Below are 175,213 nucleotides of genomic sequence, written 5' to 3' on the forward strand. Positions count from 1 at the left end.
GATTTTTATCAGGATTATTGAGCTAGATTTTTTTTCTTTACAAAATATGGAGAGAGTAATCCGTTTTTATAAAAATGCAAAGCACGAATGGTATGCCGATATACCCGAATGGGGTGGAGATATAGCCGATTTGCAAATGGTAGAGGGTGCCGATGAATTATTAAACTGGATAGCGGCTGCCGGGAATGAATGCAAATTACTGATGGCTGATATGCCTATTGAAGATGCCGAAATTTTAGATCTTGTTTATGCCCGCGAAGAGAATTTGGGGGGTGGTGGCGACTATCTGTTAGAAAAGTTTAGAGGTGGATTTAAGAACCATAAACTTTGGCTTTGTCATGTAACGGAGTTTGTTTTTAAGCAATTGCCTGAACGGATTTATTTTAAGGAGATGGATTAACAGAAAGTTTGACCATTAAGATTCTATTATGTAGGCCTTCCTTATGCTCGTCATCCTGAACTTGTTTCAGGATCCATTTAACTGCAATGCTTTTAATATTGATTCATCATTATTAATTTTCCAAATAGGATCATCGTTCAAAAGGCCCTGAAATAAATTACCTCCGGTGAGCTCGCTTAAGGCTCGGTTTACTTCGTAGCTTTCCGCTCCGCTACAGGTCAGGTTGACAGTTCGGGTAGTATCAAGCTAATTCAATAATACTTCTACCTTATTCAGTAAAGAATCCATCTCAAATGGTTTTTCCATAAAATCATTCGCACCGGCATCAAGTGCAGATTGTCTGATGTCTCTGCTGGCTGAGATCATTAAAATAGGAATTTCCTTAAATTGAGGGTCGTTTTTAAGCTGTTTGCAGATATCCCTGCCATCATGTCCACTCATCCAGATATCTAGCATAATCAGGTCTGGCTTGTTTTTTACTGCATCTATAACTGCCCCGCCATCATATGTAAACTCAACATCATAACCCATCACTTCCAAAATCATCGTCACAGCATCAACAATTCCTTCGTCATCATCAGCGATGAGTATTTTCTTATTTCTCATTTTATAATTTTATTTCATATTGTTTTGTTTTCAGCCGATAAACGAGAAGATGATTAGGAGCGTATGAATGATTAATGCGGTAAAGATGCTTTTTGTTTTAAAAAAAATGAATATTTATTTAAAGTATTTTACCAATGGTTGCATCAATCCCTTTTATTACTGGATTTTATAGCGCAATGCCGAACTTATAAATTGAATGCGAAATGTATAATTTTAAAGCTTATAAAATATTTCGGACATTTATAGTTTATATTTACAGCGTTTATTCAAACTAATTGGGTTTAATAGCCAAAGATGGACAGTATTAATATTAAGAAGTTAGCAGAAGCATTAAATTTATCTACTTCTACAATTTCGAGGGCTTTTAGGGATAATAGTGACATTAATGGTGCTACCAAAGAGCGTATATTAGCCAAGGCGAAAGAATTAAACTATCAGCCCAACCATTATGCCAGTAATTTAAGGGAGCAAAAAAGCAAAACCATTGCGGTTATTGTGCCCGAACTGGCCAACAACTATTTTTCGCAGGCCATTCACGGTATTGAGCGGGTAGCCAGGGAAAACGGTTATCATATTCTGATTTACGTAACAGATGATGAATATAAAAAGGAAGTAACTTTCATTCGCCACTTACACAATGGTAGGGCCGATGGCATTATCATGTCGGTTTCCGGAGAAGCCAACGACCATAACTACCTTAATAAATTTGGCAGTAAAAGATTACCGCTGGTATTTTTCGACCGGATTTATGAAGATATTGATACGCCGAGGGTAATTACTAATGATTATAACAGCAGTTTTCTGGCTACAGAACATTTAATAGAGCAGGGCTGCAATAGAATTGCCTACCTAGTGGTTAATAAAAGTTTATCAATAGGTAAAACCCGTATGCAGGGCTATCTTGATGCATTGGCTAAACACCAGATTCCTTTTGAAGAAAACCTGGTGATAGATTGCAGCAACAGTTACGAAGAAAATAGCATTATCATTAAAGAGGCTTTAACGCAATTAAAGCCCGATGGTGTTTTTACCTCGGTAGAACGTTTGGCCTTTGCTACTTATTATGCTTGTTACGATCTCGAGATCAACATCCCAAAAGATTTAAAAGTGATCAGTTTTTCCAGTTTGGAAATTGCTCCCTTGTTAAATCCTTCACTCACCACCATTACCCAACCAGCCACCGAAATAGGAGAGGAAGCGGCTAAATTATTGTTTACTATTTTAGATAATCATGCCGATAAAAATCTGCCAAACGAGGTGGTTTTAGTGTCTAAAATTATCAAGCGGAATTCAACCGCAAATGGCTAAAAAAAGGCTCAAAAAACGGGCTTGTTTTTCGCCTGAAATTTTCAAAAAATTTCTTCACTTAGTGTAAAATACGCAGAATTTTGATCAATTTTCGGGAACGTTCCCGAAAGATGACCGAATTTTGATTCAATTTTTTCGGGAACGTTCCCGAAAAAAGCGTTAAAAATGGCTTAGTGTAATAATTACACTTTAAATTTAAATTTAACATTTTTAATATATTGATTATCAATTAATTAAAAAATTAACAATTATTTAATATAGATTTTTACATACGAGAAAAAGCTAATTTTTATGCTGATTTTCTTGCCGATATTTTAGCCCGAAATATATTTTTTAAATAAATTTTGAAATATCATTAACAGCTGTAAATTAGACCTGTGTGTAAATCACTATAATATTTAACCAAATTTTTATACTTAAACGAGCTTCAAATATGAGAGTATTTTACCTGTTAAAACAGGGGCTTTTGGTGCTGTTAGTTTTTTCAGCATTAATGGTAAAAGCACAAACCGGATCGGTATCTGGTAAAGTGCTTGATGAAACCGGCCTGCCATTACCTGGCGCTTCTGTAGTTGTAAAAGGAACAACAAGAAGTACATCAACCGATGCTGATGGTAATTATAAACTAGCAGGTTTATCGAATGGTTCGATAACACTGTCTGTAAGTTTTATCGGTTATCAAACCCTTGACAAAGCCGTAAGCATTTCAGGAAATGCTACTGTTAATTTTCAATTGGTGCCTGACGCACAAAAACTGAATGAGGTAGTGGTAATCGGTTATGGTACTGCAGAAAAGAAAAACTTAACCGGATCAATCACTACAGTAGGTGCTAAAGATTTTCAAAAAGGAACGATTACAACGCCTGAACAGTTAATTCAAGGTAAGGTAGCAGGGGTTAACATTATTAGCAGTAGCGGCCAGCCAGGGGTTGGTAGTCAGATCCGTATCCGTGGAGGGGCTTCTTTAAATGCCAGTAACGATCCTTTAATTGTTATAGACGGAGTGCCTTTCAGTGGAAAATCAATTGATAACGCACCTAGTCCCCTATCATTGATCAACCCGAATGATATAGAGACTTTTACCGTGTTGAAGGATGCAAATGCTACAGCAATTTATGGTTCGAGAGCATCCAATGGCGTAATCTTAATTACCACTAAAAAGGGGGGTACAGGTGCGCCTGTAATTAATTTCAGTACCAATAATTCTGTTGCAACCATTGCAAAAAAGGTAGATGTGCTCTCGGCAGATCAAATTCGTACTTTTGTAAATGCCAATCCAACCGCTGCCTATGATGCAGGCAAAACATTTGTTTCGCTTTTAGGAAAAGCAAATACTGATTGGCAAGATGAAATCTTTCAAAATGCCTTTGCTACTGATAATAATCTCAGTATTGCAGGTAAATTTCATGGGGTTCCCTATCGTGTATCTGCAGGTTACTTGGATCAGCAAGGTTTGTTAATTACCGATAAGTTTAACAGGGCTACAGGAGCCATTACGATTTCTCCAAAATTATTCACCGATCACTTAAAAATTGATTTAAGCCTGAAAGGGACATTAACCGAATCTCACTTTGCGAATGATAACAATAATGCCATTGCCAATGCGATCCAATTTGATCCAACGCAATCGGTTACCGCAAATAATCAATTTGGAAATTATTTCGAATGGCTAAGAGCGGATGGAACCTTAAATCCTAATGCACCAAGAAACCCGGTAGCGCAGATTATGTTAAGAAATAATAATGGAAACGCTGCCCGAAGCTTTGGAAATGTAAGATTCGACTATTCTTTCCATTTTTTACCAGAATTACATGCTAACTTAAATTTAGGTTACGACGTTTCTAAGGGAGCAGGACGTATTTTTGTTCCGGCATTTGCCGCTACAAGTTTTTCAACTAATGGATCTTCTACTCAATCGCTGAATACATCCAACAATAAAGTATCAGAGTTTTATTTAAACTATGCCAAAGATGTAACTAGCATCAGAAGCCGTTTTGACGTAACTGCTGGTTATGGTTATTATGATAATGCTAAAACAAACTATAGCTTTAACGAATATAGTGCAACAGGTGTGTTAAGAACAACACCTAAGTTTCCATTCTCTGTTGACCGTAACAAATTGTTATCCTACTACGGAAGGTTGGTTTACACTTTAGCCGATAAATATATCCTTTCGGGAACCATGCGTGCAGATGCATCATCAAGGTTTGCTGCCGAAAATCGTTGGGGTTATTTCCCTTCGGTTGGTTTTACCTGGAGAATTGCAGGCGAAAACTTCTTAAAGGAAAGTAAGGCTGTTTCTGATTTAAAACTGCGGTTAAGTTATGGTGAAACCGGTAATAAAGATGGGGATACCGTTGGCGATTATAGTTATTTGGCCAAATATTATTCCAATAGTAATACGGGCCAGTACCAGATTGGTGATACTTTTTACGATTATTATGCACCTTCTGCCTACGATCCGGATTTAAAATGGGAAACCACAACAACCTATAATGCTGGTTTAGATTATGGCTTTTTCAAAGGAAGAATCTACGGTGCGATAGACGTTTATTATAAAAAAACAAAAGATTTATTGGCTACTGTGAACATTCCTGTAGGAACAAACTTTAACAATAATCTGATTACCAATGTGGGTAATATGGATGTAAGAGGAGCGGAGTTTAGCTTGAATTTTGCAGCGATCAAAACAGAAAACATTTCATGGGATTTTGGTTTTAATGCCGCTTATAACAAAAGAAAGGTAACCAATTTAACCTTAAATCCTGATCCGGGAAGTAAGCAAGGCGCTGGTGATATTTCTGGTGGAACAGGGATTACCATTAAATACAATGCTGTAAATCAGCTTCCTGGTGCCTTCTTTGTTTACAAACAGGTATATAATAGTGCCGGAAAGCCACTGGAAGGCGTATATGAAGATTCAAATGGTGATGGTGTGGTTAACTCAAGTGATCAGTATTTTTATAAGTCGCCAGATCCTAAAATTACCTTGGGATTCAACACGGCCTTCAGTTATAAAAAATGGACAATTAGTACCGTATTGAGAGCTAACCTAGGCAATTATGTTTATGATAACGTTTCATCGAACTTTGGTATCAAAAACAATATTCTTAGTGCTGCGGGCTTAATTAACAATGCTGGTGTAGATTTCTTAAACACCAACTTCACAACAAGTCAGTATTTAAGTGATTACTACGTTAAAAATGCTTCATTCTTAAAAATGGATAACCTTGGCCTGGCTTACGATGCCGGGAAGTTATTTAAAAATAGCAACACCAATTTAAGAATTACGGCCAACTGCCAGAATGTGTTCGTAATCTCTAAATATAAAGGGATAGATCCTGAGTTAACAGATGGTATCGACTTTAAGTTATATCCAAGACCAAGGACATACACTTTAGGTTTAAATGTTGGTTTTTAATAAAGATAAAGAGAAATGAAAAATTCGTTTAAAATAATATTGGCAACCACAGTTTTATTACTTTCTTTAAATTCTTGTAAGAAAGATGCCTTAAATTTAAAGCCTACGAATGATGTAACTGCCGATGTGGTATATGCTACGCCTGCAGGATATAAACAAGAACTGGTAAAATTGTACGCTACCTATGCATTAACCAGTCCAACAGGGTCAGATAATAGTGATATTGGTGGTCTGAATGCCGGATTTGCAGATTTCTTCAGGTTATTCTGGACTTCCCAGGAGTTGGTAACCGATGAAGCGATTTGTGCCTGGGGAGATACAGGTATTCCTGAATTAGATTATGCTACCTGGAATACTGATAACCAATTTTTAAGAGGTTTATATTCTAAAAGTATTCTGCAAATCACCATTTGCAATGAGTTTCTTCGCGAAAGTACACCAGAGAAGCTGGCAAGTCGGAATATTACTGGTGCCGATGTTTCAGCTATTCAACGTTATCGTGCCGAAGCCCGTTTCTTAAGAGCATTTCAATATTGGGTTTTATTAGATGGTTTCGGAAATCCTCCTTTCGTGACAGAAGAGGATGCGATTGGCAAAACCAATCCTAAGCAAATTCAAAGAGCAGCTTTATTTGCTTATGTAGAATCAGAATTAAAAGCCATTGAAGGCGATTTGGCTGATCCTCGTACTAACGATTATGGCCGTGCAGATAAAGCCGCAGACTGGGCATTGTTAGCCAGATTATATTTGAATGCTCAGGTTTATACCGGAACAGCAAAATATACTGAAGCTATTACTTATTCGACTAAGGTTATCAACTCTGGTTATTCATTAAAAGCCAATTACAAAGATTTATTTTTGGCAGATAATAACTTAAATAATACAGAAAACATTTTAACCATCAATTACGATGGTGTAAGAGGAACAAACTACGGTGGAACTACCTTTTTAATTAATGCTGCAATTAATGCCGACATGAGCCCTGCATCATATGGAGTACCTTCAGGTGGTTGGGGTGGTAACAGAACCCGCCAGAACTTACCTGCATTATTTCCTGATCCTAATGGAACGGTAGATAAACGCGGTATATTTTTTGGCACAAAAAGCAATGTAGACGATATTGGTGTATTTACAGACGGATTAAGGGTAACCAAATTTAAAAACGTTACCTCTGGAGGAGTTACGCCCGCATCGTTAAACGGAACATTCAGTTCATTAGATTTTGCATTATTCCGTTTAGCAGAACAATACTTAATTTACGGTGAAGCCGTAATGCGTGGAGGCTCGGGCGGAAGTACTGCCCAAGCACTTACCTATGTGAATAACTTACGTCGCCGTGCTTATGGTAACAACAGTGGAGATGTAAGTACCCTATCGGTAGATTTCTTCTTAGACGAGCGTGCCCGTGAATTGTATTGGGAAGGGCACCGCCGTACCGATTTAATCCGTTATGGCAAATTTACCGGCGCCACTTATTTATGGCCATTTAAAGGTGGTATTAAAGCAGGAGCAAGTTTACCCGCTTACCGTAACTTATATCCAATTCCAACGGCAGATTTAATCGCTAATCCGAATTTGGTTCAAAACACAGGTTATTAATCTTAATATTTTATAAAGATGAAATCAATATTCTTTAAATCCTTAGCCTTTAGCTTTATCGCGCTATCGCTATGGTCATGCAAAAAAGACGAAACCCGTGCCATAGCCAATGCAGGTACCGGAGGTTCTTTAAAAAGTTCGGCTACGTCTGTGGTCTTAGACAAAAGCATGCTCACTACCAATGTGATTACTTTTACCTTAACCAATGCTAATTTTGGTTATCAGGCGGCTGTAACTAATACTTTGCAACTGTCTCCCAAAGGGGCAAACTTTGCAGCAGATAAAACAAAGGAAGTAATTATTGATGCGAATGTGACCACTAAAAGTTACAATGGATTGGATTTTAATAATCTACTGCTTTCTTTAAATTTATCTACTGCTGTAAATTCTGATGTAGAAATCAGGGTAAAAGCAGCCATCTCTAATGCGGTAGCTCCGGTTTACAGCAATGTGGTTTCTATAAGTGCAAAGCCATTCCCTTTAACTTCATGGGTATACGTGCCCGGAGCATATCAGGGATGGAATCCGGCAACAGCCGATAGCTTAGTTTCTATCACCGGAAATGGTATTTATACCGGAATTATTAAGTTCGATGGTGGTAATTTTAAAGTTACTCCAGCCAAGAAATGGGATCTGGCTTATGGCGATGCCGGAGGTGGTAAACTCAGCACTTCAGGTGGCGATATCAGTTCCGTTTCGGCAGGCTTTAAACTGCTAACTGTCGATCTTAATACAAATGTCTACACCATTGCCAATGCAGATTACTGGTCAATTATTGGTAATGCAATTCCTGGAAGTAACTGGTCTGTTGATACCGACCTTAGTCCGGTAAACGATGGCAAAAATACATGGATTGGAACAGTTGCTTTAACTCCTGGCGCCTTTAAGTTCAGAAGAAATCACGATTGGGGAACCAATATTGGTGATAATGGTGCAGATATTAATGTTACTGTCGCTGGTACATATAAGCTAACCTTAACACTTAATGCCGATGGTAAAACAGGTGCTTACACCATGGTTAAAATTTAATCATTAACTAAACTATTCCTGTAGGGATCTTTTGATCTCTACAGGATTTTTAAAAACATCAAAAAGTTTTAGCATGATAAAATCTCCTGCCCCTGCTACGTTTCTTTCCGTTATTCATTCTCCTTTTAATGCTCAAACTAAAATCCACGTAAATGCGCGGGGATTAAAAAAAATGCTGGTTATCATTACTGTACTGCTTAGCAGTATCAATCTCTTTGCCCAAAAATTAGAACGTATCGAACCGATGTTCTGGTACACAGGGATGCACAATCCTAAGTTGCAATTGCTGGTTCATGGCGAAAATATTGCTTCAAGCTCGGTTTCATTAACTTATCCAGGCGTAAAACTCGTAAAGATTAATAAAGTTGAAAACCCGAATTATTTATTTCTCGATTTAACACTTGCTGCTACAGTAAAATCCGGAAGTTTCCCAATTAATTTTTCTGTAAATGGCAAAAAGATATTCAGTTACACTTACGAATTAAAAAACCGCGATAAAAGTGCGGGCAGAATTCAGGGTGTAACCAACAAAGATTTTATTTATTTGCTTATGCCCGATCGTTTTTCGAACGGTGATAAAAGCAACGATGTGGTTCAGGGTTTAACCGAAACTGCATTAAACCGCGATAGTATGTACTACCGTCATGGTGGAGATATACAAGGTGTAATTAACCACCTCGATTACCTGAAGGATTTAGGCGTAACTACCGTTTGGATGACACCAGAGGTAGAAAACGATATGCCACAGGCTTCTTACCATGGCTACGCGGTAACCGATCACTATAAAATAGACCCGCGGTATGGAACAAATGCACTTTACAAAAAGTATGTAGAGATTGCCCATGCCAAAGGATTAAAAGTGATTAAAGATATTGTACACAACCACATTGGTACCCAGCACTGGTTTTATAAAGATTTGCCCATGAAAAGCTGGTTAAACCAATGGCCAAAATATACGCAAACGAGTTACCGCGATCAGACCGTGATGGATATCCACGCTTCTGCTGCCGACCGCAAACAGATGTTAGATGGTTGGTTTGTGCCTTCAATGCCCGATTTAAACCAAACCAATCCATACGTGCAGAATTACCTGACCCAAAATCACATCTGGTGGATCGAATACGCTGGTATTGATGGTTTACGTTTGGATACTTATGGATATAACGATCCGGTTTATATGGCCGATTGGGCTTTAAAAGTTCAGGCAGAATTTCCACATTTATCAGTTTTTGGCGAAACATTGGTAACCGCAGTGGCGAACCAGGCTTTTTTTACTGGTGGCAATACGGTTAACCGCGGTTTTGATACCCATTTGCAAGGCATTACCGATGCTACTTTAAAAGATGCGATTTACGAAGGAATAAATGGCAAAAATGGTTGGGTAGAGGGAATTAATCGGTTATATGCCACCTTAGCGCACGATTTTCTTTATAAAAATCCAAATACCAACTGCATCTTTTTAGATAACCATGATATGAGCCGCTTCTACTCTATGGTTGGCGAAGATTTCGATAAATATAAAATGGGAATGAGCATCCTGTTAACCATGCGCGGCATTCCTGAAATGTATTATGGAACAGAAATTTTAATGAAAAACTTTTCCAATCCAGATGGACTGATCCGTTCTGATTTTCCAGGTGGTTGGGAGGGCGACAAAAAAGATAAATTTATTGCCGATGGACGCACCAACAAAGAGAATGAGGCTTTTAATTTTGTTAAAACCTTAGCCAATTTCCGCAAAAGCAGTGCTGCACTACAAACCGGTAAATTGATGCAGTTTGTGCCGCAAGATGATATTTATGTTTATTTCCGCTACAATACAGAACCAAAAGGCACCGTAATGGTTATTGTAAACAACACTGAAAAAGAAAAAACACTAAATACCGACCGTTTTGCCGAAAGAACAACAGGAATTACAACTGCTAAAAATGTAATTACGGGTGAAACGATTACTTTTTCTAACATTAAAATATCAGCTAAAACAACACTGGTGCTGGAGTTAAGGTAGTAAAGAGAAAAATAGAAAGACTAAAGCTGCGGGAGTCTTGATACTTGATTCCCGCGACTTGATACTAAAATATATGACGAAGATGCAAGATAATACTCATTCAGAACCTTCTACCTTCAACCTTACGCCTTCTGCCTCAATAAAGGCCTGTCTCTTCGATTTAGACGGTGTACTTGTAGATACTGCAGTTTATCATTATAAAGCCTGGAAACGCTTGGCCAATACCATGGGTTTCGATTTTACAGAAGAACAGAACGAACAGTTGAAAGGCGTTAGTCGCGTAGAAAGTTTAAATAAGATTCTCGCCTGGGGTGGAGTAGATAAAACCGATGCCGAAAAAGAAGAGCTTGCTGGTTTAAAAAACAGCTGGTATGTAGAGATGATTACTAAAATGACACCGGCCGAAGTTTTACCGGGAACGGTTGATTTCTTGACAGCAATTCACAAAGCCGGTTACAAATTGGCCTTGGGCTCGGCAAGTAAAAACTCGGGAATTATTTTAGAAAAAACTGATCTTGCTCATTTCTTCGACGAAATAGTTGATGGAAACATGGTCACCAAATCAAAACCCGAGCCTGAAGTATTTTTAAAAGGAGCCGAACTTTTAGGTTTTGCACCTAATGAATGTGTGGTTTTTGAAGATGCTGTTGCTGGTGTAGAAGCCGCAAAAAGAGGTGGCATGAAAGCCATCGGTATAGGCGAAAAAAGCGTGCTTAGCCAGGCAGATGTGGTAGTAAGCGGATTAGACAAATTAACAGTTAAAGACCTAGAAGAGTTGTAAAAGAGTAGCTATTATCAAGTAGTAAGTATCAAAAAGTAAATTTATCTTGATACGCGATACTAATTACTTGATACTAGTTACTCGCTACTTGATACTAAATATGAAAAATTACATTAAAGCAGATGAGTGGAATATTATCGAAGAAGGCTTTGATCCACATTTAAATAAAATTTCAGAAAGTATTTTCAGTTTGGGTAATGGCCGTATGGGTCAGCGCGCCAATTTCGAAGAAACTTATACCGGAGAAACCCTACTAGGGAATTACGTTGCAGGTGTTTATTATCCAGATAAAACCCGTGTGGGATGGTGGAAAAACGGGTATCCGGAATATTTCGCAAAAGTATTGAATGCTGCAAATTGGGTAGGTATTGAAGTAAAGCTAGACGATGAAATTCTTGATTTAGCAACAGCGGAGGTAAGTGATTTTAAACGTGTGCTGAACATGCACGCAGGATATTTAGAGCGGACCTTTACGGCGAAATTAAAAAGCGGTAAAACCCTAAAAGTTAAATCAACCCGTTTTTGCAGCATCGCTGATGATGAAGTTGGTGCCATCCGTTATAGTATTACGCCATTAAATTTCGATGGTAGATTAACATTAATGCCTTTTATTGATGGCGATGTTAAAAATCAGGACAGCAACTACGACGAAAAATTCTGGGATAAAATTGCAGATGAAATTTCTGGAATGGAAGCTTACCTTAAACTAAGGACAAAGAAAACAGCGTTTGAAGTTTGTACAGGGAGTAATATCGAACTGTATAAAAATGCGGAGAAATTAAATATCAGCCCGGATGCAGTTCGAAAAGAGAAATTTGTTGGACAAACTTTTTCTCTTGATGTTAAAGCACATGAAGAGATCACTTTGGTTAAAATCGCAGCGAATTTATCTTCAGAAAATTACCCAAAAGAATCACTTTTAAAAGAAACAAAATCGGTAATTGCGAAAGCATCTGGCAAAGGTTTCGATACTTTATTAAAAGAGCAAACTGAAGCCTGGGCAAGCAAGTGGGAAGAAAGCGACATCATTATCGAAGGTGATGTTTCGGCTCAACAGGCTATCCGCTTTAATATTTTTCAGCTTTTTCAAACCTATACCGGTAAAGATGACCGATTGAACATTGGTCCGAAAGGTTTTACGGGCGAAAAATATGGCGGATCAACTTATTGGGATACTGAGGCTTATTGCGTGCCGTTTTATCTGGCAACTGCTCCGCAGGAAGTAAGTAAAAACCTGTTGGTGTATCGCCATAAACAATTGGGTAAAGCAATCGAAAACGCTGCGAAACTAGGTTTTTCAGCTGGTGCAGCGTTGTATCCCATGGTAACGATGAACGGTGAAGAATGCCATAACGAGTGGGAAATTACTTTCGAAGAAATCCACCGTAATGGCGCCATTGCCTTTGCCATTTTTAATTATATCCGTTATACTGGAGATGAAAGTTATCTTTCTGATTTCGGTTTAGAGGTATTGATCGGCATTGCCCGTTTCTGGAAACAACGGGTAAACTGGAGCAACGATAAGCAGCAATACGTAATGCTTGGAGTAACGGGGCCAAATGAATACGAAAATAACGTAAATAACAATTGGTACACGAATATTCTGGCTACATGGTGTATGAAATATGCAACCGAAGCAGCCAAAATTGTAAAAATACAGCGGCCTGAAAAATACCATAGTCTGTTAAAAAGCTTAAATTTCGATCAAAAGGAATTTACTGATTGGGCCGATATCATCGAGAAAATGTATTATCCGCAAGATGAAAAAATGGGCATTTTCTTACAACAGGATGGATATCTAGATAAGGAACAAACTTTAGTAAAAGATCTGCCTGCAAGCGAAAGACCGATTAACCAAAAATGGAGCTGGGACAGGATTTTACGTTCGTGTTTTATTAAGCAAGCCGATGTTTTACAAGGTTTATATTTCTTTGAAGAAAATTACGATCTGGATACATTAAAACGCAACTTCGATTTTTATGAGCCTCGTACTGTACACGAAAGTTCATTGTCGCCTTGTGTACATAGTATTTTGGCCGCTAAATTAAACGACGAGGCCCGTGCTTACGAATTTTATTTGCGTACTGCCCGTTTAGACTTGGATGATTATAACAACGATACCGAAGATGGTTTGCACATCACTTCTATGGCCGGCACCTGGATGAGCGTGGTAGAAGGCTTTGCAGGTATGCGTGTACGCGATGGTAAATTGCAGTTTAATCCTTTCTTGCCAGGCAAATGGAAATCTTTTTCATTTACCATCGGCTTCAGGGGAGCTACCTTAAAGGTTAATATTACCGAAAGCGGTATCAGTATTAAAAACAATGCAGCCATTGATTTAGAAATCGGTATCAGAAACCAGCTTTATAAATTGGCCGGAAATACCGAAATTGAAGTAAATAATGCAGAGTTGGTATGATTGTGGAAGTAAAATGTGAAATGGAAAACGGATGGAGATTTGCCTCAACTGATCGTCATTGCGAGGAACGAAGCAATCTTAATGCAGTAGCCTATATTTTGGCAATTTTCTGTTTACTTATTTCATTATCATCTTTTGCACAAAAACAGCGTACAAAAATGAACGATAAACAGATCGTTATTTATCAGTTATTGCCCCGCTTATTTGGGAATAAAAATACAACTAATGCCCCTTACGGAACCATCGAACAAAATGGTTCCGGTAAGTTTAACGATATTACCGAAAAAGCTTTAGATGGCATAAAAGAACTCCATGTAAATTATGTTTGGTATACGGGTGTACTTGCCCATGCGAGCTTAACCGATTATGCTGCCTATGGAATTAAACCTGATGATGCCGATGTGGTAAAGGGTAGAGCGGGTTCACCTTATGCCATCCGCGATTATTACGATGTAGATCCCGATCTGGCTGTTGATGTTAAAAACAGAATGAAAGAGTTTGAAGCACTTGTGAAAAGAACACATGCTAAAAACTTAAAAGTGCTGATCGATTTTGTTCCCAATCATGTTGCCAGAAGCTATCATTCTTATGCAAAACCAAAAAATGCATTCGATTTTGGTGCCAAAGACGATGTGAGCAAAGCTTTTAGTCCTAAAAATGATTTTTATTACATTCCAGGGCAACATTTTGTGGTTCCAGCCGGTGGACAAAAAACGCCACTTTCGACAATTCAGGATGATCAGTTTAATGAAACCCCTGCTAAGGCTACAGGGAATAATGTTTTCTCCGCCACTCCTAAGTACGACGATTGGTACGAAACCATTAAGTTGAATTATGGTGTAGATTATCAGAGCGGTGAAAAACAATATTTTGATCCCATTCCACCGGTTTGGCTAAAAATGTGTGATATTTTAACCTACTGGACCAATAAAGGGGTAGATGGCTTTAGATGTGATATGGCCGAAATGGTGCCTATTGCTTTTTGGAACTGGGTCATTCCACAGGTTAAAAAAGTGAATCCTGATTTAATTTTTATCGGAGAAGCCTACAACCCAAAAGTTTACAAGCAATATTTAGATGAAGGCAAATTCGATTACCTCTATGATAAAGTGGGTTTATACGATGGACTTAAAAAACTGGTCAGAAATGAACCAACTGCAGATGTAGCAGCGATTAAACATGCGTGGCAGGTAGAGTGTGCGGGTTTTGGCAATCGCATGTTGCGCTTTTTAGAAAATCACGATGAGGAGCGCATTGCATCGGCCGGATTTGCGGGCAGTGCTGAACTGGCTTTACCGGCCATGGTTGTTTCGGCAACATTGGGCTCAGGTCCGGTGATGCTTTATTTTGGTCAGGAAGTTGGCGAGCCGGGAAAAGGACGAGAAGGATTTGGTGGCGACGACAACAGAACCACTATCTTCGATTATTGGGGTGTTCCAAGCCATCAGAAATGGATGAATAATGGTGCTTTTGACGGTAAACAATTAACTGAAAATGAACAGAAACTACGTGCTTATTATCAACAGTTATTAAAAGTTACTTCAACAAGCGATGCGGTAATAAATGGTGAGATTTATGAGGTGCCCGCTGCTGGGAATATGAATAAGCGTATGTATGCTTTTATCCGTTACTCTGGCAAACAACGTTTATTGGTAGTGGCCAATTTTGATCGGACACAAACCTTAACCGCCAATATCGAAATCCCTGATCAGATTTTGAAAGTTAAACATTCATCTCCGGTTACGGATCTGTTAACAGACAGAAAATTAAATATCCCGGCAGGAACAAGTATACCCGTAACCCTTACACCCGTTAGCGCACAGGTGATTGAATTTTAAGATAAAAAAATGAATTAACCGCAATGAACGCCAAGTGCTTCGCAAAGTAAGCAGAGATCTGATTTCAATTTCCGCTTTGCGCCTCTTTGCTTCTTCGCTCTGTGCCCTTTGCGGTTAAAAACTAAACCAAATAAAATGAGCTTAAAAACAGTATTCGAGAACCCGAAATTAACACTCGTACAGATTATCAACATGAGCGTTGGTTTTTTTGGTATCCAGTTCGGTTGGGATTTACAGCGTGCCAACATGGGCCGCATTTACGAAAACCTTGGTGCCAATCCAGATCAGGTTCCATTATTGTTTTTGGCCGCGCCCTTAACGGGTTTATTGGTACAACCAATCATTGGTTACCTGAGCGATCGTACCTGGCATCCAAAATGGGGCAGAAGAAGGCCTTATTTTATGATTGGTGCCATTGTGAGCAGTATAGCGCTGATTTTTATGCCACATAGCAGTGCTTTATGGATGGCTGCGGGATTACTCTGGATTTTAGATGTTTTTGGCAACATTGCAATGGAACCTTTCCGCGCTTTTGTTACCGATAAATTACCCGATAGCCAGGTTAACCGGGGGTTTATTATGCAGAGTATGATGATTGGTTTAGGTGGGAGTGTGGCCTCGGCCTTACCGTGGATTATGAACAATGTATTCCACTTAACCAATACCGCAGAACAAGGAAGTATTCCAGAAAACGTAAAATTTTCTTTTTACATAGGTGCTTTTTTCTTCTTCGCCGCGGTGTTATGGACGGTTTTTACCACTAAAGAATATCCACCTCAGGATGTAGATTTTAAAGAAAAAGTAAAAGAAAGCAATAAAGGTTTTGGCGGTGGTGCAAGGGAAATTTTTTCTGCCTTGAAGAATATGCCTAAAAGAATGCAGATTGTTTCTTTGGTTCAGTTTTTTACCTGGCCAGGTTTGTTTTTAATGTGGTTCTATTATACTACGGCTGTTGCTGTTAATGTTTTTGGTGGTAAAGATGCTGCTGATCCGGTTTATGCACAGGGAGCAGATTTTGGTAGCTTAACACTCGCTTATTACAGCGTAATTACTTTTCTATTTGCACTGGTGTTACCAAAAATTGCCGATACCTTGGGACGCAAAACCACACATGCCCTTTGTTTAACCTGTGGCGCCATTGGTTTGATCAGCGTGGCCTGGGTGCATGATAAAAACATGTTGTATCTGTGTATGACGGGCGTAGGTATTGCCTGGGCAAGTATCCTTTCTATGCCATACGCCATGTTAAGCGGATCTTTACCCAAAGATAAAATCGGAATTTACATGGGCATTTTCAACTTTTTTATTGTATTGCCAGAGATTATTGCCTCCTTAGGCTTTGGTTGGTTAATGCGTAATGTACTCCATAACGATAGGCTTTTGGCAGTTCAACTGGGCGGAGGCTTAATGATTTTAGCTGCTGTAATCTGTTATGTATTTATCCGCGAACCAAAGAAAACTGACGAAGTCTTGGCTTCAAAGCTTGGAGTAGAAGAAAATAGATCTGTATAAACCATTCCTTGGTCTGTGTCCCCACAGACCAATAAGATATAAATAGGTCAATATAAGATATCAAATAGATCAGTTTAATAAATCCATAGTTATTCCATGGTCTGTGTCCCCACAGACCACCAACATTTCGGTTTGTGGGGACACAAACCGAGGAGATAAACTGTGCCTGTAAATCATAAATCCCTAGCCAAATGAAAAAAATAATTTATCTATTGCTATTGATAGTAGCGTTTAATAGCGCCTGTAAAAAAGCATCTACAGATGGTGGCATAGAGCCAACGCCAACCAATCAAACAGCAGCTTTACCTGCCGGAGCCAAAGATGGAGCGGTATTTATCAATAACGGAACATCGGCTATTGTAACACTTTATGCACCCGGTAAAAAATCGGTATCGTTGATCGGTGAATTTAACGATTGGTCAACCACGACCTTACCCATGAAAAATACACCAGATGGAAATTATTGGTGGATTCAGATAGATAACTTAAACCCAAATACAGAATATGCCTATCAGTTTTATGTAGATGGAAACTTAAAAGTTGCCGATCCTTATTGCGAAAAAGTACTCGATCCTGATAATGATAAATACATTACTGCAGCAACGTATCCAAATTTAAAAGTCTATCCAACAGGTAAAACAACAGGAATTGTAAGTGTAATGCAAGCTAATCAGCCACTTTATACTTGGAAAAATGCCAGCTTTTCCCGTCCCACTAAAGATAACCTGGTCATTTACGAATTGCTCATCCGCGATTTTACCGCCGATCATAATTATGCATCAACCTTGGCCAAACTCGATTATTTAACGGGTTTGGGCATAAACGCAATTGAGTTAATGCCGATAAACGAATTTGAAGGTAATTTAAGCTGGGGCTACAATCCGTCGTTTTATTTTGCACCCGATAAATATTATGGTACCAAAACGGCTTTGCAAAACTTTATTGACGAATGCCATGGCCGCGGCATTGCCGTAATTATGGATATGGTATTAAATCATTCTTTTGGCCAATCGCCTATGGTGCAATTGTATTTCGATGGCTCAAAACCTACTGCAAATAGTCCGTGGTTTAATGTTGATGCCAAACATCCTTTTAATGTGGGTTACGATTTTAACCATGAAAGCCAAGCCACCAAAAAATTCTCGAAAGATGTAATGAAATTTTGGATGCAGCAATACAAAATTGATGGCTTCCGTTTCGACCTTTCCAAAGGGTTTACCCAGAAATCGTCGACCGATGATGCACAGTTTAGACTTTATGATGCAAGCCGCATTGCGATCTGGAAAGATTATAATGGTTATATCAAGAGTATTGATCCTAATTTTTACGTGATTTTAGAACACTTTGCCGAAGAATCGGAAGAAAAAGTTTTGGCCGATGATGGTATGATGCTTTGGAACAACATGAATTACAATATGAACGAGGCAACCATGGGTTGGTTAGATAATTCTAATTTTCAATGGGGTTTTTATGCCAATCATGGGTTTGCCAAGTCAGAGAACTTGGTTGGATATAGCGAAAGTCACGACGAGGAGCGGTTAAACTTTAAGAATATTACCTATGGAAATGCTTCAGGTAGTTATGTAATTAAAGGAAATTTAGCCACCTCATTAAAAAGGGAAGAATTGGTAGCTGCATTTTTATTTAGTATCCCTGGTCCGAAAATGATCTGGCAGTTTGGCGAGCTTGGTTACGATATCAACATCGATTTTAATGGAAGAACGGGTGAAAAACCGATTAAATGGGATTATTATACAGATCCTAACCGTAAAGCTTTGTACGATGCTTATGCCAGATTGATCAGGCTGAAAAAGAACAACAGTATTTTTAATTCAACAAACTCCACCTATAGTCTTGCCGGAGGAGTCAAATACATTAAATTAATAGAAGGAGCAAATACGGTTGTAGTAGTAGGCAATTTTGATGTAGTAAATCAAACCGCTAATATCGATTTCGGATCGGCCGGTGCCTGGGTTGATGCGATAGGAAGCAGCATTAACCTTTCATCAAATAGCTATAACAGAACTTTAGCACCGGGAGAATATCACATTTTTAGTAAGGCAGCTTTAAAGTAAAAATCTGTAGGCAATAATCTTGTTGTTTTTAGTTAATATTGTGATAACAACTAACAGGTTAATGAGCAGTAAACTAACGCATCACTTATTATGGGAACGGTTACGGGTTGGCGATAAAGATGCGTTTTTTGATCTGTATGCAGCGCTTTATTATCCACTTGTTAATTTCGGTATCAGGGTTTGTGCCGATGCCGATACTGCCAGTGAAGCTACAGATCTTGTTTTTACCACCATTTGGGAGAAACACGAAAGCTTAACCCGTGTTGATCATGTTGAAGCCTATCTGCGTACCTTTCTTAAGCGCAAATTGCTCAGGATATTGGAAAGAAAGCGCAAAATTAACGATGCGCTTTTTAATGCCGGGGCCGATGGCGATTGGATGGAAATGAGCTACGAAGAGTTTATTGTTAAGGTGCAAAGCGACGAACTGGTGCAGCATCAGCTCAAAAATGCATTGGAAAAACTCACCTTTAAGCAAAAACAGCTCATCCATTTAAAATTTTTTGAAGGTTTAAGCTATGAGCAGATTGCCGAACAAAGCAACCAGACGATAAAAACGGCGTATAATACCATTTACGATGCGCTTAAAATCCTGAGAAAAGAATTTAATACATAAAATTATTTACGAAGTTTAATTGCAGCAGTGAAAGAACTTCGTAAATCTTGATGAATAACCTGTCTTAAAACTTCCAAAGTCTCCCTTACGCTCAATCTCGTTATAAACTTCTCATTTGGACAGAAAATATGCGTTAACGATAGAAGCGGCATCCTTTTGGTGTCATCCTGAGCCGAGTCGAAGGAAAGCCAAAAGATACAGCGGATAGCGTGTTAAAACGCCCAAAAATAAACGGTACTTAAATCTACTAAGGGTCTTTTTATTTCCATAGTTTACCAGCTGTGGATAATTGAGAGTTTTTTATATTTTTGAAACGAACATTTCCGTCTCCGTAGGTGCTGTAGTCCCGTTATCCACTCCAATCTTTTTATTGCAGATAAACGGTATAGTTAATATTGTTTTAAGCAATAAAAAGGATTTTCGTTACTACCGGGTTTAGGAATAAGAGGCTTTGTGCTCCTTATACCTGTTTTGCACCCTGCAGCCCCAAATAGTAAAACAGACTGCGCCCCTAAACCTGATAGAAGCGGGCATTGAACACAGTGAGATAAAGCGGATAGCAGGACTATCAAACCCAAATGCTGCTGTAATTGCTTTCCCAAAAAAACTTGCAATTATTTAAGTAATAAAAATATCTGCCCTACCCTTTAGAACCTTTGAAAATACTATTCCTGCAAATTAAATTTCTTCATTGTGTTCTCATTCAGGGCACATATTCCGCTATATTAAAAAAAAGTTAAAATTTTCTTAGGAAAAAGTAAAGCTTTTGGGCACTGATATATAAAAGGCAAATGATAATGGTTGATAGAAGTAAATTCAATGCAGAAGATTTTCTTGTCGATAGCACTTTCCAGCAATATTGTGCCGGGACTGATAAGCTTTGCATTGGATATTGGGAAAAGTACATTAATGCCCACCCCGAGCAGGCTGCAGTAATTGCAGAAGCAAAAAAACTTTACGTGATATTGAGCGGGAATAAACGCCCATTAAATAAACAGACCGAGATTTTAAGGGGAAGTATGTTTCCTGAAGAAAAAGTGGTTAAACTGAACCGTTATTTATGGCTTAAAATTGCAGCGGCATTAGTTTTAGTGCTTGGTTCAGTGCTGGTTTATAACACATACTTTAAGCACAACAATACCGGAAATGCTGCACAGGAGGTTTATAGCTTTACTACAAAAAGCGGCGAGCGTAAAAAAATTAAGCTTCAAGATGGAACAACAGTACTCTTAAATGCCAAAAGCACTTTATCGGTTACAAAAGGTTTTAACGATCAATACAGAGAAGTTACCTTAACAGGCGAGGCTTTTTTTGATGTGGCTCACGATAAAAACAAACCTTTTAAAGTGCGCACAACCGATTTTAACATCAATGTATTGGGTACTGCTTTTAATGTAAAGGCTTATCCCGATGAAACAACTTCAGAAGCCACTTTAATCCGTGGCCTAATTACAATGGAAGGGGTAAATGGTAACGGTGGGACCATTACCTTAAAACCAAGCGAGAAAGTTACTTTTTACAAGAGTGTTGCTCAGCAGCAGAAAAGTAAATTACTTAAGCATGCCACCTTACAGCCCGAAATTACTATTAACCATTACACAAAGATTAAAGACAGCACCATTGTAGAAACAGCCTGGACACAGAACCGGATCGAAATTTACGATCAGGATTTTGATGAGATTAAGAATGTTTTAGAAAAATGGTATAACGTCGAAATTAAATTTACAGATCCTTCGATAGAAAAATACCGTTTTACGGCAACCATTACAAACGAAAGCATTGAAGAAGTTTTACATGCTTTAAAAGCAGCTGAAAATAATTTTAAATATGAGATAAAAGGAAAACAGGTAACCATCTCGAAATAGGAAGAAAAAGGACGGTGTTGGAGCACCGCCCTTGTAAATTTCTCTTTTGATTAATTAATGGCAGTTTATGCGCAAACAGATTGCTGCCAAGAACTTTATGCAACCAAAAAAACAAAAATATGATTTATTATTACTTACTGCAAGGGCGCCCAAAATATAAGGCGCTTCTAAAATTCATTATGCTAATGAAACTAGCCTGTATTATGGTTTTCATTACCTGTCTTAATGTTTCGGCATCGGTTTTTTCTCAGGAAAAAATTTCTTTAGATGTTAAAAAAACAAAGCTAGCCAGGGTTTTACAGATTATTGAACAGCAAAGCAGTTACCATTTTGTTTACAGTTCTTCTTATGTTCCGGTAAATAAAGACGTAAGTATTACGGTAACCAATACTTTGGTTACGGATGTGCTGGCAGCCATTTTAAACAGAACAAACCTGAAATATTCTGTTTCTGAAGGCGGCTTAATCGTAATCAGCAAAAATAAAGAAGTACCCATTAGTGGAACCGTAAAAGATGCCCTTGGAGGGGCTTTGCCTGGTGCAAGTGTGAGGGTTAAAGGAACTGGTATTGGCACTTCTACCGATATAAACGGGAAATTCGTCTTAAATGCCCCCGAAAATGCAGTTTTGGTGGTTTCTTATGCTGGTTTTCAAACCAGGGAAATTGCTATAGGCACGCAAAACAGTATCGATATCGTACTGGTAGAAGATACCAAACAGCTTACTGATGTAGTGGTTACTGCTTTAGGTATCAAAAAAGAAAGAAGAGCATTAGGTTATTCGGTTACACAGGTAAGTGGCGAAACGTTAACACAGGCCAGAGAAAATAATGTAGCCAACTCTTTAGTAGGTAAAGTAGCTGGTTTAGATATCAGTTCCACATCAGGCGGTGCTGGCGCAGCAACCAGTGTAACCATTCGCGGAGTTTCCAGCTTAAGCCAAACCAACCAGCCCTTATATGTAATTAATGGTGTACCGATGGAAAATAAACCGGTAGGTTTAAATAACCTAAATGCCAATGGCAACTCTGGTAGCCAATACGATAATGCACCGGATTTTGGGGATGCAGTTGGAAACTTAAATCCAGATGATATTGAAAGTATTTCAGTACTTAAAGGTGCTGCGGCTGCAGCATTATATGGTTACCGTGCAAAAGCAGGGGTAATTCTGATCACCACCAAAAGCGGAAAAGGGAATAGCATCGAATTTAATACCAATTACGTTGCAGAGCAAGTAATGGACAGAACCAACTGGCAGTACGTTTACGGACAGGGCGCCAATGGTGTAAAGCCAACTGATGCCGCTGCTGCTGCACAGGTAGGTGGATCGAGCTGGGGCGCCAGATTAGATGGTTCTAACGTGGTTCAGTTTGATGGGGTAAGCAGACCTTATACTGCACAGAAAAATAATATAGAAGATTTTTACCGTACCGGAGGCACATGGTCTAACACCCTGGCTTTGAATAAAAGTTTTGATGGTGGCTCCATCCGATTATCTGCCAACGATGTACACAATACTTCGGTTGTGCCTAATTCTGGTTTAAACAGGCAATCTTTTAATCTGGTAGGCACCTTTAACCCAATTAAACGCCTAACCATTGATGCCCGCATGAATTACATTTTAGAGCAGGCTAAAAACAGGCCGATGGTATCAGATGGTGCAGGTAATGCCAATTATAATGTGGCCTTTTTACCAACCAGTGTAAGTGTAAAAAACCTCGATCCTTGGAAAGATGCAAATGGAAATGAAATTCAGTACAATAAAGGCAATGCTTATGCCACCAATCCATGGTTTGCGGCAAACGAATTTGTAAACAATACCAAACGCGAACGTTTGATCAGCTCTTTTAATGCCCGCTATACTTTTGATAATGGTTTGTTTTTACAAGGTCGTGCGGGTCGCGATGCTTATAACGATACCTATAAAAATGTAGTGCCCTCGGGTACAGCTTATTATGCTCCCGGTAAAATTGTAGAGCAGGCCACCAAATTTGCAGATGTTAACGTCGATGTATTAATCGGCAAGCCCTTTAAAATAGACGAAGATTTCTCGATCACGCCAAATATCGGTGGCAGTTACCGTAGAACAAATATAACTCAAACGACCAATAGTGGTGCCGATTTTGCCGTAACGGGTGTTTATAACATTTTAAATGCGAAAAATAAATCAGTGGCTTATGTCACATCCGAAGCCGAAACACAATCTGTATATGGTACTTTAGAACTCACATATAAAGATATTTTGTATTTAACCGGTAGCGGACGTACCGACTGGTTTTCTACACTGGCAACACCTGGTAAAGACAATAAGTTAAATGTGGTTTATCCATCCATTAGTGGTTCATTTGTTTTTTCAGAACTTTGGAAACCATCATTCTTAAGCTTTGGTAAAGTTAGGGCAGGTTACGCAGTAGTTGGCCAGGCCACTGATCCTTATCAAACTTTGTTGACCTATAGTTTGAGAAGTGAGGTTTTGAACGGATTGCCATTGGGTACCATTTCGAATGTAAATATTCCTAATTCTGCATTAAAGGCTTCAAAAGCCTCAGAATTGGAGATCGGAACGGAAATGCGCTTCTTTGGAGACCGTTTAAACCTTGATTTTACCTGGTACAAAAAAATATCTAAAGATGAAATTACTTTTGTAACCACATCTACCTCAACAGGTTATAGTGGTGCGGTGTTGAACTCGGGCAAAATAGAAAATAAAGGGGTGGAGCTGTTGCTTTCTGGTCAGGTGGTAAAAAACAAAGATTTCGTATGGACTTCTTCTTTAAACGGATCGTATAATGATAACAAAGTAATCTCGCTTGCAGATGGTGTGACTTCAAATCTTATTGCCACTTCAAGATCTGGAGTTGGCTTTTTACAGAATATTCCGGGCAAAGCAGCCTCTCAGGTGATGGCTTATGATTATAAGTACGATGCATCAGGCAATATTATGCTCGGCGCAAACGGTGCCCCCCAACGTGGAGATCTTGTTGCATATGGCTCTGCCTATAATAAATGGTTTGCCGGCTGGAATAACGAGTTTAATTATAAAGGGGCAACATTATCATTTTTGATTGATGGTAAATGGGGCGGGAAATTATTTTCAGCTACCGATTATTATGGCTATGTATTTGGGTTACACCAGGCCACACTTGAAAACCGTGAAGCTTTAGGAAATACCGCTGCAGCTTATTATCAGCTTTCTGCAGATAACGTATCAAATAAATTTGTACAGGATGCTAGTTTCATAAAGTTCAGACAGATGACCCTGGGTTATAACTTTCCTGCCAAAATGTTCAATAACAAGATACATGGCTTAAATGTAAGTCTTGTTGGTCGAAATTTATTTATCCTGATGAAAAAGACAGATAATATCGACCCTGAATCGAGTTACAATGCCACTTTTCCGGGATTGGAACTGGGGGTGTACCGCCGGTTAGAACGTTTGGTGTAAACCTTAGTGTTAAGCTTTAATTTTAAACAGACAGAACAATGAAAACAAACATATTAAAAAAATATAGCCTGTTACTTTGTATCGGCATGTTAATGATCTCGGGTTGTACCAAAAATTTCGAGGATATCAATACCAACCCTTCTGCATATGGAGCAGCAACTTTTGATCCCAATTATACTTTAACTACTGCTCAGCTTACTTACACCGGGAGTATCGATTTCGCTTACGATACCTGGAGAGGAAATCTCATTTATTCATCAACCATGATGCAGGGACTTTCTACCGTGCTGAGTTATTGGGCGGGGATAAATATTTACTTAACGAGGGTTATACCGCAGCATACTGGGGCAGCACAACTGTTGGGGCTTACGTAGAGCAGGTTAAGCCGATTGTAGATATTGTTGAATTTACAAAAGGATCTCCTAAATATAATAACGTTCGGCAGGTGGCCCGGTTATGGAAAGCACTGATCTTTGAACGTATTACAGATTTATATGGCGATGCACCTTATTCAGAAGCAGGACAAGGTTATTACACAGGCAATTTGGCACCTAAATATGATAAACAACAGGCAATTTATACCGATTTGTTAAAAGAAGTAGAAGAAGCAACAAATGCATTGGATGTTAATGGAGATAAGGTTACAGGAGATGCCATTTACAAAGGAGATATCAATAAATGGAAAAGATTCGGAAATACATTATTGTTACGTATAGCCATGCGTTTAACCAAAGTAGATGAAAACACGGCTAAGGCTTATGCTCAAAAAGTTATTGGTAAAACGATGATTAGTAACGATGATAATGCCCTTGTTAAACATGATGTATCAGGTGCGAGAGTAACCCAGAATCGTAATAGTCAGGTACTGGCCGGCGATGGCGGACAAGAAAATTATTATGTGAAGTGGTCGCAGACATTTATTAATAAATTAAAAACAGCGAACGATCCACGTTTAGGAAAAGTTGCGGTTACAGGTCTTTATCTTGATGAAAACAGTAAAACACAAAATCCTAATTACAGTGCCGATCCGCTTTTACAAAAAGGAATGCCTAACGGAAAAGACCTGAGCGGTATAGCAGGCAGAGATGTGAGGCAAGATGCTTCCTATACAACTTTTGCTGCTTATTCATCACCAAACCCAGCAATGATTAAGAAAGACGGGGTAACTTTTATCTTAACCTATACCGAAAGTGAATTGTTATTGGCAGAAGCAGCACAAAGATGGGCAATTGGCGGATCTGCGGCGGCCCACTATGCTAATGGTTTATCTGCTGGTATCACTTTCTTATCGCAATACGACGCTAGCCTGGCAATATCGGGCACAATAGCCGACGCCTACGCCATCGCCAATCCATATATTCCGGCAAATGGATTAGAAATGATTAATACCCAATACTGGCTACATACATGTACCATGTTAGATTTTTACGAAACCTGGTCTAATTGGCGCAGGTCAGGTTTCCCGGCACTAAGCCCCGTAGTTTACCCCGGAAATGCTACTAATGGAACTATTCCCCGCCGTTTCCCGTATCCAGTAGAAGAGGCAACGAAGAACGGTGTTAACTATAAAGCCGCTTCTGCGGCTGTACCTGGCGGAGATAGTCTGACCGGTAGAGTTTGGTGGGATAAATAATTTATATCATCCCGGTTTTTACTGGCCGACATTGCTTATGCAGTGTCGGCTTTTTTGTTCCATTATTTTCTATTGTATTTTCATCAAACGTTTGCGTGAAACTTGCTTGGGTGTATGAAAAAGTTTAGTTTATCTTTAACTCAATATGCGCATCATCTTCAGTATTAAAACTGTGATATGCTTAACAGAATAAGCTAAACGCTACTTTATATTAATTCATTATTTACACATGAAAAGCATTCTATTTACGGTTGGTTTCATTATCACCGCTCAAAGCCTTTTATTCGGTCAAACCGACAGCACAGTTATTCAATCAGTGCCTAACATTAAAGAAATAAAGGCTGGTGATAAGAAAATTGTTTTCCCTCAAAGTCCGAAGGGTTATTCCTTGGTATTTAAGGGAAGTAACCGCACACCGATTATCGACGAATCTGGAAGCATAACTACTCCATTGGTGGCCACAAATGTAAACTTGTACTTCGAGCTGATTAGTCAGGTAAGTGATACAATAAAGTACGATGTATCCAAACAGATCGTTGTTCCGGGCAAATTCCCTGATGGAGGAGTTAACCCACAGCCTTTTGTAATCCCTGCTTTACGCGAATGGCATGGTGGTAAAGGCGATTTCTCTTTAACTGCAGCAAGCAGAATTGTTTTAAATACAGCGGATGAAAAACAGTTGCAGCGCGTTGCAAGTATTTTAAAACAAGAGCTGAAAGATCAATTAGGTTTTAACCTGTTAATTGTGAAAGGTAAGCCTAAGAAAGGGGATGTTTTTTTAACCTTAAACGTAAAGGATAAGAGCATTGGAGAAGAAGGTTATTACTTTAATACAGAAGATTTTGTTACCATTAGTGCTGTAAAATATCAGGGTTTATTCTGGGGAACCAGAACTTTATTGCAACTACTGGAACAGAAAAATGCTATTCCGAAAGGGTTGGCAAGAGATTACCCAGAGTTTAAAGTTCGCGGATTTGTGTTAGATGTAGGGCGTAAGTTCTTTAGCCTACAGTTTTTAAGAGATTATGTGAAATTTATGTCTTATTATAAATTAAACGATTTTCAGATCCACTTAAATGATAATGGTTTTAAAAAATATTTCAACGATAATTGGGCCGATACCTATTCGGCTTTCCGTTTAGAAAATACAACCTATCCGGGCTTAACAGCAAAAGATGGTTTCTATACCAAAAAGGAATTTATTGCTTTACAACAGCTAGCCGATAATTATGCTGTTCGTATTATTCCGGAAATTGATGCACCGGCACATGCACTGGCCTTTACCAAGGTGGTTCCCGAAATTGGTAGTAAAGCATATGGTATGGACCATCTCGATTTGCATAATCCACTTAGTTATACAGTTATCGAAAATGTGTTTAAAGAATATATTTCAGGCAGCACGCCGGTATTCACCGGTAAAGCGGTTCACATCGGTACAGATGAATATGCTAAAAAAGATGCAGAGGTTTTTAGGGCTTTTACCGATCGCATGATTAAATATGTAGAAGGCTTTGGAAAAGATGTTAGGCTTTGGGGAGCGTTAACACACGCAAAAGGTACCACTCCTGTAAAAGTAGAAAATGTGGTGATGAATACTTGGTATAACGGTTACGCTAACCCTGTTGAAATGAAGAAACTGGGCTATAAGCAAATCAGTACGCCTGACGGATGGCTGTATATTGTACCTGCAGCAGGATACTATTACGATTATCTGAATATTAAAAATCTTTATAACAAATGGACACCTTCTATGATCGGGAATGTTCAGTTTAAACCTGGCGATCCGACTATATTAGGGGGCTCTTTTGCGGTATGGAATGATATTGTAGGCAACGGAATTACAGAAAAAGATGTACACGACAGGGTATTCCCTGCCATGCAGGTATTATCACAAAAGATGTGGGGCGGCAGTAATACTACTTTAAAGTTCGACGACTTTAACGTTTTGAGCAAAAACATAGGAGAAGGCCCATCGTTAAATATAAGCGGCAAGCTATCTAAAAACGATATGCCATTTACAACCCTGTTTAATTTTGATAAAAAGGATAATCAAATTAAAACTACGAGAGCTGTTTACGCAGAAGGATATTCAAAAAATGCTTTGTCATTTTCAGGAAAAGATAGTTATGTCAGCTTACCATACACTGAAATAGGATATAATTATACCGTTTCGTTTTGGATAAACCCTGCCAGTAACAACTCGGATGGTGCAGTATTATTCAAATCGCCAAACGCTACTGTAAAATTAAGACAGACAGGTACTGGCAAACTTGGCTTTTCGAGAGAAGGTTACGATATTGATTTTGGATATGCAGTACCTGAAAATAGTTGGACACATGTAGTCATAACGGGAACCAACAAAGGCACCAGTCTTTACGTAAATGGTAAACTCGAAAAGCGATTGTATGATAACTGGATCACGTTTACAGACAAAGACAAAACGAAAGTACGTAAATCGGAAACTTTGTTTTTCCCACTTCAAACAGTTGGTGGATTTAACGGAAAGTTAGACGAATTACAAGTTTGGAACAAGGTACTGTCAGACGAAGAGATTCTGGCCTTAAAATGATAAAAAAGAATTAAATAATGCCCTCATCTCGATTGAATCAGTTTTCATCAGCCGACATCGCAATATGCATGTCGGCTTTTTTGTTCCCGCATTTTGAATAATATTTTAAGCAAACGTTTGTGCTGTAACAGTTTGAGACTTTGTTTCCTTATGCTTAAACTATATTTAAACTGTAATATTAAATAGTCGCAGATATTGGATTTGATTCCTTTTTATGAGTTAGTATCGGCTTATTAATCAAACGTTTGCGCGTTAATTTGGAAAAATATCTCCTTAATAAAACATTATCTTTAATTAACAAGCTACTGTATCTCACCTGTAATTTAATGGTTATTCACTTTTACTGCTGCGTAAGACTGTAGTTGTATTTTCTGGCGCTATACACAAATGATTTTTAATTAATATTTAACCCATTTAAACAAAAGAAAATGAAAAAAACAATTGCTTTACTCGTTGCTTCTTTAGCTTTTACAGTTTGTCTGTTTAGTAGTTTTACACCCGAAAAAGTAACTCTTTCGCCTAAAAAGGTTACGCGTCGGGGAGTGGTTACGGTTACAAAAAATTTCACTACCAGTAATGGCTTGGCTGCGGTGGCAACACTTCAGTATACTACCGGGCAGGTTTATTCGAGTATTACGGTAACCATACAAGGAGAGGGTAATGTTCCGTTAACTTCGGTATCCCATTCCTCAGGTCCAATTTACGCCGATACTTTCGAAGGTTATAAAGCTGGATCTTATTATGAATATTTTGTAGATGTATTGGTTACTGGAAATCCAACAATAGGCTGGCAGATTGGAGATGCAAGTGCCGAAGCCGTTGTAATTTAAGTTGCAACCCTAAATAAAGAGTCTACTGCTTCATTGCAGCAGTTTTTTGCAGAACCGGCATTGCCAAAAGCAATGCTGGTTTTTTTATGGTAACATTTCTAATGCGCTTTTTGATTAACGCTACAATAGTTTGATATTTAGAAACCAAACCAAAACAATGAAATTCAGATTTATACTCGCTACATTTTTAAGCATGAGCATTTTTGCATATGCACAACAAGAACCAAGAAAAAGCCAATCAAAAGAAACCGTAACCACTACCCAGGTTACCGTTAAAGATGAACCTAAATCTTCAGCAAATGAAAGAACTATTAAAGTGGAGAGCTCGGTAGTTACCAATCACAGTGTAAATATCGATGGCAAGGCTGTTCCGTATAAAGCCACTACGGGTACTTTGCCAGTTTGGGATGAAGATGGAAAACCGATTGCAGGTTTGTTTTATACTTATTACGAACGTAGTGATGTGCAAAATCGCGATAAGCGACCTTTAGTAATCTCTTTTAATGGTGGCCCTGGTTCAGCTTCAGTTTGGATGCACATTGCTTATACCGGTCCCGTGGTTTTGAATATTGATGACGAAGGTTATCCCGTACAGCCCTATGGTTATAAAGAAAATCCATACTCTATTTTAGATGTGGCAGATATTGTATATATCGATCCGGTTAATACGGGTTATTCAAGAGCGGTGAGCAAAGATATTCCAACCAATAAATTCTTCGGTGTACGTGCCGATATTAAATATCTGGCTGAGTGGATCAATACTTTTGTAACCCGTAATAACCGATGGGCCTCTCCAAAATTTTTAATCGGCGAAAGTTATGGCACCACACGTGTTTCGGGTTTAGCTTTAGAGCTGCAAAACAGTCAGTGGATGTATTTAAACGGTGTGGTATTGGTTTCGCCAACCGAACTTGGTATTGAACGTAGTGGCCCAGTTGATGCCGCTTTACGCTTACCATATTTTGCAGCTACAGCCTGGTATCATAAGGCACTTGCGGCCGATTTACAAAGCAAAGATTTAACGGCTATGCTTCCTGAAGTGGAAAGTTTTACCATTAGCGAATTAATTCCTGCTATTTCGCAGGGTGGGATGTTGAGCGCCGATAAAAAGAAAGCCATTGCCTCAAAAATGGCCCGTTACTCTGGTCTTTCAGAAAAAGTGATATTAGATTATAACCTCAACGTACCAACCGATTTCTTTTGGAAAGAATTATTGAGAGATAAAGGGTTTACTGTTGGTAGGCTAGATTCGCGCTACCGTGGTATCGATAAAATGAGTGCCGGCGAAGGGCCCGATTATAATGCAGAGCTAACCTCTTGGTTGCATTCCTTTACGCCAGCCATCAATATGTACATCCGCAACGAGCTCAACTATAAAACCGATTTGAAATACAATATGTTCGGTTCTGTATACCCGTGGGATAAATCTGGAGATCAAACCGGCGATAATCTCCGCCAAGCCATGGCACAGAATCCTTATCTGCATTTATTGGTGCAATCAGGTTACTATGATGGGGCCTGCGATTATTTCAATGCCAAATATAGCATGTGGCAGCTAGATGCATCTGGTAAACTTCAGGATCGCATGAGCTGGGAAGGTTACCGTAGCGGACACATGATGTATTTACGTAAAGATGATCTGAAAACGGCCAATAACCATATCCGTGAGTTTATTAAAAAAGCATTACCAAAAGCAGGAGAGGCCGCGAAGTTCTAAAATTTTAGAGTTGACAAATTCTTATGCAGATTGCTATAATTTGTCAAACTCTTTTAGGTTTATTAGGAGCGCAGTTGCAGTGCAATAATTAATGTTCGTCCTGCTTTACATTACAAGTCCGCACTCGTGCCTCGTTTGCGGGCTTTTCATTTCAATCAGGGCTAGGTAGGTTAGGGCGGTGGCATGGAAACCCCTCATCGTGGCAGGAGCAGCTGTAATCTAAACCCGACCCTAGTGGATGCTCCCGATTTAAGCACTGTTTTTTTGTTTTTATGGTGTGCTTGCTTGTTTTACAGGTTTCATCGGAGCAGAAGCGGGGGCGGGGGAGAACCAAACCAAAGTACTGCTGCAATTGCTTTCCAAATCATATCATCTTTTTAGTACAGAAAGAATTCTTTGTGCATCGCTATTGCTTTTCAACTTATTAAGAGCGCAGGCGCAGTTCAATAATTAATGTTCGTCCTGCTTTACATTACAAGTCCGCACTCGTGCCTCGTTTGCGGGCTTTTCATTTCAATCAGGGCTAGGTAGGTTAGGGCGGTAGCACGGAAACCCCTCATAGTGGCAGGAGAGAGAGCAGGACGAAACCAAAGTACTGCTGCAATTGCTTTCCAAATCATAAAGAATAACTACTTGTGATAGCCATTTGTCAACACGTTGAAGCGATTTCACCCTCCCAAAACTGCAAACAAAAAACTGTTCACTGCAAACTAAAAATAATTACTTATTTTTGTGGTTCAATTATGCAGCAAATAAAAACATCATTCGATTTTGAAAAACCTATTGCCGATTTAGTTCAGCAGATAGAAAAGGTTAAGCAAGTTGCGGAAAAAACTAAGGTAGACATGTCTGCCACTTTAGACGAGCTTGATGGTAAATTAGATGAAACTACCAATAACTTATATAAAAATTTAACCGGTTGGAACAAGGTTCAGATGAGCCGTCACCCAGATCGCCCGCAAACCCTCGATTATATCAATATGATCTGCGATGATTTTATTGAAATGCATGGCGATAGAACGGTTAAAGATGATAAAGCAATTATTGGCGGTTTTGCTTCTATAAATGGTCAAACGGTAATGGTTATCGGTCACCAAAAAGGTAAAAATACCAAAGAGCGTCAGTTTCGCAATTTCGGTATGGCCAACCCTGAAGGTTATCGCAAAGCATTGCGTTTAATGCGTTTGGCAGAAAAATTTAATAAACCTGTTATTTCTTTTATCGATACTATGGGTGCTTACCCTGGTTTAGAAGCCGAAGAACGTGGACAAGGTGAAGCTATTGCAAGAAACTTATTGGAGATGTCTGTTCTACGTGTACCGATTATCTGCATTGTTGTAGGTGAAGGTGCTTCTGGAGGTGCTTTGGGTATCGGTATCGGCGATAAAGTGTACATGTTAGAGCATACCTGGTACTCGGTAATCTCTCCTGAATCTTGCTCATCTATTTTATGGAGAAGCTGGGATTTTAAAGAGAAAGCCGCTGAATGCTTAAAATTAACTTCTGATGATATGTTTGGAAACAAACTAATTGACGGCATTATTCCTGAGCCACTTGGAGGTGCACATCAGGATCCGGAATTGATGGGCAAAACATTAAAAGAATATATTGTTAAAGATTTAGCCGCTTTAGGCAAACTAAAAACCGATAAACTGATTGAACAGAGAATTGATAAGTTCTGTGCGATGGGTGTTGTAAACGAATAATCATTAACTAAAATAAATTTGAATCCTGTTTGGCAATGCTGAACGGGATTTTTTTTGTTAGAAGATTAAATTAAAATCTTAAAGTTCTTGTCGTAATTTTATTTGGCGAACGTCATTCCCGCGCAGGCGGGAATCTTAATGCGTATGTTAAGTCTTAAGATTCCCAATCAAGTTGGGAATGACGACTTATCTAATAGAATTTTGTGAGTAACTCATAGGTTTTTTGACGCGCAGCCCTCAATGATGTCATTAGAAACGAGCGCAAACGCAAACAAAAAAAGCAGCTACAAATTAATGCAGCTGCTTTGTAAGCTATTTTCAGATCCGTTTACTGTTGTGGCCCTTGTTGTGGGAAAAACATCGATAAACGGCCTTCCAGGTTATTAAATGTTTTCTGCAGCTTCTCGCTCAACTTATCCTGACCCGCAGCTTTACTCGTTTTAATCATTCGGTCCAGATAGTATAAGCCGGTTTGAATATTCTGCGATCCGGTTAAACCTTTTGATTGTGAAATATCTGCCAGGTAGTTTAACTCTTTATTGATATAATCGCCAGATTTGTCTAAAATATCATTGGCTCTGGCAGTTTCGCCTAGTTTATATAAGTTTTCAGCCATGTAGAATTTCACCACAACAGTGCGGATGCCGAAGAATTTATCAGGCATTACCTCAAAATATTTATCTACTACTTTTTTTGCCTCAGCAGTTTTACCTTCTTTAATTAAGCTGTTGGTTAAGCTACTGAAGATATTGGTGAAAATGAAAGTATCATCTGATGATTGAGGATCTAAATATTTAGCAGTTTTCATATTTCCCCACTTAAATTTAGTCATCACATTATTATACAATACAGGTGTATTTAATTGCTCTGGTCTATCCTCAGATGCTGTTGTGTCAGCCTTAAGCGGCAATAAACGCATGGCTAGGCCTTCGTTGTATAAATACTTATCCAAGCCATTGTATTGATCTGAAGGCACTGTAGAAGCGAAATAAATCGGGCGCTTCCAATTGTTGTGTGCAAGGATATCGAACATGGCCAAAGTTCCTTTAGTAACATAACCTTTATTAAATTTCCAATCCATTGTGGTGGTAATTTTTGAAGCATCGGCTGCAGGCACTGTTCCTGTACTTACTACTTGCTGCGGATCTACCGTAATTTTAAGGTTTTTAGTTGGTAAGAAATTAGATTTTGAGCCATCCTGCATGGCTACTTTATCGCTCTCATCGTTTGATAACAATAAATCAACTACGTTTTTAAGCTCAACACTACCTGCAATTTTATAATCATCGTATGGCATTACATCTCTTTCTCCTTGTACATATTGCTCTGGTTTCATCGAAATTGGCAATGGAGCAGATTCATTTTGTTTTTGCCTTAAACCGTTGATGTACCAATCCGTATCAAATAAACTTAAGTTTACAATACGCACATCCGGACGGACGTTTTCTACCTCCTGGATGTACCAAAGTGGGTAGGTATCATTATCGCCATAAGTAAACAAGATGGCATTTGGCGCACAGGATTGTAGGTAATCCAGGGCAATATCATGTGGAACCAGTTTGGTAGAACGGTCATGGTCATCCCATCCCTGTTCGGCCATAATTACCGGAGCGGCCAATAATCCGATCACGGTTGCGCCAATGGCACCGGCAGTTGGCGTTAATTTTTTAAACAACCACTCTTTAATGGCCAGCGCCCCGAGCCCGATCCATATCGCAAAGGCATAGAACGATCCAACATAAGCGTAATCCCTTTCGCGGGGTTCTAAAGGTTTTTGATTTAAATATAATACAATGGCAATACCGGTAAAGAAGAATAGTAATGCTACAACTCCAGCATCTTTCTGGTTACGTTTGAAATGCCAAAGTGCACCAATAACACCTAAAATTAAAGGTAAAAAGAAGAAACGGTTGTATGCTTTATTATCAACTGTTGATGGCGGCAAATGACTTTGATCGCCGCGTAACCAGCTGTCAAACGGTTTAATACCACTAATCCATTCGCCTTCAAATCCACTGCCCTGGCCTTGCTCATCGTTCTGGCGACCAACAAAATTCCAGAAAAAGTAACGCATATACATGTAACCAATCTGGTAACTGGCCAAAAAGCCAACATTATCAACTAAGTTAGGGTGTTTACTATCGTCCAAATGCATCCACTCTTTATAAAAACTGGCATGTTTAGGGTCGTCGCTATACATACGTGGCAATAAAGTGTTGTTGTTGTACTCGTAGTCGGTTTTTTTGCCCGCTACTTCATATTTGTCTTTACCTTTTCTCCATATGGTTTTACCTTCCGTTACACCTGTTCTTTCAGAGTTATAGTTTGGTCCATAAGCCAATGGTCTATCGCCATACTGCTCACGGTTGAGGTAACTTAAGAAAGAGAAAGCATCTTTAGGCGCACTGTTATTTAAGTTCGGATCTGCCTTTGCCCTGATAATGATCATCGAGAAAGAAGCATAACCGAAAATGATTAAAACGGTAGAAATTAAACCTAGGTTTAATAATTTCTTTTGATGTTTGATCGAATAACGGATTCCCCAAACCAGGGCGCCGATTAACAAAATAGCGAAGAATAAAACGCCTGTTCCAAAACCTAAACCTAATGTGTTAACGAAGAACAGATCGAAATAAGCACCGAATGAGACCAGGTATTGGATAATACCATATTGGATTACCGCTAAGATTAAAATACCAACAATAAGGGTTTTAATAATTCCCGATGTTGTTGCTTTATCTGTTCTTTTGAAATAATAAATAAAAGCAAGTGCTGGGATGGTTAGTAGGTTTAACAAGTGGATGCCAATTGATAAACCCATAATATAGGCAATAAACAATAACCAGCGGTCAGCACGTGGCTCGTCGGCATGTGCTTCCCATTTAAGGATAGCCCAGAATACAATCGCTGTAAATAACGATGATTGTGCATAAACCTCCGATTCTACTGCCGAAAACCAAAAACTATCAGAGAAAGTATAAGCCAAAGCACCAACGGCGCCTGCTCCCATAATACTGATTAACTTACCTGTTGTTAATTCTTCACCAGCTTTTAATACCGTTTTTTTAGCCAATGCAGTGATGGTCCAAAATAAGAATAAGATGGTTGCTCCGCTCGAAACAGCTGAACCTACGTTCATCCAGTAAGCGATTTTGGTTAAATCTCCAGCTGCAAAAATGGAGAAGAAACGTTGGATCATTAAGAATAAAGGTGCACCAGGCTGGTGAACAACCTGCATTCTAAATGCCGATGCGATAAATTCACCGCAGTCCCAAAAACTGGCAGAAGGCTCTAAGGTTAAAACGTAAGTTAGTGTAGCAATTAAAAAGCAGATCCAGCCTACTATATTATTAACTTTTGAATAATTCATTGGTTTGTATAATGATATTAAAAAATGTTTTCACATAAAAATGCTGCCGAAATTAACTATTCTAGTCGATAAAACAGGTAAATTTTTAGATTGATTTAACAATTTTTAACGGCCTAAGGCCTTTAACATAAAGGATTTTGATTTATTGGGAAGCAAAAACCCATAAGCCGAGAGGTGAAATCTGCCTATGGGTTAAAATTTAGAATGTTTTTTGCTTAACCTGCAGCAAATGGGGTAAACCTTATAATCAGATCGTTGTATTGTTTTTCGAGGCTTTTGCTTAGCCCAGCCTGTTTAAATACTTCGGTTAATTTTACCATTTGCCCTAAATAACCGAGATAGAAACGTACATTCTGCTCTGATGATAGCTGGTTTTTACTTTCTGAAACATCAGCAAGATGGGTTAACTCTTTGCCTACATAATCAGCAGTTTTTTTAATCATTGCGTTCGCACGGTTTAAATCATTTAACCGATACAGGTTTTCGCTTAAATAATAAGTGCTCATTACCTGACGCATACTGTAAAATTTAGAAGGAATCACCTCAAAATATTTATTAGCCACTTTTTTGCTTTCGGTAATTTTGCCTTCGTTTATTAAGCCGGTTAATAAACCATTAAACATATTCGATAACATGGTTACATCATCAGCAGATTGCCTGTCTAAATGATTGGCATTTTTGATATTACCAAAACCATACACATTCATCAGGTTGTTGTACAAAGGTTTAATGTTGATGCGTTCATAATCTTCTGTAATGGCCGTATCAGGTTTTAATGGAAGCAGCCTTTTGTTTAACCCTTCCGAATAGAGATATTTGTTAAGCCCTATATATTGCTCGTTGGGCATGGCTCCGCTAAAATAAATCGGTCGTTCCCAGTTATTGTGTGTTAAAATATCAAATAAAGCCAAGGTGCCTTTGGTTACAAAATTCGAATTGTAAGTCCATTCCATACTGCTTGCAATTTTACCTGCATCTTCCTTGGGCACAGTTCCGGTATCCAAAACCTGTTGCGGGCTTACAGCCAGTTTAAGGTTTTTGGTTGGTAATACATTGTATTTGGAACCATCTGTCATGGTTACTTTATCTTCGTCATGATCGGATAGGAGCACATCCAAAATTTCTTGTAACTCAATATGCTGCGCAATATTATAATCCTGATAGTACATAATATCCCTCGTACCTTCAACATATTGCTCATGCTTTAAAGTGATGGGTAAGGGGGCAGATTCGTTTTGCTTTTTTCGCATCCCATCAATGTACCAATCAGCCGTAAATAGACTTAAATTTACTACGCGTACATCCGGGCGGATATTTTCTACCTCCTGCGCATACCAAACTGGATAGGTATCATTATCGCCATAAGTAAACAAGATGGCATTGGGAGCACATGATTTTAGGTAATTGACAGACATATCTCTCGCTACGTGGCTATCAGAACGGTCGTGATCGTCCCAACCCTGGTTGGCCATAATTATCGGCGCACCGAACAAGGCGATAACTGTAGCAAAAATACTTGCACGCTGGGGTGTTAATTTTTGAAAAACCCAATCCTTTAATCCAAATACCCCTAAACCGATCCAGATGGCAAAAGCATAAAAAGAGCCTACGTAGGCATAATCTCTTTCGCGTGGTTCAACAGGAACAGAGTTAAGATAAACCACAATAGCCACTCCAGTGAAAACGAAGAGTAAACCAATAATGCCTGCATCCTTTTGGTTACGTTTAAAATGCCAAATGGCACCAATTAAACCGATAATTAAGGGTAAAAAGAAAAACCTATTATATGCTTTGTTCTCTACGATGGATGGTGGAAGGTTTTTTTGACTGCCAAGCCTAATTGCATCTAATGGTTTTACGCCGCTAAGCCAATTGCCATCTTTTCCGCCGAACTGCCCATCTTCATTATCCTGCCTGCCTACAAAATTCCACATAAAATAACGCATGTACATTTGCCCGGTCTGGAAAGAGAACATGTATTTTAAGTTATCTATCAAGGTAGGTTTATGTTCATCATTAAAACCCATGTAACTTTTGTAAAAGTTAATGTGTTCAGGTTTATCACTGTACATGCGTGGCAATAAAGTTTTATCGGCAAAAACATATGCCGATTTTGTGCCTGCCGATTCGTATTTTTTGTCGCCTTTACGTATAATTTTACCCGTTTCTTCAATGCCGATTTTTTCTGAATTGTAATTCTCTCCATAAAGCAGTGGTCTGTCGCCGTATTGATCGCGACCAACATACCTCGAAAAAGAGTATACATTATCTACATTATAGTTGTTTAAATTTGGTTTGGCCTGCGCCCTGATAATGAGGAGTGCAAAAGAGCTATATCCAAAAAGCAGCAGAACGGTAAATAACATAGCCAGATTTAAAATCCTTTTATTTTTAAGGATAGAATAACGGATGCCATAAACCAAGCTCCCGATTACGAGCACTGCAAAAAACAATATGCCCGTTCCAAAACCTAAGCCAATGGTGTTTACAAAAAAGTAATCGAAACTTGCTGCAAAAGATATTATATATTGAATGATGCCAAATTGAATGGCCGCTAGAACAGCAATTGAAACAAAAAATACTTTTAAAATGCTTTGCCAACTGGGCGATGGATTCTTTTTAAAATAATAAACAAATATTAAGGCAGGAATGGTAAGCAGGTTTAAGATGTGTACACCAATAGAAATTCCCATCATGTAAGCCACAAAAAGTAACCAACGGTCTGATTTAGGTTCATCAGCCTGCGATTCCCATTTTAATATACCCCAAAATACAATAGCCGTACAAAGCGACGACATCGCGTAAACCTCAGCCTCTACGGCCGAAAACCAAAAACTGTCAGAAAAAGCATAAGCTAAGGCGCCAACCAAACCGGCACCCATAATCCCGATAATTTTTTGATTGGTGATTTCTTCGTCTTTTTTAATTACTGTTTTCTTGGCCAGTGCAGTAATGGTCCAGAACAAAAAGAGGATTGTACCTGCACTTGCAAGTGCAGATGATATGTTTATAAAATAGGCTACCTTGGTTTTATCGCCAAAAGCGAGTGTCGAAAATAACCTTTGGATCATGGAAACTATTGGAGCACCTGGCTGGTGAACCACCTCCATTCGGAAGGCAGAAGAAATGAATTCGCCACAGTCCCAGAAACTTACAGATTGATCTAAAGTTAAGATGTAGGTAAGCGCGGCAACGATAAAACAGAGCCAGCCTCCAATGGTGTTAATCCTTGAGTAATTCATAGTTTAATTTTAGTCTTTGATAATAAATGATTTAAGTGGTTCGTGGTAAAAAAAGTCGCATAAAAAAAGAAAATGTTGCACGCTATATGATGATTTTTTTATCTTTGCATCGCAAACAGGAACAGCGGGAAAGAAATTAAAAATATTTTAAAATCGCTCTTGCATATTTAAAATAAGGTTCCTACATTTGCATTCCCTTTCGAGGAGAATATCCTTGAGAAGTTTTTGTCCGATAGTATAAGGGTAGTACAACGGTTTTTGGTACCGTTTGTCTTGGTTCGAATCCAGGTCGGACAACTAAAATTTAATGTCGGATCATGTTTTAAATAGACATGATCCGATTTTTTTTAACCGTAAACTACACGAACCCATGCCATTGCAGTTTAACCCGGTAAAGCTTTTTTCCGGAACAGGTTCTAAGGGATTATCACTTAAGATTGCCGAACATTACGGCAAGCCACTTGGTAGCGTAACCATTCACAAATTCAGTGATGGAGAGTTTCAGCCTTCCTTTGATGAGTCAATTCGTGGTAGTGATGTTTTTCTAATCCAGTCTACTTATCAGCCTAGCGATAATTTAATGGAGCTTTTGTTAATGGTTGATGCTGCTAAAAGAGCATCGGCACATTATATTACAGCAGTTGTTCCTTATTATGGTTTAGCCCGTCAGGATAGAAAAGATAAGCCACGTGTAGCAATCGGTGCCAAATTAGTGGCCAACTTATTAAAATCAGCAGGTATTCACCGTATTATGACGATGGATCTACATGCTGCACAGATACAGGGTTTCTTCGATATTCCGGTTGATCACTTAGATGGATCGGTAATCTTTGTACCTTATATCAAAAGCTTAGGTTTAAAAAACTTAACTATTGCATCGCCAGATATGGGCGGTTCGTATAGGGCACGTACTTTTGCCAAATTTTTTAATGCTGAGGTAATTATCTGCGATAAACGCCGTAAACGTGCCAACGAAATCGAATCAATGTCGATTATTGGTGATGTAACCGGACAGGATGTAGTATTGATCGATGATATTTGCGATACTGCCGGAACCTTATCAAAAGCTGCAGCCTTGATTATGGAAAACGGTGCAGCAAGTGTAAGAGCGGTTTGTACACATGCTGTATTATCGGGCAAAGCAATAGAAACGGTAGAAAATTCAGTATTAACCGAGCTGATCGTTACGGATACGATTCCATTAAAACAGGAAAGTCCGAAAATTAGGGTGCTAAGTACAGCAAGTTTATTTGCAAGGGCAATTGCCAATGTAAATGAACATGGATCAATTAGTGATCTGTTTAGAGTATAGCGTTGGGCGTATTGCGATAAGCGCTTAAAACGCTAGTCGCAAAGGCTAAACAATAAAAAAGAGTTTAAATAAGGTTGAAGGTAGAGGGTTGAAGGCTTAAGGTCTTGATACTTGATATTCGATACCGAACACTAATAATTAAATAAATAAAAAATGAAAACAATCGCAATTAGCGGTTCTCCAAGAGAGAACGTAGGGAAACGCGATGCCAAGGAACTTCGCTACGAAGGTAAAGTTCCGGCGGTATTGTATGGTGGAAAAGAGCAACAACACTTAGCTGTGGTTATTGCTGATTTAAGAGATGTTATTTATACCCCGGATGTAAACTTTGTGGAGATTGATGTAAATGGTGTTAAAACCAAAGCTATCGTAAAAGATACTCAGTTTCACCCACTTACCGACGTATTATTACACATCGATTTTCTTCAGTTATTTGATGAGAAAGAAATTGTTATGGAGATCCCGGTTAAATTAACAGGAACTTCTCCAGGTGTTAAAATGGGGGGTAAATTAATCCAGAAATTACGTAAACTACGTGTTAAAGCATTACCAGCTAACATGCCACAAAACGTAGAAGTAAGCTTAGAGAAATTAGAAGTAGGTAGTTTATTCCGTGTTCGTGACCTTAAAGGTGATAAATACGTAATCACTAACACTCCTGAAGATACTATCGTTTCTGTTGCAATGTCTAGAGCATTAAAACAAGCAGAAACTGAAGCTGCTAAAGGTAAAAAGTAATCGGGATTCTTAGGATTTCTTGATTTCAAGATGAAGCGTTTCGATTTAATTCGGAACGCTTTTTTTTTACATTAAGATTAATCCGCTAATCACCTAACACTAACCACTTCGCTATTCATTAAGAAGTTGTTTGAAATGAATGAATTAATTTTGTGGTATGGGCTGCCGACTTCGGACTCCTGACTTCGGACCTTTTTTTTATCTTTGCCCCATGAAATATCTTATAGTTGGCTTAGGAAATATCGGACCTGATTATGCACATACCAGACATAACATTGGCTTTGATATTGCTGATGAACTGGTTAAAGGTTTAGGTGGTAGCTTCGATAATATCCGTTTGGCCTATTATGCTGAGGTGGGCTTTAAAGGTAAAAAACTGCATGTAATTAAACCAACTACCTTTATGAATCTGAGCGGTAAGGCCGTTAACTATTGGATGAAGGAATTGAAAATAGCACCAGAAAATGTACTCGTTATTGTTGATGACCTTGCCTTGCCTCTAGGAAAGCTAAGGTTAAAACTTCAAGGTTCCAGCGCTGGTCACAATGGTTTAAAAAGTATCGAAGAGGTTTGTGGTGGACAAAACTACGCGCGCCTCCGCTTCGGCATTGGAAACGATTACCCAAAAGGCAGGCAAGTAGACTTTGTTTTGGGTTTGTTTGATAAAAATGAACAGTTGGAACTTCCTGCATTGATTGATAAAAGTGTAGAATTGATTAAAAGTTTTGTAACCATCGGCCCGGCCCACACCATGACGGCTTTTAATAAGTAATTTTTTATAAGAATCGTTATACTGATCTGATAGCTATCATATTTATTTCAGCATCTTTGGCAAAACAAATCTTAAAATAAAATTAGAGCTGACGAATAGTTTGGCTGCATTACGCATAATCGAAAAAAAAGTTTTTTTGAAGAGCAATTGCAGTAGTTCTTTTTAACGTTAGTCCTGCTTTTCATTACAAGTCCTCGCTACGCTGTGGGCTTTGCATTTCAATCAGGTCTAAAAGGCAGTGTCTATACTGCTGTTGTGGGTAGAATAGCATAGTTTTATATAGACTTCCTTTTCGAGCCATGGTCTGTGTTCTCGCAGACTATCTGATCTGGCGAATCAAAGGAGTGGCGGCTTCCACTTTTCTGCGTCATACAGCCCCCAATAGTATTGCTGGCTGCGCCACCTAAACCCGATCACAGTGGTTCCGGTTTTCACCGGAAGGAACGGAGAGCGGGACTGCACAAGCCTAAAAGCCTCTGTACCTGATTTCCAGAAAAAAAAATAATGATGAATAGAATAGCTCGTCTATCGTTAGGTGGGGCAACAAACTAGGGGAGCAGCATCTAATTATCTGAAAAAAGACCCTGAAATAAATTCAAGGTGACGATCAATTAACACCGCTTCATTAAACAAAAAAAGACCATCTTTCGATGATCTTTTCATAAATATGTTTTAGTTAATGATTATTTAACTTTTTCTTGAGCTCTTGCAATGTAAGCATCAATTAATTGCGCTTCTGCACTCTCAGGATATTGTGTTTTTACTTTAGTATAAGCTTCAACAGCACCTTTAAAATCGTTTTGGCTTTCATTAACCAATCCTAATTTCTTTAAAAACATTGGTGAGGTAAATTTACTTGCTTTATCTGCCGCTTTTTTATAGTAAGTAGCCGCTTGTTTAAAGTCTTTCAATTCGCTGTAAGCGTCGCCTAGTAAACCTAAAGCCAATGGATCTGCAACTGGGCTACCAGTAGCGCTATATTTGCTTAATGCCTCTATAGCTTGTTTATATTCGCCCTTACGTAAGTAAATACCGCCTAAATAAAGGTTAGCTAAGTTTGCCGATTTTGTGTTGTCGTATTCTTTAGCTATTTGCTCTAAGCCCGGGTAACCCCCTTCGCCTTTAACCGCTCTGTTCGATAATGAGTCTACACCAACAAATTGTTCTGCTTTGTACATTTTGCTAGCGGCTTCTTCAGCACGACCTTTTAAATACACGCCTTGATACCAAAGATATATTAAAACTAATAAAACTACAGCACCTGCAATAAACAGTAAGCTCTTATTATTCTCTTGTAAAAATGAACCTTTTTTAGTTGGTTGAATTGTCTGGTTATCTGTTGTAGACATGTTTGTTTAAAAAATTTAAGATTGCAAAAATACATTTTTCAATCAAAGTATCAATCTTTATTTTGAAGTATTTGATTAAACATTAGTTATTTAGGCACGCAGATTATAAAATCGTTATGATAATTAGCGTAACAAGCTAATCAGTGTGTTAAACCAGGTTTGGTTGTCGCTAAAAATACCAGTATGGTTAATCACCAGGTACACCGTTTGACTTTCGGAACGGCTCACCGTAGATCTAATTCTGATGGGCTGCCAGAATGCACCGAAGTTTTTTGCAGATGAAGCTGGGAATAAATCGTCGAAGCCCATGTAAACCTCTTCTATATGAGACAGTGGAAGTTCCAATTGTTCATCTCCCGTAATAAAAAGACCGTTAGAGGCCAATAGGATATTGCCTTCGTGATTGTGAATAGGCTTTAAAAACGAAAATAAACCTACGATTTTTTTAATCCAGCCCGAACTTTTTTCATTGGTCAGTTCATGATCGTAAGACCATAGAACATTACCTTCTAACATTTTTTGTGCAACCATCTAATTTTCCTTGCTATGAAAGTACAATTTTTTTAAATGTTATTAACGTTTATTTTAAACAATGGGTGTTAAGAGGCTAAAAAACGGTAAATTTGTGACATATTTATGTGGTTAAAAAATATTACCCTTCTAAATTTTAAAAACTATACCGATGCAGATCTCCATTTCTCGGAAACGGTAAACGTTTTTACGGGTAATAACGGCTCAGGCAAAACGAATATGCTTGATGCCATTCACTATCTCTGTCTATGTAAAAGTTACTTTAACCCCATCGATAGCCAGCAGATTAAAACCAATGAAGAGGTTTTTATGATTCAGGGCGATTTTGAACGCAACGAAAAAAACGAAAAAATTTCTTGCGGAGTAAAACGCAATCAGAAAAAGCAGTTCAAACGTAATAAAAAGGAGTATGATAAATTGGCCGATCATGTTGGTCTTTTTCCGGTGGTGATGGTTTCTCCTTACGATGTGAACCTGATTATGGAAGGCAGTGAGGAGCGGAGAAAGTTTATCGATAATGTAATTTCGCAAACGGATGCACATTACCTGGATCAATTGATTACCTATAACCGTATTTTATTAAACCGGAATGCTTTGCTAAAGCAGATCGCCATTACCAGAAAATACGATCCTACGCTGCTCGAAATTTTGGATGAACAGCTGATTTTAGCGGGCAATAAGATATTCGCCATCCGTAAAGCCTTTATGGATGAGTTTATTCCGCTGTTTAATCAATATTATACCTACCTTACCGAAAACAGGGAAATTGTAGAACTGAATTATCAATCGCAATTGAACGAGGCCACTTTTGAAGAGCTGTTAAAGAAATCGGTAGAGAAAGACCGCGTACTGGAGCGGACCACAACGGGCATCCATAAAGATGAGTTGGCTTTTGTAATCAGTGGAATGCCTTTAAAGAAGTTTGGTTCCCAAGGTCAACAGAAGTCTTTTTTAATTGCCTTGAAAATTGCCCAGTATGCTTACCTTGCTAAAAACAAAGGATTTAAGCCTTTGCTTTTATTGGATGATATTTTTGATAAGCTGGATGATAACCGCGTTCAAAAATTAATGCAAATGGTTTCCCACCATGATTTTGGGCAGATATTTATTACAGATACTGGAAGAGAAAGAGTAAAATCAATTTTTGAAAAAATAGAAGTTGATGTAACTTTGTTCGAAGTAGATAACGGAACTATACAAAATGCGTAAACCCAATGATGTTACAGTAAAAGATGCCATCAGCAAAATGCTGGATGTATACCGTTTGCGCCGTAAATTCGACGAAACTTCGATCTTATCCGTCTGGCCAGAAATTATGGGCACTGCAATCGCCAACCGCACCAAACAGATTTACATCCACGATAAAAAGCTTTTTTTACGGATAGAATCTTCGGTAATCAAAAATGAACTGATTATGGTACGCCAGGGAATAATCCAGAAATTAAATGAACATGCGGGTAGCGAAGTGATTACCGAAATGATTTTTTTGTAAGCCTAAAGAAGCTGTAGAATTAATATAAAATTGTCATCCTGAGCTTGTCGAAGGACCTGTTTAAATTTAGTTTCAAGCGTTTCGACAGGCTCAACGTGACAGATTGAAATCTAGCCCTTTCCTCCACCAAATATCTTAGACAAAATCCAGATCAACAGTGCAAGCACGACTACAACTACAATAACGCCAACCCAAACGCCGGCTTTAAATATACCTTCTACCAGTTCACAACTGCTTAAGGTGGTGCATAAAAATGCAATCAGTACTAAAGGGAATGCTCTTTTCATATCTATGTTAATTTGTAATAGCTAACATTGAATACTAAAGAAAGTTTTGGTAAATGACTCATTTGCCTGGAATCGTCCTGGTCGTGGTGTTAGATGTTATCATCTGACACCTTACTGGGCCTACTATTGCAATTCCAAAATATTTTAAATAAAAAACAGTCAGATGGAAATATCTGACTGCAGGTTTAAAGCTACTGCCCGTTGTTTAATAAACCCGACAAAGCGTCATAGCCCGCAGCCCGATATTTCATCGGGAGAGGACTATAAGCGGTGGCGGGACTTCAGCTGCCACACAGCGCTGAACATTGTTTTCCAAAAAAAATACCTGCCAAATAGATAAGCAGGTATTTTCGTGGTGGTGTCAGTTGGTAACATCTGACTGCATAAATTTTTATTTCCCATTTACTTTTAACAATTCAACCTCGAAGATCAAAGTGCTGTAAGGAGGAATATCCTGTCCTGCACCACGTGCTCCGTAAGCTAAATCATATGGAATAAAAAATTTGTATTTAGAACCGGCAGGCATTAATTGTACACCTTCGGTCCAACCTTTAATTACCTGGTTTAATGGAAAAGAAATCGGTTCACCTCTATCATAAGAGCTGTCAAATTGTTTTCCATTTAATAATGTGCCTTTGTAATGCACCAGTACCGAATCGGTAGCCAGTGGTTTAACGCCAGTACCAGCAGTTAAAACTTCGTATTGTAAGCCGCTTGCAGTTGTTTGTACACCCGCACGTTTTTTGTTCTGTTCTAAGAAATCTTGTCCTTCTTTCATAATTGGTGCATATTTAATTTTATTTGCTGCTTCTTCAGCTTTGTTTTTTACTGATGATGCCTTGGCTAATGCCTCATTAATACATTGTTGTGCCTGCTGCTGGGTTAAAGTAACCTTGCCACCTGTAAATGCATCTTTCAAGCCTTTTAACAATACTTCGTAATTTAAGGTAGAAAGACCAGTAGTTTTTAGGCCTGCACCGATAGATGTACCAAAAGCGTAACTGGTAGAATCTAAAGTAGATTTTAACGCTGTAAAGGTTGATGTTTTACTTATGGCTGTAGTTGGTTTTTTGGCAACAGTTTTCTTTGCTGCTGTTTTGGTTTGTGCATAAGATGCAACAGCGATACCGGATAGACATACCGCTAAAAAAATTCTCTTCATTGATTATTTTATGTGTAATTAATTCCAACAGGTTTAAAATGGTGGATTATATTTTAAGGCCGAAAGATACAAAATAGATAAAACAATAAAACCCCGAATATTCGGGGTTTTATTGTAAGTTTTTTGTGTTGGAAACTAGAAACGTTCGTCTGCTTTGAAGAAGAAGTTACCTTCAATTTCTGCATTTTCGTCAGAATCTGAACCGTGAACAGCGTTTGCATCGATTGATTTTGCATATTTCTGACGGATTGTACCTTCTGCAGCTTCAGCTGGGTTAGTAGCACCGATCAATTTTCTGAAATCTTCAATGGCATTGTCTTTTTCTAAAATAGCAGCAACAATAGGCCCTGAAGACATAAAGCTTACTAAATCTTTGTAAAAAGGACGCTCAGCGTGAACAGCATAGAACTGACCAGCAGTTTCTTCTGTAAGTTTAGTATATTTTAATGCGATGATTTTGAAGCCAGCATTAGTAATGTCGTTAATGATTGATCCGATATGGCCGTTTGCTACTGCATCAGGCTTAATCATGGTAAAAGTTCTGTTAGTGCTCATTGTGCTTTTTGATATCAAATTTTTTGCAAAAATACGTTTTAATTGACGAATAATCAACAGCTATTGCTTAAGATTGAAGTTGGTATATCATTAATGGTATTATGGCTTTAAATATGAAATAAAGCCTGTTTTTAGGATAAGATCTTGCTTATCTTAAAATCCTTTAATCCTATATTAAAATTACTTAGCTTTGCAGCGCAAAAAATATATGCTTACACTAACTGAATTAAAAACATTATTGGCTACGCCACAACGAATTGTGATCACTACGCATCACAAACCTGATGGCGATGCGATGGGTTCATCTCTGGGGTTATATGGATATTTAATTCAAAAAGGCCATCATGTTAGGGTAATCACACCAACAGATTATCCTACTTTTCTGCATTGGATGCCAAATAATGGTGATGTAATTATTTTTACAGATGAGCAAGAAAAGGCGGCCAGGTTAGTTGATGAAGCTTCGCTCATATTTTGCCTTGATTTTAATACCCTAAGTAGGATTAATGAATTAGGCGAATTGGTGAGGGCAGCAGGAGCAAAAAAAATCATGATCGATCATCACCTCGACCCTGAAGATTTTGACGACTATCGTCACTGGGATATCAATGCTTGTGCTGCTGCGCAGTTGGTTTACGATTTTATTGTAAATCAGTTACAGGATGGCGAGCTGATCAATAAAGATGTAGCTTCTTGTTTGTACACGGGTATTATGACCGATTCGGGATCTTTCCGCTTCTCATCGGCAACTTCAGAAGTATACCGTATTGCCGCAAACCTGATCGATTTAGGGGCTGATCAATCGAAAATCCACGAGTTGGTATACGATAACTCAAGCGAAAATCGTTTGCGCTTTTTGGGCTATTGCCTATCAAACAAGTTAGAAGTTATAAGAGAATACAACACCGCCATTATTTCGGTGACGAAAGAAGAATTGGCACAGTACCATAGCATTACCGGCGACACAGAAGGGGTGGTAAACTATGCCCTTTCCATCAATGGTATCCGTTTGGCCGCGTTAATTATTGAACGACCAGATAAAGTTAAATTATCTGTTAGGTCTACAGGCGATTTTCCGGCCAATGAAATCTGTAAAAAGTATTTTAATGGCGGTGGTCATAGAAATGCAGCAGGTGGTGCGGCAGAAAAACCATTAAATGATGTAGTTAACGAATTTAAATCGATATTAGCAGAATATAAAGAACAATTGATTGCCTAAGGGTAAGAAATAAACACTAAAACTTAAAAAAGTCAAATTAATAAATGAAAAAGGGAATTATTATTCTAGCAGCAGCCACTTTAGGTTTAGCAGCATGTAAACAAGAAAAAAAGGGAGCTGGTGGCTTATTGTATACCATTCACCACTCGGCAGGTAACGAGAAAATCAAAGAAGGCGATATCGTTAAAATGAATTTTATCCAGAAAAACGATAAAGATTCAGTTTTATCAAGCACTTTTGATAGCGAAACGCCTGCGGTATTTCCTGCACAGAAAAAAATGTATGCTGGTGATATGAACGACGTTTTAACATTGTTTGGAGAAGGCGATAGTGCTACTTTTAAAGTAAACTTGGATACTATGGCATTTCATAGTAAACAACCTAAACCAGAGCAGTTCAAAAATGATAAATACATTACTTTTACGGTGAAAATCGAGAAAGTATTCAAGAAAAAGGCTGGCGAAGCTGATTCTACTTTTAACAAAAGAGCACAGGAATTTTTTCAGGCTGATTATAAAGCTAGTTCAGAAAAAAAGAAAGCTGCTGAACCTGCTAAGTTAAAAGCTTATCTAGAAGATACTAAACTGGCAACCAAAACTACTGCAAGTGGTTTACACTACATTATCGAAAATGCAGGTAGTGCAGAAAAACCAGCTTTAGGCGATACTGTATTAATTGAATATACTGGTAGAGTGACTAAAAAAGGTAAAGATGGTAAATACAAAATCTTCGATACAAGTGATGAGAAACTGGCTAAAGCAGAAAAGGAATTTAAACCAGGTAAACCTTACGGTCCTCAAAAAATGCCAGTTGGCGGTACAATCCCAGGATTTACCGAAGCTTTACAGTTAATTGGTAAAGGTGGTAAAATTAAAGTGATTATCCCTTCTAACTTAGGTTATGGCGAGCAAGGTGCACCTCAAGTAGGTATTATGCCTTTCAGCCCAATTGCTTTCGATTTAGAAATCAAAGATATTATCAAAGGAAAACCAGCTGCAGCAGCTCCAGTTCAAATGCCTGCTCCAGTAGTTAAAAAATAATTTCTTTAAGATATTTAAAAATCCTGCTTATTTATTTAGGCAGGATTTTTTTTTGCCCACCTTTTTTTGATGCTGAACCGATAAATAAAACATTTCAAAGATTTATAAAAACTTAATATAACCTATCTTTGTAGTGATCTAATAAAATAGCAGGTATTTTGAAAAAAGATATTTAGGCTGTTTTGAAATAAATAAAATTTAAATGAAGAACGGAATTATTATTCTCTTGGTAGCGGCTTTGGGCTTGTCTGCCTGTAACAAATTCGAAAAAGGTGAAGGAGATATGACTTACAAGATCTATAAAAGTGAAGGTAAGCCAAAAATTCAGGATGGAGATTATGTAAAGTTAAATGGTGTTCAAACGGTAGAAACCAATACCAATCCCGATTCGGTAATGGTAAATACCTATGACAATGAACGTCCGGCTTTCTTTGCCATCAGCAAATCGATGTTTAAAGGTGATTTAGCCTCTGGATTAAAACTGCTTGGTGAAGGCGATAGCGCCGTTTTTAAATTGAACCTGGATTCGATGGAGAAATATTCAGGTCAGCCTAAACCAAAAGGACTAAAATCAAACATTGCTTCTTTTACCATTAAAATTGAGAAAGTATTGCATAAAGGGAAAGACGCTGATTCTATTTTCGAAGCGAAGAAACGCCTTTTCTTTGAGTCTGAGTACAAAGCACTAAATGAAAAAAATAAAGTGGTAGAGCCCGCTAAAATTGCAAAGTATGTTGCCGAGAATAATTTAAAGGTAACTACTGCGCCATCTGGACTACAGTATGTTATTTCTGCCCCAGGCAATTCAGAAAGAGCAACTTTAACAGATACGGTATTAATGGATTACACAGGCCAGTTTACGAATAAAAAATCGAACGGAGCATTAAATGTTTTTGATACTTCGAATGCTAAAATTGCAAAAGAAGCCGGGATTTTCTCTGAAAACGTACAATATGTACCGCGTAGTTTACCTTTAGGGCAATTGCCACAAGGAGTTATTCAGGGGATCCAACTTATTGGTGTTGGCGGTAAGATCAAAATGATTTTGCCATCAAGATTGGGTTTTGGCGAAAATGGTGGCGGACCGATTAATCCATTCACACCTTTGGTATTTGATGTAGAACTGAAAGGTATTATTAAGCCAAATGTGGCAACCCCAGTAACTAAGTAAATATTTACCATAACATAAAGGCGCAAGGATCAGTAAATTATAATACTGGGCTTGCGCTTTTTTTGTGTTAAGAAATTGATAATTATAGTAGTAAAAGAATTTTTTTGTTTAAATTAGATTAACAAAACAAATAATCATCCTTATTATCACTATGCGCTCAAGCAGTACTATTATGTTTCTGGGCCTGAAATTGATGCTGTTCAACATGTTTTTCAGTCTGTTTCTAAAGGATGGATACTGCAGGCACGTAAAGGCTTCTTATCGTTGTCCAGCATACAATAGAAATAATCACAGTATTTCCAAATGGCTTCACTCAATCGCTATTGAAAAGCAGAGGGATGGTTTATTGGAATATGTCAAAAAAAAACTGCCACCTACCTTAGTTAAAAACATAAAATTTAAAGCTTTTGATAGAATATTGGATAAGTTTTGAATAGATATATTAAACTTTTGTTTAAAAATCTATTCAAACTGTTTTTCCTGCCTTCAGGTGAAAATGATTAACGTTTAAAACTAAACTTTATGGAAAAGATCAAGGTCTTTTTAATTCACGATTATGATGCTTTAATGGATAGTGTTGAATCCATTCTAAGTGATTCAGAAAGTATTGTTGTTGTTGGTAAGGCTAATTCTGCAGCACTTGCCGAACAATTGATCAGGACTAAGATACCAGATATTGTACTTGCCGATGTTAGTGTTTGCGAAAAGGTTGGAGCTGATTTAACTAAATTGATTAAAAGAGAATTTCCCAAAATTAAAGTTATTGTACTTTCTATGCAGGATGATTTTATCAATATTTCGAAAATGATCAAGTCTGGAGCAACAGGTTATCTTTTAAAAAATGTAAAGTTTCACGAACTGCATAAAGCAATTAATAAGGTTATGCTTGGCGAAACCTATATACAAAATTCCATCACCGCTAAATTTATTAATGGTTACCAGCGTGAAAACCATACAGAAGAAGTGAATATTTTATCACCTCGAGAAGTAGAAATTATTAGGTTGATTGCCAAAGAATACACTTCTGCAAGTATAGGCAGGATGCTCTTTATTTCGGAGCATACAGTAGAAACCCATCGTAAAAATATATGGCGTAAAACTGGTGTGAAATCAATTGTTGGTTTGCTGAATTTTGCACACGAGCATCAGCTGATTTAATTTTGAAAGAGACCTCACAGGTTTCATAAACTTGCGAGGTCTGTTTGAATTTTTAAGCTTGCGCTTCTAAATATTGCGCATAACAATAACCTTCTTCGCCATCGTTAGTCCTTACCAGCCACCATAAATCGTTGCTTCTGTTTACCAGGGTAATCACCTCGCCATGTGCAGCTTTACCTACAATTGGTTGATCCGTTCCCGGGCCTTTACGGATATTTAGATTACTGCTCTCTGTAATCACTTTTGCATGGGTAACAGCGGCATCAATGGCCACGTTTACATTCAGAACCAAGTCGCCTGATGTAAAGTTGGGGTCAATTTGATTATAAACTTCCCAAAGATGATCTTTAGTTGCACCATCGGCAGCAGTTCCATCTATGTATAAAACCCCGTCTTGCTCCCTCACCGCTAAATCTGCTATGCCTGCCGCAGTTGCTGCGTCAGTTAGTGCTTTGTATTTATCTGCTAATGCCATGGCTCAGTTATTTAACGGTTAATTTATTGTCTATTTTTTTAGGTTTTAATGCACTCAAATGCTGCATTAAGGTGATTAATGAGGCTTTTTTAATTTCGCCGGTTAAGAGAACTACACCATCTTTAACCTCGGCTTTCACCGTTGGGAAATCTTTGGTCGCATCAGCAACATTTTTAATTAAAGTAGGGTCTTCTGCAATTACAACAGGTACATCTGCTGGTTTAACTGTTAAATTGTTGATTACAGATTTTACCCCTTTTTCTGCCTTTGCAATTTCTTCTGCTTTGGTTTTTGTGGCTTCATCATCAACTTCACCAGTTAAAGTTACTTCGCCTTTAGTAACAGCTACGGTAATACCAGCAGCTTCTTTGGCCTGGATTGCAGCCTGGATTGCCGCATCTTTTGGTTTACAGCCTACAAAAAATAGTGTAGTTGCAATAACCATGCTCATTAATAATTTAGTTGTTTTCATCCTCTTGGTTTTATATTGATATTATTTGACAATACAATGCTTAGAAAACTTAAATAGTTTCCTTTTTACTCGGTGGGATGACTTCGTTAAAGCTAATATATGAAATACGTTTAATTAGAAACTAAAATCTTTTATTTATTTCAGAATAAATTTTAAACAGCGCCCTGGCTTAATCGCGATTTGATGATCCGTATTTATAACATTTGATTTATAACCAACAAGGGGAGTGAAGTGATCAATCATTCGAACAGCCTTCTCAGGTGTTAAAAACCTGAGGTGACTGAAAATTAAATCCAATCTTTAAAGGGCTTAACTGCTAAATTAGAATTATAATATTTTTCTTCTTCGGTAACTTCTCTGCTTATCCAATCTGGGAGTTCGAATATTTCGTCTTCACTGTCAAGTTCAATTTCGGCAACAATTAGTCCTTTATTATCGCCCAAAAATACATCTATCTCCCAAACCTTGCCGTTAAATGTAATTTCATAACGTGTTTTTGAAAGTTCAGTTAAGGAAAAGTGATCTAATAACTCTGTGGCTTCACCAACAGGGATTTCATATTCGTATTCCATCCGGGTTGCACCAATCGTTTGACCTTTTATGGTTAAAAAACCTTTGGTTTCGGTTGCCCTTACGCGCACCGTTTTATCTTGATCACTAAGTAAATAACCTTGTCTAAAAAGTTTTCCTTCTGGTTTGCTCAGGTTATTCCACTTCTGATGATCGATTAAGAATTTGCGTTCTATTTCTTTTCCCATCATCTTGCCCTTTTCTGTAAATCAGCAACAGGCATGCTGATCAATCTTCCAATCGGTTGTTTCCCGCGGTAGGTAATTACACGGAGCATACTGGCATCTTTTGGCACCTGTAATGCGGCTGTATATTTCGGATAAAAACGGTCGGGAGTAGAGTTATCAAAGCTATAGTAGATATCCAGACCGTCTATTTCCGTCGTTAATTCGATCATTAACTGTTTATCAGCACTGCGTTTTACTGTAAAAATCGGATCGTAAATGGCAGGCGAATATTTAATCTCTGCTAAATCTAATCGTTTGAAATGCTGTTGTGTGCGATCAACAAAATTTGTCCAGTTTTTCTTTTCAATTGGACTCCAGATCGATTCCGAAATGGCAAATGCACGTGGCCAAACCATATATTCTGCCTGGCGGAAAGTAAAAACCTGCTCTGTCCAAAGGTTGGCCTGTGCACCAATAATATACTGTGCATTTACGCCTGCTGGAACAGGGTTAAACTGGTAGGCTTTATTTAACCTTAACGAGGCATAAACTTTTGGTTCGGTAATCGGATCTGCCTGCATATAATCCAGGTATGCAAAATCAGTTGGACTCATTACCACGTTGTGCTTTTCATTCGCTGCCTGGATACCATATTTCATTCCTCTCCAGCTCATTACGGCTGCTGTTGGCGATACACCTCCTTCAAGAATTTCGTCCCAGCCCATAAACTTTTTGCCTTTCGAAATCACGATCTGTTCTACACGTTTTTCAAAATAAGCCTGAACTTGAGGAATAGTTTTTAAACCTTCGCGAAGCATTAAAGCTTTAACCTGATCGTTCTTTTCCCAGAAATTATGAGGGGCTTCATCACCACCCATATGAATGTATTCAAAAGGGAAAAGTTTAGCTACCTGGGTAAGCACAGAATCTAAGAACACATAAACTTTTTCGTTTGCCGGGCAAAGTGTATTATCAACCAAAGCAGTTGGTGGCGCACCACGGCTCCAATCCATAATTTTTTCACCTGAGCGCACTTTATAATTAACGGCATCCGGCGTGCAGGATAGTTCAGGGTAAGAAGCGATAATAGCTAAACTATGCCCTGGAACATCGATTTCTGGTAATATATTTACAAAACGTTCTTGTGCATACTGAACGAGTTCTTTAATATCTTCCTGGGTATAAAAACCACCGTAAGTACGGGGTTCATCCGCCGTTGGTGGGGTAAAATCGCCGAAAGTCCCGATTTTTTTAACGCTCCATGCACCTATTTCAGTTAATTTAGGTAAGCCTTTAATTTCAATTCTCCAGCCTTCATCATCTGCGAGGTGCAAATGCAACAGATTAAATTTATAACGCACCATGTCGTCAATAAACTGCTTTACTTCTTGCTTGGTGAAAAAGTGACGGGCTACATCGAACATCAAACCTCTCCAGCCCAATTTTGGATAATCTACCACATCAACACAAGGCGCCTTCCATTTGATATCATTTACTAGTTCCTTGCTTTCTATTTCGGCTGGGAAAAGTTGAAGCAATGACTGAACGCCATAAAAAATCCCAGCAGGCTGGTTAGCTGTAATTACAACCTGTGTAGGATTAACATTTAATTTGTAACCTTCTTTACCGAGTTGGGTATCTTCTTGAGTATTTAAAATCAGTTTAATAGTTGGGTGACTTGAATTACTCACTGTGCTTACAAATTTACCGGTAGCGGTAGTAATCCGATCGGAAAGGTAAGCGATAGATTGTTTTAATTCTCCACTCTTAACAGTCTGGATGGTTACATTTTCTGGTAAGGTAAAAGTACCTGCCTTTTTCATTAAAGATACAGGCTCTGGTATAATAGCAATTGGTGTTTGTGCAACTGCGCTTTCGGAATCGCCGATTTCAGTTTCTGTAACAATAGATTGAGCGAAGGTATTGGCTGCAAAAAAACAGTAAGAGATAATCAGGAATATTTTTTTCATTTAAATCATTAAAACGGGTTAACCGGATAAGTATAATTCCGCAATTTATTAAAAAAGATTTTAATGGGTGGTATTTGTGCAGAAGGAAATGTGCAAGAAGCAAAGCGCGGAGCGTATAGCGGTTAGCGTTGGATAAAAATTGTAATTGAATTTATGATATTATTAGAGATTTGTCAGTCTGAGCGGAGCCGAAGAATTAGCCACAAAGTTCACAGAGAAAGTCATCATCTGCGAAAATCTTTTTGATCTGCGGGAACAGCAATTTTGTCCCATAGTTAGCTGATTCTAAAAAAAGATTGCCCCTCGATATACTCAAGATGATATCTTTTTTAACTTAGACTACAAACTGTTTTAGCCATTCCATTGCTTTTTTATCGTCAGTAAATGATTTAATCGGGATAGGCGGGTTTTGAAACTTAAACAAAATCTTCATAATTAATTGCGCCAAACCAGGTTTCGAAACCATCGCCATAGCAGTATAAATTTGCGGCAATTGCTCCGTAGAAAACTTTCGTGTTTCTTTGTCTGGAACAGGAGAATTTTTTAAGTAAATTAACAGTGGGACTTTCTTATTCCCCGTAATTTCCTTCACCAGTACAACATTGGCCGAAATATTTCCCACAGTACGTAAAACACTTTTACTGTAGGAAATCAGTATCCCATCATCAGTTAATAAATAATCGGCAATTTCGCCTTCAATAAGCTGTTTATCGCTATCGTTTCTCATTCTACTATCCTCTCAAATGATAACCTTTGGGTTTAGTAAAGGCCCTTAACCCCTGATGTGATAGGGTAGCGCCAATACCCGAATACTTTCTTCCGCTCCAAGGTAGTGCTGCACTTACTCGATCGCAACAATTCCAATAACCTGAGCCAGCATCTAACTGGGCTAATATTTTTTCGGCCTTGGACTGGTTGGCCGTATAAACCGATGCGGTTAATCCATAATCGGTATCTTTCATCATACTTAGGGCCTCAGTATCATCTTTCACTTTCATTATGCCGATTATCGGTCCGAAACTTTCTTCCTGCATCACCAGCATATCGTTGGTAACATCGGTTAGCACTGTTGGTTCAAAATAATAACCTTTTCCCTCAATGGCTTTGCCACCGGTTAATAGTTTTGCACCTTTACTTAAGGCATCAGCAACTTGATTTTCCAATAGCAAAATCTGTTCTTTCCGTGTTAAGGCACCAATATATACGCCATCAGTTGTAGGTTGGCCCATTTTCCAGCTTTTAACCTCGGTAACGAAAGCATTTAAATAATTTTCGTAATTTTTCTCATGCACATATATACGTTCTACAGAACAGCAGCTTTGTCCGTTATTGTAAAAAGCGCCATCAGCCGTGCCAACTGCAGCAGAAGCAACATCGGTTACATCTTCGGCAATGTATAAGGGGTCTTTTCCGCCTAATTCCAATTGACAGGGAACCATTTTCGATGCTACTTTTTCGTAGATGAATTTCCCCGTTTTATAAGACCCGGTGAAGAAATAACCATCAAAATCCATCTCTAATAATGCCGTTCCCGTTTCTTTCGCGCCAATAGCGATATGGAAAATATCATCAGGCACCCCCGCTTTTTTTAGCAATTTTTCAATCTCAATTCCAGTTAAGGTAGCATACTCCGATGGTTTATACATTACGGCATTGCCGCTCAATAAGGCTGGGATAAATACATTCACGCCAACCAGATAAGGATAATTCCAAGCTGAGATATTGCACACTATACCCAATGGCTCATATTTAATGATTTCTTTCAAACTTGGTTCATCAACCATCACCTCATCACTTAAATATTTTTCAGCATTATTGAGCATCCATTTAATACGGGTCCTCGCACCATTAATTTCATTACGCGATTGTTGTAAAGGTTTGCCTACTTCGGAGGTTAGCACCGCGGCCAGTTCTTCAATTTTAACTTCCAGTAAATTACTGAATTGAGCGATAACCAAAATCCTTTCGCTAAGGGTTTTGTTGGCCCATTGTGGTTGAGCCTTTTTTAAAGTAGCTAATTTGGCTTGAAGCGTAGATGAGTTATCTTCCGTCAAACTGGTAATAATTTCTTCTGTTGCTGGGTTGATGATCTGCATGTTCTTCATTTTCTTGCCACGGATTTTCACGGGACACAGATTTTATAAAGGGGTAGGACTAATATCTTAATTAGCTTACCGCTCTCTATCTGTGTTTATCCTTTTTATCTGTGGTTGATATTTAATTTTATCGCGTTAATAAAAGCCTCGTGTATATTTTTGCTAAATGGGCTGTGCTGATCTTTTAAGCGTTCGGGATGCCATTGTACAAATAACAAAAAGGATTTTCCTTTGGGTTCAATCCGCTCCATTGCTTCCGTAACGCCATCTAGAGATATTGCGCACACCACCAAACCTTTCCCCGTTTTATCGGTGCTTTGGTGATGGTTGCTATTTACTAAGCCCTTATCGGTATTTACAATCTGGTTCAGCCACGAGGATGGGTTTACCATAATCTCGTGATAGCGATCTGATTTATCGTACATTTTAGAATGATCGAATTTTCCCCAGGTTGGGATGTCAGGAATCAAAGTTCCGCCAAAAAACACATTGCCCACTTGCATGCCTCTACAAATGCCCAAAACAGGAACGGAATTGGCCTCAGTATAGGTTAAAACTTTAAATTCAAACTCATCACGTTCTTCATCAATATCATCATCATAACAGTAAGGATAATAGTCAGGCTGATTGTAAAAACGAGGGTGAACATCTTCACCCCCTGTTAAAACAATCCCATCGCATTTTTTGATCTCGTCGAAATTGTTGAGTTTGTACCCAAGCTGGATTACCTCCACATTTTTGTTGTAGGATAAAACCCAATCGCGATAGATGTCGAATTTGCTACAGTCGGTAACACCAATTATTATTTTATCAGACATATAAATTAATTATACTGATTTATCTTCTTTTCTTTCGGAATGATTACACCGATTTTAATAAATATCATAATCCTGTAATCGGTTAATCCTAATTTATAGTGCGCTTAAGTACAATTGTTTAAAATCTTCTCTGCTTACCGGTTTAGGATTATTTGGATGTGCAAAATCTGCAAAGGCTAAATCGGCAAGTGTTTCAATATGTTCATTTTTAACACCAATATCACTCAATTTATGCGGAATATTCACTTTCATGTTTAAATCGAACAGATATTTTACAACAGCTTCACCATTTTCATCTTTAAGGTCTAGCGTACGGGCGATTTTTTTAAAACGGTCTTCAAAACCCGCAATATTAAACTGCATGCCGTAAGGAATATTTACGGCGTTGGCCAAACCATGGTGGGTATCTAAAAGCGACGAAAGTGGATGCGCCAGCGAGTGCACCACACCCAAACCTTTTTGAAAGGCAATAGCACCCATCATCGAAGCCATTAACATTTTACTGCGGCTTTCTAAATCAGGATTGTTGGTTGCACGTTCCAGAGAATCTTTGATCAATGAAATTCCCTCCAGCGCGATTCCATCACACATCGGGTGGAAATTCTTGGCCAGATAAGCTTCCATATTATGTGTTAAAGCATCCATACCCGTTGCAGCAGTGATAAATGGGGGTAAATCCATCGTGAGTTCCGGATCTGCAAATACGATCTGCGCCATTAATTTTGGGGAGAAAAGAATTTTTTTCTGGTGGGTTTCATCATCAGCAATAATGGCACTGCGGCCAACTTCACTTCCGGTACCAGATGTAGTTGGGATGGTGATAAAATGTGGAACAGCGTTCGTTACGTAGATATCGCCGCCGATTAAATCATCGTATTTGAATAAGTCTTCACGGTGATTAACGCGGAGCACAATTGCACGGGCTACATCTAAAGCAGCACCACCACCAATACCTACTATACTGTCACGATTGGTAGCATCCCAAACATCGGTACCTTTGTAAACATCACTTTTTACCGGGTTTTTGTGGATGTCGCTAAAAACCTCGACAGCAATGCCCTTTGCCTTTAAATCTTCAACTATGGTTTTAAAAAACGAAAGTTGTGCAATGGTGGGGTCGGTTACAATTAGCGGTGCCTTTAAATTATTCTTGCTTAAGTAGGCAGGCAACTCTTTTACTGCGCCAGCACCAAAACGGATGGTTGTGGGGAAATTAAACTGATGGATCTTATCAAATATCATGACAATTAATTTATCTTTTGTTTTACCACCTTAGGTGTCTGAGCGCACCTAAGAGTGAGTTGTTATTTTACTGTTTATAAAAAACTAACTATATACAATTAGCTAAGATGTTCTAAGGTGGCTTAGGCGATCAACATTTTAGCATGTTTTTATTTGTTTTACCTCCTTAGGCACCTGAGCTCACCTAAGCTTGGGTGTTAAAATATTAAAATTCCGAATCACGTTACCAATCACAGATTTAAAAAAAGCGGTCGTCATTCCCGCGCAGGCAGGAATCTTAATGCAACCTACAAACCATGCCAAGGCATTAGGATTCCCAAGCAAGTTGGGAATGACGATGACTCGTATTCTCCCATCTTTAATCATTGTTTTTTCTAGAAATTTGATTTTTCAGCATGAACACTTTAGGCTAAATAATTTCTAAATATCTTTTTAGTTCCCAATCGGTTACAACTTTAGCATATTGCTTGCATTCCCATTCGCGGGTCATGGTAAAATGATTAACGAAATCTTCGCCTAATAATGCTGCGGCTAAGTCAGAATTTTTCATCTTTTGCGTAGCCTCAAATAAATTGCGCGATAATACCCCATTCGAAAGATCTGTATATCCATTTCCCTTGGTAGCAGGTTGTTCGAGTTTCAGCTTATTTTTGATCCCGTACATTCCAGCGGCCAAACAGGCCGAAAGTGCCAGGTAAGGATTGGTATCAGAACCCACTATCCTGGTCTCTAAACGTGATGCCTTTTTGCTTCCGGGTAGCGCACGTAATGCCGTTGTACGGTTATCAATTCCCCAGGTTACCGTAGTGGGTGCCCATGCGCCTTCAACTAAACGTTTGTAACTGTTTATGGTAGGGGCAATCATTGGTAAAAGGTATGGAAGGCAATGTAACTGACCAGCGATATAACTTTTCATGGTTTCGCTCATTTTATCTGCATCTTTTTTGTCGTAGAACAAGTTGGTCTTCTTATCGGCATCCCACAGGCTTTGATGTACATGACCGCTGCATCCGGGTAAATTTTCACTTATTTTGGCCATAAATGTGGCAATAATACCGTGTTTATACGCTATTTCTTTTACGGCAGTTTTAAATAATATCGCTTGATCAGCAGCTTGTAAGGCAGGCGCATATTTAATCGCAGCTTCGTAAACCCCTGGTCCGGTTTCAGTATGCAAACCTTCAATCGGGATGTCGAATTTATTCAACAGTTCGAACAGGTCGCTCATAAACTCATTCTGGTAGGTGCTTCTCAAAATGGAATAGCCAAACATGCCGGGGCTTAAGGGTTTTAAATTGGTAAAACCTTTCTCGTGGATAGTTTCTGGTGTTTCCGAAAAATTAAACCACTCAAATTCCTGTGCAAAAAGCGGCGAAAATCCTTCATTTTCACATTCTGCAATCACTTTCTTTAGCAACTGCCTCGGACAGACATAATTTGCCTGATCCTGATCGTCAATAAAATCGCCCAAAAAGAAAGGCACTTCATTTTCCCACGGAATTTTCCGGAATGTGCTCAGATCAATTTTCACCTGGGCATCTGGATAACCAGTATGCCAACCTGTATATTTTCCGTTTTCGTAAGCTACATCGCCTGCATCCCAACCAAAAGTAACATCACAGAAACCCAGGCGACCTTCAACCAGGGATGTAAATTTTTCGGCAGCTACATATTTTCCCCTTAAAATACCGTCGATATCGGCAACAGCTAATTTAACTTTTCCAGAGGGATGATGTTTTACGTAATCCAGAATTTCTTTGCTCGTACTCATTAATCTGCCTTTTTAAAGATTTTATATAGAAGAAATATGCCTAAAACAATGCCCGAATAAATTAAACCTAATTTAAGATTATAAATCAGCATTGCGATGAAAGAAACGCAGGAAATAATTAATGCAACTATGGGAAATAACGGATAAATTGGCATTTTGAAAGGTCTTGTCATCTCAGGTTTGTTTTTCCGCAGTACCATGACCGAAATCATCGAGATGATATATAAAGTTAATGCCCCAAATACCGAAATGATAATAATTTCGGCAGTTTTGCCAGATAAAAGCGCGATAATACCAATCACCATATTGCCAATTAATGCATTTGCTGGTGTTTGAAATTTTGGCGAGATTTTTCCTAGTACTGCAGGAATGCTTTTTACTCTCCCCATCTCATAAGTAGAGCGGCCTGCTGCTAAAACCAAACCGTGAAAGGAGGCTACCAAACCAAATAAGCCTACCGTAATAAGCAAGTGGTACATCAGGTGGTTATCGTCTGTGATCATCGAAAGGGCTAATGGTAGAGGTGAATCGGAAGTTTCGCCCGATTTCCCGTTTTTATATACTATGGCTTCCCAACCACCTATGCCAATTGTGGAGATGAAAACCAGCACACATAATACCACTAATGTAAATATACCCCAGCCAAAGCCCTTACTGATATCTCGTTGTGGGTTCTTGGTTTCTTCGGCTACATTTGCAACGCCTTCAATACCCAGAAAAAACCAGATGGCAAATGGAATGGCCGCAAAAACACCGCTCCAGCCATTTGGAAAGTTATTGTGGACCAGGTTTTCTACATGAAATTTAGGTAATGTAATTCCTGAGAACAAGAGCAGTTCGCCGACTGCCAGAACGGTAATAATGACTTCGAATGAAGCCGCGGCTTTTACGCCATATACATTTAGGGCAGTGAAAATAAAATAAACAGCAATTGCACTCGTAAGAATGGGTACCTGCGGGAAAAAGGCATTAAAATAAGCACCAATGGCAAAGGCTATGGCCGGTGGGGCAAATATAAATTCGACCATTTGAGCAATACCTGCAATAAAACCGATGTTTTTGCCGAGCGCGATATTAGCATAATCGAAAACACCACCTGCCTTTGGTATAGCACAGGCAAGTTCTGCATAACTAAAACTAAAGGTAACATACATCACCATAATGGCAACTGTTGCAATGGCCATACCCAAGGTGCCACCTTTTTCGAGGCCTAAGTTCCAGCCGAAATACATTCCCGAAATCACATATCCTACGCCAAGCCCCCATAACATAAAAGGGGTAAGTGTTTTCTTTAAGCTATCTTTTTGTTCCATTGGCAGGATGTACAAGATTGAAATAGGTTTATATTATTTGCTCGAAAATGATAAACTATTAGCTTCGGTATCTGATGTTTAAAGTAGTAATTATTTTCGAATCATTTTACTGTCGCTAGCAATTGCTGCAATAATTTATTATTAATTTTTTTTAAAGTGCTTTTGGGCATTTACCAGTTTTGTTATCTTGCATGACCAAACAATATCTTTATGCACGAAAACGCTCTCCGGCCTTCTGAAAATTTTAAGAAGATGGCTGCCAAGTCTGTACAGGCTATTACCTTATTCATTGCCACCTATGTAGTATTAATAATATTTACATTGGTGCTAACCGCAGCTTCCTGTTACTTGGGGATAAAGCTCATGGAATACATCAGCTCTTCCATTACTTTTATTTTGGGCATCGGTTTGATAGGATTTGGTTTTATGATCTTATTTTTTCTGGTCAAGTTTATGTTTAAGGGCAATAAGCTGGACAGGTCTCATTTATTGGAAATTACCAGGACCGATCAGCCTGAAATCTTTAAAATGATTGATGAAATTGTTTTAAGCGTACAAACAGATTTCCCGAAAAAAGTATATCTATCAAATGAGGTTAATGCTGCCGTTTTTTACGATTCGAACTTTTGGAGCATGTTTTTTCCTGTGCGCAAAAACCTAATAATCGGATTTGGGCTAATCAATACTACTACTGCTGATGAACTACGTGCAATATTGGCCCATGAGTTTGGCCACTTTTCACAAAGGAGCATGAAGGTTGGCATTTATGTATACCAGTTTAACAAAATTATTTACGATATGCTTTATGATAATGAAAGTTATGATAAAGTAACGAGGGGCATAGCGAGTGCAAGTTCTTATATTGGTATTTTTGTGTTAATTTCTGATAAGATAATCGGTTTGATGCAGCAGATCCTAGTGCGTGTTTATCAGGTTTTAAGCGAGAGTTATAGTAAACTTTCGCACGAAATGGAATTTCATGCCGATGCAGTTGCCGCAGTAACCGTAGGTTCTAAACCGCTTATTGATTCGTTATTGCGCATGCAGCTCGCAAACCGTTCGGTGGATATTATCTGTAATTATTACGAAAGAAAAATCGATGACTGTGTTATTTCGGCAAATATTTTTCCGCAACAGATTTTAGTAATGAACTTTTTAGCTCAAAGGAATAAACTGCCTTTCGAAAATGGATTTCCGCAGGTGAGCATTGGCTATTATAATCGCTTTAACAAATCAAAAATATCCTTTTCCAATCAATATAGTTCACATCCCGAAACCGATGAGCGTATTAAAAAATTAAATGATCTCGGAATTCCTGTTGCAAAACCATCCCACGAGATGGCAAATTCGCTACTTGTTGATCAGGAAAAAATAGCTGAAAAATTTACAGCACAGATATTTCAGCATGCGGTTTACCGAGAGCAACCATCGGTACAACAGTTGAGTGACTTTGAAGCAGATTTTTTCAAAGAAAATGATCAAAATTCTTATCCTGATATTTTTAATGGTTATTTCGATTATAGAAATCCCTATCATCAATTTAATATAGATGCATTTGATCTGCCAACTATTCCATCTGAATTGAGCATTGAAGAGTTTTTTGATGATACCAATTTAAGCGTAATCTATGAGTTGAAGGCATTGGAAGCCGATCTGACCACGATAGATAACATAGATTCTCAGGTCATCAATGTCAAAACATTTAATTACGACGGCAAAAAGTATTCGCTGGCTGATTGTAGGGCAATGATTGATTATTTGAAGGGTGAAATAAGTAAGAAAAATGAGCAATTGGTCCTACTCGATGCAAAGGTTTTTGAATATTTCAGGTTTTTGGCAAAAGAAAATCAAACTGAAGCAATATTTAAATCGCTTTCGATCAAATATAAGCAGGTAGCTGAAGAGTTTACTGTTCAAGAGAATGCTTATTTAGATCTGGCCAACGCAACAAGATTTATGCACACATCAGCATCCAAAGAAATGATCAAAAGAAAGATGGTGGTGGTTAAAAAAGAAGAGAAAAAATTTAAGGATTGTTTGATTGCAATCGTTAACAATGATGCGTACGCCAGTTTAATAAACGAAGAGGCAAAAATAGCCCTAGCGGAGTACTTGAAACATGATTACAAGTATTTTGGGGCAGATCTTTATTTTGATGAAGAGCTTAAGGATTTATTTTTTGCGATGAATTTTTTCGGAGGAGTAATATCCGAACGACATTTCCTTACTAAAAAAGAACTTCTGAACTTTAATGCAAAATTGATAAATCCGGTATTTAGTTAACGTAAAAAAGCCAGTAATTAATCTTACTGGCTTTAATGCCTATTCCGAATCGCGGTTTTTATTCACAATCTGGCTGTCTCTCGTATTTTTCTGTACCGTAATGGCGCCGAAAAGTGAGAGTAAAAAAGCAAAGGCATAAAACCCTTTTTCGCTGGGTAGCAAGGTAGCATTCCACAAACCGATTACCAATAAAGTGATGGTGAGTAGCGTAGAAAACCAACTGATACCGTAATAAATTTCAGTAACCGGAATTCCTTCTAATTTATCGCGAACAGCTTTTTGTAAAGAGATTACGGCAAAAAGGCCAAACATCAATACAGTAAAATAATATCCTTTTTCATTGAGAAGCATATCAGAACGCCACAGGCCTACAATAAAGCCGATCATTCCGATACCTAATGCAATCCAGGCGGCCGCCACGAATGCATTCGATGGTTTTTGATTCATTGTTTTGAGATTTAATTTAATTCAATAGACAACAACGCTAAAGATTGGCAAAAGGTATAAAAATTAAAAGATAGTATTTTAAATTATTTTGGAAGATTAGCCTATCGGGTATAAAAAGCCAAACAAAATCCTATCCTTTGCATTATACCTGTATAATCTTATCTTAGTTATATGCGAACCTTGCTTACTTCTGCCCAAATGCGTAGTGCTGATCAGTTTACGATTGCCAATAAACCCATTGCTTCTATCGATCTGATGGAAAAAGCGGCGAGGGCCTTTGTTCAAACTTTTTTAAGAGACGAGTTCGATACCAATAAAAGTGTGGCGATAATCTGCGGAAAGGGAAATAATGGTGGCGATGGATTAGCGATTGCCCATTTGTTATTGACCAACGGTTATGAAAATATTAAAGTTTATATTGTTAACTTTAGTAAAAAGGAAAGCAACGATTTTGCGATCAACCTGCAACGGATTGAGGAATCGCACTGCAAAAAAATAGTAATCAACCAACCTTCCGATCTGAAAAGCCTAAAGGCAGATTTAATTATCGATGCCATTTTAGGTTCGGGTTTAAACAAGGCGCTAACAGGCGACTTTGAAGAACTGGTTCAGTTTATTAACAAACAGCAAAAAAAAGTATATGCAGTTGATGTACCTACAGGTTTTTTTGCCGAAGGAAAATTGCCTAAAGATTATAACGGTATAAAAGCTTATAAAACAATTTCTTTCCAACGTCCAAAAATTAATTTTTTCTTTCCTGAGTCAACCATGGCGACAGAAAAATATGAGGTGGTTGATATTGACCTGGATGAGGCCTTTATCCAAAAACAAGAGGCTGATTTTTATTTAGTGGAAGAAAATGATATTGAGAAGATTCTGCAGCCCCGAAAATTGTTCAGCCATAAAGGTACTTACGGCCACGCATTGATTATTGCAGGTAATAGCAATACCATGGGCGCGGCTTTGCTTTCTTCAATGGCTTGTTTACACGCAGGGTCAGGATTAACCACAGTGTGTATTCCGCAGGGTGGATTAACCGCCTTAAATGCCACTTTACCAGAGGTAATGGCGCTGCCAAGAGATGAATACACAAGAATAGAAAACCCAAAGAAATATCAGGCAATTGCTATAGGCCCTGGCTTAGGTACCGAAGCTGAAAACGAAAAACTTCTGGAAAGTTTGATTATGGCCAACCAGGCAATGATAATCGATGCAGATGCTTTAAATATCTTGGGCGAACGGTCCGATTTGATTGATAAAATTGTCGCAAATAGCATTATCACCCCTCATATGAAAGAGTTCGATCGGTTATTTGGCGAACATGATAATTGGTGGGACAGGGTGCAAACCGCTACAGAACAGGCCAAAAAACAGAAGATCGTTATCGTGCTTAAAAACCAGTATACTTTTGTCTGCCTGCCTACGGGTAAGGTACTTATCAATCCTACGGGCAACCCGGCTATGGCACAAGGCGGAATGGGCGATGTTCTTACCGGTATTATCGCAGGCTTTGTAGCACAGCGGTATTCGGCAACAGATGCCGCTATTCTGGCTTGCTACATTCATGGAAAAGCTGGCGATCATTTAGCGCACGAACAATTTGTGGTTACCGCATCGCAGGTTGCAGCCAGCATATCAAAAGAAATTAAAGCGCTCATGTCTAGATAGTTTGTTTACGATTTGCTTAGCCACAATTGTTGAAAAAAAAACGCTATTAATCTACTATTGTTCTAGTTTATAATTTCTAGTTTACAGGAATATTTAAAATAACAGATATCTTAAAAACGGAAAACAAATTATTATGGCACAAAGAGAATACACGCTGAATGAATTAATTCAGGAATCGGCAGAAAACCCAAATGAAAACGATTTCTTTGAACTAGAGAAACCTGCCATGCTGGAGGTAAATCTAAAAAATCAAAAAATATTGGCAAAAGCAGGTTCGATGGTTGCTTACATCGGGAATATCGATTTTAAAAGAGAAGGACTACTAAGCAAAGGTTTGGGCAGTTTGTTAAAGAAAGCCATATCTGGTGAAGGTACCTCACTGATGCACGCCACTGGAACAGGCAAACTATATTTAGCCGATGAAGGTAAGAAAGTAAAGATCATCAAACTCCAAAACGAGGCGGTTTTTGTAAATGGTAATGATGTTTTAGCTTTAGAAGAGAATATTAAAAACGAAATAAAAATGCTAAAAAGCATTGCAGGGATGATGAGTGGTGGTTTATTTCAGGTTAAATTATCGGGCAGTGGCTATATTGCCATTACCACACATGGCGAACCAATTTTATTAAGAGTAACAGGTAACCAACCTGTATACACCGATCCGAATGCTACGGTAGCATGGTCAGAAAATTTAACGCCTAACATCAAAACCAATTTAACTTTCGGCTCTTTTATCGGAAGAGGAAGCGGCGAGTCGTTCCAATTAGAATTTTTTGGCGAGGGATGGGTTTTGGTACAGCCTTATGAAGAGGTGAAATACGCAGCGAAATCTTAATATAGTAATCCGTCATTGCGAGGCACGAAGCAATCTTAACGCTGTGGCTATAGTAATAAGATTGCTTCGTCGGCTGAAAAGCCTTCTCGCAATGACGGAACTTCTACATTTCGTTCACTCCCAGTCAAGGAAATTTATGCGTTAGTTATACAAACACTTTTTTTGGAAAGCACATGCAGAAGCATTTAGGCAACGATAGTCCTGCCATTTGCTTTACCGCTCTGCGTTCGGTGTTAGCTGCTGTCAGGTTTAGGCGGCGCGGCCATTCATCCTATTTAGGGCTGCAGGGCGCAAAACCATTGCCTACAAAGGGCAGTCGAAAGGTCAAAACCCACAGCCTCATTGTTCCTAAACCCGGTAGTAACGGAAATCCTTTTTATTGCTTAAAATGGATTACACTAAACGTATTGCCTGACGTATTGAATTTGCAATAAAAAGATTGGAGTGTATAACAGGACTGCAGCACCTACTGAGTTGGAACTGTTCGTTTTCTAATATAAACATCAACGAGAAATTAATGTTATAAAAACAAAATCCCAGTATTTCTCAATATCGGGATTTTAATATAATTGATTAAATTGTTTCTATTTAAACACCACCCATTACGGTTAATTTATCCATTGTTGGGTTAACGCTTCCGCCCATTGGCTCTAACGTTACTGCAAAAGCCTGTGCTTCTTGAATGGCCTGCATTTTTACCAATGCCTCGTTATTGGTTGAATCCGTTTTTCCGAATACACCTAAACTTACCGGTTTGCCGTTTACCAAAGCCCAAAGCTGATATTGATGTGCTGCATCGGTTTTTGGTAAGTCCATAGCTACATAATTAATCAGTACGCTTTTATCTTTCTTGTTCCAGTAAACTTTCATTTTAGAAGTAGGGCTAAAAGCCTGACCAGCCATTCTGATGGTTGCCCATTCTTTGCTATCAGCCATGGCAGCCATATTATCTAAACCCTGGTTTTCGAACTCTAACTTGCTTACTATGCCAGCAAATTTTTGTTTATCCAGATTTAAACTCGCAATTTGGTCGTGTGCAGCATTTAGCTTGTTATACGTAATAAACAATGCCGCAGTACTTACTACCAATAAAGCTATACAGGCAACTAAGGCATAACGCAAAGTTCTCACTTTGGCATCACTTCCATCTAAACGTATAATTCTTGGTTCTTCTGCATAAATTGGTTCGGGTTGAACATTCACATTCTCTTCAACTTCACTTATCCCCAACTTTTCGAATAATCTTGTTTCTACATCTGCAGATGGCTCTACAGCATTTTGCATAGCATATTGTTCCATAGCTTGCTCAATAGCAGCTATTTCAGCTCTTACCTCAGGGTGTTGAGATGCCATTTCCTCCACCTGCAACGCTTCTTCAGGTGATAAATCACCTAAAACGTACAGCTCAAGTACTCCGGATTCGATATATGCTTTTAAATTTTCCACGCTCAATTAAAATTCCTTCTCAATTCAATAATAGCCAACCGGATCCGGGTTTTCACCGTACCTAATGGCAAATCTAACTTTTCTGCGGCTTCCACATGGGTAAAACCCTTATAATAAACTAAATCAAGAACTGCTTGTAAATCTGGTTTAAGGTTATCTACAAGTTGCTTAACTCCAAGAATATCAGGGTTAAACGTTACCTTGTTTTGCTCATCAACGAAACTTACGTTATTTTCTATATCTTGGTTTTTGAGTGAATTCTTAAAGTCTTTAGAACGTAGTTTGTCGATCGATAAATTGCGTGCAATATTCATCATCCATGTAAACAAACGTCCTTTAGTATGATCATAGTGTGCAGCAGACTGCCAGATTTTTACAAAAGTTTCTTGTAGTACATCTTCAGCAAGCTCTGTGTGAGTGATAATGCGCGAAATAACGCCATAAAGCGCTGACGAATACATGCTGTACAGTGTTTTTAGAACCGCAGGATCTTTTGATTGCAGTGCTTGAACAAGTTCTGGCTCGGTTAGGGTTAATTTTTTTAATGCAGTCACTATTGGTTACTAAGATACAACACAGAACAGCAAAAGCAAAAAAATGTTTTATAAATGCATTCCGTATAGGAGTGCCTTATAAAACATTTTAACAAAGGTGGGTTAATACTGTAATTATGCTATCCCATCAATTGGGAAAAGGTGTTTTTCTGCATGATAAGATGAACGTACCAGTGGACCGCTCTCAACATACTTTAAACCTTTTGCCAAACCAACTTCTTTGTACATCGCAAAAGTATCAGGGTGTATCCAGTCTATAACCGGGTGGTGGTTACGTGTTGGTTGTAAGTATTGTCCTAAAGTTAAGATATGTACACCATTGGCAACTAAATCATCCATGGCTTCGAAAATATCATCTTCAGTTTCGCCTAAGCCCAGCATAATACCTGTTTTTGTTCTTAAACCAAATTCTGAAATTCTTTTTAAAGCTTCTAAACTTCTGTCGTATTTAGCCTGGATCCTTACTTGTTTGGTTAAACGCTTAACGGTTTCCATATTGTGCGAAACCACTTCTGGCCTTTCTTCTAATACGCGGTATAAATTATCCCACTGACCTTTGAAATCGGGGATTAAGGTTTCTAAAGTGGTAATTGGACTTTCTCTGCGGATAGCCTGCAGGGTTTCTGCCCAAATAATTGAGCCGCCATCTTTTAAATCATCGCGATCTACCGAAGTAATTACACAATGTTTAACGCCCATTAATCTTACCGAATCGGCAATGCGGTTGGGTTCGTCAACATCAACAGCCAAAGGGCGGCCCGTGGCCACGGCACAGAAAGAACAGCTACGGGTACAGATGTTACCCAAAATCATGAATGTTGCCGTGCCTGCGCCCCAACATTCGCCCATATTAGGGCAATTGCCGCTTTCGCATATGGTATGGAGCTTGTGCGTGTCTACTAAACTGCGAACTTGTGCATATTCTTTACCAACGGGTAATTTTACACGTAACCAATCTGGTTTACGTTTTACTTCAGTTACAGCAGGTACTACCGGTAAATCAATCATGGTACAAAGTTAATGAATAGGATTGAAATGTTACAATGCTGAAATGTTTGAAGGTTGTAATAATTGAGATGAATTGGTTAACTGCGTATTGGCTAACTTGCGAAGTCCGGCCGGGCGGGGCGGAGCCAGATTTCACAAATTTAGCATGGACCTGCCTGTGGAGACAGATATTTCTATCTGATGCTATTGAAAAAATTAAACCGCATTCATTTCGAACGCAACCTGTCGTTTATTCTCCTTAAAACCAATCTGCTCGTAAAACCGATGACTTTCGGTGCGTTTGATGTTACACCTTACTTTTAGTTTTTTTACTTGATGTTTTTTCGCCCAAATGTTTACATTTTCAATCAACTGCTTCCCGATTTTTAGGTTTCGGTAATTTTCATCCACAATTAAGCCTCCAATTTCGACAAATGGATCGGATTCTAACCTTAAGGTGTAAAAACCGTGAATCCAGCCTACTACTATGCCATTAACTAAAGCAACAAATGCACAGTTTTCGTTACTGTTATTTATGTGTTTAATCCTGGCTGATGTTTGCTTGACGTCACTTTCGTAACCCAGTTGTGTAGAAAGTGTGGCTACGCTTTCGGCATCTTTTTCCGAAATTTCTCTGATCTGAACCATTTATTGATGTTTGATAGGTAAACCTAAAATAAGGATTTAAATTTGTTTTACGGTTAGATGGTAACATCTGACCGCACGGGTAAGTTTTGCACGGGGTTTATAAGCCAAAAGCATCGGAATGACCAACCTAAACCCTATTGAAGCGGCAGCCTGAGCCTCTTCGGCGAAGCTACAGCGGAAAGAGGGGCTGCTGTTACCGATGAGCAGTTGCGTATTTTTTCTAATAATAAAACAATAATTTAAACCTTGCAACTATCTATGTGTGGTATTAGATATTTCTACCAGACACTTAATAAAAAAAATAAAGTGGAATTTTACTTGAGTCAGATGATAACATCTGGCAGCACGGATAAATGTTAAAGAAAAATCATAAGCGAGGCAATGGATAACATTCCATCATTTAATCATTTTAACTTTCTAACTTAATATTACATTTGCAATATGAATACTGGCTTACAGCTTTATAATACGCTTTCGCGCAAAAAGGAACTTTTCCAACCCTTAAATGCACCCAATGTTGGGATGTATGTTTGCGGTCCTACTGTTTATAGTGATGTGCACTTGGGTAATTGTCGCACGTTTATATCTTTCGATTTAATTTTCAGGTATCTTAAATATGCAGGTTATAAAGTGCGTTATGTACGTAATATTACCGATGCAGGCCACTTAGAAGGCGATAGGGACGAGGGAGACGATAAGTTTGCAAAACGTGCAAAATTAGAGCAGCTTGAGCCGATGGAAATTGTACAGAAGTATACGTTGGGTTTCCATGATGTAATGCGCATGTTCAACACGCTGCCGCCAAGTATCGAACCTACCGCTACAGGTCACATTATCGAGCAGATCGAAATGATCAAGATAATTATTGCCAATGGTTACGGTTACGAAGTTGATGGCAACGTATACTTTGATGTAGAAAAATATAGCAAAGAATACAATTATACCATTTTAACCAACCGCAATCTGGAAGATATGCTGAACAATACCCGCGAACTGGGTGGACAGGATGAGAAACATGGGAGGTTAGATTTTGCCCTTTGGATAAAAGCAAAACCAGAAACCCTGATGCAATGGCAATCGCCATGGGGTATGGGTTTTCCGGGCTGGCATATCGAATGCTCGGCCATGAGCGCGAAATATTTGGGTGCCGAATTTGATATTCATGGTGGTGGTATGGACTTAGCGGCAACACACCATACCAACGAAATAGCACAATCTGAAGCTTGCAGCCATAAACAGCCTGCCCGCTATTGGATGCACACCAATATGCTTACCGTAAATGGTACACGGATGTCTAAATCGGCCGGTAATGGTTTTCTTCCTTTAGAATTATTTACGGGAGATCACCCCTTATTGAAAAAAGGTTATAGCCCGATGACAGTGAAATTTTTTATGTTACAGGCGCATTATCGCAGTACTTTAGACTTTTCTAACGATGCATTGGATGCCTCAGAAAAAGGATTCCGCCGTTTAATGTCGGCAATTGGCCTTTTGGATAAACTATCGGTTTCTGAGCAGAATGATTTTGATATTGATGCATTGAAAGAAAAATGCATTAATGCCATGAATGATGATTTTAACAGTCCGATTTTAATTGCCGAACTGTTTGAAGCGGTAAGGATTATCAATACGGTTTATGATGGTAAGGGAAAAATCTCTGCTGAAGCATTAGAAAAGTTAAAGCAACTGGTTAACGATTTCGTATTTGATATATTAGGGCTGAAAGATGAAGATGCTGGAGGTAACGACTTAAATGGCGTTTTAGAAATGGTAATTAACCTAAGAACCGAGGCAAAAGCGAATAAAGATTATGCCACTTCTGATCGCATCCGTATTGGCCTGCAGGAATTGGGTATTCAGCTTAAAGATGGCAAAGAAGGTACAACATGGAGTAAGTCATAGTTAGCTAATTCAATACTGTCGATAATGAGAAAAATTGGTTTAATCGGTGGCATTAGCTGGGTATCGACAATAGATTATTACCGTTTCATAAATGAGGGCGTAAATGAGCGTTTGGGTGGGTTAAATTTCGCTGAGTGTTTGGTTTACTCCCTTAATTTTGGTGATGTACAGGATAAAACCTGGGAGGGATCATTTGATCTTTTGTTGAATGCCTGCGAAAGCTTAAAACGCAGTGGAGTAGAAGCCATTGTGCTTTGTGCCAATACGGCTCATCTTTTTGCCGATCAGCTACAAGAAAAAATAGCTTTACCAATTATTCATATTGGTGCCGAAACAGCTAAAGCCATAAATGCTGCAGGAATTAAAAAAATAGGACTTTTGGGTACAGTGTTTACTATGGAAAAGGACTTTTATATTAAAAAGCTCGAAGACTATGGGTTAAATGTTCTGGTGCCAGCCAGTAAAGAAACCCGCGATTATATACAGTTTACACTCAAAGAAGAATTAGGCCGCGGAATAATACTGGAAGAGACCAGAGCACAGTATATCAGGATAATCAATGATCTGATAGCAGATGGGGCTGAAGGGATAATCCTAGGATGTACCGAAATTCCCATGTTGATCAGTCAGAATGATTTTGAAATCCCGGTTTTTGATACGACCAAAATTCATTGCCATGCCATTGTGGATTATATGCTTTTGTAACTATTCATTCATTTCGCGTTCAAAGGGGGGATGGACTATTCTCTAGCATTTAATTCGTCCCCTTTTGAAGGGGGGATGAGAGATAATTACACTACTTTGAACAATTTTCCGTTAGTTTGAATAATGAATAAAAAACTTTTAATACTGTCTTTATTAGCGTTAATCGGATTTGAGGCCTGCCGAAATAGATCAAATCAAAGTGCCGGCGAAAATGAAGAAAAGAACGTAATTGCTTTATCTTCTCCTGATTTTAACGCCGATAGTGCTTATATCTATACTAAAACGCAGGTAGATTTTGGTCCGAGGATTCCGGGAACCTCAGCACATCAAAAATGTGCAGATTATTTGGTGGCAAAATTAAAGTCGTTTGGTGCCAAAGTAAGTATTGAGGGCGAAAAAACGAAAACCTATGATGGCAAGAGCTTTCAACTGAAAAATATTGTTGCGGCTTTTAATCCAGATAAAAAGAAAAGGGTTTTAATTACTGCACACTGGGATGCCCGCCCATTTTCTGATCAGGATACCGATCCAGCAAATCATGTAAAACCTTTCGATGCGGCAAATGATGGCGCAAGTGGGGTGGCGGTGATTTTGGAAATGGCACGTCAGATTCAGCAGAAAGAGCCAAATGTTGGAGTCGATTTTGTATTGTGGGATTTAGAAGATTATGGCAAGGCCAATGATGAAACGCCAGATGAAACTACATGGTGTTTGGGCTCTCAGTACTGGGCTAAAAAAGCAATTGCAACAGGATATAAAGCTTTGTATGGTATCAACCTCGATATGGTTGGTGGCGGTAGCGCACAGTTTACACAGGATGAAATCTCTCGTCAAGCTGCTCCAAATGTAGTAAATCAGGTTTGGGACATTGGTAATGAAATTGGCTATGCATCTTATTTTACAAAAATTCCAAGCGGAAAATTGGTTGATGATCATTTTTGGATGAACAAAGCAGGCGTTCCTTCTATCGATATTATCCATTACAACGACAACAGTGGGTTTTATATCAATTGGCATACGCAATTGGATAACTTAGCCAATATTGATAAAAATACTTTGAAGGCCACCGGACAAACGGTTTTAGAAACCATTTATAGAGAAAAATAAGTAGCCTTGATGTGTAATTGTTAATTACTTTTAAGGCCATACATTAAAGAAAATTTTATATTCGCCAAACAATATTATATTAATTAATAATGAAACAATTATTTTCAACTGCAATAGCTTCGCTTTTAGCCCTAAGTGCTTTTGCCCAAAAAAGTGACGGAACAACCAAATCTTTAGTAAATGCTGAGAAGGATTTTGCTAAGTCAATTGCCAAAAATGGAGATAAAGAAGCTTTTATAGACTATTCAACCACAAGCACTTTAGTGTTCAGACCAAATCCTGTTAATGCCAAAACTTTTTACGCGGGTAAAGCAAATGCAGAAAACGACGTAACGTGGACACCAAACCTGGCCAAAGTATCGCGCAGTGGCGATTTAGGTTTTACTACAGGGCCATATGAAGTTGGTACTTCAGAGAAAAAATACGGTCAATACTTATCGATCTGGAAACCAGAAAACGGCAGATGGAAATTAGCTATTGATTTAGGAACAGAAAGCAATAAACCTTTGGCTAAAGTTACGCCACAATTTATCGAGCCTAAAGATCATGTTGCACCAAAGTTCTTAAATGAAAAGGAAATTAAGGCTGGGAAAGAAATTATCTTAACCACCGAGAAAACATTAAATACTTTATTAAAAACACACGGAATTGCTGCATTTGGAGGTTTTTTAACTAACGATGCACGTTTACTTTTTCCTGGCAATGAAGCCATTGATGGAAAAGGAAAAATTATTGCATTCTATAATGGAATGATCAGTAAAATCAATTTGAAAACTACAGGTGTAGATAAAGCAATCGGTAGCGATTTGGCTTATACTTATGGTATCGCTACTATCGATTACAAGGCCGATTTACGCGAAAGTTTTAACTATGTTTTCGTTTATGAAAAAGCAGCAGATGCAAGCTGGAACTTAATTGTACAAGCCTTTGTACCAGCAGAAAGATAAATAACAAATGTGAATTAAAGAGGGCTTTCCATAAAAAGAAGCCCTTTTTTTATTTCTATATTTTGCTCGCTTTACAGTCTGGTCTAGCGCTGATCCGATAATTATCGGATGGGGTGGTATCTTGAAGCGTAGCGAAAAGATATAACGTGAGGCAAGAAATATTAAATAGAAGCACGGTTTTTGTGATCCAAAAATCATTACCATCAATAAAATTATTCATTTTACGTTTAAAATTCATGCATAAAAAATTACTTCTGCTCTCAACCCTAATTTTATTGTGTTTTCATGTTTCTGCCCAAAAAAAGAAATTTGATGTACAGGGCAAAGCTGGTGCACGTGGTATTATGCCCGAAAATACCATTGAGGGAATGTTAAAAGCTATCGATTTAGGCGCTACCACTTTAGAAATGGATGCCGTAATATCGAAGGATAAACAGGTAGTGCTTTCCCAAGAACCTTATTTTAACAACGAGATTTCTCTGCTGCCCAACGGTAAGCCGATTACTTTAAAAGACCAAAAGAATTATAATATCTACAAGATGGATTATGAGGAGATTAAAAAGTTTGATGTAGGTAGCAAAGTTCACAACCGCTTTCCCGGACAGATGAAATTTAAAGCTTACAAACCGCTGCTTTCTGAAACCATAGATGCAGTTGAGGCTTACGTTAAAGAACACAAACTCGCTAAACCCGTTTACAGTATCGAAACAAAAACGATTAAAAACGGCGACAATGAATTTCATCCGGAACCTGCTGAGTTTGTAGACTTGATTATGGACGTAGTTAATTCGAAAAAACTTGCCAAAAGAGTTATTATCGAATCGTTTGATATGCGTACGCTACAATACCTGCACGAGAAATACCCAAAAGTACAAACCTCATTATTAATTGATGAAAAAGAACCCTTTGAAGATTATATCGAGAAATTAGGTTTTAAACCGACCATTTACAGTCCTTACTCGGTATTGGTAGGTAAAGGTTTGGTAGACCGATGCCACGAAATGGGTATTAAAATTATCCCATGGACGGTTAATACGGTTAAAGAACTTAAATACTTTATGGATTTAGGTGTAGATGGTGTGCTTACCGATTATCCTAATATTATGGGACAGTTGAGTAATTAAATCTATCGATCGGTGAGACACCAATCAATAGATATTGAACATCAGATAAACAAAAAAAGCGCCGATTTCAGCGCTTTTTTTATTTGATCTTTACTAATGCCTAGTGGTGCGATTCTGGAGCTTCTGTACGGTGTGCTTCAGTTTTCTCGTGTGAAGAAGTTTCTTCACCATGGTGAAAAATTGGTCTTGTGAAAGCCACAAGCAGGATTAAAACAATAATCCATGCCGTTAATGGCAAAGCCCAAATGCCTTTTGTTTGCTGAACCGGTGCGTGTGAATCGTGAGCTGACATATCGAATATTTTTGATTTAAAAATTTATGCTTTGTATTTACGCGGTAAAGATAGTAACAAAATTAAAATAACAAGGGCAATTCGGTGAATTGTATCTTAAGATAATCCAGCTAACTAAAAGAGGACGTCTCAATTGATGTGACCCCAAAAAGTTGGACAGGTTACAAAATTAAGTTTTTTTGCGCTTGCTAATAATCCCTTTCTATTGCTACTTTTTCTTTTCCACGGAGCATAAAGCAGTGAAACCCGCAGTTCTGTTTAATATTTCCGAAAACCGGTTCAACATCATGACAACGTTGCTTTCGCTTATCGATGCCTTTTTCGCCGTTCAGTAATCGGTAAGTCGTTTGCTTATGTCTTACAGGTTATTTTAATTGTTTAAAAATTTATTGCTTTGTTGAACGAAAAGTTCTTTGTACTGAAAAATTGATCCATGTCCGGAATTAGGATAGACTGACAAAAAGGAGTCATTAATTTTTGTATAGAGATCATATGCATTCTTAAGTGGAATCATTTCATCTTGATCACCGGTAACTATAAGTGTTGGTATCGAAATAGCCTTTGTGTAAACATCGTTTGATTTTCCCCAGGTAATAAAAGCTTTAACCTGAGCTTGGATAGCCTCTTGGCTGATTGCCTGATCAGATTCAGCGAATGGGTCACCCAAACGTTTCAAAAACTGTGTTCCTGCTTCCTGGCTTTCACTCGTACTTTTAAAGAAAAGCTTTTGTTTTGGATGTTTTTGTTCCTTTTCCGCATAAGCAAAGGATTCTTGAAGAATATCCCATATCCTATCGATCCCTTTGCCCCCGGCAGCACCCGTATCAGCAAGGATTAATTTGCGAACAAGTTCTGGCCTACGGGAAATGATTATTTGAGCAATAAATCCGCCCATTGAATAGCCAAGCAAGTCTACTTTAGTAAAGCCGAGCTTATCAATGAAATCTATCGCAACATCTGCCATTGCTTCAATCGAATCAGGAGTACTTCCACTGGATGCACCAACTCCTTTATTATCAAATGCAATTACTTTTCGCTCTTTGGCAAGTTCGTCGATGATATATGGATCCCAATCGTCGATAACTGCTGTAATATGATGGAGAAGGACAATAGGAACGGCTGTAGCCTCTCCAACTTCGCGATAGAAGATTTTTTCGCCCTGAACGTTTACTGATTTTAATTGTGATGATTTGAAATTTGCTTTCATTTTTTTATTGATTTAATTAGAAAATTTATTTTATAGAAAATATTTTTACGAGATATTATTTATCTGACAGCTACTTTATCAATGTTTTCGTTTTTTTTGTCAGATTCGCAACCATATAGGGGTGTCCTTACCCCCTTCAAGTGGTTAATTGCGTCTTTTAATTTTGACTCCGTGTGGCTACCAGCCTAATTTTGAGGTTGCCGAGCATATGCCACTGCATACATCTGTGATTAACGCTCGTTTCATATTTGTATCTTTATTAATTTAAAAATTGTTTTTTAAAATCCTTGGGAGTAAGTCCTGTTTCTTTTTTAAATAGCTTTGAGAAGTACGACATGTTTTCAAAACCAAGTGAGTAAGCTATTTCTGAAACATTTTCACCGGATGCCCTCAACTTGTTTTTTGCCTCATTAATTAGGAAAATATGAATTAACTCTTGTGCCGTTTTACCTGTTTCCATTTTTAAAAGGTCACTTAGGTAGCGAGGTGAGATGTGAAGAGCCGAAGCCATAGAAGTAACAGATGGCAAGCCTTCTTCAGGTAATTTATCTTCTTTTAGGTAATTATCGAGAAAATGATTAAACGCACTTACTGTTTTCCCTACAAGAGGTTTGCGATTTAAAAATTGCCTTTTGTAGTAACGCTCGGCATAATTCAACATAGCGTTTATATTGGCAATAATTATGTCCCTACTAAATTCGTCTTCATTATTCCCATATTCTGTTACCAGGGAGTCAAAAAGTCTTAGCATTGTCTTTTCCTCTTTTGGCGAAAGGTGCAATGCCTCATCAGTTTCGTAATCAAAAAAAGCATACTTATTGATTTCGCTTTGAAGAGTTGAGCCTAGAAGAAAGTCCTCGTGAAACAATAGAATATAGCCATCATTTTCAAACTCAAGATTTTTTATTTCAATGACCTGGCGTGGTTTCCAAAAAACCATCGAGCCTTTGTCGTGATCGAATCTGGTTCGTCCATAAAGCCAATGACCTGCCCGAACATTTTTTAATCCAATCATGTAAAAATCACAGGTAAACTCGTTAAAATTCAATGTCATCCCTGGAGTGATTCTTAGTAGACTCAGCATCGGATGCTCAGGAGGTGGCACATTATTCTCCCTATGCATCTCGCTTAAAAACTTAAAATGTTTCATATTCATCTAAATTTAATTGACATAAAAATTTGCTTTCTTCTTACTTATACAAAGGTAATATGATTGTGTATCATCCCCTTTAACACTAAATTCGGTATTACTAACACTAATTCCCGAATGCCAGTAAATCCCAAGCATTAGGTGTGAGCATTCTAGCTTTTTCGACTTAAAATAGAGAGCAAGCGATTTTTTATTTTGAGGAATCGGACATATATAAGATCAACTCTATCATTGGTATTAGACAAAAGTTTTGATGAAATATACACTTAGCCCAGGCTATTGTAAGTCGTAAATCATTGCTTTTGTGCTATTCATTTTGTTTTTAATACGGTTTTGGTGCTCCTGTAAAGTACTCTGTTCATCCTGAACAGCATTAAACAGTTCTGCTTTTTTGAAATAGTTCGCCGCTTCTGCAAAATTTTGCTGTTGCTCGGCATGGAGACCCAAACATTCGTAAATGTGTGCTTCATAAACACCAGGTACTAGCAAAGCCTTTTCTGCAACCTGTTTTACCAGTTTATGCATTTTAAGCGTAATAACAAGTTCCAGATAGGGTTTATAGACCTCTGGAAAATCGGCATCCAGCTCAATGCAGCGTTTGTAATAATAACCTGCGGTTTTATAATCTTTAAAATGGTTCTGATAAATATTGCCCAACTGAAAATAAGCTCTTGCATAATCAGGGTCGAAAACAATAATTTCGTTAAAATACTGAAGCGCTTTGGGTAATTCTCCCCAGTGCAGTTCTTCAATGGCCTGTAGATATTTTTCTTCTACAGTGGTATAAATGTCCATAACGGATATAATTGATTTTGATAAGCGGTTAAATGCTTAGCAAAGGCGTAATAAATTGATTTTTAAATGTGGGTTTTGTTTGTTGAAACTTAGAACCGCGTTAAGGGTTGGGAAGGAAATTTAAGTCAATATCCAAGCCCTTTATGCCACAAGATGGGCTAAAGCTTAATTGTTGGATATGTAGTTGACGTAGCATTTCTGTGAATTTTGATGCAAAGATATTTATTTTCAGTGAATTGCAAATTTTAAAATAAAATTTCTAATGGATTACGTGCGCGAGATAAACAATACAATAGCTCAGCAAACAGAATAGGCTATTATAATTTAACGAATGGAAGAGGTTTTCTAAACGTTGTTGAGTATCGATAATTTTAGCTGCAATGAACCAAAAAAACAATGAGATGCCAATATCAAAAAAATCGAAGTAACCATTGGTGATGTGCAATAATTGGAACAATTCGAGTGCTACAACAAATACAAGCGGGATGAAAACACAATTGATACGCTTTTTGAAAAAGTCAAAATAAAATTCCTTTGAGGTTAGGGTGATGCAGAAAACCCATAAACCCTCAGGAAGTGAATAGATCATGTATTTGTTTAGTGGCAAGCTTGCTGTGATGGTCTGTTTTAAGCTTTGATAGGTTTTGAAGGGGATCAATTGAATGATCATCTGATTTACCAGGGTTTTATCTGTCCGGTAAAATGCATAAATGAACAAGCTTACTATCAGCGCAAAGAAAATATACCAATAGTGCTTTTTCAAGATTTGGTGAAAATTAGAATTTTAAAATAGGAGAGTGGTTTTAAGGCGATTTCTTTTTCAAGTTTAAACTGATCTATTGCCTTAATATCTTCCATGTAAAATAAAGATTTTAAATGGAACCATCCAGAACAAAAATTAAATAGCCGATCCAAGTATTTTAGCGAATTATTTGGCGTAAAGTGGTTTAGAATTAAGAGTTGTCCACCTGGCTTTAAAACATTGTGGCATTGCATTAGTAATTTTTCAGGCTGATCTGCAACGGCAATAACATGCGATAGTACAACATAATCAAAACTATTCGCTGCAAATTCGAGTTGCTCGCCATTCATTTGGAATAATTCGATTTCATTTGTTGCATTTTTTTTAGCCACATTTAACATCGAAGAAGAAATTTCTATCCCGGTAATTTTGTGGTTTTTATAGCGTGGGAAATGAGATCCGTTACCAACACCGATTTCGAGCAGGTTTCCATAGGGTAGTTGATTAATCTCATCGAGGAATTTTTTCTTTTGTGGTTTAAGAAAAATATCGACCAGTGGATATAAAAATGAAAACCGGTTATAGAAATTGGTTTGAGCGCTCAATTTTTTAGTTTTAAGAATTAAATTTAGCTAAAGCATTTTTAATCTGCCTCCTATGCCTTAAAATATGAACGATGGCATGCTCTAACATTTGTTCTACATCGTATTGCTGTCCCCATCTGGTGTTTATCTTTTTCGATTGATCGAACTCCTCCATGGTAATGTCGGGATTTCTGGTAAAAAAGTTCTCATTATATTTAAGTGCTTCTCGAAGTCTTGAGATATAAGGTGTGATGTGGTCAAACTGCAGTCGTTCCGGTCTTGTGGTTTGCAATCCGATAGAATTTTCGATATACACCGCATAGCTGAACATCGAAGCAGTTACATGAGTTAAAATAGTTTGAATGGAAATACAGTCAGGATTTGAACTTTCTGGCTCAATTGTACGGAGCAATTGTTGCTGGTTGATTGGCTCAATTACCATAATCAATTCATCAACTGCTTTTTTATATTCATCTAACAGTGCGGCAATTGCACTGGTAAGGTTATTGGCTTCCATGGTTAAAACAAATATAATTGTTTGCCTGGTATTTTATGTTGGTCGGGATTTGTAATTCCGACCTGCGTATTGTGGATTTGCAATCCACAAATTGAAAAATTAAAAATCATTAACTCATCAAACGGGATCGTGAATCTATACTACCAAGTTTTAAGTAAATACATCAATTACCCCTATTAAGATTGGTAAAGGAATAATTGCTAAAATCACACTGAATTCCTTTCTGGATCGACCTTTGCTCACCAAAGTAAGTATAAGAAAGCTGACCAAATAGATAAATGTCAGAAATATAATGATGACCATCATACCAAAATCTGGCATGCCACATCTTGGGGTAGAGTTGGTTGGTAAGTTGTGAAAAAACATAAAACAAAACACCCAGCTGCTAATATAAAAGCCAAGAAATATTAAAGAAATAATCCTCCTCCAAATAAATGAGAATACTGATTTTACGATTTCCATATTCACTGTTTATCCTTAATACAGGCAACGTAAAAAGGTAACCAACGTAAAATATTTCTTTGGTAGAAGTTTGCAATTGCAATCTGTGTTAGGCTTTTAATCCACTAATAAAGAATTAAAAATCCCGACTAACTACTACAATAAATCTTTAATGATTTTCTCGATTGATAAACCTTCAGCTTCTGCACGATAATTACGCACAATACGGTGACGTAAAATAGGTTCCGCTACAGCTTTAACATCTTCAATATCTGGAGAGTATTTTCCGGTTACAGCGGCGTGACATTTTGCACCCAATACTAAAAATTGCGAAGCACGCGGTCCCGCACCCCAGCTGATGTATTTGTTGATCGTTTCAGTAGCAAACTCGCTATTCGGACGGGTTTTAGCAGCTAATTTTACTGCGTATTCCAAAACATTATCGGTAATGGGAATATCGCGTATTAGTTTCTGGAAATATTGAATATCATCTGCATGGATAATTTTCTGCAGTGGTGTGGTTTTATTGCTCGTGGTGTTTTTAACGATATTCAATTCATCTGCAAAGGCAGGGTAATTTAACTGAATATTGAACATGAAACGATCTAACTGCGCTTCGGGTAGGGGATAAGTTCCTTCCTGCTCAATAGGATTCTGTGTAGCGAGAACAAAAAATGGTTTTGGTAAAATATGAGTTTGCCCAGCTGCGGTAACCGATTTCTCCTGCATCGCTTCTAATAAAGCAGCCTGGGTTTTTGGCGGTGTACGGTTAATCTCATCGGCCAGGATAATATTAGAAAAAACAGGCCCTTTTATAAATTTAAAGTGCCTGTCTTCTCCTAAAATCTCTGCGCCGATAATATCGCTCGGCATTAAATCTGGCGTAAACTGAATCCTGTTGAAATTGAGGTCTAAAACAGAAGCTACGGTTTGTACAAGTAAAGTTTTAGCTAATCCGGGTACGCCAACCAACAGACAATGTCCGTTGCTAAATATGGCGATTAAAACAGATTTTATGATGTCATCTTGTCCAACTACTACTTTGCTTATTTCGGCTTTAATGTTGTTGAAAGATTGATGAAGGGCATCAACAGCTTCTACTTCGTTCTTATACTGCATTGGTGTTATTTTGCGGCTGTGGTTTTAGTCCAAATTTTTAATTCATCACAGGTATTAAATTCATCGTCGATTTTAATGTAAGTGCTTTCGCGACGTTTTTGAAACCATTCGCTTAAAGTACGATTAATTTTATCACTTTGTGCAGCATCTCTGATTTTTGGAAAATCTTGAGCTAAGTTTGCTTTGTGCGGCGGAATTTTAGATTTTAAATATAAAATACGGTATCCTTGTTTTCCATCAGCTGCGGTAAACAAGTTTGGTTTGGAAATACCACCAATTTTCATGCTATCGATTACCAAAAACACCGATGGATCTAATTTATCAACCGGAATAAAGGTACTTCTTGCTTGTACATTTTCGGCATTAAGCATCATACCACCATTGTATTTACTCTCTTTATTATCTGAATAAAGGTTTGCCGCAGCGGCGAAACTTAGTTTTTTACCGATAATATTGTTGTAAATACTATCTGCATGCAATTTTAAACGTGTTAAACTTTCTGGTGTAGTTTTAGGCATGATTAAAATATGCCTTACGTGCACCTGCTCACCTCTACGTTCTAAAACCTGTAAAAAGTGAAAACCATAATCTGTTTCGAATACAGGCGAAATTTCTCCCGCTTTTAGCTTAAACGCCCAGGCCGTAAATTCTTTAACCATGGTATTTCTGTCGATAAAACCATAATCACCACCATCGGCAGCAGAACCTGGATCTTCAGAATAAGTTTTAGCTAAAACACCCATATCCTCGCCGCTTTTAACCCTCAAACGAAGGGCTTCAATTTTATCGCGGAACTTCTGTTTTTCTGCTCTGGTTAACTGTGGATTTAAAATTACTTCACCAACTTCAACCTCGGTATTAAATTCTGGAATGCTATCGCCCAAAGATTTGAAATACTTTTCAACCTCCATTGGGGTAACGTTGATGTTTTCGGTGATTTTTTGTTGCATTTTTTGTGCAATCAACTCATCTTTTACTGATGGCCTGATCTCATCTTTGTACTGTAGTACCGATTTGTTTAAGAACTGCTCCAAACGCTCTTGGCCGCCGGCACGTTGCATGCTGTAACGCATACGCTTGTTTACTTCATCATCAACAGCACCATCTTCAACCATTACCGAATCGATTTCAGCCTGTTGTTTAAGTAGTTTTTGGGTTAAAGTTTGTTGTAATATTTTACATTTAATATCATTGTTGGGCTGGTTTCCCTGATAAAGATATTGTGTGTATTGTTGGTTTAAATCTGATAGCAGGATAATATTATTTCCTACAACAGCAGCAACTTTATCTACAGTATGCTTTTGAGCGAAACTGTTTAAAAACAGGCAAATTAAAGCGGTTGCTACTAAAAAAACTTTCTTCATTCTATTTGTTATATTTTGCAAATTTAATACTTATGGTCAAAAAAATCAGGTTGGTTATAACTTGGCAAGCTTTTTCAACTCGTTTTCATTAATTTTGATCTGATATTTTTGTTTTAGGCTTTTTAGCCATTTTTCTTCTAAACTTAGTTGGTAATCGGCCACTACCTCTCCTCTAACTTCGCTTAAAGGTTTATTGTAATTTTGTCGGTTTTTGATGTAAAATTCATTTATCGCCTGCTCGTCTTCCTGTGCCTTGTTCCATATTTTTTGTTCAGAAATATTGAACATTAAAACCCCTTCACGGTATTCATTCAACAAGAAATCTTGATCTTTGCTACTGACTCCAACTTTTTTATGTGTGGCCAATGCATCCTCATAAGTTTTAATTTCTTCCTGGTAGCTTGCGTTTTTATCCAATCCCATTTCCCGGGCATCTAAAACCTTGAGCTTAAAATTTATATACAAGTTTAAATAGGCTTGTAAAGTGTCGTACGCAGCACTAACGTTTCCGTTATGGCTTTTTTTGTATGCCCACATAAATTCCTTAACGCTTATTGATTTACCGTTTACCACAGCAACGTTTTGCGCAAACGAAATGCTATAAATAAAGCTAAAAACAAATAAGCAGTAAGCTTTCTTCACGCAGAGCACTCTATAAATTTTAAGGGATAAAAGTAACAATTAGCGACGCTATTATAAGATATTTAACTAATTTTAACAGAAATTATTATCCAACAAAAATACGAATGGAAAACCAGGTTACCAACAATGCGAACGCTTTACGTTTATTTTTTACTGAAGAGGTTTTCTTAGTAAAGGATGAAAGCGTAGAAATTCTGCCTTTGCGTAATCCAGAGCCTGTTTTGGTTGTCGAAAATGTTTCTGTTACTGAAGTAAAAGAACCTGTATTAAAACCAGAAATAGCACAAATTCCAGGGATTAATTCTACAAATGTACCTAAAGTTTATCCACAAGCTCCTGAAATTCCGCATATTATGGCCGAACCAGTACCCGAAAAAACGTTTAAATTTTTAGGTGGAAATAAAAAATCTGTGCTCATTTTAGTAAACGATAGTGAGCATGATGTAAGCACCGAGCAAGGCAGAGAACTGTTGCGGAAAATTGTTAAAGCTGTTGATTTGGGTACGCCCGATTTTGCTATTCTAAATTATTCAAATTATAGCGGAACAGATTTTGCAGAACTGCACCGGTTTTTTAAACCTGCTATTATGTTATCTTTTGGAGTAGAGATTGCCGAACTGAAACTGAACCTCACCTGGCAGAATGAAATCATCGTTCACGAAACCACAAGAATTATCTTTGCTCCAAACCTCCATCATCTTGATAGTGATTTAACTGCTAAGAAAACACTTTGGGGGCACCTTCAGAAAATTAAATAGCAGCTTCGCAAGCGTATCAAGTATGGAGAGTTAGCATAAAGTGCTGAGATAATGGCATTTTAATGCTGCTCCAAAACCCTTAAACCCTAAACCTTTTACCCTTCTTACAATGAAAAAACTTGTATTTGCTACTAATAATCAACATAAAACTGAAGAAATACGCGCTGCACTTAAAGGTAAATACGAAGTGCTAAATCTGGAAGATATTGGTTGTTTGGTTGATATCCCTGAAACTGCTGATACCTTTGAAGGCAATGCAACTTTAAAAAGCAGCTACGTGGTTGAACATTTTAATTTAGATTGTTTTGCAGATGATAGCGGTTTGGAGGTTGAGGCTTTAAATAACGAACCTGGCGTTTACTCCGCCCGATATTCTGGCAGCCGGGATAGTTTAGAAAATATTCAAATGGTTTTGGCTAGGCTTGAAGGGAACCCCAATAGAAAAGCTAGGTTTAAAACGGTGATCTCTTTAATGCAAGAGGGTAAAAACCATATTTTTGAAGGTATAATAGAAGGAACCATCAGAGCAGGCTTATCAGGTTCGAAAGGTTTCGGTTATGATCCTATTTTCCAGCCAGATGGTTATGATATTACTTTTGCTGAAATGGACATGGCCGAGAAGAATAAAATCAGCCATCGGGCCATTGCACTAAAAAAGATGTTGGCGTTTTTGAAGGGTATTTGAGGTGTCGTCATGCTGAATTTATTTTACAAGTAGAATAGTGTTTTCAATTGTCTTGTAGCTACTATGTGGTCAGCATCTTACAGGCCACGTAGACCCTGAAATAAATTCAGGGTGACGACTATAAGAATAAAACTACATTTTACCGCCCGTCTTTTTCACCTGAACAGCATCTTTTTTCACCTGTACTGAGTCTTTTTTCGGTAGGATGGGTTTAATGCCAAAGTTAGTGGTATCTGCCGGTTTAGCTTGAGGCATCTTCTTATCCAGGTTCAAACTGTCTTTTCCCAATGTGATTTTCGGTTTAACTGCAGTTGCCGTTGTTGACGGTTTATTTGCCGGCGCTGTGGTTTTGGCACCAGTTACAGTTTTACCCACAACCGTTTTGACCTTGGCTTTAGGTTTGCCCGAAGAGCCTATTGCATCTTTTTTTGATTTTGGGCGTTCAGTAGGTTTCCACGAAAATCCTTTTAATACATGATCTTTTGCAATCGTATTTTCGGGGTTCAAAGCCCCTTCTATTCCCTTGATATAAACAATTTCCTCGATGGCATTTTCCTTATCCTTAAAAATGAACTTTATCCTGCTGCTTAAGGTTTGGTTCATTTCCTTGTACACCTTTGTGCTGTCATCCTGGGTATAATAAATGCTTTCGGCATTGCCATCTACATATAGGTTCTTGAATTTTCCGTTGGTAAAGAAACCCGTCATTAACCTTCCTTTTATCTGGTTAAACCTTAATGAATCTTTTGGCGTATTTACTAAAAATGCATTCCTAAATGCCTGTAGATTATTTAATTTTTTATTCTTAAACTGAACAAATATCGTGTCGCCAACCTGTTGAGAGCCTTCTGACCAGATGATCGGGTTGCTGTAACAACGTAAAGTAGAATCGGCACTGGTATAAAACAGACTGTCGGTTTTGGCCTGTATATTCGTTTTAAAAATTTTAACACCGTGGTAAGCTTTAATGATACGCGTTTGAACAGTATCAGCCGGGTTAAATTTGGCAGTATCAGTCTTTAATACTCCGGGTTTTAAGTTTCCTAAAACTTTTGTTAAGCTATCTTTAACGCCAGATTTTGTTATCTTTTTTTGTAAACTATCAATTTTGGTTTTCGATGCATCCTTTATAATAGAACTGGTTTTGTTAGCTAACTTTTTTAGGCTATCTGTTTTAAGTTTAGGTAGGTTTTTGATAATAGAGTCGGCTTTTCCCTTTAAAAGGTTGCCCTTTTGTAAACTATCCAAATTAAGCTTAGGAAGCCCCTTGCCAAGTGAGTCTACTTTCGATTTTAAGCTATCAATGCTTTTATCTTTCAGGTTAAGCTGGTTTTCTGTTTCGGCATCGCCTTTGTTCTTTTTCTTTTTGTCGGCCTTGTTATTTCTAGCATTGCGCTTATTTCTGTCTTCTTTTTGGGCTGATTCAGCTTCAGGTTTATATTTTGGCTCCCCTTTTTCTTTTTTTCCACCATCTTCATCATCTTCACCAACCTGATTGTCGGCTTTAATGGAAATTTTAGGTATTAACTTTAAGGTTTTTTGCAGTACCATTTGGGTTTCTAAGGTGTCAGCACCCAACCACAAACTATCAGGTCTTTTTTTATTCTTCACCATTACCGAATCTTCGGTGCCTATTCCTAAATAGGCATTTCTGGTAACCAACGTCCGCTGATCTAGTTTGTAGTAATAACCTAAATCGCCGAACATTTTCATTTTATCCTTCGTATCAGAGAAAACAATGTTTTTTACAGCCTTGCCAATGCCTTTCTTGCCGTAATAATATAAACTATCACCTTTTAAAGATCTGGTGCCTTGGGTATAAAGGTTTTTCTTCCCAAAAAAGGCATCTTCTGTCATGGTATTATACTGGCCATTTTCGGTGTAAAGATTATCGTCTTTTCCTTTGATATTGGTTGGTCCGTAAAAGAAAGTCCATTTACTTTGCGTGTTGTAGCTCATGGTATCCGACTTTATCGTCGACTGTGGCGTAACTACAACTACATCATATTTAAAATAGGCATCATTCGAGTTGCTGAAATAATAGCCATTTTTGCTGGTCAGCGTTACTTCCTTGTTTACAATTTTGCCACCGCTGGTATAAGTTCCTATCTTACTTAAGGTATTATAATCTAAAATATTAGTCGTTAAAATCGATGTTGGATCGATCATCTTCACATTTCCGGTTAAATGCGCATGTTTTTTATTGCCATCGTACTCCAGTTGATCTGAATAAATATCGGTGGTAAGCTGGTTGATATGAACGTTTTTAAAAGCTTCAAAATAGTTCCGTTCGCTATAAAATACGGCGCTGTCGCAAGTTAAAGTGGCATTGTCTTGCTGGAAAATTGGGTTTTTTAGAAGAGTCTTATTATCTTTAGTTATAACAAAAACTTTTGCAAATGAAATGACTTTAATTTTACTCCCTTGCTTTTGGGCGAAAAGAATTATGGGGGAAAAAACTAAGAAAGTAAGAATAAATAATTTTTGCACTAAGCAAATATCAGATTTTTATTTATTAATCCAACTAGTTAATAGTAGTTCGTAAAAAAAATGATAATTATTTATCAACATGCTTGGCTACACTCCAAATGTAATCCTGAACAATAGTCAAATATTTCATTTGGGATGTTTCTTCGATTGCAGTTTCTAGATGGGATTCCAATAATTATCTAGATATGCTTAGCACAAAGTGAGTGCTAGGCATATTTTAATTTATTTTATTGTGGATTGGGTAACTGATCGCATTGATATTGTCCAGAGCAATTTGCATTTACCCAATCAATTGAAGCTTGTGCACTCCATAAGATCGCGACCTGACCATCGCATTGGCACATATAATCCCCACTTCCACTTCCGTTTTCAAGGCCTCCCATGACTTTTTTCAGTTGAGTTCTTGATAACACTTCTGCTTTTTCAAAGGCGTTTGGCTTTAATGTTAATTTTTTCATTTTTACGTAATTTAAATATTATTTTATTAAATGTACAAGAATCATTTAATTTTATCAAAATTAAGATAAGTGGCCTTCTTTTTCATATCGCCTGCGATGTGCTGGTAAGAAATGATTTTAATCTTCGAAGCGGGTTGCTGACCGAATAAAAATACTGGACTGATTAGAATGAATAAAAAGATAAATAGTTTTTGCACAGCCAAATTTACTTAAACTATTTATGTAATGAAATATAATTATAGCATGGGCTTTTTATGGCCATGCTATATACCCATTTAAGTGTTATACAGTTTGGTTCTCGCATTCATAGGTCACCTCGGTGCCACACATTACCGAACCTAAATTCTGTGCATCCTCAGAGTTATTAGCGTACAAATAACTTCCTGGTGAGCCTGTACACCAACATTTGTAAAGACCACCTTTAACTTTTTTCATTTCTGCTCTTGTTAATACTTCACCGTGGCTAAAAGCATTTGATTTTAATGTTAATTTTTTCATTTTTGATAGATTTAAATTAAAAATATTTATTAAAAATACAATATGGGTTTATATCATCAAAATTAAATATTTTTGATGGATGTTACCCGTAAAACAATTTCAGGATTTTATTGAACAGCAACAGCTGTTTGTTCGGGCTAACAAGATTCTTTTGGCCGTAAGTGGTGGAAAAGATTCGGTATTAATGTTGCATCTGTTTAAAGCAATAGGCATTGATGTTGGTGTGGCCCATTGTAATTTTAATTTAAGAGCCGATGAAGCACAACGTGATGAAAGTTTTGTAGCACTATTGGCCAAAAATTTAGGATTACCTTTTTATGTAACGCATTTTGACACCAAAAAATATGCCGCCGAAAATAAAATTTCTACCCAGATGGCCGCACGCGATCTGCGCTATAACTGGTTTGAAGAAATTAGGTGTAAAGAAGGATACGATTATATTGCACTGGCCCAACACCAGAACGATGCGGTAGAAACCATACTCATTAACCTTACCCGTGGTACAGGCATTAGTGGACTGCATGGTATTTTACCTAAACGTGATTTACTGATTAGACCCTTACTCTTTTTAAACCGGCAGCAGATTGATGAAATAGTAAGGATTAATAATATCAATTTTGTAGAAGATAGCTCGAACGCAAGCACGAATTATACACGGAATAAAATCAGACTGCAGGTAGTTCCGCATTTGCAGGAAATTAATCCTAATCTCGAAAAAACATTTGCCGAAAATATCGTACGCTTTGCTGAGTTGGAGGTTTTTTTAAATATCCAGGTTCAGAAACTTTCAAATAAAATCCTAAATAAAAGGAATGATGGCATTTATATCCCTTTGGAAGAAGTTTCGAAATTAAACCCACAAAAGCTCTTGCTTTACGAGTTACTTAAGCCTTTTAATTTTGGCGAAAATGTAGTGCAGGAAATTTTAGATAGTTTAAAGGCTTTAAGTGGTACACATTTTTTTAGTGCCACACATCAGGCCATTATCAATAGAAGTGATCTGGTTATTGTTGAAAAAAACACATCAGTTACCGCTAACCAGTTTATCCATCCAACAACAGAAAACATTGTTTTTGCCAATGATGAAATTTCGCTGAGGTTTACAGATGAAGTGAAATTCGAAATTAATTCGAATAAAGCATTTGTAAATGCTGATAAATTAATTTTCCCTTTGATATTGAGGAATTGGCAAAATGGAGATAAATTTATTCCATTGGGCATGCGTAATCCCAAAAAAGTAAGCGATTATTTTATCGACGAGAAAGTTCCCCTACATTTGAAAAGCGTTACACCGATTTTGGTTAACGGCAATGGCGAAATTGTTTGGATTGCTGGTATGCGACAGGATAACCGATATAAATTAACTACAGCAACAAAAAAAGTTGCTATATTCGAACTCAAAATTAAATAAGTGGAAAGCAAATACGCCTATATCGAAAAACAGTACATCGGCCGTGATTATGTTCGTATTTTCATTAGGCTTATTATGGCTGCGTTCTGTTTTGCAGCCTACGTTTATGAGCGCGATCGTGACAATACGCAAGATTTGTTCCTTGTTGTAGGCTTCGGGATCATCGGTGTTTCGATGCTTTTGCTTTTCCTTATCCAGTACAAAATTGTGGTAGATAATGGTAGCATGATCTTGGATGGTCTTTGGACAACCAAACGTGTTAAGATTGACCTGAACAGTATTGTTGACGTTCGTAAGGCAACTTACAGCCGTTATTTTTTCAATAATCCGGTTTACAACCTGCACACAAAAGGTACGATCCGTTTTTATTCATCTGGTAAAGATGCGGTTGTTTTAACCGATCGCGATGGCTTAGAATATTTTATTGGTACCCAAAGGCCTAACGAACTTTTCCTTGTAATAAAAGAAGAAATGCGAAATCTCAAATAATAATTGGATTGCAATAATTTTCCTCTAATCTCTTATAAAATCTCTACTCAATATCTCATCTTTTTTATTGCAATAAGCCGACATGCATTATAGATTAAAATCGGGTACATTTGCGATAACAACAATACATGTACAATGAAGATAGGAATTGTTTGCTACCCCACTTTTGGCGGTAGTGGAGTAGTTGCAACAGAACTTGGTAAAGCACTTGCTAACGAGGGTCATCAGGTTCACTTTATTACTTATAGTCAGCCCGCAAGGCTCGATTTCTTTTCTGCCAACCTGTTTTATCACGAGGTTTCGGTAAGAGATTATCCACTTTTTGATTATGCGCCTTACGAATCGGCTCTGGCCAGCAAACTGGTAGATGTTGTCCGTTTTGAACAATTGGATGTATTACACGTTCATTATGCCATTCCACATGCTTCTGCTGCTTTTATGGCGAAGCAGATTTTGGCAAGTTATGGCATTCATATTCCGGTGGTAACTACTTTGCACGGTACCGATATTACTTTGGTGGGTAAAGATCCAACCTACAAACCTGTGGTTACCTTTTCTATTAATCAAAGCGATGGTGTAACTACGGTGTCGGAAGATTTAAAAGAAGATACTTATAATCACTTCGAGATTACGAAAGAAATTAAGGTAATCCCAAATTTTATAGATTTTTCGCGATTCAGTTTACAGGCAAAAGGACACTTCAAAAAAGCAATTGCACCAAATAACGAACGCATTTTAATCCACACCAGTAATTTCAGGAAGGTGAAACGTACGGCTGATGTGATTAGGATTTTCGAAAAAGTACAGGCTGTTATTCCATCAAAACTTTTAATGGTAGGCGATGGACCTGAGCGTGCTTACGATGAGCAGCTTTGCAGATCGTTAAATATTTGTGAAAATGTAAGGTTTTTAGGTAAACAAGATGCAGTAGAAGAGATCTTATCCGTTTCAGATCTTTTCCTAATGCCATCAGAATCGGAGAGTTTTGGCTTGGCAGCATTAGAAGCAATGGCTTGTAAAGTGCCGGCAATTACTACAAATGCCGGAGGTTTGCCAGAGCTTAATGTTGACGGATTTTGTGGTTACATGAGCAATGTTGGAGATGTAGATGCGATGGCAGCCCATGCCATTGAAATATTAAAAGACGATGAAACACTGAACCGTTTCAAAGAAAATGCTTTTGCAAGGGCACAGGATTTTGATCTGAAAAAGATCCTACCAATTTATGTTAGCTATTATAAGGAAGTAATTGAAAACTCTTTGCAAGCTAAATATTAGCCGCTAATTAGTCCATATCAAATTTTATAAAAAAGTTTTGCCGTGCTTGCATCGCAAAACTTTTTTTTGTGTAGATAATTTGAGCATTAAGAGATCTATTGAGCTGCATTAGTTGATAATGCATATTAACAATATTTAACAAATTAAACTTTCTCAAAATCAAATGATTATAAATCGTATCTTTGCGGCTTGAAACGGTTTGGTAGATAAAGATTCTTAAAATCATTTCAACGAAATTAAAAAAGAGGTTATCCCAAATGAAGAAAATAGTTGATTACAGAAAGCTTTTGAGTGTAGATAAAAATGCTGAGTTAAAAGAGCTTAAATCTGTGTACCGCACATTGATGAAAGATTGTCACCCTGATAAATTTCAGCAGGAAGAAGAGAAATTAGATGCAGAAGCTAGAAGTAAAGAAATTATCGAAGCTTACCATTTCCTGGTAAGTATTGCGCCTGAAACACGTGAACAGAATATCGAAACGTATACGCAGACTATTACCTTATCGAATATTCAGGACTTCGAATACAAACAACAGGTTTTAAATATCCAGTTTTTTGACGGAAGTGCTTACGAATATTTCGATGTGCCAAAAGCGATCTACGTGAAATTGGTTAACGCCGATTCTCCAGGCCGTTTTGCCCGCAGACATATCTTTAATGAATTCCCGTATCGCAATGTAGCCAGGGTTGCAGAACCGGCATAATACGCGACAGTATAGTATTTGAATGGCCCCAATGAAAATCGGGGCCATTTTTTTAGTTTTTTCGGCTCGTCATACTGAACTTGTTTTAGTATCTATCATGCTATAAGATCCTGAGTTAAACTCAGGATGACGATCGCCGGGTGAGTTCCATTGTATTGAACTTGTCCAGTATCTATCACATTAAACTCAAATATTCAGACCACTTTAATTCCTTTGGCAATATTTTGTTGCTAAACTCTAAATGAATTACCCTTCTTTTTTGATTGTTAGTTGTTCTGCCCGAACTGTGCAGGAGCAGCGGTTTCATAATCATCACCCCGCCTCTTTTTATGTTGCAACTTATTTCTTTTTCTACATTCCAGTTGATTGTTTCGGGACGGTAAATGCTTTTACTATGCGAATTGACAATTACTTTTAATGCGCCGTTCTCCTCGTTGGTGTCGTCGAGATGGATGCGTATGGTGAAATTGCTTTCGAGGATATCAAGCGGAGGCTGTACAGCAAACTGCTTGTGTTTGTTGGTGTACGGGCCAAATCCGGCTATTTCCACTTTCTGATTAACTGAAATTGTTAAATCCTGATGATAGGAAACAAACCAATTTGAGGTTTCTGGTTTGTCGAAATAGATCGATTTGACAAGAAAATAATCTTCGCCAAAAACCTCTTTTAAGATATGTTTGAGTTTGTGATTGAAAATAAGATCTATTGTTTCTGGAACTTCTTTTAAAAATTGACGTATGGCAAAAAGATCGTCCGATTTTCTAAAGGTTTCTTTTGTAGAATCTGCCCTGTTAATCGCCGCTAGGATATTTTCAATTTCTTGATCTGTAAATACATCATCTACCACCGAAAATCCTAATTCGCGAATTTCTCTTTCCTTAACCGCTAAATCCATCACTTCAATTATTCAACATGGGCTTAAAGCGGTTATCCTTATTTCTTAAGTCCAAGCCACCTTCGTAAACAGATTTTAGATTAACCAAATAAAAACTCCAGCCGTTGTGGCAACCTAAGCGAATATTTCTTTTTGCATGGTCATCCAAGGGAATATTCTTTTGCGTCAACTCTACAATTACGTATTCAAACTCTTCTCTGAGTTTAATCTCGACCAAACATTCGCCTGCAAAAGTAAACTGAAGCTGATCTTTGCCATTGGCTTCAGTTATGCTTCCGTTTTCAATATCATCATAGAGATACCAGATCCATTTGTATTTATCGCCTTTCAATACGTTTTGTGTTTTGTTAAGCAATACGCTGTTTTCGTCAGAGAATTCCGCCTCACATAAAAACCATTTCTCCATTTCGCTGGCTTTTGTCCAGGCATTGTACATATCCTCAAGTTTCGCTTTAATAGCAATCTTAATGGTGAATTTGGTCCAATCGAAGTTTTCCATTGGCTTAATTTTAGGTGATTAATTAAAAACCAAACAAACTGGTGCGCCAACATCAATGCGTTTACCGCTATCGGTTAATTTGCCAGTGGTTTTATTTCGGCTAAAAATAACGATGTTGTTGGTGTATTGATGGCCGATCAATAGAAATTTTCCAGTCGGATCAATCGTGAAGTTCCTTGGTCCTTTACCCAGCGTGCTTACCGTTTCGATGAATTTCAATTTTCCGGTAGGCAGAATTGAAAAGGTAGATATGCTATTGGCATCTCCACGGTTGGTTTCGTAAAGAAATTTTCCATCAGCCGAAACATGGATATCGGCACCATCAATTTTTCCGCTAAAATCTTTCGGCGTAGTGCCAATTTCCTGAATTTTGGTTAAGCTTCCATTCGAATAAGAGAAAACTGTTATGCGGCCATTAAATTCATGTGCTAAATAGGCGAATTTTCCATTTGGACTAAAAGTGATGTGCCTCGGGCCAGTGCCTGCGGTGGTTTTAATTACCGACTTAAGGGTTAATATTTTTTCTTTTGAGGTAGGGTTATAATTGTAAATATAAGTTTGATCTTCGCCCAAATCATTAACAATTAAATATTTATGGTCTGGCGTAAATTTAACCATATGTACATGTGCGCTTTCTTGCCTGCCTTTAGGATCGATGCTTTTTCCGGTATGTTTGATCGTTTGTAAAGCGTCAGTTAAAGTCCCGTCTGTTTTTCGTGAAAATACCGCCAAACTGCCGCCGCTATAATTGGCCACAATTACATTTTTGGCATCAACGGTAATAAAACATGGATCGGCACCTTGGCTATCTACTTTATTTAAAAAAGTTAAAGCGCCAGTTACTACATTGTATTTAAAAGCACTTACTGTGCTGGTAGCTCCGGTTTCATTAACGGCATAAACAAATTGATTATCGGGTGAAACGGCTACGTAACTTGGATTAGCGGTGTTTTTTGCAATGCTTTTTACAGTAGCAGTCGCTGTTAAAACATTGAAGTTATAAGTATAAATCCCTTCGCTTTTTCCCGGTGCTGTATAGGTACCTACAATCAGGTTGTAGTTGGTTTTTTGAGCAAATGTTAAGGTAGATAGTATGGTGAGCGCAAGTAATGAACTAAATTTTTTCATGAAACGATGATGTTGATTTTGACAAATATAAAGAAAGTTGGCTACGGAGGTACAGAAAACCCAGAAGATGGCCTCTTTTTAGCAAGCAACAAAAAAGGCAGCCAATTGGCTGCCTTTTTATGTTATTTTATTAAGTGTTTAATCTGGATCAATTCATGATCTTCAAGATAACGCCATCTGCCACGTGGCAGGTCTTTCTTAGTCAGATTACCATATACTACACGGTCTAATTTTTCTACATTATAACCCAGGTGTTCGAAAATACGGCGAACAATTCTGTTTTTACCACTGTGGATCTGGATGCCGATTTCTTTTTTGGTTCCGCCTGCAACATAAGAAATGTTATCGGGTTTGATCAGTCCATCTTCCAGCTCTAAACCAAAAGCAATTTTGTTTAAATCACCTTGCGATAAAGATTTATCCAATTCAACATTGTAAATTTTGGTAATCCCGTTTTTAGGATGAGATAATTTATCTGCTAAATCACCATCGTTTGTCATCAACAATAAACCTGTTGTATTACGGTCTAAACGGCCTACCGGATAAATGCGCTCACGGCTCGCTTTGTCAACCAATTGCATTACCGTACGGCGCTCCTGCGGATCGTCGGTAGTGGTGATGTAATCTTTTGGTTTATTCAATAAAACGTAAACTTTCTTTTCACGCTTCAATAGTTCACCATTATAGCGCACTAAATCTTTTGCAGGATCAACTTTATGTCCTAATTCGGTAATGGCTTCGCCGTTTACCGTAATAATCCCGGCAGCAATTAGCTCATCAGCCTTACGACGGGAGCAGATGCCTGCATTTGAAATATATCTGTTCAGGCGAATTAGGCCTTTATCTTCATTTGTTTTGCGGCCTTGGGTAATTACAGTACGCTGTGGGCGGTTAAATTCTGTATCTCTTGGCTGTGCCTCTTCACGTTTTCTAAACGGACGGATATCGCCATCTTTCGGTTCTCTTGGCTTTACATCTCTTGAGCTTCCGGCACTTGGTTTAAAGCCATCTGATTTACCTCTCGATTTGAAATCCTTGTATCCACCAGTTCTCGGTTTAAAATCTCTCGAATCTCCATCCTTAGATTTGAAATCGCGTTCTCCTGTTCTTGGCTTGTAATCTCTTGCTCCACCTTCTCTTGGTTTAAAGTCTCTGTCACCTGTTCTGGGTTTATAATCTCTTGAACCTCCTTCTCTTGATTTGAAATCTCTATCCCCGGTTCTTGGTTTATATTCTCTTGATCCATCACCTCTTGATTTGAAGCCGCGGTCTTCTAAAGTTGAACCAGTATCTTTTGATTTAAACTCACGATCGCCAAATTTGAAACTCTGTGGTTCTGAATCTTTCGATTTGAAATCACGTCCGCCTGATCTTGGTTTGAAATCTTTTTTGTCTCCGAAAGATTTTGATTTGAAATCTTTACTGTCTGTGCTTCTAGATCTGAAGCCATCCTTCGAATCGGATGATTTTTTGAATTTGCTGTCTTTGTCGTCTGATCTTCTTCTGTCAGATCCGGCCGAATTACTTCTGCCTTCTGTTCTCCGGCTGCCTGGTTTGGACTTGTCATCCCGACTGTTCCTGTTGTTTTTATTTATCATGATACGCTTTTAACCACATTAAAAATGCGGGCTGCAAATTTATAAAAAATAGCTGAACATAACAACTTCCGGAGCGAAAAAATCGGATAAAAAAATAACCCCTAAAGTAAGAAAAAATGGTTAAAAATCAAAATTGAAAATCGCTGTTTAAAGTGCTTTAAACAGCGATTTTTGCAGGTAATTCTGTAACTATTTGATAATGTGCTTATTATTTTTTAGCTTTGCCAACGTTTTTATATAAGTTCACCAAAAAAAGGAGGAAAATGTTAAAGAAACACATCGTACCATTTGCGGTAGTGGCAACACTATTTATCTTGGCAAAAGTGTTCGCTTACCAAATGCCCTTAGCACAAAAAAGTCTTTTAAAAGAAGAAAAATTAAACACTACAATACCCAAATCTGATAGCCTAAAAGTTGAAAATGCGGAAAAGCCGCTATCTTTAATGGCACAGTTAAATTTTGCAGATGAAACCCTGCCATTAGGCGATAAAAAGGTAGAACGCAAAATGAAAAAAATCCTTGCAGCACACACTTACGGAAACACACAAACCAATAAATTGCATGCAAAAGCTGCAAAATGGTTTCCTGTAATTGAGCCAATTCTTGCTGCCTACGGAATTCCCAACGATTTTAAGTATTTGGCCTTGGTCGAATCTGGAATGGCGGAAGGGGTTTCTCCAAAAGGTGCAGCCGGAATCTGGCAGTTTATGCCAGGCACAGCCCGTACCTATGGATTAAGAGTAAACGGGAATGTTGATGAACGCTATAACTTGCGTAAATCGACTATCGCTGCCTGCAAATACATTAAAGAAATGTATCAGGGACTAGAAAGCTGGACTTTAGTTGCTGCAGCTTACAACATTGGCGACGGACGCCTGCGCAAGCAAATCGATAATCAAAATCAGGATAATTATTACAAAATGAAGCTGAACCGCGAAACCGGTGGCTATGTTTATAAAGTAATCTCCATGAAACAGATTATGGAACATCCGAAACGTTACGGTTACGCAAAACCGAGAGTATTATTGGCCTACAACGGCGAATAACCTAATTAAGATAAAGACAAGCATTTGGTAAGGCGTCCCGGTTTTTGAATCGGGACGCTTTTTTTTGAAAGTGATTACACAGATTGTTGGATTACTTGGATTTTTTGCTAATCACCTTTTCAGGAGCTACTGATAACACAGAAATTTTCCGCATCACGCTAACCAATGAACCAATTGCAAATAAACCAATGAATTTTATTGCCACGGAAGCACAGATTAACACGGAATAGTTTTACCATATAAGAAATAGAAGGTCATTTAATCACATGTGAGTCTAAATACATTGGTTGTTATCATATGTTTTTCATTATTATCAAACACAAATTTGTCTGACCAGTATTTTTCCTAAACCCTAATGATGAACTAATGACCAATGAACGATTGAACTAATAAATCAATTTCCTTTCTTTGTGTTATGTTCAAACTGCGCATTAATAAAATCATAAATCAACCTGGCGATAATATTACTTTTCAATTTGAGGAAGTAGATCAACAATACCCCAAGTATTTAGCCGGTCAGTTTATTTCGTTGGTTTTTCAGGGGAAACATAAGGAAATCAGGCGTTCGTATTCTTTTAATAGCTCTCCTGATGTGGATGAACCTTTGGCCATTACCGTAAAAAGAGTGGAAAACGGAGAAATATCGAGATTTTTGCACCATAAAACTTCGGTAAACGACATTCTGTTGGCGCAAGAACCACAAGGGATGTTCAGTTATTTGCCTGATGAAAACCTGGAGCGTGATCTTTTTCTGTTCGCAGCAGGAGTAGGAATCACGCCATTATTCTCGATTTTGAAAACGGCATTGGTGCGCGAGAAAAAATCGTTGGTTACATTGGTATATAGCAACCGATCGATGGAGGAAGCGTTGTTTTATGATGAGCTGAACGAGTGGCAAAAAAAATATCCTGAAAGGTTAAAGATTGTTTGGGTTTTTAGCAACAGCAAGAACTTAATGACGGCCAGGCTAAATAAATTCTATATCGAAAAACTAATCAAAGAGCATTTACATTTTGATCGAAACAATGCGCTGTTTTATAGCTGCGGACCGATCGTTTATATGGATTTATGCAGGATTACTTTGCTGGGTATGGGCTTCGATATTAAACAGATTAAAAGAGAAACCTTTGTGTTGCCAGAAGATGAGCGGGATGAAGACGACGGTTCTGCAGAAAAAGTTGTCGATAAAAATACTTACTCAATAATTTTAAACTTTAAAGGAGAAATTTATCACCTTGATATTCCTTGGCCAAAAAGAATTCTGGATGTTGCGCTTGAAAATAAAATCAAACTACCTTATAGTTGTCGCGGGGGTGTATGCAGTACCTGTGTGGCCAATTGTACCAAAGGTGGTGTTAGAATGGATTATAATGAAGTGCTTACCGATGATGAATTGGAAAGAGGCAGGGTTTTGGTTTGTACCGGGCACCCAACGGAGAATGAAACGACATTGGAGTGGTAGGTTAGTTCATTTGTTCATTGGTTAGCGTGGTGTTCAGGGTCGGATCGTCATCTCGAGCGGAGATAAACGGAGTAAAGAGATCTTTTAAATTTGTTTAGTAGATCCCGCTTTGAGTGAAGAGCTTAAAAAATCAAAGGTAAAATTTATCTGCGTTATAGTTTATAAACTTCTAAGTTCAAGGTTTTCGCTTCTGATCTTATCAGAATTTAAGTCAATCAGAAGAGAAAGCCGCTCTTTAAGATTTATGTTGTTTGTCCAGAAAGCATTGTCAATTTTTAGTGCTGATTCTAACAGATCGCCTGGATAGAGGTCTCCCTCGGCCAGAATGTCTTTGTTCAAGATTTCTATTGTTATTGGTATTAGATGTTCTAAGCCTATATCTTGGCTAATTAGTGTTCGCAATTGCTCTACAGTAAGCTCATTTATCGGTATTTTTCTATACTCATGGCATCTTTTGATAAGACTAGTTGGGTACTCGTTTTCGTCAGGCCACTTGAGGTTTTCTAAAATTTCAAGTGACTTTTGATTATAAAGTTTTTCTTGTCTGTTTTTTTTCATTCTTATCAAATTGCTCCAAATCTAACTTTAGTTTGTAGGCTAATATAAGTCTTTGATCTAATTAATGAATATGAAATTTGTCTCCTCAATCTTTTCTAGAAATAAAAAACAGTTACTTCATTCTCCGCGTTTATCTGATAGGACGAATTTTTTTATGCTTTTACTCTCTCTTGTTTACCTCTGGTTTCCTTAGAAATAGAAGTCTACATTATGACAATTAATCCTTAATCAAGATTGGTTTTGACTTTCTTTTTGATAAAATTTTTAGCATTTTTGCGGATTGAAATTTTGTCTTTTTAAAGACTCGATTTTGCCTCCAACTTTAAATAAAATATGAGCAACAAATCTATCGACCTCGGCGAGCAAAAAGATGTAGAAGTATATGGTGCGAGGGTACATAATTTAAAGAATATAGATGTAAGTTTTCCGCGCAACCAGCTTGTTGTTATAACAGGTTTAAGTGGTAGCGGTAAATCGTCATTGGCTTTTGATACCATTTACGCGGAAGGACAACGCCGTTATATGGAAACATTTAGCGCTTACAGTCGCCAGTTCATGGGTGGGATGGAACGCCCGGATGTAGATAAGGTTTCCGGTTTGAGTCCGGTTATTGCCATAGAACAAAAAACTACCAGTAAAAACCCACGCTCTACTGTAGGTACCATTACAGAGATTTACGATTTTATGCGCTTGCTTTATGCACGTGTTGCCGATGCCTATTCGTACAATACTGGTGAAAAGATGGAGCGGATGAGCGAAGACCAGATTCTGCAGAATATCTTCAATAAATTTGATGGCGTAGCCGTAAATATTCTTGCCCCTGTTGTGAAAGGTAGAAAGGGGCATTACCGCGAACTTTTTGAACAGATCCGCAAACAGGGTTATGTTAAGGTTCGTGTAGATGGAGAAATAAAAGATATTACCGCTAAAATGCAGGTAGATCGCTATAAAATCCACGATATCGAAGTAGTGATTGACCGTTTGATTATTGATGTGAAAGATAAAAAACGCTTGCTAGATTCGCTGCAAACTGCGATGAAAATGGGTAAGGGCGTAATCAAGATCAGTGACAAAGACAATAACGTTGCGCATTTTAGTAAGTTTTTGATGTGTCCAACTACGGGTATATCTTACGATGAGCCCCAGCCAAATAGTTTTTCATTCAACTCGCCTTATGGAGCCTGCGAACGTTGTGATGGTTTGGGTTATATCTTCGTGGTGGACAAAGAATCGGTGATCCCGAATCCTAAACTAAGTATCTTAAACGGCGGTTTGGCGCCATTGGGCGAATATAGAGACATTTGGATGTTCCAGGTATTAAAAGCTTTGGCTAAAAAATACAGTTTCTCGCTTTCTACACCGATCGAAAAACTAAGCGATGAGATAATCAATATCATTTTAAACGGTTCGCCTGATCTGATCAAAGTTGAGGTAGAATACAACAAATGGAACGTTCAGAATTATAACATCACTTTTGATGGAATAATTAAAATGCTCGAAGAGCAAAACGAGAAGAGAAGTGAATCAGCATCTGACGATATGGACGAATTCAGAAAGCTGAAGACCTGTCCGGAATGTCATGGCGCCCGTTTAAAAAAAGAAAGCCTTCATTTTAAGGTTGATGGAAAAAATATTTTCGAGCTTTCATCGATGGATATCAATAATCTTCATCAGTGGTTTGAAAAAGTTGATGAACGCCTTAGCGACCGTCAGAATATTATTGCCAAAGAAATTTTAAAGGAGATTAAAGCCAGGATCGGTTTTTTAACAGATGTAGGTTTAACTTATTTAACTTTAGACCGTACGGCCCGTACACTCTCAGGTGGCGAGGCACAACGTATCCGTTTGGCCACGCAGATCGGTTCGCAGTTGATGAACGTCATGTACATCCTCGATGAGCCAAGTATCGGGCTGCATCAGCGAGATAACGAGCGTTTGATCAATGCACTTAAAAACCTACGTGATCTTGGAAACACTGTTTTGGTGGTAGAGCACGATAAGGATATGATTTTGGAGGCCGATTGGGTAATTGATGTTGGTCCTGGGGCAGGTATCCACGGCGGAACTGTAGTTGCAGAAGGAACGGCAACAGATATCCTAAAATCGAAAACCTTAACAGCCGATTATCTGAATGGTAAAAGGAAAATTGAAACGCCAAAAAACCGCAGAAAAGGAAATGGACATAAATTGTCTATCGTAAAAGCCACCGGGCATAATTTAAAAGAAGTTTCGGTAGATTTTCCTTTGGGGAAATTTATTGCCGTAACCGGGGTTTCGGGCAGTGGTAAATCGAGTTTGATTACAGAAACATTGTATCCGATCTTAAATCATCATTTCTTCAGGGCGAAAAAACAACCTTTGCCTTACGAGAAAATTAATGGATTGAAAGAAATTGATAAGGTGATTGAAATTGATCAGGCGCCTATTGGAAGAACACCCCGTTCTAATCCATCTACTTATACGGGAGTGTTTTCTGATATCCGAAATCTGTTTGTGCAATTGCCTGAGGCAAAAATACGTGGCTATAAACCAGGCCGTTTCTCTTTTAATGTAAAAGGTGGCCGTTGCGAAACCTGCCAGGGAGCTGGTTTAAAGGTAATCGAAATGAATTTCTTGCCTGATGTGCAGGTGCCTTGTGAAGAATGCGGTGGAAAAAGATATAATAGAGAAACCTTAGAAGTTCGTTTCCGTGGAAAATCGATCAGTGATGTGCTGGATATGAGCATCGAAGATGCCTGTAATTTCTTTGAAAATATCCCGATCATTTATAGAAAAATCAAAACATTGAAAGATGTTGGTTTAGGTTATATTACTTTAGGGCAATCGTCGGTTACTTTATCGGGCGGTGAAGCGCAACGTGTTAAACTAGCGACAGAACTTTCCAAAAAAGATACCGGAAAAACCTTCTATATTTTAGATGAACCTACAACAGGACTTCACTTCGAAGATATTAATGTGCTTTTAGGTGTATTGCAAGAATTGGTTGATAAAGGAAATACCATTTTGGTGATCGAACATAATTTAGATGTGGTTAAAGTAGCCGATTGGGTAATTGATTTGGGAGAAGAGGGCGGCGCTGGCGGTGGAAGGATTTTATTCGAAGGCACGCCAGAAGGTTTGATCCAGAACCCGATCAGTTTAACCGGGAAATTTTTGAAAAAGGAAATGGAATACGGTCAGGAGTCGGAAGTCCTTAGTCCAGAGTCTGGAGTCAAAGCACAGAAAAAAAGCAAAGCTGGAAAGAAATAGAATTCCTTGTGCAGGTGTCAAGTACCGAGTATCAAGAGCAGACAAATCCATCTTGATACCTGATACTTATTACTTGATACCTATAACTTGATACTTAATACTATAAAAAAAAAGCATGATCTTCACCGATACCCATACCCATTTATATTACGAGCAAGATGCCGAGAAACAAGCGCAGTTGATGGAACGCTGTTTCGAGAACAACGTTAATCGTTTGTTTTTGCCTAATGTTGATGTAAAATCAATTGCCATGATAGATCATCTTGTGGCGAAATATCCGGCAAATTGTTTTGCAATGGCGGGTTTACATCCTTGTGATGTGAAGGAAGATTATCTTGCTCAATTAGACGAAATCTACAATAGTATTTCTGGTCGGAAAATTTATGCCATTGGCGAGATCGGGATCGATTTGTATTGGGATAAAACTACCTTGGCCATTCAGCAAGATGCTTTTCGTAAACAGATTACCTGGGCAAAAGATTTAGGTTTACCAATTGTAATCCATTGTCGCGAAGCTTTCGATGAGGTTTTCGAACTTCTGGAAAGCGAAAGAGACGAAAAACTGCGTGGTATTTTTCATTGTTTTACTGGCAATTTAGCTCAGGCTAAACAAGCCATTGATTTAAATTTCTATTTAGGTATTGGTGGGGTAGTTACCTATAAAAAAGCGGGTTTGGATCTGGTATTATCAGAAATTCCTTTAGCTAACTTAGTTTTAGAGACAGATTCGCCTTATTTGGCACCAGTTCCTTTCCGTGGCAAACCAAATGAGAGCAGTTATTTGATTTATGTTGCCCAAAAACTGGCCGATATTTACGGTGTTCCTATTGAAGAAATTGCAGATGTAACTACAGAGAATTCGAAGAAAATTTTCGGGATTTAAATGCGCATATTGGTCGGTAAATCGCCGGCTGCAATTTTCTACGTGATTGTCCTACTGAATTTAGTTCGGCATCTTTCTTATCAGGTTCTGAAACAAAACTGATAGCTATCAGATCAGGATGATGATCGTGTGTAATTTCTTGTATTGTAAAATATGGGTGTAAAATTTATTATATTGGCAATATATTAACGTTTTTTGGCTTTTTTATTGTTAATTTAAGAATATAGGCCAATCATTTGTAATTTTTTAGTTTCTTTGCGGTGAGCAACCTTCACCCAACCAAATGACCAAAATACTTATAATTTATACCGGCGGTACCATCGGTATGGTTAACGATCCTACAAATGGGATGTTAATTCCATTTGATTTCCAGCAGATAAAAGAAAACGTTCCTGAATTGAGCCGTTTAGATTACGATTTAGATGTGCATTCCTTCAACCCCGTATTGGATTCTTCAAACATGGATCCTGAAATATGGAAAACATTAGCCGAACTTGTTTATCATAAATATGATCAGTACGATGGTTTTGTTATTCTCCACGGGTCTGATACTATGGCATTTACAGCGTCAGCATTGAGCTTTATGCTCGAAAATCTGGCTAAACCTGTTGTTTTAACCGGTTCACAGCTTCCAATTGGCGAAATCAGAACTGATGCCAAAGAGAATCTGATTACCGCTTTAGAAATTGCAGCGACCAAAGAAGACGGTAAGGCACTTTTTCCGGAGGTTTGCATTTATTTTGATGCGCAATTATTTAGGGGTAACCGATCTATAAAATACAATAGTGAAAAGTTTGAGGCTTTCCGCTCGCCAAATTATCCAATACTTGCTGAAGCAGGTGTTCACCTTCAGTTTTACAGAAATTACATTCTCAAAGCACCAAAAGGAGAATTGAAATTGCATACCAATTTTAATTCGAACATCGGTGTGCTGAAATTATATCCTGGCATAACGCCACAGGCTGTTCAGGCGATAACAGATTCGAAAGTAGATGCCATTATTTTAGAAACTTTCGGCTCTGGCAATACCACAACGGCACAATGGTTTCTAGATAGTTTGCGTCAGGCTATTTTGAATGGAAAAATTATTATCGACATTTCTCAATGTAAAAAAGGTTCAGTTCAGCTGGGCCGTTACGAAACGAGCAGAGAACTGTTGAAAATGGGCGTATTAAGCGGCTACGATTTAACTTTCGAAGCTACGGTAACCAAATTAATGTTCGTTATGGGCTTAGGTTTATCGGTAGAAGAAAGCCGCAAATTAATGGAAGAATCGCTTCGTGGAGAGCTAACTAAAGATTAATGTCGCAAACCTGTGAGGTTTGGAAAAGTTTAGAACCGAAAACTGTAAATTGGAAACAGCAAACTGATTTGGGCGTTCCCCAAGCTACGCAAGGGGCAGGCTTTTCAGGGCTGCGCTTCGCTCCGGTGCCGATGAAGGATCGGCACTGAACCCTTACAATCCCTAACGCAAAACCACCTTTCAAAAACCTATGAGGTATCCTAAAACTAAGAGGTCTGCCCTGGAATAAGTAAAACTTCTGCAATTATGACCATCATCATTTCGGATATAAGTATTTAGCGCTATTTTTGCTAGTAAAGAGGTACAAAGTGTAGGGGTTAAGGCGTAAGGTCATGTCTTGATACTTAATACACAATACTTATTAATCATGAAAATAGAACAAATATATACAGGGTGCCTGGCAGAAGCTGCTTATTACATCGAAAGCGACGGCGAAGCTGCAATTATTGATCCGCTAAGAGAGGTAGGAACGTACTTAAAGAAAGCTGAAAAAGCAGGGGCCACCATTAAATATATTTTTGAAACGCATTTTCACGCCGATTTTGTTTCCGGACATGTAGATCTGGCAGAGAAATCCGGTGCCGAAATTATCTATGGCCCAACTGCTAAAACCGAATTTAAATCGCATATTGCTAAAGATGGCGAACAGTTTAAAATTGGAAAGGTAACCATTACTGCTTTACATACACCGGGGCATACTTTAGAATCGACAACTTACTTACTAAGCGATGAAAATGGAAAAGATTATTGCATTTTTAGTGGCGATACCTTATTTATTGGTGATGTTGGTCGCCCGGATTTAGCGCAGAAAGGTCATTTAACCATGGAAGATTTGGCCGGAATGCTTTACGATTCGTTAAATGAGAAAATAAAACCCTTAGCTGATGATGTAATTGTTTACCCGGCGCATGGTGCAGGTTCTGCCTGTGGCAAAAGTATGAGTAAAGAAACTTTCGATACTTTAGGGCATCAGAAGGAAGTTAATTACGCGTTAAAAGCCGAAACAAAAGAGCAGTTTATTGCAGAAGTAACAGATGGTATTTTGCCACCACCACAATATTTTGCTAAAAATGCGGCCATTAATAAAGGTGGCGTGGAAAGTATTGATGAGGTTTACGAGAAAGGGTTAAATGCTTTAACGCCTCAGCAGTTTGAAGATACTGCAAACCAAACGGGTGCAATTATGCTTGATACCCGCGATCCGCAGGTTTTTGCGAAAGGTTTTATTCCAAATTCAATCAATATTGGCCTTAACGGACAGTTTGCACCTTGGGTTGGTGCTTTAATTACCGATTTACAGCAGCCAATTTTACTGATTACAGATCAAGGTAAGGAAGAGGAGACCATTACCCGCTTAACCCGCGTAGGGTACGATAGTACCATTGGTTATTTAGATGGTGGTTTCGAAAGATGGACAGATGCTGGCAAGGAAATCGATACGATTGAATCAATCTCTGCTGAGGCATTTGAAACAGCTAGTCTTAACGGAGAAATTACAGCACTTGATGTACGCAAGCCAGGTGAATATGAATCAGAACATCTGGAATTTACGCTGAGCCGCCCGTTAGATTTTATTAACGACTGGACTGGCGAGATCAATCCAAAATCTACCTATTATATTCACTGTGCAGGTGGCTACCGCTCGATGATTGCTGCTTCCATCTTAAAATCGCGTGGGGTAGAAAATGTGATCGATGTTGCAGGCGGTTACGGCGCAATTAAAAATACTGGTTTAAAAAGAACCGATTTCGCCTGCCCAAGCAAAGCAATGAAAGTTTAATAGAAAGCAATTGTCACATTGAGCTTCCCGATAAATCGGGACATGTAGTCGAAATACAATTAGGGTTCTTCGACAAACTCAGAATGACACCTAAGATATAACCATTTGGCAAATCAAAATCATTACGACGTATTAATTATCGGTGCTGGCCCGATAGGGATGGCTTGTGCAATTGAAGCCCAAAAAGCAAATCTAAGCTATGTAATTGTAGAGAAAGGTGCTTTGGTGAACAGTCTGTTCAATTATCCTGTATTTATGACCTTCTTTTCTACTTCTCAAAAGTTAGAAATTGGAGGGGTGCCTTTTGTAACCATCAGTCCGAAGCCTAACCGTAATGAAGCGGTTGAATATTACCGTCGTGTGGCCGAAAAATTTGATTTAAATATTCATCTTTTTGAAAGCGTAAAGCAGGTGGTTAAAAACGATAGCAATGTTTTCGAAATCAATACCTCTAAAACCAACTATACAGCTAACAATGTAATTGTGGCCACTGGCTTTTATGATGTGCCTTTAGTGATGAATGTTCCAGGAGAGGATTTACCGAAAGTAACGCATTATTACAAAGATCCGCATTTATATGCTTTTCAGAATGTAGTAGTGGTTGGTGCCAATAACTCTGGCGTAGATGCTGCTTTAGAAACGTATCGGAAAGGTGCAAAGGTAACTATGGTAGTACGCAGCGGCGATCTTGGCCCTCATGTTAAATATTGGGTACGTCCGGATATACAGAACAGGATTAAAGAAGGTGAAGTTAAGGCACTTTTCAATTCTGAACTTGTTGAAATAAGAGAAGGTGAAGTCGATATCAAAACACCAGAGGGAATAAAAACCATCCCGAACGATTTTGTAATTGCCATGACGGGTTATCAACCAGATTTTGGGATGCTGAGGAGATTTGGCGTCGAATTGCCTGAAACGCTTTGTCCGGTTTACAACGAAGAAACAATGGAAACCAATGTAAAAGGTTTGTATTTGGCGGGTGTAGTTTGCGGTGGGTTAGATACCCATAAACTTTTTATCGAAAACTCAAGGGTGCACGCCGAAATGATTGTGAAGAATATTCTGAGTTAATTTCTTACGAAGTTTAGCCTGGGGATTAATGTAGGATAACTTCGTAAGTCTTTAAAGTTAATTACCCTTGTATTTTCCATATTTATAAGCCGCAAACAACATTAACGCGATGACTATAATCTGAAATAAAATGAGAAAATTGATTGGCGTTAAAAAAGTAGAAAAAAAGCCCTCATCAGGTAGTATGTCAGGGGCTGATTTTGTTTGGAGTGATAGCGGAGGGTAAATTTTCCACCCGCGCCGTGATGGGAAATTAAGAAAAGCCAATAATGGAGTTGCTCTAATTATTAAGGCCGTGAAGCTTAAACCTAAGATTGAAAAAATTAAAAATGGTAACTTTCGATTAAAAGAATACCTCTTTTCTTTAAGGAAATAGAGTATAAAAGAGAAAACAATAAAAAACCAGATTAAAAAGTGCTGGCTAGCCACAACAAAATAGGTGTCGTGCAGATTTAGATCAATAGAGTCGCTGAAGATTGTTTTCCCAAATAGGGCAAAACCTATAATTATTGTAAATATCGTACAGCTTAAAATCCATAAAATTTCCTGCAGTAATGGTTTGTTTTTCATAAAGAGCGTGATTTAGATTTATTTTGTAAATATGTCAGTCGTCATGCTGAACTTGTTTCAGCATCTAATTAGCAATAATATAGACCCTGAAATAAATTCAGAGTGACGAGCACCGCTTGATAAAATTTAATTAATGAACCGGAACCTTTAACGTGCTCCCCACAAAACTTTCAATGGCCCCATTTACACTAGGCAAATCTTTCGAAGTAATATATGATCCCATTACGTGATTTCCTGCGTTGGGGATAGCTACTTTTCTTTTTAAATGAGTCGGTGTACCCAGTTCATCGAACATTTTCAGCATAGCATCTACACGCACTACAGGATCTTGCTCGAGTTCATTTTTGTAATAATAGAGCATTAAAACGGGTTGTTTTACTTTTTGAAAAGTAGATTTTATCATACTGCTCTCGATAAATTCTTCCAGTTCTACTAAAGATTCGAGGCGGTAATTGGTATACCAGTATTTTTTATATTCGTCAGTACGATCGTCTACTTTGCGTTCATCGCCACCCACCACTTTTCTGGCAATCTGTAAGCCCCATGGATTATTCAAAAGCCAGGCATTTTTATCGTTAATGGCCACATTTGGCGACAATAAAATTAAACTGTTAATTTCAGGATAGGTTGCCGCTAGTTTTAAAGCGACAGTTCCACCGGTAGAAGTGCCAACTAAAATCACCTTTTTCCCTAATTTTTTACCGATGGCATAAGCTTGTTTACTGGTTTCCCAAAGGCGATCGGCGGTAAAATATTGCATAGGCGCAAGTGTATCAATGCCATGGTCGGCCAAACGCGCTAAATATAAATTAGCATTTAGTTCTTTTGCTAAATTGAGGTAAACGGGGTTTCCCTCTGTTTTTGAAGCCGAAAAACCATGGAGGTAAACAATGGCATACTCGGTTTGCTTGTGCAGGGGATCAGCCCAGATGATTTCAGCTTCGTTACCCGGTTTTATTTTGTGCATCGATTCTATGCTGGCCACATAACGGTCTAAATCTTCCAGATCGGGAACCTGGGTGAGTTCTTTGTTATAAACTGGTTTTTTGGGTTTTGGCCCGAGTAGGTAGCCTGCAACAATTAATGCCGAAAGGCCGATAAGTACTTTGTAGCGTTTTTTCATATTAGGCACCAAATATTGATTTAAATGTAAAATTTGAAATTAAATAAAACTAATATTTTTGAGGAATTAATTATCGTATCTAGGGGCTTTTGTTTGCATTTGTCCATAATGTTAAACCTGATGGCACCAAATAACCCGCAGACCGAAGCATGAGAGCGTAAACTACGGGCAGTAGCAGGAGAAAAGATGTTGAGGATTACTGTTATTGCTTTTCAAATCCTGAATAATACGAATACACATTACCTTTTTATGGGAAATTAGCTTAAGTTTGCAATCAAAATTTTTCGACTTAATGCCGGGAATCGAACAGATAAAAACACCTATTGCTGCTGATATTAAAGCGTTTGAAAAAACCTTTAAAGAATCTATGCATAGCGACGCACCGTTGCTGGATAGGATTACCCATTATATTGTAAAGCAAAAGGGTAAACAAATGCGACCAATGTTCGTGTTTTTTGCGGCTAAGCTATGTGGTGGAATTACAGAATCAACCCATCGCGGGGCTGCTTTGGTAGAGCTTTTACATACGGCTACTTTGGTGCATGATGATGTGGTAGACAATGCTTACGAGCGCCGTGGCTTTTTCTCTATCAATGCTTTATGGAAAAACAAGATTGCCGTTTTAGTTGGCGATTACCTGTTGGCTAAAGGATTGTTGCTTTCGGTAAACAATAACGAACACCGTTTGTTACAGATTGTATCGGAAGCGGTGAAACAGATGAGCGAGGGCGAACTTTTGCAGGTAGAAAAGGTGCGGAGGATGGATATTTCAGAAGATTTATATTTTGATGTGATCCGCCAGAAAACCGCTTCTTTAATTGCTTCTTGTTGCGCTGCGGGCGCTGCTTCGGCAGGTGCTGATGATGAAACGATAGAAAAAATGCGTCTGTTTGGCGAAAAAGTAGGAATTGCATTTCAGATTAAAGACGATACTTTCGATTTCGGGACAGATGATGTAGGCAAACCTTTGGGTATTGATATCAAAGAGAAGAAAGTAACACTGCCTTTAATTTATGCGCTGAATAAAGCCGAAAAAACTGAACGTAAAAAAATGATTAACCTGGTGAAAAACCACCAGGACGATCCGGTTAAAATTCAGCAGATTATAGATTTCGTAAATGCCCATGAAGGTGTGTATTACGCGAACCAGAAAATGTTGGAATACCAGCATTCAGCTTTCGATATCCTGCACAGTTTTGAGGCAGGCGAAGCACGAACTGGTTTAGAACAACTTGTACTGTACACCACTGAACGTAAAAAATAATGAGTAACGAATTACTTTTTAGCTTAGGTTTTCTTCTTTTTATTGTGCTGATTCTTGCTTTAGATCTTGGTCTTTTTAGCAGAAAAGAACATGTGGTGAGCTTAAAACAGGCTGGAGTAATGAGTTTGGTCATGGTGGCTTTGGCCATCAGTTTTTACTTTATTCTGTTAACCGAAGGGCACCAGCTCCATGGAATAAAGGATTTTGCACATCTTAAAGAAATTGTAATTAGCCATCAGCATCATATTAAGCTGGTTCCTGATGATTTTGAAGGGAGTTTGGCGATTTATAGACAAAACCTCGGCTTAGAGTTTTTGACGGGTTATGTAATTGAGTATGCACTTTCGGTAGATAATATTTTTGTGATCGTACTCGTTTTCTCTGCTTTCGCTGTTGAAGAAAAATATTACCACCGTGTATTGTTCTGGGGTATTTTAGGTGCCATTATCATGCGTTTCATCTTCATTTTTGTTGGTGCAGCATTAATTGCAAAATTTGCCTGGATCCTCTATTTGTTTGGTGCTTTCCTTGTTTTTACTGGTGTAAAAATGTTCTTCAGCAAAGATGAAGATGATAAGATTGATCCCGAAAATCATCCGGTGGTTAAATGGGCCTCGAAAATATTTTCTATTCATCCAAAGTATGAGGGTAAAAAATTCTTTGTAAAAATTAATCATAAAACATTGGTTACGCCATTGTTTTTGGTGCTGCTGATTGTTGAGTTTACCGATCTTTTATTCGCTGTAGATTCTATTCCGGCTATTTTTGCAGTGACGAAAGATCCTTACATTGTATTTTTCTCTAATATTTTTGCCATCATGGGTTTACGTTCCATGTTCTTCCTGTTGGTGAATATCATCCATAAATTCCATTATTTAAAAACCGGATTAGCCGTACTATTGGCATTTATCGGGATAAAAATGTTGGGGCATACTTATCTGGAGAAATGGGGCTTCACTACCGAGCATTCTTTGATCGTGATTCTGAGTATCTTAGTGATTAGTATAGTGGCTTCTTTGGCTTTTCCGAAGAAAAAGGCACACGTTAAGCTATAGGTATTAATAGCTAAGGCTATTGTCATTACATTTTCATGTACAAGACATTATAACCTTTAATTTCTTCTGCAATTAAATTTTTAGCCTTTACTTTTCCTCATAATCTATTAATTTAGCGCAGTAGTTATTTTATAATCGGAATGCTACTCCTACACGGCTAAATTGATCTGCATTATGATACCTTTCAGTAACCTACTAGTTTTTTCTTTGGCAGCTTTGATATTGGTGATAAGTCCCGGGCCAAACATGTTGTACCTTATTTCCAGGTCTATTACCCAGGGTAAAAAAGCAGGGTTGATCTCTTTGGCCGGTGTAATCTGCGGTTTTCTTTTCCATATTGTAATGGTATCTTTTGGTTTAACAGCTGTGCTTTTCGCAGTACCCTATGCTTATGATACTTTGAGGATTCTTGGTGTTTTATACTTATTGTACCTGGCCTATCAAGCCGTTAAACCCAATAGCAAAAGTATTTTTGAAGCCCCGCAAGATTTACCACACGATAAACCGTCTAAGTTATTCAGTATAGGTTTTTTAACCAATGTGCTAAATCCAAAAGTGGCAGTTTTTTATCTTTCGTTTTTTCCTCAATTTATAAAATCCGAATATGGTTCTGTTATGACCCAAAGTTTGCAGCTTGGTATTACGCAGGTTTTGGTAAGCTTTACCATTAATTTAATTATTGTACTATCTGCTTCAAAAGTGGCGGTATTTTTTGCCAAAAGTCCGAAATGGGTTAAAGTCCAAAAATGGTTTATGGCAAGCGTGTTAATGGGTTTGGCATTTAAAATGGCATTAAGCAAAGCAAAATAAGCGTTACAGCTAGTAATCTCTGGCTAAAATTTGTACTTTCAGCAACTAAACTATTATTCCTAATGAAATATCTTTTCGCTTCAGCGCTTCTTTGTACCACTTTGTTTGTAAATGCCCAGGATAAATTCGGTGATGTTTTTGCCAAGATCAATGCCGATGTACAGCAAAATTCAAAAGCTTATCAAACACTTAAATATGAAACCGAAACTATCGGTCACCGTTTAACGGGTTCTACAAACGGCGCAAAAGCCGAGCAATATGCTTTTGATTTATTAAAATCTTATGGCTGCGAGGTGAAATTTCAACCTTTTGAAGTAGAAAGCTGGGCCAGAAAAACCATCAGCGTAGAAATTGGTAACGATAAAAACAACCTGACCAAAATGAAAGCGGTTACCTTAGCACATTCGCCGGTTAGTGCAGACGTTACTGGCGAAATAGTAGATGCAGGTAATGGATTGGAGGCAGACTATCAAGCCAGTCCGGAGAAGTTTAAAGGTAAAATTGCACTGATTTATCTTGGTGTATTACCCGGTTCTCCTGCTGGGACAAAATCATTGCACCGCTCGGAAAAGACCGCTATTGCAACAAAATATGGAGCCATTGGGGTGATTATTATCAACACCGTAAAAGATGGGGTACTTTTAACCGGAACCGCTTCGGTAACGGGTAAATTAATTTCAATCCCTGCAGTTTGTATCGGTTTAGAAGATGGTACAGCTTTGAAGGAAAAAATTAAATCGCAGCCGCAGATCGCGCATATCGCCATGACCAATTTCTCAGGTTTGATTAAAGCTAGAAACGTAGTGGCTACTTTTAAGGGAACAGAATGGCCGAAAGATAAAATTGTTGTGGGCGGACATTTGGATAGCTGGGATTTGGCAACCGGAGCAATCGATAACGGTATAGGTTCTTTCGCCATTATGGATATGGCACGGACTTTTAAAAAACTGAATTTAAAAACCAAACGTACCGTAGAGTTTGTGCTGTTTATGGGTGAGGAACAAGGTTTGTTAGGCTCTAAAGCTTATATCGATCAGGCTAAGAAAGACAAAACATTAAGCCAGGTTAAGTTTATGTTGAACTATGACATGACCAACGATCCAAAAGGTTTTTCTACCTCACGTGCAGAAATGAAAGATTTGTTTACGGCTTGGGGAGCTGATATTGTAAAAATAGATACCGGTTTCAAAAATCTGTTTAATGCTGGTGCAGGTTTGCATAGCGATCATCAGCCATTTATGTTAGAGGGGATACCTACAGGTGGTGGTTTTGGTGGTAAACTACCAAACAATTCTGGCCCATTTTATCATTCAGATGGCGATAGCTTTAAATTGGTAGATGAGCAAGAGCTTAAAAATACAGTGCGTTACAGCGCCATGTTAACTTACGCTTTAGCCAATACGCCGAAAATTCCGGTTGGTGTGCAGGGCGAAGAAGAATTAAGGGCTTTCTTGGAATCTCAAAACCTAAAAGAGCCGCTGAGTATTGCTGGTGAGTGGAGATGGAAATAATAATTTGATGGATTTCTTGCCTTTTCCCTTCGGGGAATTGTGCTGCTAGCAGAAATAAAAAAACTCAAAACCTCGAAATAAAAAACACAGGTAAAGTTAATGGCGACATTAAAACAGAGGCTATTGAAATTGAGCTAGGCGCACAATACAATGGAAAACTCGAAATGCACCAACCAGGTAAAACTGAAAATAAAGTAGCGGTGAAAGCGTAGGTCTCATCTATTGGTTGGTGTCTCACCAACCAACATAATCCAACTCGGCATTAACCGCTAATATAGCTTTCCAATTGCGAAATGGTCTGTTTTTGATCTGCAATAATAAATTTTACCACATCACCGATGGAGACCATCCCTTTTACTTCACTGTTTTCTACAACCGGTAAATGACGGATGTGTTTATCTGTCATTAGTTCCATGCAATAATCAATACTATCGCTTAAATTAATGGTGATCGGACTACTCGTCATTGCTTCTTTAATCAAGGTATCTTTTGATGATTTGCCTTGAAGGATGATTTTTCTGGCATAATCGCGTTCCGTAAAAATGCCGTGTAGCCGATCATTTTCCATGACCAATACCGCGCTGATATTTTTTTCTGTCATTACTTTTAAAGCATCTAAAACAGAAATATTTTCTGATACCGAGATAATCCGTACCTGTTTGGTATCTAACAAGTGTTTTACGCTTTTCATAAAACTTAATTTGGTTATAACAATTTAAGAAATAATTAGCTGTAAATCAAAGTTTTATTTTAGGTTGTTCTCGGGTTTACAAACGGAGCACAGTTTTATGTAATCTAAACCTGACAGGAACGGCAGCTCTCAATTGAAAATTGGGACTATAGTGGATGGCAGGGCCGAAGCTGAGCTAAGAACTACAGGACTTGCTTTTCAAAAAATAGCTAAGACATGAAGTATTGGAACTGGTGTTGAAAAAATAGAAGTACTATTTTACAATCTGTAAACTCGCTTGTACTTTTAATTATTTGGCTTTCACAAAGGGATGTGGTAACTTTGCATCACATTTAAAAACAAATAATTATGTCATCAGTAGAGACAACTTATATCCCTTACAAAGTTAAGGACATTTCACTGGCAGAATGGGGCCGTAAAGAAATCGAATTAGCCGAAGCAGAAATGCCAGGTTTAATGAGCTTACGTAAAGAATTCGGTCCATCACAACCGCTAAAAGGTGCGCGTATTGCAGGCTGTCTGCACATGACTATCCAAACGGCGGTATTAATCGAAACATTGGTGGCCCTTGGTGCTGAAGTTACCTGGTCATCTTGCAATATTTTTTCAACTCAGGATCACGCTGCTGCTGCAATTGCTGCAGCTGGCATTCAGGTTTATGCCTGGAAAGGTTTAAACGAAGAAGAATTCGACTGGTGTATTGAGCAAACTTTACACTTCGGTCCGGAGCAGCAACCATTAAACATGATTTTGGATGATGGTGGCGACTTAACCAATATGGTTTTCGACCGTTTCCCTGAATTAATTGCGAACATTAAAGGTTTATCAGAAGAAACCACTACCGGTGTTCACCGCTTATACGAAAGAATGAAAAACGGAACATTGCACTTACCTGCAATTAACGTAAACGATTCGGTTACCAAATCTAAATTCGATAACAAATACGGTTGCCGTGAATCATTGGTTGATGCGATCCGTCGTGCTACTGATGTAATGATGGCTGGTAAAGTGGCTGTTGTTTGTGGTTATGGTGATGTGGGTAAAGGTTCAGCAGAATCGTTAAGCTCGCAAGGTGTACGTGTTATTGTTACCGAAATTGATCCGATCTGTGCTTTACAGGCTGCAATGGAAGGTTATGAAGTTAAAAAACTGGCTAATGCCATTAAAGAAGCAGATATTGTAGTAACCACTACCGGTAACTGTGATATCGTTCGCGAACAACATTTCAGAGCATTAAAAGATAAGGCAATTGTTTGTAACATCGGTCACTTTGATAACGAAATCGATATGGCTTGGTTAAACGGTGCTTATGGCGATACCAAAGTGGAGATTAAACCTCAGGTTGATAAATATACCATCGATGGTAAAGATGTAATCATCTTAGCCGAAGGTCGTTTGGTTAACTTAGGCTGTGCAACTGGTCACCCAAGTTTTGTAATGAGTAACTCATTTACCAACCAAACTTTGGCTCAATTAGAGCTTTGGACCAACACTGGCGCTTACGAAAACAAAGTATATACTTTGCCTAAACATTTAGATGAAAAAGTTGCCCGTTTACACTTAGAAAAAATCGGTGTAGAATTAGATGTTTTGGATCAACACCAGGCTGATTATATCGGTGTACCGGTAGAAGGTCCTTTCAAAGCAGACACTTACAGGTACTAGTCCTGAGTCTTCAGTCGAGAGTCTGAAGTCGATATTATGAAGAGGGATGTGCAAATTGCATATCCCTTTTTTTATTCCTCTCTCCCCGGGGGGCTGCAAGGCAGGGTGTCACTAAAGCTTAGGTGAGTTTCTTGTTTTTTAGAAAACGTTGGTTCCTGTTTTCTTCGGAGGTTTCAGTCCTGCTGTACACTTTATCCCGATGGAAGAATCGGGGTGCTCGTTCCCATCAGGTTTATTTTATGGCAGATTGTGATTCTTTTGCTGCGGAAAACTTACATTTGAAAAAAGAAAAGAGATGAAAAAGTTAATATTTGCATTAGCTCTTGGTGTATTCGCAGTTTCTGCAAATGCTCAAACCGCTCCTAAAAAAACTGAAACAGCAAAAGTAATCACTAAACAAACAGTAGATATTGCCTGTGGCGAATGCCAGTTTAAAATGAAAGGTAAAGACTGCGAGTTAGCAGTAAAAATTGACGGTAAATCTTATTTTGTTGATGGAAAAGGGATTGATGATTTTGGCGATGCCCATGGCGAACATGGTTTTTGTAATGCCGTAAGCAAAGCAGAAGTTACCGGCGAAATTGTGAATAACCGTTTTAAAGCCAAAGAAATAAAGTTATTGCCAGTTAAGAAATAGTTTTACTGCAAAGAAGGCAAAGCTTTTCGCAAGGGGCGCTGAGCTGGATTGAAAACTATCTGAATGCAGCTTTGCACACTCCGCGTTTTTCTCTGCGTTATTTGCGGTTAAAAACGCGATAGGTTATTCAAATTCCTTTTCCAAACCCTGTCTTAAATCAAAAAGCAACCATTGTTTATTCTTCACGTCAGCTTGTTTCGCTTTTAGTAACTGGATAAAATCTTTCACACCTATTTCTTCATTTCCATTACCGTGGATCAGTACAATGCTTCCCGCATTAGGCTGCTGCCCTTTGGCCAGCCAGGCATCACTGCCAACAGGAATTAATCCGTAGGCCTCGATTTTTTCGACTATGGTTTTATCCGATACCAAACCGGGGAAACGGAAAAATACCGATGGGGTTAATCCATTTTTAAGCATCAACTTTTCATTTTCCAACACCTCCACATCTAAATTGGTTCCAGGTGCCAATAAAAAGTTTTCAGCTAAGGGCAGCTTATTTACCTCATGGTTGTAGGTATGGTTTACCCAGGTAATGTTCAGTTCTTTTTTTTCAACCAGACTTTTTAGCCAGTTCAGGTCATCCTGATGTTTAAGCATCCATTTGCCCGAAACAGAAATCGCGAGTGGCGCAGGCTGTTCTATTTTTTTAAATTCATCGAATACAGCCTGAAAAATAATCCTGTCTAAAGCCTTATGTGATGGACAAAGATCGATCGTTAAAGTAATGCCCTTTTCGTTTGGAATGGCATGATCAATCCCCGCATTTTGAAGCTGCAGATCTTTAGCGGCCGCGGCTTCTATTGATTTAATGTATGCCGTGTTTTTGAAAATTGCCAATACATTCTGGAACTGCAAGCTGCTTGTGGTATAATTACTGGCCAGATCTACTTTTGTATCTAAAGTTTCTGGATTCACCAGCAATAAATATTTTTGATTATTTGCGGTGAAACTTCTTGACGCAATCAGTTTCTCATTACTGCGGGACGCTATGGCAAAATTAACCTTATAACGTTTAACATCATCAAAATTCTGTGCGAAAATTTTCAAACTGAAAAAGCAGATATAAAAAAAAGTGAGGAGTAAAGATTTAGATAACTTCATATTTCCTTATTTAAAATCTTTCTAATTTAAGCCAAATCCATTATCTTTACAAACATCGCCATGAACAAAGAAAAAGTAAAATTGTGGTTTAAGCGGGTGGGGCTAGTGGGGTTTCTATTCTTCCTGATTAAAGGATTAATATGGCTTGTTGTGTTCTATTTTATCGGCAAAAACGTTGCTTAAATTGGTTCATTAGTTTACTAGTCATTCGTTCATTAGTCCGTGCAAGTTGCATAATTACCTCTTCTAAGTCAAGCGATGTCCTGAATTTGTTTCAGCATCTATTTTGAAAGTATACCAAAACTTTTCTATCTAAAAGTAAACAACATATTCGCGAGGAAATTCCAAACAAAGACGATTACAATGGCGAAGAATTTGGCTAAGTAAAAATTGGTTCCGTTTTTCCGCTGATGAAAAAGATAAATGATAAAGGTGTTTAACCCTAGGCCGATTAAACTTACCACTAAAAACTTGCTAAACTCGGTTGCCCAATGCGTATTGGTGCTTTCGAAAGTCCAAACCCGGTTAATCAGGTAATTATTGGTCACGGCTAAAGTAAAACCGATGGCATTAGAAATATATTTGTTTATCTTGATTTTCTCCTTGCACAGCCAGGTGGCACCGAAATCAATCGCCATCCCGAGGAAACCTGTTAATCCAAATTTTAAGATGCGGAAAAATAAATCCATCACGTTAAAGTATTTTAATCAGAAAGAAATGTTCTAGTACTTCTTCTCTTGTGTTTGAATTTAAAAATTTTGGTGTCAATTTAGTTGTATGGAAATATCTAAAATCCTGTAATATTTTTGCGGGATACTTAAATCTTACATTGTCTATGTCCCTTTTATCAACAAATAGAATTAATCCCTTTGGATTAACTTTCTCCAGTTCTTCATAACTCCAGAAATATTTAGGCTCATCTTTGGCGTAAAAATCAAAGGAGTATGCGTCGCTGTAAATAAGTACCATGGGTTTTGTACCCGGATAATTTTCTTTCAGCCATAAACCTGCTTGCATACCAGCTTCGTATTTTAAAAGTGCGGGATAAAAGAAAGATGAAAGAAATATCATTAAACCTACCGAAGTTAATAAGGAGCGGCCAATCAGTGTTTCCGTTTTTAATCCTTTGAAAAGGATAAAAGAGGTAACAAGCACAATGATAATGATTGCAATAGCCAAGAGGTAATCCTGAAATTTAAAGAATATGGCCAAAATGCTCAATAATATCACAATTAAAACGGATAATGTTGTTTGGATGCTCGAAAAAATACTTAAACTCTTTCCATTAAGCTTTTGTACATACCATGCCGTAATAATGGCAAACTGAGGCAGGATAATCAGGATATAATGCGGTAATTGAAATTTGGATAATGAAAACAATAGGAATGTTATCGCAGCGCTGGTCCAGATCATGATGCTTTCAGCTGGTAAATCAATCCTGTTTCTCTTTTTGAAAAGATTTACCACTGCTGTATAAAATAGTATACTCCATGGTAAAAATGCCCAAAGTGTAGTGTGTAAAAAGAATGAAATATCTCCTTTGCCTTTAATTGGGCCATTGTTGAAAAAACGACCGAATTGGCTGTCCCAGAAGAAGAATTTTAAGCCGGAAACGCCGGTTTTTCCGAATACTACTTTCTCGGGATGTAAGTCAAACTGAACGTATAAAGTATATAGCTCTGGAATAATAAAAATGAAAATCAGTACAATGGCCAGCCACCATTTTAGTTTCAACAACTGTTTAAACTGCCTGGTTAATAGCCAATAGATAATGAAACCTCCAAAAACAGGAATCAATACGAATATGCCTTTAATCATAATGGCGCAGGCTGCGAAAAAAGAACCTGCAACAATATGCCAGAAAGCGTGGTAATGTGCTTTATAATAATGATAAATAGCCGCCAACGTAAATGTGGTGATATAAACCTCTGCCCTGACGTCAAAAGTAGAAATGAGGATATGCAACGAACTTAAAAAAATCAGTGTACTGATTAATCCTGTTTTTTCGCCATAGATATCTCTTGCGAGTTTGTAGACATACCAGGCACCTAATAATCCGAATAAAAAGGATGGAAGTTTATAAGCGAAAGCTGTAATGCCGAAAATTTTAAATGATGCTGCGGCCAACCAAAAGGTTAAATGTGGTTTATCCAGCCAATCGGCACCACGTACATAAATATTTACCCAATCGTTCCTAAGTACCATGTTTTTGGCTATAGATGCATAAAGCGCAGAATCGGGTTCCATTACGCCACCAAAAAGCGCCAAAACACTAACCAGTACAATCAGGGCAATTAAAATTTTATATAAGGCGGTGTCTTTCAAATCCATTTACAGGAAGCAAATATGAGCAAAAAAAAGTCAAATTTTTTCAAGGTTTAAGATTAACAGGGGCAAAGCATTATCTTTGCTGTATGACAAAGTTATCGGTTAATATCAATAAAATTGCTACACTCCGCAACAGCCGTGGCGGTAATAATCCTGATCTGGTTAAGGTTGCATTGGATTGTGAACGTTTCGGTGCACAGGGCATTACGGTGCATCCACGCCCAGATGAACGACATATCCGCTATCAGGATGTTTACGATTTAAAAGCAGTTATTGCTACTGAATTTAATATTGAAGGAAATTGTAAGGAAGATAAATTTGTTGATCTGGTTTTGGCCAACAAACCTGCGCAGGTTACTTTAGTGCCCGATGCAGAGGGCCAGATTACATCAAACCATGGCTGGGATACCCTAAAACATAAAGATTACCTGAAAGAAATGGTTGCCGTTTTTCAAAAGGAAGGTATCCGTGTTTCAATTTTTGTAGATCCTGTGGTAGAAATGGTTGAAGGTGCTGCGGAAACCGGAACAGACCGGATTGAACTATATACCGAGGCTTATGCACATAATTATTTTGCCGACCGCGAAAAGGCTGTAGTGAGTTATATTGCTGCTGCACACCATGCCAACAAATTGGGCTTGGGAATTAATGCAGGCCACGATCTTGATCTGCACAACCTGCATTATTTCGCTCAAAGTATTCCGGGCCTGCTGGAAGTTTCTATCGGTCATGCTTTAATAAGCGATGCACTTTACTTAGGTTTAGAAACTACCATTCAGAAATATTTACAACAATTGGTTTAGTTTTTTAACCGCAAAGACTGCAAAGAAAAGGGGCGCATAGAAACGCGAAGCCATGTGCATAGATTTTAATTAATCTTGCGCAGCTTTGCGAAATGCTCTGTGTCCTTTGCGGTTAAATATTAAAATTTATGTTAAAAGGAATTCTCCTTGTTTTTTTCGGTGCCTGTAGTTTTGGTATCCTCTCTACTTTTGTTAAACTCGCTTACCATGAAGGTTATACTTTAGGCGATGTTACAGGCGCTCAGGCTTTTTTTGGGGCCGTAATTTTATGGGTATTATTTTTCTTCCAAAGTAGAACCGCAACTTACAAAGCTAAAGCGCTGCCTGCTAAAACACCCTGGTGGCTAATGATAATTTCAGGCGCCTGTACAGGTCTGGTCAGTATTTTTTACTATCAATGCGTAAAACTTGTACCTAACTCTGTTGCTATTATTTTATTGATGCAGTTTATCTGGATAAGTATTTTAATAGAATACCTCATCTTTAAAAAGAAGCCCACAGGCTTGCAGCTCTTGGCAATCTTATTGGTATTAGGTGGAACTGTTTTAGCCAGCGGAATGGCGGAAACAAGTATCAAAAGCATGGATTTAAAAGGAATTGGTTTCGGTTTATTGGCTGCAATTTCTTATGCAGGCTTTTTACTGCTGAGTGGCCGGATTGGAAATGAATATGCTCCATTGCAAAAAAGTGCCTTAATGATTACCGGTGCCTGTATATTGATCTTCATTATCTTCCCGCCAGTATTTTTGTTTAATGGTGCCTTGGGCGGAAGTTTATTGAAATGGGGATTGATTATCTCGGTTTTTGGTACGGTTATTCCGCCATTATTTTATGCCGAAGGCGTGCCGAGAATAGGAACGGCCATTAGTTCTATTTTAAGTGCTGCAGAATTGCCTGTTGCCGTAATGATGGCGGGTTTTGTGCTGCAGGAACAAGTATCGTTTTTAAGGTGGGTTGGGGTAGTGGTGATATTATCGGCAATGGTTTTGCCAAATCTGAAATATTTAAAGCGAGATTAATCTAGTTTTTTACCGCAGAGGAAACAGCGTGAAGATGCAGAGGACGCAAAACAGGGCTTTTGAAATTTATTGTTGTGCCTTGAATGCAAATTTAGCGTTCTTAGCGCCTTTGTGGTTTAAGCCTTAAAGATTAATAAACTTTGCGTTCTTTGCGGTTAAACTAAAATTAAATATCTTTAAAAAGCTTAAAGCATTTACACATGAAAAAACTTACTATTTATATTTTGTCCTTTATCATCATTGGCTTAGCCGGATGTAAAACCAAAACCACCATCAATCAGGATGAGGCCGGAGAGGTAATCACCAATTATTTAAAAGCTAACCCTGAATATAAAACTACACGTTTCAACTTCGGGGAAATAAAATTTAACAGCACAAACGATATGTTTGAACTTGGTAAATATAAAACTTTAGCAAGTAGAGGCTTGGTGACATTGGATTTGAAAGCGGCTAAAAAAAAGTTCCTTTCAAAAGATAGCAGTTTCGTTTACCAGATTACCTTAACCGACAAAGCAAGCCCATTGGTTTTAAAGCAGGATGGTGATAAAGCAACAGTGAAAGTTGTAGAATATGTTTTAGCCGATGAAAAGCCTGTAGATTTTTCTCAGGTAAACTCGAGCACTGCAAAAGTTACTGTATCACTTAAAATGAATACAACCGATTTCGAACCATTTGATAAGGATGCCAATAAAAACAGCAATTTCATTACCAAGACTTATAAATTAAAGTTGAGTAAAGATGAAGGTTGGAAGGTGCAGAAATAGGTTGAAAGACTAAAGATAAAAGCGTATACCTAATTGCGCTTTTCAACCTATGTTTCTTGTAGTACCCGACATTTTTAAATCCGTGGTAGCGAAAATCCTTTTTGTTGGCATTAACTCAGCATTACAGGAAGTAACAAAAAGATTGAAACGTATGACGGGAACAAACTTAAATTTTAGCACAACCATTGCTTTCCAAATAATCGCTTATTTGTTAAAAATTGAACAAACGTTTGTCTTTCCTTTTGCTCATAAAATCTACCTATTTTGTCGCTTTTAAGCATAAATAAGACGCCTTTTTTACACTGATTAATAGTGAAATACAGCTTCATTTTTGCTACCTTTGCACGCAAATTTATTATTCATACCGCATGAGCTTAAATATCCACTACAAGGAAGATTTTCAAAATCGTCATATTGCTCCTAATCAGGCTGATACAGCCGAAATGTTGCAAACTGTTGGCGTAAATTCTATTGATGAGCTGATTGAACAAACTGTTCCGACAGCAATTAGGTTAAAACAACCTTTAAATTTGCCTGCAGCGAAATCTGAAACTGAATATCTTGGTGCTTTAAAACAAACTTCATTGTTGAATAAAGTTTTCAAAAGCTTTATCGGTCAAGGTTATTATGATACTATTACACCGGGGGTAATTTTACGTAACGTATTTGAAAACCCGGGATGGTACACACAATATACGCCTTACCAGGCAGAGATTGCACAGGGCCGTTTACAGGCTTTGTTAAATTTCCAAACTATGGTTATCGATTTAACCGGAATGGAAATTGCCAATGCATCTTTATTGGATGAAGGTACTGCTGCTGCCGAGGCCATGTTTATGCAGTACAGCTTGCGTAAAAATCAGGCGGCTAAAAAATTCTTCGTTTCGGAATTACTGTTCCCTCAAACGATCGATATCTTAAAAACACGTGCCAATCCTTACGGTATCGAACTGGTTATCGGCAGTCATTTGGATTTCGTAGCTACTGAAGATTTCTTTGGTGCTATTGTTCAGTATCCTGCAGGCAACGGTGAGGTTTTCGATTACAAAAACTTTGCTGCTGAATTACACAATTTAAACATTAAATTAACGGTTGTTGCCGATATTTTAAGCTTAACCTTATTAACGCCTCCGGGCGAGTGGGGGGCTGATGTTGTAGTAGGTACTACACAACGTTTAGGTATCCCAATGGGCTTTGGTGGACCGCACGCAGCATTTTTTGCCACTAAAGAAGAATATAAACGTAATATCCCAGGCCGTATTATTGGTGTAACCATCGATAGCCATGGCGATTACGCTTTGCGTATGGCTTTGCAAACCCGCGAGCAGCACATCCGTAGAGATAAAGCAACATCAAACATTTGTACTGCACAGGCATTATTAGCTATTATGGCTGGTTTTTATGCTGCTTATCACGGTCCGAAAGGATTAAAAGCAATTGCAGAACGTACACACGGTTTGGCCATCAGTTTAGCCTCTACCTTAAAAGGTTTAGGTTTTGAGCAGTTAAATTCTGCTTACTTCGATACTATCCGTTTCGATTTAGGCGATTTAAAAGGTGGTATCCACTCAGCGTGTATCGATAACGAAATCAACTTAAACTATGTTGGTAATGTTGTAACTATTTCATTCGACGAAACCAGCACTTTCGAAGATGTGGCTTTAATTGCTAAAATCTTTGCAAAAGTTAAAGCTATCGCTGCCGATCAGGTTGAAGTGGTCGAAAATGTAGAAACCGTTATCCCGACTGCTTTACAACGTACTTCAGCTTATTTAACACACCCAATTTTTAACTCGCACCATTCAGAACATGAAATGTTGCGTTATATCAAATCATTGGAAGCAAAAGATTTATCGCTTTGCCATTCGATGATTGCTTTGGGTAGCTGTACCATGAAATTAAATGCTACCGCAGAAATGATCCCAGTTACCTGGTCTCACTTCGGTCGCATCCACCCATTTGCACCTGCAGATCAGGTATTGGGCTACTATTCGGTTTTCAACGAGCTTGATAAATGGTTAAGCGAAATTACTGGTTTTGCAGCCATGAGTTTACAGCCAAATGCTGGTGCTCAGGGCGAATACGCTGGTTTAATGGTTATCCGTGCTTATCACCACGATAGAGGCGATTTCCACCGTAACGTAGCGTTAATTCCTGCTTCAGCGCACGGAACTAACCCTGCTTCTGCAGCAATGGCTGATATGAAAATTGTGGTGGTTAAATCTTTAGAAAACGGTAACATTGATGTTGAAGATTTAAAAGCAAAAGCAGAATTACATAAAGACAACCTATCGTGTTTAATGGTAACTTATCCATCAACTCACGGTGTATTCGAAGAAAGTATTATCGAAATCTGCGAAACCATCCACGCTAACGGTGGACAGGTTTATATGGATGGTGCAAACATGAATGCACAGGTTGGATTAACTAGTCCGGCCAATATCGGTGCCGATGTTTGTCACTTAAACCTGCACAAAACTTTCTGTATCCCTCACGGCGGTGGTGGTCCGGGTATGGGCCCTATCGGTGTGGCCAAACACCTGGTACCTTATCTTCCAGGCCATGCTGTGGTTGATATCGACAAAGGAAAATCTATTTCTGCCGTTTCATCTGCACCTTGGGGTTCGGCTTCGATCTTGATTATCTCTCATGCATACATCGCCATGATGGGTGCTGAAGGATTAACTAATGCTACTAAATATGCCATTTTAAACGCTAACTATATGAAAGCGCGTTTAGAACAACACTATCCGGTGCTTTATTCAGGCGCTCAGGGTCGTTGCGCACACGAGATGATTTTAGATTGCCGTTCGTTCAAAGCTTTCGGAATCGAAGTTACAGATATTGCAAAACGTTTAATGGACTACGGTTTCCACGCGCCAACCGTTTCATTCCCGGTTGCCGGCACTTTGATGGTTGAGCCTACAGAATCAGAACCTAAACACGAGTTAGACCGTTTCTGTGATGCTTTGATCGCCATTAAAAACGAGATTACTTCGGTAGAAAACGGTACTTTCGATAAAGTTGATAACCCATTAAAGAATGCTCCACATACGGTTTCGGTAATTACGGCTAACGAATGGGATCATGCTTATAGCCGTCAAACTGCTGCATTCCCACTTCCTTATGTGTTAGAGCGCAAGTTCTGGCCATCAGTTGGTCGTGTTAATGATAGCCATGGCGATAGGGCTTTAATCTGTGCTTGTCCGCCGATTGAGAGTTATTTAGAAGAGATCGTTCCGTAGTTTGCCTTTCTCGTCATTGCGAGGAGGAACTACGTGGCAATCTATTTAGATAAATCATCTGCAAGTTTTATGGATTCATTTCATAAAACTTGCAGATTTTTTTTGGAAATGAGTGTCGGTTTTCATCGGCGGCTGTGGTCCTGTCATTCGTTTCATTTTTTTGTTTTGTGGATACCTTATTATCGCCATTGCGAGGAGCCACGACGAAACAATTTTTTACTGTAAGTGTAAACAAAAAAGGATTTTAGCTGCTGTCTCTTAGGTTTAGGGATGGAGGAAGGGCATTTAACTAAGCTGTTGCTTTATTTAATTATAATTTAGCCGCTTTTGACCCCATTTCATCTGCTTCTTTTTCTAAACCAGCATCGTCATTAACAATTGTGTCAGATTTTAATTGTACTGTTGCTTTAACCCGACCTTGTTTTTGTTCTACTACATGCCATGCCTCATGTGGTAAATGTTCTTCTTGGTCTTGAGCTATGTGAATATCCGCGCCTTGTGCATAGGTCGAAGCAGCTAATTGTGCAGGTTTATCAGAATTGAAATGAACACGAACATTATCCATCGAAATGCCCGAAAGTGCTTCAATGCCATTTTTTAAATTATCGGGTAAATTTTTCTTAGCCATGGTATAAATTTATAAAATAAATGGTTGCTATCACCAATAAGAACAGGAGCAAACGTCATTAATTGAATTAACAGATTCTAGTTAGTACGTATCAATAAGATATCACCTCATGCACCATAACAAAATTGAATACCGAGACTGTCAATCTTTAAATGATGAATATTTTTGATGCTATTCTTTTCAATTTTAATTTCGTTGAAGTTATCAGTTGAAAATGGAATGCCATTTATAACAATCATTTTAATCTCTTTTGTAGAATTTACTTCTGTAACCATTTTGGCAAGTTCTATATACTTTCTAGCAGTATCATTTTGGTTAACCAAAATAGTTTTCTGACGTTTTAAAAGAATCGTTTTTTAATGTTATTCCTATCTAAAAAATAAAATTCTGGATTGATTATGACATCATTTAGTTTAACCACAAAGCCCCGTTTGTAATATTTATCAATCCGATCTTCTTTAGATTAAATTACTCTTTTACTACATCCTGCTAAAAGAAAAATTAACATTATTGAAAATAAAATTGTTTGCTTTTCATTGTAGGATATTAACTTTTACCAGGTATCTTTTATCCTAGCCATTATTCAGAATAGGCTATTAATTAAGGTTACACTAGAAAAACACATAAGCGGCGTTCCTATTTGAATAAACCTTCAGAATTAACATTATAACCTAAAACTTTAATCTGATCGTTTTCTGCGGTTAAGGTAACGGTTTCTTTTGCCTGAAATTTTGCCCTTTCTACCACATAATATAGTACATAATTTGCAGATGGATTTGAGCCTCTGATTACTTTCGTTTCCCAGTGATCTAATTTTTTGCTTTTTATTTCGCCTAACTTGTTTACAGTTCCGGTTAAATAGTCATTTAACTTTTGTGTGCTGGTTACTGCTTTAAATTGATTGCTAAGGATCGGACTTAATTTTTTCAAATCTTTTTGCTGAAGTAAAGCGTAAAACTGTTCGGCTACTTTCTCCCCTTCTTTTTTATCTTCCTCGCGGTTTAAATATGTACTGTTGAAATTACAGCCTGTTGCAATAAATAATAAGCTGAATAAATATAACGAGGCGTAAATTCTATTTTTCATAAGCGTTTAATATTATTTTCTAAATATATAATATTATTTTTTCTATGAATATTATAAAATAAAATTAAGCATGATAGGTAAGTAGTAAATATTTGCATTTTTTAAACAATGGTAAGGAAACCCTATGCTTTAAATCTTTTATCCTCCACTTTTAGTGCAAATTCACATAAAAAAGTAAACAAATTAAACCTTTGTTACAATTCTACAGTCAATAGAATGATTTTAGATAAATCCGATTATTTTTGAAAAACTTAACATAGGTCAACAACAAGAGATCGGGAGTTCATCTATATTTGTATCAAATTTTAAAAAAACCAGAAAATGAAATTAAAAATTAGCTCAATTTTTTTATTAGTGGCAGTAGTAGCATTGTCAGCTTTTAAAAACCCAACTAAACCAGTAACTTATACTGTAGATGCAGCAAAATCGACCATTACTTGGGTTGGTAAAAAAGTAACAGGTTCTCACAACGGAACTGTAGCTTTACAATCAGGTACTTTAGCCGTTAATGGTAAAAGTGTAACTGGTGGTACATTTGTAATTGATATGGCTTCAATTAAAGATGCTGATGGCAGCGCAAAATTAGAAGGTCACTTAAAAGCAGACGATTTCTTCGGTACAGCTAAATTCCCAACTTCAACTTTCGTAATTACTAAAGTTGCTGGTTCAGGTTCAAACGTAACTGTAACAGGTAATTTAACCATCAAAGGTATTACTAAACCATTGAGCTTCCCTGCAACCGTAACCGTTAATGCAGATGGTACAGTTTCGGCTTTAGCTGGTAAAATCGTTGTTGATAGAACTAAATATGACATCAAATATGGTTCTAAATCATTCTTCGATAGCATTGGCGACAAAGCAATTGATGATAACTTCGAGTTAGCTGTTAAATTGGTAGCTAAAAAATAATTTTTCCAGTCTCGGAAAATAGAAGCCTCGACTTTCGTCTGGGCTTTTTTTGTTTAACCGCAAAGTATGCAGAGTTTTACGCAAAGAGCGCTAAGCTTTTACCGCAGAGTGCATTGAGTTTTACACAGAGGAAAACAGAGGCTTTATAGTTATAAGCACCCAGCTCTGTAATCTTTGTGGTAAAAAGAAACTCTGCGTACTTTGCGTTTCCTCTTTGCGTAATTTGCGGTAAAAAACGGGTAGACTTATCTTATCTTAAACCCACCTTCAACTTCATCTACAAATCCTGTTGCGGCACTTTTACCATGGTAAAACAAACATTCCCAGTTTTCTTCTGCGGCTCTTTTTCCAAATTCTTTTCTTAATTCCATCGCTTTGCGACCGTCGAAATCGTATTTGGCAATAAAGTTTTTAACCAGTTCTTCAGGTTCTGGCAATACATCGCCACCAAAAAATACTTTCTGTTTGCCTTCGGTTAAAAGGAAAACCTGGTGGTTAGGGCAGTGTGCTCCTGTAAATTCGTAAGTAATGGTTTCATCCAATGCGCCATCGCCCTCTACAAATCTTAATTGTGCGTTGCGCTGCACAAAATCGAAAATATCGCTATGGTAAGAAGAAGAAGTGCTGCTAAAAGCCGTTTCCCATTCGCCTCGGTTAATAACATACTCTGCATCGGGGAAACTTAATTCCACTTTGTTGTTGCCTTGTTTGTGGATCATACCGCCTGAGTGGTCGTAATGTAAGTGCGACATTAAAACCTTGGTTACATCGGTTGGATCGAAACCTGCATTGCGGATGTTTTTATGTAAAATCAGCTCCCCATGGTCATCACTAAATCCTAAACCCGTATCAAAAAGAATCAGATCATTCTTTAATTCAACTAAAAATGGCTGAACATTGATAAATAGCGATGCGGGCCTGTCTTTATAACTGTGTATAGCTGGGTCGAAAGGCACAAATTTCTTTGTTGCATCAACAGAATAGGTTCCTTCGAATAAGGTGTAAACTTGCAAAATGTAAATCTTTAATGTTTGTACAAAGGTAACAATCTAAAATTGAGTATTTGTTTTAGTAAAAGCTTGGATACTTCCTTTTTTTGTAAAATATGATGCTTAAATTTCAAGCATGAATCTTCGAATCTTAATTCTGCTGCTGGCTATCAGTTTTTCTACATCGTTAAAAGCACAGCAAAAACCAAATGTAATTATTGTATTAGCAGATGATATGGGCTATGCCGATATTTCATGTTATGGAAGTCCGTTGATAAAAACACCGTTTTTGGATGGAATGGCAGCGAAAGGAATAAAAGCCACAAACTTTGTAACTACCTCGCCAACCTGTACACCCTCAAGGGCATCGTTACTAACAGGTAGGTATTGCAGCAGGATGGATTTACCATGGCCTATTGGTCCGGGCGATAAACGCGGAATACCCGAAGATGAAATTACCATTGCACAGCTGCTTAAACAATCGGGTTATGCCACTGCCTTGGTTGGCAAATGGCATTTGGGCGACTATGGGGTATCGTTGCCAAATAAAAAAGGTTTTGATGAATTTTACGGCCTTTTATATAGCCACGATTATAGAGCACCTTATGTAAAAACCGATACCACAATCAAGATTTTCAGAAATACCAAACCAGAAATTTATAAACCACACGATAGCATTTTAACTAGTTCTTATACTCGAGAATCGATTAAATTTATTAAAAAAAGTGTCGCGGAGAAGAAACCGTTTTTTCTTTATTTAGCGCAAAATATGCCTCATTTGCCTGTTGCTTTTGCCGCGCAAAAAAGTAGAAAAAGACCTTCTGCAGGAGGCGAATTGGGCGATGTGATCGAAGATATAGACGCAGGTTTAGCGGAAATATGGAAACAGGTAGTTGCTTCTGGCCAGGCCGATAACACCATTTTCATCTTTACCAGTGATAATGGCCCATGGATTAATGCACCACAGCGCATGTACGATGATGGTTTTACCAAATTTTACCATGTAGGTTCTGCAGGAATTTTTAGGGGATCTAAAGGCATCTCCTATGAAGGTGGTCACCGTGTGCCGTTTATTGTTTATTGGAAAGGTCATACGCTTAACAATACCCAGTTAACCAAACCCATTTCTAATCTCGATGTTTTTCCTACGTTGGCCGAATGGACCAAGACTAAACTTCCGCAGAAAGTATATGATGGCGAGTCTATCTCTGGTTTGTTAACCAACAAAAATGATCATAAAAAGCACCGCCCAATCTACTATCATAATTATGTTTTAGAAGGTGTAAAAGATGGCGATTGGAAATTGAGGATTACTAAAAAGGATGATAAGGAGCTGAGCGAGCTTTACAATTTATCATGGGATCCGGCAGAGCGGGTAAACTTAATTGATGATGCAAAATATGCCAATCAGAAAGCACATTTGATGAAACTTTATCAGGCCTATCCCGGGGACTCTAAATAAATTTGATTTTAGTTCTTAGTGGCTTTATTAATTTTTTTCCGCAGATTTAATGGGATTTATTTAAGTTCCAATAATCTATGTGCCTTTTCTGCAAAATCTGTGGGAAACAACCCGAGTTAGGATTGCTACCATATCCAATTAAAATGTATATTTACTGTTCGGAGACAGAATTAAATGGAAAAAAGATGGGTGCTGGCATCGGATTGTAATGATGCCACGGTAATTAAAATAGCAGAACAACTCAACATAGATCGCTCACTTGCACAGATACTTGTGCAGCGGAATATTTGCGATTTTGATCAGGCGAAAGATTTCTTTAGACCAGATCTTGATCATCTCCATAATCCTTTTTTAATGAAGGATATGGATGTTGCTATTGCCCGTATCGAAACGGCTCTGGCCACGCAGGAAAAAATACTGATCTACGGCGATTATGATGTAGATGGTACAACATCGGTGGCACTGGCCTTTAGTTTCTTTTCGCAGCTTACCGAAAATATAGAATATTACATTCCAGATCGCTACTTAGAGGGCTATGGTATTTCTACTGCAGGTATTGATTATGCGAGTGAAAATGGATTCTCTCTGATTATAGCGTTAGATTGTGGTATAAAGTCAGTTGATAAAATCGATTATGCCAATACACTGGGTGTTGATTTTATTATCTGTGATCACCACTTACCAGGGGATGTATTGCCTCAGGCCATTGCTATTTTAGACCCTAAACGCTCAGATTGCGTATATCCTTTTAAAGAGCTTGCCGGTTGTGGCATTGGTTTTAAACTAGCGCAGGCCTATGCTCAAAAACATCAGCTCCCCAAAGAAACTTACCTGCGATATTTAGATCTGGTGATGGTGAGCATCGCTGCCGATATTGTTCCTGTTGTTGGCGAAAACCGAATTTTAGCCTATTACGGTTTAAAAAAATTAAATACCAACCCTTGCGAAGGTTTGCGTGCCCTAATGGAAGTTTCGGGTAAAACCGAAAACTATAGCATTACCGATGTAGTTTTTACCTTAGGCCCACGCATTAATGCCGCCGGAAGGATAGACCATGCCAAACATGCGGTTGCCATGTTACTTTGCCAGGTAGATGGAAACGCACTAGAGCAAAGCGAACTAATAAACCTTAAAAATACTGAGCGTAAAACTTACGATCAGGACATTACCCGCGAGGCCTTGGCTTTAATTGGCGAAAGTGATATCCTGATCAATAAAAAAACGACTGTTGTATTTAACGAAAACTGGCATAAAGGCGTAATCGGAATCGTAGCATCGCGCTTAACTGAAAAATATTATCGTCCAACAATTGTATTAACAAAGTCTAACGGACATGTAGCAGGTTCTTGCCGATCGGTAGTTGGTTTTGACTTATACGAAGCTTTAAGCGGTTGCGCAGATTTATTGGATCAATATGGCGGGCATAAATTTGCTGCAGGGCTAACTATGCAGCAACATAATGTAGATGCCTTTGCCAAAAAATTTGAAGAAATTGTATCGGCAAGTATTACGGAAGAGCTACTTACACCGATGATCAGGATTGATGCTGAAATCGAACTGGCGCAGATAGATGGTAAATTCTATCGGGTTTTATCACAAATGGGACCATTTGGTCCTGAAAATATGGCGCCTATATTTGTTACCCATAATGTATATCTCGCACAACATGCCATGGCAGTTGGTCAAAATCATTTAAAAATTAATATAAAACAACAAAATTCGCCTATTTTTGAAGGCATTGCATTCGGGTTGGCCGAATTTCAAAATCTTTTACAACCAAAAGTGCCATTTTCAATTTGTTATACGTTAGAAGAAAACGTATGGAGAGATAAGAAACGTTTGCAGTTAAACATTAAAGGAATAAAAGTTAATTAACTATAAAATAAATCGTCATGCTGAACTTGATTCAGCATCTAAAATTGAAGATCCTGAAATAAATTCAGGATGACGGATGAATCGATATATGATATTAAGAGCCGAAAATCTCGTTAAAAAATATAAACAGCGTACTGTTGTAAACAATGTTTCCTTTAACGTAAGTCAGGGGGAAATTGTTGGTCTTTTAGGTCCTAATGGGGCTGGAAAAACAACATCATTTTACATGATTGTGGGACTGATCAAACCAAATGAGGGGCGTATCTTTTTAGAGGAAGAAGACATTACAGAAGATCCGATGTACCGCAGGGCACAAAAAGGCATCGGCTATTTGGCTCAGGAAGCATCGGTTTTTAGAAAACTTACTGTTGAGGATAATATCCTGGCCATTTTAGAAATGAGCAAATTGACCAAGGAAGAACAACGTGATAAACTTGAAGAACTAATCAACGAGTTTAGTTTACATAAAGTGCGTAAAAACCGTGGCGATTTATTATCAGGTGGAGAACGTCGCCGTACCGAAATTGCCCGTGCTTTAGCTGCCAATCCCAATTTTATTTTATTGGACGAACCTTTTGCTGGTGTAGATCCAATTGCGGTAGAGGAAATCCAGAGTATTGTTGCCAAACTGAAACATAAAAATATAGGAATCTTAATTACCGATCACAACGTACAAGAAACACTTTCGATTACCGATAGGGCTTATCTGCTTTTTGAAGGTAAAATTCTAGAACAGGGGGTTCCCGAAGTGCTTGCCGAGAACGAGATGGTAAGAAAAGTTTATCTTGGATCGAACTTTGTGCTGAAACGTAAGAAATTTGATGTTTAATATTAACCAGTTCTTATCACAGGTTTCGAAAATAAAGATGATAAACTCAGCTAAAACTATTTCAGGTAAAGAGGGCAGATTATTGTTGCAACAAAAACAACAACATCCGTGTTTATCTGTCAACATCTGTGGTAAAAATCAGCTGTTTATTTTTTAATATGGCAATTGTAAATTCAATTTTTACCTGGTTAATGAAAAAGCGGATCCACCAGATCGAGCTTTTTATGAAATATCCATACGATGTTCAGGAAGAGTGGTTCCATAATTTGATTGATAGTGCAGAAAATACCGAATGGGGCAAACTGTACGATTATAAAACCATTTTAACTCCACAACAATACAAGGAGCGTGTTCCGATCCAAAACTACGATACTCTAAAGCCTTACATTGAGCGTATGCTTAATGGCGAACAGAATATTCTATGGCCTTCTGATATCAAATGGTTTGCAAAATCATCGGGTACCACAAGCGACAGAAGTAAATTTATCCCCGTTTCTCCAGAATCATTGGAAGAATGCCACTTTAAAGGCGGCAAGGATATGCTTTCTATCTACTGCAATAACCGCCCCGATAACCAGATGTTTACCGGAAAAGGTTTGGTTTTAGGGGGAAGCCACCAGGTTAATCAGTTAAACGAAGATTGTTTCTATGGTGATTTATCGGCGGTACTGATCAAAAATCTGCCAATCTGGGCCGAATATTACCGCACGCCTGATATGTCTATCGCTTTAATGGATAATTACGAAATCAAGATGGATAGAATGGCCGAGGCCACCATCACTGAAAACGTAACCAGCATTTCTGGCGTACCAACCTGGACCATGGTACTGGCCAAAAAGGTGCTCGAACTTACCGGGAAACAGAATTTATTGGAAGTTTGGCCAAATCTCGAATTGTATATCCATGGTGCGGTAAACTTCGCACCTTATCGTGAACAGTTTAAACAGCTCATCCCATCTGCTGAGATGTATTATCTGGAAACTTATAATGCATCCGAAGGGTTTTTCGGCATTCAGGATCAGGATAACTCAGAAGAAATGTTGCTGATGCTCGATTATGGTATTTTCTATGAGTTTGTGCCGATGGAGTATATCTGTGAAGAAAATCCTAAAGCACTATTGTTGGGCGAAGTAGAACTGCATAAAAATTATGCTATCGTAATCTCTACAAATGGTGGCTTATGGCGTTATATGATCGGCGATACCATTCAATTTACTTCACTTTCTCCCTACCGCATTAAAATTACCGGACGTACCAAACATTTTATCAATGCCTTTGGCGAAGAAGTGATTATAGACAATGCAGAACAGGCCTTAACCAAAGCTTGCCAGGAAACCGGTGCCGAAATAAAAGATTATACCGCCGGACCGATTTACTTTAAAGATGAAAAAGCGGGTGGGCACGAATGGATTATCGAATTCGATAAGCAACCCAATGATTTTGAAAAATTTGTTGATGTAATGGATCAGACCTTACGTGAGGTTAACTCTGATTACGATGCCAAACGTTTTAAAGATATGGCTTTGGCCCGTCCTAAAGTGCATAATGCACCTGCCAATACTTTTTATAATTGGCTAAAGGCAAAAGATAAACTCGGCGGGCAGCATAAAGTGCCACGCCTGGCTAATGAGCGGAAATATGTTGATGATATTTTGGAGATGATGAAGTCTTCTTAAATTTAATAAATCTCATTTAGGCATGTCAGTCTGAGCCTGTCGAAGACCTTATAAAGGCAATCAACAAAGCTCAATGTGACTTTAGTATATTTGATAACGCTGCTCAATAATGAAAAACATCCTCATCTTATTTACGCTTAGGATCATGAGTTATTACTGTTTAACAAAATAGATGAAAAGCTTTAGCTATAAACGTGTGGCCTGGCTACTGTTTTTTGCCTATTTCTTTATATTAATGGTGCAGATTACTTTACGGTATATCCCACTAAATAGTGAAGTGTCTTTTCTGCAGATTAAACAGACCGAAGTTTCAGGGATCAAAGCTTATCTTCCCATATTTTACATTCATGTCTATAGTGCCATATTTGTGCTGCTGGCTGGTTTTACGCAGTTTAATCCTAAAATTTTAGCTAAATATCCCAAAGTACATAAATGGCTGGGCTACTTGTATGCAGGCTTTGTGTTGTTACTTGCCGCACCATCTGGCGTTTTTATCGGCTGGTTTGCAAATGGCGGTTTAATAGCTAAAACCTCATTTGTTATTTTAGGTGTTTTATGGTTCTGGTTTACCTTAAAGGCGGTTCTTCTTATTTTGAAACGGAAGATCTCTGACCATAAAAAGTTTATGTACCGCAGTTTTGCTTTGGCAACTTCAGCCATCACCTTAAGGTTGTGGAAAGTTATTTTAGTATATTTATTTCATCCGGCACCAATGGATGTTTACCAGATTATAGCTTGGTTAGGCTGGATACCCAATTTATTAATTGCCGAATGGCTCATTAAACGGAAAATAATTTAATTGATGAAAAGGATCTTATTATTAGCGCTGTTCCCATTTTTGATGCTCTCTTGTAGGGATACTAAAAAAACAAATGAACAAAAAAAGGCTGTTGAGGTAGCTCAACCGGAAATCCACAAGGAACTCTATGGCTTTTGGGTTGGCGATTTTTACACAATAGATGAGTCGGAATACGAAGGAGATATGTCTGATGCTGTCAAAAAACTGAATATCAACATAAAAAAGATAACCAAAGATACGGTGATTGCACAAAGTGTGGTTTCGGGAAACAGCCGCCCATTATTGGGTAAACTATCTGACGATGGTGGGAAAATCACTTTTGTGTTAGATGAACCTGGCAGCGATAAGTACGATGGGAAGTTTGAAATCACTCTAGTTGGCGATACCCTAATCGGCAAATGGAACGCCTATAAAACCGAATTGAAATGGCCCGAAAGGCAGTTTAAACTCGTTAAAAAGGCATTTACTTACAATGCTAACTTAATGTTGCCAAGCGAAAGCAGTTATGTAGACTGGAGCGATCATAAAATGATAAAAAGAGTGGATACTGCTGAAGACGGAAAAATAGATACCCTAGAGGCAAATGCTTTTTACAGAAGTGCTTCCGATCAGATTTTTAAATTAAATGCTTCAACCACTATGCTCAAAGAAGAAGATGTAAAAAATTTAAGAAAACTAGATCTGCAGATTATTAAAAATACCATTTTCGCCAGACATGGTTATGCTTTTAAAAAACAAACTTTTAGAAATTTTTTCGATCCTGTAGAATGGTATGTTCCTGTTAAAAACAACGTTGATAATGATTTAACATCGATAGAAAATAAAAATATCAAGTTATTAGACCGTTTTACTAAATACGCGGAAGACAATTATGATGCTTTTGGCCGTTAATTTGTAAAGGATTAACTATGAAATTGAACAGGGAAAAAATATTGGGTTTCTTCAAAAAATCGCAAAGCAAAGCTTCGGTGATCTTAAGTGATAAAACCAAAGCCAGTAATACGATTAAAGATGCGCTTGGTAAGGCGGTAACCAATAAAGGCGATTTAGAAGGGGTTTGGGCCAAGCTGGTATTGCTGTTCGCTGTATCTAAAGATTATGTGAACGGCGATTATACCGAAATTCCTAAAAGATCAATCATTGCTATTTTAGGAGGACTGATTTACTTTTTATCTCCTATTGATGTAATTCCGGATTTTGTGCCGGTTCTGGGCTTTATTGATGATATTTATATCCTAAACCTGGTGTACAGACAAGTGATTAAAGACCTGGAGAAATATAAAGCCTGGAAAGATACCCAGGGAAAATTTATTGGTGATATAGATGGCTCAACCGCAACATAGTTTTCTAGATTGGATAGGCGAGCATCTTTTTACCTGCCCGTTTAGAGCCCATTTTGGATTCGATTGCCCAGGCTGTGGCTTTCAGCGTTCGGTACTGGCTTTATTTCGGGGCGACTTAATTGCATCATTTAAGTTTTATCCTGCAACAATTCCACTCATTTTTGTCATAGTATTTACCATTGTTCACCTCAAAGTCGATTTTAAGTTTGGGGCGCAGCTCATCAAAATCGTTTTTGCAGGAGTTGCAGTAATTATTTTAATCAATTACATTTACAAAATATACACTCACCAATTGATCTAAATACAGCTATGTCAGAAGAACAGGAAACTCCTCAGGAAAATAAACCGATTGATCTTTCAAACGATCCAAAACCAGAACCTGCGCCATTTCAGCCCTTGGGTAATGGGCCAGTAACCCCGCCACCCTTTCAACAACCGCCGCCATTTGGCCAGTTTGGAGGAGGAGGCTTTGGTCAGCAGAACTTACCAAATGCTACAGCTTCTCTTGTGTTGGGTATTTTGGCTATACCCGCGTGCTGTTTTTACGGCATATTTGGATTGATATTTGGCGTAATTGCTTGGATATTAGGTGCTGGTGATATGAAAAAATATCGGTTCAATCCGAGTTTATATACAGAATCATCATATAAAAATGCAAAAGCAGGCAAGATCTGTGGAATGATTGCAACCATTTTAAGTGCATTATTTATCGTAATGGTTATATTAGTCATCGCTGGAGCAATCGCTAATCCTCAGATGTTTGATAACTTTATCAAAGGCATGAAATAGATAATTAATTTTACCTTAAAAATATAAATCGGATGGTGCATGCCATTCGATTTTCTTATTTTTGTAGCATTGATATTGTAAATAAAAAACTAAGATAATGTATCCAGAATATTTAGTAGAACCAATGCGTAAGGAATTAACCAACGTTGGTTTTCAAGAATTAAAAAACGCAGCAGACGTAGATCAAGCTATTAAAGGCGAAGGAACTGTGTTGGTAGTAGTAAACTCGGTTTGTGGTTGTGCGGCAGCAAATGCACGACCAGCGGCTAGAGCAGCAGCAGCACACGAAAAACACCCTGATAAATTGGTTACTGTTTTTGCAGGAATGGAAAAAGAAGCAGTAGATCAGGCAAGAAATTACATGATGCCTTTTCCTCCATCTTCTCCGGCAATGGCTTTATTTAAAGATGGTAAATTGGTTCACATGATCGAGCGTCACCAGATTGAAGGCAGACCAGCACAAATGATCGCTGATAACCTGATCGGTGCTTTTGAGCAATACTGCTAAAAATTGATTACATAGATTATTGGATTACACCGATAAGAAGGTATCTAAGTTATATGAAATGGTGGATGGAAACATTCACCATTTTGCGTTTATGGGGCTTGTGAAGATGATTGGGTTTTACTTAGTTATCTTCTACTTAATCGTCACGTGTGATTACTAAAAATCCTTATTGAGCAATTTCTCTAGTTCTCCGAAAGAAACATTCATTCTTACCCTGCCTTGTTTGGCATAAGATATTTCTCCAGTTTCTTCTGAGATAATTACCGCAACAGCATCAGTTGTTTCAGAAACACCAATACCCGCGCGGTGCCTTAAACCAAACTGTGAAGGTAACTGGTCGTTATCCGTTAAAGGCAAAATACAACTGGCACTTTTAATTTTGTTTTCAGAAATAACTACAGCACCATCATGCAGCGGACTGTTTTTCTGAAAGATACTTTCCAACAAGCGCTTCGATATTTTGGAGTCAACAAGCTCACAGCTATTGGCAAAAAACTGCTCATCGTAAAATTTAACAAATACCATTAATGCTCCCGTACGCGTTTTCTTCATGCTTTTACAGGCGTCGATAATTGGTTTTATACGGGCTAAATTATTTCTTTCAATCTCTTTTCGGCCAAATAAATATCCCCACCAGGCTTTATTCTTTTGTAAAAAAGCATTTTTTCCGATCAGTAAAAGGAAACGCCTGATCTCTGGGTGGAAGATCACAATCAAAGCAATAATCCCCACACTCATAAATTTCTCGATGATGGCTGTAAGTAGCTTCATGTGCAAAGCATCAACAATACGATAGAATATTGCGATAATAAGCATTCCAACCAGCAAGTTAACAGCTAAGGTATTGCGGATTAAGGTATAAACGTAATAGATTAAAAGTGCCACAAGCACAATGTCAACCACATCGGTAATGGTGAATTTTACAAAATCAAAATCTAATCCTTTCATTATTGGCAAGATAGTAAAACGGTTTTCAGTTTACAAGCAAGATAGGTTAACTGTTTAAATGGGTTGAAAAGCGGTTAACTGTTTAAACTGTTTAAATGGTTAATTGTAGGGCTGGTGGAGAGAACCTAATTTTTTAATATCGATTTGCGCAAAGCATTTAATTTGTTGGTTAATTCATCAAGTTTTAGTCGAAATGAAATATATTCTTCTTCATTGATATATTCAAGGTCATATGCACCAATAACATGGTTGATGGTTTCGATTGCACTTGAATAAGACATTGTTATAAAATGTGCCTTATCCTTAGGCGTAATTCTCGCTGAACCTTCTGCTAAGCAATCTCCAATACTGCTTGCAGATCTTTTGATCTGACTTGTTAAACCAAATACCTCCTCCTTTGGGAATTTCCTGGTCAAATTATAAATGTCTTTTCTGAGCAACCTGGCTTTTTGCCAGGTCTCTAATTTTTCAAATGAGTAAATATGCATCACAATTAAGTTTAGATTATATCAAGGACAGAAGCGCAATTGCAATTTAACAAATTATTGAAGTTACCAGACGTAGGCAATTTGTTATTTGTACGATTAACCAATTCAAACAGTTAACCGATTAACCACATATCCGCCTAGCCCAACATCCCAACTAACTTCACACACTCCACCGCTTCCTTAACATCATGTACCCTCAAAATACTGGCACCTTTCTGCAGCGCAATAGTATTAAGTACCGTGGTTCCGTTCAGCGCTTCTGCTGCTGTAGTACCAAGCGTTTTATAAATCATTCCTTTACGCGAGAAACCCACTAAAATAGGAAGTTTGAAAATTTTAAAAGCCTCCAGCTGTTTAAGTAGTCCGTAATTATGCTCGATCGTTTTTCCGAAGCCAAAACCAGGGTCGATAATTACATCATGGACGTGCAGGGCTTTAAGGGCGGCAACTTTTTTCGCCAGATAATCAATTACTTCTAGCAGTACATTGTTATAAACTGGATTTTGCTGCATATTTTGAGGCGTACCTTGCATGTGCATAATGATGTAGGGTACCTGCAGCTTGGCTACTGTCTCGAACATCTGTTCATCCATGTCGCCAGCGGCAATATCGTTAATGATATGCGCTCCGGCAGAAATGGTTTCCTGAGCAACTTTCGCCCTGAAAGTATCGATAGAAATAACTGCTTCCGGAAATGTTTTTACTAAACTTTCTACCACAGGTACCAAGCGGTCAACCTCTTCATTGGTAGAAATATCTTTGGCGCCAGGCCTTGATGAGTATCCGCCGATATCAATAAATGTAGCACCCTCATCTAGAAATTGGGCTGCTTTGGTTAAAGCTTCGTCAATCGATTTTGTGCGGCTATTACTGTAAAAAGAATCGGGGGTGATATTTAAAATACCCATTACTTTTGGGCTGCTTAAATCGATAAGCTTACCTTTAATGTTTAAGCTTTGTCTGGGCTCAAAAAAGTTTTTTTCTGCCATAATAAACCCTTTCGGGATTTGGGTTTCGCTTTAAAAATGTATCTTTAGCTTTTGTTTTTTCAGGACAAAAATACACTAAAAACTAAATAATTATTGGCTTTGGCACAAACAAATACCTCTACCGAATTTGATGAAGTGATTGCAGTTTGCAGATCATTATTTTTAAAAAAGACTAAAGATTATGGCACTGCATGGCGGATATTGAGGCCAAGTTCGATCACTGATCAGATTTTTATTAAAGCGCAGCGCATCCGTACTTTGGAGGAAAAAAAAGTGAGCAAGGTGGGAGAGGGTGTAATATCTGAATACATCGGAATTGTAAACTATTGTATTATCGCCATGATGCAGCTCGAATTGACTGAAAATGACCCGAATGAAATGCCTTATGCCGAAGTTGAAAAAAGGTTTGAAGAAAAGGTAACTGAAACCAAAGATTTAATGTTTGCCAAAAATCACGATTATGGTGAGGCTTGGCGCGATATGCGCATTAGCTCATTAACAGACTTGATTTTGATGAAAATTTTTAGGGTTAAACAGATAGAAGATAACGAAGGACAAACCCTGGCTTCAGAAGGTGTTAATGCGAATTATCAGGATATGCTGAACTATTCGGTTTTCGCGCTGATTAAACTCGGTGTTAAATAAATAGCGTAATAGCCTTTAAAAAATTAGATACATACAGATGCGAAACATACTTTTAAGATTCTCCAGGATTTTTGTCGGTGCTTTATTCATATTTTCAGGACTAATTAAAGCGAACGATCCACTTGGCTTTGGCTATAAACTACAGGAATATTTTGAAGTTTTTCACATGAATTTCCTGAGTGGGATGGCCACTGGTATTGCCATTTTACTTTGTACTTTAGAAATTGTTCTCGGCGCCTTATTGCTATTGGGTTTCTGGAGTAAAAAAGTAGCCTGGGGTTTATTGCTTCTCATTATCTTTTTTACCTTGCTAACATTCATATCTGCAGCGTTCAAAGTAGTGACCAGTTGTGGCTGTTTTGGCGATGCCATTCCACTTACCCCTTGGCAATCGTTCAGTAAAGACCTGATCCTGTTGGCGCTGATCATTGTTATTTTCTTAAACAAGAACCTGATCCAGCCTTTATTCAAAAAAGAAACTATTCAAAGAAATATTGCTATTGCCGTAACGGCTGTTTCATTAGGTTTTGGCTTGTATACTTACAATGTTTTGCCGATTATCGATTTTCTGCCTTATAAGGTTGGTGCACATCTTCCATCATTAATGGTGATTCCTCCTGGAGAAAAACCAGATGAATTTGAGATCATGTATCACCTCAAGAACAAGAAAACCAATGAAGAGAAAGATATGAGCGATAAAGCCTATCTTAAAACAGAGATCTGGAAAGATAACAATTGGGAAATTATAGGTGAACCGGCTAAAAGACTCGTTAAAAAAGGCTTTGAGCCTAAAATCAAAGACCTGAACATTACTGATGCTTCGGGCACTGATTATACCAAAGAACTGATCGAAAATCCATACTACAATTTAATTTTTGTGGCTTACGATCTTCACTCAACCAATGAAGCCGCTATTGGTAAACTAAACGCCTTGGCCTTAAACGCTACACAGCAGTTTAATATCCGTACGGTATTGCTTACTTCCAATTCGGCTCAGGATGCACAGGCCTTTATCAAAAAGAACAACCTGTTTTCGGAGGTTTTTTATGCCGATGCCGTACCTTTAAAAAGTATGGTAAGGGCAAATCCTGGTGTTTTATTGATGAAGAACGGAGTCGTGATCAATAAATGGCATTTTCATAACGTTCCCACCTTCGACCAACTCAGCCGAAAATATTTCGATAAATAAATATGATCGGATACGCACTAAAAAAACTGATGTATGGGCTGCTGGTAATGGGCGGCGTAATATTGGTTGTTTTTGTGCTGTTTAATATTTTGCCTGGCGACCCTGCACGGATGACGATGGGACAAAGAGCCGATGTACAATCGCTCGAAGCCGTTCGTAAAGAATTTGGTTTAGACCGATCCAAACCTGTTCAGTTTGTTTTATACATTAACGATTTATCGCCAATTAGTATTCTGGATAATGATAGCACCAATCAACAGAAATATCATTATGCAAAACTGCTGACTTTGGATAAAAAGGCACTGGTGATTAAATGGCCTTATCTCCGTAGTTCTTACCAGACCAAACGCGATGTAACTGCTATACTTTCGGAAACAGTACCGAATACTTTTATCCTGGCTTTAACAGCAATGATTTTTGCCACAATAATTGGTGTCTTTTTGGGTGTGCTTTCAGCAGTTTATAAAGATTCGTGGATCGATAAATCGGCTAATGCATTTGCCATTCTGGGCATATCTGCACCTTCCTTTTTTGCTGGGATTATTATTGCCTGGCTGTTTGGTTTTGTGTTGAGCAACTATACAGGCCTAAAAATGAGCGGCAGCTTATATTCTTACGATCCCTTTAATGGTGAAGTATTAACTTTAAGAAACCTGTGGTTGCCGATGATTACCCTTGGCTTAAGGCCTTTGGCTATTATTGTACAGTTAACCAGAAGTGCAATGCTGGATGTTTTGGCACAGGATTATATCAGGACTGCCAGAGCTAAAGGCTTAAGTAGAAATACTATAATTTATAAACACGCTTTAAAGAATGCCATGAATCCGGTAATTACAGCCATTTCAGGGTGGTTCGCCTCGTTGCTGGCTGGTTCTTTTTTTGTAGAGTATATTTTTGGCTATAATGGCTTAGGAAGGACAACAGTAACGGCCTTAGAAATGTCCGATTTTCCGGTCGTAATGGGATCTATTCTTTTTATCGCTTTCGTGTTTGTAGTCATCAACATTCTGGTTGATATTTTATATGCTTATGTCGATCCCAGGGTTAAATTAAGTTAAACGATGCAAGAAGAAGAAATCATCAATTATACCGAGCTTGCTGATGGCCGGATTGTCGAAATATTTAAACAGGCAACAATTGAATTGCCAGATGCGGAACGCTTATTTAGTCATGTGCTTAATGCACAGCACATTTGGGCGCAACGGATTTCGGGCAAAAAACCACTCTACGGCGTTTGGGATATTCACCCAAAAGAAGATTTTGAAAGCCTTTCTTCGGATAATTTTAAACTACTCAGGGAGGCATTGAATCATCATCCTTTAGATAAACGTATTTTATATAGTAATTCGAGCGGCGATCAATATGAAAACCGGATAGATGAGATTTTATTTCATTTATTTAATCATTCTACTTATCATCGCGGACAGGTTGTAACTTTATTTAAAAAAGCAGGTTTTACACCACCTGTAACCGATTATATTATGTTAAAACGCGACCATTTATTATAGGTCGACTATAAGAACTTCAGATGAAAATTTTCCTTATCGGATATATGGGCTGCGGCAAAAGCACCAAAGCAAAGCAATTGGCACACCGTTTAGAATGCCCTGTGATAGATCTTGACGCCGAAATTGTTTCGAAAACCGGTAAAACCATTGCCGAATACTTTGCTGAATATGGAGAAAGTGGTTTTAGGAATTACGAAAGCGAAATGCTTAAAACATACGATTATCCTGAAACCTGTGTGGTGGCTACCGGAGGTGGATTGCCATGTTTTTTTGATAATATGGAATGGATGAATGCGCATGGAGAAACGGTTTACCTGCAAATGGAGCCTGCTGCTTTGGTTTCACGTTTACATAATCGCCAAAAGCGCCCGTTGATTAAAGATTTAGATGATGAACAGCTTTTATTGTTTATTAAAGAGAAACTCGAAGAACGCGATCCTTTTTACACCCAGGCAAAGATCATTGTAGATGCATTTGATCTGGATGGGGAGAAGTTAGCGGAAGCGATTCAGAAGAATCGTTAATAAAACAATCTGCTTTAGATAAGATTTCTCTTAAACCCTAAACCCATCATCAATTATCTTCGCCGATAACAATGCGAGGGGAATTCCTCCGCCTGGATGGACACTACCTCCACAGAAATATAAATTTTTAACTTTTGAGCTGAAATTAGAGTGTCGTAAAAACGCAGAAAACTGATTGTTAGAACTGTTACCATACAGAGAACCTTGATAAGAACCGGTTTTGCTTTCGATGCTTCTTGGGTCTAAAATCTGCTCACAGATAATATCTTTTTCAATATTTCTGTTTAAAATTCGGCTCACCTTTTTAATAATATTCGCTTTCGCTACCTTAATCAATTGATCCCAATTTTGGCCATTGTTGGCAGGAACGTTTATCATTACAAACCAGTTTTCATTGTCAATAGGTGCATCACCCCTGATATGCTTACTGCTGATGTTAATGTACACTGTTGGGTCGTTGCTAATGGTTTTATCTTTCCAAATGGCATTAAATTCCTTTTGATAATCTTCAGTAAAGAAAATATTGTGCAGGCCTAAGTCACTATAACTGCCATCCATACCCCAGTAAAAAATCAACGCTGAACTGCTACGTTCCTGATTTAATAATTTCTTAGGTTCAGCAATGCCTTTAAGTAGGTTTTTATACGTAAACCAGATATCAAGATTAGAGATCACTGCATCCGCTTTGTAGGTTTTGTCGTTAACTTTTACACCTTTTACTTCGGGTTTAGGATTATTAGAATATATAATTTCTTCCACCTTTTGATTGTAGTGAAGCCTTATACCTAATTCTTCAGCCAATTTGATCAAAGCCCTAACAATGCCATACATTCCTTCTTTGGGAAGAAAAGCGCCAAAATGATACTCGAAATGTGGAATTACATTCAATGTGGCCGGTGCCTGATAGGGATCAGATCCGTTATAGGTGGCATAACGGTTAAAAAGCTGTGTTATCCTTTCGTCTTTAAAAAATGATTGGTTAGCCTTTGCCTGCGTTCTAAAAGCATCAATCTGGCCAAAACGGAATATAGATTTTAAGGTATCCCAATGTAGGTAGCTTTTAATTTTATGCAGACTTCTTTCTAAAAATACCCGATGGGTAACTTCATAGATTGTTTCGCTTTTTTTTAAATATCGCTGAACTTCCGTTGCGGTTGTATTGGTTTTTTCTTCTATTTCCTTAGCAAATTCATCCAGATCTGCGCTTGCATTTAGCCTTAGGCCATCCTCGTAGAAATAACGACAAATTTCTTTTAGTTTTAGATATCCAAAATAATCTTCAGGATTTTTGCCTGCCAGTTTAAAAAGTTCGTCCACATATTGCGGCATAGTAAAGAGGCTTGGGCCGGCATCAAACCTAAAACCATTCATTTTTATTTCCCCTAGCTTACCCCCAGGTTTTGAATTAGCTTCAAAAACATCAACATCATAACCTTTTACCGCGAGGCGAATGGCACATGCAATTCCCGCAATTCCGGCACCGATAATTATGGCTTTTGGTTTAGGCATTAATCTACTTCAATTCCGCTAAATACACTTTGGTTTGTTTTTCGATCTCGTTGGTAGCAAACTTAATGGCCGAACCAACTCTGGTGGTTTCTGCTTTTACTGGCATTTTATTAATGGTTGCCAGCGCATCAACATACCATTTGCACCAAACCTCGATAATATGCTTTTCATCGTTTGCTGCTTTTCCATTCGCAATTGCTTTTTTGCTCAACTCAAATTCGGTTTTTAAGCGCTTCAAAGCATCTGCTTTAACTTGCGAAACAGTAGCCGCAGCTGTGTTTTCGTCTGCAGAAATTAAAGTATAAGCAGCCGTTAAACCACTTATCCCAACATTTTTCATTTCGGTTGGCGAAACTTTATCAATCCTGTCATTATCGGTATGGTAGAACACATCGGTAAAGTGCCACATCAGTAGTCCCGGAATTTTATTTTGCAAGAATGGTGTATGGTCGCTACCACCTTCAAAAGGATTATAGTTAACCGTCCAGTTCGCAAATTTGCCTTGTGCCTTACAGATATCGAAAGTAAAATCATTAAAATAATGTGGGAAAAGATCTTTTTCACTAACATCCCCTGCACCCCATTCGGTATGTTTATCAGTACCCCTTGTCCAAATGGCCGATGGATCGGGCATTTTCTCAATCAGAAATGAACCACCGGTTTTTTTAGTGTCTTCGCCAACCATATCTAAACTCATTCCCCACATAATGCCTTTGGCCCGGGTGGTATCTTCGGTAATGTATCTTCTTGTGGATACAATTTCGTCGCCCCATAAAAAAGTGAGTGTACGCTTCGGATTTATCTTTTTTGCCTGATATAATGCTGCTGTTAATCTTGCCATTTCTGCTAATGTGCCAACGCCACTGGCATTATCATTTGCGCCAGGCTCTTGAACATGCGCACTAAATACAAAACGTTCATCAGGATTTATACTTCCTTTAACATTTGCAATAATGGTTAATTCTTCTGAAGGATAAATTTTAGTCTGAATATTCACTTTCAATTTGGCTTCACCTTTTAGACAAGCGGCTTTTAATTTTTCTTTCGCTGCATACGATAGCAACAATGTCCATACTTCGCTATTGGCTTTCATGCTGCCGAACTGGATGGAAGTTTGATGGATTTCTGGCTGGGTATATTTTGGCATGGAATAGCCTAAAACACCAATCGCTCCGGCTTTGGTCGCTATTTGAAGTAAACGTGATGGATTATTTTCCGAAAACAGAATTTTCCCTTTTAAATCCATCTTTTCTATTTCCGTTGGAACTATTTTTTCGATATAAACCACATTGGCCGTAACGCCATCTGCAGGAGTTGAGCCGCAGTTGATGGGGATCATGTTGCGGTTGGTTTTAAAAGAAATGAGTGGTTTTGTTTCTCCAACAATATCAATATTAGCATCAACGGGTTCCCAAGTGTTGTTTTTCATCGCTCTTTTTTCGATGCGATAAGTTAAAGGGGCTTCAAACTCATTCTGCTTCTGTTCTATAAAACCAGCCTTTTTAAGAATATTTTCTACATAATGGATACTGGCATTAAAGCCTTTGTTACCGGGTACGCGAAAGTATTTTTCTACAAAAGCAGTGGTCTGGTAAGCATTTTTTTCGACAAAGCCCGCGCGCGTGAGCCTGAAATATTCACCTGTCGAATTTTGTGCGTAACATCCCAATCCCGCAAAAAGCAGTGCAAAAAGTATCTTCGTTTTCATGATCGTTAGTAAAAACGAAAGATACTAAGAATATTTAATGTTGTTAGGCGTACCGTTTGCCAGTTTTGTTTTTCAATCCTTCATCAACCGATAATGGGCCTGAGCCTACTACCCAAAACATGATGAGTAGAAACAGTACCAATACCGAAAACCACAATTCTGAATTGGGTGTGGAGAAACCCGGTGTAAGGTTAACAAAAAACACAGCAAACAATAAGATTGGAATCTGAATGACCACGGCAAAGCGGGTAACCAAACCTAAAGTAATTAAAACACACCCCAACCAAATGCGCAAATGCTACAACATGAATGGCGACACTGATGAGCATGCCCGAAAAACCAAATACGTTGTTTTGAGTAATCATATTCTGAAGAACCGAAGTGTCGCTAACAAAAGAAACACCTTTTCCAAAAATGATCAGGCCGAGTACAATCCGAAGATAATCTAGCCATTTTGAGTGATGAACATCTCCCCAATGTTCAATTTTACGGATAACGTTCATAATGAACCTCCATTTTTATGTGAATGATACCTTAAGTTACGGAAATTATATTTATTTATCAAATAATAAGGAACTGAAATCATTTTTTTGCGTTCAGGCGATCACAGGCTCAAACGAAAACAAAAAACGTTGTATTGATATCCATTGAAGGTTATCGTTGGCAAAAAATATTCAAGGGTGCTGCCTTGATAATTTATGGAGTAAAAAATACCGAAACAAGACGCCTTGGAGGGAGTGAAAGGGTTTTGGGTAAATTCTGTAAACGAGTGGAGAGCAAAACTGATGCTTTTCTTCTGAAACGGTAAAAACGTTAAAATTATATATCTGGTTACGAGCAACTAATGAAGATTTAAGGTGTCTCTTATGGCAGATCAATAATGTTTATGATATTGCTTAAACCTACCATTCTCATTCTTTTCTTACTTTCTGCACCGCAACTTTTTGCTCAATCAGCAGCAACTAAAAAAGCTGTTAAGCGATTGGATGAAATCTTGGAAAGAAATAAGCCTGTGGCCGAAGTTTTGCTCTTGGGTACGTTTCATTTTGCTGGCGAAAAGGTTGATGAGAATACCACTCCTGAAAACCTGAGGATAAATATGCTTAGTGATGAAAGACAGCATGAGATCCAACGGCTTGTAACAAGGGTATCAGCGTTTAGGCCAACCAAAATTGCCATCGAGGTGTCGCCTACCAGAGAAAAATATTACGATTCTCTTTATTCTGAATATAAACTAGGGCATAAATTAGCGGGGAAAGGTATTGATACTGCAGATGAGACATTCCAATTGGGTTTTAGGCTTGCAAAGATGCTCGGCCATGAAAAAATTTACCCCATAGATGCGCAGCCCTTCCGTTTTAAGCTAAGCCCTCAGGACTCGGTTTTGACCTTTGAAAAATTCAGCAGCCAGAGGGATACATCCTATGCTTATTGGCAGAAAAAATATGATTCTGAAAAACGTTTTCAAGATACCCTTAAGTTTCGTTTGCCGCTAAACGAATATTTGCAATATTTAAATGCACCTCAGAAAAGGGCTTCGAGCATTGGAATGTGGCTCATCACGACAAAAAAAGGAGATAACCCACATCCTATAGGAGCCGATGGGTTTATCACGCGTTATTTCAATAGGAATGTTAGGATATATTCAAATGTACAACGCATTACCAATGGAAAACACGAACGCATACTTGTGATTTATGGTGCCACCCATATGTACCTGCTCAATCAAATTTTTACCGCAAGTCCAGAATATAAGGTCGTCGACGTTATGAAGTACCTAAATTGACCGTCATTTTCAGGGCAAAAAGATTGTTAAATCTAGCTCAGGTGGGTAAAATGTAGTTTTTTTTGTAAATCCTCCGATCTTATTAGCAAAAAAATAGCACAACGTGGTAGAGGTAATGATATCAACAGAGAGATTTAACCATCTCATGTAAAATTAACAAAAATTTAAACTATACCGTTTTGGTTTTTGGTCTGAATTTTGTATTATTGCTTAAATAGATAGGTTTTTTATCATGAGCAAAGAAATACTTGAATTTTCTGTACAGGTAGATGAAAAATTTGACCTAAAATTTAACTGGCTGGATGGTTTCTGGGGTGCAGCATTTAAATTTTTTGGAAAATAGTTTTTAATATCAAAAATATGCTGAATCAGTTGTTATCAGCTGAGCGGAAAAATATTGCCTAATCTTTCTGACAAACTATTTATATTCATTCCAACTTTAGGTCTCAACTCGGGTCATTAGCCTTTGGTCTTTCCTCTTTCAGCTTTTAGCCTTATCTTTGCAAAATAATGAGTAGAAGAAAACCTGGTACGGTAACTATTGTTCCAAATGTACATATAATCGATATTGCTGAAGAAGGAAAAGGTGTTGGCAAGGCTGACGAATTGGTCATTTTTGTTGATAAAGCCGTTCCTGGTGATGTAGTGGATGTTCGGTTGACCAAAAAGAAAAAGAATTTTGCTGAAGCAATCATCGATCAGCTTCATGAAAAATCAGCACTGCGCACTGATCCTTTTTGCCCTCATTTTGGAACTTGTGGCGGTTGCAAGTGGCAGCACATGGGTTACGATGCTCAATTAAAGTTTAAACAGAAAAATGTTGAGGCGGCTTTACAGCGTTTAGGTAAAATAGATACCTCGGGAACCGAACCGATTTTAGGCTCAGAAAAAAACAGATATTACCGTAATAAATTAGAATTTACTTTTTCGAACAAACGCTGGCTAGAAAAAACTGATGTAGAACGCGATGAAGATTTTGATATGAACGCACTGGGTTTTCACGTACCCTTACGTTTCGATAAAATTTTAGATATCGAGCATTGTTATCTACAGGATGAGCCATCTAATTCAATCAGAAACGCTGTCCGTAAATATGCTTTAGAAAATAACCTGTCGTTTTACGACCTGCGCAACCATGAAGGTGTTTTGCGTAACCTCATTATCCGTACTTCTAGCACAGGAGAGGTGATGGTTGCGGTGGTTTTTGCTTATCCAGAACAGGCACAAGTTGATGGTTTGATGGGTTTTCTTAAAAATGAGTTTCCGCAGATTACCGCTTTGTTGTATATTGTTAACCAAAAGAAAAACGATACTATTTTCGATCAGGATGTGGTGGTTTTCTCTGGTCGCGATCATATTTTCGAAGAAATGGATGGCATCCGTTTTAAAATTGGGGTGAAATCTTTTTATCAGACCAACTCTGAGCAAGCTTTCGAATTATATAAAATCACCAGGGATTTTGCAGGATTTAAAGGTGATGAGCTGGTTTATGATTTATATACCGGAGCAGGAACTATTGCAAATTTTATTGCCAAAAATGTGAAGCGGGTAGTAGGGGTAGAATATGTGCCAACTGCTATTGAAGATGCTAAATTCAATTCTGAACTGAATGGAATCGATAATACGATTTTCTATGCTGGTGATATGAAAGATATTCTCACTTCAGAATTTATTCTGGCCCATGGTAAACCAGATGTAGTGATTACAGATCCGCCACGTGCCGGTATGCATGCAGATGTAGTACAAAGATTACTGGAAATGGAGTCTGAAAAAATTGTTTATGTAAGCTGTAACGCAGCCACACAGGCAAGAGATTTAGAGTTATTGAAAGAGAAATACGATGTGGTACGCATTAAACCTGTAGATATGTTTCCACACACGCAGCATGTAGAAAATGTAGTATTGTTAAGGTTAAAGTAATAAAATGATTGAATGAGAGAAAGATTGAATGACAGAATGGGGGCAATTTGCCTTTAACATTCAACTATTCACTCATTCAAAATTCAATTATTAGTTAAGGTATGGATAGAGAAGAATTATTAGGCGCAACGCCCGAAGAGAACGGAACACCAAAAAAAAAGCAGGAAAGTCCGCTGGTAAGTTTAGAAAAAGACCTGGAGTTCTATGCTGATGCAATTAAAGAAGTTGCAATTGAGATTATGGTTGAAGGCATTTCTGCCCATCCAATTTTTATTGCACACCAACATGAAGTAAACATTGGCGAACTTATCTTAAATAAAGAAGAGCTTAACACCGATTGGACAATACAGGCCTCTACATTGGAAGAGTTTGTAGAAAAAGGAATTATTAGTAAGGAGAAAAAAGAGCCGTTCTTAAAAGTTTATAAAAAACCAGAAGATTTTATGTGCGTGTTTGTAATTGTTCCAGAAGGTGCCAACTTTATTTATTATCCCTACAAAAAGGGAAGAGGATAGAAAGGGTAGGGTTTAGGGTTTCTTAGCTTTAGCCAAGTTCCTAAATCTGTGAAATCCTTCTATAAAAAACGCCGCTTTGCATCCACAAAGCAGCGCGTATTATTAACTAAACTAAACTTTAATTTACGTGGTGCACATCTCCGCTTTTTGAGCTTGATGTTTTCTTGAGTGAAGCATTCCCTTTGTAACTTACATCACCACCACCACTTGCACTCGCCTCTAAACCTTTATTTACATAAAGACTTACATCAGAGCCTCCAGAAGCCTGTACCTTTGCATAATCTGTAATTAATCCATAAGCATCGATATCGCTACCACCGCTAGATTGGATGGTCATATTTTCTGCTTTCCCTTTTAAATCGAGGTCGCTGCCCCCGCTTGATTGAATCGATAAATCGTTGCAAACAATGGTAAGTTTTAAGTCCGATCCACCAGAAGAGCGAATGGCAAGCTTATCTGTCTTGATCTGGTTTTGCGTAAAAACATCCGAACCTCCTGATGCTGCAAGTGCATTTAGGGTTTTAAAACTTACATAAGCTTTAATGGTACGGTTTTTAAACATGCCGCTCCAGTTGATACCGTCTTTAAATTTTATGGTAACATTGCTGCCACTTTGCTCAACAATGATATCTTTCAATGTTTCAGAATCCGATTTTATACTCACACTTTCACTCCCCCTTGGGTTAAGTATAAGTCAATTCCACTGCTTACCCAATGCTATTGAAGTTTTTAACCGTGAAACTTTTAGTTTCCTGTGCTTTAGCCATATAGCTGGTTACCACGATAAATAAAATGGCGGATGATTTGATAAGGATTTTCATAGTTGTTTTTTCGTTAAATGATTCTGAAGCTATCATTACGCTATATTGTGCAACAAGGGCTTCGATTTTGTGTTTTGGTTATAGATTAGACGCATCTCTGGCGAAAACGTTGCAAACAATCGAAATTATTTTTCAAATAGTTTGAATTTCATTCTTAAAATCGTTCTTTTTGTATTCAATCCTTTTTATATAATGGCATCGCAATTACTTATTCTTAACAAGAAACAAATTCAGCAGAAAATAGATCGTATCGCTTATCAGATTTTGGAAGATAACCTGAATGAGAAAGAAGTGGTGCTCGCTGGTATTTGGGACCGTGGTTACAAATTAGCGCTAAGGTTGGAAAAAGTGCTTAAAAAAATTTCTGGCTTTAAACTTACTTTATTGCGTATCGACCTCCAAAAGGAAAGCAGCAAATTGGTTGCTTCAACAGATCTTGATGAAAGCCATTGGAAAAACAAGGTGATTATTATTGTTGATGATGTATTGAACAGTGGTAAAACGCTTGCTTACGGTTTAGGTGTTTTTTTAAATACCCCACATAAAAAAATCCGTACGGTAGTTTTGGTTGATCGAAGCCATAAAATTTTTCCTATTGCCACCGATTTTGTTGGTCTTGAACTCGCTACCATCTTAAAAGAACATGTAGATGTAGTAATGGATGTAGAAGGTGAAGAAGATCGGGTTTATTTGAGTTAAGCAAGAGTTGGCATCGTTTGTAACAAACGAGTATTGTAACCATTGTAAATAAAAGGATATTTGCAATTCAGCTCATTTTTTTGCAATTTCCCCAAATGTATCCGCCCAGAAAAAATAATTTGGTCTTCAGTTTTTTCTCTTGGTACATCCAATTTATCATCAAAAAAGACTTTTCGGCATTTAATTATGATCAATTGGAGGTTAAATCCGATGCTTCGGTATTGATTTTAGCCAATCATTTCAGCTGGTGGGATGGTTTTTTTCTCTTTTACATCAATAAAAAAGTATTTAAAAAACAATTTCATGTTTTGGTAAATGCAGAAAATTATAATAAAGTAGGTTTCTTGAAGTATCTTGGTGCTTTTGCTGCCGAAAATAAAGGTAAAGATGTTTTAGAAACCCTTAATTATGCAGGAAAACTGTTAGATAACCCCCAAAATTTGGTGCTTGTATTCCCCCAGGGTAAATTGTATTCGAACCATCTAAAAAATATCAGCTTCGAAAAAGGAGTGATGCAGATAATTAATGCCAGTCAGAAAAAAATCAATATTATTTTTGCTGCTACCTTTATCGATTATTTTGCGAAAAGAAAACCAACGGCCTATACTTATCTACAGCATTGGGAGAATGAGGAGTATGTGAGTTTGCAATTGCTAAAAAGTGCCTACAATAAACATTACGATCAATCGGTTGTTAAACAAAATCAGCTTATTGAATGACAATTTTTATTTACGCCATTTTAATTTTTCTGGTCATCCGGTTTTCGGTTACTGTATTCAATTTCCTTTCCAATCCAAAGTTGCCGAGAGTGGTTAAGCACTATCATGATAAGGTTTCAATCTTAATTCCTGCGCGAAATGAAGCAGCGGATATTTTGGAATTGCTCGTTTCGATACAAAATCAGGATTACACCAATTATGAGGTTATTGTTTTAGACGATAACAGTGATGATCATACATTCGAGGTGGTAGAAAATTTTTGCCTTAACAACCCACAGTTCAAAGTGGTAAAAGGAAAAGAACTCCCAAGCAATTGGCTTGGAAAAAACTATGCATGCCACCAGCTTAGCGAATTGGCTACAGGGAAATATCTTTTGTTTATCGACGCGGACGAATCAGTAAAAAGAGGATTGATTAATAGCCTGATCAATCGGATGGAAATTGGAGGTCTGGCTTTGTTAAGTGTTTTTACCAACCAAACTATAAAATCGATAGGCGAGCGGTTAACTGTTCCATTAATGCATTTTATCCTATTAAATTTATTGCCTTTGCGTTTGGTCAGGCTTTCAAAAAATCCGGCATTTGCAGCGGCAAGTGGGCAATGTATGTTTTTTAATGCCAATAATTACAAAGAAAACCATTGGCATGAACGGGTTAAAAACCAGGTTGTAGAAGATGTGGAGATTATGAAGTTGGTAAAACAAGAAAAATTTAATGCCGAAGCCCTTTTAGCCAACGGATTGATCTATTGCAGGATGTACAAGAATTTAGGCGAAAGCTTAAATGGTTTCAGTAAAAATTTATTGGCAGGTTTTGGTAATAACATCATAATATTATTATTTTACCAGCTTTTGGTAACCATAGGACCAGTAATTTTAATCTTAAACTTTAATATTGCTTTACTTGTATTACCATTAACTTTAATCATATTAAGCAGAATGATGATCTCTTATTTATCGGGGCAAAATGTTTTGATAAATCTGATTTTACATCCTTTACAGATGTTGTTCTTCTTAATTATTTCATTCATTTCTATAATAAAACATATTTTTAAAACGAGCACATGGAAGGGCAGAACGATCAAAACGATTTAAAGATTAAAAGGCTTGCGGTTGCAATAATTGTCGTTTTTCATGTGGTTGGCTTGCTTGGCTTCTTAATTCCAGCCATTCAGCCTTATTTTATCAAACTAGTTCCCTTTCATTTGTTGTTGATGTTTGCCGTAATTGTTTTTTCGTACAATGCAGATGTTAAACGTTTATTGTTGCTGGTTTCCGGTGTATTTCTCTGTGGTTTTTTAGTCGAGGTATTGGGTGTGCATACCGGAAAGATATTTGGTAGTTATTATTATGGCGATACATTGGGATATAAAGTAGCTGCGGTTCCATTATTAATGGGTGTAAATTGGGTAATTCTTATTTTCAGTGTGGGGCAAATGATGAAAAGTATGAAAATCAGGCATAGTATTTTGGCTTCGGTTTTTGGTGCTTTTATACTGGTAGGGTTCGATTTCTTTTTGGAGCCAGTAGCCATGAAATTTAATTATTGGCAGTGGGACTGGCATGAAATTCCTGTTCAGAATTACGTAGCCTGGTTTATTGTTTCGGTAATTTTGTTAAAGTTTTACTATGCTTTAGGCTTAAAGCAACAGAAATATATTGGGGTTGCAATGTTTGCCTCACAGCTAATCTTTTTTGTTGTCTTATACATGACAGCTGGAACAAATATTTTTGCTTAATTTTGTGAGGTTGTTTAATTAATTTAATATGATGGAAACACTAATCGTACAGCCTAAAAATAAAAAACAGCTTTTGGCAGTTGAGGCCGTGTTACAAGCATTGAATGTATCTTTTAAAAAAGAGAAAAGCTATAGCCCTGAATTTATAAGTGAAATAGCTAAAGGGGAGGATGATGTGAAAAATGGACGTTTAACAAGGGTTAAGGATGTTCAAGATATATGGAAAAGTATTTTGTAGACATTACGGATCAAGCTAAAAAACAATTGGCTGAGATCCTTAAATCAGGCGATAAAGCTTCCATTAAAAAACTCCAGCAAATTTTTATAGAATTAAGTATTCATCCGGCATCAGGTGTAGGTAAACCTGAAAAATTAAAATTTGAATTTTCTGGCTATTGGTCAAGACAAATAAATAAAAAAGATAGGTTAGTCTATAGAATCGATGAAGAGATTATTACTGTATTTGTAATTTCTGCAAAGGGACATTACCACGATAAATAACTAATCCTGAGAAAAAATGAGCAATTTAAACTTACAGGTCAACATCGATAAATCATCAGGCTTTTGCTTTGGCGTAGTGTATGCTATAGAAATGGCCGAAGATATTCTGGATAACGAAGGTTATTTATATTGCCTTGGCGATATTGTGCATAATGATGAAGAAGTAGAGCGTTTAACCAATCGCGGATTAAAAATCATCGATCACGAAGTATTAAAAAACTTAAGGGACGAAAAGGTTTTAATCAGGGCACATGGTGAAGCACCCTCAACCTATCAATTGGCTTTAGAAAATAACCTGACTTTAATAGATGCTTCATGTCCTGTTGTACTGAAATTGCAGAACAGGATTAAAAATTCGCATGACGATGATGAGCAAGTACTTATTTTTGGTAAGCATGGGCATGCTGAAGTAATCGGATTACAGGGCCAAACTGATGGTAAGGCGATTGTTTTTCAGGATCTGGCCGAGCTGGATAATGTAGAATTGCCTGCTAGATTTACCCTATACAGCCAAACCACCAAAAGCACCGATAAATTCTATCACATTAAAGATGAGTTATTGAGCAGAGGTTATGAAGTTAAGGCTAACGATACCATTTGCAGGCAGGTATCTAACCGTTACGAAGAGCTGGAAGATTTCGTAAGTCATTACGATAAAATCGTTTTTGTATCGGGCAAGAAATCGTCTAACGGTAAAGTGCTTTACGATGTTTGTAAAAAACACAATGATAATTCTTATTTCATTTCAAATGTTGAAGAGTTAGATCAAACCTGGTTTAACGAAAATGATAAAGTTGGTATCTGCGGTGCCACATCTACACCAATGTGGCTGATGGAAAAGGTTAAAGCCGCTTTGGAAAAATACTAGATTTATCATGAGAGGCGTCGCCCTGACCTGTAGCGTAGCGGAAAGCTACGAAGTAATTTAGTTCAGGGTCTGTACACCGAGTAAAGATGCTAACCACGTAGTAGCTACAAGGCAATTGAAAATAATATTTCTACTTGTAAAACAAGTTCAGCATGACGAAATAAATAAAAGCCATTGAAAACTGTAAAACCACATACCGGAATTCTGGTTGCGTTAACCGTAATTACCTGTTGGCTGGTTTCCCTTTATTTCTTGCTTACATGGGATTTTGCCTGGAGTAATCCTTTGGTTTATCTGATGATTGTTGTTCAAATGCATTTGTACACCGGCTTGTTTATTACCGCTCACGATGCTATGCACGGAACGATATCTCCTTACCCAAAAGCAAATAATTTTATTGGCTATCTTTCCGTTTTTCTCTACGCAGGTTTTTTTTATAACCGTTTGTATGTGAAACATCACCAGCATCATCAGCATGTACATACCGAAAACGATCCTGATTTTGCGCCACATGGCTTTTGGAAATGGTATTTACGTTTCATGCTAAATTATGTTACGATAATTCAATTAGTGATTATGGCCGTAGCCTATAATGTTTTGAAAATCTGGATCGATGAAAAGAACCTGCTGTTGTTTTGGGTACTGCCATCCCTATTAAGCACTTTTCAGTTATTTTATTTTGGAACCTATTTGCCTCATAAAGGAGAACACGATAATGAATATCATTCTTCAACTTTGCAGAAAAATCATTTTGTTGCCTTCTTTACCTGTTACTTTTTTGGTTATCATTTAGAACATCATCAAAAGCCAGGCGTACCCTGGTGGCAGCTTTATAAGACAAAATAAAAACTATTAATGGTGTCAGTCATATCTAATCTGGTAAATCAGATTTAATGATTCCAGAATTTGACTGCATCATAACAAGTAAGGTTAAACAAGTGGGGAATAATTGCCATTAATATTATTTTCCGTTGACGAAAAAATGTTTTTCATCACTTTTTAACATAGGTTAAAAACAATAAATACGCGATATTTGCGCAAAAAAAACATATTTTAATATCAATGAGCAAAAAGGGAATTTTACTGGTAAATTTAGGAACGCCCGATAGTACGGCAACAGCTGATGTCAAAAAATATCTTGATCAATTTTTGATGGATGAAAGGGTAATCGATATTCCTAAACTGAACCGTACACTATTGGTTAAAGGGATTATTGTTCCTTTCCGTAGCCCTAAAACTGCTAAATTGTACCGCGAAATATGGGATGAAAACGGTTCGCCGCTTTTGTATTATAGCAAGTTGCAGGCTAAAATGCTACAAGAAAGATTAGGTGATGAATACCACGTAGAACTAGCCATGCGTTACCAAAACCCATCTGTTGCATCGGCGTTAGCCAATTTAAAAGCGGGGTTGGTAGAGAGTATACAGGTAATACCGATGTTTCCACAATATGCTTCTGCGAGTACAGGTTCAGTAATACAATTGGTAATGGAATTGGTGGGCAAGTGGCCAACTGTCCCGCCAATATCGTTTGTTAATTCGTTCCATGATAACGAATTGATGATTAAAGTTTTTGCAGAAAATGCCAAAAAACATCATGTAGAAAGCTATGATCACGTATTGTTTAGCTTCCATGGCTTACCTGAACGTCAATTGTTAAAGTGTGACCATACCGGAAGTTATTGTTTAAAAAGTGCCGATTGCTGCCAGACATTAAATGATACCAATAAATTCTGTTATTCTGCACAAGGACATGATACGGCCAGGTTAATTGCGAAAGAATTAAATCTGTCAAAAGACCAATATACCGTTTGTTTCCAATCTCGTTTAGGTAAAGAGCCATGGGTACAACCTTACACTACTGATGTGTTGAAGAAATTGGCTGCCGAAGGCAAAAAACGTCTTTTGGTTTTTAGTCCTGCTTTTGTAGCCGATTGTTTAGAAACACTTTACGAAATTACGGTAGAATACCATGAAGAGTTTAAGGCTTTGGGTGGCGAACATGTTCAGCTGGTAGAAAGCTTGAACGATAGTCCTATATTTATCGAGGCTTTGGCCGGAATGGTTAAATAATTTAAATATGGCGAGCTTTATTGTTTTAATGGGCGTTTCGGGAAGTGGTAAAACAGTAGTTGGTAAAGCTTTGGCCCCGAGAATAAATGCTGAATTTATAGATGGCGATAACCTGCATTCGCAACGTAATGTAGATAAAATGGCTGCCGGAATTCCGTTAACAGATGCAGATCGTTTGGGTTGGCTACAGCTGATTGCGAAAGTTGGTCGCGAACATGTTGCCCATGGTACAAGCTGTATTATTGCTTGTTCTGCACTCAAGAAATCTTATCGCGATTTGCTGAGAACAGATAATGCATCAATCTGCTTTATTTATTTAAAAGGAAGTTTCGATTTAATTCACAATCGGATTATTAAACGTTCTCATCAATATATGCCAAGTAGTTTATTGAAAAGTCAGTTTGAAACATTGGAAGAGCCACAAACTGATGAACGGGATATAGTAACGGTTTCAATTGATCAGAGCATTCCCGAAATCATAGCAGAAATTGTTAAGACCGATCTGATTTCGTAATCATCGAAATAATCTGATCGGTTGCTCCTTTTTTATCTGTAACATATCTTTTGGCTTGCTTTGCGGCATCTTCATTTTTGGCAAAACCCTCAAATGCATCAATCAATTCCTCAATAGTAGAAATGCTTTTGGCCGCACCTATGGCAATTAAATCTTTTGCTTCCTGAAATTTATCGTATTTCGGGCCGAAAATTACAGGCAAGCCAAACGCTGCAGCTTCCAAGGTGTTGTGTATTCCCGTTCCAAAACCACCACCAATATATGCTACATTTCCATATTGATATAATGAAGAGAGCATACCAATGTTGTCAATTATTAAGATTTGAGATTTGAGAGCCGAGATTTGAGAACTTTCATCTGTCAACTGCGTACTGAAAACTGAAAACCGTGCACTGCCAACTGAAAACTGTTTCTCGATACTTTCGATATGACTTTCGTGGATCTCGTGTGGCGCAATGATAAACTTCCAGTTGGGATATTTTTCAGGCAAAGCCGATAATATTTTTTCATCCTCAGGCCAGGTGCTTCCGCAAACGAATGTAGGGGAGTTGCCGATAAAGCTTTCGATCAGGACAAGCTGTTTTGGCGATTGCGCATTTTCATAAACACGATCGAAACGGGTATCACCATTTATGGTTACATTATTTAACCCGATCGATTTTAAAAGATTTTTACTTTCTTCATTTTGTACAAAAAAGTAAGTAACAGATTTTAAAATATTGCGGTAAAAACTACCGTACCATTTAAAAAATGCCTGACTTTCTCTAAAAATCCCAGAAATCACATATAAAGGAATGCCCCGATCTTTTAATTCCTTAAAATAAAAATGCCAAAATTCGTACTTGGTAAAAATGGCCATTTCAGGATTAATGCTTGCTATAAAACGTTTGGCATTAGCTGGGGTATCAATGGGGAGATAAAATACATCTGCCAGGGCATAATTTTTTCTGATTTCATATCCCGAAGGAGAGAAAAAAGTTACTACGATTTTCTTAGCAGGATAAAGGGCTTTTAGCTTTTCTAAAACTGGCCTGCCCTGTTCAAATTCGCCCAAAGAGGCAAAATGAAACCATATATGTTTTTCGCTCGGATTAATTTTCTGAGCAATTTGTGTATAGACGTTTTTACGACCATTTATAAACAGCTTCGCTTTAGGATTGAATAAGGAAAATATCCTGATAAGCAAAGTGTAAAGCCGAATTCCGATTATGTAAAGCAAAAGCATTAGTGTAATTTCATATCTTCGTGCCAAGATAAAACGAATATATTTAAAAAGCTTAAAAATATATGGAAGCCTCACGATTTGCCCTATTATTCAGTACAATAAATAGACAGATTATGATTGCTCCATTGCAGCTAAAATAACCGAGCTTGCGAGCTCATTAAAAACCGATGAAAAACAATTTAATTGTTTAATAAATTAACAGATGAAGATAGCCGTTATTGGTACCGGATACGTAGGTTTAGTTACCGGAACCTGTTTAGCAGAAACAGGAAATGATGTAATATGTGTTGACATTAACGAAGCAAAGGTAAAACAAATGAAGGCTGGTGAAGTGCCGATTTACGAGCCCGGTTTAGATCTTTTGTTCCATAGAAATATAGAACAGGAAAGGTTAACCTTTACAACGAACCTTGCAGATGCCGTAAAAGAAGCGCAGATTATTTTTATGGCTTTGCCAACGCCTCCAGGTGGAGATGGCGCTGCTGATCTTTCTTATATTTTAGGCGCTGCAAAGGATATTTCCAAACTGATTACCGAATATAAGGTCATCGTAAATAAATCAACTGTTCCCGTTGGAACGGCCGATAAAGTAAAGGCTGTTTTTGCCGAAAATACTTCGATTGAAGTAGATGTGGTATCCAATCCTGAGTTTTTAAGGGAGGGTGTAGCTGTTGACGATTTTATGAAACCTGATCGTGTGGTTTTAGGAACTAAAAGCGAAAGGGCGAAAAAGCTGATGACTGAATTATATGGTCCTTATGTACGTCAGGGAAACCCAATTCTTTTTATGGATGAGCGTTCGTCTGAACTGACTAAATACGCGGCAAACTCTTTCCTTGCCACCAAAATCACGTTCATGAACGAAATCGCAAACCTTTGCGAACTGGTAGGTGCTGATGTTGATTCGGTAAGAAGGGGCATAGGCTCTGATGACCGTATCGGTAAACGTTTCCTTTTTCCGGGCGTAGGTTACGGTGGCTCTTGTTTTCCGAAGGATGTTCAGGCACTGGTAAAATCATCTGATGATTATGCCTACGATTTTCAGATCCTGAAATCGGTAATGGAGGTTAACGAAAGACAAAAAACAATCCTTGTTGATAAGGTGCTTAAATATTACAAAGGTGATATAAAAGGCAAACATTTTGCACTTTGGGGTTTGGCCTTTAAACCAGAAACCGACGATATCCGCGAGGCACCGGCCTTATATATTATCGACGCATTGGTTAAAAACGGTGCTACCGTTACCGTATTTGATCCGGAGGCAATGACAAATGTTAAAAATGTTATCGGCGATCAGGTAAACTATGCCAAAAACCAATACGAAGCTTTAGAAGGTGCTGATGCACTGCTGATTGCGACTGAATGGTCGGTTTTCCGTAATCCTGATTTTGAGAAAATCGACAACATCTTAAAAAATAAAGTGGTTTTCGATGGCCGAAATTTATACGATTTACAAAAAATGATCGATCTTGGCTATTATTATAACAGCATAGGTAGAAAATTAATAGATTAAAATGGGGCAGAAGAGAATATTGATTACAGGTGCAGCCGGATTTTTAGGCTCACACCTTTGTGATCGTTTTGTGAATGAGGGTTATCATGTTATCGGAATGGATAACCTGATTACGGGCGATTTGGCAAATATCGAACACCTGTTCAAGCTGGAGAATTTTGAGTTTTATAACCACGATGTTTCCAAATTTGTACATATTCCAGGTAAACTTCATTACATTTTACATTTTGCTTCACCCGCAAGTCCGATAGATTACCTTAAAATCCCGATCCAGACACTTAAAGTAGGTTCGTTAGGTACGCATAACCTTTTGGGTTTGGCCCGTAATAAAAATGCAAGAATGCTGATTGCTTCAACTTCTGAAGTTTATGGCGATCCAAATGTAAATCCTCAGCCAGAGGAATATTGGGGCAATGTAAATCCGGTTGGTCCACGTGGTGTTTACGACGAGGCCAAACGCTTTCAGGAAGCTATTACTATGGCCTACCATACTTTCCATGGCGTAGAAACAAGAATCGTTAGGATTTTTAATACCTATGGACCGAGAATGCGCCTGAATGATGGTCGTGTTTTACCTGCTTTTATCGGCCAGGCTTTAAGAGGCGAAGATTTAACTATCTTTGGCGACGGAAGTCAGACACGTTCTTTCTGTTATGTTGATGATCTGATTGAAGGGATTTATCGTTTATTGATGAGCGACTATGCACAGCCGGTAAACATTGGTAATCCAGATGAAATTACCATCAAGCAATTCTGTGAGGAAATTATCAAACTTACAGGCACTACGCAGAAAATCGTTTATAAGGAACTTCCGCAGGATGATCCTAAACAGCGCAGACCGGATATTACCAAAGCGAGAGAGATATTGGGATGGGAGCCTAAGATAGGTCGCGCCGAAGGATTGAAGATTACATACGAATATTTTAAATCATTGCCTGCAGAGGCTTTGGAGAAGATAGATCATAAAGATTTTACCACATTTAACCGTTAAAATGGCAAAAATATTAGTTACTGGCGGAACAGGATACATAGGTTCGCACACAGCAGTAGAGTTACACAACGCAGGATACGAAGTCGTAATTGTTGATAACCTTTCTAACTCGAATATCAAAATTCTAACCCAGCTTCATGCCATCACTGGCAAATGGTTCGATTTTCATGAAATAGATCTGCAGGATGACAGAGCTGTTCAGGAATTTGCAGAAAACCATACCGATATTGATGGGATTATTCACTTTGCCGCATCAAAAGCTGTAGGCGAATCGGTAGAACAGCCTTTAAAATACTATAAAAACAATTTTTATGGTTTAATTAACCTGTTAACCTCGTTTAACAGGAAGATTAATTTTGTGTTTTCTTCATCTTGCACCGTTTATGGCCAGCCAGAAACTTTACCTGTAACCGAAGCTGCACCAGTACAGAAAGCCGAATCTCCTTACGGAAATACCAAACAGATTGCCGAAGAAATATTGGCAGAAACTGCTGCAGTAACTCCTGACCTGAATGTTATCGCTTTGCGTTATTTCAATCCTGTTGGAGCGCATGAAACCGCTTTAATTGGCGAGTTGCCAAATGGTATTCCTGCCAACCTAGTTCCGTTCATCACGCAATCGGCCATTGGCAAGCGCGGCCCGATTACCGTTTATGGTGATGATTATAATACTCCTGATGGTTCTGCCATCCGCGATTATATCCACGTGGTAGATCTTGCTAAAGCACACGTTGCAGCCATCAAAAAATTAGAAGAAGGAAACCCTAACGGTAATTACGATGTTTTCAACATTGGTACGGGTAAAGGTTCTTCAGTTTTAGAGATTATTGCTGCTTTTGAGAGAGTGAACGGAGAAAAACTTGAGTATAAAATCGGTCCAAGAAGGGCAGGTGATATTGTTCAGATTTATGGCGACGTACAAAAAGCGAATAACGAACTGGGCTGGAAAGCTAATCTTGATATCAACGAAATGATGCGCTCTGCATGGGAGTGGGAAAAATACATTAAGGCTAACCCTTTTTAAATGAAGTTATCGGAGCACAAGGATCTAAAAGCTGCTATAACAGAATTGCCTGTCAAAGAAAAAGACAAGCTATTACTCCGTTTGGTGGCCAAAGATAAAGTGCTTACAGAGCATCTTCATTACAAATTATTAGAAGATGAAACCGATTTGGAAGATCGGAAGGAAAGGATTAAAACCGATGTGGAAGAACAGGTTCTGAAACTGAAAAAACTAAATGCCAAAGAGGCATTGGTAAAGGTTCGGAAGATGATCACCTCGGTTAATCATTTTTATAAAGTGACTAAAGATCCGGTTGGTGAGGTAGAATTGAAACTGTTTATCCTCAATGCCATTCCTTTTGATTATAAGAAAACAATTTTTGGTTACCGCGATTTTATGATGCTTTTTAGTGTATTTTACTTAAAAACTGTCGCGGTAACCATAAATAAATTTAAAAAGCTGCATGAAGACCTTCAGTTTGATTTAAGTGAAGACTTAAATAATTTGCTCGATAAAATCTATTCCTCTAAATTAGCTGATGCAGCGGAGGCAAGCAATTTGCCAAAAGAGATAAGTTAAAACTATGATCTATCATTATGTTCGGATTATTTAAAAAGAAAAAAATAGCACCCGAATTTAATTTCTCCGGTATTGGCACAGATATGCACTCGCACATTATTCCAGGGATTGATGATGGTGCACAAACGCTTAAAGATTCTTTTCTTTTGGCCAAAAAATTTAAAGATTTGGGGTATAAGAAGCTAATTGCAACTCCGCACATCATGGCCGATTATTTTCGGAATACGCCCGATACCATTAACCGTGGATTAGACACGTTAAGAAAAGGCTTACAGGAAATCGAACTCGATCTGGAAGTTGATGCTGCTGCAGAATATTATCTGGATGAAACCTTAGAAAAAAAAATTAGACAGAAAGAGGTTTTAACTTTTGGAAATAATTATCTTTTGTTTGAATTATCTTATATAAACGCCCCTCAGAACCTGATCGATTTTATAAAGATGATGCAGGATGCCGGATATAAGCCTGTATTGGCGCATCCTGAGCGTTACCCTTACTACTACAACTCTTTTGAAAGCTATCATCAGATCAGGGAAACCGGCTGCTTGCTGCAGGTAAACGGTATTGCTTTAACCGGTTATTATGGCAGTGGCGCAAAAAAAGTGGCAGGAGAAATGGTCGAAAACCACATGATTGATTTTGTAGGCAGCGATATGCACCATTTAAAACATGCTGCAGCGCTCGAAGATAGCCTTAGCATACCCTTAATGCAACAACTGCTTACCCAGTCTCAATTGAGTAACGCATTGCTGTAGAAAGGTTAATTGTTTAAACTGTATAAATTGGTTAACTGTTTTATGAAATATGTTAAGCCAATTGTAGGTTTGCAGTTAACCAGTTTAAACAATTAACCGATTTAACATTATTCGTACCTCAAGGCTTCCACAGGATCTAGTTTTGATGCTTTTTTAGCAGGATAATATCCAGATAGGATTCCTACAAACACGCATAATACAAAACCGCCAATAATAAATAACCAAGGAATTAAGAATGCACCACCCATTGCGAGGGAGATGAGGTTCCCTAAAACTATTCCCAGGAAAATACCTAAAGCCCCACCCATTAAACAGATTACTACTGCCTCAATCAAGAACTGGCGACGGATTACCTTTGGGTTTGCGCCGATGGCTTTACGGATACCAATTTCACGGGTACGTTCAGTAACCGAAACCAGCATGATATTCATTAGGCCGATTGAGGCTCCAATTAGGGTAATAATTCCAATGGCAACACCACCAATAGCCACAAAGGCCAAATTTTCGAATAATGTTTGAGCAATAGCATCACTCTTGGTAATCTCGAAATTATTGGTTTCATTCACTTTTACTTTCCGGATATTTCTGAATAGCGCAGTAGATTCGCCGATAATGTTTTCCTGCATCTCATTGCTGGGTACCATTACCGTTATGGTATAAGATGGATTGGCATTGGCGTTAATCTGTTTGGCTTTTAGCAAAGGCACATAAACTGCCCTATCGCCGCTAAAGCCCATACTCGATCCTTTTTTCTCTAATATGCCAACAATTTTAAAGCGGTTATTACCTACGTTGATCAGTTTGTCTAATGGATCAGAATCTTTAAATAATTTTTCAACCACTTCGCCACCAACAATACAAACATTGCTCCCGAGTTGTATTTCAGAAACACTAAAATTTCTTCCTTGCGATAAATTTAATCCCTGAGAGGCTAAACCATTTTCATCTATCCCCTGAACATTAATATTTGGATTGGTTTTTAAGCTCCCGTACTTTATCGTAGAACCACCGCTGGCAAAAACACTTACGGCAACAGTTGCAGGGGTATTCAGGCTATCTTTAAATTTAACGGCATCTTCGTAGCGGATGGCTTTAAAAGGTTTTGGGCGTTTACCATTTCCAATTCTAATTCCTGTACCGCGGTTTCTAATGGTGAAAGAGTTGGCTCCCATGCTACTAAAAGCATCAGTCATACTTTTCTTTACAGCATCTAGAGTGGTTAAAATCCCAACCAAAGCCATTAAACCAATGGCAATAATTAAGGCGGTAAGCATTGTACGCAAGCGGTTCGCTTTAATAGATTCTAATGCCAGTCTGATGTTTTCTCTGTAATTCATTTAGTATTGCGGTAAGCGTTTGGCGGACAAAGCTTGTAAAAATAAAAAAAGTCCCGATGTTTAGACAAGGGGACTGCACTATATGTTACAATAATATTTTATTTATGCCGAGAAACTCGTACCACAACCACAGGTGCTGGTTGCGTTAGGATTAACGAAAGTAAAACCACGTGAATTTAATCCATCCTGCCAATCGATCATCATGCCCATTAAGTACATCTGGTGTGCTTTGTTCATGAAAACCTTGATGCCATCTATAAAAAATTCCTGATCACCATCTTTTTTCTGATCGAAACCTAAAACGTAATTCATGCCGGCACAGCCACCACCTTCTACGCCAACACGCAATCCATAATCTTCACTAATCTCCTGCTGATCCTTTAATTTATATAACTCTTTAGCTGCTCCTTCTGAAAAAGTAACCGGTGCAAATGCTGTATCAACTGTTGTGCTCATGTTATTTAAATTTTATCTGTTACAAATATAAATAATAATGCACATTTTTGCTTTTAACGGTTCGTTAATATTACCGTAATTAAACAATACTTATGAATACCCAACAAATTTTAGTTGATATAGTGATCTTATTTGCAGGCATTTTCATTGCACTAGTGGCTGTTTATTATATTCTAAAGAACGATATCCAGCGTTTCTTTAGCCTGAAAACCATTGAACTCAATAAAGAAAGCCGGGCGCACATTTTACCCTTGAGGTTACAGGCGCACGAACGTTTAATCATATTTATCGATCGCATTAACCCTGCAAATTTGCTTGTTCGCCTGCACCAGCAAGGAATTGCCATTGCAACTTTACAAGCAGGGATCTTAAATGAAGTGCGTTCCGAATATCAGCACAATATTACCCAGCAACTGTATGTAGATAGTGTAACCTGGAATGTGGTGCGTAAACTGAAAGATGATACCATAGCAATGATTAATAATGCGGTGCAAGGTTTACCCGCAGATGCAAACGGAATTGAGCTGAGTAAAGCAATTTTACAGCACATGGCTAGCATTGATGAAAATCCTTACGATCTAACCATTGAGCTGATTAAAAAGGACATTCATCAGCTTTTTTGACAAGGTGTAACCAGTTTTAATAGTTAACCAACTTAGCTGGCCTAATGAATCAATGGCTATTGAACTAATGAACTAACCAATTATGAGCGAAAAAAAGCACACCACCACTTCAGGTATTGAAATAAAGGCGCTGTATACCGAAGCAAGGCCAATGGAAGAGCTGCCCGGAGAATTTCCTTTTACCAGGGGAATCCAGAAAGATATGTACCGGGGACGCTTATGGACTATGCGGCAGTATGCCGGTTTTTCAACCGCTGAGGAATCAAACAAACGTTATCATTATTTATTGGCCCAGGGAACAACGGGCTTATCTGTTGCTTTTGATCTTCCAACTCAAATTGGTTACGACTCTGATCATGAAATGGCCGACGGAGAGGTGGGTAAGGTAGGGGTGGCTATCGATTCGCTAAAGGATATTGAAATTTTATTTGATGGTATTGAGTTGAAAGATATCACCACTTCGATGACGATCAATGCAACGGCTTCAATTTTACTGGCCATGTATATTGCACTGGCCAAAAAACAAGGTGCAGATTTAAAACAGATTTCAGGGACGATACAGAATGATATATTAAAAGAATACGCTGCAAGAGGCACATATATCTACCCGCCAAAGCAATCTATGCGTTTGATTACCGATATTTTTGAGTTTTGTAGCAAAGAAGTTCCGAAGTGGAATACCATTTCTATATCTGGCTACCACATACGTGAAGCTGGATCAACTGCTGTGCAAGAACTTGCTTTTACATTAGCTAACGGTAAAACCTACCTAAAAGCAGCGCTGGATAAAGGTTTAGATATTAATGTGTTTGCGAAACGGTTATCGTTCTTCTTCAATTGCCACAATAATTTCTTTGAAGAAATAGCTAAATTTAGGGCTGCAAGGCGGATGTGGGCGAAAATTACCAAAGATTTGGGTGCCACAGACGAAAAAGCACAGATGCTAAGATTTCATACCCAAACCGGAGGCTCAACCTTAACAGCGCAACAACCGTTAAACAATGTAATCAGGGTAAGCAATCAGGCTATGGCTGCGGTTCTTGGCGGAACTCAATCCCTACATACCAATGGTTATGATGAAGCTCTTTCGCTTCCAACCGAATCGGCTGCAAAAATTGCTTTACGTACCCAGCAGATCATTGCCTTCGAGAGCGGCGTTATCGATACCGTAGATCCATTGGCTGGATCGTTCTTTATAGAAAGCTTAACCGATGAAGTAGAGGCTGCTGCCTGGACTTATATCGACCGGATAGATGCAATGGGAGGCTCGGTTAATGCCATCGAAAGCAATTATATGCAAAATGAGATTGCTGATGCAGCTTATCAATATCAAAAAGAAATCGAAAATGGCGAAAGGATTTCGGTAGGTGTAAATAAATTTACCCAAGAGGAAGAGGGGCTGACGGAGGTTTTTAATATTGATGATTCTATACGCAAGCTGCAAACTGAAAAACTGGAAGATTTAAAAACAACCCGCGATAACGATGCTGTAGGAAAAGCACTGCAGAGGTTGCATGAGGCGGCTAAAGGCGAAGATAATCTGATGCCGTTAATTATAGATGCGGTTGAAAAGTATGCTACACTTGGCGAAATTGCAGATGTGTTTAGGGAAGTTTTTGGCGTTTACTAAGGAAATTTAAGTACCCTTGTTTTGTACTTTATTCCAGATTAAATTAAAGGTATCTTGGTTTTAATAAGGGCTTAATAAAATGAACAGAAATCTTGTTCACTGACCTTAAATTAACGGGTTAAAGTGTCGTAAAATTCATACAATAACAAAGTTTATTGAAATAATTTAAATGATCTGTATTAATTGATGTTAATTTATTTATCTTATGGCTTTGATTTTCAGATTATTCGAGATTAAAAAAGGCTAAAACGCTTAACTAGTGCCTAAAATGGCTTAGATTTTGCTTTTTTAACAGCAATTCGAAGTGGAGAGGGTATTTTGACGTTAAATAATGGTTAATGTGGATAACCAGTGTTAATAAATAGTTATCAACATAAAAAATTGAGGTTAAGCGGGCTACTATATTCCTTATCAGTACGTTACGATTTATTTGAAATTTTTGTTTAAAATGTTGATAATTTTCTCAATATTCGTAGTCCCTAAACGGACCATCCCTTTAATTCGAATAGGCACTGTAAACCAATAAATTATAGAAATCGCA

General features: G+C 38.0%; 158 protein-coding genes and 1 pseudogene. 98 read left to right on the top strand and 61 right to left on the bottom strand.

Features of this window, described 5'->3' with window-relative positions; all coding sequences use genetic code 11:
* The first annotated feature begins 46 nt into the window (after nucleotides 1-46).
* A complete protein-coding gene (locus H9N25_RS23445; protein ID WP_190327418.1) occupies nucleotides 47-400 on the top strand; it encodes a DUF6717 family protein in 354 nt (117 codons plus the stop codon).
* Nucleotides 401-646: 246 nt separating this feature from the next.
* Here the strand turns inward: H9N25_RS23445 and H9N25_RS23450 are convergent, their stop codons facing one another.
* Complete coding sequence (locus tag H9N25_RS23450; protein ID WP_167296462.1) at nucleotides 647-1,006, bottom strand: response regulator; 360 nt, start codon at nucleotides 1,004-1,006, stop codon at nucleotides 647-649.
* A 294-nt stretch (nucleotides 1,007-1,300) separates the two neighbouring features.
* Here H9N25_RS23450 and H9N25_RS23455 point away from each other — a divergent pair, with 294 nt between their 5' ends.
* From H9N25_RS23455 to H9N25_RS23540, 19 genes are all read left to right on the top strand, one after another.
* On the top strand, nucleotides 1,301-2,314 hold the full coding sequence (locus H9N25_RS23455) for a LacI family DNA-binding transcriptional regulator (RefSeq protein WP_190327419.1): 1,014 nt from the start codon (nucleotides 1,301-1,303) through the stop codon (nucleotides 2,312-2,314).
* A gap of 433 nt (nucleotides 2,315-2,747) precedes the next feature.
* The gene (locus H9N25_RS23460) at nucleotides 2,748-5,735 is read left to right on the top strand and encodes a SusC/RagA family TonB-linked outer membrane protein (protein ID WP_190327420.1); all 2,988 of its coding nucleotides are present in this window, start codon (nucleotides 2,748-2,750) and stop codon (nucleotides 5,733-5,735) included.
* A gap of 15 nt (nucleotides 5,736-5,750) precedes the next feature.
* Nucleotides 5,751-7,334 (top strand): RagB/SusD family nutrient uptake outer membrane protein, encoded by a 1,584-nt coding sequence (locus tag H9N25_RS23465; protein WP_190327421.1) that lies wholly within the window; start codon nucleotides 5,751-5,753, stop codon nucleotides 7,332-7,334.
* Nucleotides 7,335-7,352: 18 nt separating this feature from the next.
* On the top strand, nucleotides 7,353-8,363 hold the full coding sequence (locus H9N25_RS23470; protein WP_167296466.1) for a SusE domain-containing protein: 1,011 nt from the start codon (nucleotides 7,353-7,355) through the stop codon (nucleotides 8,361-8,363).
* Between the two features lie 73 nt (nucleotides 8,364-8,436).
* On the top strand, nucleotides 8,437-10,371 hold the full coding sequence (locus tag H9N25_RS23475; protein ID WP_190327422.1) for a glycoside hydrolase family 13 protein: 1,935 nt from the start codon (nucleotides 8,437-8,439) through the stop codon (nucleotides 10,369-10,371).
* Between the two features lie 73 nt (nucleotides 10,372-10,444).
* Entirely contained in the window at nucleotides 10,445-11,152 is a 708-nt protein-coding gene (gene pgmB, locus H9N25_RS23480) for a beta-phosphoglucomutase (protein WP_223833501.1), read from the top strand.
* Nucleotides 11,153-11,252: 100 nt separating this feature from the next.
* Entirely contained in the window at nucleotides 11,253-13,571 is a 2,319-nt protein-coding gene (locus tag H9N25_RS23485) for a glycoside hydrolase family 65 protein (RefSeq protein WP_190327423.1), read from the top strand.
* Complete coding sequence (locus tag H9N25_RS23490) at nucleotides 13,568-15,409, top strand: alpha-amylase family protein (RefSeq protein ID WP_190327424.1); 1,842 nt, start codon at nucleotides 13,568-13,570, stop codon at nucleotides 15,407-15,409. The genes H9N25_RS23485 and H9N25_RS23490 overlap by 4 nt, the downstream gene beginning before the upstream one ends.
* Before the next feature lie 135 nt (nucleotides 15,410-15,544).
* Nucleotides 15,545-16,921 carry an MFS transporter gene (locus tag H9N25_RS23495; RefSeq protein WP_190327425.1) on the top strand — a complete coding sequence of 459 codons (1,377 nt, stop codon included), beginning with the start codon at nucleotides 15,545-15,547 and terminating at the stop codon, nucleotides 16,919-16,921.
* Between the two features lie 191 nt (nucleotides 16,922-17,112).
* Complete coding sequence (locus H9N25_RS23500; RefSeq protein ID WP_190327426.1) at nucleotides 17,113-18,996, top strand: alpha-amylase family glycosyl hydrolase; 1,884 nt, start codon at nucleotides 17,113-17,115, stop codon at nucleotides 18,994-18,996.
* Between the two features lie 61 nt (nucleotides 18,997-19,057).
* The gene (locus H9N25_RS23505; RefSeq protein ID WP_190327427.1) at nucleotides 19,058-19,612 is read left to right on the top strand and encodes an RNA polymerase sigma factor; all 555 of its coding nucleotides are present in this window, start codon (nucleotides 19,058-19,060) and stop codon (nucleotides 19,610-19,612) included.
* A gap of 797 nt (nucleotides 19,613-20,409) precedes the next feature.
* Nucleotides 20,410-21,477, top strand: a complete 1,068-nt coding sequence (locus H9N25_RS23510) for a FecR family protein (protein ID WP_190327428.1) — start codon at nucleotides 20,410-20,412, stop codon at nucleotides 21,475-21,477.
* 185 nt (nucleotides 21,478-21,662) lie between these two features.
* The gene (locus H9N25_RS23515; RefSeq protein ID WP_223833502.1) at nucleotides 21,663-24,920 is read left to right on the top strand and encodes a SusC/RagA family TonB-linked outer membrane protein; all 3,258 of its coding nucleotides are present in this window, start codon (nucleotides 21,663-21,665) and stop codon (nucleotides 24,918-24,920) included.
* 38 nt (nucleotides 24,921-24,958) lie between these two features.
* Nucleotides 24,959-25,294 (top strand): hypothetical protein, encoded by a 336-nt coding sequence (locus H9N25_RS24815; protein WP_223833503.1) that lies wholly within the window; start codon nucleotides 24,959-24,961, stop codon nucleotides 25,292-25,294.
* On the top strand, nucleotides 25,216-26,553 hold the full coding sequence (locus H9N25_RS23520; RefSeq protein ID WP_223833504.1) for a SusD/RagB family nutrient-binding outer membrane lipoprotein: 1,338 nt from the start codon (nucleotides 25,216-25,218) through the stop codon (nucleotides 26,551-26,553). Before H9N25_RS24815 ends, H9N25_RS23520 begins: the two co-directional genes overlap by 79 nt.
* Nucleotides 26,554-26,782: 229 nt before the next feature.
* Entirely contained in the window at nucleotides 26,783-29,122 is a 2,340-nt protein-coding gene (locus tag H9N25_RS23525; protein WP_190327429.1) for a family 20 glycosylhydrolase, read from the top strand.
* A gap of 428 nt (nucleotides 29,123-29,550) precedes the next feature.
* Nucleotides 29,551-29,952 (top strand): hypothetical protein, encoded by a 402-nt coding sequence (locus tag H9N25_RS23530; protein ID WP_167296478.1) that lies wholly within the window; start codon nucleotides 29,551-29,553, stop codon nucleotides 29,950-29,952.
* A gap of 157 nt (nucleotides 29,953-30,109) precedes the next feature.
* Nucleotides 30,110-31,669 (top strand): S10 family peptidase, encoded by a 1,560-nt coding sequence (locus H9N25_RS23535; RefSeq protein WP_190327430.1) that lies wholly within the window; start codon nucleotides 30,110-30,112, stop codon nucleotides 31,667-31,669.
* 743 nt (nucleotides 31,670-32,412) lie between these two features.
* Entirely contained in the window at nucleotides 32,413-33,375 is a 963-nt protein-coding gene (locus tag H9N25_RS23540; protein WP_167296479.1) for an acetyl-CoA carboxylase carboxyltransferase subunit alpha, read from the top strand.
* Nucleotides 33,376-33,703: 328 nt separating this feature from the next.
* Here H9N25_RS23540 and H9N25_RS23545 read toward each other — a convergent pair whose 3' ends face one another.
* Nucleotides 33,704-36,745 (bottom strand): glycosyltransferase family 117 protein, encoded by a 3,042-nt coding sequence (locus H9N25_RS23545; RefSeq protein ID WP_190327431.1) that lies wholly within the window; start codon nucleotides 36,743-36,745, stop codon nucleotides 33,704-33,706.
* A 215-nt stretch (nucleotides 36,746-36,960) separates the two neighbouring features.
* Nucleotides 36,961-39,987 (bottom strand): glycosyltransferase family 117 protein, encoded by a 3,027-nt coding sequence (locus H9N25_RS23550; protein ID WP_190327432.1) that lies wholly within the window; start codon nucleotides 39,985-39,987, stop codon nucleotides 36,961-36,963.
* Between the two features lie 370 nt (nucleotides 39,988-40,357).
* Here H9N25_RS23550 and H9N25_RS23555 point away from each other — a divergent pair, with 370 nt between their 5' ends.
* The 3 genes from H9N25_RS23555 to pth all read left to right on the top strand — a co-directional run bounded on the left by H9N25_RS23555 (nucleotide 40,358) and on the right by pth (nucleotide 42,809).
* A complete protein-coding gene (locus H9N25_RS23555) occupies nucleotides 40,358-41,299 on the top strand; it encodes a ribose-phosphate pyrophosphokinase (RefSeq protein WP_029278327.1) in 942 nt (313 codons plus the stop codon).
* A 153-nt stretch (nucleotides 41,300-41,452) separates the two neighbouring features.
* The gene (locus tag H9N25_RS23560) at nucleotides 41,453-42,037 is read left to right on the top strand and encodes a 50S ribosomal protein L25/general stress protein Ctc (RefSeq protein WP_167296482.1); all 585 of its coding nucleotides are present in this window, start codon (nucleotides 41,453-41,455) and stop codon (nucleotides 42,035-42,037) included.
* A 211-nt stretch (nucleotides 42,038-42,248) separates the two neighbouring features.
* Nucleotides 42,249-42,809, top strand: a complete 561-nt coding sequence (gene pth / locus H9N25_RS23565) for an aminoacyl-tRNA hydrolase (RefSeq protein ID WP_025144146.1) — start codon at nucleotides 42,249-42,251, stop codon at nucleotides 42,807-42,809.
* Between the two features lie 683 nt (nucleotides 42,810-43,492).
* On the opposite strand, the gene H9N25_RS23570 is transcribed toward pth, so the two are convergent.
* Both H9N25_RS23570 and H9N25_RS23575 read right to left on the bottom strand, forming a co-directional pair.
* Nucleotides 43,493-44,158 carry a tetratricopeptide repeat protein gene (locus H9N25_RS23570; RefSeq protein ID WP_108197625.1) on the bottom strand — a complete coding sequence of 222 codons (666 nt, stop codon included), beginning with the start codon at nucleotides 44,156-44,158 and terminating at the stop codon, nucleotides 43,493-43,495.
* Between the two features lie 123 nt (nucleotides 44,159-44,281).
* On the bottom strand, nucleotides 44,282-44,689 hold the full coding sequence (locus H9N25_RS23575) for a hypothetical protein (protein ID WP_169502510.1): 408 nt from the start codon (nucleotides 44,687-44,689) through the stop codon (nucleotides 44,282-44,284).
* A 105-nt stretch (nucleotides 44,690-44,794) separates the two neighbouring features.
* Here H9N25_RS23575 and recF point away from each other — a divergent pair, with 105 nt between their 5' ends.
* Both recF and H9N25_RS23585 read left to right on the top strand, forming a co-directional pair.
* Nucleotides 44,795-45,898: a DNA replication/repair protein RecF gene (gene recF, locus H9N25_RS23580; protein WP_190327433.1), complete on the top strand. Its 1,104-nt coding sequence runs from the start codon at nucleotides 44,795-44,797 to the stop codon at nucleotides 45,896-45,898.
* Complete coding sequence (locus tag H9N25_RS23585) at nucleotides 45,891-46,181, top strand: DUF721 domain-containing protein (RefSeq protein ID WP_167296486.1); 291 nt, start codon at nucleotides 45,891-45,893, stop codon at nucleotides 46,179-46,181. The genes recF and H9N25_RS23585 overlap by 8 nt, the downstream gene beginning before the upstream one ends.
* A gap of 110 nt (nucleotides 46,182-46,291) precedes the next feature.
* On the opposite strand, the gene H9N25_RS23590 is transcribed toward H9N25_RS23585, so the two are convergent.
* The 3 genes from H9N25_RS23590 to H9N25_RS23600 all read right to left on the bottom strand — a co-directional run bounded on the left by H9N25_RS23590 (nucleotide 46,292) and on the right by H9N25_RS23600 (nucleotide 48,185).
* A complete protein-coding gene (locus H9N25_RS23590) occupies nucleotides 46,292-46,468 on the bottom strand; it encodes a hypothetical protein (protein ID WP_190327434.1) in 177 nt (58 codons plus the stop codon).
* 391 nt (nucleotides 46,469-46,859) lie between these two features.
* Nucleotides 46,860-47,630 (bottom strand): FKBP-type peptidyl-prolyl cis-trans isomerase, encoded by a 771-nt coding sequence (locus H9N25_RS23595; protein WP_190327435.1) that lies wholly within the window; start codon nucleotides 47,628-47,630, stop codon nucleotides 46,860-46,862.
* 135 nt (nucleotides 47,631-47,765) lie between these two features.
* Nucleotides 47,766-48,185, bottom strand: coding sequence for a nucleoside-diphosphate kinase (locus H9N25_RS23600; RefSeq protein ID WP_039479466.1), 420 nt, complete (start codon nucleotides 48,183-48,185; stop codon nucleotides 47,766-47,768).
* 208 nt (nucleotides 48,186-48,393) lie between these two features.
* On the opposite strand from H9N25_RS23600, the gene H9N25_RS23605 reads away from it, so the two are divergent.
* The 4 genes from H9N25_RS23605 to H9N25_RS23620 all read left to right on the top strand — a co-directional run bounded on the left by H9N25_RS23605 (nucleotide 48,394) and on the right by H9N25_RS23620 (nucleotide 52,773).
* Nucleotides 48,394-49,404 (top strand): DHH family phosphoesterase, encoded by a 1,011-nt coding sequence (locus tag H9N25_RS23605; RefSeq protein ID WP_190327436.1) that lies wholly within the window; start codon nucleotides 48,394-48,396, stop codon nucleotides 49,402-49,404.
* 44 nt (nucleotides 49,405-49,448) lie between these two features.
* Nucleotides 49,449-50,444, top strand: a complete 996-nt coding sequence (locus H9N25_RS23610; RefSeq protein ID WP_190327437.1) for an FKBP-type peptidyl-prolyl cis-trans isomerase — start codon at nucleotides 49,449-49,451, stop codon at nucleotides 50,442-50,444.
* A gap of 202 nt (nucleotides 50,445-50,646) precedes the next feature.
* Nucleotides 50,647-51,615: an FKBP-type peptidyl-prolyl cis-trans isomerase gene (locus H9N25_RS23615; protein ID WP_190327438.1), complete on the top strand. Its 969-nt coding sequence runs from the start codon at nucleotides 50,647-50,649 to the stop codon at nucleotides 51,613-51,615.
* A gap of 522 nt (nucleotides 51,616-52,137) precedes the next feature.
* Nucleotides 52,138-52,773: a response regulator gene (locus H9N25_RS23620; RefSeq protein WP_169502507.1), complete on the top strand. Its 636-nt coding sequence runs from the start codon at nucleotides 52,138-52,140 to the stop codon at nucleotides 52,771-52,773.
* Between the two features lie 52 nt (nucleotides 52,774-52,825).
* Here the strand turns inward: H9N25_RS23620 and H9N25_RS23625 are convergent, their stop codons facing one another.
* The 10 genes from H9N25_RS23625 to eat all read right to left on the bottom strand — a co-directional run bounded on the left by H9N25_RS23625 (nucleotide 52,826) and on the right by eat (nucleotide 63,667).
* On the bottom strand, nucleotides 52,826-53,248 hold the full coding sequence (locus H9N25_RS23625) for an SH3 domain-containing protein (RefSeq protein ID WP_167296493.1): 423 nt from the start codon (nucleotides 53,246-53,248) through the stop codon (nucleotides 52,826-52,828).
* A 7-nt stretch (nucleotides 53,249-53,255) separates the two neighbouring features.
* Nucleotides 53,256-53,720, bottom strand: coding sequence for a BON domain-containing protein (locus tag H9N25_RS23630; RefSeq protein WP_223833505.1), 465 nt, complete (start codon nucleotides 53,718-53,720; stop codon nucleotides 53,256-53,258).
* A gap of 287 nt (nucleotides 53,721-54,007) precedes the next feature.
* Entirely contained in the window at nucleotides 54,008-54,481 is a 474-nt protein-coding gene (locus tag H9N25_RS23635; protein ID WP_223833506.1) for a CYTH domain-containing protein, read from the bottom strand.
* The gene (locus H9N25_RS23640) at nucleotides 54,478-56,427 is read right to left on the bottom strand and encodes a beta-N-acetylhexosaminidase (RefSeq protein WP_190327439.1); all 1,950 of its coding nucleotides are present in this window, start codon (nucleotides 56,425-56,427) and stop codon (nucleotides 54,478-54,480) included. The genes H9N25_RS23635 and H9N25_RS23640 overlap by 4 nt, the downstream gene beginning before the upstream one ends.
* A gap of 334 nt (nucleotides 56,428-56,761) precedes the next feature.
* Nucleotides 56,762-57,154 carry a DUF7793 family protein gene (locus tag H9N25_RS23645; RefSeq protein WP_190327440.1) on the bottom strand — a complete coding sequence of 131 codons (393 nt, stop codon included), beginning with the start codon at nucleotides 57,152-57,154 and terminating at the stop codon, nucleotides 56,762-56,764.
* 4 nt (nucleotides 57,155-57,158) lie between these two features.
* On the bottom strand, nucleotides 57,159-58,553 hold the full coding sequence (locus H9N25_RS23650; protein ID WP_223833507.1) for an aldehyde dehydrogenase family protein: 1,395 nt from the start codon (nucleotides 58,551-58,553) through the stop codon (nucleotides 57,159-57,161).
* Between the two features lie 74 nt (nucleotides 58,554-58,627).
* Nucleotides 58,628-59,341: a gamma-glutamyl-gamma-aminobutyrate hydrolase family protein gene (locus H9N25_RS23655; protein ID WP_190327441.1), complete on the bottom strand. Its 714-nt coding sequence runs from the start codon at nucleotides 59,339-59,341 to the stop codon at nucleotides 58,628-58,630.
* Nucleotides 59,342-59,434: 93 nt separating this feature from the next.
* Nucleotides 59,435-60,583 carry an iron-containing alcohol dehydrogenase gene (locus H9N25_RS23660; protein ID WP_190327442.1) on the bottom strand — a complete coding sequence of 383 codons (1,149 nt, stop codon included), beginning with the start codon at nucleotides 60,581-60,583 and terminating at the stop codon, nucleotides 59,435-59,437.
* 409 nt (nucleotides 60,584-60,992) lie between these two features.
* Entirely contained in the window at nucleotides 60,993-62,354 is a 1,362-nt protein-coding gene (locus tag H9N25_RS23665) for a glutamine synthetase family protein (RefSeq protein WP_190327443.1), read from the bottom strand.
* Nucleotides 62,354-63,667 (bottom strand): ethanolamine permease, encoded by a 1,314-nt coding sequence (gene eat / locus H9N25_RS23670; RefSeq protein WP_190327444.1) that lies wholly within the window; start codon nucleotides 63,665-63,667, stop codon nucleotides 62,354-62,356. Before eat ends, H9N25_RS23665 begins: the two co-directional genes overlap by 1 nt.
* Before the next feature lie 210 nt (nucleotides 63,668-63,877).
* On the opposite strand from eat, the gene H9N25_RS23675 reads away from it, so the two are divergent.
* Entirely contained in the window at nucleotides 63,878-65,950 is a 2,073-nt protein-coding gene (locus H9N25_RS23675) for a M48 family metallopeptidase (RefSeq protein WP_167296500.1), read from the top strand.
* 39 nt (nucleotides 65,951-65,989) lie between these two features.
* On the opposite strand, the gene yiaA is transcribed toward H9N25_RS23675, so the two are convergent.
* Entirely contained in the window at nucleotides 65,990-66,397 is a 408-nt protein-coding gene (yiaA, locus tag H9N25_RS23680) for an inner membrane protein YiaA (protein WP_029278495.1), read from the bottom strand.
* Nucleotides 66,398-66,568: 171 nt separating this feature from the next.
* Here yiaA and H9N25_RS23685 point away from each other — a divergent pair, with 171 nt between their 5' ends.
* Complete coding sequence (locus H9N25_RS23685) at nucleotides 66,569-68,065, top strand: NAD(P)H-hydrate dehydratase (protein WP_223833508.1); 1,497 nt, start codon at nucleotides 66,569-66,571, stop codon at nucleotides 68,063-68,065.
* A 133-nt stretch (nucleotides 68,066-68,198) separates the two neighbouring features.
* Complete coding sequence (locus H9N25_RS23690) at nucleotides 68,199-68,900, top strand: AIM24 family protein (protein ID WP_190327445.1); 702 nt, start codon at nucleotides 68,199-68,201, stop codon at nucleotides 68,898-68,900.
* Nucleotides 68,901-69,488: 588 nt separating this feature from the next.
* On the opposite strand, the gene H9N25_RS23695 is transcribed toward H9N25_RS23690, so the two are convergent.
* The 4 genes from H9N25_RS23695 to H9N25_RS23710 all read right to left on the bottom strand — a co-directional run bounded on the left by H9N25_RS23695 (nucleotide 69,489) and on the right by H9N25_RS23710 (nucleotide 72,535).
* Entirely contained in the window at nucleotides 69,489-70,346 is an 858-nt protein-coding gene (locus H9N25_RS23695) for an anti-sigma factor (protein ID WP_167296501.1), read from the bottom strand.
* A gap of 2 nt (nucleotides 70,347-70,348) precedes the next feature.
* On the bottom strand, nucleotides 70,349-70,900 hold the full coding sequence (locus H9N25_RS23700) for an RNA polymerase sigma factor (RefSeq protein ID WP_190327446.1): 552 nt from the start codon (nucleotides 70,898-70,900) through the stop codon (nucleotides 70,349-70,351).
* Nucleotides 70,901-71,014: 114 nt separating this feature from the next.
* The gene (gene lipA / locus H9N25_RS23705; protein ID WP_167296503.1) at nucleotides 71,015-71,908 is read right to left on the bottom strand and encodes a lipoyl synthase; all 894 of its coding nucleotides are present in this window, start codon (nucleotides 71,906-71,908) and stop codon (nucleotides 71,015-71,017) included.
* A gap of 195 nt (nucleotides 71,909-72,103) precedes the next feature.
* Nucleotides 72,104-72,535: a GNAT family N-acetyltransferase gene (locus H9N25_RS23710; protein WP_190327447.1), complete on the bottom strand. Its 432-nt coding sequence runs from the start codon at nucleotides 72,533-72,535 to the stop codon at nucleotides 72,104-72,106.
* Nucleotides 72,536-72,976: 441 nt separating this feature from the next.
* Here H9N25_RS23710 and cysS point away from each other — a divergent pair, with 441 nt between their 5' ends.
* The 5 genes from cysS to H9N25_RS23735 all read left to right on the top strand — a co-directional run bounded on the left by cysS (nucleotide 72,977) and on the right by H9N25_RS23735 (nucleotide 78,320).
* Complete coding sequence (cysS, locus tag H9N25_RS23715; protein ID WP_167296505.1) at nucleotides 72,977-74,437, top strand: cysteine--tRNA ligase; 1,461 nt, start codon at nucleotides 72,977-72,979, stop codon at nucleotides 74,435-74,437.
* A gap of 24 nt (nucleotides 74,438-74,461) precedes the next feature.
* Complete coding sequence (locus H9N25_RS23720; protein ID WP_190327448.1) at nucleotides 74,462-75,142, top strand: aspartate/glutamate racemase family protein; 681 nt, start codon at nucleotides 74,462-74,464, stop codon at nucleotides 75,140-75,142.
* Between the two features lie 123 nt (nucleotides 75,143-75,265).
* Nucleotides 75,266-76,249, top strand: coding sequence for a M28 family peptidase (locus H9N25_RS23725; protein ID WP_190327449.1), 984 nt, complete (start codon nucleotides 75,266-75,268; stop codon nucleotides 76,247-76,249).
* Nucleotides 76,250-76,338: 89 nt separating this feature from the next.
* Nucleotides 76,339-77,196 carry a nuclear transport factor 2 family protein gene (locus tag H9N25_RS23730; protein WP_167296509.1) on the top strand — a complete coding sequence of 286 codons (858 nt, stop codon included), beginning with the start codon at nucleotides 76,339-76,341 and terminating at the stop codon, nucleotides 77,194-77,196.
* Between the two features lie 236 nt (nucleotides 77,197-77,432).
* Nucleotides 77,433-78,320 carry a glycerophosphodiester phosphodiesterase family protein gene (locus tag H9N25_RS23735; protein ID WP_167296510.1) on the top strand — a complete coding sequence of 296 codons (888 nt, stop codon included), beginning with the start codon at nucleotides 77,433-77,435 and terminating at the stop codon, nucleotides 78,318-78,320.
* A gap of 100 nt (nucleotides 78,321-78,420) precedes the next feature.
* Here the strand turns inward: H9N25_RS23735 and H9N25_RS23740 are convergent, their stop codons facing one another.
* The 11 genes and pseudogenes from H9N25_RS23740 to H9N25_RS23790 form a co-directional block, all read right to left on the bottom strand.
* Nucleotides 78,421-78,612 (bottom strand): hypothetical protein, encoded by a 192-nt coding sequence (locus H9N25_RS23740; protein WP_190327450.1) that lies wholly within the window; start codon nucleotides 78,610-78,612, stop codon nucleotides 78,421-78,423.
* A 188-nt stretch (nucleotides 78,613-78,800) separates the two neighbouring features.
* A pseudogene (locus H9N25_RS23745) lies at nucleotides 78,801-78,971 on the bottom strand (transposase); the annotation flags it as partial.
* A gap of 11 nt (nucleotides 78,972-78,982) precedes the next feature.
* A complete protein-coding gene (locus tag H9N25_RS23750; protein ID WP_190327451.1) occupies nucleotides 78,983-79,819 on the bottom strand; it encodes an alpha/beta fold hydrolase in 837 nt (278 codons plus the stop codon).
* A gap of 259 nt (nucleotides 79,820-80,078) precedes the next feature.
* Nucleotides 80,079-80,969: a helix-turn-helix domain-containing protein gene (locus tag H9N25_RS23755; RefSeq protein WP_190327452.1), complete on the bottom strand. Its 891-nt coding sequence runs from the start codon at nucleotides 80,967-80,969 to the stop codon at nucleotides 80,079-80,081.
* 276 nt (nucleotides 80,970-81,245) lie between these two features.
* A complete protein-coding gene (locus H9N25_RS23760) occupies nucleotides 81,246-81,764 on the bottom strand; it encodes a hypothetical protein (RefSeq protein ID WP_190327453.1) in 519 nt (172 codons plus the stop codon).
* A gap of 259 nt (nucleotides 81,765-82,023) precedes the next feature.
* Nucleotides 82,024-82,527 (bottom strand): hypothetical protein, encoded by a 504-nt coding sequence (locus tag H9N25_RS23765; protein ID WP_223833509.1) that lies wholly within the window; start codon nucleotides 82,525-82,527, stop codon nucleotides 82,024-82,026.
* Nucleotides 82,524-83,111 (bottom strand): class I SAM-dependent methyltransferase, encoded by a 588-nt coding sequence (locus H9N25_RS23770; protein WP_190327454.1) that lies wholly within the window; start codon nucleotides 83,109-83,111, stop codon nucleotides 82,524-82,526. The genes H9N25_RS23765 and H9N25_RS23770 overlap by 4 nt, the downstream gene beginning before the upstream one ends.
* Before the next feature lie 10 nt (nucleotides 83,112-83,121).
* Nucleotides 83,122-83,607 (bottom strand): DinB family protein, encoded by a 486-nt coding sequence (locus H9N25_RS23775; RefSeq protein ID WP_190327455.1) that lies wholly within the window; start codon nucleotides 83,605-83,607, stop codon nucleotides 83,122-83,124.
* Nucleotides 83,608-84,204: 597 nt separating this feature from the next.
* A complete protein-coding gene (locus H9N25_RS23780; RefSeq protein ID WP_190327456.1) occupies nucleotides 84,205-85,167 on the bottom strand; it encodes an AAA family ATPase in 963 nt (320 codons plus the stop codon).
* A 5-nt stretch (nucleotides 85,168-85,172) separates the two neighbouring features.
* A complete protein-coding gene (locus H9N25_RS23785; RefSeq protein WP_190327457.1) occupies nucleotides 85,173-86,531 on the bottom strand; it encodes a peptidylprolyl isomerase in 1,359 nt (452 codons plus the stop codon).
* A gap of 54 nt (nucleotides 86,532-86,585) precedes the next feature.
* The gene (locus H9N25_RS23790; protein ID WP_223833510.1) at nucleotides 86,586-87,173 is read right to left on the bottom strand and encodes a hypothetical protein; all 588 of its coding nucleotides are present in this window, start codon (nucleotides 87,171-87,173) and stop codon (nucleotides 86,586-86,588) included.
* 104 nt (nucleotides 87,174-87,277) lie between these two features.
* Here H9N25_RS23790 and H9N25_RS23795 point away from each other — a divergent pair, with 104 nt between their 5' ends.
* On the top strand, nucleotides 87,278-87,931 hold the full coding sequence (locus tag H9N25_RS23795) for a hypothetical protein (RefSeq protein ID WP_190327458.1): 654 nt from the start codon (nucleotides 87,278-87,280) through the stop codon (nucleotides 87,929-87,931).
* Nucleotides 87,932-88,040: 109 nt separating this feature from the next.
* A complete protein-coding gene (locus H9N25_RS23800; protein WP_167296516.1) occupies nucleotides 88,041-88,616 on the top strand; it encodes a non-canonical purine NTP diphosphatase in 576 nt (191 codons plus the stop codon).
* A gap of 132 nt (nucleotides 88,617-88,748) precedes the next feature.
* On the opposite strand, the gene H9N25_RS23805 is transcribed toward H9N25_RS23800, so the two are convergent.
* The 3 genes from H9N25_RS23805 to H9N25_RS23815 all read right to left on the bottom strand — a co-directional run bounded on the left by H9N25_RS23805 (nucleotide 88,749) and on the right by H9N25_RS23815 (nucleotide 92,062).
* A complete protein-coding gene (locus H9N25_RS23805) occupies nucleotides 88,749-91,106 on the bottom strand; it encodes an OstA-like protein (protein WP_190327459.1) in 2,358 nt (785 codons plus the stop codon).
* 227 nt (nucleotides 91,107-91,333) lie between these two features.
* The gene (locus H9N25_RS23810) at nucleotides 91,334-91,564 is read right to left on the bottom strand and encodes a hypothetical protein (RefSeq protein ID WP_190327460.1); all 231 of its coding nucleotides are present in this window, start codon (nucleotides 91,562-91,564) and stop codon (nucleotides 91,334-91,336) included.
* A gap of 282 nt (nucleotides 91,565-91,846) precedes the next feature.
* Nucleotides 91,847-92,062: a TIGR04149 family rSAM-modified RiPP gene (locus H9N25_RS23815; protein WP_190327461.1), complete on the bottom strand. Its 216-nt coding sequence runs from the start codon at nucleotides 92,060-92,062 to the stop codon at nucleotides 91,847-91,849.
* A 79-nt stretch (nucleotides 92,063-92,141) separates the two neighbouring features.
* Between H9N25_RS23815 and tilS the strand changes: the two genes are divergently transcribed.
* The 4 genes from tilS (at nucleotide 92,142) to H9N25_RS23835 (ending at nucleotide 95,944) form a co-directional block, all read left to right on the top strand.
* The gene (gene tilS / locus H9N25_RS23820) at nucleotides 92,142-93,473 is read left to right on the top strand and encodes a tRNA lysidine(34) synthetase TilS (protein WP_190327462.1); all 1,332 of its coding nucleotides are present in this window, start codon (nucleotides 92,142-92,144) and stop codon (nucleotides 93,471-93,473) included.
* On the top strand, nucleotides 93,474-93,962 hold the full coding sequence (locus H9N25_RS23825) for a hypothetical protein (protein ID WP_029282618.1): 489 nt from the start codon (nucleotides 93,474-93,476) through the stop codon (nucleotides 93,960-93,962).
* Nucleotides 93,963-94,097: 135 nt separating this feature from the next.
* Nucleotides 94,098-95,240, top strand: coding sequence for an N-acetyl-alpha-D-glucosaminyl L-malate synthase BshA (gene bshA, locus H9N25_RS23830; RefSeq protein ID WP_167296519.1), 1,143 nt, complete (start codon nucleotides 94,098-94,100; stop codon nucleotides 95,238-95,240).
* A gap of 257 nt (nucleotides 95,241-95,497) precedes the next feature.
* Nucleotides 95,498-95,944, top strand: a complete 447-nt coding sequence (locus tag H9N25_RS23835; protein WP_167296520.1) for a KTSC domain-containing protein — start codon at nucleotides 95,498-95,500, stop codon at nucleotides 95,942-95,944.
* 175 nt (nucleotides 95,945-96,119) lie between these two features.
* On the opposite strand, the gene H9N25_RS23840 is transcribed toward H9N25_RS23835, so the two are convergent.
* The 4 genes from H9N25_RS23840 to H9N25_RS23855 all read right to left on the bottom strand — a co-directional run bounded on the left by H9N25_RS23840 (nucleotide 96,120) and on the right by H9N25_RS23855 (nucleotide 100,064).
* Nucleotides 96,120-96,839: a phytanoyl-CoA dioxygenase family protein gene (locus H9N25_RS23840; protein WP_190327463.1), complete on the bottom strand. Its 720-nt coding sequence runs from the start codon at nucleotides 96,837-96,839 to the stop codon at nucleotides 96,120-96,122.
* 4 nt (nucleotides 96,840-96,843) lie between these two features.
* Nucleotides 96,844-97,338: an SRPBCC family protein gene (locus H9N25_RS23845; RefSeq protein ID WP_167296523.1), complete on the bottom strand. Its 495-nt coding sequence runs from the start codon at nucleotides 97,336-97,338 to the stop codon at nucleotides 96,844-96,846.
* Between the two features lie 18 nt (nucleotides 97,339-97,356).
* The gene (locus tag H9N25_RS23850) at nucleotides 97,357-98,466 is read right to left on the bottom strand and encodes a lactonase family protein (protein WP_190327464.1); all 1,110 of its coding nucleotides are present in this window, start codon (nucleotides 98,464-98,466) and stop codon (nucleotides 97,357-97,359) included.
* Nucleotides 98,467-98,588: 122 nt separating this feature from the next.
* Entirely contained in the window at nucleotides 98,589-100,064 is a 1,476-nt protein-coding gene (locus tag H9N25_RS23855; RefSeq protein WP_190327465.1) for a pseudouridine synthase, read from the bottom strand.
* A 263-nt stretch (nucleotides 100,065-100,327) separates the two neighbouring features.
* Between H9N25_RS23855 and H9N25_RS23860 the strand changes: the two genes are divergently transcribed.
* Both H9N25_RS23860 and H9N25_RS23865 read left to right on the top strand, forming a co-directional pair.
* Nucleotides 100,328-101,110, top strand: a complete 783-nt coding sequence (locus H9N25_RS23860; RefSeq protein WP_190327466.1) for a lytic transglycosylase domain-containing protein — start codon at nucleotides 100,328-100,330, stop codon at nucleotides 101,108-101,110.
* Between the two features lie 415 nt (nucleotides 101,111-101,525).
* Nucleotides 101,526-102,572 carry a ferredoxin--NADP reductase gene (locus H9N25_RS23865; RefSeq protein ID WP_190327467.1) on the top strand — a complete coding sequence of 349 codons (1,047 nt, stop codon included), beginning with the start codon at nucleotides 101,526-101,528 and terminating at the stop codon, nucleotides 102,570-102,572.
* 159 nt (nucleotides 102,573-102,731) lie between these two features.
* Here the strand turns inward: H9N25_RS23865 and H9N25_RS23870 are convergent, their stop codons facing one another.
* Nucleotides 102,732-103,130 carry a contact-dependent growth inhibition system immunity protein gene (locus tag H9N25_RS23870; protein WP_190327468.1) on the bottom strand — a complete coding sequence of 133 codons (399 nt, stop codon included), beginning with the start codon at nucleotides 103,128-103,130 and terminating at the stop codon, nucleotides 102,732-102,734.
* Between the two features lie 333 nt (nucleotides 103,131-103,463).
* Here H9N25_RS23870 and uvrA point away from each other — a divergent pair, with 333 nt between their 5' ends.
* From uvrA to H9N25_RS23895, 5 genes are all read left to right on the top strand, one after another.
* Nucleotides 103,464-106,379, top strand: coding sequence for an excinuclease ABC subunit UvrA (gene uvrA / locus H9N25_RS23875; protein ID WP_190327469.1), 2,916 nt, complete (start codon nucleotides 103,464-103,466; stop codon nucleotides 106,377-106,379).
* A 115-nt stretch (nucleotides 106,380-106,494) separates the two neighbouring features.
* A complete protein-coding gene (locus tag H9N25_RS23880) occupies nucleotides 106,495-107,262 on the top strand; it encodes a TatD family hydrolase (protein WP_190327470.1) in 768 nt (255 codons plus the stop codon).
* 283 nt (nucleotides 107,263-107,545) lie between these two features.
* On the top strand, nucleotides 107,546-108,565 hold the full coding sequence (locus tag H9N25_RS23885) for an asparaginase (RefSeq protein WP_167296531.1): 1,020 nt from the start codon (nucleotides 107,546-107,548) through the stop codon (nucleotides 108,563-108,565).
* Between the two features lie 367 nt (nucleotides 108,566-108,932).
* Entirely contained in the window at nucleotides 108,933-110,345 is a 1,413-nt protein-coding gene (locus H9N25_RS23890) for an MBL fold metallo-hydrolase (protein WP_190327471.1), read from the top strand.
* 105 nt (nucleotides 110,346-110,450) lie between these two features.
* Entirely contained in the window at nucleotides 110,451-111,416 is a 966-nt protein-coding gene (locus H9N25_RS23895) for a YpdA family putative bacillithiol disulfide reductase (protein WP_190327472.1), read from the top strand.
* A gap of 700 nt (nucleotides 111,417-112,116) precedes the next feature.
* Here the strand turns inward: H9N25_RS23895 and H9N25_RS23900 are convergent.
* Complete coding sequence (locus H9N25_RS23900) at nucleotides 112,117-113,109, bottom strand: alpha/beta hydrolase (protein WP_167296534.1); 993 nt, start codon at nucleotides 113,107-113,109, stop codon at nucleotides 112,117-112,119.
* 292 nt (nucleotides 113,110-113,401) lie between these two features.
* On the opposite strand from H9N25_RS23900, the gene H9N25_RS23905 reads away from it, so the two are divergent.
* The 5 genes from H9N25_RS23905 to H9N25_RS25530 all read left to right on the top strand — a co-directional run bounded on the left by H9N25_RS23905 (nucleotide 113,402) and on the right by H9N25_RS25530 (nucleotide 117,961).
* Nucleotides 113,402-114,373 carry a polyprenyl synthetase family protein gene (locus tag H9N25_RS23905; RefSeq protein WP_167296535.1) on the top strand — a complete coding sequence of 324 codons (972 nt, stop codon included), beginning with the start codon at nucleotides 113,402-113,404 and terminating at the stop codon, nucleotides 114,371-114,373.
* Nucleotides 114,373-115,428, top strand: coding sequence for a TerC family protein (locus H9N25_RS23910; RefSeq protein WP_190327473.1), 1,056 nt, complete (start codon nucleotides 114,373-114,375; stop codon nucleotides 115,426-115,428). Before H9N25_RS23905 ends, H9N25_RS23910 begins: the two co-directional genes overlap by 1 nt.
* A 174-nt stretch (nucleotides 115,429-115,602) precedes the next feature.
* Complete coding sequence (locus H9N25_RS23915; protein ID WP_190327474.1) at nucleotides 115,603-116,238, top strand: LysE family translocator; 636 nt, start codon at nucleotides 115,603-115,605, stop codon at nucleotides 116,236-116,238.
* A 62-nt stretch (nucleotides 116,239-116,300) separates the two neighbouring features.
* Nucleotides 116,301-117,749 (top strand): M20/M25/M40 family metallo-hydrolase, encoded by a 1,449-nt coding sequence (locus tag H9N25_RS23920; RefSeq protein WP_190327475.1) that lies wholly within the window; start codon nucleotides 116,301-116,303, stop codon nucleotides 117,747-117,749.
* Nucleotides 117,750-117,760: 11 nt separating this feature from the next.
* On the top strand, nucleotides 117,761-117,961 hold the full coding sequence (locus H9N25_RS25530; RefSeq protein WP_190329220.1) for a bactofilin family protein: 201 nt from the start codon (nucleotides 117,761-117,763) through the stop codon (nucleotides 117,959-117,961).
* 50 nt (nucleotides 117,962-118,011) lie between these two features.
* Here the strand turns inward: H9N25_RS25530 and H9N25_RS23930 are convergent, their stop codons facing one another.
* On the bottom strand, nucleotides 118,012-118,440 hold the full coding sequence (locus tag H9N25_RS23930) for a CBS domain-containing protein (RefSeq protein WP_190327476.1): 429 nt from the start codon (nucleotides 118,438-118,440) through the stop codon (nucleotides 118,012-118,014).
* Nucleotides 118,441-118,788: 348 nt separating this feature from the next.
* On the opposite strand from H9N25_RS23930, the gene ahcY reads away from it, so the two are divergent.
* Nucleotides 118,789-120,105: an adenosylhomocysteinase gene (gene ahcY, locus H9N25_RS23935; RefSeq protein ID WP_167296541.1), complete on the top strand. Its 1,317-nt coding sequence runs from the start codon at nucleotides 118,789-118,791 to the stop codon at nucleotides 120,103-120,105.
* A gap of 295 nt (nucleotides 120,106-120,400) precedes the next feature.
* The gene (locus tag H9N25_RS23940; protein ID WP_147230813.1) at nucleotides 120,401-120,742 is read left to right on the top strand and encodes a DUF6370 family protein; all 342 of its coding nucleotides are present in this window, start codon (nucleotides 120,401-120,403) and stop codon (nucleotides 120,740-120,742) included.
* Nucleotides 120,743-120,865: 123 nt separating this feature from the next.
* On the opposite strand, the gene H9N25_RS23945 is transcribed toward H9N25_RS23940, so the two are convergent.
* The 3 genes from H9N25_RS23945 to H9N25_RS23955 all read right to left on the bottom strand — a co-directional run bounded on the left by H9N25_RS23945 (nucleotide 120,866) and on the right by H9N25_RS23955 (nucleotide 124,177).
* Nucleotides 120,866-121,846, bottom strand: coding sequence for a polysaccharide deacetylase family protein (locus H9N25_RS23945; RefSeq protein WP_190327477.1), 981 nt, complete (start codon nucleotides 121,844-121,846; stop codon nucleotides 120,866-120,868).
* 308 nt (nucleotides 121,847-122,154) lie between these two features.
* Nucleotides 122,155-122,535 carry a GtrA family protein gene (locus H9N25_RS23950; protein ID WP_167296544.1) on the bottom strand — a complete coding sequence of 127 codons (381 nt, stop codon included), beginning with the start codon at nucleotides 122,533-122,535 and terminating at the stop codon, nucleotides 122,155-122,157.
* Between the two features lie 4 nt (nucleotides 122,536-122,539).
* On the bottom strand, nucleotides 122,540-124,177 hold the full coding sequence (locus tag H9N25_RS23955) for an ArnT family glycosyltransferase (protein WP_190327478.1): 1,638 nt from the start codon (nucleotides 124,175-124,177) through the stop codon (nucleotides 122,540-122,542).
* A gap of 83 nt (nucleotides 124,178-124,260) precedes the next feature.
* Here H9N25_RS23955 and H9N25_RS23960 point away from each other — a divergent pair, with 83 nt between their 5' ends.
* The 4 genes from H9N25_RS23960 (at nucleotide 124,261) to gcvP (ending at nucleotide 130,005) form a co-directional block, all read left to right on the top strand.
* Nucleotides 124,261-124,977 carry a pyridoxine 5'-phosphate synthase gene (locus H9N25_RS23960; protein ID WP_167296546.1) on the top strand — a complete coding sequence of 239 codons (717 nt, stop codon included), beginning with the start codon at nucleotides 124,261-124,263 and terminating at the stop codon, nucleotides 124,975-124,977.
* A gap of 128 nt (nucleotides 124,978-125,105) precedes the next feature.
* Complete coding sequence (locus tag H9N25_RS23965) at nucleotides 125,106-125,996, top strand: EamA family transporter (RefSeq protein WP_190327479.1); 891 nt, start codon at nucleotides 125,106-125,108, stop codon at nucleotides 125,994-125,996.
* Nucleotides 125,997-126,196: 200 nt separating this feature from the next.
* Nucleotides 126,197-126,760 (top strand): hypothetical protein, encoded by a 564-nt coding sequence (locus H9N25_RS23970; protein WP_190327480.1) that lies wholly within the window; start codon nucleotides 126,197-126,199, stop codon nucleotides 126,758-126,760.
* Between the two features lie 368 nt (nucleotides 126,761-127,128).
* Nucleotides 127,129-130,005, top strand: coding sequence for an aminomethyl-transferring glycine dehydrogenase (gcvP, locus tag H9N25_RS23975; RefSeq protein ID WP_190327481.1), 2,877 nt, complete (start codon nucleotides 127,129-127,131; stop codon nucleotides 130,003-130,005).
* 310 nt (nucleotides 130,006-130,315) lie between these two features.
* On the opposite strand, the gene H9N25_RS23980 is transcribed toward gcvP, so the two are convergent.
* From H9N25_RS23980 to H9N25_RS23990, 3 genes are all read right to left on the bottom strand, one after another.
* Entirely contained in the window at nucleotides 130,316-130,633 is a 318-nt protein-coding gene (locus H9N25_RS23980) for an eCIS core domain-containing protein (RefSeq protein WP_190327482.1), read from the bottom strand.
* A gap of 107 nt (nucleotides 130,634-130,740) precedes the next feature.
* On the bottom strand, nucleotides 130,741-130,956 hold the full coding sequence (locus H9N25_RS23985; protein WP_190327483.1) for a hypothetical protein: 216 nt from the start codon (nucleotides 130,954-130,956) through the stop codon (nucleotides 130,741-130,743).
* Between the two features lie 313 nt (nucleotides 130,957-131,269).
* Nucleotides 131,270-131,719: a hypothetical protein gene (locus H9N25_RS23990; protein WP_190327484.1), complete on the bottom strand. Its 450-nt coding sequence runs from the start codon at nucleotides 131,717-131,719 to the stop codon at nucleotides 131,270-131,272.
* A 321-nt stretch (nucleotides 131,720-132,040) separates the two neighbouring features.
* Between H9N25_RS23990 and H9N25_RS23995 the strand changes: the two genes are divergently transcribed.
* The gene (locus tag H9N25_RS23995) at nucleotides 132,041-132,628 is read left to right on the top strand and encodes a YceI family protein (RefSeq protein ID WP_167296551.1); all 588 of its coding nucleotides are present in this window, start codon (nucleotides 132,041-132,043) and stop codon (nucleotides 132,626-132,628) included.
* Nucleotides 132,629-132,873: 245 nt separating this feature from the next.
* Here the strand turns inward: H9N25_RS23995 and H9N25_RS24000 are convergent, their stop codons facing one another.
* Nucleotides 132,874-133,641: an MBL fold metallo-hydrolase gene (locus H9N25_RS24000; RefSeq protein ID WP_190327485.1), complete on the bottom strand. Its 768-nt coding sequence runs from the start codon at nucleotides 133,639-133,641 to the stop codon at nucleotides 132,874-132,876.
* A gap of 112 nt (nucleotides 133,642-133,753) precedes the next feature.
* On the opposite strand from H9N25_RS24000, the gene H9N25_RS24005 reads away from it, so the two are divergent.
* From H9N25_RS24005 to H9N25_RS24050, 10 genes are all read left to right on the top strand, one after another.
* A complete protein-coding gene (locus H9N25_RS24005) occupies nucleotides 133,754-135,079 on the top strand; it encodes a sulfatase-like hydrolase/transferase (protein WP_190327486.1) in 1,326 nt (441 codons plus the stop codon).
* A 174-nt stretch (nucleotides 135,080-135,253) separates the two neighbouring features.
* Nucleotides 135,254-136,954, top strand: coding sequence for a single-stranded-DNA-specific exonuclease RecJ (gene recJ, locus H9N25_RS24010; RefSeq protein WP_190327487.1), 1,701 nt, complete (start codon nucleotides 135,254-135,256; stop codon nucleotides 136,952-136,954).
* An 88-nt stretch (nucleotides 136,955-137,042) separates the two neighbouring features.
* Entirely contained in the window at nucleotides 137,043-137,783 is a 741-nt protein-coding gene (gene lptB / locus H9N25_RS24015) for an LPS export ABC transporter ATP-binding protein (RefSeq protein ID WP_057931148.1), read from the top strand.
* A 158-nt stretch (nucleotides 137,784-137,941) separates the two neighbouring features.
* The gene (locus H9N25_RS24020) at nucleotides 137,942-139,459 is read left to right on the top strand and encodes a GH3 auxin-responsive promoter family protein (RefSeq protein ID WP_167296554.1); all 1,518 of its coding nucleotides are present in this window, start codon (nucleotides 137,942-137,944) and stop codon (nucleotides 139,457-139,459) included.
* Between the two features lie 172 nt (nucleotides 139,460-139,631).
* Entirely contained in the window at nucleotides 139,632-140,258 is a 627-nt protein-coding gene (locus H9N25_RS24025) for a DUF2306 domain-containing protein (RefSeq protein ID WP_223833511.1), read from the top strand.
* Between the two features lie 3 nt (nucleotides 140,259-140,261).
* Nucleotides 140,262-141,149 carry a YARHG domain-containing protein gene (locus tag H9N25_RS24030; RefSeq protein ID WP_190327488.1) on the top strand — a complete coding sequence of 296 codons (888 nt, stop codon included), beginning with the start codon at nucleotides 140,262-140,264 and terminating at the stop codon, nucleotides 141,147-141,149.
* 17 nt (nucleotides 141,150-141,166) lie between these two features.
* On the top strand, nucleotides 141,167-141,601 hold the full coding sequence (locus H9N25_RS24035) for a YkvA family protein (protein WP_167296556.1): 435 nt from the start codon (nucleotides 141,167-141,169) through the stop codon (nucleotides 141,599-141,601).
* The gene (locus H9N25_RS24040) at nucleotides 141,582-141,902 is read left to right on the top strand and encodes a DUF2752 domain-containing protein (protein WP_169502495.1); all 321 of its coding nucleotides are present in this window, start codon (nucleotides 141,582-141,584) and stop codon (nucleotides 141,900-141,902) included. The genes H9N25_RS24035 and H9N25_RS24040 overlap by 20 nt, the downstream gene beginning before the upstream one ends.
* A gap of 8 nt (nucleotides 141,903-141,910) precedes the next feature.
* Nucleotides 141,911-142,390, top strand: coding sequence for a CCC motif membrane protein (locus H9N25_RS24820; protein ID WP_211189426.1), 480 nt, complete (start codon nucleotides 141,911-141,913; stop codon nucleotides 142,388-142,390).
* A 97-nt stretch (nucleotides 142,391-142,487) separates the two neighbouring features.
* On the top strand, nucleotides 142,488-142,898 hold the full coding sequence (locus tag H9N25_RS24050) for a BrxA/BrxB family bacilliredoxin (RefSeq protein ID WP_025145566.1): 411 nt from the start codon (nucleotides 142,488-142,490) through the stop codon (nucleotides 142,896-142,898).
* A gap of 156 nt (nucleotides 142,899-143,054) precedes the next feature.
* On the opposite strand, the gene cdaA is transcribed toward H9N25_RS24050, so the two are convergent.
* The 3 genes from cdaA to folP all read right to left on the bottom strand — a co-directional run bounded on the left by cdaA (nucleotide 143,055) and on the right by folP (nucleotide 145,323).
* Nucleotides 143,055-143,846: a diadenylate cyclase CdaA gene (gene cdaA / locus H9N25_RS24055; protein ID WP_167296558.1), complete on the bottom strand. Its 792-nt coding sequence runs from the start codon at nucleotides 143,844-143,846 to the stop codon at nucleotides 143,055-143,057.
* A 125-nt stretch (nucleotides 143,847-143,971) separates the two neighbouring features.
* Nucleotides 143,972-144,334, bottom strand: coding sequence for a four helix bundle protein (locus H9N25_RS24060; protein ID WP_167296559.1), 363 nt, complete (start codon nucleotides 144,332-144,334; stop codon nucleotides 143,972-143,974).
* Nucleotides 144,335-144,471: 137 nt separating this feature from the next.
* The gene (folP, locus tag H9N25_RS24065; protein WP_190327489.1) at nucleotides 144,472-145,323 is read right to left on the bottom strand and encodes a dihydropteroate synthase; all 852 of its coding nucleotides are present in this window, start codon (nucleotides 145,321-145,323) and stop codon (nucleotides 144,472-144,474) included.
* A 99-nt stretch (nucleotides 145,324-145,422) separates the two neighbouring features.
* Here folP and H9N25_RS24070 point away from each other — a divergent pair, with 99 nt between their 5' ends.
* The 5 genes from H9N25_RS24070 to H9N25_RS24090 are packed head-to-tail and all read left to right on the top strand — an operon-like array spanning nucleotide 145,423 to nucleotide 149,189.
* Nucleotides 145,423-145,968, top strand: coding sequence for a DUF1599 domain-containing protein (locus H9N25_RS24070; protein ID WP_167296561.1), 546 nt, complete (start codon nucleotides 145,423-145,425; stop codon nucleotides 145,966-145,968).
* A 37-nt stretch (nucleotides 145,969-146,005) separates the two neighbouring features.
* Nucleotides 146,006-147,157 carry a BT_3928 family protein gene (locus tag H9N25_RS24075; protein WP_167296562.1) on the top strand — a complete coding sequence of 384 codons (1,152 nt, stop codon included), beginning with the start codon at nucleotides 146,006-146,008 and terminating at the stop codon, nucleotides 147,155-147,157.
* Nucleotides 147,158-147,159: 2 nt separating this feature from the next.
* Nucleotides 147,160-148,215: an ABC transporter permease gene (locus H9N25_RS24080; protein WP_190327490.1), complete on the top strand. Its 1,056-nt coding sequence runs from the start codon at nucleotides 147,160-147,162 to the stop codon at nucleotides 148,213-148,215.
* A 3-nt stretch (nucleotides 148,216-148,218) separates the two neighbouring features.
* The gene (locus H9N25_RS24085; RefSeq protein WP_190327491.1) at nucleotides 148,219-148,665 is read left to right on the top strand and encodes a DinB family protein; all 447 of its coding nucleotides are present in this window, start codon (nucleotides 148,219-148,221) and stop codon (nucleotides 148,663-148,665) included.
* Nucleotides 148,666-148,685: 20 nt separating this feature from the next.
* Entirely contained in the window at nucleotides 148,686-149,189 is a 504-nt protein-coding gene (locus tag H9N25_RS24090; protein ID WP_190327492.1) for a shikimate kinase, read from the top strand.
* 30 nt (nucleotides 149,190-149,219) lie between these two features.
* Here the strand turns inward: H9N25_RS24090 and crtD are convergent, their stop codons facing one another.
* From crtD to H9N25_RS24105, 3 genes are all read right to left on the bottom strand, one after another.
* The gene (crtD, locus tag H9N25_RS24095) at nucleotides 149,220-150,698 is read right to left on the bottom strand and encodes a 1-hydroxycarotenoid 3,4-desaturase CrtD (RefSeq protein ID WP_190327493.1); all 1,479 of its coding nucleotides are present in this window, start codon (nucleotides 150,696-150,698) and stop codon (nucleotides 149,220-149,222) included.
* Between the two features lie 4 nt (nucleotides 150,699-150,702).
* Nucleotides 150,703-152,406 (bottom strand): M28 family peptidase, encoded by a 1,704-nt coding sequence (locus H9N25_RS24100; RefSeq protein WP_190327494.1) that lies wholly within the window; start codon nucleotides 152,404-152,406, stop codon nucleotides 150,703-150,705.
* A 191-nt stretch (nucleotides 152,407-152,597) separates the two neighbouring features.
* Nucleotides 152,598-152,909, bottom strand: coding sequence for a hypothetical protein (locus H9N25_RS24105; protein WP_330221067.1), 312 nt, complete (start codon nucleotides 152,907-152,909; stop codon nucleotides 152,598-152,600).
* Nucleotides 152,910-153,292: 383 nt separating this feature from the next.
* Here H9N25_RS24105 and H9N25_RS24110 point away from each other — a divergent pair, with 383 nt between their 5' ends.
* The 4 genes from H9N25_RS24110 to H9N25_RS24125 all read left to right on the top strand — a co-directional run bounded on the left by H9N25_RS24110 (nucleotide 153,293) and on the right by H9N25_RS24125 (nucleotide 156,627).
* Nucleotides 153,293-154,192 carry a DUF5694 domain-containing protein gene (locus tag H9N25_RS24110; RefSeq protein ID WP_190327495.1) on the top strand — a complete coding sequence of 300 codons (900 nt, stop codon included), beginning with the start codon at nucleotides 153,293-153,295 and terminating at the stop codon, nucleotides 154,190-154,192.
* 232 nt (nucleotides 154,193-154,424) lie between these two features.
* Nucleotides 154,425-154,535 (top strand): hypothetical protein, encoded by a 111-nt coding sequence (locus H9N25_RS24115; protein WP_025145553.1) that lies wholly within the window; start codon nucleotides 154,425-154,427, stop codon nucleotides 154,533-154,535.
* A 167-nt stretch (nucleotides 154,536-154,702) separates the two neighbouring features.
* Entirely contained in the window at nucleotides 154,703-156,112 is a 1,410-nt protein-coding gene (rlmD, locus tag H9N25_RS24120) for a 23S rRNA (uracil(1939)-C(5))-methyltransferase RlmD (RefSeq protein WP_167296570.1), read from the top strand.
* A 101-nt stretch (nucleotides 156,113-156,213) separates the two neighbouring features.
* Nucleotides 156,214-156,627 carry a hypothetical protein gene (locus tag H9N25_RS24125; protein WP_167296571.1) on the top strand — a complete coding sequence of 138 codons (414 nt, stop codon included), beginning with the start codon at nucleotides 156,214-156,216 and terminating at the stop codon, nucleotides 156,625-156,627.
* 118 nt (nucleotides 156,628-156,745) lie between these two features.
* Here H9N25_RS24125 and H9N25_RS24130 read toward each other — a convergent pair whose 3' ends face one another.
* A complete protein-coding gene (locus tag H9N25_RS24130) occupies nucleotides 156,746-157,264 on the bottom strand; it encodes a head GIN domain-containing protein (protein WP_190327496.1) in 519 nt (172 codons plus the stop codon).
* A gap of 376 nt (nucleotides 157,265-157,640) precedes the next feature.
* On the opposite strand from H9N25_RS24130, the gene H9N25_RS24135 reads away from it, so the two are divergent.
* The 10 genes from H9N25_RS24135 (at nucleotide 157,641) to H9N25_RS24180 (ending at nucleotide 164,560) form a co-directional block, all read left to right on the top strand.
* Complete coding sequence (locus tag H9N25_RS24135) at nucleotides 157,641-158,147, top strand: phosphoribosyltransferase family protein (protein WP_029275623.1); 507 nt, start codon at nucleotides 157,641-157,643, stop codon at nucleotides 158,145-158,147.
* Nucleotides 158,148-158,341: 194 nt separating this feature from the next.
* Complete coding sequence (locus H9N25_RS24140; protein ID WP_223833513.1) at nucleotides 158,342-158,866, top strand: 1-acyl-sn-glycerol-3-phosphate acyltransferase; 525 nt, start codon at nucleotides 158,342-158,344, stop codon at nucleotides 158,864-158,866.
* The gene (locus tag H9N25_RS24145) at nucleotides 158,863-159,960 is read left to right on the top strand and encodes a glycosyltransferase (RefSeq protein ID WP_190327498.1); all 1,098 of its coding nucleotides are present in this window, start codon (nucleotides 158,863-158,865) and stop codon (nucleotides 159,958-159,960) included. The genes H9N25_RS24140 and H9N25_RS24145 overlap by 4 nt, the downstream gene beginning before the upstream one ends.
* Nucleotides 159,930-160,604, top strand: coding sequence for a carotenoid biosynthesis protein (locus H9N25_RS24150; RefSeq protein ID WP_190327499.1), 675 nt, complete (start codon nucleotides 159,930-159,932; stop codon nucleotides 160,602-160,604). The genes H9N25_RS24145 and H9N25_RS24150 overlap by 31 nt, the downstream gene beginning before the upstream one ends.
* A gap of 28 nt (nucleotides 160,605-160,632) precedes the next feature.
* Complete coding sequence (locus H9N25_RS24155) at nucleotides 160,633-160,842, top strand: DUF2683 family protein (RefSeq protein ID WP_167296576.1); 210 nt, start codon at nucleotides 160,633-160,635, stop codon at nucleotides 160,840-160,842.
* The gene (locus H9N25_RS24160; RefSeq protein ID WP_167296577.1) at nucleotides 160,824-161,105 is read left to right on the top strand and encodes a Txe/YoeB family addiction module toxin; all 282 of its coding nucleotides are present in this window, start codon (nucleotides 160,824-160,826) and stop codon (nucleotides 161,103-161,105) included. Before H9N25_RS24155 ends, H9N25_RS24160 begins: the two co-directional genes overlap by 19 nt.
* A gap of 16 nt (nucleotides 161,106-161,121) precedes the next feature.
* Nucleotides 161,122-161,973, top strand: a complete 852-nt coding sequence (locus H9N25_RS24165; protein WP_190327500.1) for a 4-hydroxy-3-methylbut-2-enyl diphosphate reductase — start codon at nucleotides 161,122-161,124, stop codon at nucleotides 161,971-161,973.
* Nucleotides 161,974-162,147: 174 nt separating this feature from the next.
* Nucleotides 162,148-162,819, top strand: coding sequence for a fatty acid desaturase (locus H9N25_RS24170; RefSeq protein WP_190327501.1), 672 nt, complete (start codon nucleotides 162,148-162,150; stop codon nucleotides 162,817-162,819).
* A gap of 216 nt (nucleotides 162,820-163,035) precedes the next feature.
* On the top strand, nucleotides 163,036-164,046 hold the full coding sequence (gene hemH, locus H9N25_RS24175) for a ferrochelatase (protein ID WP_190327502.1): 1,011 nt from the start codon (nucleotides 163,036-163,038) through the stop codon (nucleotides 164,044-164,046).
* 7 nt (nucleotides 164,047-164,053) lie between these two features.
* Nucleotides 164,054-164,560, top strand: a complete 507-nt coding sequence (locus H9N25_RS24180; protein WP_190327503.1) for a gluconokinase — start codon at nucleotides 164,054-164,056, stop codon at nucleotides 164,558-164,560.
* Here H9N25_RS24180 and H9N25_RS24185 read toward each other — a convergent pair.
* Nucleotides 164,538-165,812 (bottom strand): 3-deoxy-D-manno-octulosonic acid transferase, encoded by a 1,275-nt coding sequence (locus H9N25_RS24185; protein WP_330221068.1) that lies wholly within the window; start codon nucleotides 165,810-165,812, stop codon nucleotides 164,538-164,540. The genes H9N25_RS24180 and H9N25_RS24185 overlap by 23 nt on opposite strands.
* A 175-nt stretch (nucleotides 165,813-165,987) precedes the next feature.
* Here H9N25_RS24185 and H9N25_RS24190 point away from each other — a divergent pair, with 175 nt between their 5' ends.
* Genes H9N25_RS24190 through H9N25_RS24210 form a run of 5 tightly spaced genes read left to right on the top strand, consistent with a single transcriptional unit; the run spans nucleotide 165,988 to nucleotide 170,626 of the window.
* Nucleotides 165,988-167,298 (top strand): UDP-glucose dehydrogenase family protein, encoded by a 1,311-nt coding sequence (locus H9N25_RS24190; protein ID WP_190327504.1) that lies wholly within the window; start codon nucleotides 165,988-165,990, stop codon nucleotides 167,296-167,298.
* Nucleotide 167,299: 1 nt separating this feature from the next.
* Nucleotides 167,300-168,289, top strand: a complete 990-nt coding sequence (locus H9N25_RS24195; RefSeq protein WP_190327505.1) for a UDP-glucuronic acid decarboxylase family protein — start codon at nucleotides 167,300-167,302, stop codon at nucleotides 168,287-168,289.
* Between the two features lies 1 nt (nucleotide 168,290).
* Nucleotides 168,291-169,313 (top strand): UDP-glucose 4-epimerase GalE, encoded by a 1,023-nt coding sequence (gene galE / locus H9N25_RS24200; RefSeq protein WP_169502491.1) that lies wholly within the window; start codon nucleotides 168,291-168,293, stop codon nucleotides 169,311-169,313.
* Nucleotides 169,314-169,871, top strand: coding sequence for a hypothetical protein (locus tag H9N25_RS24205; RefSeq protein ID WP_190327506.1), 558 nt, complete (start codon nucleotides 169,314-169,316; stop codon nucleotides 169,869-169,871).
* Nucleotides 169,872-169,888: 17 nt separating this feature from the next.
* The gene (locus H9N25_RS24210) at nucleotides 169,889-170,626 is read left to right on the top strand and encodes a tyrosine-protein phosphatase (protein ID WP_190327507.1); all 738 of its coding nucleotides are present in this window, start codon (nucleotides 169,889-169,891) and stop codon (nucleotides 170,624-170,626) included.
* A gap of 107 nt (nucleotides 170,627-170,733) precedes the next feature.
* Here H9N25_RS24210 and H9N25_RS24215 read toward each other — a convergent pair whose 3' ends face one another.
* Together H9N25_RS24215 and H9N25_RS24220 are read right to left on the bottom strand one after the other, a co-directional pair.
* On the bottom strand, nucleotides 170,734-171,963 hold the full coding sequence (locus tag H9N25_RS24215) for an ABC transporter permease (protein WP_167296587.1): 1,230 nt from the start codon (nucleotides 171,961-171,963) through the stop codon (nucleotides 170,734-170,736).
* A gap of 102 nt (nucleotides 171,964-172,065) precedes the next feature.
* Nucleotides 172,066-172,419: a HesB/IscA family protein gene (locus tag H9N25_RS24220; protein WP_057931114.1), complete on the bottom strand. Its 354-nt coding sequence runs from the start codon at nucleotides 172,417-172,419 to the stop codon at nucleotides 172,066-172,068.
* A 92-nt stretch (nucleotides 172,420-172,511) separates the two neighbouring features.
* On the opposite strand from H9N25_RS24220, the gene H9N25_RS24225 reads away from it, so the two are divergent.
* Nucleotides 172,512-173,042: a DUF7935 family protein gene (locus tag H9N25_RS24225; protein ID WP_190327508.1), complete on the top strand. Its 531-nt coding sequence runs from the start codon at nucleotides 172,512-172,514 to the stop codon at nucleotides 173,040-173,042.
* Nucleotides 173,043-173,124: 82 nt separating this feature from the next.
* The gene (locus H9N25_RS24230; protein WP_190327509.1) at nucleotides 173,125-174,672 is read left to right on the top strand and encodes an acyl-CoA mutase large subunit family protein; all 1,548 of its coding nucleotides are present in this window, start codon (nucleotides 173,125-173,127) and stop codon (nucleotides 174,670-174,672) included.
* Nucleotides 174,673-175,213: the final 541 nt, after the last annotated feature.

Source organism: Pedobacter riviphilus (genome assembly GCF_014692875.1).
GTDB lineage: Bacteria > Bacteroidota > Bacteroidia > Sphingobacteriales > Sphingobacteriaceae > Pedobacter > Pedobacter riviphilus.

Bases quoted from the DNA above. Each gene is read 5' to 3' on its own strand.
- H9N25_RS23500 (WP_190327426.1), top strand. From the start codon at position 17,113: ATGAAAAAAATAATTTATCTATTGCTATTGATAGTAGCGTTTAATAGC.
- H9N25_RS24005 (WP_190327486.1), top strand. From the start codon at position 133,754: ATGAATCTTCGAATCTTAATTCTGCTGCTGGCTATCAGTTTTTCTACA.
- H9N25_RS23475 (WP_190327422.1), top strand. From the start codon at position 8,437: ATGATAAAATCTCCTGCCCCTGCTACGTTTCTTTCCGTTATTCATTCT.
- H9N25_RS23610 (WP_190327437.1), top strand. From the start codon at position 49,449: ATGAAAAAGGGAATTATTATTCTAGCAGCAGCCACTTTAGGTTTAGCA.
- H9N25_RS24820 (WP_211189426.1), top strand. From the start codon at position 141,911: ATGTCAGAAGAACAGGAAACTCCTCAGGAAAATAAACCGATTGATCTT.
- H9N25_RS23950 (WP_167296544.1), bottom strand. From the start codon at position 122,535: ATGGATTTATTTTTCCGCATCTTAAAATTTGGATTAACAGGTTTCCTC.
- ahcY (WP_167296541.1), top strand. From the start codon at position 118,789: ATGTCATCAGTAGAGACAACTTATATCCCTTACAAAGTTAAGGACATT.
- H9N25_RS23600 (WP_039479466.1), bottom strand. From the start codon at position 48,185: ATGAGCACTAACAGAACTTTTACCATGATTAAGCCTGATGCAGTAGCA.
- H9N25_RS23850 (WP_190327464.1), bottom strand. From the start codon at position 98,466: ATGAAAAAATTTAGTTCATTACTTGCGCTCACCATACTATCTACCTTA.
- H9N25_RS23485 (WP_190327423.1), top strand. From the start codon at position 11,253: ATGAAAAATTACATTAAAGCAGATGAGTGGAATATTATCGAAGAAGGC.
- H9N25_RS23545 (WP_190327431.1), bottom strand. From the start codon at position 36,745: ATGAATTATTCAAAAGTTAATAATATAGTAGGCTGGATCTGCTTTTTA.
- H9N25_RS23635 (WP_223833506.1), bottom strand. From the start codon at position 54,481: ATGATGGGAAAAGAAATAGAACGCAAATTCTTAATCGATCATCAGAAG.
- H9N25_RS24155 (WP_167296576.1), top strand. From the start codon at position 160,633: ATGATGGAAACACTAATCGTACAGCCTAAAAATAAAAAACAGCTTTTG.
- H9N25_RS23775 (WP_190327455.1), bottom strand. From the start codon at position 83,607: ATGGAAGCCAATAACCTTACCAGTGCAATTGCCGCACTGTTAGATGAA.
- H9N25_RS24110 (WP_190327495.1), top strand. From the start codon at position 153,293: ATGATATTGCTTAAACCTACCATTCTCATTCTTTTCTTACTTTCTGCA.
- H9N25_RS24215 (WP_167296587.1), bottom strand. From the start codon at position 171,963: ATGAATTACAGAGAAAACATCAGACTGGCATTAGAATCTATTAAAGCG.
- eat (WP_190327444.1), bottom strand. From the start codon at position 63,667: ATGGAACAAAAAGATAGCTTAAAGAAAACACTTACCCCTTTTATGTTA.
- H9N25_RS23615 (WP_190327438.1), top strand. From the start codon at position 50,647: ATGAAGAACGGAATTATTATTCTCTTGGTAGCGGCTTTGGGCTTGTCT.
- H9N25_RS23525 (WP_190327429.1), top strand. From the start codon at position 26,783: ATGAAAAGCATTCTATTTACGGTTGGTTTCATTATCACCGCTCAAAGC.
- H9N25_RS23870 (WP_190327468.1), bottom strand. From the start codon at position 103,130: ATGAAAAAAAACAGACAAGAAAAACTTTATAATCAAAAGTCACTTGAA.
- H9N25_RS23590 (WP_190327434.1), bottom strand. From the start codon at position 46,468: ATGAAAAGAGCATTCCCTTTAGTACTGATTGCATTTTTATGCACCACC.
- H9N25_RS23905 (WP_167296535.1), top strand. From the start codon at position 113,402: ATGCCGGGAATCGAACAGATAAAAACACCTATTGCTGCTGATATTAAA.
- hemH (WP_190327502.1), top strand. From the start codon at position 163,036: ATGAGCAAAAAGGGAATTTTACTGGTAAATTTAGGAACGCCCGATAGT.
- H9N25_RS24220 (WP_057931114.1), bottom strand. From the start codon at position 172,419: ATGAGCACAACAGTTGATACAGCATTTGCACCGGTTACTTTTTCAGAA.
- H9N25_RS23675 (WP_167296500.1), top strand. From the start codon at position 63,878: ATGCACGAAAACGCTCTCCGGCCTTCTGAAAATTTTAAGAAGATGGCT.
- H9N25_RS23995 (WP_167296551.1), top strand. From the start codon at position 132,041: ATGAAATTAAAAATTAGCTCAATTTTTTTATTAGTGGCAGTAGTAGCA.
- H9N25_RS23640 (WP_190327439.1), bottom strand. From the start codon at position 56,427: ATGAAAAAAATATTCCTGATTATCTCTTACTGTTTTTTTGCAGCCAAT.
- H9N25_RS23965 (WP_190327479.1), top strand. From the start codon at position 125,106: ATGTTAAAAGGAATTCTCCTTGTTTTTTTCGGTGCCTGTAGTTTTGGT.
- H9N25_RS23780 (WP_190327456.1), bottom strand. From the start codon at position 85,167: ATGCAGTATAAGAACGAAGTAGAAGCTGTTGATGCCCTTCATCAATCT.
- H9N25_RS23795 (WP_190327458.1), top strand. From the start codon at position 87,278: ATGGAAAACCAGGTTACCAACAATGCGAACGCTTTACGTTTATTTTTT.
- H9N25_RS23835 (WP_167296520.1), top strand. From the start codon at position 95,498: ATGAAGAAAATAGTTGATTACAGAAAGCTTTTGAGTGTAGATAAAAAT.
- H9N25_RS23710 (WP_190327447.1), bottom strand. From the start codon at position 72,535: ATGGTTCAGATCAGAGAAATTTCGGAAAAAGATGCCGAAAGCGTAGCC.
- H9N25_RS23815 (WP_190327461.1), bottom strand. From the start codon at position 92,062: ATGAAAAAATTAACATTAAAATCAAATGCTTTTAGCCACGGTGAAGTA.
- uvrA (WP_190327469.1), top strand. From the start codon at position 103,464: ATGAGCAACAAATCTATCGACCTCGGCGAGCAAAAAGATGTAGAAGTA.
- H9N25_RS23960 (WP_167296546.1), top strand. From the start codon at position 124,261: ATGACAAAGTTATCGGTTAATATCAATAAAATTGCTACACTCCGCAAC.
- H9N25_RS23855 (WP_190327465.1), bottom strand. From the start codon at position 100,064: ATGATAAATAAAAACAACAGGAACAGTCGGGATGACAAGTCCAAACCA.
- H9N25_RS23605 (WP_190327436.1), top strand. From the start codon at position 48,394: ATGCTTACACTAACTGAATTAAAAACATTATTGGCTACGCCACAACGA.
- H9N25_RS23540 (WP_167296479.1), top strand. From the start codon at position 32,413: ATGCAGCAAATAAAAACATCATTCGATTTTGAAAAACCTATTGCCGAT.
- H9N25_RS24100 (WP_190327494.1), bottom strand. From the start codon at position 152,406: ATGAAAACGAAGATACTTTTTGCACTGCTTTTTGCGGGATTGGGATGT.
- H9N25_RS23630 (WP_223833505.1), bottom strand. From the start codon at position 53,720: ATGAAAACAACTAAATTATTAATGAGCATGGTTATTGCAACTACACTA.
- H9N25_RS24190 (WP_190327504.1), top strand. From the start codon at position 165,988: ATGAAGATAGCCGTTATTGGTACCGGATACGTAGGTTTAGTTACCGGA.
- H9N25_RS23450 (WP_167296462.1), bottom strand. From the start codon at position 1,006: ATGAGAAATAAGAAAATACTCATCGCTGATGATGACGAAGGAATTGTT.
- H9N25_RS23445 (WP_190327418.1), top strand. From the start codon at position 47: ATGGAGAGAGTAATCCGTTTTTATAAAAATGCAAAGCACGAATGGTAT.
- H9N25_RS23550 (WP_190327432.1), bottom strand. From the start codon at position 39,987: ATGAATTACTCAAGGATTAACACCATTGGAGGCTGGCTCTGTTTTATC.
- H9N25_RS23690 (WP_190327445.1), top strand. From the start codon at position 68,199: ATGGCACAAAGAGAATACACGCTGAATGAATTAATTCAGGAATCGGCA.
- H9N25_RS23685 (WP_223833508.1), top strand. From the start codon at position 66,569: ATGCGAACCTTGCTTACTTCTGCCCAAATGCGTAGTGCTGATCAGTTT.
- H9N25_RS23845 (WP_167296523.1), bottom strand. From the start codon at position 97,338: ATGGAAAACTTCGATTGGACCAAATTCACCATTAAGATTGCTATTAAA.
- H9N25_RS23735 (WP_167296510.1), top strand. From the start codon at position 77,433: ATGCATAAAAAATTACTTCTGCTCTCAACCCTAATTTTATTGTGTTTT.
- H9N25_RS23990 (WP_190327484.1), bottom strand. From the start codon at position 131,719: ATGAAAAATAGAATTTACGCCTCGTTATATTTATTCAGCTTATTATTT.
- H9N25_RS23940 (WP_147230813.1), top strand. From the start codon at position 120,401: ATGAAAAAGTTAATATTTGCATTAGCTCTTGGTGTATTCGCAGTTTCT.
- H9N25_RS24060 (WP_167296559.1), bottom strand. From the start codon at position 144,334: ATGCATATTTACTCATTTGAAAAATTAGAGACCTGGCAAAAAGCCAGG.
- H9N25_RS23665 (WP_190327443.1), bottom strand. From the start codon at position 62,354: ATGAGTACGAGCAAAGAAATTCTGGATTACGTAAAACATCATCCCTCT.
- H9N25_RS23890 (WP_190327471.1), top strand. From the start codon at position 108,933: ATGAAAATAGAACAAATATATACAGGGTGCCTGGCAGAAGCTGCTTAT.
- H9N25_RS24050 (WP_025145566.1), top strand. From the start codon at position 142,488: ATGTATCCAGAATATTTAGTAGAACCAATGCGTAAGGAATTAACCAAC.
- lptB (WP_057931148.1), top strand. From the start codon at position 137,043: ATGATATTAAGAGCCGAAAATCTCGTTAAAAAATATAAACAGCGTACT.
- H9N25_RS23860 (WP_190327466.1), top strand. From the start codon at position 100,328: ATGTTAAAGAAACACATCGTACCATTTGCGGTAGTGGCAACACTATTT.
- H9N25_RS24150 (WP_190327499.1), top strand. From the start codon at position 159,930: ATGGAAGGGCAGAACGATCAAAACGATTTAAAGATTAAAAGGCTTGCG.
- H9N25_RS23980 (WP_190327482.1), bottom strand. From the start codon at position 130,633: ATGGCTAAGAAAAATTTACCCGATAATTTAAAAAATGGCATTGAAGCA.
- H9N25_RS23755 (WP_190327452.1), bottom strand. From the start codon at position 80,969: ATGAAACATTTTAAGTTTTTAAGCGAGATGCATAGGGAGAATAATGTG.
- H9N25_RS24230 (WP_190327509.1), top strand. From the start codon at position 173,125: ATGAGCGAAAAAAAGCACACCACCACTTCAGGTATTGAAATAAAGGCG.
- H9N25_RS23865 (WP_190327467.1), top strand. From the start codon at position 101,526: ATGTTCAAACTGCGCATTAATAAAATCATAAATCAACCTGGCGATAAT.
- H9N25_RS23725 (WP_190327449.1), top strand. From the start codon at position 75,266: ATGAATAAAAAACTTTTAATACTGTCTTTATTAGCGTTAATCGGATTT.
- H9N25_RS23510 (WP_190327428.1), top strand. From the start codon at position 20,410: ATGGTTGATAGAAGTAAATTCAATGCAGAAGATTTTCTTGTCGATAGC.
- H9N25_RS23785 (WP_190327457.1), bottom strand. From the start codon at position 86,531: ATGAAGAAAGTTTTTTTAGTAGCAACCGCTTTAATTTGCCTGTTTTTA.
- H9N25_RS24080 (WP_190327490.1), top strand. From the start codon at position 147,160: ATGATCGGATACGCACTAAAAAAACTGATGTATGGGCTGCTGGTAATG.
- H9N25_RS24035 (WP_167296556.1), top strand. From the start codon at position 141,167: ATGAAATTGAACAGGGAAAAAATATTGGGTTTCTTCAAAAAATCGCAA.
- H9N25_RS24085 (WP_190327491.1), top strand. From the start codon at position 148,219: ATGCAAGAAGAAGAAATCATCAATTATACCGAGCTTGCTGATGGCCGG.
- H9N25_RS23465 (WP_190327421.1), top strand. From the start codon at position 5,751: ATGAAAAATTCGTTTAAAATAATATTGGCAACCACAGTTTTATTACTT.
- yiaA (WP_029278495.1), bottom strand. From the start codon at position 66,397: ATGAATCAAAAACCATCGAATGCATTCGTGGCGGCCGCCTGGATTGCA.
- lipA (WP_167296503.1), bottom strand. From the start codon at position 71,908: ATGATTGATTTACCGGTAGTACCTGCTGTAACTGAAGTAAAACGTAAA.
- H9N25_RS24030 (WP_190327488.1), top strand. From the start codon at position 140,262: ATGAAAAGGATCTTATTATTAGCGCTGTTCCCATTTTTGATGCTCTCT.
- H9N25_RS24105 (WP_330221067.1), bottom strand. From the start codon at position 152,909: ATGAACGTTATCCGTAAAATTGAACATTGGGGAGATGTTCATCACTCA.
- H9N25_RS23730 (WP_167296509.1), top strand. From the start codon at position 76,339: ATGAAACAATTATTTTCAACTGCAATAGCTTCGCTTTTAGCCCTAAGT.
- H9N25_RS23970 (WP_190327480.1), top strand. From the start codon at position 126,197: ATGAAAAAACTTACTATTTATATTTTGTCCTTTATCATCATTGGCTTA.
- H9N25_RS24025 (WP_223833511.1), top strand. From the start codon at position 139,632: ATGAAAAGCTTTAGCTATAAACGTGTGGCCTGGCTACTGTTTTTTGCC.
- H9N25_RS23560 (WP_167296482.1), top strand. From the start codon at position 41,453: ATGAAAACAATCGCAATTAGCGGTTCTCCAAGAGAGAACGTAGGGAAA.
- H9N25_RS23530 (WP_167296478.1), top strand. From the start codon at position 29,551: ATGAAAAAAACAATTGCTTTACTCGTTGCTTCTTTAGCTTTTACAGTT.
- H9N25_RS23460 (WP_190327420.1), top strand. From the start codon at position 2,748: ATGAGAGTATTTTACCTGTTAAAACAGGGGCTTTTGGTGCTGTTAGTT.
- H9N25_RS23575 (WP_169502510.1), bottom strand. From the start codon at position 44,689: ATGGTTGCACAAAAAATGTTAGAAGGTAATGTTCTATGGTCTTACGAT.
- pth (WP_025144146.1), top strand. From the start codon at position 42,249: ATGAAATATCTTATAGTTGGCTTAGGAAATATCGGACCTGATTATGCA.
- H9N25_RS24075 (WP_167296562.1), top strand. From the start codon at position 146,006: ATGCGAAACATACTTTTAAGATTCTCCAGGATTTTTGTCGGTGCTTTA.
- bshA (WP_167296519.1), top strand. From the start codon at position 94,098: ATGAAGATAGGAATTGTTTGCTACCCCACTTTTGGCGGTAGTGGAGTA.
- H9N25_RS23495 (WP_190327425.1), top strand. From the start codon at position 15,545: ATGAGCTTAAAAACAGTATTCGAGAACCCGAAATTAACACTCGTACAG.
- H9N25_RS24090 (WP_190327492.1), top strand. From the start codon at position 148,686: ATGAAAATTTTCCTTATCGGATATATGGGCTGCGGCAAAAGCACCAAA.
- H9N25_RS23505 (WP_190327427.1), top strand. From the start codon at position 19,058: ATGAGCAGTAAACTAACGCATCACTTATTATGGGAACGGTTACGGGTT.
- H9N25_RS24195 (WP_190327505.1), top strand. From the start codon at position 167,300: ATGGGGCAGAAGAGAATATTGATTACAGGTGCAGCCGGATTTTTAGGC.
- recJ (WP_190327487.1), top strand. From the start codon at position 135,254: ATGGAAAAAAGATGGGTGCTGGCATCGGATTGTAATGATGCCACGGTA.
- galE (WP_169502491.1), top strand. From the start codon at position 168,291: ATGGCAAAAATATTAGTTACTGGCGGAACAGGATACATAGGTTCGCAC.
- H9N25_RS24165 (WP_190327500.1), top strand. From the start codon at position 161,122: ATGAGCAATTTAAACTTACAGGTCAACATCGATAAATCATCAGGCTTT.
- tilS (WP_190327462.1), top strand. From the start codon at position 92,142: ATGTTACCCGTAAAACAATTTCAGGATTTTATTGAACAGCAACAGCTG.
- H9N25_RS23930 (WP_190327476.1), bottom strand. From the start codon at position 118,440: ATGAAAAGCGTAAAACACTTGTTAGATACCAAACAGGTACGGATTATC.
- rlmD (WP_167296570.1), top strand. From the start codon at position 154,703: ATGAGTAGAAGAAAACCTGGTACGGTAACTATTGTTCCAAATGTACAT.
- H9N25_RS23660 (WP_190327442.1), bottom strand. From the start codon at position 60,583: ATGATATTTGATAAGATCCATCAGTTTAATTTCCCCACAACCATCCGT.
- H9N25_RS23470 (WP_167296466.1), top strand. From the start codon at position 7,353: ATGAAATCAATATTCTTTAAATCCTTAGCCTTTAGCTTTATCGCGCTA.
- H9N25_RS23570 (WP_108197625.1), bottom strand. From the start codon at position 44,158: ATGTCTACAACAGATAACCAGACAATTCAACCAACTAAAAAAGGTTCA.
- H9N25_RS24160 (WP_167296577.1), top strand. From the start codon at position 160,824: ATGGAAAAGTATTTTGTAGACATTACGGATCAAGCTAAAAAACAATTG.
- H9N25_RS23585 (WP_167296486.1), top strand. From the start codon at position 45,891: ATGCGTAAACCCAATGATGTTACAGTAAAAGATGCCATCAGCAAAATG.
- H9N25_RS23920 (WP_190327475.1), top strand. From the start codon at position 116,301: ATGAAATATCTTTTCGCTTCAGCGCTTCTTTGTACCACTTTGTTTGTA.
- H9N25_RS23955 (WP_190327478.1), bottom strand. From the start codon at position 124,177: ATGGATTTGAAAGACACCGCCTTATATAAAATTTTAATTGCCCTGATT.
- H9N25_RS23945 (WP_190327477.1), bottom strand. From the start codon at position 121,846: ATGAAGTTATCTAAATCTTTACTCCTCACTTTTTTTTATATCTGCTTT.
- H9N25_RS23620 (WP_169502507.1), top strand. From the start codon at position 52,138: ATGGAAAAGATCAAGGTCTTTTTAATTCACGATTATGATGCTTTAATG.
- H9N25_RS23720 (WP_190327448.1), top strand. From the start codon at position 74,462: ATGAGAAAAATTGGTTTAATCGGTGGCATTAGCTGGGTATCGACAATA.
- H9N25_RS24225 (WP_190327508.1), top strand. From the start codon at position 172,512: ATGAATACCCAACAAATTTTAGTTGATATAGTGATCTTATTTGCAGGC.
- H9N25_RS23760 (WP_190327453.1), bottom strand. From the start codon at position 81,764: ATGGACATTTATACCACTGTAGAAGAAAAATATCTACAGGCCATTGAA.
- H9N25_RS23840 (WP_190327463.1), bottom strand. From the start codon at position 96,839: ATGGATTTAGCGGTTAAGGAAAGAGAAATTCGCGAATTAGGATTTTCG.
- H9N25_RS23655 (WP_190327441.1), bottom strand. From the start codon at position 59,341: ATGTCTGATAAAATAATAATTGGTGTTACCGACTGTAGCAAATTCGAC.
- H9N25_RS23455 (WP_190327419.1), top strand. From the start codon at position 1,301: ATGGACAGTATTAATATTAAGAAGTTAGCAGAAGCATTAAATTTATCT.
- pgmB (WP_223833501.1), top strand. From the start codon at position 10,445: ATGACGAAGATGCAAGATAATACTCATTCAGAACCTTCTACCTTCAAC.
- H9N25_RS23625 (WP_167296493.1), bottom strand. From the start codon at position 53,248: ATGGCATTAGCAGATAAATACAAAGCACTAACTGACGCAGCAACTGCG.
- H9N25_RS23800 (WP_167296516.1), top strand. From the start codon at position 88,041: ATGAAAAAACTTGTATTTGCTACTAATAATCAACATAAAACTGAAGAA.
- H9N25_RS24020 (WP_167296554.1), top strand. From the start codon at position 137,942: ATGGCAATTGTAAATTCAATTTTTACCTGGTTAATGAAAAAGCGGATC.
- H9N25_RS24135 (WP_029275623.1), top strand. From the start codon at position 157,641: ATGGCATCGCAATTACTTATTCTTAACAAGAAACAAATTCAGCAGAAA.
- H9N25_RS24145 (WP_190327498.1), top strand. From the start codon at position 158,863: ATGACAATTTTTATTTACGCCATTTTAATTTTTCTGGTCATCCGGTTT.
- H9N25_RS23810 (WP_190327460.1), bottom strand. From the start codon at position 91,564: ATGAAAAAATTAACATTAAAGCCAAACGCCTTTGAAAAAGCAGAAGTG.
- H9N25_RS23645 (WP_190327440.1), bottom strand. From the start codon at position 57,154: ATGAGAAACGATAGCGATAAACAGCTTATTGAAGGCGAAATTGCCGAT.
- H9N25_RS23535 (WP_190327430.1), top strand. From the start codon at position 30,110: ATGAAATTCAGATTTATACTCGCTACATTTTTAAGCATGAGCATTTTT.
- H9N25_RS24115 (WP_025145553.1), top strand. From the start codon at position 154,425: ATGAGCAAAGAAATACTTGAATTTTCTGTACAGGTAGATGAAAAATTT.
- H9N25_RS24040 (WP_169502495.1), top strand. From the start codon at position 141,582: ATGGCTCAACCGCAACATAGTTTTCTAGATTGGATAGGCGAGCATCTT.
- H9N25_RS24210 (WP_190327507.1), top strand. From the start codon at position 169,889: ATGTTCGGATTATTTAAAAAGAAAAAAATAGCACCCGAATTTAATTTC.
- folP (WP_190327489.1), bottom strand. From the start codon at position 145,323: ATGGCAGAAAAAAACTTTTTTGAGCCCAGACAAAGCTTAAACATTAAA.
- H9N25_RS23740 (WP_190327450.1), bottom strand. From the start codon at position 78,612: ATGTCAGCTCACGATTCACACGCACCGGTTCAGCAAACAAAAGGCATT.
- H9N25_RS23880 (WP_190327470.1), top strand. From the start codon at position 106,495: ATGATCTTCACCGATACCCATACCCATTTATATTACGAGCAAGATGCC.
- H9N25_RS23915 (WP_190327474.1), top strand. From the start codon at position 115,603: ATGATACCTTTCAGTAACCTACTAGTTTTTTCTTTGGCAGCTTTGATA.
- crtD (WP_190327493.1), bottom strand. From the start codon at position 150,698: ATGCCTAAACCAAAAGCCATAATTATCGGTGCCGGAATTGCGGGAATT.
- recF (WP_190327433.1), top strand. From the start codon at position 44,795: ATGTGGTTAAAAAATATTACCCTTCTAAATTTTAAAAACTATACCGAT.
- H9N25_RS23515 (WP_223833502.1), top strand. From the start codon at position 21,663: ATGAAACTAGCCTGTATTATGGTTTTCATTACCTGTCTTAATGTTTCG.
- H9N25_RS24125 (WP_167296571.1), top strand. From the start codon at position 156,214: ATGGATAGAGAAGAATTATTAGGCGCAACGCCCGAAGAGAACGGAACA.
- H9N25_RS24205 (WP_190327506.1), top strand. From the start codon at position 169,314: ATGAAGTTATCGGAGCACAAGGATCTAAAAGCTGCTATAACAGAATTG.
- H9N25_RS23595 (WP_190327435.1), bottom strand. From the start codon at position 47,630: ATGAAGAGAATTTTTTTAGCGGTATGTCTATCCGGTATCGCTGTTGCA.
- cysS (WP_167296505.1), top strand. From the start codon at position 72,977: ATGAATACTGGCTTACAGCTTTATAATACGCTTTCGCGCAAAAAGGAA.
- H9N25_RS23910 (WP_190327473.1), top strand. From the start codon at position 114,373: ATGAGTAACGAATTACTTTTTAGCTTAGGTTTTCTTCTTTTTATTGTG.
- H9N25_RS23885 (WP_167296531.1), top strand. From the start codon at position 107,546: ATGACCAAAATACTTATAATTTATACCGGCGGTACCATCGGTATGGTT.
- H9N25_RS23750 (WP_190327451.1), bottom strand. From the start codon at position 79,819: ATGAAAGCAAATTTCAAATCATCACAATTAAAATCAGTAAACGTTCAG.
- H9N25_RS24180 (WP_190327503.1), top strand. From the start codon at position 164,054: ATGGCGAGCTTTATTGTTTTAATGGGCGTTTCGGGAAGTGGTAAAACA.
- H9N25_RS23900 (WP_167296534.1), bottom strand. From the start codon at position 113,109: ATGAAAAAACGCTACAAAGTACTTATCGGCCTTTCGGCATTAATTGTT.
- H9N25_RS24815 (WP_223833503.1), top strand. From the start codon at position 24,959: ATGAAAACAAACATATTAAAAAAATATAGCCTGTTACTTTGTATCGGC.
- cdaA (WP_167296558.1), bottom strand. From the start codon at position 143,846: ATGAAAGGATTAGATTTTGATTTTGTAAAATTCACCATTACCGATGTG.
- H9N25_RS23490 (WP_190327424.1), top strand. From the start codon at position 13,568: ATGATTGTGGAAGTAAAATGTGAAATGGAAAACGGATGGAGATTTGCC.
- gcvP (WP_190327481.1), top strand. From the start codon at position 127,129: ATGAGCTTAAATATCCACTACAAGGAAGATTTTCAAAATCGTCATATT.
- H9N25_RS23555 (WP_029278327.1), top strand. From the start codon at position 40,358: ATGCCATTGCAGTTTAACCCGGTAAAGCTTTTTTCCGGAACAGGTTCT.